Below are 230686 nucleotides of genomic sequence, written 5' to 3'. Positions count from 1 at the left end.
GGCACCGGGCTGGCCGATGTTGCCGCGCAGCAGCATCACGTTGACCATTTCCTGAATGGTCGGCACTGAGTGGCGATGCTGGGTGATGCCCATCGCCCAGCACATGATCACGCGCTTGCCCTTGCAGTACATGCGCGCAGCCTGTTCGATCTCGGCCAGCTCCAGGCCCGACTGGGCCTGCAGCTGATCCCACGGGGTGGCATCGACCACCGCCAGGTACTCGTTGATGCCGTGGCCGTGCTCGGCAATGAACACATGATCGAAGATCGCCGGCTCGCCCTTGGCCTGGGCCTCGCGCTCCCACTGCAGGAGGAACTTGGCCATACCGCGCAGCAGTGCCATGTCGCCGCCCAGGGCAGGGCGGAAATACGCCGAGTTGGTTGGGCGGTCGCTGTTGGTGAGCATCTCCAGCGCATTCTGCGGGTGCTGGAAGCGCTCCAGGCCACGCTCCTTGAGCGGGTTGACGCAGATCACCTGTGCGCCGCGTTTGACCGCATCGCGCAGCGGGTCGAGCATGCGTGGGTGGTTGGTGCCGGGGTTCTGGCCCCAGACGAAGATCGCATCGGCGTGCTCGAAATCATCGAAGGTCACCGTGCCCTTGCCGACCCCGACGCTCTGGCCCAGGGCCACGCCGCTGGCTTCGTGGCACATGTTCGAGCAGTCCGGGAAGTTGTTGGTGCCGAACGCGCGGACAAACAGCTGATACAGGTAGGCCGCTTCGTTGCTGGCCCGGCCCGAGGTGTAGAACTCGGCCTGGTCCGGGCTGGTGAGGCCGTTCAGGTGCTGGGCGATCAGGGCGAAGGCGCTGTCCCAGTCGATCGGCTGGTAACGGTCGCTGGCCGGGTTGTACAGCATCGGCTCGGTCAGGCGACCCTGGTACTCGAGCCAGTAATCGCTCTGCTCAAGCAGCGAGGTCACGCTGTGGCGAGCGAAGAAGGCCGCATCGACACGGCGCTTGGTGGCTTCCCAGTTGACTGCCTTGGCGCCGTTCTCGCAGAACTTGACCATGCCGCTTTCAGGCGAGTCGCCCCAGGCACAGCCCGGGCAGTCGAAACCGCCGTTCTGGTTGGTCTTGAGCAGGGCGCGGATGTTCTTCAGTGCGTTGTCGCTGCCAACCCAGGCCTTGGCCACACTGCGCAGCGCACCCCAGCCGCCGGCGGCGCCGTTGTAGGGCTTGTAGCGAGGCGGGGTTTGTTCTTGCGGAAGCTTCTGATGGGAGGTCACGGCGATTTCGACTCCGCCACGGGGCTGAACACCCGTGGTGCACTGTGTTTGGGCAAATGAATAAGGTTGAGCTGATGCTTGCGCGCCCATTGCAGGGCAAGGCCGGTGGGCGCCGACAAACTGACCAGGGTCTGGATGCCTGCGCGCAGCACCTTCTGGATCAGTTCCAGGCTGCAGCGGCTGGTGACGATGGCCAGGCCGCCCTGGGTGTCGATCTGCTCGCGCAGCAAGGCGCCGATCAACTTGTCCAGCGCGTTGTGCCGGCCGATGTCTTCACGGCCCAGCAACAGCTCACCTTGGCTATTCATGAACAACGCCGCATGGACTGCACCGCAGTGCTGGCCCAGCGGTTGAAACTGATCGATGCGCCGGCGCAGGTCGTGCAGCCACTCGACCGGCGGCAGCGGCGCGCCGGGCAGGCTGGCCAGTTCTGGCAGCGCTTGCTCCAGCGCTTCGACACCGCACAGGCCGCAGCCACTGGTACCGGCCAACTGGCGGCGCTGGTTTTTCAGGTTCCAGAACGCCCGGCTGGCAATCTCCAGGTCGGCATACAGCGCCGAGCCACTGCCAGAAAGCTTTACGTCGTAGATTTCATCGGTGCTTTCGACGATGCCGCTGCCGACACTGAAACCGACGGCAAAATCTTCCAGATCGGTCGGGCTGACCAGCATCACGGCCTGGCTCAAGCCGTTGTAGGCGATCGCCAGCGCGACTTCTTCGGCAAGCGGCGTGCTGGCACGCTCGGCATCGCTGAGTTGGACGTAGTCGTAGGTGTTGCTGGCGGCAGGCAGGGACAGTGCAGTGGACGCCGCGCAGACCGGAGGTTTGCTGTTCATCGGGCGCAGTACCGTCTGGCTCATTAGTGCACAAGCCTAGGCTTGTGCGTCGGCGACGTCTAATCGCAAGGTTCTATGCCGTGATAGAGCGCGTCGATTGGTCGCACCCGGGCGGGTTGGGCAAACCTGTCCTAGACTTGCCGTTCCGAGGATTTATCAACATGGAGCGCGCAATGAGCCTATTCAGTTTCGTGAAGGAAGCCGGCGAGAAGTTGATCGACCTGCTTACGCCTGGCAATGCCAAGGCCGAAGAGCAGATCAAGGAGCACGTGAGCAAGGTGGGGCTGGGTAACCCCAATATCACCGCTACGGTTGATGGGGACAAGATTACCCTCACGGGCGACGTGGCCAGCCAGGAGGAGAAGGAAAAGATCATTCTCGCGGCGGGCAACATCGAGGGTGTGGCCAGCGTTGACGACCAGATTACCGTGACCGGGCCGGTGGTTAAGGCGGCTGTTTTCGTCACTGTCGTGAAGGGTGACACGCTGAGCGCGATCTCCAAGCGGGTTTATGGTGACGCGAACAAGTACAACAAGATTTTTGAGGCTAACAAGCCGATGTTGTCGCATCCGGACAAGATTTATGTGGGGCAGGTTTTGCGGATTCCTGAGTAAGGAATTCAGGTCCGCGTATTGGGGCTGCTTTGCAGCCCTTTCGCGACACAAGGCCGCTCCTACAGTGACCGCGTCGTGTCGACCTGCGCGGTCCCCTGTAGGAGCGGCCTTGTGTCGCGAAAGGGGCGCAGAGCGCCCCCAAAATCCCGAATATCACACCCTCTATCAGTGCATCCTATTCCGCGCTATCTCGATGTCATCCATGATCGCCTTGGCAAACGCACTCAGATAATCCGCTGCCCCCAACAGCTTGTGATCATTCTCCATGTCGCCCTCGCGGACCAGGTGCTTGATATAACCAAGCAATACCGACACCTGCTCATAGGCATGCTCAAACGGCACCCCCGGCATCACCCGAAAAATATGACAGGGCTTGTCGCCTGCCTCGAAAAACGTCTCTACGCCAACGGTGACGTCTGTGCGTGGGAGGTCGCTCATGCCGTTGCCTCCTGACGTGCCTGTAGCCGATGGAATACGTGCTCGACCAACCCGCGTGCGGTATCGGTACAGTGGCCGGCATTGATCAGCAAGTGGGTACCTGGCTCACCGGTATGGGTACGGCAGTGTTGCTCCAGGGTTGCTGAAACTCCGCGCAATAGTTCGCTGGCGTGGGCGAGGGCGTCGGGTGGGTACAGGTCGGGTTGGATGGAGGCGTAGAAGACGCTGGCGGTGGGTGGGTCGGGGACGATTTTTTTCATGGCAAAACTCCTCAATTCCATTGACGGAGGCTGCCGCTCGACTTTCTCAGGGATCGAGGGTGGCAGCCGTGCGCGGGGTGAGAAACCGAGGGAATCAAGGAAAACTCGGCCGGACCGAAGTCCGCCCGCGCACGGCCGCCATAACGGCTTGCCGCGTGATTCATTCAACGGGTTCTCACACCCGGTCACCGGAAAACGGCAACCCAAGGACGTTATCCCTGAGCCATTTCCCCGACAACAGCGAAGGTTCGGCAAGGCGCGTAGGATAGTTCCGAAGCGACGTCGATTTGAAGCATTTGGTTGCAGTTTGGGAAATGTCTTACGGCTTTGGATCGGTGGATTGGGGGCGCTTTGCGCCCCTTTCGCGACACAAGGCCGCTCCTACAGGGGACCGCGCAGGTCGACACGACGCGGTCACTGTAGGAGCGGCCTTGTGTCGCGAAAGGGGCGCAAAGCGCCCCCGGCAATCTCGCGCCTTGCTCACAATCCCGCCAACAACTCCCGATAATCATCAACCGCCGCAAACTCCTGAGTATCCCGCGGCGCTGCCTTGCTGTCCGGCTGCCGCACCGCGAGCAAATGCCCGACCCCATACCGCTGCGCACTGCGCAAAATCGCCAGGGTGTCATCAATGAACAAGCTGCGCGCCGGATCGAAACCGATGTCGACCTGCAAGGCATCCCAGAACAGCGGGCTTTCCTTGGGATAGCCGTAATCATGCGAGCTGATCAAACGCTCGAAATACCCCGCCAGCTCCACCCGTTCCAACTTCAACGACAACGAATCACGATGGGCATTGGTGATCATCACCACACGCTTGCCCGCTTTGCGAATCGCCGCCAAAAACGTATCGGCATCCGGGCGCAGGGCAATCAGGTCGGCGATCTCTTGCTTCAGCTCGCGGATCGGCAGGTTCAGCTCCTGGCTCCAGAAGTCCAGGCAGTACCAGTTCAGCGTGCCGGCGTTACGCTCGAACAGCGGCTGCAGCTCGAGCTCGGCCATCGCCCGGCTGATACCGTGCAGCTCGGCGTAGCGCTGGGGCAGGTGTTGCAGCCAGAACTGGTTGTCGTAGTGCAGGTCGAGCAGGGTGCCGTCCATGTCGAGCAGAACGGTGTCGATGGCAGACCAGGGAAGAACAGGCATGGGAAACTCTCGATCAGTCGGCTAGCCACGGTATAGTAACCCGTTCACGCCAAGGAGCTGCCCCATGCGCCAGAAACCCACCGTCCTCAGCCGCGAAATCGTCGCCAATAGCCGTTTGTTCCGGGTCGAATCCGTCGAGCTGCGCTTTTCCAACGGTGTCGAGCGGACCTACGAACGGTTGGTCGGGCGCGGTAATGGCTATGGCGCGGTGATGATCGTGGCGATGCTCGACGCCGAGCATGCAGTGCTGGTCGAGGAATACTGCGGCGGCACCGATGAATACGAGCTGTCGCTGCCCAAGGGCCTGATCGAGCCGGGCGAGGATGTGCTGGCGGCGGCCAACCGCGAGCTCAAGGAAGAAGCCGGTTTTGGCGCACGCCAGCTGGAACACTTGACCGAGCTGTCGCTGTCGCCGGGCTACATGAGCCAGAAGATCCAGGTGGTGCTGGCGACCGACCTCTTTGAGGAACGCCTCGAAGGCGACGAGCCGGAGCCGATGGGTGTCGACAAGGTAAACCTGCGCGAGCTGTCGGCCCTGGCGATGCACCCGCAGTTCAGCGAAGGCCGCGCACTGGCGGCGCTGTACCTGGTACGGGACATGCTCACCCAGCGCGGGTTGCTCAGCGTATGAACGATCAACAACTGATGCACGAAGTGGTCAAGCTGGCGCTGGCTGCCGGCGAAGCGATCCTGCCGCACTGGCGCGCTGATGTGGCGGTAATGTCCAAGGCGGATGATTCGCCGGTCACCGCTGCCGATCTGGCAGCCCATCACGTCATCGCTGCAGGCTTGCAGGCGCTGGCGCCGCAGATCCCGGTGCTGTCGGAAGAAGACTGCGACATTGCCCTCGCCGAACGTGCCGGCTGGAGCCGCTGGTGGCTAGTCGATCCGCTGGACGGGACCAAGGAATTCATAGCCGGCAGCGAAGAGTTCACTGTCAACATCGCCCTGATCGAGCAGGGCGAAGTGGTATTTGGCGTGGTCAGCATGCCGACCAACAACCGCTGCTATTTTGGTGGTCGCGAGCTGGGCGCCTGGCGCGCCGATCAGGACGTGCCAGCTGCGCCAATCCGGGTGCGCACTGCGCCGCCTGCTGACGCCCAATTCACGGTGGTCGCCAGCCGCCGTCACTCCAGCCCACAGCAGGAAGCGCTGCTGGCTGGCTTGAGCGGTGCCGTGGGTGAGCTGGACTTGGTCAGCGTCGGTAGCTCGCTGAAGTTCTGCCTGCTGGCAGAGGGTGAAGCCGATTGTTATCCGCGCCTGGCACCGACCTCACAGTGGGACACCGCTGCTGCACAGGGCGTGCTCGAAGGCGCTGGCGGTGAGGTGATCGGCCTGGACGGCCAGCCGTTCCGGTACCCGGCGCGGGAGTCGCTGCTCAACCCATTCTTCCTGGCCTTGCCCAGCGCCGCCCCGTGGCGCCAGGCACTGATCAAGCTCGCTTCAGCGATGTAGCACGTACTGCCCGCTGAACGTGACGGCGGGCTCAGTGCTGCCACTGTTGCTGACCACCGTATCCAGCGTCAGGCGCGCTCGCCCTCGGCGCTGGTACATCGTCACGAAGCGCTCCCAGGCTTTGTCTTGCGGCGGCTGGCACCGGGCAACCGCGGCGCCGGTGACCGGCAGCGGATAGCTGATCTGGCCTTCCTGAATGACGATATGGCCGTCATCGATGCCCGCCTCGCGCAAGCGCAGGTGCAGCCAGCCCCAACCCACCAGCACCGCCGCGCAGTACAGGCTGCCGCCAAACATGGTGCTCTTGTGGTTGACGTTGGCCTCCAGCGGCAGCTGCAGTTGCAGGCACTGGTCTTGCCAGCTGAGCACTTGCAGGCCCATCTCGCGGGTCAACGGGATGTCGCTGTGCAGTACTTCTTCCAGATATTGGCGGTCGTCGCTCATGGGCGCGAGTCCTCGTGATCGTCAGCGCCGCCGGCATGATCAGCAAAGCTCAGGCCGTGCTTGCGCAACTTGTCGTGCAGGGTTTTGCGCGGCACGCCCAGCGCTTCGGCGAGGCTGCGCATGGAGCTGTGTGGCTGGGTCAGTTCGGCAGCAATCAATGAGCGCTCGAACTGCTCGACCTGATCGCTGAGGTTGCCGCTGAGCAGCGGCGCGGCGCTGGCCGTGGCGGGCGGCTGCTGGCCGTCGAGGGCCAGTTCCAGGCCGAGGGCAAAGCGTTCCGCGGCGTTTTGCAGCTCGCGGACGTTACCCGGCCAGTCATGGCGCAGCAGCAGTGCCCGTTGCGCCGGTTGCAGGCTGTGCGGGGCGAGGCCGTGGCGCTGGCTGGCGGCATCGGCGAAGTGCTGGAACAACACCAGGATATCGTCGCCGCGCTCGCGTAGTGCAGGGATGCGCAGCGGTGCGACGTTCAGCCGGTAATACAGGTCAGCACGGAACCGGCCCTGGTCAGCAGCCTGGCGCAGGTCTTCCTTGGTGGCGGCGATCACGCGGATATCCAGCGGGATCAGCTGATTGCCGCCCAGGCGTTCGACCACCCGCTCCTGCAGCATGCGTAGCAGTTTCACCTGCACATCCAGGCTCATGCTCTCGATCTCGTCGAGGAACAGCGTGCCGCCATTGGCGAATTCGAACTTGCCGATGCGGCGCTTCTGCGCGCCGGTGAACGCGCCGGGCTCGTGGCCGAACAGCTCGCTCTCGACCACTGACTCTGCCAGGGCGCCGGCGTTGATTGCCACAAACGGGCCATCGCGGCGGCTCGACAGATCATGCAGGGCGCGGGCGACGACCTCTTTGCCGGCACCGGTCTCACCGAGAATCAGCACATCGGCGCGGGTGCCGGCGAGGGCGCCGATCTGGTCGCGCAGACGCTGCATCGACGGCGACTGGCCCACCAGGCGGGTCGACAGTTGCTGGCGATCACTCAAGGCCAGACGCAGGCTGCGGTTGTCCAGCACCAGCCGGCGCAGGGCCAGGGCGCGGCGCACGCTGTCGAGCAGGGCGTCGCTGGCGAAGGGTTTTTCAAGGAAGTCGTAAGCGCCGGCGCGCATCGCCTGCACCGCCAGCGGCACGTCGCCGTGGCCGGTGATCAGCAGCACCGGCAGCTCCTGATCGCGGCCACGCAGGTGCTCGAGCAGTTGCAGGCCGTCGATCCCGGGCATGCGGATATCACTGACGACGACGCCCGGCCAGTCTGGCTCGATGCGCTCGGCCAGGCCCTGGGCATCGGCCAGGGTGACTACCTTGAGCCCGGCCAGGTCGAGGGTCTGGCCCAGGGCCTGACGCAGGTGCGGATCATCGTCGACCAGGATCACCTGGGTACGGCTGTCGATCAGTGTCGTCTCGGGCGTCATGCCGAGGGGTCCTCCGAAGTGGGCAGGGTCGCGCCGGGCTTGGCCACGCGCATGCGCAAGGTCAGCAGGGCGCCACCTTCAGGGTGGTTGCCGAGCAGCAGTTCACCGTCCAGCGCGAGCATCAGGCTCTCGCAGATCGCCAGGCCCAGGCCGAGGCCTTGGGTGCGGGTCTTGGTGGTGAAGAACGGCTCCTTGGCGCGCTCCAGCGCCTGGCGGGTAAAGCCTGGGCCGTTGTCGCGAATGTACAGATAGACGTGCTCGTCGCGCCGTTCGGCACTCAGCCACAGCTTGCGCGGGTTGGCTTTTTCGGTGAGCGCATCGAGGGCGTTGGCGAGCAGGTTGCCGAGCACCTGGCGCAGGCGCGTTTCGCCGGCCTGAACCCACAGCGGCGCGTCCGGCAGGTCGCGAACCAGCTCCACCGCCATCGCCCGGCGACGCTTGGCCAGCAGGGCCAGGGCGTCGTCCAGCGCCGGTTGCAGGGCGACGCTTTCCGGCGCATGGCGATCACGCCGGGCAAAGGCACGCAGGTGGGCGATGATCGAGGCCATGCGCCCGGTCAGCTCGCCGATCAGCTTGAGGTTGCCGCGGGCGTCTTCGGTACGTTCATGGTCGAGCAGCACTTCGGCGTTTTCGGCGTAGCTGCGGATCGCCGCCAGCGGCTGGTTGAGCTCGTGGCTGATGCTTGCCGACATGGTGCCGAGCACCGACAGCTTGCCGGCCTGGACCAACTCGTCCTGAGCGCGGACCAGTTCCTGCTGGGCACTCTCGCGCTCGAGCACGGCGCTTTTCAGCAGGGTATTAAGGCCTTCGAGGTCGGCGGTCCGGGCCACCACGCGGTTTTCCAGGTCTTGTCGGCCGCGGGCTTCGAGGTCGATGCGGTCGATATAGTGGCGCCGGCGCTGCATCACCAAACCGGTCAGCAGGATCAACACCAGCAGTGCGCCGGCGCCAATTGCCATGACCGTCTGCACCGAGCGGTCGATGAGGATGTGCGGGGCGAGGATGCTCACCTGCCAGCCGGTTTCCTTGATGTCGCGGGTCTGGATCAGCCAGGCCTCGGGGTTGAGGTTGAGCGGCTGCGGTGCCTGGGTCGGGTAGGGCTGGATGGCGAGCATCGCCGAGCGCTCCGCCGGAGTCAGCGGGCGGGTGGCACGGAAGCGCCAGTCCGGGCGCGAGGTCAGCACCACTACGCCGTTCTGATCGGTCAGCAGCAGTTGCTCGGGGGTATTGCCCCAGAGCGTTTCGGTGTGGTCGAGGTCGACCTTGACCACCAGCACGCCGATCACCCGCTCGCCATCGCGCACCGCAGCCGCGAAGAAGTAGCCGCGCTTGGCTGAGGTCGTGCCTTGGCCAAAGAAGCGCCCCAGGCGGCCTTCCATGGCTTCGATGAAATACGGCCGGAAGGCGAAGTTACGACCGACGAAACTGTCGCGTTTATCCCAGTTGGAGCCGGCCAGGGTGTTGCCGCTGACGTCCATCAGGTACATCACCTCGGCCCCGGTCTGGCGGGTGATGTCCTTGAGCAGGCGGTTGGCGTTGGTGATTGCTTCGATCCTGAACGGATCGGCCAACGCCTGGCGTAGCGCCGGCAGCTCGCCGAGGATCTGCGGCAAGGTTTCGTAGCGGTGCAGGGTGCCGAGCAGGTTGGCCACGTACAGGTCGAGGGTCTGGCGATTCTGCGAGGCGAGCTGGTCCTGGTAATAGCGTTCGGCCAGGTGATGCAGCGGCCACAGCAGCGGCGCCAGGCACACTGCCAGAAGGGCCAGGCTGCGCCAGCGGGGGCGTCGCGGGGAGGTCGGGGTGTGCATCATGTGCCAACTGCGCCAGAAAGAGTCTGGCGCAATTATGCGCTAGTTCAGGCAGTCGTTGAGCGCGTCCCGCCAATGCGCCTGGCTGACGTGCCACTGTTGCGCCAGAAGCGAGCAGTCCAGCCGCGAATTGGCTGGGCGCTGCGCAGGGGTTGGGTACTCACTGGAGCTGATCGGGATCAGCTCGGCGCAAGGCAGGCCGCGCGCCTTGAGCTGCGCGGCGATCGCCTCGGCAAAGCCGAACCACGAGGTTTCACCTTGGGCGCTCAGGTGGTAAGTGCCCCAGGCGCCCGCATCGCCGGCCTGCCAGCGCTCGAACAAGGCCAGGGTGCTGGCGGCAATGGTGCCGGCCCAGGTGGGCGCGCCGATCTGGTCGGCGACCACCCGCAGTTGCGGTTTCTCCTGCAACAGGCGTTGCATGGTCAGGAGGAAGTTGCGCCCGTGCTGCGAGTAGACCCAGCTGGTGCGCAGGATCAGGTGCTGGCCGCCAACAGCGGTGATCGCCTGTTCACCGGCCAGCTTGCTGCTGCCGTACACGCCCAAAGGGTTGGGCGCGTCCTGCTCGGTGTAGGGCGTGGCTTTGTTGCCGTCGAAGACGTAATCGGTGGAGTAGTGGATCAACGGCACACCGAGCTGGGCGGCTTCTTCAGCCAGCACCTGCGGGGCTTGGGCATTGATCGCGAAAGCCAGCTCCGGCTCGCTTTCGGCCTGGTCGACGGCAGTGTGGGCAGCGGCGTTGATGATCAAGTCCGGAGCCAGCTCGCGCAGCGGCGTGCGCAGCTGTTCGGGACGGGCCAGATCGAGCCGATCGCGGCCCAGGGCGTGCACGTCAGCTCGGCCTTTGAATTGTGCCTGTAGGGCCTGGGCGACCTGACCGTTGTGGCCGCATATGAGAATCTTCAGTGGCTTCATGGGAACAGCTCACGAAAGCTCAGCCCTTGCTGGTCTTTGGCCGACAGCAACGGCGCTTCGACCAGCCCCCAGTCGATTGCCAGGTCCGGGTCGTCCCAGCGGATGCAGCGCTCGGCAGTCGGGTTGAAGTAGTCGGTGGTCTTGTAGAGGAAGTCGGCCGACTCGCTCAGCACCAAAAAGCCGTGGGCCAGGCCCGGTGGAATCCAGAACTGGCGATGGCTTTCGGCGCTCAACCGGGTGGCCACCCAGCGGCCAAAGGTCGGCGAATCAACGCGCACGTCTACCGCAACGTCGAGCACTTCGCCCTGGACCACGCGCACCAGTTTGCCTTGTGGGTTTTCCACTTGATAGTGCAAGCCGCGCAGCACGTTTTTTTGCGAGCGCGAGTGGTTGTCCTGAACGAAGTTGATGCTGACCCCGGTCTGCTCCTTGAAGGCGCGCTCATTGAAGCTTTCGAAGAAAAAGCCACGGCTGTCGCCAAACAGCTTTGGCTCGATGATCAATACATCAGGGATGTCGGTAGCGATGACGTTCATGGGTACTCTTCAGCCAGTTTGCGCAGGTACTGGCCGTAGCCGGTTTTCTTCAAGCCTTCAGCCTTGGCCAGCAGTTGCTCACGGCAGATCCAGCCCTTCTGGAAGGCGATTTCTTCCAGGCAGGCGACCTTCAGGCCTTGGCGGTTTTCGATGGTCTGCACATATTGCGACGCTTCCAGCAGGCTCTCGTGGGTGCCGGTGTCGAGCCAGGCGAAACCACGGCCAAAGCGCTCGACGCGCAGGTCGCCGCGCTGCAGGTAGGCATTGGTGATGTCGGTGATTTCCAGCTCGCCGCGTGCCGAGGGGCGCACGGCCTTGGCGATCTCGACCACATCGTTGTCGTAGAAATACAGGCCGGTGACGGCGTAGTTGGACTTGGCCACAGCGGGTTTTTCTTCGATCGACAGGGCGCGGCCCTGCTCGTCGAACTCGACTACGCCAAAGCGCTCCGGATCTTTCACCAGGTAGCCGAACACCGTTGCTCCGGACGGCTGGCTGACTGCGCGCAGCAGCTGCTCGCTGAAGCCTTGGCCGTGGAAGATGTTGTCGCCGAGGATCAGGCACACCGGGTCTTTGCCGATGAATTCTTCGCCGATAATGAACGCCTGGGCGAGGCCATCCGGCGAAGGCTGCTCGGCATAGCTCAGGTGGATGCCGAACTGGCTGCCGTCGCCGAACAGCTGGCGGTACTGCGGCAAGTCCTGCGGGGTGGAAATCAGCAGGATGTCGCGGATGCCGGCGAGCATCAGTACCGAGATCGGGTAGTAGATCATCGGTTTGTCGTAGATCGGCAGCAGCTGCTTGGACACGCCGAGGGTGATCGGGTGCAGACGGGTGCCGGAGCCGCCCGCCAGGACAATGCCTTTGGTCATGAGATCAGATCCTTGAATTGGGTGTTGCCCAGCCGCTCGCCCTGGTAACTGCCATCCTGGACGTTACGGCACCACTCGCGGTTGTCGAGGTACCACTGCACGGTCTTGCGCAGGCCGCTGGCGAAGGTCTCGGCCGGCACCCAGCCGAGTTCGCGCTCGATCTTGCTGGCGTCGATGGCATAGCGCAGGTCGTGGCCTGGGCGGTCCTGGACAAAGGTGATCAAGTCGGCGTACTGGCTGACCCCGGCCGGATGCTGGGGTGCCAGCTCATCGAGCAGGGCGCAGATGGCGCGGACCACGTCGAGGTTGATCTGCTCGTTGTGGCCACCGATGTTGTAGGTCTCGCCGACCTGACCCTGGCTGACCACGGTGAGCAAGGCGCGGGCATGATCCTCGACAAACAGCCAGTCGCGCACTTGCTGGCCGTTGCCATATACCGGCAGCGGCTTGCCGGCGAGGGCGTTGAGGATCACCAGTGGAATCAGTTTTTCCGGGAAGTGATACGGGCCGTAGTTGTTCGAGCAGTTGGTCAGCAGCACCGGCAGGCCATAGGTACGCTGCCAGGCGCGGACCAAGTGGTCGGACGCCGCCTTGCTGGCCGAATAGGGCGAGCTGGGCGCGTAGGGGGTGGTTTCGGTGAACAGGTCATCGACACCGTGCAGGTCGCCGTAGACCTCGTCGGTAGAAATGTGATGAAAGCGAAACGCTTCGCGCCGCGCCGCCGGCAGCTTGCTCCACCAGGCGCGGGTGGCCTCGAGCAGGGCGTAGGTGCCAACGATGTTGGTCTGGATGAACGCTGCCGGGCCGTCAATCGAACGGTCCACGTGCGACTCGGCCGCCAGGTGCATGATCGCGTCTGGCTGGAACCGCTCGAGCACGGCGCTGACCAGCGGCTGGTCGGCGATATCGGCCTGGACGAACTCGTAACGGGTGTTGCTGGCGATCGGCTGCAACGACTCAAGGTTGCCGGCGTAGGTCAGCTTGTCGAGGTTGAGCACATCGTGTTCGGTGTGGGTGATCAGGTGGCGGATCAGCGCCGAGCCGATAAAACCGGCACCGCCGGTGACGAGTATGCGCATCAGTCTGCCTCTGTAAAACCGGTTGACGTCGGATGGAGCGTAGCTTGTCGATTGCCGCCGGTACTGACAAGCGCATTGATTTGCGCAGCTGTTCTGTCGGCTTGTTTGCAGCTGCCCCTTGTATATCGGCCGCAGCAGTGGCGATATAAGCGACAAAAAAACCGAGGTCACACGCAAAATGCCCCTCAGCACCCTGATTCAGCGTTCCAGCCAGCCCAGCCCTTCGCTCAGCGAAGCGCAGGCACATGCTTTGCTCAGGGCGCATTTTGACCTCGACGGCAACCTGCAGGCGCTGGGCAGCCAACAGGACCTGAACCTGCGCCTGGACAGCGACCAAGGCCGCTTCGTGCTCAAGGCCTGCCACGGCAGCTATGCCGAGATCGAGCTGCAGGCGCAGCATGCGGCGCTGGCCTATCTGGCCGAGCAGGGCGTGCCGGTGCCGGGTGTGCGCGCTGCGCGCAACGGCGAGACGCTGCTGGCGCTGGACGTCGACGGCCAGCCACTGCGCGTGCGCGTGCTCGAGTATATCGAAGGGCAATCGCTGACCCGCCTCAAGCATATGCCGGCCAGTTTGATGGCCGAGCTCGGCGCCTTGTGCGCGAAGGTTGACCTGGCCCTGGTCGACTTCGACCATCCGGGCCTTGCGCGCACCCTGCAGTGGGACCCGCAACATGCCCAGGCGTTGATCGAGCACCTGTTGCCGGTGCTGGGCGATACGCCGCGCCGCGCCCAGCTGCAGGCGGTGGTTGCGCAGGCAGTTGAGGTGTTGGCCAAGGTGCAGGCGCAACTGCCGAGCCAGGCGGTGCATCTGGATATCACCGATGACAATGTGGTCTGGCAGCGCGATGCCCAGCGCGAGTGGCAGTTGCAAGGTGTGATCGACTTTGGCGACCTGGTACGCACCTGGCGCATCGCTGACTTGTCGGTGACCTGTGCTGCGCTACTGCACCATGCCGAAGGTGATCCGCTGCGGATTCTGCCGGTGGTCAGCGCCTATCACGAGGTCAATCTGCTCAGCGAGGCCGAGTTGCTGGCGCTGTGGCCGCTGGTGTTGATGCGTGCTGCGGTGCTGGTGCTGAGCAGCGAGCAGCAACTGACGGTCGATCCGGACAATCAATACATCCGCGACAACATCGCCCACGAGTGGGAGATCTTCGAGACCGCCACCCGTGTGCCAGCAGCATTGATGGAAGCGGCGATTCTGCAAGCCGCTGGCCAGCAATTGCCGGCGCTTGCATTGACCGACTGCGCACCTTTACTGCCGGCGCTGGCAGGCCAGGCAGTCACCCGCGTCGACCTCGGCGTGCTCAGCAGGCACTGCGAGGCGGGCAACTGGCAGCAGCCTGGTTTTGATCAGGCTGTGCTGGCCGCCGAACCTGGCGTGGCTTGCAGCCTGCATGGGCAATATCGGCTGTCGCAAACCCACATCGACCGTCTCGACGAGCCGGCCACCTGTGCCCTCGGTGTCGAGCTGAAGCTACCTGAGGGCAGCCCGCTGCAAGCGCCGCATACTGGTGTATGGCAGCGTGTGAGCGCCAACCACGGCTGCCTGCGCAGCGAGCATTTCAGCCTGTGGCTGCAAGGCTTGCAGAGCATGCCGGAGGATGGCCAAGCGCTGAATCTGGGTGAGGCGCTCGGCACTACTGGCAGCCTGCTCAGCGTGCAGCTGTGCCGCGATAGCAGCGTGCAGCCGCCGTTCTTCGCCACGCCTTCAGCGGCGGCCGCCTGGCTGGCGCTGTGCCCGTCACCGCAAGCCTTGCTGGGGTTTGCCTGCGACGCCGAGCCGCTGCCCGATGCGCAAGCGCTGCTGGCGCGCCGCGATGCCAGCTTCGCCCGCTCGCAGAAGCACTACTACGCACAGCCGCCGCATATCGAGCGCGGCTGGCGCAACTACTTGATCGACATGCAGGGCCGCTCGTACCTGGACATGCTCAACAACGTCGCCGTGCTTGGCCACGGCCACCCGCGCATGGCCGCCGAGTCGGCGCGGCAGTGGTCGCTGCTCAACACCAACTCGCGCTTCCACTACGCCGCTGTCGCGGAGTTCTCCGAGCGCTTGCTGGCGCTGGCGCCGGAAGGCTTTGATCGGGTGTTTCTGGTCAACAGCGGCACCGAGGCCAACGACCTCGCCATCCGCCTGGCCTGGGCCTACAGCGGCGGGCGTGACCTGATCAGCGTGCTGGAGGCTTATCACGGCTGGTCGGTGGCTACCGATGCGATTTCCACCTCGATCGCCGACAACCCGCAAGCGCTGCAAACCCGCCCGGACTGGGTGCATCCGGTCGAGGCGCCGAACACCTTCCGCGGTCGCTATCGCGGCGATGACAGCACCGCTGACTACCTGCGTGACGTCGATGCCAAGCTGGCCGACCTCGACGCCCGCGGCCGTCAGCTGGCGGGAATGATCTGCGAGCCGGTGTACGGCAACGCCGGCGGTATTTCGCTGCCGCCGGGCTACCTGCGCGAGGCCTACGCCAAGGTCCGTGCCCGTGGTGGGGTGTGCATCGCCGATGAGGTGCAGGTCGGTTATGGCCGCCTCGGTGATTACTTCTGGGGCTTCGAGCAACAGGGTGTTGCCCCGGACATCATCACCATGGCTAAAGGCATGGGCAACGGCCAGCCGCTGGGTGCAGTGATCACCCGTCGTGAGATTGCCGAGGCGCTGGAAGCCGAGGGGTACTTCTTCTCGTCCGCCGGCGGCAGCCCGGTCAGTTGCCGGATCGGCCTGGCCGTGCTCGACGTGATGCAGGAGGAGGGCCTGTGGGACAACACCCGCAAGGTCGGCGGCTACTTCAAGGCGCGCTTGCAGGCATTGGTCGATAAACATCCGCTGGCGGGTGCTACCCATGGCTCCGGTTTCTATCTGGGGCTGGAGCTGGTGCGTGATCGGCACACCCTTGAACCGGCCACTGAAGAAACCACTACCTTGTGCAATCGCCTGCGCGATCTGGGCATCTTCATGCAGCCAACCGGCGATTACCTGAACATTCTCAAGATCAAACCACCGATGTGCACCACCCGGGCCAGCGTCGATTACTTCGTCGATTGTGTGGATCGCATCCTGCAAGAAGGCCTCTAGCAGCGAACTGGGCCGTCTCAATACTCGATTGTTATCGGTTATTGAGATGGCCCTTCGTCTGTATTTTCTTCTTCGTTACTATAATTACAGATAATTATCGGCTATAACTGCTCTCAGTGCATGCCGGGTTACCCTGTGCGCCCGCACATACCTCAACTGTAATGCAGAGGACACCGATGAAAACCCTCACCTCGACTCCCCGTGCCGATGGCTTCCATATGCCTGCCGAGTGGGCGCCACAGACCCAGGCCTGGATGATCTGGCCCGAGCGCCCGGACAACTGGCGCCTCGGTGGCAAGCCGGTGCAGGCGGCGCACGTGACCCTGGCCAAGGCAATCGCTCGCTTTGAGCCGGTGACGGTTGGGGTGTCTGCTGCTCAATACCAGAACGCCCGGCGCCAACTCGACCTGCCTAACATCCGCGTGGTCGAGCTGAGCAACGACGACGCCTGGGTGCGTGACACCGGCCCGACCTTCGTGATCAACGACCACGGCGAAGTGCGCGGTGTCGATTGGGCTTTCAACGCCTGGGGCGGTTTTGATGGTGGCTTGTATGCACCGTGGAACCGTGACGAAGACGTCGCCACCAAAATTCTCGAAATGGAACGCTGCCAGCGTTATCAGACCGAAGGCTTCGTGCTTGAAGGCGGCTCGATCCACGTCGACGGTGAAGGCACGCTGATCACCACCGAAGAGTGCCTGCTCAACCGTAACCGCAACCCGCACCTGAGCCGCGAGCAGATCGAACAGATCCTGCGCGACCAGTTGGCGGTAGACACCATTGTCTGGCTGCCTGACGGCCTGTTCAACGACGAGACCGATGGCCACGTCGACAACTTCTGCTGTTACGTCGCCCCAGGTGAGGTGTTACTGGCCTGGACCGATGATTCCAACGACCCCAACTACGCGCGCTGCCACGCCGCATTGGCAGTGCTGGAAAACACCCGTGACGCCAAAGGCCGCACCTTTGTAGTGCACAAGATGCCGATCCCAGGCCCGCTCTACGCAACCGAAGAAGAGTGCGCAGGCGTCGACCAGGTGGCCGGTAGCCAGGAGCGCAGCCCTGCCGAGCGCCTGGCGGGCTCGTACGTGAACTTCCTGATCGTCAACGGCGGCATCATCGCGCCAAGCTTCGATGACCCGGCAGATGCCGAAGCTAGAGCCATCCTGGCGAAGATCTTCCCCAACCATGAGGTGGTGATGATCCCCGGCCGCGAGCTGCTTCTCGGTGGCGGTAACATCCACTGCCTGACTCAGCAACAACCGGCGCCGCACAAGCGCTAACTCCCTGATAGAAAAGAAGCCCGTCGATTGACGGGCTTTTTTTATGCGCGGCCGACGGCAGACGCGGTAAATGGCACACCTCTTGTATCGTTTCCCATTGTGTTTCAAGCAGATAGGTTTAAACCGATCTGTCACAAACTCAACGTAAGTTAGCCGCTCACGGGCCCAGGGAGTACGTGTTGAAATGAATGCAGCAAGTGAGTCGGTTTTGCACCCATCGGCAGTAAATCACCAATCGCTCAAAATGCTGACGCAGTGGTTGAAGCACCATGGAAGCAAGCGGGTCAGGACGACCGATACCCGACGTCTGTTGCATGAGCGCTATCCACGAGGACTGATCAGCGATGCTGAGCTTGAGGCGCTGGTAGCCATCTGGCATTGAGCAGGCAGTGCTCCCGAGCTGTTGAACAAGAACGCCACCGCTGATTGCGGTGGCGTTTTTAATGGGCGAGTGAATCAGAAGTTGTAGGTGCCGGTCACGACCAGGCTGCGCGGGTCGCCCAGCTGGATCTGTGCGGCGCTGGTGGCGGAGGCGTAGTAAGTCTTGTCGGTCAGGTTGTTCAGTGCGGCGCGCACATCCCAGTCCGTGGTGCGCAGGCCGACCAGCGCGTCCCAGCGGCCATAGCCTGGCAGCAGGGTGGTGTTCTGGTTGTCGGCAAAGCGCTCGCCAACCATTGTCAGGCCGGTTTCGGCGTACCAGCCCAGTTGCGGTTTCCAGCTGATGAACAGACTGCCGTTGCGCTTGGCTACATCGTTGATGCGGTTGCCTTGCTGGTTGCTGTTGTCCTTGACGATGGTCGCATCCTGAAGGCCGATGCCACCGCGCACATACCAGTTGCCAACGATGTTGCCGGTCGCGGTCAGCTCGATGCCGCGTGAGCGTTGCAGGCCGCTGAGCAGGAACAGTTCAGGGTTATCGGCATCGCGGGTACGACGGTTGTACAGCTCCAGTTCATAGATGGCCAGGGTGGTGCTCAGGCGCTCGTCGAACCAGTCGCTCTTGACCCCGATTTCCTTCTGCCGGCTCAGCTCAGGGTCGGTTTTGTTGGTATTGCCGGCGGCGCCCGGCGTGATACCGATCAGGCCACCGCCGACTGGCGAGAAGGTCTTGCTCCACGAGGCGTAGAACGAGTGCTCGCGCCACGGTGAGTACACCACGCCGATGCGCGGGCTGGTGCTGGTGCTGGTTTGCGGCTCGCTGGCGCTGTTAAGGCGGTTGGTGGTCTCGACCTCGAAGCGGTCAAAGCGCAGCCCCGCCAGAATCTGCCATTGCTCGTTCAGGCGGATCTGGTCTTGCAGGTACAAGCCGCGGCTGTCGACCACGGTGTGGTTGTTGCTGAACACCTGCATACGGCCATTGTGTTGCAGGCCGCGGTCGGGGTTGTCCAGGCTCAGGCTCGGCACCGGCGTGCCGCCTCGGTTGGTCGGCAAGGCATTGCGCAACAGCGGGTCGCGGCGCTGGTGGCCCAGCTCCAGGCCGACCAGCACGGTGTGGTGCAGGCCCCAGGTGGCGAACTCGCCTTCGGCTTCAAGGTTGTTGAACAGGTTGCGAGTTTTCAGATCCTGCTGCCACCGCTGGCGAGTCACCGTGTTGCTGGCGGCGTTGTAGCCGGTGGCGTAGGTGTTGTCGAACTGGCTGTCGAGCTGGAACAGGCCCAGCGTGTGGCGCAGCTGCCAGTTGTCGCTGAGCTGATAGTTCAAGCGCGAGCGCAGCGACTGCGCCTGGTCATCGATGAAGTCGCGCTGGGTATCGCTGTAAGTCGTGCCCCGGTCGACGTCGGCCGGGCGGCCATTGACGCCGGGAATGCCGCGGTCCGGGGTGCGGTTGAAGCGGCTGTATTCGTACTGCACCAGCCAGTTCAGGTCTGGCGTCAGTTGCCAGCTCATCGACGGCGCGAACAGCTGGCGGTTGCCATCGACGCCATCGCGAAAGCTATTGTAGTCGAGGTTGCCCATGTTCAAACGCAGGCTGATGGTGTCGCTTGGGTCGGCGCTGAGGTCGGCGTACAGGCTGCGCATATCTTCGCTGCCCGCCTGGGCTTCGATGCTCGAGCGCCGGCCATGCTCTGGCGCCTTGCTCACCCGGTTGACGATACCGCCCTGGCCGCCACGGCCATACAGCACCGCGGCCGGCCCCTTGAGCACCTCGACCCGCTCGATATTGTGCAGATCGCGTATGTATTGGCTGTCGTCGCGAATGCCGTCCAGATAGAAGTCGTTGCTGCTCTCGAAGCCGCGGATACGCACGCTGTCGAAACGCGTATCGGCACCGCTGCTGACGTTGGGGATGCCTTCCAGCGCCTTGCCCAGGTTGTTGCTGCCGTAATCCAGCAGGTTGCTGGTCTTCACCGTGTCGATGGCTTGCGGTACGTCGCGCACCGCTGTGGAGGTGCGAGTCGCCGTGCTGACTTCCTTGACCCGGGGGTTGTCCCGTTCACGCTCGCCATCGGCGGTGACCGAGAGCTCTGGCAGGGTAGTGGTGGCGGCAGTGGCAACGCCCGCGCTGCACAGCAGCGACAGGCTCAGGGACAGGGGCGAAAGGCGGCGAGGCACACGCATGACGGCATCCAAACAAGCAGTTAATGAAAAATGGATGCGGATGGTAATGCTTGCTATTAGCGCTTGCTCGGGTAATTCGTAAAGCCCTGTCTTTACATGTGTATCTCGATGTAACAGGGTCGGCGGCGCTGATCGTAGAGCCATTTATTGTTGTATGTAGGTTGAATCACCGCCTTGTGGGAAAAAATGCCCCACGCAAGGGCAGATACGCATTGAAATGCACTATTGCGAGGTGTTTTTTTGGTTATATACACCTGCCTTTCACGATTTTTTGACATTGAGAAGCAGGGGCGGCTAGGATTCGCCATCGCTTGCTGGCCATGACATGGCCATGCGGCTGCGAAAGCCCGCCAGTTGAGCATCGGCACGGCTTGTCAGTTGGATCCGCATAACGTCGAACCTACGAAGGGGCGTTGGTTTCCGGGCGTAAAAATGCACAGTGTTTTTGATTAAAAATAAAGGAAAAGAAAATGTTGAAAACCAGGATCAGCCTGATCGCCCTGGCACTCGTTGCCGCGACCCAGGCACAGGCCAATGACCAGGCCGAGAGCAAGGGCTTTGTTGAAGACAGCCACGCCAACATCCTGCTGCGCAACGGTTTCATCAACCGTGACAAGAAACACGGCACCAATGACCAGTCCCAATGGGGCCAGGCCTTCATCGGTAACTTCTCCTCCGGCTTCACCCAAGGCACCGTCGGCGTAGGCGTTGACGCCTTCGGCCTGTACGCACTGCGCCTGGACGGCGGCAAAGGCCGTAACGGCGGCGGCGGTATCGACTTCTTCAAGCGGGAAAACACCGTTGACGCAGATGGCCAGAGCGCTGCTGCCAACGACCTCGCCCGTGCTGGCGCTGCGGTCAAGTTCCGCATCTCCAACACCGTGCTGAAGTACGGTGACCAGATGCCGGCCCTGCCAGTTCTGCAGTACGACGACTCGCGCCTGCTGCCAGAAAGCTTCACCGGTACCATGATCACCTCCAAGGAGATCGAAGGCCTCGAGCTGAACGCCGGTCGCTTCACTCAGGAAGTGCGCAAGAGCGCCGAGCACCGCGACAGCGGTGGCCTGAAGTCGATCAATGTGTTGGGTGGTAGCTACAAGTTCACCGACAACTTCACCGCGTCGCTGTACACAGCCGACAACGAAGACGTCATGAAGAAGCACTACCTGGGTTTGAACTACGTCTTCCCGATCGCTGCTGACCAGTCGCTGACCCTCGATTTCAACGGCTACAAGTCGGACATCGACAAGAAGTTCGTCCAGGCTGCAGGCCTGAACGGCGACTCCAACACCATCTGGAGCCTGGCCGCTACCTACGCCTACGGCGCGCACTCGTTCACCCTGGCGCACCAGCGCAGCACCGGCAGCACCGGCTACAACTACGGCTGGTACCAGAACGAAGGCGGCGTGGGTGACGGTGGTTCGACCATCTACCTGGCCAACTCGTACTGGTCTGACTTCAACGCTGAAGACGAGCGCTCCTGGCAGCTCGGCTACGGCCTGGACTTCAGCACCTTCGGCGTGCCTGGCCTGACCTACAAGCTGGCCTACGTTGTCGGCGACAACATCAACACCCGCAACGTCGCCAACCCACAAGGCTTCGGCGAAGGCAAAGAGCGCGAGATCTTCAGCCAGGTCCGTTACGTCGTTCAAGACGGCCCGGCCAAGGACCTGTCGGTCAAACTGCGTGGCTCGTTCCTGCGTACCAACAACGCGGTACAGCAGAACGGCTACAACGACGACGGCAACGAAGTTCGTGTGTTTGTTGAGTATCCGATCAGCATCTTCTGATTCTGGTTGGGTGACGGAAAGGGCCGCTTAGCGGCCCTTTTTGCGTTTTAGGGAGTTGGATTAGTGCTGTAGTCTCATTCCAAATCGAGGGACATCTGGAATGAGCATCATCAAGCGCCCGCCCGAGGTCATCACGGACCCGCTCGCGCTCATCAGCGCACAGCACCAGGATCAGGCAGCGCAATATTTCGCGCTGGCCCATCCGTTCGATCCGAAAGGCAGTTACCTGCACTTTGACGAGCGGCGGTTTCGGCTTCCTGCTGGGCTGGATGCCACATTGGCTTGGTCTCTCATAAAACGTGCGAGAAGCGTTCAACTCACATATGGCCGTTGCAGAATGCGACCGACACACAACCAAAAGTCAGCTGGAGTTGATGGGCTCGAAGGTTGGCGAGGGCAATCACCTCCAGTATTTGCTCACTGACCTGATTGAAGATGAGGCGATCAGCAGTAGTTTGCGGTGATTCAGCTACGAGCATGAGCGCCGCGAGGGCCAAGAACCCGTCTTCTACTCGCTTCTCGAGGTATACAAACCCGGCCTCCCTGAACCTGCGCTTTGAGCGAAGATCACCGGCTCAGCAAACTGCCAAAACGGTCCGGCATATGGCCGAGGCCAGCAGTTCACCACATATCAATTGATTTTCGATCTGGTCACGTATACGTTACATGTCAATCCAATTGTCTCGTATTCTAAACATGGACCACGAACTGCTAACTCAGCGCTTAGGGCGACAAATACGCACACGGCGCCTTCATCGAGGGCTCACCCAGCAACAGCTTGCAGAGCTGGCAAACCTTACTCGTCAGAAAATCATCGCTGTGGAAAAAGGTAGCCTATCCGTTGCTATCGGCGCCTATGCCAGAGCCCTTGGCGCGATGAATTGCGAGCTGCAGGTGATTGCTGCGGCTATGCCCACGCTGGAAGAGGTCCAGGGGATGTTTGAATGAGCGCTTCATTAACGGTAACGACACCCCAAGGGCTCAGTGGAACAATCCTGACCAGCGCTGCTGATTATCTGTTCCGCTACGCTGCCGAAGCTGACCCGCACGCAGCAGTCAGCCTGCTCATGCCTACCCGCGCGGAAGAGTACCGCCATCGAGATTTGCATCCGGTATTTCAGATGAACTTGCCTGAAGGTTACGTGCTCGAGCAGCTACGCAACCGCCTGGCAAAGATCGCTAAAGTCGACCCCATGTTGCTACTGGCGTTATCTGGCAGCAGCTCTCCCATAGGCCGGGTGCACGTCAGCTCGCGCACAGTTGATGCGTTGCTTGAGCGTGAGCAGTTTCCTGGCGAAAAGCTGGACGAAATTTTATCTTGGGACGGCTCGCACGACATCTTCGCCGACCTGGTGGATCGCTACATTCTGCGTGCCGGTATCTCGGGTGTGCAGCCCAAAGTCCTGGTGCCTGAACAGCAAAACTCAACACCGCAAGGGTTCACCTCGAAGACTTCGGAATTGATCATCAAAAGTGGCCGCGACGAGTCCCCCGGCCTGGCCATCAATGAGTACCTGTGCATGACCATCGCTCAGGCCTCAGGGCTGCCCGTGCCGCCGTTCTTCCTCTCGGACAACGCCAAGTTGTTCGTCATGCGCCGCTTCGACCGGGACGAGCAGCACAACCCAATCGGTTTTGAAGACATGACGGCGTTGATGGGCCTGCCAGCAGAGCAGAAGTACAGCAAGAGTTATGCAGCGATTGCCAAGGCAATCCGCGTGTTCTGCGCACCCGAGCACCTCAATGCCTCTCTCACGCAACTGTTCGAGATGGTCACGCTAAGCTGCATCGTCGGTAACGGCGATGCCCATCTGAAAAACTTTGGCCTGCTCTATTCTGACCCCGTGATGCGCGATGCCCGCCTGGCGCCCGCTTACGACATCGTCAACACCACGGCTTACATCCCCGAAGACGTGATCGCACTGACGCTCGCCGGCAACAAGTCTCTGTTTGCATCCAGGCAGGGTTTGCTGGATTTCGCCGACACGTGTGGTGTAACGCAACCGGGTGAAGTTATCCGCAAGCAGTTGCAGGCGCTTGAGCAAGTACTGGCCAAAGCGCCGGAGCTATGCGAACAGGCGCCGCACGTGGTCGCGGCGATCAAGCAGAGTGCAGGACCCTTTGTGCAGAGCTTCGGTAACTGAAGCGCACAATCAGGTGCTCGAACTTAGCGGCAGATCCTCACCGCGCTTGACGTCTGCGTCTTCCGACCACGTTTCGTGCTCGTGCCAATCCTCACCAAACAGCTCGGCAGGATGCATCGTCCGATCCGCACCATTTCCGCAGGCCAGCGCTTTGGCCGGGCAGTACAGGTCGCACCCCCAACAAATGCGTTCGGGATGGCTTGGGTTGAGGGGGAATTTCTTGGCCATGCAGCGCCCTCGTTGTGGCGGTCATTGCGCTTAGCCTACTGCTGGCGTGAATGTGGATTTTGATCGTAATCAACTTGATGTTGCTTACCTCGTACTCGGCTGGCTGCGCAGTGTGGGGCCGCCGAGCGGCCCTTCCTGCTTCTATGCCGTTGTGCGTTGAGCTCGGTTTCGCGCGATCTCGATGTCGTCCATGATCGCCTTGGCGAAGGTGCTCAGGTAATCCGCTGCGCCCAGCAGCTTGTGGTCATTCTCCATATCGCCCTCGCGGACCAGATGCTTGATGTAGCCCAGCAGTACTGACACGTGTTCATAGGCATGCTCGAACGGCACTCCGGGCATGACCCGAAATATGTGAGAGGACCTTTCACCCGATTCGAAAAACGTTTCGACGCCGGCCGTGACGTTGGTTTTTTGATCGTCGCTCATCTCAGCATTCCTCCGGCTTGGCGGGCAGGCAGGTCAATGCGTAGTCAATCAGAGCGCGTGAGGCATCGGTGGTATGGGCGGCGTTCGCCAGCATGTTCAGCCCGGCCTGGTAAGGATGGGCGCGGCGGTGTTGGTCGATGGTTTCGGCTACGCCAAGCAGCAGTTCGCTGGCATGGGCAAGGATTTCAGAAGTAGTGACGTTTGAATGGAGGCTGAAGGAGGAGAGTTGGGTGAAATCTTGGCGGGGTGGGTCGGGGACGAGTTTCTTCATGGTGGATCTCCGTGTTTACACAGGGACTGTCACCACCTCCCTTCTCACGGGGTGGGTGGCAGTCGTACGCGGAGTGAGAAACCGGTAAACATGGAAAAACCCGGCCAGACCGAAGTCTGCCCGCGTACGACCGCCATTGATTGGCCGCTAACATGTTTACAAGGTTCTCACACCTTGGTCGCGCAAATGACGACCCAGGGACGGTACCCCTGAGGTATTTCCCCGACAACATGGAAGCTTCCGCAAGCAGCGTAGGATAGTTCCGAAGAGCCCTCGGCTGAAGCATTTGGTTGCAGGTTGGGAAATGTCCTACGGCGTCCCCTTTATCGAGGTGGCCTGTATTCAAGCCGGTCGAGCTGAACCAGAAGATGCCGCCCGAAGAAGAGAAAGCCATCGATTACTTGATGCCGGTTTTCCGCGCTGGCTGCTAAAACAAAGCCCTCGTATCGCTACGAGGGCTTTGTTGCATGAGCAGCAGAAAGGAAACCGGTTTGATCGCAGAGATCAGAAATCCCAGCGCGTGGTGACCATCATGTTGCGTGGGTCGCCAGGGTAGGCCGAGTCATAGAAACCAATGTTGGTGTAATAGTGCTTGTCGAACAGGTTGTTGACGTTGAAGGTGACCGAAAGGTTATCGGTCACTTGGTAGCGGGTCATCAGATCAACCAGCCAGTAGGGGTCTTGGGTGAATTTCTCGTAGCGGCCACCACCGGGGTAGCCCCAGTTGTTGACGGTCTGCCAGCCAGCGCTTTGCCAGCGCGCGCCGCCACCGACGGTGAGCTTGTCCAGGCTGCCCTGGAGTTTGTAGGTGCTGTAGAAGCTGACCTGGTCTTCCGGTTCCCAGGTGGCGACTTTATCACCATCGCTATTGCGCGCGATCTTATGGGTATACCCCGCTTGCAACTGCCAGCCCTTGGCCAATTCGCCGGAGATTTCCGCTTCGTAGCCCTTGGTCTTGGTCTTGGTGCCGATGTACGAGTAGTCGACGCCCGGCTGCGAGTTCCAGGCCGTGTCGGCCAGCGGACGGTTTTCTTCGTGCACCTCGAAGTAGGCGAGGCTGGAGTTCAAGCGGCCACCGAAGAACTCACCCTTGAGGCCGAACTCATAGTTCTTGCCTTCGTTGGGGGCTAGCATGGCACTGGTGCGGGTGCGGTACTGAGTCTGTGGCTGGAAGATTTCGGTATAGCTGGCGTACGCGGTGAAATTGTCGTTCAGGTCATATGTCAGGCCGGCATACGGCACCACCTTACCGCTTTCCTGAGTGTCGCTGGTCCCGGTCACCTGGTAGTTGGCAATACGTGAGCCGAGCAACAGGTGCAGTTCATCCGTCAGGCTGAAGCGACCGGTGACGTAGGTGCCGGTCTGGCGGGTCGTTTCGTCGTTGAACTTGGTGGCGGTCCACAGCGGCTCGGCGGCATCGCCGTCCCAGTTGTAGAAATCATAGGAGTTGTTGAAGTAGGTGGTTGCGGTGTAGTCCTTGGCTTTCCATTTGGAAATGGACAGGGACTGGCCGATCACCACTTCGTGTTCTCGGCCGAACAGCTCGAATGGCCCCGAGGCGTATACATCGAGACTGTCGCTGGTGGTCTTGCCCACGTATTTGCGCGCGTAGATGGAGCTGGCGGTGGCGGAGTCCTGGGAGATGTAGCCCAGGGGAGCGTCATAGCCGTTGATCTGGTGGTTGTATTGGCCTTTGGTGACCCAGCCATTATCAAAGGTATGTTCCAGGCTCGCGAAGGCCGTGCGGCTGTACTGTTCCCAAGAGCCCCATTTTGGGCCGTTGTTGAACGAACGCGGCAGGTCCAGCTTTTTGCCGGTCGCATCAAAGATGGTGCGTGTACCGGTCCAACTGGAGCCTTTCGGATCGCTGTCCTGATAATCGGCACCGAGGGTCAGCAGAGTGTTTTCATCCAAGTCGACCTCCAGGATGCCGTAGAGCACACCGGTCTTGCGCGAGTAATGATCAAGGAACGATTGTTTGTCCTGATACGCCGCTACGACACGGCCGCGGACGTTGCCGGTTTCGGTCAGGGGACCGCTGACGTCGGCTTGGGAGCGATAGTTGTCCCAGGAGCCGGCGCCCAGTTCGATGCTGCTCTTGAACGCGGAGGTCGGTTTTTTGCGAATGAGGTTGATGGTACCCCCTGGACCGCCTGCCCCGGTGAGCAGACCTGTAGCGCCCTTGAGAACTTCGACGCGATCATAGATCGCCATGTCGGTCAGGGTCTGGCCCGCCGAATATTGGGCGTCGCGCAGAGTAGGGATACCGTCGTACTGGAAGTTGACGATGGAGAACCCGCGGGAATAGTAGTTGGTACGCTCGGTGTCATAGGTCGATACGGTGATGCCCGGGGTATGGCGCATCACGTCATCGATGGCTACAAGCCCGAAGTCATCCATCGCCTGGCGGGTTACTACCGAGATCGATTGCGGTGTTTCTCGAGGCGTCAGCACCATGCGCGTCGCCGTAGCGATAGTGCCGGGGGTGTATGAGCCAGTGCCTTCAGTCACTGTGCCCAACTGGTTGGCAGTGATTTGCGTAGCCCCCAGTTCCAGGGCATCGTCGGTGCTGTTCGCGACCAGAACGTACCCGCCATTGCTCTGCCGTTGCGCTTGCAGGCCACTGTTGGCGAGCAGGCGCGACAGCCCTTCCTCGACACTGTATGAGCCTTTGAGCCCGTCAGTTGTGAGATGCCGAGCCTGCTCGGTGTCGAACGAAATGGTAACCCCCGCCTGCACACCGAACTCGGCCAGGGCGGTACTCAGCGGCCCGGGGGCGACCTGGTAAGCGGTCAGGCTCTGCGCCATGACCTGAGCCGGCATCAGCGCCAGGCCAGACAGGCTGGCAAGGGAAGCGCCCAGAACGGCCAGGCGCACGGCGCGCCTCAGCAGCGTCGGAGTGTTGTGGGAAAGCGGGGGCATTCGGTGATCCTTCCGTTGTCTTGGCAGAAACCCGCTGTATCGCGGCTTATGTCATTGACGGATGAGAATCTGAATCAGCAAGGTTGCCGCTGAAGATTCTGCGACGCGGCTTCAAGCCGGTTCAATGCTGGCCCAGTAACGCGTCAGATAACGCACTTTCACCGGCAAGGATTTGCCCAGGTTCTCCAGCACGGTATCGGTATCATCGATGCGAAAAGCGCCGGAAATGCTCAACCCCCGAACCTCGGCGGCACAGCGCAGGACGCCCGGTCGATAGCGCCCCAACTCCTCGATGAAGTCGCCCAGCCGCCAATCATCGACGCTGAGCATGCCCTGCACCCAGGCGGTCGAACCCGCTGGCAGGGGGCGGACGCTGCCTATCCGATCACGATCGAACGTGACCTGCTGGCCGGTTTCCAGGCGCAGCGGGTGATCGGCATGCCTTTGCGGGCTGACTTCAACCGCCGCCTCCAGCACACCGACAAGGGTTTGCTCGGGCAGTTGTCGCACACTGAACCGGGTGCCGAGCGCGCGCACGCTACCTTGCGCGGTCTGAACCATGAAGGGGCGCTGGGCGGGATCCTTGGCGGTTTGCACAATAATTTCGCCACGGAGTAGCTGGATTAGCCGCTGTCTGGAGTCGAAATGGATGTCCAGTGCGGTGTCGGCGTTCAGTTCCAGTTGCGAGCCATCGTCCAGGCGCAGCGAACGACGTTCCCGGATGCCCGTGCGCTGTTGCGCTAGCATCGAGCGGTACGGCACCTGCTCAACGGCCATCCATGTACCACCGCCGACCGCTATCAGCATACCGAGAATCTTCAGTACATCACGGCGTTGTGCCTGCGCTGCACCGAGGCCAGACAACGCCACCTGCTGCGGTATTGTCGCCCACTGCTCCTGAAGCTTTTCAACCCGCGACCATGCCGCCGCATGGTCAGGGCTGGCCTGTACCCACGCCTGCCACGCCCGCGTGCGCGCCTCGCTGGCGGTGCCGTCATTGAGCTGCACATACCAGGTGGCGGCCGCCTCCAGCGTCTCCAGGTTGGGCGACGCAGGCATCAGTTATCCACCAGCAACAGGCAGCGCGTCATGGCGCGAATCAGATGATTCTTCACCGTGGTCACCGACACCCCAAACCGCTCGGCCGCCGCCACGTAGCTCAGACCTTCGAGCTGCACCGCCAGGAAAATCTCCCGCGTGCGCTGGCCCAGCTCATCTAGCAGGCTATCGACCGCCACCAGCATCTCGATGATGGACAAGCGAATCTCCGGCGAAACATCCACCGGTTCCGGCCGTTGGGCCAACGCATGCAAGTAAGCCTGCTCAATGGCGCGGCGACGGCATTTATCGATCAGCAGCGAACGGGCGATGGCGCTCAGGTAGCCACGAGGTTCGCGGATGGGTGCGTCATTGCGCGCCGTCATCACCCGCAGGAACGTGTCCTGAGCCAGGTCCGAAGCATCGGCGGCGTTGCCCAAACGCACACGCAACCAGCCTTTCAGCCAGCTGTTATGTTCGCTGTACAACCGATGAAGAGCCGAATGATCAAGCGCCGACATGAGAGAGACACCGAGGCATAAATGGTAATCGATCTCATTATTATGATGGCGGGATTTTAATGCAAGGGGCTTTCCATAGCACCCACTGAATGAAGCATCACATAGAGCAGATCGCGAGAGTCTTACGGGCGTACGCTTACTTACTGCGGCATTCTAAAAGCCAAAGCAGCGTCAGTACCGTCGGCCAAAACAAGGTGTTCAGAAGGTCGTGAGCGCTTGCCTGCCAGCGCCAGTATCCGAAGCTTCCAATATCGTCTCGTCGATCTATCCACTCGCCAGCACATGCAATGATTAAAACCGCTAGCCAGCCAAGGTATGGCCGGAATCGCCGGATGCCAACGATCAGCGTCAAATAGATCGCCATGCCCACGTAGATATGCAGCGCGTCTTTGGACAGTCCGGTTGCCGCCACAATGGCGAGCTTGATGCCTTGGGCGGTTAAGATATCCAGTTCAAGTCCTCCACGCTGAGCCAGTGCCAGGTTCCGTCTGCATCCGAGCAACGTGAACTTCAATCTGACTGGAGAATTCGTTTGAAGTTATCCACTCAGCGGTCCTCTGCCACCGCGCAAGGGGGAATACACGACTCTTCTTGGGCGCAGCACAGCTTTGGCGTGGCTCGGTGACCACGTCGGCGCCATCCGGCATGTCATTGAACGTGTCGCTTTAGGAGGTCACTAGCGGGGCGTCGCTGGAATGTCTTGAACCCGGAAACGAAAAAACCCGCCAGAAGGCGGGTTTTTTTGTGTGTATGGTGCGGCACCAAGAGTCGAAAGCATTGCTAAATATCTGATTTAAAAGTGTTTTAACTAAATATTTGAATGAGTCTATCTATAAAACTATCCTTTGATACCTGTCCGGCGTTTGTCTGGCGTTAGCAACTCCAATTACCGCACCAGACGAGCTTGGTAATAAAAGGTAAAATGGCGTAAGCTCCATACTCAATAGATACTGTATGTAAGATCGCCAATTGGAGGGATCCTTGGCACTACGACTTCGCTTTATTTTAGATACCAACATCCTGATCCCACTTCAGGACTCGATGGTAGTGCTGCAGCCCAGTCTTTCAAACTTCGTGAGGCTGTGTAATGCGCACGGCCACCAATTACTTTATCACCCTGCGTCAGTCGCGGATATCCAGCGTGACTCCGACGAGACACGACGCCAACGCACATTGGCGAGGCTCGGCCAGTACACTCAGCTGCAGGCTGGGCCAGCCTGCCCGTGGAACACGCTTCACACATCCGTAAATGACGCGTGTGACAATGAGATTCTCTTTGCGCTGGAAAGCAATGCTGCGCATGCGCTGGTGACCGAAGATCAGGGGCTGCACCGCAAGGCGCGTGAGCGGGGTCTCAGCAGCCGCGTGTATTTCATCCAGACTGCCAACGATTGGCTATGCCGCCTGCATGAGCCGGGCGATGTAGAGCTTCCCAACATCGGTAATGTCGAGCTACATACACTGACCCATCAGTTGGCAGGATCATTCTTTGATAGCATTCGGGCAGGTTATGACGGCTTTAACGACTGGTTTCGTCGTAAGGCTATGGAGGGTCGACGAGCCTGGGTCTATCGTGACGGTGCCGATGAGATAGCCGCCATCTGCATCTTCGCAGTCCAGACCGACGAAGCCGTCACAGACGATGGGGATGTGCTCGCTGGCCGCTCACTGAAACTATGCACGTTCAAAGTTGGCGAAACCGTCCGTGGGCGCAAGGTCGGAGAGTTGTTCCTCCGCGCGGCTTTTAAATACGCGACAAACCATCAGTGCGAATCAATTTTCCTTCACGCCAATAACGGTCAGCAAACGCAACTGACGACCTTGATTGAAGACTTCGGTTTTAGCTACGCAGGTATCTATCAAGGAGACGCTGTCTATGTGAAGGCTCATCCGATTGATCCGCCTGCGCTACAGATTGAACCGTTCAAGTATGTAAAATTGTATTATCCGCATTACCTTAGTGGTGATGAGGTCCAGAAATTTTTGGTCCCGATCCAGCCTCAGTTTCATGACATTTTATTTCCGGACTATCAAGACCCAGGGCATGCACTTCCATATTTTCATCCTCAACGCCATGTTGGTAATGCTATCAAGCTTGCTTATCTTTGCCACACTCCTAGTAAACAACCACGCCCTGGGGATATTGTCCTATTTTATCGTAGCCGGGACATGCGCGCTTTAACAACCTTGGGTGTAGTCGAAAGCTATGAGTGGTCTGGATCGGCCAATGAGATCGCGCGGATTGTAAGCCGCAGAACGGTGTATTCCGACCAGCAGATAGAGGAAATGGCACAAACCGAGACCAAGGTGATGCTTTTTCGATTGATCAGCCACTTTGAGAGTCCTTTGCATTACGCAACTCTAAAGCGCCTGCGGATTGCCAAGGGTCCAATTCAATCCATTACGAAAATTTCTGATGACTCTTTTTCCCGAATCCTCCGAGCAACCGAGCGGTAGGGCAGTTCTGCTGTCGATCAAACCTAAGTATGCAGATCTGATCCTTGCCGGAACGAAACGTGTCGAATTGCGCCGTAGCTGGCCATCTAACGATGTCGGCGTGATGGTGCTGTATTCGTCAGCACCGATTCAAAAATTGGTTGGTGTGGCCTTTATAGACCGGATCGAAGAGTGCGACTTTGAGAGCCTCTGGACCTTGGCCAATACCAACGGTGGTGGGGTTACCTACGACGAGCTTAAAGCTTACACCAAGGGTAAGAAAACCGCATTTGGCGTTATGATAAATCGTGTCAAGGTCGCTGACACCCAAGTCGACCCCAAGGAGATTTTTCCAAGTTTCACTCCGCCCCAGTCATTTATGTACCTCGATCCCACAGATTTCTCGCGAGTGATGAGTGCAATGTTTCCATCGGAGAATTTTGTATGAATATCTTCGTCGCTGGTGTGCATGGCGTTGGCAAAACACACCTGGCCTCTCAGCTTCCTGAGCACTTAGGTCTGATGCATACTTCTGCCAGCAAATTGATTAAAAGTGAGCGTGCACTACCCAGTTGGGCAATAGACAAGCGGGCTAGTGATGTGGAGGCCAACCAAGCCGCTCTGGTTGCAGCTGTCGCTCGCTATAATAAAGCTGGTATCCGACTGATACTGGATGGGCATTTTGTATTGTTGAATATCAAAGGCAAGTTTTCCCGTTTGGGAGCGGACGTATTCAAGGCGTTGAGCCTTGAGGGTGTAATTTTGTTAGAGGCGGACGCTCATACTATTGCAGTTCGAATTCGTGAGCGAGATGGCAGGGAATCAGATGTCGACCATACTGTCAGATTCATAGCGGAGGAACGCTCTCAGGCGCAACTAGTGTGCAATGCACTTGAGATTCCACTGATTATATTAGAGGAGCCAAGCAATGACACCTTCGCAAAAGCGATTGTTGATATAGGGTTGAAGATCAAATAAGTATTTGGAAGGTTTGGTGGCTCTATTGTCATTTCGACAGCGCGTGATTTATTGGTTGTAGATTCAGAGCCCTCTTCTTGATTACGGCTTTTGTGCTGCCGTTGATGGCCTGAATACATTGATCCTTGATATAAAGCTGCTTCCTGAAAGGATTTTATAGTTTTCGATCAGGGAACGTAGTTTTACTACTAGTTCGGCCGCTTCAGAACGATCTCCGTCATTGGTGGCCGGCTTAAATTAGTGCCGGCCCTTCGGCGAGGGTATTTATCAGCTCCAAAGTATTATAGGCTTTTTGCAAATCTATGGACGATACAACCAACGCAGCAGCCGTTAAGGGCGAAAAATATGGTCCAGGCTTGTTTCCTTATTACAGGAAACAAGCCTATCCATTTTTTCAACTAGGTATCCCTATCGCTAAGCTTTTGATTTGGCAGTACGAACTTTCTTAACTGTTGGGAATAAGAAGTCTGTTACGTCATTCATCCATAATGGAGTGTTTTGCACATCGGCAGTCTCAGTATATTTTAGCGCAAACTTAACTTTGAACTTAGGTAGGTTGAATAGTTGCTCCATACTGCGTTGCTCTGTTGTCCGCAAATCGAACGCCAGCGCCGCAGGCCAATCTTCATGGTCATGGTTCATAGCCTCTAAGAGAGGCTCGACATATGCCGCAAAATCCGGATCGCTTTCGAAGCTTCTAAGTGTGGCTATGAAGTCATTTGGGATTAGTGTGTCCTCGATAACCGTCGGGGGGTGGTATTCAGTGTTGTTTGTAGGCTTCAGAATTGTTCTGCTTTCAGCAATGTCATTGTGAATTCTCTTGATTTTAATTGGCTTAATGGAGTCGTTGGCATCATATTTTTCGAATGCTTTATCAGTGTCTAGAAGTAAAAAAACCTTACCTTTAATGTCGTCTCGATGGTCGTCAAGAGCCATCTCTAAATATCTAAAAATTTTCTTGACGTGCTTGGATCCACCAACTGGCAAAATGAACAGTTTTTTCCTAGATAAATAGAAGTCGAGGTAAATCTTATCGGCCGAGCCTTCGCAAACTATCCATCTATAGTCTTTGCCTGTTATGGAAGCTATCATTGATTGGACGAGATCATTTAATCCTTTGAGCTCTATGTCCGACGGTAGCTTGCCTTGAGTTGTTTTTCTAAGTTTTGCGATGTCTTCTCTGAAACACCGAAGATCAATCATTATTAGTTCGCTTTCAAGCTTAGGGCAGTAAACGGCCACGCCGTCTGATACAATTGGCATAAACCCGTACCAATGAGTAGTGACGATTGTCTGAACCCGAGCTTGAGAGATATCTTTTAGCTTTTCGAATTGTTCGAAGCATGCGGAAATATGCAAGGATAATTCCGGCTCATCTATAGCGAATATAACATGCTGCTCTCTGGTTGCTTCAGTCTCTAAAAGAAAGGCTCTTGCAATATCTATCAGAGCTTGTCTTTTTTCTCCAGAGCTCAGGTTGTTTACAGGTACACTATCTTTGCCAACTGTTTTCGTAAGGACTTTGCTATCAAAAAAAGCTTCTATGATTTTTTCAGTCAAGTGGGACTGGTTAAATAGGTTTTGCTTTTTTGCAGGTTTTTTGTATTCGTAATTTTCAAGCGTATTGGAGATTTCTGCTAAAAATGCATTGAGCTTCTGGTTAATGTCGGTGACAGTCGCTTTTTTTACTATGTTCCTTACGATCTCTTCAATTTTTGTTCCTAGAAGTGCCTGAACTGTTTTGCTTTCTATTTTGGTGTATTCTTTAAAGTTTATTTCGGATGGGATGTATATATATTGATATGTTGTATGTGCGTATTGAAATATTGCGTCTTCAAAATCTGGCCAAAGTGAATTTTCTTGTAGGGCCTTGAATTTATCCAGAGATTCAAATATGGAGAAATATGTGATGGGTGCGGCGCCTGCGGCTGTTTTAATCAGTCCTAAGGGAATAAGGTAGTGGCTGTGAGCACCGTAACCACTATTCAATAAAATATCTCTATTTAAACAGAACTCGCTGACTGGTTTCGGCGATGAACCGAATTCTTGAGGAGTTGCCGACCATATTATTTGACTTATTTCCTCAAGGAAATCATTATATTCTTCGTGCTCGAAGTGCAAAGAATCCTTTTTTATCAGAAAAATAGGACAAATATATGGTTCTCGTTCGAGATAACCTTTCGCCAGGCTGTGATTTAAATTCCACTCTGCGGAATTAAAGAAACTATCAAGCGCTTCTAGAACGGAGCTCTTGCCTGAGCCATTTTCGCCAACTATTGCGGAAAACATGCTGCCGTTGGACAGAGGTATGTAATTTATACTTTGGTATGTTTTGTAGTTTCTTAATAACAGCCCAACTATCATATGCTTTCTCCTTGTGAGTCCGTTGCTCCAGCGTGCTGGCAGACTGCCACATTGGGAGTTTTTTTTCTATGCCCCTTCTCGTGGTCTGGCCAATCACTGTCGTTGGGCCACTGATGATCACTTGATGAAATCGTTGCCCTACGGTCTGAATTGGCGGGCCACTTGCGAGAAAATAGGTGCTAGTTCGAACTGTTTTAAATGCGCTAGGTTGTTAGGGTTGAGGCTCTCAATGATCAAATTCCGCGACCTAGAGGAGGGGTGCCTAACACTCGTTATTTCTACGAGTGGCTTGAGCCATACGTTTCCTATCGGCTGATAGCTGGCGGTCGTGATTATCGGTGCAAAATCCCTCTCAGATATTGAAAACCCATGACGTTCCTAGACGCCGAGCGAACAACCGGACTGTGAGCAGATAGTAGTAACAGGTCTCCTCATTTCGCTCGGCAAGGCAATGGTCAAGAAACCAAGCCAAATGCTTTCGCTGCCAAGCCCAAGGTGTCCGTAGCTGCCAGCGCTCTGCAATTTCATTCTGGATGGCCTTCGCTTGCCGTATATGGCGTTGCCGTGTCGCGTGCGACCCGACAAGCATTCCCCCCAAGAACAGTTTCATGTCGAATGGTTTACTCATGTCCGCCCTCCAATATAGACGGCTACCACGTCGATCCGACCGTGCCCCAGCTCGATGCTGTTTTGCTTCCGGGCCTCACGATCAAGGTTCCTATCTAACTGGTGACAATGGCCGCCATTGATAGGCGCGCGATGTTGGGTGATTTGCTCGTAGCGCTCACATGCGTATGCCGCTCGTAGCTCATGCAAACCTTTAAGGTTGTGTGCGTGCAGGATCTCTCTTCCAGGTCGGATGATGTCTTGGAGACCATTCAGGTAGCTTTCGTGTGGCGCAATCATGTTGCGGCTACCGGCAGGCGACACCCGTAGTGCAAACTCAAGTGCACATCGAACATGGTCGTTCACTGCGATCCAACGTGGCGCCGAGGTGCCGGCGCGGCCACCTTTGGTACCATCCTGAATGTTAATCCTGCCTAGCTTGTTAGCCTCACGGCTCAGCCTTGGCAGATCCGCCAAGATGGCCTCACGCAAGCGCATGCCGGTGGATCGCGCCATCAGAACAATCGCAGCAGCCCGTAGCTGATGTTGGCTGCAAAGCGCTTTGACGATCTGCTTAACCTGTTCACGGTCTTGACCCTGCGGCACCGAATGACGGACCCCGGTGCGCTGCATACCCAACACCTAACCATGGCGCGCAGATACGCCGCGTAGTCGGTCAACACCTTTCGGTCAATCTGCCGCGCATCATTGATACCGGGTCCCTGTTCGGAGCGACACCACTTTACGAATGCCAACCACCGGTCACAGTGCGCTTTGACCGTTCCGGAATGGCCACCGCCGAACATGTCTTTCAGTGCCTGCGGCCCTGCATAGCTCAATTGCCTGCCGTAGCCAAAATTGCGGCCGTCATGCCTACCCACCAATGCCATGTCTGTCACCTTATCGTTCGCTCTCCGATCCTCGCCCCACGTCATCCCGCCAAGAATGCTGAGTGTTATCAGGGGTCAAGGCCCCTGCGACCTGTGGGGATGTCCTCTAACGCGGGACTGGCGGCTCTTTACGACCAAGAGCAAGGGCATCTCATGATCTGGCCTCCTGAACACCGTTGCCGGTGGGCGGGTGGAGGCAGTGCTGGCTGACTAAACCAGCGCCTGAAGATCCTGAGCCGGGTGAACGCAGCAATGCGATGACCGGGGCATACCTGACTGTCAGTCAGGTGCAGTCCTTTCCTTGGTCTGCGGCACCATCATCTACAGCGCTGTTGCTGGTGACATCGGCGTTTGTCACGCCGATTGTCACGAGGGTGAATGCCGCAAAGCCTTGTGCGATCAGGGCTGCAGCAGTGGTAGAAGTGCCCGTCTCTTTCCAGAAGAAAGAGACGGGCACAGGTTGGCGCAATATTCGGCCAAGCGGATAGGTTGCTGCAGGGCAGCGAGGTACGGTGTATCTGGCGCACGAGCGCTATATGTGTAAGAGCATCCATCACATGGGTAGTGACCGGGCGAGCTGCCGGATGCGAATCGCCCTTGGGGAGAACCACCGCGGGAGCGGCGTGACCTTTAAGGTTCGGGTCACCCGGGGTGCTGTCATCGACAGCGCTTGCAACTCCCGGTCTACGCCTCGTCAAGCAAAGCGATTTCAGGGATTTAGCACCTGTGGATAAAACTATCCCCCGGTGGACATCAGTGGTTTTCCACAGACGCACTCTGTGCCAGCAGTTTTTTTCTTAGGTATGGTCCTTTCAAACGGGGCGGCTTTGCAGCCCCGTTTGAAAGGACCCGCGCGGAGGAGCTTCATGCGGTGCTGTGGGTAACTTCACTGCGAGTTGAGGTGGTGGTGCGGCGGGTTACTCGGTCCTTTTGGCACTGCGAAGCCGCGTGACGTTCTCGCCCGTCTGCGTGGCAAACTCATACGGCGTCACATGGTCCTCGCGGTTCGTCTCTAGAAACCGGCTCCACCAGGTCATGATCATCCGGCGCTCTTCGAGGAATTCGGCCTTGTGGGTATAGGCGGCGCGCACGTTATTGCGTTCCTTGTGGCTCATCTGGCGTTCGATAGCCGTCTCCGACCAAAGCCCGGACTCAACCAGCGCACTGCACGCCATGGCTCGGAATCCGTGGCCGCAGATATCCACCTTGGTATCATAGCCCATCGTCCTGAGCGCGGCATTCACCGTGTTCTCGGACATCGGTTTCCACGGTTTGGCATCTCCCGCGAACACCAGCTCGAACTTGCCGGTGATCGCGCAGATCTGCTCAAGCAAGGCCACGGCTTGCGGCGATAAGGGTACAACGTGAATGTCCCCGGCCATCTTCTTACCCCTTGTGGAAAAGGGCACTCCGTCCAGCGCCGGGCGGGTGTCGGGGATCTCCCAGATTCCGCGCTTGAGGTAGAACTCATTCCAACGGGCGAAGCGCAGTTCGCTGGAGCGTACGAATACATGCAACGACAGCATCACCGTGAGGCGCGTGAGTGGGCGACCTCTGTAGTCCTCGATGCATGCCAATAGCTCTGGGAGCCGCAATAGGGGTAGTGCGGGTCGGTGAGTTACCCGTGGTGTCTTGATAGAGCCATCTAGGTCGTGAGCCGGATTCGCCGTGATCAGTCGCAGCCGTTTGGCTTCATGCATGATGCTTTGCAGGTAGTTCTTGATCCTGTGCGCCACGTCGATTGGGCCGCGCTTTGTCACAGCTTTCAGGGGTGCGTGAGGTCATGGATGTGCAGCTCAACGATCAGTCTGGCGTCGAGCAAAGGGATTAGTTGAGTCCTCAATGTTTTGGCATGGCCCGGTGCATACGTTGGCACCATCCCGGCGTGCCAATCGAGGGCGACCCTTATAGGGGACGCTTGAGCTGCTTGCTGAGGATCAACAAGAGATTCCCAACGCCAGCAAGTTGTGCAGGCCGAGAATTCAGACTATCTCGGTTGCACTTCGGCATTTATGGGCATCAACAGCTACGCCGGCCAGGCGGAGAACTCAAAGTCACCTTGCCGGCTGATTTGCTGAGCCGGATCTATGCTTTTGTGAAAGCAATCCAGAACACAAAAGCCGATCGGGTTTGTTGGCTGAGGTTGCACTGACAGTTCTTCAGGACAGCTGAGATTGGGCGTTTGCGAAATGATGTGCATGCGCTAGTCGTGGCATTACAGCTAATTCTATTTGGCGGGCTCTGCGGTTTGGGTTGGGATTGCTGGGGCCGCTTTGCGGCCCTTTCGCGACACAAGGCCGCTCCTACGCCGACCGCGCTCGGGCTGGCTTCAGTAGGTGAACTTGGGAGCGCTACGAGAGAAGTGCGGGGATCTCATGTGGGGAGGGGGCATGGCGGGCTGGGCGGGCCGGTTGGGGAGGGGGGGCGCATAGCGGCTCAGCGGTTTTAGCATTGTCGCTGATACTGCCGGGCCCGCTTTGCCGGCCTTTCGCGACACAAGGCCGCTCCTACAGGGGCGGCGCTGTGCTGGGGGCAGAAACGAAAAAACCCGCCAGAAGGCGGGTTTTTCGTGTGTGTATGGTGCCGGCACCAGGAATCGAACCCGGGACCTACTGATTACAAGTCAGTTGCTCTACCATCTGAGCTATACCGGCACAGGGGCGCATTATAGCTATCCGAGCAGCCGTGTAAACCACTTCCTTGCAATCAATGCAAAAACCCGTAACTCACCGGCCTGAAAGGAGAAATTTCCTACCAGCCGCGGTGGATGGTGTTTATGCCTGGCTCGGCCTTGGCGGGGTTGAAAAACAGCTTGTCGTTGTCGCAGCCGCGCTTGCGGCAGGGCTGTGCGACGTGCAGCGGCAGGCCGCGGTCGCCGCCGAGTTGCATGGCGGGGGTGTCCCAGCCCAGGGCTTTGCCGGGGGCGTTGCTGGTGGTGTTGGTGCAGCCGGTTACGGCGAGGGCGAAGCTGAGCAGGGCGGTGGATTTGATCGGGATCACGATGTCGAAGTCCGTTCGGTGACAGTCTTTGTTGCGGGCAATTGTAACTCAGTAGGCATGGGCGAAGGCGGGTGGCCATCACGCTTTCGGACAATTCTGAAAATGCTTATGCACAAGCGGCATGCCAGGATTGCCGTGCGGGCATACCGTTGGTCGTAACCGTCGGTCTTTGCGCAAAGTGCTGTTTTTGCTGGGCTTGAAGGTTTAAGCGAATAAGCAGACGGCCCTAAATAGCCAGTTGGATCCACAAATCCGCCAATTTCATCAAAAGCTTGTGCACAGACTTATCCACAGGTTGCTCATCACTCGCGCTCGGCCAAAAGTAGCAAATTGCGGGGTGTAAGGGCGTAGTCGCAGAACAGCCCAAGGCGCACGTTGTAGCCTTGTTCCTGCATGTACAGCGCTCGATCGAGCACCAGCCACAACTCCAGCGGGCGGCGGAACAGGTTGCGTACGCGCTCCAGGTTGCGTACCTGGGCGAGGCGTTGCCAGCCGGCGGCTTCGAGTGCCTCCCAGTCGGGGTTGCCGGTGAGGGGCAGCTGTTTGAGCGCGGCGAGGTCCTGGCAGTACGCGGCGAAGGTCTTGTCCAGCCAGCTGACCGGCAGCGATGGCGTCGGCAGGTAGCTGTCGTTCTGGCGTTGTTCGCGTTGCAGCAGATCGAAGCCTAGGCGGCGGGCCATCGAGGCGTCGCGCTGGCGGCGGACGCGGGCGCCGGCGGTGACGGTTTCGCTCAGGGGCAGGCCGAGGTCGTCGAGGTCGAGCTGCAGAGTCGAGGCGCGGGCGTTGCTGGACAGGGCCTGATAGGCGCTGGCCTGGATGCGGTTGTAGCAGCAGGGCGCCAACGCGATGTGTTGGCAGCCTTGGCTGGCGGCTAACTGCAGCAGGCGCACGTGCAGATCGCCGCAGGCGTGCAGGGCGACCACGCTTTTGCTTTGGTCGAGGCAGCGGGCGCTTTCGGCAGCCATAACGTCTTGATGCAGGTGCTGGGCGGGCAGCTTGTGGTGGTCGCTGAGGGCCTGGCCGGCAGCGACCAGCTCGGGGTTGTACTCGAGGCAGGTCAGTTGCTGGCCGGGCTGCAGCAAGCGGCGGCCGAGATGCCCTTTGCCGGCGCACCAGTCGAGCCAGTGCTGGGTCTGCTGGCGAAAGCCGAGGCGGCGGCTGAAGGCTTCGATCTGCTGCCACTTGCGCCCGGGCACGTTGACGTCGAGGCGGTGGCCGGCGGGCGATAAGCCTGCGTCGGGCAACTCATCCAGGGCGGTCAGTTGCTGAGCCTGGGCGGCCAGCTGTGGATAAGGTGCGGGTGGCAGGTTTGGGTCGAGGTTGGCTTCGGCGTCTTCGAGGGTGCACTGGCGCAGCCAACTGGCCAGTTCTGGGTACTGCTGTTCCCAGTCGAGCTGCAAGGCGGTGAAGGGCCTGGGCTTCCACAGCGCTTGATGCTCGACCAGAAACTGGTCGAGGGCGTGGAAGCGGGCGCGTAGCTGGTCGGTTTCGAGGATGGCCATGGGCGCCTTAGCGCCCTTGGCAGGCGTCCACCCGCAACCAGCGCTCCAGCAGCTTGAAGCCTTGCACCAGCAGGAACGAGATGACCAGGTAGAACAGCCCGGCCGCGAAGAAGATCTCCACCGGCAGGTAGGTGCGGGCGATGATCGTGCGGGCCATGCCGGTGAGTTCGAGCAGGGTCACGGTGCTGGCCAAGGCGCTGGCCTTGAGCATCAGGATCACTTCGTTGCTGTAGGCCGGCAGGCCGATGCGCGAGGCGCGTGGCAGCATGATGTAGAACAGGGTTTTGCCGCGGGACATGCCCAGAGCCCGCGCTGCTTCGATTTCACCCTTGGGGATGGCCTGCAGCGCGCCACGCAGGATCTCGGCGATGTAGGCGGCGGTGTGCAGGGTCATGGTCAGCACAGTGCACCAGAACGGATCGCGCAGGTACGGCCACAGCACACTGTTGCGCACGGCTTCGAACTGGGCGAGGCCGTAATACACCAGAAACAGCTGCACCAGCAGCGGCGTGCCGCGGAAGAAGAAGATGTAGCCGTAGGGCAGGGCGCGCACATACCAGTGGCGCGAGGCGCGGGCGACGCCCAGCGGGATCGCCAGGATCAGGCCGGCGATCACGGCGATGGCCACCAGCTCCAGGGTCAGGGTCGCGCCCTGGGCGAGGCGTGGCAGCCATTTGATGATGACTTCCCAGTTCATTATTCAGCCCTCACGAAGCCGCGAGCGGCGCGTTTTTCCAGGAAGTACATGCCGGCCATCGCCACTACGGTGAGGCTCAGGTAGATGCACGCGGCAACCATGTAGAAGGTGAACGGCTCCTTGCTCACGGTCACGGCGATCTGCGAGTGACGCATGATTTCTTCAAGGCCGATCACCGACACCAGCGCGGTGTCCTTCATCAGGATCATGAACAGGTTGCCCAGGCCAGGCAGGGCAATGCGCCACATCTGCGGCAGGATGATCCGCGAGAGGATGCGGCCTTTGGACAGGCCCAGGGCCAGACCGGCTTCGCGGTGGCCCTTGGGGATCGCCAGGATCGCGCCGCGGAACACTTCGGTGGCGTAGGCGCCAAAGCACAGGCCCAGCGCGATCACGCCGGCGGCAAATGCGCTCAGCTCAAGGCCGGGCATGTTCAGGGCGTCGCCGAGGCTGTTGACCAGGCCGACGGTGCCGAAATAGATCAGCAATACCCACAGCAGCTCGGGAATCCCGCGCACCAGGGTCGAATAGAAGCCGCCAAGCCATTGCAGTGGCTTGAGGGCAGAAGTCTTGGCAAGGGCGCCGAGCAGGCCCAGGATCAGCCCCAGCAGCAAGGCGCAGAGCGCCAGTTTTACCGTCATCAGGGTGCCAGCCATCAAGGCCGGACCGAATCCGTGCAGGTCAATATTCATTGATTAGGTGCGTTCTAGGGACCGACACGCCGCTAGGGCGTGCCGGTCGGGCGAATCATTCGATGCTGAACGGGAAGTACTTGTCGTTGATCTTCTTGTACGTACCGTCGGCTTTGATTTCTTTCAGGGCAGCGTTGAGCTGGTCGCGCAACTTGTCGTCACCCTTGCGCACGGCAATGCCGATCTTGTCGCTGTCCATCACCGGCTCGCCTTTGAACTCATAGGCTTTGCCGTCGTTGGATTTGAGCCACTCGTACTGCACGTACTTGTCGGCGAGGATGGCGTCGACGCGGCCCGAGATCAGGTCGAGGTAGGCGTTTTCCTGGGTGTCGTACAGTTTGATCTGCACGTCGCTACCGTAGTTGTCTTCCAGCCAGGTGCCGGCCAGGGTCGCGCGCTGGGTGCCGATGATCTTGCCTTTGAGCGAGGCCTTGTCGGTTTTGAAGTCGACGTTCTTCGGTGCGATGAACTGCAGCTTGTTCGAGTAGTACGGGTCGGTGAATTCAACCGCTTGCTTGCGCTCGTCGGTGATCGACAGCGACGACACCAGGAAGTCGAACTTCTTCGCGTTCAGGGCGGGGATGATGCCGTCCCAGTCGGAGGTGACGACCGAGCAGTCGACTTTCATCTTGGCGCACAGGGCGTCGCCGATGTCTTTGTCGAAGCCGACCACGTTACCGCTGGCATCCTTGTTGTTGAACGGCGGGTAGGCCGCTTCGATACCCATGCGCAGTTTGTCTGCGGCCAGGGCATTGGCCGAGAACACCAAAGTGGCGGCAGCGGCCAGGAGAAACTTCTTGTAGGTCTGCATGTATTGCTCCGTTAGCGGTGGCTGGACATGAATTGCTTGCAACGCGCCGAGTTCGGGTTTTCGAAGACCTGCTGCGGCGTTCCTTGCTCTTCAACCAGGCCCTGGTGCAGGAAAACCACTTCACTGGACACCTGGCGGGCAAAGTTCATCTCGTGAGTTACCAGCAGCATGGTACGGCCTTCGTCGGCCAATGCGCGGATAACGTTAAGCACTTCCTGGACCATTTCCGGATCGAGCGCCGAAGTTGGCTCGTCGAACAGGATCACCTTGGGCTTCATGGCCAGGGTACGGGCAATGGCAGCACGCTGTTGCTGGCCACCGGAAAGCTGGGCGGGATAGCTGTGGCGCTTGTCGAAGATACCGACTTTGTTCAGCAGCGCTTCGGCATGTTCAGTGGCTTCGGCCTTACTCTGGCCAAGCACGCGGCGCGGCGCCTCGATGATGTTGTCGAGGATCGACATGTGCGGCCACAGGTTGAAATTCTGGAAGACGAAACCGATTTCGCTGCGCAGGCGGTTGATCTGGCGGTTGTCCGATGGGATCAGGTCGCCGTTCTTGGCGGCCTTGAGCTTGAGCTCTTCACCGGCCAGGAGGATCTGCCCTTGATGCGGGTTTTCCAGCAGGTTGATGCAGCGCAGCAGGGTGGACTTGCCGGAACCGGACGATCCGAGGATCGAGATCACGTCACCATCGCGCGCGGTCAGGGAAATGCCCTTGAGAATTTCCTGGGTGCCGTAGCGCTTGTGCAGATTGCGGATTTCCAGCGCGGGCGTGGCCTGGGCCATGTGCGGTCCTCTTCGGTTCGGGTGCGTTCCCAGCTGTTGGCGGCCTTCCTGGCGAGCGCCACGCTAGCATAGCGGCTCATTGACAGCCAACGGGGTCGCAAGGGGCTCAGGTCGCTGGCGGGGCAGTTTGTCGCATCGTTGCAGTGCAACGTCGCGAGGATGTCCGCCGGCCTTGTGCCCAGCACCAGAGCCTTGATGAAAAAAGGCGCGATGGTGCCAGTTTTGCACCGCACTGGGAAGCCGTTTTTAGCCGTAGTGGCTACTGCCCTCTTTTTCGCTTGAATGGAGGTTGCGCTGACGGTTGCACCTGGGCGCTTCGATTTTGTGCGCGGGTGTTACCAAGGAGCACCTTTGGTGCATTTGTAAGTGGGTATTTCAGTAATCTGCTCGGCACAAGCCGATTTGATGTGCATTCGGTCAAGCCTTGGCCAGATGCCCTGCAGGCCCCGCCGGGATTGATATCGGGCCTGGCGCTGATGAGCTAAGCACGGAGATGGCGCGGTAATTGCCACAGGAGATTTCCAGAATGCAGCGACGCCTACCTAAATCCCGGGTGCGCTGGCCAGTCATTCAGGTAGTCCACCTCCTTACAAAGGTAGTTTTATGAGCGGTAAGCACAATTCCAATGACCTCGCTCAGGGGCTCAAATCGCGTCACGTCACCATGTTGTCCATCGCCGGTGTAATCGGCGCGGGGCTGTTCGTTGGCTCCGGACACGCCATTGCGGCGGCCGGCCCTGCTGTGCTGTTGGCCTACGCGGCAGCCGGTACCCTGGTGGTGCTGGTGATGCGTATGCTTGGCGAAATGGCGATCGCCTCGCCCGACACTGGTTCGTTCTCGACTTACGCTGATCGCTCGATCGGCCACTGGGCCGGCTTCACCATCGGCTGGCTGTACTGGTGGTTCTGGGTGCTGGTGATCCCGCTCGAAGCCAACGCTGCGGCTGCGATCCTCAATGCCTGGTTCCCCGCGGTTGATCTGTGGGCGTTCTCGCTGTTGATCACTCTGGCGCTGACCGTTACCAACCTGTTCAGTGTGAAGAACTACGGCGAATTCGAGTTCTGGTTCGCGCTGCTCAAGGTACTGGCGATCATCGGCTTCATCGTGGTCGGTTGCGCGGCCATGTTCGGTATGGTGCCGGGCAGCCAGGTCAGTGGCGTCAGCCACCTGTTCGACACCCAGGGCTTCATGCCCAACGGCCTCGGCGCAGTGCTGGCAGCCATGCTGACCACCATGTTCTCGTTCATGGGCACTGAAATCGTCACCATCGCCGCCGCCGAATCGAAAGACCCGGGCAAACAGATCAGCAAGGCCACCAACTCGGTGATCTGGCGGATCTGCCTGTTCTACCTGGTGTCGATCTTCCTGGTCGTGGCCCTGGTGCCGTGGAACGACCCAGCCCTGGCGGCCACCGGTTCGTACCAGACCGTGCTGAGCATGATCGGCGTGCCGAATGCCAAGCTGATCGTCGACATCGTCGTCCTGATCGCCGTGACCAGCTGCCTCAACTCGGCGCTATACACCTCCTCGCGCATGCTGTTCTCGCTGAGCAAGCGTGGCGATGCGCCGGCCGTTGCCCAGCGCACCACCAAGGCGGGTACGCCGCACTGGGCAGTGCTGCTGTCGACCGCTGCGGCGTTCCTCTGCGTATTTGCCAACTTCGTCGCGCCAGCGCAGGTGTTCGAGTTCCTGCTGGCCAGCTCCGGCGCGATTGCCTTGCTGGTGTACCTGGTGATCGCCGTGTCGCAACTGCGCATGCGCAGCCAGCGTGAAGCACGCGGCGAGAAGATCGAGTTCAAGATGTGGCTGTTCCCGGGCCTGACCTGGGTGACCATCGCCTTTATCGTCGCGGTGCTGGTGGTGATGGCGATTCGTCCAGACCACCGCATCGAGATCATCGCCACCGCGCTGCTGAGCCTGGCTGTGGTCGCTGCCGGCCTGCTGGTGCAGCGCAAGCGCAAGGCCGCCGTGGCAGCTGGGCGGGTTGTGCTGAGTAACTGATCTGCCGGCTCGTTGAGCTGAATGCAAAAAGGCCGCGCTCTGGTTCAGGGCGCGGCCTTTTTTAATGTCGCAACGCTGCCGGTGTAGGAGCGGCCTTGTGTCGCGAAAGGCCCGCATAGCGGGCCCGGCAATTTCGGCGGCGAAGCTGAGAATCCGGGGCCGCTGCGCAGCCCTTTCGCGACACAAGGCCGCTCCTACAGGGGGGGGCGCTGAGGCAGAGTTAGCCGAACTGCTTCTGTTGCAGCTGCTGCTTGGCTACCACTTCAGAGGCCGCTACGTACGCTTCCTGGAACTCGTCGCTCTCCAGCCAGGCCATGGTGGTTTCTTCGTCGGCGCCGTCCAGCCAGGTGCGGTAGGCGGTGAACACCAGCACGATGTAGTCGGTGGCGTGCTCTTCCTTGTGGCCTTTGAGCACCAGGGTCAGCAGTGGGTCGACCAGGAACACCGCGATCATTGCCACCAGGCCGGTTTCCTGAGCGGCTTTCATCTTGCTGAACAGCTCGCTGTAGCTGTCCGACTCCAGCGCCTTGTTGAAGATCTGCTCGACGCTGGCGCTGTCACCGGCGCTCGCCTTGACTGCCTGGCCGCTGCGCACCATGCGGTTTTGCTTGGCTTTGCTGGCGGCGCGCTTGGCGCGTTTTTGCTGCTTGGTGTTGGAAGCCATGGGGCCTGAAATCCTTGGAGGGGCAAAAGTGCGCGTATTGAATCGCACTTGCCCGACAAACCCAAGAGGCACGCGTCGCGATCAGGCGGCCGGCGCCTCATCTTCTTCAAAGCCACGCGATGCCCGGCCGACCAGCAGCGGGTCGGGCGCATGGGCCACGCGCAGGTCCTTGCCGGGGTACTCCAGCGAATGCAGGAAGTGGCGGATGCAGTTGATCCGCGCGCGCTTCTTGTCATCCGACTTGATCACCGTCCACGGCGCATCGCCGGTGTCGGTATGGAAGAACATCGCCTCTTTGGCGCCGGTGTAGTCGTCCCACTTGTCCAGCGACTTGATGTCGATCGGCGACAGCTTCCAGTGCTTGAGCGGGTCGTCCCGGCGCGAGACGAAACGGCGCAGCTGCTCTTCGCGGTTGACCGAGAACCAGTACTTGAACAGCAGGATGCCGCTGTTGGTGAGCATCCGCTCAAGGTCTGGCGCCTGGCGCATGAACTCCAGGTATTGCATCGGGGTGCAGAAGTCCATGACCCGCTCGACCCCGGCGCGGTTGTACCAGGAGCGGTCGAAGAAGACCATTTCCCCGGCGGTCGGCAGGTGCTGGATGTAACGCTGGAAATACCACTGGCCCTGTTCCTGCTCGGAAGGCTTCTCCAGCGCCACGATGCGCGCGCCACGCGGGTTCAGATGCTCCATGAAGCGTTTGATGGTGCCACCCTTGCCGGCCGCGTCACGGCCCTCGAACAGCACCACAATGCGCTGGCCGGTGTCCTTGGCCCAGCTCTGCACCTTGAGCAGCTCGATCTGCAGCTCGGTCTTGGCCTTCTCGTATTCGTTGCGGCGCAGCCGGGTGCGGTACGGGTAGCTGGCGGGCAGGCGCGCCGAGGTGCTGTCCTCGTTGCTGCCTTTGCGTGCGCTGGCCACCTGCAGCGCGGCGGGCTGCTGGCTGATGCTGAGAATCGCCGGTTCGGCGCTGACCTTGGCGGCCGGCTTGCGCTGGCGTGGGCGACGGCTGCGCGGGGCCGGTGTGGCGCTTGCGCTGAGGGTGGCGCTGGTGTCGGCAGCAGGGGCGGGGGAGAGAAGCGGGGTGGATTCGTCGCTCATGGAAATCCTTGCGGGTCGGTTCGAGTGTCCACCGATCATGCTAAGGAATGCTGGCAACGGGCCTGTTGATACGGGTCAACAGCAGTGCATGAATAACGCGCAGGCATAAAAAAACCCTGAATCTTTCGATTCAGGGTTTTAGTGTTTTGGTGCCCAGAGACGGAGTCGAACCGCCGACACGAGGATTTTCAATCCTCTGCTCTACCGACTGAGCTATCTGGGCAACGGGGCGCATTAAAAGACTTTTTCAGGTTTGCGTCAACGACTTTTTGAAAATTTTTTAAATTAATTCCGTCGCTTACGCTTTTACGGGGTCATTCGCTAGGCGGAACGTAGCCTTCGGCCTTGGCGTAGTCCTCGCCGGAGAAGTACTTATCCATCTCCACCTGGAGGAATTTGCGGTCCTCGGCGTTCATCATGTTCAGGCGCTTCTCGTTGATCAGCAGGGTCTGGTGCTTGAGCCAATCACCCCAGGCTTGCTGGGAGATGTTGTCGAAGATGTCCTGGCCCTTGGCACCCGGGTACGGTGGGCGCTCGAGGCCGGGCAGTTCCTGGTGGTATTTGCGGCAGTTCACGGTGCGGGTCATTGCGGCTCTCCTGCAATCAATTCGTCGGCCGCGCGTTTCAGCAGCTTCTTGACCGGGGCGGCGAGGCCCAGGCGCGGCGGGGTGGCGAGGTTATACCAGAGCCAGTCAGGCTCGGCCACGTGCGTACCCAGTGGGTCGACGCGCACCAGCCAGGGCTCGATGGCCAACTGGAAATGGCTGAAGGTATGGGTAAGGCCGTCCAGCGCCTGTGTGCCGTTCAGGCGCAGGCCGTGCTGATAGGCGAGGTCATCGAGCTGCTTGAGGTCATCCAGCTCAGGCAGGCTCCACAAACCGCCCCACAGGCCGCTAGACGGGCGCCGGTAGAGCAGGATGGCGCCCTCGCGGTTGGCCAGCATCGGCATCAGCGTGCGCCGCTGTGGCAGCGCCTTGCGTGGCTTGGGCTCGGGGTAGTGGGTTTCCTGGCCGAGCAGGTGCGCTTCGCAGCCGCGCTGCAGCGGGCAGATCAGGCATTTGGGCTTGCTGCGGGTACACAGGGTTGCGCCAAGGTCCATCATCGCCTGGGTGTAGTGGTTGGCCCGGGCTTGTGGGGTGTAGCGCTCGGCTGTCGCCCACAAGGCGTTGGCAACCTTGGGTTCGCCCGGATAACCGCCCTGGGCGGTGAAACGGGCCAGCACGCGCTTGACGTTGCCGTCGAGAATCGGCGCGCGGATACCCATGCTGATGCTGGCGATCGCGCCGGCTGTGGAGCGGCCAATGCCGGGCAGCTCGGTGAGCTGCTCGACACTGCGCGGGAACTCGCTACCGTGTTGGCTGACGACGATCTGCGCGGCCTTCTGCAGGTTGCGGGCGCGGGTGTAGTAACCGAGCCCGGTCCACAGGTGCAGCACTTCGTCTTCCGGCGCTTCGGCCAGGGCCTGCACGGTGGGCAGGGCCTGCATGAAGCGGTCGAAGTAGTTCAGCACGGTGCTGACCTGGGTCTGCTGCAGCATGATTTCCGAGACCCATACCCGGTACGGGTTGATGTCTTGCTGCCAGGGCAGGTCGTGGCGGCCGTGCTGGTCATACCATGCCAGCACGGCGCCGGAGAATTGCTCGGGGCTCATCGTTTGAACAGCCCCTTGAGCGCGTCTTTGAGTTCCGGGCTGACCTTGTCGCCCAGCTTCTCATCGAGTTTCTCGTCGATCTTGTCCTTGAGGCGGTTGCCGGCCAGCTTGGCGGCGACCTTGCCCAGGCCGTCCTGATCCAGGCGGCAGGCTTTGGCACCCAGTTCCAGCGGGCCACGGCAGCGCAGTGGCAGCTCGACGCCGACAAAACGCTCGTTGACCTGGCAGGCAGGGTCCGGCATGGCGCGTTGGTCACCTTCGACCACCACGCCAACGCGGTAGTCCATACCGAGCACGCGCAGGTCCAGGTCGCCCTGGCCGTTGACGGTCAGGCCGGGAATGCGCGCTTTCAGGTCAGGGTTGCTGGCCACGCCGTTACGCACTACCAGGCTGCCGCGCAGCTCTTGGAATGGAGTGTCCTTGCCACGCGGGTCGCCGCTCAACTGTTTGCGGTTGAGGGTGGCGATGGCCTGGCACAGCTGCTGCTCAAGGTTGGCATTGACCAGCACACCATCGTTGATGGTGAAGTTGGCGTTGCCGTTGAGGGTGTCGATCAGCGCTTTCTGGCTGTTGCCGCTGGCGGTCAGGTCGCTGCTCAGGGTCAGCAGGCCTTTGACTGGCGGCGCCTGTTCCGGGTTGTCGGACTTGATGAAGTGCTCGACCGGGACCCGGTTGATCTTGGTGTTGATGCCGATCTGCGGCACGGCCGGGCGTACGTCGACGCTGCCCGTTGCTTCAAAGGTGCCGTTATACAACTCGCCGCGCAGGCTTTGCAGAGCAATCAAACCGCCCTGGCCGCTGGCCTTGAGTTGGGCATCGTTGATCGGCAGTTTGTCCAGAGTCAGTGCGCCAAAGCTCAGGTCGGCTTGCAGGTCGAGGGCCCGCAGACGGTCGACCGGCAGCAGTTTGTCGGTGCTCCAGGCAACCTGGGTCGGTGCGCTTGGCAGCGGCGAGCTGCCGGCACCGGCAACGGCGGTTGCTTCCTGCTGCTGGACCTCGGCCTGACGCGCCGCCTTGGCGCCCTTGGCCTGCTCGCTTTTGGCCGGGAAGTAGCGATCGGCGTCGAACTTGTCGCCTTTGAGCTGAATGCGCAGGGCTTGCTTGGCGAAGTCTTCAACCGCTACGCGGCCACTGAAGCTGCTGTCATCCAGTTTCACTGCCAGGCCTTCCAGAGCCAGGCTGGTCGGGCTGGCGCTGAGCCGGCTGACCAGTTCCAGTTTGCTGAAGGCGGCCGGGTCGGCAGTGGCTGGCAATGGCTGGCCAATGCTGTCGAGGAAGGTGCGCAGGTCGAACTGGGCGATGGAGATACCGCCGCCGACCAGCGGCGTCTTGTCCAGCTCGCGCACGTTCAGCTCACCCAGTGCACGCAACTGGTTGGCGGAAACCTTCAGGCCATTCCAGGACGCGACATTGGCAGCCATGTCGACCAGCAATTGGCCCTGAGCAGCAAAGGTCATGCTCTTGCCGGCAAACGGCTCGCCCGAGGCTTCGCCGGACAGGCGCATGTCTTCGAGGTTGTAGCGCTTGAGCTTGCGATCAAAGCGCAGTTCGCCGGCCAGCTCGCTGCGCACCTTGATGTTCGGTTGCGCGGCGCTGATGAAGGCGCTGGCCTTGAGCGGGATGTTCGCTCCTTCGTGGACCGCGCCGGTGCTCAGCTGGATGCTCTCGGCGGTCAGGCTCTGGCCAGTCTTGGCATCGGTGTACTGCACGCGGGCGTTGTTCACGGTCAGGCTGTCGATATCCAGCTTGACCGAGCGCTCGCTGGCGCTTTCTTCGCTGCCTTTTGGTTCGCTCGCCGCCGGCGCAGGCTGGCCAGGGGTGGTGCTGGCCTGGGTCGGCAGTGGTTTGCCGATGTCCTGCCAGTTGCCGTGGCCGTTTTCGTCACGCACCAGGCTCAGGTTGAGGCCCTCGACGCGTACGTCGCTCATCTGCACTTCACGGCGCAGCAATGGCAGCACGCGCACCGACAGGCCGAGCATCTGCAGGTCGGCAAACGGTTCGGTGGGTTTGTTCAGGGTGGCGATGCTGGCTTCATGCAGCTCCAGGCCCAGCCACGGGAACAGGCTCCAGCCAATGTCACCGTTGAGGGTCAGCTCGACATGAGCCTTGTCCCGTGCCAGCTGGCGAATCTCGTCTTTATAGTCGTTGGGATCGAAGAGGTGGGTCAGGGCAAAGCCCAGTGCCACGATGATCAGCAGCAACCCGAGAAGCCCCAGCCCCAGGATTTTGCCGAACGCTTTCATGGGCGAGTCCTTGTAGTCCGAAATGAAAATTCAAGCGCCAGAGTATAGCGCCGTGGCTGGTTAGCCTGAGTACCCGCCAGTAGATATAGGTTATTTCCTGCCTAAGTATCGGTTTCGCCGGGTTGCGCAGCCTGGTTCTACTCAGGCTTATCAGTTTCTGACCGCCAGCTACTCTACAGTTCAGCCGGCTTGCGCAGGTGGCAAAAAATAACGATGTCAGATTGCTTCCATTGAGCGTTTCAGCTGGTTAACCTTGCGCCGCTTTCGCCGCATTACGCGACCGATTGTCGCGGATGCCGTGAATGTCCGATCGCAGCGTGCGTGCAGCCAACCAGGCCGAAGAGCCGAAGGCAACGTCTACTTACAAGAGGAAACACCATGAGCAGCAGTACTGCGGGAGAAGCGGCGCGCGCGCCGGGCTTCCTGTCCAAGGAGCGCATCATCGCCCGGCCGGGCTTCAACCGTTGGCTGGTGCCCCCAGCAGCGCTGGCAATCCACCTGTGCATCGGCATGGCGTACGGTTTCTCGGTGTTCTGGCTGCCGTTGTCGCAAGCCATCGGCATCACCGCACCGGTTGCCTGTTCGGCGGACATGGGCTTCATCACGCGGATGTTCAGCGCCGAGTGTGACTGGCCGATCTCGATGCTGAGCTGGATCTACACGCTGTTCTTCGTCTTCCTCGGCTGTTCGGCTGCCGTGCTCGGCGGCTGGCTGGAACACGCCGGCCCACGCAAGGCTGGCCTGGTTTCGGCGCTGTGCTGGTGCGGTGGCCTGCTGATCTCGGCGATCGGCATCAAGACCCACCAGCTGTGGCTGATGTGGCTCGGCTCGGGGGTGATCGGTGGTATTGGTCTGGGACTGGGCTATATCTCGCCAGTGTCGACCCTGATCAAGTGGTTCCCGGACAAGCGCGGCATGGCTACCGGCATGGCGATCATGGGCTTTGGCGGCGGCGCGATGGTCGGCGCTCCCCTGGCCACTGCGCTGATGGGCCATTTCGGCAGCTCGGTTGAAGTCGGCGTGTGGCAGAGCTTTGTGGTCATGGCGGCGATCTACTTCGTGTTCATGACGGCTGGCGCTCTGACTTACCGCGTACCGCCAACCGGCTGGAAGCCTGAGGGCTGGACGCCGCCGGCGAAAAAAGCCAACGCGATGGTCACCGACCGTCACGTGCATGTCAGCGTTGCCTGGAAAACCCCACAGTTCGCGCTGGTCTGGCTGGTGCTGTGCCTGAACGTTTCGGCCGGTATCGGCATCCTCGGCATGGCCTCGCCACTGCTGCAGGAAGTGTTCGCCGGCAAGCTGATCGGCAACGAGTTGAGCTTCAGCGAGCTGAACAGCGCGCAACTGGCGCAGATCGCGGCAATCGCCGCCGGCTTCACCGGCCTGCTCAGCCTGTTCAACATTGGTGGGCGGTTCTTCTGGGCTTCGTTCTCCGACTACATTGGCCGCAAGAACACCTACTTTGCCTTCTTCGCCCTCGGCGTCGGCCTCTACAGCCTGGTGCCGAACATGGGCCATCTGGGCAACGTGGCGCTGTTCGTGGCGGCGTTCTGCATCATCCTGTCGATGTACGGTGGTGGTTTCGCGACGGTGCCGGCTTACCTGGCTGACCTGTTCGGTACGCAGATGGTCGGTGCGATCCATGGTCGCCTGCTGACCGCCTGGGCTGCTGCTGGCGTGCTCGGCCCGGTGCTGATCACCTATCTGCGCGAGTCGCAACTGGCGGCCGGGGTTGCCCGTGCGGCGGCCTACGACATGACCTTGTACATCCTCGCCGGTCTGCTGGTGCTGGGCTTTATCTGCAACGCCCTGGTGCGTCCGGTGGCCGACAAGTACTTCATGACCGATGCCGAGCTTGCGGCCGAGCGCGCGCTGAGCCACGACAAAGGCGTCGACAATGCTCGCTCGCTGGAATGGCACGCCGCGCCGGGCAGCCTTCCGCTGGTGCTGCTGGCCTGGGCCGTGGTGGTGATTCCGCTGGCGTGGGGTATCTGGATTACCCTGCAAAAGACTGCCGTACTGTTCCACTGACAACCGCGCTGGCTGGCTTGCATGCCAGCCAAACCGGGCCAAACGCGGGTAAATTCGCTGTCGCAGGGTGCTTATAGCCCTGGTGCCAGTGGGTTTACCCGCGTTTGCATTTGCCCCGGCGAGTTGCCATATGTCATCCGCGTTTCAAGCTGGCGCGTTCTAGGCCTATAATGTCGACCTTTTCGCCCAATGATTTTGCGGAGCTGGTGATGGTCGAACGTAAGGCTTCCGTCGAGCGCAATACCCTGGAAACCCAGGTGAAGGCCTCGATCAACCTCGATGGCAGTGGCAAGGCCCGATTCGATATCGGCGTGCCCTTCCTTGAACACATGCTCGACCAGATCGCCCGGCACGGGCTGATCGATCTGGACATCGAATGCAAGGGCGACCTGCATATCGATGATCACCACACCGTCGAAGACGTCGGCATCACCCTCGGCCAGGCGTTTGCCAAGGCCGTTGGCGACAAAAAAGGCATCTATCGTTACGGTCACGCCTATGTGCCGCTCGATGAAGCCTTGTCGCGTGTGGTCATCGACTTCTCCGGCCGCCCAGGCCTGTCGATGCACGTGCCTTACACCCGGGCTTCGGTCGGGGGCTTCGATGTCGACCTGTTCCAGGAGTTCTTCCAGGGCTTCGTCAACCATGCGCTGGTCACCCTGCACATCGACAACTTGCGCGGGCACAACACCCACCACCAGATCGAGACCGTGTTCAAAGCCTTCGGCCGTGCCCTGCGCATGGCGGTCGAGCAGGACGAGCGCATGGCCGGGCAAATGCCGTCGACCAAGGGATGCCTGTAAATGCAGACCGTAGCCGTAATCGACTATGGCATGGGCAACCTGCACTCGGTGGCCAAGGCGCTTGAGCATGTAGGCGCCGGCAAGGTGCTGGTCACCAGCGACGCTGCGGTGATCCGCGAGGCCGATCGCGTGGTGTTCCCTGGTGTAGGCGCGATTCGCGACTGCATGGCTGAGATTCGCCGGCTGGGCTTTGACAGCCTGGTCCGTGAAGTCAGCCAGGACCGGCCGTTTCTCGGCATCTGTGTCGGCATGCAAGCGCTGCTCGAGCACAGCGAAGAAAACGACGGCGTCGATTGCATCGGCTTGTTCCCCGGCCAGGTGCGCTTCTTCGGCAAGGACCTGCAAGAGCAGGGCGAGCACCTCAAGGTGCCGCACATGGGCTGGAACGAAGTCAGCCATGCCATCGAGCACCCGCTCTGGCATGACATCCCAGACCGTGCCCGCTTCTACTTCGTGCACAGCTACTACATCAATGCCGGCAAGCCTGGCCAGGTAGTCGGTCGCGGCCACTACGGCGTCGACTTCGCTGCTGCGCTGGCCGAAGGCTCGCGCTTTGCCGTGCAGTTCCACCCGGAGAAGAGCCATACCCATGGCCTGCAGTTGCTGCAGAACTTCGCTGCCTGGGATGGCCGCTGGTAAATGAGCAAGTCGCGGACCAAGCCACCGATCCTGACCCTCGCCCCCGAACAGGAGCGCGAGGCCCTGGACAAGCTCAAGCGCTTTCTTGAAGACCGCTTCGAGCTTGAACTGGGGTCGTTCGAGGTGGCCGAGGTCCTCGACCTGTTTTCCCGAGAAGTGGCTCCGTATTACTACAACAGGGCGATTGCCGATGTTCAGCTGCACCTCAAGGAGCGGTTCGAGAGCATCGAAAGCGACCTGTGGGCGCTCGAGAAGCCCTGAACCCCAACGATTAGACAGGTTGCCAAGATGCTGATTATTCCCGCTATCGATCTCAAGGACGGTGCTTGCGTGCGCCTGCGTCAGGGCCGCATGGAAGACTCCACGGTGTTCTCCGATGACCCGGTGAGCATGGCCGCCAAATGGGTCGAGGGTGGCTGCCGCCGCCTGCACCTGGTTGACCTCAACGGCGCCTTCGAAGGCCAGCCGGTCAACGGCGAAGTGGTTACTGCCATCGCCAAACGCTACCCACAACTGCCGATCCAGATCGGCGGCGGTATCCGCTCGCTGGAAACCATCGAGCACTACATCAAGGCCGGCGTCAGCTACGTGATCATCGGCACCAAGGCGGTCAAGCAGCCTGAGTTCGTCGCCGAAGCGTGCAAGGCGTTTCCGGGCAAGGTCATCGTTGGCCTGGACGCCAAGGACGGTTTCGTCGCCACCGACGGCTGGGCTGAGGTCAGCTCGGTGCAGGTGATCGACCTGGCCAAGCGTTTCGAGGCTGATGGCGTGTCGGCAATCGTCTACACCGACATCGCCAAGGACGGCATGATGCAGGGCTGCAATGTGCCCTTCACCAAAGCCCTGGCCGAAGCCACGCGCATCCCGGTGATCGCCTCGGGCGGCATCCACAACCTGGGTGACATTCGTGCCCTGCTCGACGCCAAGGCGCCGGGGATCGTCGGTGCCATTACTGGCCGGGCGATCTACGAAGGTACCCTGGACGTCGCCGAGGCCCAGGCCTTCTGCGACACCTACCAAGGCTGAGGAGCAACCCATGGCACTGGCCAAGCGCATCATCCCTTGCCTGGACGTGGACAACGGCCGGGTGGTCAAGGGCGTCAAGTTCGAGAACATCCGCGATGCCGGTGACCCGGTAGAAATCGCCCGTCGTTACGACGAGCAGGGCGCCGACGAGATCACCTTTCTCGACATCACCGCCAGCGTCGATGGCCGTGACACGACCTTGCATACCGTCGAGCGCATGGCCAGCCAGGTGTTCATCCCGCTGACCGTGGGCGGTGGCGTGCGCACCGTGCAGGATATTCGCAACCTGCTCAATGCTGGTGCCGACAAGGTCTCGATCAATACCGCGGCGGTGTTCAACCCCGAGTTCGTCGGCGAGGCTGCGCAGCGTTTTGGCTCGCAGTGCATCGTGGTCGCCATTGACGCGAAGAAGGTCTCTGGCCCGGGCGAAACCCCGCGCTGGGAGATTTTCACCCACGGCGGGCGCAAGCCGACCGGGCTCGATGCAGTCGAGTGGGCGAAGAAGATGGAAGGCCTGGGTGCCGGTGAGATTCTGCTGACCAGCATGGATCAGGACGGCATGAAAAACGGCTTTGATCTGGGTGTGACCCGGGCCATCAGCGATGCGCTGGGGATTCCGGTAATTGCCTCAGGTGGTGTGGGCAACCTGCAGCATCTGGCGGACGGCATTCTGGAAGGGCATGCCAGCGCGGTGCTGGCAGCGAGTATCTTCCACTTTGGCGAATACACCGTGCCCGAGGCCAAGGCTTACATGGCCGCGCGCGGTATCGTCGTTCGCTGAGCCATTGTATTGGGGCCGCTTTGCGGCCCTTCGCGGGTAAACCCGCTCCCACAGGTTCACGGCGGCGCTGCAAAACCTGTGGGAGCGGGTTTACCCACGAAGGGCTGCGAAGCAGCCCCAATAGCAGTCAACCGTGATTTTTGCCGAGCAACGCGTGATACAGCTCGGTATCCCCAAGAATCCCGACCACCTTGTCGTTATCCTGCAGCACCAGCTTGTTGCCGGTCTGATAGCGAATCTGCAGCGCTTCGCGCATGCCGATATCGGCGTGCACCACGGTCGGGCGACGGTCGAGCAACGCCACATCCTGCCCCGGCGCCCAGTTCTGCATGTCCATGCCGTTCTGGCCCTGGCGTGCGCGGGTCAACGAGTTGCCTTCGCCCAGGTCGAGCCACGAGTCGCCACTCGGGTCCAGACACACTGAGCCATTGACGCGCTTGCACTTGTCCAGGGTGCGCATCAGGCTGCGTCCGCACAGCACGTTGAGTGGGTTGGTGTGGGCAACGAAGGTGCGCACGTATTCATCGGCTGGGTTCAGCACGATTTCTTCGGGCTTGCTGTACTGGATGATCCGGCCGTCTTTCATGATCGCGATGCGGCTGCCCAGCTTGAGCGCCTCGTCGAGGTCGTGGCTGACGAACACGATGGTCTTGTTCAGCTTGCTCTGCAGCGCCAGCAGCTCGTCCTGCAGGCCTTGGCGGATCAGCGGGTCGAGGGCCGAGAACGGTTCGTCCATCAGCAGAATGTCGGCATCCATGGCCAGGGCGCGGGCCAGGCCGACACGCTGTTGCATACCGCCGGAGAGCTCATCAGGTTTTTTGTTGCGCCACTGGGTCAGGCCAACCAGCTCGAGCTTCTCGTCCACCAGCTTGCGCCGGTCCTTCTCGGGCCTGCCTTGCATCTCTAGGCCAAAACTGATGTTTTCCCGCACCGTCAGCCACGGCATCAGGGCGAACTTCTGGAACACCATGGCGATGCGCTTGGTGCGCATCATCTTCAGTTCGGCCGGGGTGCAGTGGGCGATGTCGATGTGCTTGCCTTCGTGCTCGACAAACAGCTTGCCGCGGCTGACCGTGTTAAGGCCGTTGATGCAGCGCAGCAGGCTCGACTTGCCCGAACCGGATAAGCCCATCAGCACGCAGATTTCGCCTTTCTGGATGTCCAGGTTGGCCTTTTCGACGCCGACCACCAGGCCGGTCTGCTTGAGGATCTGCTCGCGAGTCTGGCCCTGGTCGAGCAGCGACAGCGCCTCGCGCGGCTTGTTGGTGAAGATGACGTCGACGTCTTCGAATCGAATGATGCTCATGCCTCACTCCTTGCCGTAGCTTCAGGTTGCTTGCAGATACGGTCGAGCATGATTGCCAGCAGCACGATCGCCAGGCCTGCTTCGAAGCCCAGGGAGATATCAGCGGTGTTCAGTGCGTTGACCACAGGTTTGCCCAGGCCGTCAGCGCCGACTAGGGCGGCGATCACCACCATCGACAGCGACAGCATGATGCATTGGGTGACGCCAGCGGCAATGCTCGGCATTGCGTGTGGCAGTTCGATGCGCGTCAGCAGTTGCCGGCGCGAGCAGCCAAAGGCCTTGCCGGCATCGAGCAGCTCTTGCGGTACGTCGCAGATGCCCAGGTAGGTCAGGCGAATCGGCGCGGCAATCGCAAACACCACGGTAGAGATCAGCCCCGGCACTACGCCCAGGCCGAACAGGGTCAGGGTTGGGATCAGGTAGACGAAGGTGGGTACCGTCTGCATCAGGTCGAGTACCGGGCGCAGGCCGGTGTAGAACATCGGTTTGTGCGCGGCAAGAATGCCCACCGGCACGCCGATGGCAACGCATACCACCGTGGCGAAGGTGACCTGGGCGAGGGTCTCCATGGTTTCCTGCCAGTAGCCCAGGTTGAGAATCAGCAGAAACGACAGTGCGACAAAGGCCGTCAGCGACCATTTGCGCTGGATCAAGTGCGCCAGGGCGGCAAACAGTGCGATCAGCACCAGTGGGTTGAACCAGGTCAGGGCGCTGGTCACCCCGTGAATCATGAACTCCAGGCCTTGAGCGATGGCATCGAAATAATCTGCGCCGTTCTGAGTCAGCCATTCGACGAACGACGCGATGTACTGCCCCAGAGGTATTTTCTGATCAATAAGCATGATAGCGAGCTTCCACCTGCATAGATTGGAATCAGTCCGGGGCAGGCACGGTCCTGCCCCGAGAGAGTGCCGGTTGTGTGTTGGTTATTGCGCCAACTTGGCCTTGGCTGCCTCCAGCCCTGGTTTGCCATCTACGGTGGTGACTCCGGCGAGCCAGGTATCGAGCACTTGTGGGTTGTTTTTCAGCCACGCCTTGGCCGCGGCATCAGGCTTCATCTTGTCGTCGAGCACATTGCCCATCAGCTCGCTTTCCATGTTGAGCGAGAACGACAGGTTCTTCAGCAACTGGCCAACGTTGCTGCACTCCTGGGTGTAGCCCTTGCGGGTGTTGGTCAGCACGGTGGCCTTGCCAAAATCAGGGCCGAAGAAGTCGTCGCCGCCGGTCAGGTACTGCATCTTGAAGCGCTTGTTCATTGGGTGCGGTTCCCAGCCGAGGAACACCACCGCTTCACCGCGCTTCTGCGAGCGATCGACCTGCGACAGCATGCCTGCTTCACTGGACTGGACGATCTTGAAACCGGCCGTCTTGAGGCCGAAGGCATCCTTGTCGATCATGCTCTGGATGGTGCGGTTGCCATCGTTGCCAGGCTCTATGCCGTAGATCTTGCCGCCCAGTTCGTCTTTGAATTTGGCAATGTCGGCGAAGTCTTTCAGGCCCTTGTCATACAGCGCCTGTGGCACTGCCAGGGTGTACTTGGCGTTTTCCAGGTTGGCGCGTACGGTCTCGACGGTACCGGCGTCGCGGTACTGTTTGATGTCGTTTTCCATGGTCGGCATCCAGTTGCCGAGGAATACATCCAGATCCTTGCCTGCGGCCAGCGACTTGTAGGTCACCGGGACCGAGATCATGGTGGTGTGGGTCTTGTAACCCAGCGCTTCGAGCACCGCACTGGTAACCGCCGTGGTTACCGTGATATCGGTCCAGCCGACATCGGAAAAACGTACCGTCTGACACTGTTCCGGCTCTGCAGCCTGAGCCAGCAACGGTGCCGTGAGCATCGCAACCAGCAACAGCGAGGGTGAACCTTTCATAGGTGGACTCCTGTAGTTTTTTCTTCGGGTTCGCGTGGGTCGCCGGGGCTTCTCAGGGTCCGGTCGACCAGGCCTGCAGAGGGCAGGTTGCGTGGCCGTGCAATACGAGTCGCTTTCGATAATCCTCCAGCGCCGGGCAATCGCCTACTGCCTGAGTCGCATCCAGTACAGGATGGGTCGTATCCAGTACGGGCAATGTCGCATATGGATTTTTCCACCCCCTGCACCCCCTCTTTGCGGCATTTGCCCAGCCGAAAACGGCTTGAACAGTGGCGTAGCAGCGCCAGTACATCGCGGCGCGGCCTGACAAAAGTACGTCGGTTGCAGACGGCGAGTGGCGGCGCAAAAGGCTGATGATGCGGGTAATAGCGGCAGCTCGCAGGTTCAGCCTAGCAGTTGCCAGACGCGCCACATGGCGCGGCCAGACAAGCCCAGCAAGAGGTGATCCGACCATGGCCATCAGCGTGTTCGACCTGTTCAAGATTGGTGTAGGGCCTTCCAGCTCGCACACTGTCGGCCCAATGCGCGCCGCAGCGCTGTTCGTCGAGGGTTTGCGTGAGCGCGGCGAGCTTGAACAAGTGACGCGTATCGAGGTGCGCCTGTATGGCTCGCTGTCGGCCACCGGCATCGGCCATGGCACCGATCACGCCACCATCATGGGCCTGATGGGCGAATGGCCAGACGCTATCGACCCAAGCCAGATCGTCCCGCGTATTGCCGATCTGCGCGAAACCAATACCCTGTTGCTGGACAACCGCCTGCCGGTCGAATTTGTCTGGGCGCGCGACATGCTGCTGCTCGACGAGAACCTGCCGTACCACCCCAACGCCATGACCTTGAAGGCCGAGGGCGCGCACGGCGAGCTGCACCAGGACACTTATTACTCGGTTGGCGGCGGCTTTGTGGTCGACGCCAAGCAGGCCGCCAGCGGTGTGCTCGATGCAGATCAGACCGAGCTGCCGTACGATTTCAACAGCGCTGCCGAGTTGCTCCGGCTGTGCAAGCAAAACGACCTCAGCGTGTCGCAATTGATGCTGGCCAACGAGAAGGTCTGGCGCAGCGAGGCAGAGATTCGCGCCGGCCTTATCAAGCTCTGGAGCGCCATGCAGGACTGCGTCAACAACGGCTTGAAGCATGAAGGGATCCTGCCTGGTGGGCTCAATGTGCGTCGCCGGGCAGCCAAGCTGCACCGCAGCCTGCAAGAGCTGGGCAAGCCCAACGTGATCGGCTCGACCCTCAGTGCAATGGAGTGGGTCAACCTGTTCGCCCTGGCGGTCAACGAAGAAAACGCCGCCGGCGGGCGCATGGTCACCGCGCCTACCAATGGCGCTGCCGGGATCATCCCGGCGGTGCTGCATTACTTCATGCGCTTCTCCGACGTGGTCGATGAAAGCCACGTGGTTGATTTCCTCCTGGCTGCAGCTGCGGTAGGCATTCTGTGCAAGAAGAACGCCTCGATCTCGGGCGCCGAAGTGGGCTGCCAGGGTGAAGTTGGCTCCGCCTGCGCGATGGCCGCCGCCGGCCTGGCTCAAGTGCTTGGGGCAACTCCGGCGCAACTGGAAAACGCCGCCGAAATTGCTCTGGAGCACAACCTCGGTCTGACCTGCGACCCGGTCGGCGGGTTGGTTCAGGTGCCGTGCATCGAGCGCAATGCAATTGCCGCAGTGAAGGCAATCAACGCAGTGCAGATGGCCTTGCGCGGTGATGGCGAGCACTTCATCTCGCTCGATCAGGTAATCCGCACCATGCGCGATACCGGCGCCGACATGCACGACAAGTACAAGGAGACCTCCCGCGGAGGTCTTGCCGTCAGCGTCATCGAATGCTGATTCAGCGTTGATCCCCAAGGGCCGCATGCGGCCCTTTTTTGCAGCCGAATGCGCACCTCGCACAACTCGAATTTGCCATTAATGACCACTGCGCCTCTTTTTGGTGCGCCGGTCATCTGTATTTTCAAACAAGTTGTTTAACAGGCTGATACTGGAGCGGTGACAAGGTTACATGTCGTTTAGAGACATGTTTCCCAGCACTGCTACTTAAATGCTCACGGGCGATAACGAAAAGCCCTACGGCGGGGCTTGCGGCTAGAACTGTCGCGGTAGCAGAAGCCCATGGACGCTGGTGCGCAAGGTCGTTTTTGGACTTTGTTGGCGGGCCATTCAATTTAGGCATGCCAATTGCGTTGTAATCGGTAGTTGCTATCAACAGAGCCCCCGCAGACGAACTGGGGCCATGACAAGAACCAGTGCCCGCCTGAGGCACCCCTGTATTCGAGTGAGGAGAAATCGCGATGACGTCGTACACTTCCGGGACCCAAACCCAGAACCGCAGCGCACCCCAGTCCATCGGATTTCTTCTTCTGGACAACTTCACCCTGATATCTCTGGCGTCGGCGGTAGAGCCGCTGCGCATGGCCAACCAACTGTCGGGTCGCGAGCTGTATCGCTGGCATACCCTGACCGTCGATGGCGGCCAGGTGTGGGCCAGCGACGGCCTGCAGATCACCCCGGATGCCTCCATGCACGCCGCGCCGCAGATCGATACGGTGATTGTCTGCGGCGGTGTCGGCATTCAGCGCACGGTTACCCGCGAGCACGTCACCTGGCTGCAGGCGCAAGCGCGTCAGTCGCGTCGCCTCGGTGCGGTGTGCACCGGCAGCTGGGCCCTGGCTTGTGCCGGCCTGCTCGACGGCTTTGATTGCAGCGTGCACTGGGAGTGCCTGGCGTCGATGCAGGAGGCGTTCCCGCGGGCCAACATGAGCACCCGCCTGTTCACCCTCGACCGCAACCGCTTCACCAGCTCCGGTGGCACCGCGCCGCTGGACATGATGCTGCACCTGATCAGCCGTGATCACGGCCGTGAACTGTCGGCAGCCATCTCCGAGATGTTTGTCTACGAGCGCATCCGCAACGAACAGGACCACCAGCGCGTGCCGCTCAAGCACATGCTCGGCACCAACCAGCCGAAGCTGCAAGAGATCGTCGCGCTGATGGAAGCCAACCTCGAAGAACCGATCGATCTCGACGAGCTGGCAGTCTATGTCGCCGTCTCGCGTCGTCAGCTCGAGCGCCTGTTCCAGAAGTACCTGCATTGCTCGCCGTCGCGTTACTACCTCAAGCTGCGCCTGATCCGCGCCCGCCAGTTGCTCAAGCAGACGCCGATGTCGATCATCGAAGTGGCTTCGGTGTGCGGTTTCGTTTCCACGCCGCATTTCTCCAAGTGCTACCGCGAGTACTTCGGCATTCCGCCGCGCGATGAGCGTGTCGGCTCCAACACCACCCAGCAGGTGGCAATGATGCCAATTCCGCAGGCCATGACCCTGTCGCCGCACAGTGGGCCGTTGGCTGCACTGAGCCAGGCGCGCAACGAGTCGACGTTTGCCAGCGTAAGGCTGTAACTCTCAGCAGGCCTTCGCGGATTTGCCGCGAAGGCGGGGCTAGGTAGCGTGAATCGGTTGATAATGATTCTCGACTACAGGTAACATCGCCGCCCCGAGCATTGCTGGCATACCACCCCGTGGCGGACGACAAACTGCAGCTGTACCTGAGCCACCGGGCGGCGTTGCTTGATTACGCCGCGCCGATCGTGGGTTGCCGCGCCCGCGCCGAGGATGTTGTGCAGGAAGCCTGGTTGCGTTTCAGCCGCCAGGACGACAGCGCCGATATCCGTCACCCAGCCAGCTACCTGTACCGCATCGTGCGTAACCTGGCGCTCGATCAAACCCGCCGCAATGCCACCGAAAAGGCCCAGCCCGGCGGCGATGAGCTGCTCGCCGATTTACCCTCGAGTAGCGCCTCCCCGGAGCAATCCGTCAGCCAGCAGAATGAGCTGGCAGCCATCAGCCGCGCGCTGGAAGAGCTGCCCGAGCGCACGCGTCTGGCGTTCGAGATGCATCGCCTCGGCGGCTTCACCTTGCAGCAGGTGGCCAACCACCTGAACGTCTCGGTCAGCCTCGTCCATCAACTGGTGCACGATGCCCTGCGCCATTGTCTGGAGCGGCTGGAGGGCGATCTTTGAATGCATCTGTGAAAAAACCACGCGCTGCCGCGTCTTTTGCTCAACGGGCCGACTCTATGCGACCCTTCGCGCCCGCTAATCCACAGGAGACTGGCCGCACATGACGTCAGCAGACCCCGCTTCCAGCCGTCGTGACCAGGCGCTGGACTGGCTCCTGCGTGTGCAGCAGGCGCCCGACGACATTCAGCTGCGGGCTGAGCTTGCGCAGTGGTGCGCCAGCGATGTGGCCAATGCCGAGGCCTATGGCAAGGCCGAGCGGGTCTGGCGCCTGACCGCTCAACTGGCGCCGACCAGCGCCGCCCAGTGGCCGCTGCCGGTAACCAGCAATCCCGTTTCGCTGCCGCCAGCGGCTCGGCCAACGCGGCGCCGGCGGCGCTGGCTCGGCGCGGCTGTAGCTGCCTGCTTGCTGGTGGCGCTGGCGCCTGCGCTCAGCTTGCGCATGCAGGCCGACTACCGCACCGGCCAGGGCGAAACCCGCGACATTACCCTGGCCGATGGCAGTGTGGTGCAGATGGACAGCGACAGCGCCATCGCCGTCCAGTACGCCGGCACTCAACGCGATGTGCGTCTGCTCGCCGGGCAGGCCTTCTTCAAAGTCACCCCGGACGCTACCAGGCCGTTTCATGTCCGCGCCGACGCTGTGCAGGTGACGGTTACCGGCACTGCTTTCAATGTTGAGCTGCGCCCGCAGCAGGTGGACGTCGAGGTCGAGCACGGCTCGGTGCGCGTCGCTGATGCCAGCCAGGCGCGGGTGTTGTCCAGCGCGCTGACGGCGGGGGAGCGCCTGCGCTATATCGACGGGTTGGTCCAGGTCCGCACTTTCCAGCCGTCGCAGGCGGCAGCCTGGCGCAAGGGCCAGTTGATTGCCGATGACGTCTCGATAGCCGAGCTGATCGGCGAGCTTGAGCGTTACCTGCCAGGCAAGGTGCTGTTACGCGATCAGAGCTTGGGCAGCAAACGCGTGACCGGCGTGTATGACCTGCGCAAACCCCAGGCGGCGCTGAACGCCGTGTTGCGGCCACATGGTGGCAAGGTCGAAAATTTTGGCCCCTGGTTGCTTGTCGTCAGCCGGCCTTGAGGCCTGGTCGGGGCTGAGCGAAAGCCCTGAAGCCATTCCCAGAAAAAATATTTCAAAATTTTCTGAAAAATCCCCGAACCACCCCGTCTTCTACCCCGCGCGCAATAACTGAGATCGATTCGTATTCTATTTGCTACCCGGACTGTGTTCGGGGCGGGGACGTGGGATGACTGTAGTAACAAGCCGTAGGTCGCGCCCAGCGCGGGGTTGGTCGTTGCGCCTGAAGAACGCCGCAGGCGGCGGCATGCTTGGGTTGTGCTGCTTGTTTGGCGCGCTGCCAGCGCATGCCGAAGAGGCCGCCGAGCGCACGCTGTTGAGCCAGGTGCACATGTTCGACATCCCCGCGCAGAATCTCGCTATCGCGCTGATCAACTTCGGCCAGCAGAGCAACCTGCAGGTGACGGTCGACCCGGACCTGCTCGACGGCCTGCAGTCGAGTGCCATCAGCGGCCAGTTCAGCAGCGAAATCGCCCTGTCGCGCTTGCTCCAGGGCAGCGGCCTGGCCTGGGACTACGAGTACGGCGCGCTGGTCTTTCGTCGCCTGCAAAGCGCCGCCGACGGCGCGCTGGAGCTGCATAACACGGTGGTTTTGGGCGATACCGAAGAAAACAGCTACATGGGCGCCACGGTCATCGACCGCAAGGCGATCAAAGCCTTCCCCGGGGCCAACGGCGACATCACCACGCTGCTGCAGATGCACCCCAACGTGCAGTTCAGCACCGACCAGAAAAGCTCGAACACGCCCGGCGAGATCGACCCGGCCGACATCAGCATCAACGGCGCCAGGTTCTATCAGAACAACTTCATGATCGATGGCATCTCGATCAACAATGACCTCGACCCCGGTGCCCACGGTTACAACGAAACCCGCCAGTTCGACTCGGCGCCGAGCCGCTCCCACGGCATCGCGCTGGACGCCGACCTGCTTGAAGAAGTGAAGGTCTACGACAGCAACGTGCCGGTCGAGTTTGGCGGCTTCAATGGCGGTGTGGTCGATGCCATCACCCGCCGCCCGAGCCAGGATCTGCACGGCAAGATTTCCTACGCCATGACCCGTTCGGAGTGGACCAGCTACCACATCACCCGGGAAAACAAAGAGAACTTCGAGACCTCGTCGAACGAGAAAAACCAGCCGGAGTTCACCAAGACGACATTGCGCGGCACCCTCGAGGGCCACCTCACCGACAACTTCGGCGCGTTGCTGCACTTCTCGCAGAAGCGCTCGTACCTGCCCCTGCGCGGCTACGCCAACGGCTACAGCAGCCCCACCAGCGACAACGACCAGGAGCAGACCCGCCAGCTCGACAATTTCCTGCTCAACACCTACTGGACGGTCAACGACCGCCTGACCCTGGACACCTCGATCGTCTACGCGCCACAGGAAAACACCTACTACCGGGAAGACTACCGGGACTCCGGCTACACCAATATCAATGGCGGCTGGCAGGGCTCGTTCAAGGCCATCTATGAGGGCGACAACGCGCGCTGGACTCAGCAACTGGCCATGAGCGATCTGTATGCGTCGCGCGAGTCTGATCGCGATCAGGAGATCAAGTGGTACTGGTCCGATAGCAAGGACTGGGGTAACCCGGGCCTGAACAATGCGCGCAGCTCGGAGGGTGGTTTTGGTGATATCTACCAGACCCAGCGCAGCCTCGACTACAAGCTCAAGGCCGACTGGCAGACCTTCAACCTGGGCAGCAGTACCCACAGCCTGACCACAGGCCTTGAACTTGGCTACCAGCAAGCCACTTGGGAGCGGGAAGACTCGGCGTTGTCTATCACCACCCTCAAACGCGACAACGGTGCCTGCGGCGGCAGCGACCCATGGTGCTCCAACGGGTTGCTGCTTACTGGTCAGAATCGTCAATGGGGCTCGGCGATGATGAACTACGGTGCCGGCAAAATCGACATGGCGCAGAAGAAGTACGCTTTGTTCATTCAGGATGAAATCGGCTACGGCAACCTCACCCTGCGCCCGGGCCTGCGCTATGAGGGTGATGACTACATGGAGAAGAAAAGCCTGGCGCCGCGTTTTGCCGGCGACTACGACTTCTTCGGTGATCGCAGCACAGTGCTGGTGTTCGGCGCCAACCGTTACTACGGTCGCAACCTGTTCAAGTACCGACTTGCCGATGGGCGCCAGGGTTTTACCAATCGTTATACCCGCACTGCCCAGTCTGACGACTGGACCCTGGCCAGCCGCAACCCGAACCTGAGCAAGTTCTCGACGATGGACATCCCCTACGACGATGAGTGGATGCTGGGTCTAAATCAACGCTGGTTCAACACCGAGTTCCAGCTCAAGTACGTCAACCGCACCGGCAAGGGGCAGATCTACCGGACTCGTCCGTATTACTACCTCGACGCCAAGGACATCCCCGAGGGCTACAGCAAGGATTACTACACCTACCTCAATGCGGGCAGCAGCAAGAGTGAAAACCTCAGCCTGACGGTCACGCCGATGCAGCCGCTGCGTTTCCATGGCACCAGCACCAGTGTGCAATTGGCACTGGACTGGTCGCGTTCCAAAAATGCTTATGGCGCCACCTACGAAGCAGGCCTGGACGGCGACCAGCTGGACAACGAAGACGTGGTGCTCGACGGCAAGCGCATCGCTTACCACGAACTACCGGCCAGTGACTTCAATCGGCCGTGGACCGGGCGCCTGACCACCATCACCGACATCCCTCAGTGGAACCTGTCGGTAAGCAACTTCTTCCGCTACCGCGGCCCGTACGACCAGGTAGTCGGGGTCAGCCCGGATGCCGAGGTCAACGGTGAGGTGCTCAAGCGTTACGAAACCGTAGCTACCCCCGGCGCGCCAACCTGGGACATGCGTGTGGCCTGGGAGATCCCGACCGGCAAGGACCAGGCGATGTTCGTCAATGTCGACGTGACCAACGTCACTGACCGGGTCAACAAGATCGCCAGCCGCGAGTCGGTCAGCCTGGTCAGCTACGAAGTCGGCCGCCAGTACTGGCTGGAAGTCGGCTACCGCTTCTGATCCTCCTATAAAAAACCGTGGACACCTTGATGAAAAAGCTCATTGCCGGCCTGCTTGGCCCGCTGCTGCTCGGCGCCTGCGCAGCGCTGCCTGACGCCGATACACCGCTGCCGTGGGACACGGCAGTCAGCCAGGGTACCCTGGCCAACGGCCTGCAATACCGGCTGGTGCGCGAGACCAGCCAGCCCGGCCGGCTCGATTTGCGCCTGGCGGTGAACGCCGGCTCCATCGACGAAGCTGAAGACCAGGTTGGCGTCGCGCACATGGTCGAGCACTTGCTGTTCCACAGCCGCGCCGGGCAGAACAGCAACGTGCGCGAGCGCATGACCGAGCTGGGCTGGGTGCAGGGCAGGCACTTCAATGCCATGACCAACTATGAACGCACCCAGTACATGCTCAGCCCGCCGGCTGGCGTGAAGCAGACTCCGCAGGCCTTGCAGGTACTTGCAGACATGGTTTTTGCGGCTGACTACACGGCGGCGGACCTTGAGCGCGAGCGGCCGATCGTCATCGAAGAATGGCGCGGCGGCCTTGGCGTGGCCCAGCGCATGAACCAGCAGCGCACGGCGTCGCAGCGGGTCGGCTCGCGCTACCCCGAACACCGCACCATCGGCAATGAAGCGGCGATCCGCAGTGCCAGCCTGGGCAGCCTGCAGGCGTACCAGGCGAAGTGGTACCAGCCTGGCAACATGGTCATCTCGGCGGTCGGTGACTTTGAACCGGCGGCGATGTTGGCGCAGATCGAGCAGGCCTTCGGCAAGGCCGCTGGCACTGGCAGCCCGGCGCGGGCCTATCGCGACCTGCCGCTGGACAACAGCCTCAAGGTCTTCCACCTGCACGACCCGCAGTCGGGCAGCAATCAAGTCTCGCTGCTGCTGCGCCTGCATGAGCCGGACAGCCGCGGCAGCAGCCGCAATGCCTTGCGTGAGCGGCTGATCGACCGCATGACCCTGGCCGTCCTGCTCGACAGCCTGCGCCGCCAACCGCTGCAACCGGGCGTGCGTAGCCTGATTGCGCAGAAGACCCTGATTGGCAGGCAGTCGACCGTGCTGGGGATCGCCGCCAGTGTCGAGGGCCAGGCCCACGATCAGGCGCTACGCCAGTTGCTCAGCGAGATCGAGCGGCTGCGCCAGCATGGGTTCAGCGAGGCCGATTTCCAACGCGAGCAGGCGCATATTCGCGGCCTCGGTGAGAAGACGGTGGCCAATACCAAACCGCGCAGCTTCGAACAGTGGGTCGAGCAACTGAGCAACGCTACTGCCCCTGAAGGGCGGGTGACCGATCGTCAGGCCACCGCCGGGCGTTATCTCGAAGTGCTTGAGCAGATCGATCGCAGCGACCTTGAGCAGCGCCTGCAGCGCTGGCTCGCCAGCCGTGACCGGGTGCTGCAGATCAGCGCGCCAGAGGCCAGCCTGGTGCGCCTGCCGACGGTCGCGCAAGTCGAAGCGCTGCAGGCAAGCATTGCCCAGACACGCCTGTCGGCACCCGTCAGCGAAGCGCCCAAGGTCGCTGCAACGCCTCGCTTCGAGCTGCCTGCACCCGGCCCGGCCGGCACCATCGTTGCGCGCAAGGCTTTTGCTCAAGAGCAGGTCGAGCACTGGCAGTTGAGCAACGGTGATCGGCTGGTCTGGCTGCGCCGCAACGGCCCGGACGGCAAGTGGTTGCTGCAAGCGGAATCATCGGCGGGCTACAACATCGACGGTGCGCCGGCCTGGCGCTTGCAGATGGCGGCGCAACTGGCGCTGGCCAGTGCCCCGCAGGCAGGCGCAAGCCAGGCGTTGACCGAGTGGCGCAAACAGCAGCGCGCCACCATCAGCCTGGAGCACTCACCGCAGCGCCTGCAGATGAACCTCAGCGCAGCGCCCGAGCAGCTGCCAAGCCTGTTTCAGAGCTATCGCCTGAGCCAGCAGGCGAACATCGACCCGGCGCTGTTCAGCGAGGCACGCGCGGATCTGCTGGCTCGCAGCAACAGCCGCCCGGATGATGTGCGCAGCCAGCAGGACAGCCAGCAGCGTCGGCTCAAGTTCGGCGCCGATGTGTGGCAGTCGCCAACGCCTGCCACGCTGCAAGCGTTGACCAGCGAGCAACTGCGTGCTGATTGGCAGCGCTTGGCGGGTGCGCCTGTCACCTACTACCTGATGGCCGACATTGACCCTGCCCAACTGCAGCCGCTGGTGCGCGAGCAGCTCGCCAGCGTGCCGCGCACGTCCGTCTTGCCGAGCAAGCCGGTTATGCAGCAACCCGGCCAGCGTCGGCATGACCTGGCCATCGCGCTGGAGCCCAGGGCCGTGCTCGAGGCCAGCAGTTATCAGCCGCAGGCCTGGAGCCCTGAAGCGGCCATGCGCGTGGCCACCCTGCGCGATCTGGCCAACCAGCGTCTCAAGCAGCGCCTGCGCGGGGAAGCCTCGGGGATCTACCGCTTGCAGTTCGACAGCGAACTCAACCCACAGACCCAGCGCATCGAGAGCCGCTTGAACTTCACCTGCGACCCGGCCCGGGTCGATGAGCTGTGGGCGCTGGCGCAGCAGACCCTGGCCGAACTGGATGTGGATGCACAGTGGGTCGCCGTGCAACGAAGCGAACTGTCCCGCCAGGAAGCCAAGCGCCGCGACGACCCGCAGACTCAGTTCAAGCGCTTGATCCTCAGCGAACGTCACTGGCAAGACCCACGCTACCTGCGCAGCCAGGCGCAGTTGCCGGCAGCGCTAAGCTTGCCGGCCCTGCAGCAGCAGGCGCGGCTGTTGTTCCCGCAGGATAATCAGGTGCAATTGCGCTTGCTGCCGTCGGTGACTGCGCTGGAGCAGGCGCTGTGAATACGCTGCGCAGATTCGTTCGTCTGAGCCGGCCCTTTTGGCATGATCGCGGCCAGTGGCAAGGCTGGTTGATGCTGGCGGCAGTGATCGGCCTGGGCTTGCTGGTGGTGCAGATCAATGTGCTGATCAACAGCTGGAGCAAGACTTTCTACGACACCCTGGCGGCGTTCGATACCGCTGCCTTGTATGGGCTGGTGGGCCAGTACGCGCTGTACCTGGGCGCTTACGTACTGATCATCGTCGGCCTCGATTACATCCGCAAACGTCTTGAACTGCGCTGGCGCCAGGCCATGACTGCGCGCCTGACCGATGCCTGGCTGGCTGATCACGCTTTCTATCGGCTGGGCCTGAGCGGCGAGCCGGACAACCCTGACCAACGTATCGCCCAGGACGTCGACCTGATGGTGGGGCTGAGCATCGAATTGGTGGCGTCACTGGTGATCAACCTGGCCCAGGTTGGCGCCTTTGCGCTGATCCTGTGGAACCTGTCCGGGGTGCAGACCTTCAGCCTGTTCGGCGCAACCGTTACCGTGCACGGCTATCTGCTGTGGATCGTGGTCATCTATACCCTGACCGGCAGTGTCCTTACGCACCTGATCGGTAAGCCGCTGCACGCGCTGAACTACGAACGCGAGCACCATGAGGCGGACTTTCGCGCGAGCCTGCTGCGCAAGCGCGACCATGCCGAGCAGATCGCCCTGTACCGCGGCGAAGGGGTCGAGCGCGAGCAACTGGCCCGGCGTTTTCAGGCGATTGCGAGCAACTGGCGGCAGTTGATCGGCCGTGAGCGCGACCTGAGCTTGTTTACCGTCGCCTACCAGCGCTTGAGCCTGATCATTCCGGTGTTTGCGGCCATGCCGGCGTTCATGAGCAAAGCCATCACCCTGGGTGGCTTGATGCAGATCCGCAGCGCGTTCAGCGCCGTGCACGATTCGTTGAGCTGGTTCATCAAGCTGTACAACAAGCTGGTGCGCTGGAGCGCGGCACTGGAGCGGCTGGATCAGTTCGAGCGGGCCATCGAAGCCAGCCGGCAGCAGGTAGTCAGCGCGCCGCAGGGCAGTTGCCTGTGCGCGCAAGGGCTGACCCTGTGCCGCCCAGATGGCAGTGCGCTGCTGAGTAATCTCGATCTGCGGGTGGGCCAGGGCCAGTGGCTGCGCCTGGCCGGCCGCAGCGGACTGGGCAAGTCGACCCTGCTGCGCACCCTGCAAGGCTTGTGGCCGTACTGCCGGGGTAATTGGCAGTTGCCGCCCGGGCGCAGCCTGCTGCTGCCGCAAAAGCCGTATCTGCCGCAGATGCGCCTGGATGAACTGCTGGCGTATCCGCAGTTGCAGCGCTTCGACGATGTGCTGTTGATCGACGCACTGGTCAAGGTCGGTTTGAGCGAGCTGGTCAGCCGCCTGGGTGACGAAGCAGAGTGGGAGCGGGTGCTCAGTGGCGGTGAACAACAGCGCCTGAGCCTGGCGCGGGCGTTGCTGTACCAACCCGACACGCTGTACCTGGACGAAGCCACCAGCCAGCTCGACTTCAACGCCGCCTATGGCCTGTTGCGCATGCTCCGTCGCGAGTTGCCGCAGAGTACCGTGGTAGGGGTGACCCACCAGGTCGGCCTCGGCGAATTGTTCGAGCGCACGCTGGAGCTGGAGCCCCAGCCCCAGCCCGCATGAGCCGAATCAGGCGCGCTTGTTGAACTGCGCCAACGCCGGCAGCAGCTGTTTTTCGATGGCCTGGCGCACTGCCGGGAGGATTGTCGCGCTGCCGGTGTACATCTGCTCGACCATGCCCTTGAGTGCACGTGCGTTGGGTTCGGTCAGCCCGCGCACGACCACTTCGCAGGCTTGCTCGGCGCTGGCGCCGGCGGGAATATCAAAGCCGCGAGCGCGCATTTGCCCCAGCAGGTCGTCCTGATCAATCAAATCCGCATGCATCATGATTGTTGTCCCTTCTTATCGCCAAGAGAGTGCTGCTGTGATTTACGACCGATTCTGTGACGACCGCGACATGCCCGCAACAACAGAATGCCGAGGTGGCTGCTTTGGCTATGAACAGGTCGCTCATGGCTAACTCGATCAACCAATGGGCCCGCACACTGGGGTCATTCACCGCAACGTGGGGTTTGGTCACCCTGACTCGTCACAGTGAATATCGCTCACTCTCCCGCCCCGGCAGCTCACGGCTTGTCGGGGTTTTTTTTGCCCGGTAGCTGCAAGGTACGACCGATCCATGTGTCTGCTGGCAATGGCGCTTGAGCCGCAACCATGGCCTGCAGTTGCGACCGGCTGTAGTCGCTGAACGGCGCCGCACTGGGCCCGGCCAGGTCCACGTGCAACAGCATCTGCTCGCTGGCCGCCAGTGCTTGTTCGAGGTCTGCCCGGTGCAGGCTGTGGTAAAGGTGCAGGCGTTTGCTGTCAAAGCCGAGGATGTGGGTTTGCACCCACACCTCGCTGCCCAGTTTGACCTCGTGCAGGTAGTTGATATGCGCCTCGAGGGTAAACAGCGAATGGCCGCTGTGCCCACGTGCGTCGGCGTCCAGGCCGATCTGCTCCATCAGCGCATCGGTGGCGTAGCTGAAGATCAACAGGTAATAGGCATCGCGCAGGTGGCCGTTGTAGTCGACCCAGTCCGCCTGGACTGGGGTGCGGTAGGTAATCTGTGCAGGCATCGTCTGCTCCTCAGTCCGCAAAGCTCATGCCGTGCTGGGCTTTGCTGGTTTTCACCGCTTCCAGCACGGCCAGCAGGGTGTCGTCACGGTAGCGTTCAAGGGCCGCGATACTGCGCTCGCCGAGTTGCTCCGAGGTGCCGGCAACCACGTCTTCGATCAACTGTTCGCTGAGCTCCGGCGCGGGTAGGTAGGTCCAGGGCAGCTTCAGCGCCGGGCCGAACTGGGCCATGAAGTGGCGCATGCCAGCGTCGCCACCCGCCAGGGTGTAGGTGAGGAAGGTGCCCATGAACGACCAGCGCAGGCCGGCGCCAAAGCGGATCGCATCGTCGATCTCGCCGGTGGTGGCGACGCCGTCGTTGACCAGGTGCAAGGCCTCGCGCCAGAGCGCTTCAAGCAAGCGGTCGGCGATAAAACCGGGGACTTCCTTGCGCACGTGCAGCGGGCGCATGCCGAGCGCGGTGTAGATGACCTTGGCGGCTTCGATGGCTGCGGCAGCGGTGTTGCGGCCGCCAACGATTTCGACCAGCGGCAGCAGATAGACCGGGTTGAACGGGTGGCCGACCACGCAGCGTTCCGGGTGGCTGGCCGACTCGTAGAATTCACTCGGCAGCAGCCCTGAGGTGCTCGAGGCGATGATTGCAGCGGGCTTGGCGGCAGCGCTGATGCGCGCATGCAGATCGAGCTTGAGCTCCAGTCGCTCGGGTGCGCTTTCCTGGATGAAGTCGGCGTTGCGCACGCAGTCTTCGATGCTGTCGACAAAGCGCAGCCGCTGTTGCGCGGCACCTGCGGCAAGGCCTTGCTTCTCAAGCGCGGGCCAGGCATTGGCAACCCGTTGGCGCAGGGCTTGTTCGGCACCGGGGGCTGGGTCCCAGGCGATTACATCAAGGCCGTGGGCGAGGGCGCGGGCGACCCAGCCGCTGCCGATGACGCCACTGCCAAGCGCGGCAAAAATCTTGATATCGGTAATGAAAGGCATGTTCGACTCCTGAGGCAATTACCGGCGCTTGAGGTTCATTTTTGCCCGACCTTCAGCCGGCGTGAGCACGCGTGCACCGAGCCGGCTGAGGATCTCCACGGCACGCTCGACCAGCTGGCCGTTGCTGGCCAGCACGCCTTTGTCCAGGTACAGGTTGTCTTCCAGACCGACCCGCACGTTGCCGCCGAGCAGCACGGCTTGCGCGGCCATCGGCATCTGCATGCGGCCAATGCCGAAGCCAGCCCAGGTCGCACCCTGCGGCAGGTTGTCGACCATTGCCTTCATGGTGCCGGTGTCGGCTGGCGCGCCCCAGGGGATGCCCAGGCACAACTGGAACAGCGGGTCATCGAGCAGGCCTTCCTTGATCATCTGCTTGGCGAACCACAGGTGGCCGGTGTCGAAGATTTCCAGCTCGGCCTTGACCCCCAGCTCGGTGATCCGTTTCGCGCCCGCGCGCAGTTGCGCCGGAGTCGACACGTAGATGGCGTTGCCATCGCCGAAGTTGAGCGTGCCGCAGTCCAGCGTGCAGATTTCCGGCAGCAGCGCCTCGATGTGCGCCAGCCGCTCCAGCGGGCCGATCAGGTCGGTGCCGGGGCCGAAGTCCATCGGCGACTCGCCCGGGCCGATTTCCAGGTCGCCACCCATGCCGGCGGTGAGGTTGACGATGATGTCGACGTCGGCCTCGCGGATGCGCTGCATGACTTCGCGGTACAGCTCGACATCGCGGCTGAAACGGCCGGTCTGCGGGTCGCGGACATGGCAGTGGACGACCGTGGCGCCGGCCTTGGCGGCCTCGACCGCGGCGGCGGCGATCTGCGCCGGGGTGATCGGCACCAGGTGGCTCTTGGCGACCGTGTCGCCAGCGCCGGTGAGGGCGCAGGTAATGATGACGTCGTGGTTCATGCTGGGGGTTCCTGGTCAAAATACGGGTGCAGGGCTCCCGCACCGACCGGTTGAACCGGTCAGTGGGCGGAAAAGCCGAATCAGTTGGCGCTGAGCTTGAGGTTGTCGGCAGCCGGCTTGCCGTCGAAGGTGGTCACCCCTTCAAGCCAGCGGGCTTTGTCTTCGGGGTGCTCCTGCAGCCATTTGCGGGCTGATTCCAGCGCGTCCTTGTGATCGAGCAGCGGCTGCATCATGCGGCTCTCGGTCTCGGCGCTGAAGGTCAGGTTGGCCAGCAGCCGGCTGGCGTTGGGGCAGCGCTCGGCATAGTCAGGCGCGGTCACTGTCCACACTGTGGCGCGGCCTTCGTCCGGGCCGAGGGCGTCTTCACTGGCGCCCAGGTAGACCATGTCGATGTTGACGTTCATCGGGTGTGGGGTCCAACCGAAGAACACCACCGCTTCCTTGCGCCGTACCGCGCGGTCAACCGCTGCGAGCATGCCGGCCTCGCTGGACTCGACCAGCTGGAACTTGCCCAGGCCGAACTGGTTCTTGGCGATCATTGCCTTGATCTGGGTATTGGCACCTGAGCCGGGCTCTATGCCGTAGATCTTGCCGCCCAGCTGCTTCTCGAACTTGTGGATGTCGGCAAAGCTTTGCAGGCCCTGATCAGCCAGGTACTTGGGCACCGCCAGGGTAGCGCGGGCATCGTTCAGGCTCGGCTCAGCGAGCACCTTGACCTGTTTGGCCTCGACGAACGGGGTGATGGTCTGGTTCATGATCGGGTTCCAGTAACCGAGGAACATGTCCAGGCGCTTGTCGCGGATGCCGGCAAAGATGATCTGTTGCGAGGCACTGGTCTGTTTGGTCTGGTAACCCAGGCCATCGAGCAATACCTGAGCCATCGCGCTGGTGGCGATGACGTCGGTCCAGTTGACCACGCCGAGGCGGACCTTCTGGCACACCGCAGGTTCCCCAGCAAATGCTGGCAGGGCAAAGCTGGTACTCAACACAAGGGGTAACAGGCTGCGGCGGATCAAGCTGTGCATGGTGGCTCTCCATCGGCAGTGCATGTTGTTATGGTGGGCGACCTCTGCGGGCCGTGTGACTAAGCTACCCGGCAAGCCCAGGCAAAAGTCGCACGCTGGCGACCAACATTTGCACCCTGGCGACTACCTTGTGCGGGAGCCCTCGATGGCCGTTACCATTCACTTTCTGCTGTTGCCGGGTTTTTCCGCGATGGGCTTCATCAGTGCCCTGGAGCCGTTGCGGGTGGCCAACCGCTTTCGCGGGACGTTATATCGCTGGCGCGTGCTCAGCCTGGACGGCGGCGCGGTGCAGGCGAGCAATGGCATGTCGGTCAATGCCGATGCTGCATTGGCGGGGGAGGCGGCGCCGCAGATGCTGTTGGTGGTGGCCGGCTTTGACCCGCTGGCGCACTACAGCCTGGGTTTGCAGCAGGCACTGCGCCGGCTCGAGTATGAAGGAGTGATCCTCGGCGGGATCGATACCGGCGCGATGCTGCTGGCTGAAGCCGGCCTGCTCGAAGGCTACCGGGCGACTTTGCACTGGGAAGCGCTGGAAGCGTTCAAGGAGCGCTACCCACGCTTGCAGGCCACGCAGGAGTTGTTCGAGATCGACCGACGGCGGATCACCTGTGCCGGTGGTACGGCCTCGATCGACCTGATGCTCGATCTGATCGCCCAGGCCCATGGCAGCGAGTTGGCGGTACAGGTCTCGGAGCAATTCGTGCTCGGCCGCATCCGCCCGCGCCAGGATCACCAGCGCATGCAGATTGCCGCGCGCTACGGGCTGAGCAACAAGAAGCTGGTCAAGGTGATCGGCGAGATGGAGCGCAATACCGAGGAGCCGTTGCATACCCAGGTGCTGGCCGACCTGATCCAGGTCACCCGGCGCCAGTTGGAGCGGTTGTTCCGGCTGCACCTGAACGACACGCCGAGCGGCTTCTATCTGCGCCTGCGGCTGGACAAGGCGCGCCAGTTGCTACGCCAGACCGACATGAGCGTGCTGCAGGTCAGCATCGCCTGCGGCTTTGACTCGGCGTCATACTTTACCCGCTGTTACCGGGCACGCTTCGAGCGCTGCCCGCGGGCCGACCGCCACACCAGTGCGGCGTCATGAAGGCGGCGGATTATTGCTGGCCGATCGACTGCAGGTATTCGGAGCGATCATCGCTGCGCTGCGCCACGCAGGTGTTCCAGGCGGCTTCGAAGGCCTTGCTGCCGGGTTTTTCAGCGGCGGTCTCGACCTTGCAGTCGGCATCGCGCAGTTGCGTCCACAGGGTCTGCGCAGCGCGGAAACGCTCGGACAGGCTCTGCACCTTGTCGCCCTCATCCGGATACTGGTCGCGAATCCGCTGGATCAGGTCATCGAACGCCGCTTGCAGCTCACGTTCGGCGGTCTGCTTGTTGTAGGCGGCGCAGGCGTAGCCCTGGGCATCGCTGTCGACGTTGTCGCATGGGGTGGACTCATCGTCGGCGGCGAACGCGAACGGCGCGCTCAACAATAAAGTCAGGCCTATCAATGAATTGATCCGCAGCATGTTCACTTCCCATGAAAAAGTCGGGCAATTCTCGCTCAGCGCTGCCCCCTTGAACAGGCTTGAGCGACATTTGTCATGAAGCCAACTGTCGCGATGAGGGCTTTGACGCTTTCGGTATGGCCCTTGTCGTTTTTGCATCCGGCTCGTCGTTCGCGCAGGCATATGCTGGCCCTAAACGCCGACACCTGATTCGGCGCAACCCATATCAAAAAGGGGACAGCCTGATGAGCCCAGCCGAATTACACGCCGACAGCATCGTCATCGATGGCCTGATCATCGCCAAGTGGAACCGCGAGCTGTTCGAGGACATGCGTAAAGGCGGCCTGACCGCAGCCAACTGCACAGTGTCGGTGTGGGAAGGGTTCAAGGCCACCGTCGACCAGATCGCCGCCAGCCAGAAGCTGATCCGCGACAACAGCGACCTGGTGATGCCGGTACGCACCACCGCCGACATCCGCAAGGCCAAGGAACTGGGCAAGACCGGCATCCTCTTCGGCTTCCAGAACGCCCACGCCTTCGAGGACCAGATCGCCTACGTCGATGTGTTCAAGCAGCTCGGCGTCGGCATCGTGCAGATGTGCTACAACACCCAGAACCTGGTCGGCACCGGTTGCTACGAGCGTGATGGCGGCCTGTCTGGTTTCGGTCGCGAAATCGTCGCCGAGATGAACCGCGTCGGGATCATGTGCGACCTGTCCCACGTTGGCTCGAAAACCTCCGAAGAAGTCATCCTCGAATCGAAAAAACCGGTGTGCTACTCGCACTGCCTGCCGTCGGGCCTGAAAGAACACCCGCGCAACAAGTCCGATGCCGAACTCAAGTTCATCGCCGACCACGGCGGCTTCGTTGGCGTGACCATGTTTGCGCCGTTCCTGGCCAAGGGCATCGATTCGACCATCGACGATTACGCCGAGGCGATCGAATACACCATGAACATCGTCGGTGAAGATTCCATCGGCATCGGCACCGACTTTACCCAGGGTCACGGCCAGGAGTTCTTCGAATACCTGACCCACGACAAGGGCTACGCCCGCCGTCTGACCAACTTCGGCAAGATCATCAACCCGCTTGGCATCCGCACTGTAGGCGAGTTCCCCAACCTCACCGAAACCCTGCTCAAGCGCGGCCACAGCGAACGCGTGGTGCGCAAGATCATGGGCGAGAACTGGGTCAACGTGCTCAAGGATGTGTGGGGCGAGTAAGCCGCACTCCAAACCGCTCTGCCCAGGCCAAAACAGTCTGGGCCATCTCTCAAAAATTTCTGGAGTTAAGTTTCCATGGCCAAGATCGCCCCGCAATTGCCAATCGAAGTCGACAGCGAGACCGGTGTCTGGACTTCCGACGCGCTGCCGATGCTGTATGTGCCACGCCATTTCTTCGTCAACAACCACATGGGTATCGAAGAAGTACTGGGCGCCGACGCCTATGCCGAGATCCTCTACAAGGCCGGCTACAAGTCGGCCTGGCACTGGTGTGAAAAAGAAGCCGAATGCCATGGCCTGGAAGGCGTGGCGGTGTTCGAACACTACATGAAGCGCCTGTCCCAGCGCGGCTGGGGCCTGTTTGAAATCGAAGCCATCGACCTCGACAAGGGCACCTGCAGCGTCAGGCTCAAGCACTCGGCGTTCGTCTATGTGTACGGCAAGGTTGGCCGCAAGGTCGACTACATGTTCACCGGCTGGTTTGCCGGCGCCATGGACCAGATTCTCGCCGCCCGTGGCAGCTCGCTGCGCACCGTGGCAGAGCAGGTCTACGGCGGGTCGGAAGAGGGCCACGAAGATGGCCTGTTCGTTACAAAGCCGTTGTAAGCCTGAGCCGGAGATAGCGTCATGGCCTTCGAAGCAATGTTCCAGCCGATCCAGATCGGCAAACTGACCATCCGTAACCGCGTGCTGAGTACTGCTCACGCCGAGGTGTATGCCACCGACGGCGGCATGACCACCGACCGTTACGTCAAATACTACGAAGAGAAGGCCAAGGGCGGTATCGGCCTGGCCATCTGTGGTGGCTCGTCGGTGGTTGCCATCGACAGCCCGCAGGAATGGTGGGCTTCGGTCAACCTGTCGACCGACCGGATCATCCCGCACTTCCAGAACCTTGCCGACGCCATGCACAAGCACGGCGCCAAGATCATGATTCAGATTACCCACATGGGCCGTCGCTCGCGTTGGGACGGCTTCAACTGGCCAACCCTGATGTCGCCGTCGGGCGTGCGTGAGCCAGTGCACCGTGCGACCTGCAAGACCATCGAGCCGGAAGAGATCTGGCGGGTGATCGGCAACTATGCGCAAGCTGCGCGCCGGGCCAAGGAAGGTGGCCTGGATGGCGTCGAACTGTCGGCGGTGCACCAGCACATGATCGACCAGTTCTGGAGCCCGCGGGTCAACAAGCGTACCGACGAATGGGGCGGCAGCTTCGAAGGCCGGATGAAGTTCGGCATGGAAGTGCTCAAGGCCGTGCGCGCCGAGGTTGGTGACGACTTCTGCGTGGGCATGCGCATCTGTGGTGACGAGTTCCACCCCGATGGCCTCAGCCACGAAGACATGAAGCAGATCGCCGCGTACTACGATGCGACCGGCATGCTCGATTTCTTCGGTGTGATCGGTTCGGGCTGCGACACCCACAACACCCTGGCCAACGTTATCCCCAACATGAGCTTCCCGCCCGAGCCGTTCCTGCACCTGGCAGCCGGCATCAAGGAAGTGGTCAAGGTCCCGGTACTGCACGCGCAGAACATCAAGGACCCGAACCAGGCGCAGCGCATCCTCGAGGGCGGCTATGTCGACATGGTCGGCATGACTCGGGCGCACATGGCTGACCCGCACCTGATCGCCAAGATCAAGATGGGCCAGATCGACCAGATCAAACAATGCGTCGGTGCCAACTACTGCATCGACCGCCAGTATCAAGGGTTGGATGTGCTGTGCATCCAGAACGCCGCGACCTCCCGTGAATACATGGGCGTGCCGCACATCATCGAGAAGACTACCGGCGTCAAACGCAAGGTGGTGGTGGTCGGTGCCGGCCCTGCCGGCATGGAAGCGGCGCGGGTTGCCGCCGAGCGTGGCCACGACGTCACCGTGTTCGAGAAGAAAGAGCAGATGGGCGGGCAGATCACCATTGCTGCCAAGGCTCCGCAACGCGACCAGATTGCCGGTATCACCCGCTGGTACCAGCTCGAATTCGCCCGTTTGAAGATCGACCTGCGCCTGGGCACTGCGGCCGACATCGCGACCATCCAGGACCTGCGCCCGGACGTGATCGTGCTGGCGGTCGGCGGCCATCCGTTCGTCGAGCAGAACGAGCATTGGGGCGCTGCCGAAGGCCTGGTGGTCAGCAGTTGGGACGTGCTCGATGGCAAGGTTGCGCCGGGCAAGAATGTGCTGGTGTACGACACCATCTGCGAATTCACCGGTATGTCGACCGCGGACTTCATTGCCGACAAGGGCAGCCAGGTCGAGATCGTCACCGATGACATCAAGCCAGGCGTGGCCATGGGCGGCACCACCTTCCCGACCTACTACCGCAGCATGTACCCGAAAGAAGTGATCATGACCGGCGACCTGATGCTGGAAAAGGTCTACCGCGAAGGCGACAAGCTGATCGCGGTGCTGGAAAACGAATACACCGGGGCCAAGGAAGAGCGGGTGGTTGACCAGGTGGTGATCGAGAACGGTGTGCGTCCTGACGAAGAGCTGTACTACGGGCTCAAAGAGGGGTCGCGCAACAAGGGCCAGATCGATGTGGAGGCGCTGTTTGCCATCAAGCCACAGCCGATCCTCAGCCAGCCGGGCGAAGGCTACTTGCTCTATCGCATTGGTGACTGCGTGGCCCAGCGCAACGTGCACGCGGCGATCTACGACGCCTTGCGCCTGTGCAAGGACTTCTGATCGATCGCACATGAACTGGCCCTCCTGTAGGAGCGGCCTTGTGTCGCGAAAGGGTCGCGAAGCGGCCCCGGCGATCTTGTGACGCTACATAGATCCTGGGGCTGCGTTGCAGCCCTTTCGCGACGCAAGGCCGCTCGTACAGGGGTCCGCGCCGCGCTTGCTTGAGAGCGGCGCACGATTTCAGCTGTTGTGGGAGCCTCCCATGTTGAACACCCTTCTACCCATTCTGCTGTTCGCGGCCCTTGGCCTGGCAGTGCTCGGCGCGTTGCGCCGGGTGCGCATGTGGCGCCGTGGCCGGCCGTCCAAGGTCAACCTGCTCGGCGGCCTGCTGGCCATGCCGCGGCGCTACCTGGTGGATCTGCACCATGTGGTCGAGCGCGACAAGTACATGTCCAACACCCACGTCGCCACTGCAGGCGGCTTTGTGTTGTCGGCAGCGCTGGCGATTCTGGTGCATGGCTTTGGCCTGCAGAACAAGATCCTTGGCTACGCCCTGCTGGTCGCCACCGTGATCATGTTCACCGGCGCACTGTTCGTCTTCAAGCGGCGCCTCAATCCGCCTGCGCGGCTGTCCAAAGGGCCGTGGATGCGCCTGCCGAAAAGCCTGTTGATATTCGCTGCAAGCTTCTTCATTGCGACGCTGCCGGTGGCCGGCATCCTGCCCGCCAATACTGGCGGCTGGGTGATGGTCGCGGTGCTGGGCCTTGGTGTGTTGTGGGGCGTGTCCGAGCTGTTCTTCGGCATGACCTGGGGCGGGCCGATGAAGCACGCCTTCGCCGGTGCTCTGCACCTGGCCTGGCACCGCCGCGCCGAACGCTTTGGCGGTGGCCGCTCGACCGGGCTCAAGCCAATTGATCTGGAAGACCCGAACGCGCTGCTCGGTGTAGAAAAGCCTGCCGATTTCACCTGGAACCAACTGCTCGGTTTTGACGCCTGCGTGCAATGCGGCAAGTGTGAGGCGATGTGCCCGGCGTTCGCCGCCGGTCAGCCACTGAACCCGAAGAAGCTGATCCAGGACATGGTCATCGGCCTGGCCGGTGGCACCGACGCCAAGTTCGCCGGCAGCCCGTATCCGGGCAAGCCGCTGGGCGAGCATGGCGGCCATCCGCATCAGCCGATCGTCAATGGCCTGGTCGATGCCGACACGCTGTGGTCCTGCACCACTTGCCGTGCCTGCGTCGAGGAATGCCCGATGATGATCGAGCACGTCGATGCCATCGTCGACATGCGCCGTCACCTGACTTTGGAACGCGGCGCCACGCCGAACAAGGGCGCCGAGGTGCTCGACAACCTGATCGCCACCGACAACCCGGGCGGCTTCAACCCGGGTGGGCGAATGAACTGGGCCGCCGACCTCAACCTGCAGCTGCTCAGCGAGGTGAAAACCACCGAGGTGCTGTTCTGGGTCGGTGATGGCGCCTTCGACATGCGCAACCAGCGCACCCTGCGTGCCTTCGTCAAAGTGCTGAAGGCGGCAGGCGTGGACTTTGCCGTGCTCGGCCTGGAAGAACGCGACAGCGGCGACGTCGCCCGTCGCCTGGGCGATGAAGCTACCTTCCAGCAACTGGCCAAACGCAATATCCAGACCCTGGCGCAATACCGCTTCAAGCGCATCGTCACCTGCGACCCGCACAGCTTCCATGTGCTGAAGAATGAATACGGCGCGCTCGGTGGTGACTATCAGGTGCTGCACCACAGCACTTATATCGCCGAGCTGATCGCCGCCAACAAGCTCAACCTAGGCCAGCACAAAGGTTCCAGCGTGACCTATCACGACCCGTGCTACCTGGGCCGCTACAACGGCGAGTACGAGGCGCCGCGCGAAGTGCTCAAGGCGCTGGGCATCGAAGTACGCGAGATGCAGCGCTCGGGCTTCCGTTCACGCTGCTGCGGCGGCGGTGGCGGTGCGCCGATCACCGACATCCCGGGCAAGCAACGGATCCCCGATATGCGCATGGACGACATCCGCGAAACCGAGGCCGAAGTGGTCGCCGTGGGTTGCCCACAGTGCACCGCGATGCTTGAAGGCGTGGTCGAACCACGGCCACTGATCAAGGACCTCGCCGAGTTGGTCGCCGATGTGCTGATCGAAGCCGATGCTCCAGCTACTGCGAAAGCTGCAGCAGCCAAACGTGAACCTGCGGAGGTGCATTGATGAGCGACATCATCCGCCGCGACCCACGCGCCGAGTGGATCGCCCGTAACCGTCTGCATCCGCTGCACGCAGCGATGCAGACCCAGCAAACCAGCTGGATGGGGCCCAATGGCATCATCCGTAAGAACCCCCACGCAATTGCCGCAGGCTTCATTGCGGCCAGCGGCCTCAAACGCCTGGACCGCAGCGGTGCGCAACAAGGCACCGCTACCGGGGGCCGGCGTACGGCTGCAGCTGAAGTGCAGTTGCCGCTACATCAGGTGGCAGATCCTGCGTTCTACATCGCCGTGGTCCCGGACATGGTCGGCGGCCGCCTTGGCCCTCACGACCGCGACTTGCTCGGCCTGGCCCACAGCCTGGCCGGCAAGGATGGCGCTGTGCTGGCAATTGTTTTTGGCGAGCACAAGGAAAGCAACTTCGGCGCCGCCGGTGTCGATCGCCTGCTGGTGATCGAAGGCGAGGCATTCCAGGGTTATGCACCGGAGCAACTGGTGCAGGGCCTGCGCGCTGTGGATAACCAGTTTGCCCCGCAGCACTGGCTGCTGCCCGACAGCCGCACCGGTGGCGGTGAGCTTGGCCGGCGCTTTGCTGCATCACTGGGTGAACGCCCGGCGACGCGGGTCTGGCAGATCAAGGATGGCCAGTGCATCGGCCGTGCTGGCGCGGGCCAACAAGACCTGCAACGGGGCATGGCACGGCTGATTCTGGCTGCTGCCGAATGCGCCGAGCCGGTCAGTGAAACCCGCCATGAGGCGCTGCCTGTCGAGTTGTCCACAAGCGTTGCGCGCAGCTTGTCGCGCATCGAAGACCTTGGCTCGGTGGCGGTCGACCCGGCCGCCATTGCCATGGCCGAGTCGGAATTCATCGTCTCTGGCGGTAACGGCGTCAAGGACTGGGAGCTGTTCCACCGTGCCACCGCTGCATTGGGCGCCACCGAAGGTGCCTCGCGGGTGGCGGTCGACGACGGCTTCATGCCGCGTACGCGCCAGGTGGGTGCCACCGGTACCTGGGTTACCGCACGGGTGTACGTCGCGGTCGGCATCTCAGGCGCGATCCAGCACCTGCAGGGCATTGGTGCCTGTGACAAGGTGGTGGCGGTGAACATGGACCCTGGCTGCGACATGATCAAACGGGCCGACCTGTCAGTGATTGGCGACAGCGCGGCGATTCTTCAGGCTCTGATCGAAGCTGTGGATAACTACCGCAGCGGCGGCCAGCGCGACGCGGCATAAGGGTTCCAACATGAGTACAAAGGTCATTAGCCTGGTTTCCATTGGTGCTCATCCCGGCTCTGGCCGTAGTCGCCGGGCCGAGCAGGATGCCCGTGCGGTCGAGCTGGGGTTGCAGCTGGCTGGGGATAACTTGCAGGTGGTACATGCTGGCGATCACCGCCAGGAGGCGCTGCGTGCTTATCTGGGCATGGGCCTGGATCATCTGGATGTGCTCGAACAGCCGGCCGGAGCGGACGTGCTTGAGGTGCTTGGCGACTATCTACGTGATGCTGGCGCCCAGTTGGTGTTGACCGGCAGCCAGGCCGAGACCGGCGAGGGTTCCGGCATGTTGCCGTTCTTGCTCGCCGAGAAGCTGGGGTGGCCATTGATTGTTGGGCTGGCCGAGGTCGAGTCGATCGAGAATGGCACCGCCCAGGTATTGCAGGCGCTGCCGCGTGGTCAGCGGCGCCGGTTGAAAGTGCGCTTGCCGTTGCTGGCCACTGTGGATAACGCAGCGCCCAAGCCACGCCAAAGCGCGTTCGGACCTGCGCGGCGTGGAGTGCTGGCAGCGCGTGATGTGGCGATTGTCGAAGATGAGCTGCTGGCGGATGCCGAGCTGCAACCGGCCCGGCCACGGCCCAAGCGGCTCAAGGTGATCAAGGCCAAGAGCGGCGCGGATCGGATGAAGGCTGCAACAGCCAAGGCCAGCGGTGGTGGCGGCAAGGTGCTGAAGGATGTTTCTCCCCAGGAAGGCGCCGACGCCATCCTCAAGCTGCTGGTAGAGGAAGGAGTGCTGCGCTAGTAGCGGCCTCCCGACTCATGCGGGTACGGCGGTGGCGCGCGGTCCCTGTAGGAGCGGCCTTGTGTCGCGAAAGGGCTGCGAAGCGGCCCTGCATTTCAACTTCACCGCTGACATCGTTGGGCCCGCTCTGCGGGCCTTTCGCGACACAAGGCCGCCCCTACAGGGGGCAGTGGTGTTACGCACATTTGCTGTTAGCCAGGCTGTGGATAAAGTGTTCGCTAATGCCTGCAGCCCTTTGAATTCGCGGCATACAGCCAGCTGTACAATAATTGATCAGGCTAAGCCATGGATTTTCATGGCTTTTTTGCGTGTTCGAGCTTTGAAGTTGCCCACAATCGCTGTTAGCCGGCCTGTGGATAAACTGTTCGGCTAACTCGCTAGGCCACGTAGTCCGTGGCTTACATGGAATTGATCAAAATTCGATCAATCTTCTTCACATGATGCTCAGATGCCTGAGATTCAGGGCTCTCGATAGCTTATCCACATGTGTAGCGAACGTTGTTCACAAAGTCTGTTGGCGCTTCTGTGGACAACATGTTCGGCATCCGCTGCAAGCCACGTATCTAAAGGCCTGCATGGAATTGATCAATAATTGATCAGGAGGGGAGTGGAGCGAGGTCTGAGGATGCTGCCGGGTACCTGTGGACAACTTGCCGGGCACACCCATAGGCATGCCCGGCAGGTCTATTACTGCGTAACGACTTCTTTCAGATAAGGCGCAGGTTCCGCCCCGAGGTTTTCCAGCACGCGCTGGCTGTACCAGTCGATGAAGTTGACCACACCAAACTCGTAAGTCTTGGAGTACGGCCCAGGCTGATAAGCAGTGGAGTTGATCCCGCGCTGGTTCTCTTCAGCAAGACGGCGGTCCTGGTCGTTGGTCGCGTCCCACACCTTGCGCATCTGCTCTGGGTCGTAATCAACGCCTTCAACAGCGTCCTTGTGGACCAGCCACTTGGTGCTGACCAGGGTCTCCTGAGCACTGATCGGCCACACCGTGAAGACAATCATGTGATCGCCCATGCAGTGGTTCCAGGAGTGCGGCAGGTGCAGGATGCGCATCGAGCCCAGGTCCGGGTTCTGGATGCGGCCCATGAGCTTCTTGCTCGCCTGCTTGCCGTCCATGGTCATGGACACGGTGCCCTTGAGCAGCGGCATGCGCACGATGCGGTTACGCAGGCCGTGGCTCTTGTGCAGGTAAGGGATCTTTTCCGCTTCCCAGGCCGTAGCGCAGGCGGCGACGTGGTCCTTGAACGACTGATCGGCACGCGGGTCGTTGGTGTCGTCCCACTCGAGCAGGGTCTTGAGCAGCTCTGGGTGCGAGCCCGAGCAGTGGTAGCACTCGCGGTTGTTCTCCAGCACCAGCTTCCAGTTGGCTTTCTCCAGCAAGGTGGTTTGCACCGCCACCTTGGTGTTCTCCATGTCGTACGGTTCCATGTAGTGGTCGAGCGTAGCCAGGAACTCGTCGATCGCCGGCGGGTTCTGCGCCAGGCTGATGAAGATGTAGCCACCAGCGACCTTGACGTTGACCGGCTTGAGGCCGTACTCCTTCATGTCGAAGTCATCGCCCATTTCGGTGCCGGCAAACAGCAGGCGACCGTCCAGCTCGTAGGTCCACTGGTGGTAGTGGCAGACCAGCTTGGCGACCTTGCCCTTCTCGCTGGTGCACAGCCGCGAGCCGCGGTGGCGGCAGACGTTGTGGAACGCATGCACCTTGCCTTCGGCGCCGCGGATGACAATGATCGGGTTTTTGCCGACTTGCAGGGTGAGGAAGTTGCCCTTGGTCGGGATCTCGCAGGTCATGCCCGCGATCAGCCATTCCTTCTGGAAAATTTCCTGCATGTCGATCTGAAACAGACGCTCGTCAGTGTAGAACGGCTGGGGCAGCGAGTAGGTGCGCTCGCGGGTCTGCAGCATCTCGGCGGTGGCCTTGCGTGCAGCTTCCAGTGGATCGCCCAGGCTCAGGGTTGCGGTGACGTCCATCGTTGTAATCCTCAAGGCCGATAAAGGCCGGCGAAAGGTGGCTAATCGTTGTTTTAGTGCCGCAAGGCAGGTGCAGAAAACATCAGGTCTATTTGCCGTGGAGTGTGCGATCAAGGGCGCCTTGAGCCGTATCCATGGGCGACATGGCCGAATCGAATTCCGACGCGCCAGCCCTTGTCGTGCGGGGCTGGTCGCGATAAGCACGCCGATGTCGCTGATGGGAATGTGCCGGGCCACGGCCTTGAGCATTATCGGAGCCATAAAAGGCCGGTAGTCGGCCGTTGGAGAACAACATGTCCGAAACATTCCTCAACCCGGTCAGCACCCAGACCTGGGCCAACGGCCGCCACATCGTGCGCTGCGTCAAGGTCATCCAGGAAACCTGGGATGTGCGCACCTTCTGCTTCATGGCCGACCAGCCGATCATGTTCTTCTTCAAGCCCGGCCAGTTCGTCACTCTGGAGCTTGAAATCGAAGGCAAGCAGGTGATGCGCTCGTACACCATCTCCAGTTCGCCGTCGGTGCCGTACAGCTTCTCGATCACGGTCAAGCGGGTACCGGGTGGGCATGTGTCCAACTACCTGCACGACACCATGCACGAAGGCGCCGAACTGCCGGTGCACGGCCCGGTCGGCTTGTTCAACGCAATCGATTTCCCGGCACCGAAGGTGCTCTACCTTAGCGGTGGCGTCGGTATCACCCCGGTGATGTCGATGGCGCGCTGGTTCTATGACACCAACGCCAATGTCGACATGGTGTTCGTCCACAGCGCGCGTTCACCGAAGGACATCATCTACCACCGCGAGCTGGAACAGATGGCCTCGCGCATCCCCAACTTCAGCCTGCACATCATTTGTGAGAAGCACGGGCTGGGCGAGCCGTGGGCAGGTTATCGGGGGTATCTGAACCAGCGCCTGATGGAGCTGATCGCCCCGGATTACATGGAGCGCGTGGTGTTCTGCTGCGGGCCTACGCCGTACATGAGCGCGGTCAAGCGTATGCTCGACGCGGTCGGCTTCGACATGAAGAACTACCACGAGGAGTCGTTTGGCGCGACCCCGGCGGAGGCCAAGGCCGACGCTGTCGAGCACGCCGAACAGGCAGCCGATGCACCGGAAGTGGATCTGTCCGATCTGAACCTGGTGGAGTTCGTCGGCAGCGAGAAGAGCATCCGCGTGGCCCCGGGCGAGACCGTGCATGCGGCGGCGGCCAAGGTTGGCCTGATGATCCCGAAAGCCTGCGGGATGGGCATCTGCGGCACCTGCAAGGTGCTCAAGCTGGGCGGCGAAGTGGACATGGAGCACAACGGCGGCATCACCGAAGAGGATGAAGCCGAGGGCTACATCCTCTCCTGCTGCAGCGTGCCGCGCGGCGACGTTCGTATCGAGTACTAAGCCGAGGCCGCTTGAGCGCTGCAGCCTGGGTCAGACGCGGAAGCGTGCAACCAGGCTGCTGAGGTCAACGGCCAGGCGCGACAGCTCGGCACTCGCCGCGCTGGTCTGGTGTGCCCCCGTGGCGCTTTGCACCGACAGGTCGTTGATGTTGACCAGATTACGGTCGACTTCGCGGGCGACCTGAGCCTGCTCTTCGGCCGCACTGGCGATGACCAGGTTACGCTCGTTGATGTGTGCTACGGCCGTGGCGATGGTGTCCAGCGCCAGGCCCGCGCCGCGGGCGATGTTCAGGGTCGATTCGGCGCGTTCGGTGCTGGTGCGCATAGACTCGACCGCCTGGCCGGTGCCGCCCTGGATGGTGCCGATCATGCGCTCGATCTCGCTGGTCGACTGCTGGGTGCGATGCGCCAGTGCACGCACTTCGTCAGCCACCACGGCAAAACCACGCCCGGCCTCGCCGGCCCGCGCTGCCTCGATGGCGGCGTTGAGGGCGAGCAGGTTGGTCTGGTCGGCCAGGCCGCGAATCACGTCGAGTACCTTGCCGATATCACGCGACTGTTCGGCCAGGTGAGTGATCAGCTTGGCAGTACCCTGCACGTCACCGCTCATGCGCTCAATGGCGCTGACGGTTTCCAGTACCAGGTCACGGCCATCGCTGGTGGAACGGCTGGCTTCAGCCGAAGCCTCCGAGGTGCTGACGGCATTGCGCGCCACTTCCTCGACCGCGCTGGTCATCTCGGTAACGGCAGTGGCGGCCTGCTCGATTTCGGCGTTCTGCTGCTGCAGGCCGCGCGCGCTCTCGTCGGTCACGCTGTTGAGCTCTTCGGCCGCCGAGGCCAGCTGGGTAGAGGAGCCGGCGATCAGGTGCAGGGTGTCGCGCAGCTTTTCCTGCATGCGGGCCATGGCTCGCTGCAGGCGCGCTGCTTCGTCGCTGCCTTCGGCGCGAATGGTGTGGGTGAGGTCGCCGTCGGCGACCTGTTCAGCTGCCTGCAAGGCTTCTTCGATCGGCTTGACGATGCTGCGGGTCAACAGCAATGCGCAGATCAGGGTCAGCACGGTGGCGGCGATGAGCAGGCCGATCACCAGGGTGAACGCCGTGCTGTACTGGTTGGCGGCGGTGGCGTTGGCGTTGCGCGCCTGCTCGGTGTTCATTTCCAGCAGGGTGTTCATGACCTTGTTGATCTGCTCGGAGTTGGTCAGCAGGTCGCGGTTGAGCAGGTCGGCCAGTTCCTCGATGCGGTTGGCCTGGCTCAGGTTGCGCATGCGGGTTTCCAGCTGGCGGTACTGGGTCAGCAACTGGCCGTACTGATCGAACGCGGCTTGTTCTTCGGCGGCGACGATAAACGTCTGGTAACGGCTCCGGGCCTTGTCGATTTGCGCGTTGCGCTCGTCCAGCAGGCGCAGGGTGTCTTGCTGAGTGGCCGGGTCACGATTGACCAGCAGACGATAGGACAGCGTGCGCAAGCGCAGGCTCAGCGCGGTCAGCTCATCGAGGGTCTTGATGCTCGGCACGTTGATGCTTTCGATGGCGACACCCGCCTGGCGAATCTTGCCCATCTGGACCAGCGAAAATACGCCAAGGCCAAGCATCAATGCGCCGATCAAGGCAAACCCGAGCAAGGCGCGCGGGGCGATATTCATATTGCGTAGGGACATGATTTGGACAATCCAGGCAAGGTAAGGGGGCGCGCAATCCTTGCGTCGAGATAAGACCTGTATGGCTATCGGTCGTGACCGGCCAGTCTTGAGTTCGATGAGCGAAAGCCCGAGTTGGCCGCGACAAATCCTGACCGGCGGTTGACCCAGGCCGGAACAAGGTGGCCGATCCCCTGTCAATCTGGCCTGGCTGAAGCCTTTTGACCCGATATTTAATGGCGGGGGCGCGTGCTTTTCTTTATCGTGTGCGCCCTCTGCAACAACCCGAGATAGACATACCCCATGTTGGAAACTTCCCTGAATCAACTCGAGCAGCTGGTCAACGACCTGATGCAGAAAAACACCCAGCTGAGCGAGCAGAACGCTGCCATCGCCCAGGAACTGGCCCAGGCCAAGGAAGACAACGACAGCCTGCAGCTGTCGCTGATGGAACAGGAAGAGAAACACGGCGCCACTGCTGCGCGTATCCAGGCGCTGGTTGAGCGCGCCAGCGCAGGTGTCGTCAACGGATGAAACTGCAAGCGCAGCCGATCAATGTCGTGTCGATTCTGGGTATCGACTATTCGATCAAGGCCCCTGAAGGCCAGGAAGAGACCCTCTCGCAGGCTGTGCGGATGCTCAACACCGCCCTCAACGAAACCAAGCGCCAGTACCCGACCCTGATCGGTGACAAGCTGCTGGTGCTGGCGGCGCTGAATCTGTGCTCGCGGCAGATCGAACTGCAAAAAGAGCATCAAGTGACGCTCGCCCGCACCCAGGCGCAGATCGATGCCACGGTAGATGCCATCGCACGCACCATCGGCGAGCAGTAAAGCACCAGCCAACAGGCAAAATTCGAGCGGGGGGCAGCCATGCGGTGACGCGTGGCTGTTCCCCGTTTTGCGTTCAGCATTTGTCGATGATTGCTGGATTGAATGGATACGTAAGTGTATACAATCTCCAAAAACAAGAATCCTGGCGGAGGAAAACGTATGCGTATCTGGCGGCGAAGTATCCAGTTGCAGTTGATCGCAGGCATGGGCACGGCCCTGTTGGTGAGCATCCTGGTGGTGGTTGCGATCTATACCGTGGCGGTCAATCGCCTGACCGAGCGCTATTTGCTCGACACCGCTCTGCCGGCCAGCATCGAGGCCATTCGCAACGATATCGAGCGCATGCTTAGCCAGCCGCTGGTGGCGGCCGCCGATATTGCTGGCAATACCCTGCTGCGTGACTGGCTCGCTGCCGGTGAGAATCCCGCCGAGGCGGCGCGCTTCATCGAATACCTGGACGCTGCCAAGCAGCGCAACCATGCGTTTACCGCGTTGTTCGCCGCCACTGCGAGCGGCCACTACTACAACGAGAAAGGCCTGGATCGCACCCTTGGCCGGCAGAACCCCAAGGACCAGTGGTTCTATGGCTACATCGACAGTGGTGCCGAGCGGCTGATCAATATCGACGTGGATGGCGCCACCGGCGAGGTGGCGCTGTTCATCGACTACCGCATCGAAAAGGCCGGGCAACTGGTCGGCATCGCCGGCATGGGCTTGCGCCTGACCGAGTTGTCCAAGCTGATCCACGACTTCAGCTTTGGCGAGCAGGGCAGGGTCATGCTGGTGCGCAACGACGGCCTGATCCAGGTCCACCCGGACAACCAATACAGCGCCAAACGCACGCTCGCCGAACAGGTCGGTGGCGACGCCGCCAAGCGTTTACTGGGGCAGGGCGCAGGCCTGCAGCGTAGCCAGTTCGAACGTGACGGCGAGCAGTATCTGGCCCTGAGTCTGCCGCTGCGTGATCTCAACTGGACGCTGGTGGCCGAAGTGCCGCAGGCGCAGATCTACGCGCAGATGCGCCAGGCGGTATGGTTGACCAGCTTGATTGGTGGGGCAGTCGCTTTGCTCTCATTGCTGCTGGTGGTGCTGCTGGCGCGCGGGTTGGTGCGCCCGATCCGTCAGGTGACCACGGCGCTGGTGCAGATCGGTGGCGGCGCCGGCGACCTGAGCCATCGCCTGGATGATTCCCGCGAGGATGAACTGGGTGACCTGGCTCGCGGCTTCAACCGCTTTCTCGACAGCCAGAGGGCGCTGATCGCCGAGGTGCTGAGCACTACCGAGCGCCTGCACCGTTCGGTCGAACAGGTGACGCAGGTAGTCGGCAACACCGCCGACCGCTCGGAACGTCAGCAACAGATGACCGAGATGGTTGCCACCGCCGTGCACCAGATGGGCCTGACTGTGCAGGACGTTGCGCAAAACGCAGGACATGCGGCGTACGCCTCGCAGTCGGCACGTGACGAAGCGGTGCAGGCGCGCCAGCAGGTGCAGCAGTCGGTACAGGGCATCCACGGCATGTCCGGTGAAATCAGCCGGGCCGCCGAGGCGGTGGGCCAGTTGGCGCAGGAAGTGGCCTCGATCGATGAGGTACTGGCGGTGATTCGCAGCGTTTCCGAGCAGACCAACCTGCTCGCCCTCAATGCGGCCATCGAGGCGGCCCGCGCCGGTGAAATGGGCCGCGGCTTTGCCGTGGTCGCCGATGAAGTGCGCACCCTGGCCCGGCGCACGCAGCTGTCTACCGATCAGGTGCAGCAGATGATTCAGCGCCTCAAGCAGGGCGCCGGCGTGGCTGTGACGTCAATGCAGGCAGGCCAGCTGGCCACCGGTAGCGGGGTTGAAGCAAGCCAGCGCACCGGCGCCTCGCTGGGGGCGATCACCGATCAGGTCGAGCGCATCAGTGACATGAACCAGCAGGTGGCCACCGCGACCGAGCAGCAGTCAGCGGTGACTGAAGAGATCAATCGCAACGTGCAGGGGATTTCCGACCTGGCCCGGCAGACCGCCGCCGAGGTGCTTGGTTGTCGCGAGGAATGCCAGGCACTGCGCCGCTTGGCCGATGACCTGGCGCGGCAGATGGGTGGTTTCAGGCTGTAAAGGGCAGTCGCCGGGGGTTGCCGCGAGCCTGTAGGAGCGGCCTTGTGTCGCGAAAGGCCAGCGAAGCTGGCCCGGCGATAGTGGCGGCGAAGCTGAGAATCTGGGGCCGCTGCGCGACCCTTTCGCGACACAAGGCCGCTCCTACAGGGATGGCTCTACAGAGGGGTGACTGCCACGACGGCGCGGATATCCGCCGCCAGCTCACGCACGCGCGTGAGTTCCGTGTCCCACGAGCACATGAAGCGTGCGCCGCCGCTGCCAATGAAGGTGTAGAAGCGCCAGCCCTTGTTGCGCAGCGCCTCGAGCGCCGGCTCCGGCATTTGCAGAAACACCCCGTTGGCTTCCACCGGGAACATCAGCTTCACCTGAGGCAGGTCGCTGACCAGCGAGGCCAGCAACTGCGCGCAGTGGTTGGCGTGGTTGCCGTGGCGCAGCCAGGCGCCGTCTTCCAGCAGCCCCACCCAAGGCGCGGAGAGGAAGCGCATCTTCGATGCCAGCTGGCCGGCCTGCTTGCAGCGGTAGTCGAAGTCTTCGGCCAGCTCGCGGTTGAAGAACAGGATCGCCTCGCCCACGGCCATGCCGTTCTTGGTGCCGCCAAAGCACAGCACATCGACGCCGGCCTTCCAGGTCAGCTCGGCCGGCGAGCAGCCGAGGAACGAGCAGGCATTGGTGAAGCGCGCGCCATCCATATGCAGGTTGAGGCCCAGCTCCTTGCACGTGGCGCTGATCGCCTTGAGCTCGTCGGGGCGGTACACGGTGCCGACTTCGGTGGCCTGGGTGAGGGTCACCACGCGTGGTTTCGGATAGTGGATGTCCTGGCGTTTGAGCGCCACTTCGCGGATCGACTCAGGCGTCAGCTTGCCGTTGACGCTGGGCGCGGTGAGCAGCTTGGAGCCGTTCGAGAAAAACTCCGGAGCGCCGCATTCGTCGGTCTCGACGTGGGCGGTCTCCGAGCAGATCACGCTGTGGTAGCTCTGGCACAAGGAGGCCAGGGCCAACGAGTTGGCTGCGGTGCCGTTGAAGGCGAAGAACACTTCGCAGTCGGTTTCGAAGATCTTGCGAAAGTACGCCGCCGCACGCTCGGTCCACTGATCGTCGCCGTAGGCGCGCTCGTGGCCCTGATTGGCCTTGGCCATCGCCGCCCAGGCTTCGGGGCAGATGCCGGAATAGTTGTCGCTGGCGAATTGCTGGCTGTTATCTGTCATGACACGGTCCTGTGAACGACGCAGAGATGCACTCTAAACGATCATTTACCCGGTTGCCTATACAACCGTGCACGGCGCAATTGCCCGGCCCGCCGGCGGCTCAAGCACGCGGGCGCAGGCCGATGGCTGATTTTGGCAAGCATGCCCACGCGCGACAGCCCACCGGCGAATGTCGTAAACGCGCCATTGCAAGGCGTGCGCAGGCATCTGACCCACCCGCCGCAGTCATACCATCGGCACAAAGGGGCACTGAACCCTACTGACAAAAAATGATCGCTGCCGGGAGACATATGATGTTCAGCAAGCAAGACCAGATCCAGGGTTACGACGACGCGCTGCTGGCGGCGATGAATGCCGAAGAACAACGGCAGGAAGATCATATCGAGCTGATCGCTTCGGAAAACTACACCAGCAAGCGCGTGATGCAGGCCCAGGGCAGCGGCCTCACCAACAAATACGCCGAAGGCTATCCGGGCAAGCGCTACTACGGCGGTTGCGAGCACGTCGACAAGGTCGAGGCGCTGGCCATCGAGCGCGCCAAGCAGCTGTTCGGTGCCGACTACGCCAACGTCCAGCCGCACTCCGGCTCGTCGGCCAACAGCGCTGTATACCTGGCCTTGCTGCAAGCCGGTGACACCATTCTGGGCATGAGCCTGGCCCATGGTGGCCACCTGACCCACGGCGCCAAGGTCTCGTCCTCGGGCAAGCTGTACAACGCGGTGCAATACGGCATCAACACCGACACCGGCCTGATCGACTACGACGAAGTCGAGCGCCTGGCGGTCGAGCATCAGCCGAAGATGATCGTTGCTGGTTTCTCCGCGTACTCCAAGACCCTCGACTTCCCGCGCTTCCGCGCCATTGCCGACAAGGTGGGTGCGCTGCTGTTCGTCGACATGGCCCACGTTGCTGGCCTGGTTGCCGCAGGCCTGTACCCGAACCCGCTGCCGTATGCCGACGTGGTCACCACCACCACCCACAAGACCCTGCGCGGTCCACGTGGCGGCCTGATCCTGGCCAAGGCCAACCCGGACATCGAGAAAAAGCTCAACGCGGCGGTATTCCCCGGCGCCCAGGGCGGCCCGCTGATGCACGTCATCGCCGGCAAGGCAGTGTGCTTCAAGGAAGCGCAGGAGCCTGGCTTCAAGCAGTACCAGCAGCAGGTCATCGACAACGCCCAGGCCATGGCCGAAGTGTTCATCAAGCGCGGTTATGACGTGGTGTCCGGCGGTACCGACAACCACCTGTTCCTGGTCAGCCTGATCCGTCAGGGCCTGACCGGCAAGGACGCTGACGCAGCCCTGGGCCGCGCGCACATCACTGTCAACAAGAACGCCGTACCCAACGACCCGCAGTCGCCGTTCGTTACCTCGGGCCTGCGCATCGGCACCCCGGCGGTCACAACCCGCGGTTTCAAGGTGGCTCAGTGCGTGGCACTGGCCGGCTGGATCTGCGATGTCCTCGACAACCTGGGCGACGCCGACGTTGAAGCCGACGTTGCCAAGCAGGTCGCCGCACTGTGCGCCGACTTCCCGGTTTACCGCTGAGTGGAGTAACAGACAATGGAACGCTATTCGGGCTTCGGCCTTTTCAAACACTCCCTCAGCCACCACGAAAACTGGCAGCGCATGTGGCGCACGCCGACCCCGAAAAAGGTCTATGACGTGGTGATTGTAGGCGGCGGCGGGCATGGCCTGGCGACGGCTTACTACCTGGCCAAGGTGCACGGCATCACCAACGTTGCCGTGGTCGAAAAAGGCTGGCTGGGCGGCGGCAACACCGCGCGCAACACCACCATCGTGCGCTCCAACTACCTGTGGGACGAGTCGGCCAAGCTCTACGAGCACGCCATGAAACTGTGGGAAGGCCTGTCGCAGGACATCAACTACAACGTGATGTTCTCCCAGCGCGGCGTCTACAACCTCTGCCACACCCTGCAGGACATCCGTGATTCGGAGCGTCGAGTCAGCGCCAACCGCCTCAACGGCGTCGACGGCGAGCTGCTCAATACCGACCAGGTCGCGGCCGAGATCCCGTACCTGGACTGCTCGAAGAACACCCGCTACCCGATCCTCGGTGCAACCGTTCAGCGCCGTGGTGGTGTGGCCCGTCACGATGCCGTGGCGTGGGGCTTTGCCCGCGCTGCCGACGCCCTCGGCGTCGACCTGATTCAACAGACCGAAGTGACCGGTTTCCGCAAGGAAAACGGCGCGGTGATCGGTGTCGAGACCAACAAGGGCTTCATCGGCGCCAAGCGCGTCGGCGTGGTCACTGCCGGTAACTCCGGGCACATGGCGCGCCTGGCTGGCTTCCGTCTGCCGCTCGAGTCGCACCCGCTGCAGGCGCTGGTTTCCGAGCCGATCAAGCCAATCATCGACAGCGTGATCATGTCCAACGCGGTACACGGCTACATCAGCCAGTCGGACAAAGGCGACCTGGTCATCGGCGCCGGTATCGACAGCTGGGTTGGCTACGGCCAGCGCGGTTCGTACCCGGTGATCGAGCACACCCTGCAGGCGATCGTCGAGATGTTCCCGATCCTCTCGCGGGTACGTATGAACCGCCAATGGGGCGGCATCGTCGACACCTGCCCGGACGCCTGCCCGATCATCTCCAAGACCCCGGTGAAGAACCTGTTCTTCAACTGCGGTTGGGGCACCGGCGGCTTCAAGGCCACCCCAGGCTCAGGCAACGTGTTTGCCGCAAGCCTGGCCAAAGGCGAAATGCACCCACTGGCTGCGCCATTCTCCATCGACCGCTTCTACAACGGTGCGCTGATCGATGAACACGGCGCTGCGGCCGTCGCCCACTAATCGGAGACAATCGTCATGTTGCATATTTTCTGTCCCCACTGCGGCGAGCTGCGCTCCGAAGAAGAGTTTCACGCCTCAGGCCAGGCCCATATTGCCCGCCCGCTCGATCCGGCGGCTTGCTCCGACGAGGAGTGGGGTACCTACATGTTCTTCCGCGACAACCCGCGTGGCATTCACCACGAACTGTGGGATCACGTCGCCGGTTGCCGCCAGTATTTCAACGTCACCCGCGACACCGTGACCTACGAAATTCTGGAAACCTACAAGATCGGCGAAAAGCCGCAGATCACTGCCGCCAGCAAGGCTAGCGCCGCGCCGTCGACCGTCAAAGGCCTGGGGGAAAAAGTATGAGCCAGAGTTATCGCCTTGCCAGCGGCGGCCGTGTCAACCGCGGCAAAGTCCTCAATTTCAGCTTCAACGGCAAGACCTATCAGGGTTACGAAGGTGACAGCCTGGCTGCCGCGTTGCTCGCCAACGGCGTCGATGTGGTCGGCCGCAGCTTCAAGTATTCGCGGCCTCGCGGGATCATTGCAGCCGGCACCGAAGAGCCGAATGCGATCCTGCAGATCGGTTCCAGCGAAGCCACCCAGATCCCCAACGTGCGCGCCACTCAGCAGCCGCTGTATGCCGGCCTGGTCGCGACCAGCACCAACGGCTGGCCGAACGTCAACAACGACGTGATGGGCATCCTCGGCAAGGTCGGTGGCAGCATGATGCCGCCGGGCTTCTACTACAAAACCTTCATGTACCCGAAATCGTTCTGGATGACTTACGAGAAGTACATCCGCAAAGCCGCCGGCCTCGGTCGCGCGCCGCTGCAGAACGACCCGGACAGCTACGACTACATGAACCACCACTGCGACGTGTTGATCGTCGGTGCTGGCCCTGCCGGCCTGGCCGCAGCGCTGGCCGCTGGCCGCAGCGGTGCGCGGGTGATCATCGCCGATGAGCAGGAAGAGTTCGGCGGCAGCCTGCTCGACAGCCGTGAGACTCTCGATGGCAAGCCTGCCACCGACTGGGTCGCGGCTACCGTGGCCGAGCTGCAAGGCATGGCCGAAGTGCTGGTACTGCCACGCGCTACCGTCAACGGCTACCACGACCATAACTTCCTGACCATCCACGAGCGCCTGACCGACCACCTCGGTGACCGCGCGCCGATTGGCCAGGTGCGTCATCGCGTCCACCGCGTGCGTGCCAAGCAAGTTGTGCTGGCGGCTGGCGCCCACGAGCGTCCGCTGGTGTACGGCAACAACGATGTGCCGGGCAACATGCTCGCCGGCGCTGTATCGACCTACGTGCGTCGCTACGGCGTGGCGCCTGGGCGCAAGCTGGTGCTGTCGACCAACAACGACCACGCCTATCGCGTTGCCCTGGACTGGCACGATGCCGGCCTGCAAGTGGTCGCGATCGCCGATGCACGCCACAACCCACGCGGTTCGCTGGTGGAAGAAGCACGCGCCAAGGGCATTCGCATCCTCACCTCCAGCGCTGTGGTTGAAGCGACTGGCAGCAAGCATGTGACCGGTGCGCGGGTTGCCGCCATCGACGCCCAGGCGTTCACCGTGACCAGCCCCGGCGAAACCCTGGCCTGCGACCTGATCGCGACCTCCGGCGGCTACAGCCCGATCGTCCATCTGGCCTCGCACCTTGGCGGGCGTCCGGTATGGCGTGAAGACATCCTCGGTTTTGTCCCGGGTGATGCGCCGCAAAAACGCGTCTGTGTTGGCGGCATGAATGGCGTCTACCCGCTTGGTGATGTCCTGGCCGATGGTTTTGAAGGTGGCGTGCGCGCCGCTACCGAAGCCGGCTTCAAGGCCGTGGTCGGTACCCTGCCCAAAGCCGTCCAGCGCACCGAGGAGCCTACTCTGGCCCTGTTCCAGGTGCCGCATGACAAAGGCACTCGTGGGCCGAAGCAGTTCGTTGACCAGCAGAACGACGTCACCGCTGCCGGCATCGAGCTGGCGACCCGTGAAGGCTTCGAGTCGGTCGAACACGTCAAGCGCTACACCGCGCTGGGCTTTGGTACCGACCAGGGCAAGCTGGGCAACATCAACGGCCTGGCCATCGCCGCCCGTTCGCTGGGTATCAGCATTGCGCAGATGGGCACCACCATGTTCCGCCCCAACTACACGCCGGTTACCTTCGGTGCGGTAGCGGGTCGTCACTGTGGTCACCTGTTCGAGCCGGTACGCTTCACCGCACTGCATTCCTGGCACGTTAAAAACGGCGCCGAGTTCGAGGATGTCGGCCAGTGGAAACGTCCGTGGTATTTCCCAAAACCCGGTGAAGACATCCACGCTGCCGTTGAGCGTGAGTGCAAGGCCGTGCGCGACAGCGTCGGCCTGCTGGACGCCTCGACCCTGGGCAAGATCGACATTCAAGGCCCGGATGCGCGTGAGTTCCTCAACCGTATCTACACCAACGCCTGGACCAAGCTCGATGTGGGCAAGGCCCGTTATGGCCTGATGTGCAAGGAAGACGGCATGGTCTTCGACGACGGCGTGACCGCCTGCGTCGGCGACAACCACTTCATCATGACCACCACGACCGGCGGCGCAGCGCGCGTGCTGGGCTGGATGGAGCTGTACCTGCAGACCGAATGGCCGGAACTGAAGGTGTACTTCACCTCGGTCACCGACCACTGGGCAACCATGACCTTGTCTGGCCCCAACAGCCGCAAGCTGCTGGCCGAGATCAGCGACATCGACCTGGACAAGGACGCCTTCCCGTTCATGACCTGGAAGGAAGGCACCGTTGGCGGCGTGCCGGCGCGGGTGTTCCGCATCTCGTTCACCGGTGAGCTGTCGTACGAAGTCAACGTCCAGGCCAACTACGCCATGGGTGTGCTGGAGAAGATCGTTGCGGCGGGCAAACAGTACAACCTGACCCCGTATGGCACCGAGACCATGCACGTGCTGCGTGCCGAGAAGGGCTTCATCATCGTTGGCCAGGATACCGATGGCTCGATGAACGCCGACGACCTCAACATGAGTTGGTGTGTCGGACGCAACAAGCCGTACTCGTGGATCGGCCTGCGTGGCATGAACCGCGAAGACTGCCTGCGCGAAGACCGCAAGCAACTGGTCGGGCTCAAGCCGATCAACCCTAAACAGTGGCTGCCGGAAGGCGCTCAGCTGGTGTTCGATCCGAAGCAGCCGATCCCGATGGACATGGTCGGTCACGTCACCTCCAGCTATGCCTCCAACTCTCTCGGCTATTCGTTCGCCATGGGTGTGGTCAAGGGTGGTCTCAAGCGCATGGGTGAGCGGGTGTATTCGCCGCAGGCCGATGGCAGCGTGATCGAAGCAGAGATTGTGTCTTCGGTGTTCTTCGATCCGAAGGGTGAGCGGCAGAACGTCTGACGCCAGACCGATGCTCAACTCTCGTGGCCGCGGCCGAGCGCCGCTGCCACGCCTGAACACAAGAATTCAAGGCAGGTAACAATGAGCGCTATCAACGTCTTCCAGCAAAACCCCGGCGCCGAGGCCAAGGCCCAGACGCCGCTGCATCATGCAGACCTCGCCAGCCTGGTGGGCAAGGGCCGCAACAACGCAGGCGTGACCCTGCGCGAGAAAAAACTGCTTGGTCATCTGACCTTGCGTGGCGACGGCCATGATCCGGCCTTTGCCAGCGGTGTACACAAGGCCCTCGGCCTGGAGCTGCCGGTAGCCCTGACCGTGGTCGCGAAGGGCGAGACCTCGCTGCAGTGGGTTGGCCCGGATGAGTGGCTGCTGATCGTCCCGGGCGGGCAGGAGTTTGTGGTCGAGCAGCAACTGCGCGACGCCCTCGCGGGCTTGCACATTCAGGTGGTCAATGTCAGCGGCGGGCAGACCCTGCTCGAGTTGCAGGGCGCCAACGTGCGCGACGTGCTGATGAAATCCACCAGCTATGATGTACATCCAAACAACTTCCCGGTGGGCAAAGCGGTCGGCACGGTGTTCGCCAAGTCGCAGCTGGTGATCCGCCGCACCGGTGAAGATACCTGGGAACTGGTGATTCGCCGCAGCTTCGCCGATTACTGGTGGATGTGGCTGCAGGACGCCTCGGCTGAATACGGCCTGAGCATCGAAGCCTAAGGAGAGACGCATGAGTCGGGCACCGGATACCTGGATTCTCACCGCCGACTGCCCGAGCATGCTCGGCACGGTCGATGTGGTGACGCGGTTTCTCTACGAGCAGCGTTGCTATGTCACCGAGCACCACTCCTTCGATGATCGGCTGTCGGGGCGCTTCTTCATTCGCGTCGAGTTCCGCCAGCCAGATGATTTCGATGAGGCGGGTTTTCGTGATGGCCTGGCCGAGCGCAGCGATGCGTTTGGCATGACCTTCGAGCTGACCGCACCCAATCACCGCCCCAAGGTGGTGATCATGGTGTCCAAGGCCGATCACTGCCTGAACGACCTGTTGTACCGTCAGCGCATTGGTCAGCTAGCGATGGACGTGGTCGCGGTGATCTCTAATCACCCCGATCTCGAGCCATTGGCGCATTGGCACAAGATCCCGTATTACCACTTCGCCCTCGACCCCAAGGACAAGCCTGCGCAAGAGCGCAAGGTGCTGCAGGTGATCGAGGAGAGTGGTGCCGAGCTGGTGATTCTTGCGCGGTACATGCAGGTGCTGTCGCCTGAACTGTGCCGTCGCCTGGATGGCTGGGCGATCAACATTCATCACTCGTTGCTGCCTGGGTTCAAGGGTGCCAAGCCGTATCACCAGGCTTACAACAAGGGTGTGAAGATGGTCGGTGCCACGGCGCACTACATCAACAACGACCTTGATGAAGGGCCGATCATTGCCCAGGGGGTCGAAGTGGTGGATCACAGTCACTATCCCGAAGACCTGATTGCCAAGGGGCGTGATATCGAAGGCCTGACCCTGGCGCGGGCGGTGGGGTATCACATTGAGCGGCGGGTGTTTCTCAACGCCAATCGGACGGTGGTGCTCTGAGATCGTCGGGGCCGCCTTGCGGCCCTTTCGCGACACAAGGCCGCTCCTACAAAGACCGCGTAGTTTGGGCCGACGCGGTCCTTGTAGGAGCGGCCTTGTGTCGCGAAAGGGGCGCAAAGCGCCCCCGGCTATCTCCAGACCCACCTGACGCCTGCGGGCAAGCCACTGTCGTTTCCAGTCACGGCATTTCCCCGCCACAAGCCCACAATTCCCCCATTCCAGTAACACATGCCGCCCATGGATGGCGGCGCTTCAACCAACGCTGCATAAGTACAAATCAAGCGAGGTAAGAGCATGTCTGGTAACCGTGGAGTGGTGTATCTCGGCGGCGGTAAAGTCGAGGTGCGGAACATCGACTACCCCAAAATGCAGGACCCACGCGGCAAGAAGATCGAGCACGGTGTGATCCTCAAGGTGGTCTCCACCAATATCTGCGGCTCCGACCAGCACATGGTTCGTGGCCGTACCACCGCCCAGGTCGGGCTGGTGCTGGGCCACGAGATCACCGGTGAAATCATCGAGATGGGCCGTGACGTCGAGCGGATGAAAATCGGCGACCTGGTCTCGGTACCGTTCAACGTTGCCTGCGGCCGCTGCCGCTCGTGCAAAGAGATGCACACCGGCGTCTGCCTCACCGTCAACCCGGCCCGCGCCGGTGGCGCCTACGGCTATGTCGACATGGGTGACTGGACCGGCGGCCAGGCCGAATACGTGCTGGTGCCCTACGCCGACTTCAACCTGCTGAAACTGCCGGATCGCGACAAGGCCATGGAGAAGATCCGTGACCTGACGTGCCTGTCCGACATTCTGCCTACCGGCTACCACGGCGCTGTGACCGCCGGGGTTGGCCCTGGCAGCACCGTGTATGTCGCCGGTGCCGGCCCGGTCGGGCTGGCTGCTGCTGCTTCGGCACGGCTGCTGGGCGCCGCCTGCGTAATCGTCGGCGACCTCAACCCGGCCCGTCTGGCGCATGCCAAGTCGCAGGGCTTCGAGGTGGTCGACCTGTCCAAGGACACCCCGCTGCACGAGCAGATCGTCGACATCCTCGGCGAGCCGGAAGTGGATTGCGCCGTTGACGCCGTCGGCTTCGAAGCGCGCGGCCATGGTCACGAGGGCGCCAAGCATGAAGCGCCGGCCACCGTGCTGAACTCGCTGATGCAGGTGACCCGCGTTGCCGGCAACATCGGTATCCCCGGGCTGTACGTGACCGAAGACCCGGGCGCGGTAGATGCCGCCGCCAAGATCGGCGCGCTGAGCATCCGCTTTGGCCTGGGCTGGGCGAAATCGCACAGCTTCCACACCGGCCAGACCCCAACCATGAAGTACAACCGCCAGCTGATGCAGGCGATCATGTGGGATCGAATCAATATTGCTGAAGTGGTGGGCGTGCAGGTGATCAGCCTTGATCAGGCGCCGGAAGGGTATGGCGAGTTTGATGCGGGAGTGCCGAAGAAGTTTGTGATTGATCCGCATAAAACGTTCAGTGCGGCGTGATTACAAGGCGTTGAGAAAACCCCTCTGATGAGGGGTTTTTTTTGCCTCGAGGGCGGCTATGAGGCTTACGGTATCAAGGCCGGCGATTGTGCGTTTTCTTCACCACGTGCGTTCAGCATGGCGCGTTTGTCGTTGATGGTCAGTAGGCCGGGGTTCGGTGCAGGGTCCGCGTGCTGTTCGGCAAGGGGCATATCAGCACTGCGCAAGAGCGTATAGCTCTGTGAGCCTTGCTTGATGGTGGAAAGCGTGTCACCGCTATAGAAATACAGATGGCTGGCCGAGCGTTTCATTGATTCACCCTTTTTCAGATCACTCATGTTCATAGCTATTCCAAGACGCTGGTAGCTAGCCGCACCCAGAGTTCTTCGCGTTGTTGACGAATACGTAAGACCAGCGCTGTGTACTCGTCAACGTCTGCACGGACTCTGGTGTTGGAAATAGCGCGTAGCCCGATCTCCTCCTGGCTATTAAGGATGCTGATCCTTTCCTCTATACGTACCCACTGTCGCTCAGTAAGACGGCGGACGGTGGTGTTGCCCCAGTAATTAGGTGGGTCTTCTGCCGGGCGGGTTGCTACTGTCACATGGCCTTTGGGAGGACGTTCAGAGTAGGGAAGTGGTCGGTACGGCGGGGGAGGCACCGGCTTGGAGTTTGCATTGGTATACCTGTGGTAAGCAGGTGGGGGTTCGCCTTGAGTCGACGGCGTGTCAGGGGTCGCCCTGAATTTTCTGGGCACCCGTAGTTTCATGAGATTTTTAGCGCCCTTTATGCCGCTTAGCAGCTTACGGAAAAAACGGCCAGAGGGGTCGAGCCTATTGATAGGGTCGCCCCCGCAATACGCATAGGAATTCACACCGCCTTTTCCGAAAGGGCTCAGGCTGTCGGGCGATTGGAATCGCATGAGGGCGGGATTGAATGATCGATGTCCGTTGCCCAATAAGTACAGGGGGAGGGTCGAATTCAGGTATTCGCCATTGAAACCCAAGGCAGGCGCGGTGTCGGAAGGTGCACGGTATCCGTAGGCTGTGTAGGTGGCGGGCTCGCGATCGGTGTTTGTTTTTGCGTGCGTGACGGAGCCCGTGAGATCCGTTGCCAATAGGGTTGTTTGACCGTCGCTTTGTGCACGCTGTTCGGCCATTGATGCGTTACCGGCGCGAAGGAGAGAATGGTTGAACGTCTTTTGGCTGAGGGTGACAAGTTTGTTGGAGTCATAAAACAGTAAAGATTGTTCAGCGTTTTTCATGCTGGATGCCCTTTTGAGAGTGGTGCTTAGTAACTGAATGATTCAAGCCTCTCGGAGGGTCGGCGATTGGGGTGGTTTAGGTAACTGGGGAAAGTGCGAGGTTTTCGGTAGTTGTTCGTCATGCACCGGTCTTTCCACCTTGCGTACAGTTGTCGCCCTTGATGCGGAGAGGGTCGGTTGCCCCTGGCAAGTGGGATTCAGCTAATAGTGTTGTGTCTTGCAGATTGCTGGGGCCGCCGCGCGGCCCTTTCGCGACACAAGGCCGCTCCTACAGATACAGCGCAAGGCTCAAGGCAGCGCCGTACTTGTAGGAGCGGCCTTGTGTCGCGAAAGGGCTGCGCAGCAGCCCCGGCGATCTGCCGTCAAGCAGGAAGCCCGAAAACCACCCCCCGCTGGATGAAAACGGCCCGATACCCGGCCCGGAACAAACCTGCAAACCCCCAGTCGAATGCCTCGTTTCCCAGGCCATTCCGGCCGACGAGGTCCTCCCGATGAAAGCGTTCACCCTGGCAACCCTGATGACCCTGGCCGCCACGCCAGCGTTCGCCTTCAACCTCAGCGACGCCGCCAACGCTGTGTCCGCGGTGCAAAACCAGAATACTCAAGGCAAGGTGCAGGCCCCCGCCGAGTCAGCCAACCTGCTGAACACCCTGGGCAGCGAATTGAACATCACCCCCGAACAGGCCGTGGGCGGCGCCGGGGCAATGCTCGGCCTGGCGCGCAACAACCTCAGCAGCGACGACTACGGCCAGTTGACCAAGGCCGTGCCCGGCCTGGACCTGCTCTCCGGCGCCAACGCCCTCGGTGGCCTCAGTGGCCTGGGCGAATTGCTCGGCAAGAACAGCGACAAACAATCGGCCCTGAGCAACGCGCTGGGCAACAACGTCGAAGACCGCAGCGATCTGGACAGCGCCTTCAAGGCCCTGGGCATGGATACCGGCATGATCGGTCAGTTCGCCCCGCTGATTCTCCAGTACCTCGGTCAACAAGGCATCGCCGGTTCGCTACTGCAGAACCTGGGTAGCCTGTGGACCACTCCGGCGCCTGCGACAACACCTTCGGTTTGATCAGGTTCTAAGGCGTTCGGCGGCGTCGCGAAGCTCGAATAGCCGTTGGCGCCTGTTGCCGATTTGCTCGCCGATGCTTCTCAGTTTTGCTGATATCAGTTTGCCTGGCGGGCGTCTGGCTTGGGGCGAACTCCCGGAGTAATTCAAAGCCCCTACATAGTAGTGCTCCAGTTTTTCAAGCTCAGCGTAGATATTCCCTGACGCTCTTGAGAGCGCCATCCTTTGTTTGAAGATTGACTGAGCCGTTGGTGCTGCCACCAAGGCGGTCGGGGTATCCGCTTTCACGTCACTGCGACCCGGCGTGTCAGCGAAGCGTACTGACTTTTCCGGTCGGTTAGCGCGCTTCTCTTTTATCATTATGGAGCGCAGGGGTTCTACTGATGCGTCTTTGCCGGGCAGTTTCTTGACCGGTTGCGGGGTGGAACGTTTTGCGGAAGCCAAGCCCATTTCTTTTATCCGGGCTTGCAGAAGCTCTGCTAACGACCCTTGCTGATGCCCTGTCGGGTCTGAATAGTTGACGGGGTCGCCCGCACAGTAGCCATAAGTATTGATGCCACCTTCCTCGAACGGACTCAGACTGTCAGGTGCGAGGAAGCGCATCAGTACCGGGCTATAAGCGCGATACCCCTGGCCCAGCAGGTAGTTGCCGGTCAATGGCTCGGGAGGTTCACCCGCGAACCCAAGTCGCGGCGCCGCAGGCTGTGACCGAGCGTCATGCCCATAGGCGGTATAGATGCAAGTGGCTGCGCCAAGGCCGCCGTGCGTCTTCAACACGGACTTCTGGCTGTCCGTTATCAACAGCTGAATGTCCATGCCCGAGTGGCTGTCGCGCCGCTCAGCCAGCGGCTGACCGGCCCCCTGCAGTAGCTTCCAGTGCTGGTTGCCGGTGATCTCGAGATTGATCTGTCCGCTTTGGTAGAAGTTAAGGCGTTTGTTCACGGGGCTGGCCTCGCAGGCGCTGAGTCTTTGATCAGCACAGTTTCCCGGCCTGCGAGATGTTGCATAACTGGCAGAAGTGTTAGGGCGCTTCCTACGTTCCTGTCCGTCTGCGGCTGATGGACATTGATCCCCTCCCACAAGCGCACATCCTGTGGGAGCGGGCTTGCCCCGCGAAGAGGCCGGCTCAGCCGCTGCAAGCCTCAGCGCATCTCGGCGCGCAACTGCTCGATGCGCTGGTCCTTCTCGACCCACAGCTGGTTCACCCAGGCCTGCACGGTCTCGCGAAACACCGGGTCGTTCTCGTAATCGCCCGCCCACAACGCCGGCTCCAGCTCATGCACGCGAATGTCGATAATCACCCGGCTGATGCTGCCATTGAGCAGGGCCCAGAAGCCCGGCGCCTGGTCGCCCGGGTAGACGATGGTCACATCCAGCAGAGCGTCGAGCTGTTCGCCCAGCGCCGCCAGCACGAACGCCACGCCACCGGCCTTGGGCTTGAGCAAGTGCTTGTACGGCGACTGCTGTTCAAGGCGCTTGGCCTCGCTGAAGCGCGTGCCCTCAAGGTAGTTGACCACGGTCACCGGCTGGCGCTTGAACAGCTCGCAGGCGGCCTTGGTGATTTCCAGGTCCTTGCCCTTGAGCTCCGGGTGCTTGGCCAGAAACGCCTTGCTGTAGCGCTTCATGAACGGGTAGTCCAGGCCCCACCAGGCCAGGCCCAGCAGCGGCACCCAGATCAGTTCCTTCTTGAGGAAGAACTTGAAGAACGGCACCCGGCGGTTGAGGCTTTCGATCAGCGCCGGGATATCGACCCAGCTCTGGTGGTTGCTCACGCACAGGTAGGAGGTGTCCTGGCGCAGCTTGTCGACGCCGCGGATATCCCACTGGGTAGGGATGCACAGGGCGAAAATGACCTTGTCGATCTCCGACCAGGTCTCGGCCATCCACATCACGCCTGCAGACGCATAGTCACGGCCTCGGCCCGGCAGCACCAGCTTGAGCAGGGCGAAGACCATCAACGGGCAGATCATCACCACGGTGTTGAGCAATAGCAGAATGGTTGTGAGGATGCCGGTCAGCAGGCGACGCATAAGGAGACTCTTGTTGTGTGAAATAAGCGGTCGACAATGATAAGTGTGGTTATCGCCTACGCCAAACTTCCAATGGCCTACGACCGGGACAAATGTTTCACATTATGTTGGATAAGCTCTTGCGACGAACCTATCGCGCTTGTGCAGTCTAAGCACTGTCCCGTCTCAAGGAAGTTAGCCCGTGAAACCACTGCTTGCCCTGTTATCGCTGCTCGCCCTGCCGGTCATGGCCGCCGAGCCGACCCTGTATGGTCGCTACGAGTACATCAGCCTGCCGGAGATCGGCGGTGAAACGCTCAAGGCCAAGATGGACACCGGTGCGCTGACGGCGTCGCTGTCGGCCAAGGATATCGAGCGCTTTACCCGTGATGGCGAGGACTGGGTGCGCTTCAAGCTGGCAACCAAGGATGCCGACGGCAAGGTCTACGAGCACAAGGTTGCGCGCATCAGCAAGATCAAGAGCCGCGCCGACGAGGACGATGACGAAGGCGACAGCGCTGAGGCAGCGCGCCGGCCGGTGGTCGACCTGGAACTGTGCCTGGGCGGCGAGAAGCGCACCGTCGAGGTCAACCTGACCGACCGCAGCAGCTTCAACTATCCGTTGTTGATTGGCGCCAAGGCGCTGCGCGAGTTCAAGGCGGCGGTAAACCCCGCGCGCAGGTTTACCGCTGGCAAGCCTGAGTGCTGACGGAGCAGCTTCAAGCTGCGAGCCACAAGCTGCAAGAAACAGCGGATCGGTGTAAGTTCACGCGATCCGCTTCTAGTTGAAGCTTGCAGCTTGAGGCTTGTCGCCAAGAATGCCCCATATCCTCATCGTCGAAGATGAATCCGCCATCGCCGACACCCTGATCTACGCCCTGCAAGCCGACGGCCACAGCACCGAGTGGGTGACCCTGGGTAGCGCCGCCGTCGAGCGCCAGCGCCTGCAGCCGGCCGACCTGGTCATTCTCGACATCGGCCTGCCCGACATCAGTGGCTTTGAAACCTGCCGCCAGTTGCGCCGCTTCAGCGAAGTGCCGGTGATGTTTCTCAGCGCCCGCGACGCCGAGATCGATCGGGTGCTGGGCCTGGAGATCGGTGCCGACGATTACGTGGTCAAACCGTTCAGCCCCCGCGAGGTGGCCGCGCGGGTGCGGGCGATACTCAAGCGCATGGCGCCGCGCAGCGAAACGCCCGCTGTGGCGACGCTGTTTCAGGTCGACACGCTGCGCATGCAGATCGTTTACCGCAGTGTCAGCCTGGCCCTGACCCGTCACGAGTTTCGCCTGCTGCAGTGCTTGCTTGAGCAGCCGCAGCGGGTGTTCAGCCGCGAGCAGTTGCTCGACGCGCTGGGGGTAGCAGGGGACGCTGGCTACGAGCGCACCATCGACAGCCATATCAAGAGCCTGCGCGCCAAGCTGCGCCAGGTCGCCGCTGACGCCGAGCCGATCCAGACCCATCGCGGCCTGGGCTACAGCTACAGCCCGGAACACGCCTGATGCGCCTAGGTATTCGGATCTTTCTGGTGTACTTCCTGTTTGTCGGGCTGGCTGGCTATTTTTTGCTCAATACCGTGCGTGAGCAGATCCGCCCGGTGGTGCGCCAGGCTTCCGAAGAAACCCTGGTCGACACCGCCAACCTGCTGGCGGAGATCCTTCACGACGACGTCAAGGCCGGGACCCTTGGCCAGAGCCGCTTGCCGCAGTTGCTTGAATCGTACGGTCAGCGCCGCCCCGGCGCGCAGATCTGGGGGCTGGCGAAGAATCAGGTCAGCCACCGCATCTACGTGACCGACGCCAATGGCATCGTCCTGCTCGACTCGGCCGGGGTCGATCTGGGCAAGGATTACTCACGCTGGAACGACGTCTACCTGACCCTGCACGGGCAATACGGTGCGCGCTCTTCACGCAGCGATCCGGATGACGAAAGCACCTCGGTGATGCACGTCGCGGCGCCGATCATGGATGCCGGCAAGATCATCGGCGTGGTCACCGTGGCCAAGCCCAACAGCTCGCTGCAGCCGTACATCGACCGCGCCGAGCGGCGCCTGCTCAATCTTGGGCTGGGCTTGATCATCCTCGGCCTGCTGGTCGGTGCGCTGTTGTCGTGGTGGCTGGCGCGCTCGCTGCGCAGGCTCACCCACTACGCCCAGGCGGTCAGCGAGGGTCAGCGCGCGGCGTTGCCGCATTACAAGGGCGGCGAGCTCGAGCAACTCGCCACCGCAGTCGAGCGGATGCGCACCGAGCTTGCCGGCAAGGCCTATGTCGAGCGCTATGTGCATACCCTGACCCACGAGCTGAAAAGCCCGCTGGCGGCGATTCGTGGCGCCTCCGAGCTGCTGCAGGGCGACATGCCCGCCGAGCAGCGGCTGCGTTTTGCCAGCAATATCGAACGTGAGAGCGGGCGCTTGCAGCAGATGATCGAACGCTTGCTGAATCTCGCCCAGGTCGAGCAGATGCAGGCTCTGGAGGATGAGCAGGAGGTGGCGCTGGCGGTGCTGGTCGACGAGTTGCTGCTGGCCCACGCAGCGCGTATCGACAGCGCTGGCTTGCAGGTGCGCCAGCGCGTGCCGGCGGCGGTGCGGTTGCGTTGTGATCCGTACCTGATGCGCCAGGCGTTGGCCAACCTGCTCGAGAATGCACTGGACTTCACCCCGGCGGGTGGGACTTTGCTGTTCGAGCTGGAGCAGGGCGGCGAGCGGGTCGCGTTGAGCCTGTTCAACCAGGGTGAGGCAATTCCGCAATACGCGATAGGGCGCGTCAGCGAGCGCTTCTATTCGCTGCCGCGACCAGGCAGTGGGCGCAAGAGCAGCGGTCTGGGGCTGAATTTTGTCGCCGAGGTGATGCAGCTGCATGGTGGCGAGTTGGCGGTGGATAACGTCGAAGGCGGCGTGCGGGTGAGGTTGTGGCTGCCGCTGCGGCGCGTCTGTTGAATTGCTGGGGCCGCTTCGCGACCCTCTCGCGACACAAGGCCAGCGTAGCTGGCCCGGCGGTGTCGGCGGCGAAGCTGGTAACTGCAACTCACCACAGTATCTCCACGCAATCTCCACATTGGCTCCCTGCTGGCTCCACAGGCGCGGCACAGACTGTGCCCATCGCCAACGGAGCCTCCACCCATGAACAAGACCCTGAGTTTCAAGCTCGGCATGATCGCCTTGCTGATGTTGCTGCTGTTGATACCGCTGCTGATGATCGGTGGCCTGATCGAGGACCGGCAGAACCTGCGCGACAACGTGCTGGCCGACATCGCCCAGAGCTCAAGCTTCGATCAGCTGATCTCCGGTCCACTGCTGGTGGTGCCGTACCGCAAGTACGAGCGGCGCTGGATCGACAAGGACGGCCAGAGCGTACAGGAGACGGTCACCGTTAACGGCCAGTTGTACTTCCTGCCGGAGACGTTCGACGCTGACATCAACATCGATACCGAACTGCGCGCCCGCGGCATCTATCAGGCGCGGCTGTTCCACGCCAAGAGTCAGATAGCCGGGCGGTTCAAGCTGCCCGAGCGTTGGGGCATCGACAAGGACTATGAGGACTACCGTTTCGACAAGCCGTTCCTGGTGGTTGGCATCAGCGACATCCGCGGCATCGAGAGCAACCTGGAACTGCAGCTGGACGATCAACGCCTGCCTTTCGCTGCAGGTACTGGCCTGGACTGGATGCGTGGCGGTGTGCACGTGCCGTTGCCGCAGTTCGATGGCCACCAGGCGCGCGAGTTCACCTATGGCTTCGAGCTTGCCCTGCAAGGCACCGGGCAGCTGTACGTGCTGCCGATCGGGCGCAGCAGCAGTGTCGACATGCAGGCCAACTGGCCGCACCCAAGCTTTGTCGGCAGTTACTTGCCAAGCCGGCGCGAGATCAGCGGTGAGGGCTTCAAGGCCCATTGGCAGACCTCGTTCTTTGCCACCAACCTGGAAGATGCCCTGCGCCAGTGTGCGACGGTCGCCGACTGTAGTGAGTACAAGCAGCGCACCTTTGGCGTGAGCTTTGTCGACCCGGTCGACCAGTACCTCAAGAGCGAGCGGGCGATCAAATATGCGCTGCTGTTCATTGCTCTGACCTTTGCCGGATTCTTCCTCTTCGAGGTGCTGAAAAACCTCAGCGTGCACCCGGTGCAGTACGTGCTGGTTGGCGTGGCGTTGGCGTTCTTCTACCTGCTGTTGCTGTCACTGTCCGAGCACCTGGGTTTCGGCGCTGCCTACGGCTTGTCGGCGTCGGCTTGTGTGCTGCTGATCGGCTTCTACCTCAGCCACGTGCTGCGCAGTGTCTGGCGCGGGTTGGGCTTCGCTGGCGGGTTGGCGGTGCTCTACGCGATGTTGTTCGGGTTGCTCAGCGCCGAGGACTACGCGCTGTTGATGGGCTCGCTGCTGTGCTTTGGCTTGCTCGGCGTATTCATGGTCCTGACCCGGCGCCTGGACTGGTCGCGGGTGGGGAGGTCGGCATGAGGGAGGAACGTGAGCTGGGGCGCCGGCTGGCGCTGCAGATCGGCCTGCTGTTTGCGCCAGGCCAGCGCTGAAAGAGGGGCCGCATTGCGGCCCCTTTTGCCGTCGTCAGGCAGCTGGCGCAGTGGCGCGCAGCGAAGGCCGCTGCGACACTTCGGCGTACCAGGCCGCCAGGCCGGGCTGGCGCTCACGCCAGCCGAACTCAGGCTGGCGCAGGTCCAGATAACCCAGCGCGCAGGCGACGCCGATGGCGACCATGTCGAACCCGGAGATCAGCTCGGCCAGGTGCTCCTGCTCCAGGTTGGCCAGGCTGCGGCGGATCTTCTCGCTCTGCGCTTCGAGCCAGCCATCCCAGCGCTTGTCCTGCGGGCGCAGGAAGCTCTCGTAGCGGCTCGATACCGCCGCATCCATGATCGCATCGGCCTGCGCCGCCAGGGTCAGCCGGCGCCAGCGGGCCGAGCCCTCACGCGGGATCAGCGGGGTGCCGACATGCTGGCTGTCGAGGTACTCGCAGATCACCCGGCTGTCATGCAGCACAGTGCCGTCTTCCAGGCGCAAGGCCGGGATCTTGCCGATCGGGTTGTCCTGATTGAGTTGCGCGTCGCCAGCCACCGGGCTGATATTCACTGCCTGCAACTGTACCCGCGGCAGTTGCCCGGTTTCGTGCAGCACCACCATGACCTTGCGCACGAACGGCGACAGCGGCGAGTGGAACAGGGTCATCGTGCTCATGGCCGGGCCTCAGTTGCCTTGCAGGCTCGGCGGCAGGCACACGCCGGTGCCAGCGATGCCGCAGTAGCCGTTGGGGTTCTTGGCCAGATATTGCTGGTGGTAGGCCTCGGCGAAGTACACCGTTGGCGCCTGCTCGATCTCGGTGGTGATCGGGCCAAAGCCGGCCTTGTCCAGCTCAGCCTGGTAGGCCGCTTTGCTCGCGTTGGCTTGCTCGAGCTGCTCGGGGCTGGTGCAGAAGATCGCCGAACGGTACTGGGTGCCGACGTCGTTGCCCTGGCGCATGCCCTGGGTCGGGTTGTGCAGCTCCCAGAACATCGCCAGCAGCTCCTGATAGCTGACCTTGTCCTTGTCGAACACGACCAGCACCACTTCGGTGTGGCCGGTCAGGCCCGAGCAGACTTCTTCGTAGGTTGGGTTCGGAGTGAAGCCGCCGGCATAGCCGACCACCGTGCTGACCACGCCTTCGCGCTGCCAGAAGCGGCGCTCGGCGCCCCAGAAGCAACCGAGGCCAAAGATGGCGAAATCGACGTTCTGGAAGAACGGCCCAAGCAGCGGCGTCTCGTTGAAGACGTAATGCATCTCGGGCAGGCTCATCGGCGTCTCGCGGCCAGGCAGGGCCTGTTCCGCAGTAGGCAGGACGTTTTTGTTCACCAGGATTTCCGAACGCAGGACCATGGCCGCTCCTCTGTATATTCAGTAGATGTAGGCAGGGGCCGTCAACGCGCTGCTGCGGCCCGAATGACTTGTATAGTGCCCGAGACTGAGCGCGCTGTCAGGCCACTGGTCCGCGCGGGTAGCGCTTGAGGCGCTCAACCAGTTCGCGGCCGGGGATTGGCCGATCGAACAGGTAGCCCTGGCCGACGTCACAGCGATGGCGGCGCAGGAAGGCCAGCTGCGCAGGGGTCTCGATGCCCTCGGCGACTACCTTGAGCTTGAGGTTGTGGGCCATGGCCACCACCGCCGAGGTGATTTCCATGTCGTCCTGGTTGTCCGGGATTTCGTTGATGAAGCTGCGGTCGATCTTGATGATGTCGATCGGGAATTTCTTCAGGTAGCTCAGCGACGAGTAGCCGGTACCAAAGTCGTCCATCGCCAGGGTCAGCCCCAACGCCTTCAGTTCGATCAGCTGGCGGTGGGTGTCTTCGGTTGCCTCAAGCAGCAAGCCTTCGGTCAGCTCCAGTTCCAGCAAGTGCGAAGGCAGGCCTTCTTCCTTGATGATCGAGCCGATCGAGCTGACCAGCTCCGGGTCGGAAAACTGCTTGGGTGAAAGGTTGATGGCGACGTGCAGGTCACCCAGTCCAGCGGCGCTCAGTTCAAGGCTCATGCGGCACGACTGGCGCACCACCCACTTGCCGATGGGGATGATCAGGCCGGTTTCTTCGGCCACGCTGATGAACTGATCCGGGCGGATCATGCCGCGCTCCGGGTGGTTCCAGCGCAGCAACGCTTCCAGCCCGAGGAGGCGCCCGCTGCGCAGGCACAGCTTGGGCTGGTAGAACACCTCCAGCTCGTTCTGGGTCAGGGCGCGGCGCAGGTTGTTCTCGACGAACAGCTTGTAGCTGGCTTCGGCGTTGAGCACTTCGGTGAACACCTGCACCTGATGCTTGCCGTTGGCCTTGGCCTTGTGCAGGGCGAGGCCGGCGTTTTTCATCAGGGTCTGCGGGTCGCTGCCGTGCAGCGGCGCGCAGGCCAGGCCTACCGAGGCGGTGACGTTGATCAGCTGGTTGTCGACGAACATCGGCTTGTCGAGGGTACGCAGCAGTTGCAGGGCAATGCTCTGGCCGCCCTCCAGGCTGGTGTGGTCGAGCAGCACGGCGAATTCGTTACTGGCAAAGCGCGCAAGGATGCCGCCGACGGTCAGACTGTTGCGCAGGCGTCGGGCCAGGCTCACCAGCAGCTTGTCGCCGGTCTGGTGGCCAAGGCTGTCGTTGATCCGCTTGAAGTTGTCGATGTCGACCAGCAGCAGACACAGCGAACTGGCGCTGTCGCGGCTGAAGCGCTCATCGAGGTTGCGAATGAACGCCGGGCGGTTGCCCAGGTTGGTCAGGTTGTCGGTGTAGGCCAGGCGCTCGATGCGCTGCTGAGCCAGCTTGCTCTGGGTGACGTCTTCGTAGATGCCGATGTAGTGGGTCAACTCGCGGTTGTCGCCGTACACCTTGGAAATCGACAGCTGACCCCAGTAAGGTTCGAGGTTCTTGCGCCGGCTCTTGAATTCGCCCTGCCAGCTGTTGCCCATATCCAGGCTCGACGGCGAATCGAACAGCAGTTCGCTGAGGTTTTCCAGGGCCGGCAGCTCGGACAGGCGATGGCCCTGGACCTCATCGGTACTGTACTGGGTGATCGCGGTGAAACTTGGGTTGACGTACTCGACCACGCCGTCGCGGTTGACCAGCAAAAAGGCGCTGGCGCTCTGCTCGACCGCGCGCTGGAACAGGTGCAACGCGCTGGCAGCGGTACGCCGGTTGTGGTTGGTGATGACCTGGGCGAACTGGTCGGCGAGCTCGCCTGCAAAAGCGATTTCATCCGACTGCCAGGCCCGCGGCATGCCGGTTTGCTCCAGGCACAGCACGCCGACTACCTGGCCGTCGACGCGGATACTGGCGTCGAGCATGGCGTTGTCGGAGGCCGGGAACAGGCTCTGCGCCATGTCACGGGTGCGCGGGTCGTGGCTGGCGTTGTGCGCGTCGATGGCGCGGCTGGCATGCAGCGCTTCGATGTAGTCGGGGAACTGGCTGGCGTCGATCGGGGCCGGTAGGCGGTGCTCCTGGTCAAGCCGGTACCAGGCGGTAATCGGCTCCAGCTGCTGGTCATGCAGGTACCAGATGCTCGAGCAGTCGACGTTGTAGATTTCACAGGCGCTGCGGGTGATCAGCTCGGCGGCTTCGAGCAGCGAGTTGTCGGCGCTGTAGCGCTGCCGCGCCAGGCGCAGAATCAAGTCTTGCTGGGCTCGTACCCGCTCCAGATGCTCTAGCTGTTCCTGCTGCGCGCGCTGGTTCAGCTGCAGAGCGATCTGCAGGCGGTTGTTGCGGGTTTCCAGGTCGCTGGCGGTCATGTTGATGCTGTCTTCGGCGTGATCATCGAGCACTGTCAGGTACCCGCGCAGCAGCTGCCGGCCATGCTGCTTGTAGACTTCGCCGCACTCGAGCAAACGCAATGGCGCCGGGCCAACGTGCAGGGTGTAGCGCACCCGGTAATGACCACGGCGCGACAGCTGCAGCTGGATCTCGTCATGCAGGCGATAGCGTGCTTCGGGCTCCATCAGGCTTGCATACGGCGAGCTGACCAACGCGCACAGCTCAGCGGCAGGCAGGCCGAATTGGCGGTCGCAGTTGGGGTCCAGGTAGAGCATCGCCCAGTTGGCTTCGTTGAGCCTTTCGAAACGCAGCATGCCCAGCCGCGAGGGCACGGGTAGCTGGGTCACGACCTCGGCCGCCACTCGGGTCGCGGCATCGGGTTGGCTTTTCATCGAAGACTCGCTTGAAGAGGGTGACAGGGCCTGGCAGGCAGCGCATCTGGCAAGGTTGCATCATGTCCCGAAGGCTGGCAAGCGGCCATGTCGGGCTATTGGCAGTTTATCGGCAGGGGTGTGAGTTTCTGCAGCCGGTTGCAGTTTTGCGGGCAAAAAAAAGCCCCGCCAGGGGCGGGGTTGAGGTACGAGCGTGGCAGCTCGAAAGTGGTGCCTGCTGCCCCGGCATGTACCGGGGCAGCAGTTGCAGCATTACAGCAGGATGGTGCGGATATCACCCAGCAAGTCGCTCAGGCGCTTGGTGAAGCGCGCAGCAGCGGCGCCGTTGATCACACGGTGATCGTACGACAGCGACAGCGGCAGCATCAGCTTGGGCTGGAAGGCCTTGCCATCCCAGACTGGCTGGATGGTTGCCTTGGATACACCCAAGATCGCCACTTCCGGCGCGTTGACGATCGGCGTGAAGCCAGTGCCGCCAATGTGACCGAGGCTGGAGATGGTGAAGCAGGCGCCCTGCATCTCGTCGGCCGAAAGCTTTTTGGTACGGGCTTTTTCAGCCAGTGCCGCAGCTTCGCCAGCCAGTTGCAGCAGGCTCTTCTGGTCGACGTTCTTGATGACCGGGACCAGCAGACCATCCGGGGTGTCGACGGCGAAACCGACGTTGACGTACTTCTTGCGGATGATTGCCTTGCCGCTTGGTGCCAGCGAACTGTTGAAGTCCGGCAGCTCCTTGAGCAGGTGGGCGCAGGCCTTGAGCAGCAGCGGCAGTACGGTCAGCTTGACGCCGGCCTTTTCCGCTACGGCTTTTTGCGCGACACGGAAGGCTTCCAGCTCGGTGATGTCAGCCGAATCGAACTGAGTCACGTGCGGCACGTTGAGCCAGCTGCGGTGCAGGTTGGCAGCGCCGACCTGCATCAGGCGGGTCATGGCCACTTCTTCGACTTCACCGAACTTGCTGAAGTCGACCACCGGGATCGGCGGGATACCAGCACCACCGGTTGCACCGGCGGCGGCCGGCGCTTCCTTGGCCTTCTGCATCATCGCCTTGACGTAGACCTGCACGTCTTCCTTGAGGATGCGACCGTGCGGGCCAGTAGCCGAAACAGCGCCCAGCTCGACACCGAATTCACGGGCCAGCTGACGTACCGCAGGGCCGGCATGGACCTTGGCGTTGCTGGCAGCAGCCGGGGCAGCAGCCTGGGCCGGTGCAGCAGCTGGAGCCGGTGCGGCGGCAGGTGCGGCAGCCGGAGCAGCCTCAGCCTTGGCCGGTGCGGCAGCCGCCTGGGCAGGGGCCGCAGCAGGTGCGGCGCCAGCGATCTTCAACTTGAGGATCAGGTCACCGGTGCCGACTTCGTCGTCCAGCTTGGCGATCACTTCTTCAACCACGCCAGCGGCAGGCGAAGGGATCTCCATGGAGGCCTTGTCGGACTCCAGGGTGATCAGCGACTGGTCAGCTTCGACGGTGTCGCCGGCCTTGACCAGTACTTCGATGATCTTGGCCTTGCCCGACGAGCCGATGTCCGGCACGTGGATGTCCTGCACGGTGGCAGCAGCAGGAGCTGCGGCCGGCGCAGGAGCAGCCTCGGCGGCTGGCGCAGGCGCGGCAGCAGGTTGTTCGGCGGCAGGCGCAGCAGCGGCCGGAGCCTCGGACGCCGCAGCGCCCTCGGCTTCCAGAACCAGCAGTTCGTCGCCTTCTTTCAGGCGATCGCCCAGCTTGACCTTGAGCTCTTTGACGATGCCGGCTTTAGGCGCCGGAATCTCCATGGAGGCCTTGTCGGACTCCAGGGTCAGCAGGCTCTGGTCAGCCTCGATGCGGTCGCCAACCTTGACGAACAGCTCGATGATTTCACCTTCACCGCTGCCGATGTCAGGTACGCGAATGAGTTCGCTCACTTAAAAATACTCCTCAGCAGTCCAGTGGGTTGCGCTTGTCCGGGTCGATGCCGAACTTGACGATGGCATCAGCTACCACCTTCGGTTCGATCTCGCCACGGTCAGCCAAGGCTTCCAGGGCAGCCAGCACCACGAAGTGACGGTCAACTTCGAAGAAGTGACGCAGCTTCTTGCGGCTGTCGCTGCGACCGAAACCATCGGTACCCAGGACTTTGAACTCTTTGCTCGGCACCCACTGACGGATCTGCTCGGCAAAAATCTTCATGTAGTCGGTCGATGCGATAACCGGGCCTTTGCGACCGGTCAGGCACTGCTCGACGTAAGTCTGCTGTGGCTTCTGGCCAGGCTTGAGGCGGTTGGCGCGTTCTACGGCGAGGCCGTCGCGACGCAGTTCGTTGAAGCTGGTAACGCTCCACACGTCGGCACCGACGTTGAACTCTTCGCGCAGGATCTTCGCAGCTTCACGGACTTCACGCAGGATGGTGCCGGAACCCATCAGCTGAACGTGGTGTGCCGCGTCGCGGGTGTCTTCTTCGAGCAGGTACATGCCCTTGACGATACCTTCCTCGACACCGGCCGGGATTGCCGGCTGCTGGTAGGATTCGTTCATCACGGTGATGTAGTAGAAGATGTCCTGTTGCTCTTCGGTCATCTTCTTCATGCCGTCCTGAATGATCACCGCCAGCTCATAGCCGTAGGTTGGATCGTAGGTGCGGCAGTTCGGGATGGTCCCGGCCAGCAGGTGGCTATGACCGTCTTCGTGCTGCAGGCCTTCACCGTTGAGGGTGGTACGGCCGGCGGTACCGCCGATCAGGAAGCCACGGGTGCGGCTGTCGCCAGCGGCCCAGGCCAGGTCACCGATACGCTGGAAGCCGAACATCGAGTAGAAGATGTAGAACGGCAGCATCGGCTGGTTGTGGTTCGAGTACGAAGTACCGGCAGCGATGAACGACGACATGGCGCCGGCTTCGTTGATGCCTTCTTCGAGAATCTGACCTTTCTTGTCTTCGCGGTAGAACATCACCTGGTCTTTGTCGACTGGCTCGTAGAGCTGGCCGACCGACGAGTAGATGCCCAGCTGGCGGAACATGCCTTCCATACCGAAGGTACGGGCTTCGTCCGGGATGATCGGAACGATGCGCTGGCCAATCTCTTTGTCCTTGACCAGCTGCGCGAGGATCCGCACGAAGGCCATGGTGGTGGAGATTTCACGGTCGCCCGAACCGTCCAGGATAGCCTTGAGGGTTTCCAGGGGCGGGGTCGGGATGCTCATGCTCTTGGCGCGGCGCTGTGGTACGAAGCCACCCAGGGCGGAGCGACGCTCGGCCAGGTAACGGGCCTCGGCGCTGCCTTCTTCTGGTTTGAAGAACGGCAGGTTCTCCAGCTCGTCGTCCTTGACCGGGATGTCGAAACGATCACGGAAGTGACGCAGGCTGTCGACGTCGACCTTCTTGGTGTTGTGCGCGGTGTTCTTGGCTTCGCCAGCACCGGTACCGTAACCCTTGATGGTCTTGGCCAGGATGACGGTCGGCTGTTCCTTGTGGTTCACAGCCTGGTGGTACGCCGCGTAGACCTTGTACGGGTCGTGGCCGCCACGGTTGAGCTTCCAGATCTCGTCATCGGACAGGTCTTCGACCATGGCCTTGAGCTCTGGGGTGTTGAAGAAGTGCTGACGGACGTACGCGCCGTCCTTGGCCTTGTAGTTCTGGTACTCGCCGTCGATGACTTCGTCCATGCGACGTTGCAGGATACCGTCGACGTCCTTGGCCAGCAGTGGGTCCCAGAAACGGCCCCAGACCACTTTGTTGACGTTCCAGCCACCGCCACGGAACACGCCTTCGAGTTCCTGGATGATCTTGCCGTTACCGCGCACTGGGCCGTCGAGGCGCTGCAGGTTGCAGTTGATGACGAAGATCAGGTTGTCCAGCTTCTCGCGGCCAGCCAGGGAGATCGCGCCCAGGGATTCCGGCTCGTCGCACTCGCCGTCGCCCATGAAGCACCAGACCTTTTGCTTGCCGGCCGGGATGTAGCCGCGGGCTTCGAGGTACTTCATGAAGCGCGCCTGGTAGATCGCCTGGATCGGGCCCAGACCCATCGAAACGGTCGGGAACTGCCAGAAATCAGGCATCAGCCATGGGTGCGGGTAGGACGACAGGCCTTTGCCATCGACTTCCTGACGGAAGTTGTTCATCTGCTCTTCGCTGATCCGGCCTTCCATGAAGGCACGGGCGTAGACGCCAGGCGAGGCGTGGCCCTGGAAGAAGATCAGGTCGCCGCCGTGTTCGTCGGTCGGGGCCTGGAAGAAGTAGTTGAAGCCGATGTCATACAGGGTGGCACTGGAGGCAAAGCTCGAGATGTGTCCGCCCAGGTCCGAATCCTTCAGGTTGGTGCGCATGACCATGGCCAGTGCGTTCCAACGCACCAACGAGCGAATGCGGCGTTCCATGAACAGGTCGCCAGGCATGCGTGCTTCGTGGGTGACAGGGATGGTGTTGCGGTATGGCGTGGTGATGGCATACGGCAGCTGGGAACCACTGCGGGTGGCCAGCTCGCCCATACGGGTCATCAGGTAATGAGCGCGGTCTTCGCCTTCTTTGTCGAGGACCGACTCCAGGGCATCCAGCCATTCCTGGGTTTCGATTGGATCGAGGTCTTGCATGGCTTGCTCCAGGGCGGAAAGGCAACCAGAATCGGCTGCCTGAGTTTGCGACTGGCCTTATGGGCAGACGTCGTGAATTCTTGGATTACCGGAGTGTGACCCGGCGCCGTGTAGTTTTACTACAAAAGCTTTCGCATTTCATGCTTTTACACGGTCGGGGTAGTAGTAATACTACAGAAATGCGACGTTTGGTCGCACCCTGGCTTGTGGGGAAAAACGTTCATGTTGGTTGGCGATGTAGCTGAGGCGGGTGGATCTTGATGTTTAATGCCAATGATTCGTTGATTTCAGCTATTTACAACTTTTGTATGACACTTCAACCGCGGTCCCGCTTCCCCGTAGCCAATTACACCCCTCCCTTTGTTGCCGATCAAGGATAGCCCATGCGTCTGCCTTTGCCTCTCGATCTGCCCGCTGGCTTGCAACCACTGGTCGTCCGTAACCAACAGCTGCTGAACGAGGCGCTGAGCAGTCAGGACGACCCTGGCCTGTCTACGTTGAGCGCCGAGCATCGGCAGCAGTTCGAGCAGGTGGCTGCCGCCAGCGAGTTCATCTTCGATCAGGCTCAGCGCGAGCCGGGTATGTTGCTCGAGCTGCTGGCCAGCGGTGATCTGGAGCAGGCCTATGCGCCGGGCGAGATGACCGCGCGGATTGCCGCAGTGGCCCAGGCGGCGCAGAGCGAAGAAGAGCTGGCGCGCAACCTGCGCCGGGCCCGCAACCGTCAGCAGATGCGCATCATCTGGCGCGACATTACCCGCCAGGCGGCGCTGGGGGAAACCTGCCGCGACCTGTCAGATATGGCCGACGCCTGCATCGACCAGGCTTACCAATGGCTGTACCCGCGGCATTGCCAGCAGTTCGGCACGCCGATCGGCAACCGCAGTGGCGAGGCGCAGCACATGGTCGTACTGGGCATGGGCAAGCTGGGTGCGGTCGAGCTGAACCTGTCTTCGGACATCGACCTGATCTTCGCCTTTGCCGAGGGCGGCGAGACGGAGGGGGTCAAGCGCTCGCTGGACAACCAGGAGTTTTTCACCCGCCTCGGCCAGCGCCTGATCAAGGCACTCGATCCGGTCACCGTCGATGGCTTTGTGTTTCGCGTCGATATGCGCCTGCGTCCCTACGGCTCGGCCGGCGCGCTGGTGCTGTCGTTCAATGCACTGGAGCAGTACTACCAGGACCAGGGCCGCGACTGGGAACGCTACGCCATGATCAAGGCGCGTGTTGTGGCCGGTGATCAGGCTGCCGGCGCCCAGTTGCAGGAGATGCTGCGGCCGTTCGTGTACCGGCGCTACCTGGACTTCTCGGCAATCGAAGCGCTGCGCACCATGAAGCAGCTGATTCAGCAGGAAGTGCGGCGCAAGGGCATGGCCGACAACATCAAGCTGGGCGCCGGAGGCATTCGCGAGGTCGAGTTCATCGCCCAGGCTTTCCAGCTGATCCATGGTGGGCGCGACCTGAGCCTGCAGCAGCGGCCACTGCTGAAGGTGCTGGCCACCCTTGAAGGGCAGGGCTATTTGCCGCCTGCAGTGATTACCGAGCTGCGCGAAGGCTATGAATTCCTGCGTTATACCGAACACGCCATCCAGGCCATTGCCGACCGGCAGACGCAGATGTTGCCCGACAGCGACATCGATCGGGCGCGGGTTGCGTTCATCCTCGGCTTTGCCGACTGGGACAGCTTCCATGCCCAATTGATGTACTGGCGCGGACGCATCGACTGGCACTTCCGCCAGGTCATCGCTGACCCGGATGAAGACGAGGCCGAGGGCGAACTGGTGGTGGGGGGCGAATGGTCGCCGCTGTGGGAGCAGGCCCAGGATGAAGAGGCCGCCTGCCGCCAGCTTGAAGAAGCCGGCTTCGGCCAGCCAGCCGATGCCTTGCGCCGCCTGACCGGGCTGCGCGCTAGCCCGCAGCTGCGTTCGATGCAGCGCCTGGGCCGCGAACGCCTGGATGCATTTATCCCGCGCCTGCTGGCTCAGGCCGTTGAACACGATAATCCCGACTTGGTATTGGAGCGGGTACTGCCGCTGGTCGAGGCGGTGGCGCGGCGCTCGGCTTACCTGGTGTTGCTGACCGAGAACCCAAGTGCCCTGCGCCGTCTACTGACGCTGTGCGCAGCCAGCCCGTGGATCGCCGAACAGATTGCCCGCTATCCGCTGCTGCTCGATGAGCTGCTCAACGAGGGCCGTCTGTTCAGCCCGCCGCTGGCGCCGGAATTGGCCAGCGAGCTACGCGAGCGGCTGACCCGCATCCCTGAAGACGACCTCGAGCAGCAGATGGAGGCCCTGCGCCACTTCAAGCTGGCGCACAGCCTGCGCGTGGCCGCTTCGGAGATCAGCGGCAACCTGCCATTGATGAAGGTCAGTGACTACCTGACCTGGCTGGCCGAGGCGATTCTTGACCAGGTGCTGGCGCTGGCCTGGCGCCAGACCGTGGCCCGTCACGGTCAGCCCAAACGCAGCGATGGCAGCCTGTGTGATCCAGGTTTCATCATCGTCGGTTACGGCAAGGTCGGCGGCATCGAGCTGGGCCACGGCTCTGATCTCGACCTGGTGTTCATTCATGACGGCGATCCGCAGGCTGAAACCGACGGCGCCAAGCCGATCGACAGCGCGCAGTTCTACACCCGTCTGGGCCAGCGCATCATTCACCTGCTGACCACCCAGACCAACTCCGGCCAGCTGTATGACGTCGACATGCGCCTGCGTCCCTCGGGCGCTGCCGGCTTGCTGGTCAGCTCGCTCGGTGCGTTCGAGCGTTACCAGCAAGGGGAAGCCTGGACCTGGGAGCATCAGGCGCTGGTACGGGCGCGGGTGCTGGTTGGCTGCAAGGACGTGGCGAGCGCGTTTGAAGCGGTGCGGGCGAGGGTGCTCGGCCAGCCACGTGATCTGGACAAACTGCGCGCCGAGGTCAGCGAGATGCGCGCCAAGATGCGCGGCAGCCTGGGCACCAAGCAGACTGCGGCAGGCACTGCGAGCAATGCCTTCGAGGCTGGCGTGCCGTTCGATATCAAACAAGATGCCGGCGGCATCGTCGATATCGAGTTCATGGTCCAGTACGCGGCGCTGGCCTGGTCGCACGCGCACCCGGCGCTGCTGCGCTGGACCGACAACATCCGCATCCTCGAAGAACTCGAACAGGCCGGGCTGGTGCCGGCCAGCGATGCAATATTGCTGCGAGAAGTGTACAAGGCGTTTCGCTCGGCCTCGCACCGCCAGGCCCTGCAAAAGCAGGCCGGGGTGATCGACGCCGCGCAGTTCGCCACTGAACGCGCCGAAGTGCGCCGGATCTGGGGTGAGTTGGGTTTGAGCTGAAATCGCTGGGGCCGCAGGGCGGCCCTTCGCGGCAGTCCGGCGTCCCGGTAAACCCACAGGGTTAGGCTGCGCCGCAAAAACTTGTGGGAGCGGGTTTACCCGCGAACGAAGGCAAAGCCTTCGCCGTACAAATAGGGGGCTGCGACCGGCCTCTTCGCGGGTAAACCCGCTCCCACAGGGTTATGAGCGGCGTGCTGAGCTCGTGTTCTTTTGCGTTACAGGCGCTAAAAGCCTTGCTCCACCACCAGTGGTACACTGCACGCCACCTAGCCTGAATATAAAGAGGGGAGACCGTGCTGCACTTTCCCCCAGCGTTCCTGGACAAAGCATGAGAATACTGATCATTGGCCCCAGCTGGGTCGGCGACATGGTAATGGCGCAGACCTTGTTCCAGTGCCTGAAGCAGCAGCACCCTGAGTGTGAGATCGACGTGCTGGCGCCCGAATGGAGCCGGCCGCTGCTCGAACGCATGCCCGAAGTGCGCCAGGCCTTGAGCTTCCCGCTCGGCCACGGCGCGCTGGAGCTGGCCACGCGCCGGCGGATCGGCAAGTCGCTGGCGGGCCAGTACGACCAGGCGATCCTGTTGCCCAATTCGTTGAAGTCGGCGCTGGTGCCGTACTTTGCCGGCATCCCCAAACGCACCGGTTGGCGCGGCGAGATGCGCTACCTGTTGCTCAACGACGTGCGCAAGCTGGACAAGGCGCGTTACCCGCTGATGATCGAGCGCTTTATGGCCCTGGCCTATGCGCCCGGCGCCGAGCTGCCGCAGCCGTATCCGCGGCCAAGCCTGCAGATCGAGGCGCCGAGCCGCGACGCCGCGCTGGCCAAGTTCGGCCTGGCGCTGGACCGGCCGGTCCTGGCCTTGTGCCCGGGCGCCGAGTTTGGCGAGTCCAAGCGCTGGCCGGCCGAGCACTACGCCGAAGTCGCCGACGCCATGATCCGCCAGGGCTGGCAGGTCTGGCTGTTTGGCTCGAAGAAAGACCACCCGGTTGGCGAAGCCATCCGCGAGCGGTTGATCCCCGGCCTGCGCGAAGAGTCTTACAACCTTTCCGGCGAAACCTCGCTGGCCGAGGCCATCGACCTGATGTCCTGCGCCGATGCGGTGGTTTCCAACGACTCAGGGCTGATGCACGTCGCCGCGGCGCTTAACCGCCCGCTGGTGGCGGTGTACGGCTCGACCTCGCCGGGCTTCACCCCGCCCTTGGCCGAACAAGTCGAAGTGGTCCGCCTGGGCCTGGAATGCAGCCCGTGCTTCGACCGCACCTGCCGCTTTGGTCATTACAACTGCCTGCGTCTGCTTGAGCCGGGCAAGGTCATTGCCGCGCTGCATAATCTGGCTGGGCCGAACCGTATCGATGTTCTGGCTGAGGTCGACTGAGTGCGGGTTCTGATCATCAAGACGTCTTCGTTGGGAGACGTGATTCATACCTTGCCGGCGCTGACCGATGCCGCTCACGCCATCCCCGGCATCCGTTTCGACTGGGTGGTGGAAGAGGGCTTTGCCGAGATCCCGAGCTGGCACCCAGCGGTCGACCGGGTGATTCCGGTAGCGATACGGCGCTGGCGCAAGAACATCTGGCAGACCCTCAAGAGCGGTGAATGGAAAGCCTTCAAGCAGCGCCTGCGCGAGCGCCAGTATGACCTGGTGATCGACGCCCAGGGCCTGGTCAAATCGGCCTGGCTGACCCGTTATGTCAAGGCGCCGGTGGCTGGGCTAGATCGCTTCTCGGCGCGTGAAGGCCTGTCCAGCCGCTTCTATGACCGGCCGTTGTCGGTTGCGGTCGGCCAGCATGCGGTGGAGCGCCTGCGTCAGCTGTTTGCCCTGGCGCTGGCTTACGACCTGCCCGAAGGCATCGGCAACTACGGCCTGGACCTCGACCGTCTGCAATTGCCACCCACGGCGCCGTTCGTGGTGTTCCTGCATGGCACGACCTGGGCAACCAAGCATTGGCCAGAGGCCTACTGGCGCGAGTTGGCCGAACGCATGGGCCGGCGCAACCTGCAGGTCTGCCTGCCGTGGGGCAATCAGGCCGAAAAAGACCGTGCCGAGCGCATCGCCCAGGGCTTGAGTAATTGCCAGGTACTGCCCAAATTGAATCTGGTAGGGGTGGCTCGCGTGTTGGCCGCAGCCAAGGCCTGCGTGGCGGTGGATACCGGCCTGGGTCATCTGGCTGCAGCACTGGATGTACCGACCATTTCCCTGTTTGGACCCACCAACCCTGGATTGACCGGCGCCTACGGACGTGTCCAGGTCCACCAGGCCAGCGACTTCCCTTGCGCGCCCTGCCTGCAAAAGAAGTGCACCTATAAACCGAGCGCCGAGGATCTGCGCCGGTTCGATATCAAACGCGAGTGGCCGCTGTGCTTCACTCGCCTGAATCCCGAGCATGTGGCGAGCCGCTTGAGCGCGTTGCTGCTGGCTGAGGATGTTCGTTAATGCAACTGGCTTTCGTACTGTACAAATACTTCCCGTTTGGCGGGCTGCAGCGTGACTTCATGCGCATTGCCCTGGAGTGCCAGCAGCGTGGTCATCAGATCCGCGTCTATACGCTGATCTGGGAGGGCGAGGTTCCGCCTGGCTTCGAAGTGCTGGTGGCGCCGGTCAAGGCGATCTTCAACCATCGCCGCAACGAGAAGCTCAGCGCCTGGATGGCCGCTGACCTGGCCAAGCGCCCGGTCGACCGCCTGATCGGCTTCAACAAGATGCCCGGACTGGACGTCTACTACGCTGCCGACGGCTGCTTCGAAGACAAGGCGCAGACCCTGCGCGGCAGCCTGTACCGGCGCTGGGGCCGTTACCGCCACTTCGCCGAATACGAGCGTGCGGTGTTCGCCAAGGATGCCCGCACCGAGATCCTGATGATCTCCGAAGTGCAGCAGCCGCTGTTCATCAAACACTACGGTACACCGGTGGAGCGTTTTCATCTGCTGCCACCAGGGATTTCCCAGGACCGTCGGGCACCGGCCAACGCCGCTGAAATCCGTGCGCAGTTCCGTCAGGAGTTCAAACTCACTGACGACGACCTGCTGCTGGTGCAGATCGGCTCCGGCTTCAAGACCAAGGGCGTCGACCGCAGCCTCAAGGCGCTGGCTGCGCTGCCGGCGGCGTTGCGCAAGCGTACCCGGCTGATGGTCATCGGCCAGGACGACCCCAAAGTGTTCCAGCTGCAAAGTGCCGGGCTGGGCCTGGGCGAGCAGGTGCAATTTCTCAAGGGGCGCAGCGATATCCCGCGCTTCCTGTTGGGTGCTGACCTGCTGATCCACCCGGCCTACAACGAAAACACCGGCACCGTACTGCTCGAAGCGCTGGTCGCCGGCTTGCCGGTGCTGGTCTCGAAAGTCTGCGGTTATGCCCATTACATCGCCGAGGCCGACAGCGGCCTGGTGCTTGATGAGCCGTTCGCGCAGGAGCAGCTCGACCGCTACCTGCAACGCATGCTCGAAGACGGCGAGGCCCGTGCGGCCTGGTCGCGCAATGGCCTGGCGTTTGCCGACAGCGCCGACCTCTACAGCATGCCGCAGCATGCCGCCGATGTGATCCTCAACCAGGAGCGCGCATGAAGCTGATATTGGCGCAGCCGTTCCAACGGCTGTGGGCCGGGCGCGATGCCTTCGAGGCCGCCGAGCAACTGCAGGGCGAAGTGTTCCGCGAACTGGAAGGCCGGCGCACGCTGCGCACCGAGGTCGAGGGCGCAGGTTACTTCGTCAAGATTCACCGTGGCATCGGCTGGGGCGAGATCTTCAAGAACCTGTTCAGCGCCAAGCTGCCGGTACTCGGTGCCGGCCAGGAATGGCGCGCCATCCAGCGCCTGCATGAAGTCGGCGTGCCGACCATGACCGCAGTCGCCTACGGCGAGCGCGGCAGCAATCCGGCGCAGCAGCATTCGTTCATCATCACCGAAGAGCTGGCGCCGACCATCAGCCTGGAAGACTTCAGCATCGACTGGGTCAAGCAGCCGCCGCTGCCGCGCCTCAAACACGCGCTGATCGCCGAAGTGGCGAAGATGACCGGCGGCATGCACCGCGCCGGGGTCAACCACCGCGACTGCTACATCTGCCATTTCCTTCTGCATACTGATCGCCCGGTGAGTGCCGACGACTTCAAACTGTCGGTAATCGACCTGCACCGCGCCCAGACTCGCAGCAGCATCAGCCGCCGCTGGCGCGACAAGGACCTGGCCGCGCTGTACTTCTCGGCGCTGGATATCGGCCTGACCCGGCGCGACAAGCTGCGCTTCCTGCGCGGTTACTTCCAGCAGCCGCTGCGTCAGATCCTCACCGAGGAGGCGCGCCTGCTGGCCTGGCTCGAAGGCAAGGCGCAGAAACTGTACGCGCGCAAACAACGCTACGGGGATGCACTCTGATGGCGGGCTGGACGCTGCTGCCGGAGTATCAACACCTGGCAGCAGATTTCGGCAGCCTCGAGGCAGTGTTCGCCATCGACGGCGAGCGCCTGACCCGTGACCCGCTCAGCGAAGTGGTGCGGATCCAGCGCGATGGCGTGTACTACTACGTCAAACGCTATACCGGCGCCGGCAAGCACTTGCGCCGCTACCTGGGCCGGCCGCGGATCAAGGCCGAGTGGCAGAACCTCAAGCAGTTCGCCAAGTGGGGCATTCCCACCGCCGAAGTGATCGGCTGGGGCCTGGAGCGCAATGGCCTGGCCTTTGGCCGTGGGGCGATGATCACCCGCGAGCTGCCGCGTACCGAAGACCTGTCCGAACTGGCCAAGCGCAATGATCCGCGCCTGGCCGACCGCGCCTGGGTCGACCACGTCAGCCGTCAGTTGGCCCGGCATACGCGGGTCATGCACGACAACCACTTCACCCATAACGATCTGAAGTGGCGCAACCTGCTGGTGGACGATCAGGGCACGCTATTCTTCATCGATTGCCCGACCGGCGATTTCTGGCGCGGCTTCATGCTCCGCCATCGAGTGATCAAGGACCTGGCCTGCCTGGACAAGGTCGCCAAGTATCACCTGTCGGCGACTCAGCGCCTGCGCTTCTACCTGCAGTACCGCGGGCACCAGCGGTTGAACGCGAGCGACAAAAAACGGGTACGCGAAGTGGTGCGCTTTTTCGAGGGAAGGGAATGACCGACTATCTGGCCAGCAGCGAGCTTGCCCTGCTGCAACGCCACGGCTTGAACGATTTCGAAGCGCTGTGGGCGCTGCAACTCGATGCGGTGGACGAACCCAATACCGGCCGTGGCGGCTGGAGCAGCGTGTTTCGCCTGGAGCTGGAGGGCAAGGGCTACTACCTCAAACGCCAGCTCAACTACTTCACTCGCACCCTGCATCGGCCCTTCGGTGAGCCGACATTTGCCCGCGAGTTTCGCAATATCACGCGCTATCAGAAGCTGAAGATCCCGGCCTTGCAGGCGGTGTTCTACGGTGAGCGCAAGGGCAACGGCGAGCACCGCGCGATGCTCATGACTCGCGCCCTGGATGAGTGGAACGACCTCGACAGCCTGCTGGCGCAGTGGCCGCAACTGGCCGCCGAAAAACGCCTGGGCATCCTCCAGGCCTGCGGCCAACTGGGGCGTACCTTGCACGCCGCCGGCCAGGTGCACGGTTGCTTCTATCCCAAGCACATCTTCCTGCGCGAGCGCCGCGAAGGCTGGCAGGCGCAACTGATCGACCTGGAAAAGACCCGGCCGCTGCTGCTTGGCATGCGCGACCGGCTGAAAGATCTGGAACCTTTGCTGCGCCGTGCCCGCGCCTGGAGCGAAGGCGATGTGCGCAGTCTGCTGGCGGCCTATCTGCAGCAACCGGCCGACAGCGCGCTGGTGACTACCTGGCTGCAGCGGCTGGTGCGCCGCCAGCATGAAAAAGAGGCCCGTTGATGCGTTTGTCTGAACTCAAGGCGGCTGGGCGCACGCCGAGCCTGCCGCTGAACATTACCTTGGCCGATGCTGCTGGCAGCGCTGAGCTGCAGCTGCTCAGCCTGCTGCGGGTGCTGCCTGGGCAACGCTACGTCGGTGCTGGTATTTGGCGCGGCAAGCCGGTGCTGGCCAAGCTGCTGGTCGGCAGCAATGCTGCACGGCATTTTCAGCGCGAGCTGGATGGCGTCAAGCTGATTGCCGCGCAAGGCTTGACCACTCCGCAACTGCTGGCTGACGGTCTGCAAGAGGGCGAGGGCGGCTGGCTGTTGTTCGAGTACCTGGAAAACGCCCAGAGCCTGGGCGCTGCCTGGGCTGAGGTCGAGGCGCTGGCGCCGCTGGCCGATGAGCAGCAACAGGTGCTGGGAGAGGCGCTTGGGGCGGTTGCGCAGATGCACGCCAAGGGCTTGTGGCAGGCTGATCTGCATCTGGATAACCTGCTCCGCCACGGTGGCCAGCTGTACCTGATCGATGGTGCCGGGATCAAAGCCGAGACGCCTGGCCAATGCCTGTCACGCCCGCGCGTGCTGGAAAACCTCGGCGTGTTCTTCGCCCAGTTGCCCAAGCGCCTCGAGCCGTTCACCGAAGAGCTGCTGGTGCATTACCTGCTGGCCAACGGTGAGCACGCGCTGCCGCTGGAAGCCCTGCAGAAGCAGGTCGACAAGGTTCGCGCCTGGCGCCTCAAGGACTTCCTGGACAAGGCCGGTCGCGAGTGCACCCTGTTCAGCGTCGAACGCAGCCTGTCTGGCCTGCGTGCTATCGATCGTAGCGAAGTGGCGGCCATGCAGCCGGTGCTGGAGCAGGCCGATGCGCTGATCGACCAAGGCCACCTGTACAAGACCGGTGGCGCCGCAAGCGTTGCCCGGGTCGACGTTGGCGGCCGGCCGCTGGTGCTCAAGCGCTACAACATCAAGAACACCGTGCACTGGTTGAAGCGTTTCTGGCGCCCGAGCCGGGCCTGGCATTCGTGGATCGAAGGGCAGCGTCTGCGCTTTCTCGACATCGCCACGCCAAAGCCGCTGGCGGTGCTTGAACAACGGGTCATGGGCCTGCGCAGCCGTGCCTATCTGGTCACCGAATACGCCGATGGACCGGATCTGCTCGAGTGTTTTGCGCCCTTCGTCGCCAGTGGCGATGCGCCCGACGAGCAGTTGCAGGCCTTGCTGAGGTTGATGCAGCAGTTGATCCGCGAGCGCATCAGCCATGGCGATATGAAAGGCCATAATTTGTTCTGGCAGCACGGCCAATGGTCGTTGATCGACCTCGACGCCATGTGCCAGCACGCCACTCAACTCAGCTTCGCGGCTGCCTATGCCCGTGACCGGGCGCGCATGCTGCGAAACTGGCCGAGTGACAGCGCCTTGCACAAGCGGATTGATCAGCTGTTGCCGCGGCTCGCCGAGTAGGCTTCGGGCAGCGCCAGCCAGTCGCTGCTGCGGCCCGACTGGCGCACTCGGATGCGCCATTCGTCCGCCTGCCAGCGCAGCACCGCCCAAGGCTTGACGCCTGTCTGCTCAGCCGGGGGAATCAGCAGGTGGTACTGGTCTGCCAGCAAATGCCTGCGCAAGCCCAGTTGCCCGCTGCGGGTCTGCAGGTACAGCTGCTGGCCATCAGCGTGCAAGCCCGCTGCGCTGCTCAAAGGGGTGCCGGCGCGGGCTGGCGTGAGCAGGCAGTCATGACACAACGCTGCCAGATCTGGCAGGCCGTCATACCAGAGCACAGGTGAATCGATCACCCACTCGCCGCTGCGCAGGCGTTTGATCGGCTGCTGTAGATAGGCATCCGGTTGCTCAGGGTCGATAACCCGCCAGCGTTCGCCATCGAAGCTGACTTTGTAATGACTGCCGTGGTTGTCCCTGACGAAGTACAACGACAAGCCCCCAAACGCCGAAACCTGCTCGTAGACACCGATGTCATGCACACCATCGATGCGATAGCGCAACGAGCTGGTGTCGACATTGACTTGGTAGCGGGCCGGCAATGGCAGTGGCGGTTGCTTGGGCAAGCCGCGCAGCGCTCGGCGCAGGACGCCGGTAGCGAAGAAGCTGCCGCCCGCATCCGTGGCATGGCTGATGGTGTTGTAGAGATGGCGCAACACGCCTTCCATATCGCCTCGCTGGTGTGCCTGGATGCCATCGCAGATGTCCAGGATCATTCGCCCGATCGATAACGCCATGAGGGGCTTGGCAGGCAGTACCAGGCTTATCAGGTCCAGCAACCGCCAGGACAGGTCGATGACTGACTGAACATTGACCTCGCGGGTCGTCCGGCTGCTGGTGTCGACTGCTGCAAGTTGGGCGCGGACCTCTGCCATATACAATGCGAAGAACAGATCGTCGTGAATGGCTGGCAGGCGTAGAGAACTGCCCAAGCCCCCTTTGAGCAACAGCCGTTGCAGCTCGCTCTCCTCGACCTGTGGTAGCCGAGCGGCCAGGTACTGGCGCAGCGCCGGTTTGTCGCGCAGGGTGCGCAGCAATTGCCGGGTGCTGGAAAACTCGCGCCAGTTGCGTCGGTCTGGCGCGCCTGGGGTGTACATGAGAAACGACGGCACACTGCCTTGTGCAGTGTTTATCAGTAGCACCCCCTGCACCGTATGGCCCTGGATCAGTAGCTGCCGCACCACGACCGTATGGCCATCTACCGGCGGGCGGAGCGCGTTGTGGGGTTGGTCCAGTACCGCCGTTGCCCAGCGGTAACCACGCTCGGCGCGATGTTCGGCGAAGTGCCCGGCATACCGGGCCTTGACCGCTTCGGCACGCATTCGGGCGCGGTTGATTCGAGTATGGGCCAGCAGGCGCCAGCGGCCCGTGCGCGAGTCGACCAGTTGGGTGTAGAGAAAATCTGCATAGCGCCCGCCGGCATTGAGGCTGCGCACCAGTGTCTTCACGTAGGCCGGCGTCAGCTCCGGGGACAGCGTGCGTGCCTCGGTATGGCTGACACGGGCGGTCAACCAGTAGTCGTAATTGAACCAGGCGAGGTTGACCAAGGCCAGATCGTCCAGTGGCAAGCGCTCGGTGACCATCTCAATGGTTTCATTGCCGACCTGTTTGAGGCCTTGCCAGGTAATGAACAGGGATGGGTTGAACGGGTAGGGCTGCGGCCCGACCTGGCGGGCGCGCGTGATGCTCACCGTTATGTCCTGTGGTAGCAGTTGCAGGCCGAAATCATCGAGCAGGCGCTCTTGCAGGCGGGCTCGCGTCCATGTCCTGAGATCGTTCTGCTGAATAAACTGCGCTTGGGTGGGGATGCCTGGAGCCGCTGCTCTTTCACTGGCCACCACCAGTTCCTGCATGGTCTGCATGATGTGGCTGAGGCTTTGCGTGTCAGCATCGCGCAGCCATGCCGGCATGTGTTTTTCCAGTAACCGCGAATAGCGCGTGTTCAGCGTTGCCTTGCTACCAAGATCATCCTCGAGCCTGAGTGCCGCCATGACCTGCGCGTGTCGCGTGGTGGTCGATGACGGCTGGTCGTCGCCCCATAGCGACGGCAGGTTCAGGCGCTGGCGCTGGGTGTCGATCAGTTGCTGTACCTGCGCTTCGATCGGATCATCGGCATACCACTCATAACGCAGACGCTCAGCCAGACGCGCCTGCTCGGCGGATTGCGGGTCGGCGTACAGGTGCAGCAACGTGCTGCTGAGTAGAGGGTCGTCCAGCCGTTCGCACAGTTCGTCATGCAAGGCCTTGAGCGAGGGAAATACCTCGATGCCTTGTGACAGGCAGCACAGCAGTGCCTCGCCGGTTTCGCTGTCGGCGTCGAGCAGCGTGCCCTCAGGGGTGCCCGCGACGATCACCATCACCCCCGGCAGGTAGCTGCGCCAGTTGGGCTGCAGGTTCACCAGCAGGGGCCGGTAGACCTGAGGTCGGTGTGCTGCCGCTATCTGCTGGCGTTGCCAGGCGCGCGGTTGCTCGATGCAAGTGCGCAGCGGTGCGGCCTGATCGGCGCTCAGCGTGTCGTCAGTGATGCGCAGGTCGATTTCGGCCAGCAGGTAAATCTGGCGCAGGGCGATCAGCGACTGCTTGCGGTTCAAGCCTTGAGTATTGAGTTCTGACCAGTAGCTGGCCAGGTCGCTGTGGAGCTTGCGTCGCGTCTGCAGATCATTGTGCAGCGGCTGCTCGATGACCGGCAGGGGTTCGAGCAGCGCCTTGATCTGGCCGGTGAGTGTTTGGATAAGTTCGAGAGGTTGCATGGCCCGCTCCTTGTCATGGGGGACCCTGCATCCTAGGTACGGCAAACCTGCTGTGGTTGTAACCAGATAACTCAACTGCGCCTGATCAGTGCCCGCACGCCGAGCACGCCAGGAATGCCCAGGCCGACCCAGGCCAGAACATCCCAGCCATCGTCACCCAGCAGCGCGGCGAACAGCCCCCCTGCCCCCAGCAGCGCGATCAGTACAGGCCAGGTAAAGATCCGCCAGGTGGATTGCGAGCGATGGCTCATGGCTTGGCCTTCGCGCCGGTACGGCGCTTGCCCCACCAGAGATAAACGCCACTGGCGAGCACGACGATGGTCAGCACGTCGAGCAGTGCCCAGAGGATCTGCATCGGCCGTCCGCCGTAGTCGCCAAAGTGCAGCGGTTGCGACAGGCCCATCGCGTCCATGTACCAGGGCCGCTCGCCGACTGCTGTGACGGCGAGGGTGGTGGCGTCGATCAGGACTGGGGTGAACAGGTGCGAGGTCAGATGCGTGGCGCCGTTCATGAACACGGCATAGTGGTGCTCACTGGAGAAGCGTGTGCCGGGGAATGCGATGAAGTCGGCACGCATCCCCGGTGCAGCGGCAGTTGCGATCTGCAGCAGCTGGCTGGCCGACGCACGCTCGGTCAGCGGCGGCGCGTCGCGGTAGGGTGCAACCATTGCTGCCAGGCTGTCGTTGCGCCAGGCGGCGATGACCAGGTCAGCACAGGCACTGATCACCCCGGTGACGCCAACCACCAGCGCCCAGGTCAGGGTCACGATGCCGATCAGGTTGTGCAGGTCGAGCCAGCGCAGGCGCGGCGATCTGTCCTGGCGCACGCTGGCGAACGGCAAGCGGCGCATGAACGGCGCATACAGCACCGTGCCGGAGATGATCGCGACGACGAACAACAGGCCCATGAACGCCAGCCATAGTTTGCCGGCAAGCCCTGCGAACATGTCCACGTGCAGGCGCAGGATGGTCATCATCAAGCCGCCGTTGGCAGCCGGCATGGGCACGGCTTCGCCGGTACGCGCATCGAGCATGAAGGTGTGCGAGTCGTTGGGATCGCTGCCTGCCGTGGCGGCAGTGATGGCGACTACGCCGTTGGGCTCGTCCTCGTCATAGCCGAAGTACTGCATGACTTCGCCAGGACGATACTGTTCTGCCTTGAGCACCAGTTGCTGCAGGTCCAGGTGCGGGGTATCGGCAGGCATCTGGCGCAGTACGGGGGCGTCGCCGAGCAGGTGTTCCAGTTCGTGATGGAAGATCAGCGGCAGGCCGGTGATTGCCAGCAGGAGCAGGAACAGTGTGCAGATCAGGCTGCTCCAGGTGTGGACCTGCGACCAGCGGCGGATGGTGAGGCTTTTCATCTTTTCGGGCTCTTGACGAGGGCGTCAGTGGGCATGCCAGACTGCGGCAGGCCCGCTGAGCGTTGCATCAGAACTTGTAATTCACGCTGGCGACCACGTTGCGCTCGTCGCCGTAGTAGCAGTAGTAGCCATCACAGGTCGACAGGTAGTCCTTGTTGAACAGGTTCTTGGCGTCTACCGCGACGGTTACGCCTTTGAAGGAGTTGTTCAAGCGGCCAAGGTCGTAATGCACGGAGGCGTCATAGACGGTGTACGAGCCGACATGGCCCCAGTCGCTGTTGATCGTGTTGCCGTAGGTATCGCCCACATAGCGTACGCCGACACCCACCCCGAAGCCGTCCAGCGCACCGCTGTGCCAAGTGTAGTCCGCCCAGGCAGTGGCTTGGTTACGCGGTACTTGAGCCATGCGCTTGCCTTCTTCAGCGCTGAGCCCTTTGACGATTTCGCTATCGTTGTAGGTGTAGGAACCCACCAGCTTGAGGTTTTCGTTGACGTCGGCAGTGGCTTCGAGCTCCACGCCCTTGACCCGCACTTCGCCTACCTGGCGGGTCACGCCGCCTTCGGTAACCGAGATGTTTTCCTGGGTCAGGTCAAACACGGCTGCGCTGAACAACGCGCTGCTGCCCGGTGGCTGGTATTTGATGCCCAGCTCGTACTGCTTGCCCTCGGTGGGTTTGAAGGCAGTGGTGCTGTTGACCACTGAACCCATGGCCGCCTGGAATGATTCGGCATAGGAAATATACGGCGTGATGCCGTTGTCGAAGACGTAGCTCAGGGCGGCGTTGCTGCTGAACTTCTTGTCGCGCTGGGTGCTGGTGGCATCACCCTGATTGTGGAAGGTGGTGCCGGTGTGGACCCAGTCCTCACGACCACCGAGGGTCAGGCGCCAATTGTCCAAGGCCATCTGGTCTTGCACGTACAAGCCGGTCTGTTGGGTCTTCTGGTCGTAGTCGTACATGTCGAAGTACTGGACGTTGGAGAAGTCCTGACCATAGATCGGGTTGTGGATGTTGCTCGCCGGCACGCCAGCCGAGCCCCAGCGCCAGCGAGCATTGCTGTCGGAGCGTTGGTGATCGAGGCCCAGCAGCACGGTGTGGCTGACGACGCCGGTGTTGAAGTCGGCCTGGAAGTTGTTGTCCACGGCAAACTGGCTGATGTCTTCTTCAACGATACCGGCGGTGCGTTGCACGGTGCCGTCGGCGCTTACCGCTTCATCCGGACCGGCGGGCCAGATCTGACCGCCTGCAGTAATACCCTTGAAGTCCAGCTCGTTGCGCGCGTAACGCAGGTTCTGGCGGAACTGCCAGACATCGTTCAAACGGGTCTCGAAGGCGTAGCCCAGGTGATAGTAAGTGCGGTCGTAGGATTCCCAGTCCGGATCACCGAGGTTCTTGTGGTGGGAAATCTTGCCCGCCGGGCTGTCGAGTTTGGTGCCCTGCAGCGGCAGGAACTGCCCGGTAATGCCGGTATCGTCGCGGGTGAACTGAGTGATCAGGGTCAGCTTGGTATCGTCGTTGATGTTCCAGGTCAGGCTTGGGGCCAGGTTGTAGCGCTTGTCTGGAATGTGATCAACCGGGGAATTGCTGTCACGCACCGTGCCGCTGACGCGGTAAAGAAACTCACCTTGCTCGTCGACTTTGCCGGTGCTGTCGAAGTTGATCTGCTTGTGTTGATTGCTGCCAGCCTGCACTTCGATCTCGTGTGCACTCTGCGCCTGCGGCCGGCGCGAGGTCATGTCGAGCAGACCGCCGGGCGGCGTCTGCCCGTAAACCGATGAAGCCGGCCCGCGCAACACGGCGATGCGCTCCAGGTTCCACGGCTCGATCTTGGGAGTCGCGTAATTGCCTCGGGGCAACGGCAGGCCGTCGAGGAACTGGGTCGGGACAAAACCTCGCACCAGCAACCAGTCGTTGCGCGAGTCGGAGCCGTAGCCGCTGCTTTGTACGCCAGCGGTGTAGCGCAAGGCGTCGTTGAGGCTGAGCACCGGGCGATCGTCCATCTGCTGGCGGGTGATCACCGAGACCGAGCGCGGCAGTTCGGCGATGGCGGTGTCGGTCTTGCTGCCGGCTGCGGTGCGCGTTGCCGTGTAGCCGTCGACCGCGCCCCATGCGCTTTCATAGCTGGAGTTGGCATTGATACTTGTCTCCGGCAACGCCAGGCTGCCTTCCGGCGTGGCCACCAGGCTGTAACTGCCGACACTACTCTGCTGCAGTTGCAGGCCGCTGCCGCGCAGGGCCGCCTGCAGTGCGCCGAGGGCATCGTACTGGCCTTTGACCGGCGCCGCGGTGCGCCCGCTGACCAGGGCTGGGTCGATCGCCAGGGCGATACCCGCCTGGCTAGCGATCTGATTCAGGGTCGTCGCCAGTGGCGCGCTGGGCAAGTCATAGGCGAGTTGCGATTGCTCGGCAGCATGCAGAGCAGGGCTGGCCATCGGGATAGACAGGGCAATCGCCAGAGCCATCAGGCTGGGGCGCAGGATACGATCAACGGCACGGGACATGCAGCGGCTCCTCGACGGATAAGTGCTTTGTGCTTCCTTGCCGGGCGAGAATTGAAAAGTGACAGGGGCCTGTCGAAATAAATTTATCGGCGCTGCCGCTAGCGGCTCATTGCGCGACGACCTTGACCCACCATGGCGTGCGCTGCTCGACCTTGACCGGCAATGCAGGGGTCAGTGAGGCCAGTGCCAGGTCGATATCGGTCAGCGGGAAGCTGCCGGTCACGCGCAGGTCGGCTACCTCGGGCGCGACGCCCAGATGGCCGCTGCGGTAGCGGCCCAGCTCAGCGATAAGATCGGCCAGGCGCACGTTGTCCACCACCAGCATGCCGCGGGTCCAGGCATCGGCGCCGGCCGCAACCGGGCTGATCTGGCTGAGGCCATTGGCCGTCATCATGACCTGCTGGCCTGCTGCCAGGACTTGCTCATCTGCACGGTTGGACGGCATTGCCGCGACCTGCGACTGGAGCACTTCAAGACGCGTGCCTTGCGCTTCGCGCTTGACCAGGAAGCGTGTGCCTAGTGGGCGCAGGCGACCATCATCGGTACGCACCAGCAGCGGCCGCAGGTCGTCATGGCCGGTTTCAACCGAGATTTCGCCCTGATGCAGAACGATCACGCGCTGGCTGCCTTCGAAGTCGATATCCACGGCGCTATGGGTATTGAGGCTGAGCAACGTGCCGTCTTCCAGGCGCAGGGTGCGCAATTCGCCGGTGGCGGTGCGCTGATCTGCCAGCCAGTAACCCGGCGACAGCGACGGTGCATCGAGTTGCAGGACCAGCGCGGCGACCAGTAGCACGCTGGCGAGTCCGCCGCCAAGGGTACCAACCCGCCGGCGCAAGCTGACCCGCGACTGCAGCAGTGCCTTGCGCGCTGGGCCGACTGCGGCGCTGAAACGCTGGTCGAGCATGCCCAGTTGGCGCCAGGCGCGAGCGTGCTCTTCGCTGGCAGCGTGCCAACGTAGAAACTCACTACGCTGCTCTGGCACGCCGGGGCTGTCGTCCAGGCACAGCTTCCAGGCGATTGCAGCGTCCAGCACCTTGTTCGAGACCGGGCTGGTGCTCACGTCGGCTCGCCATACAGAGCGATGTAGCACTGGCGCATGCCCTGGGCCAGATACTGACGCACACGGGAGACGGAAACGCCCAGACGCTCGGCGATTTCGGCATGGCCCATGCCATCCAGGCGGTTGTGCAGAAACGCAGCGCGGGCTTTGCTCGACAGTTTGCCAAGCAAGCGGTCGATGGCCTTGAGGTCTTCGAGAATCAGTAGTTGCAGTTCCGGCGAGGGCTGTTCGGCTTCGGGCATCTGCGCCAGTTCCGCCAGGTAAGCCTGCTCCAGCGCAGCCCGGCGGAAATGATCGAACAGCAAACCCTTGGCCACTGCAGCAAGAAACGCCCTTGGCTCACGCGGCACCGGCAACTGGTCACGCCCGAGCAAGCGCACGAAGGTGTCCTGACTCAGGTCTTCGGCGCGTTGCTGGCAGCGCGTGCTGCGTTGCAGCCAGGCCAGCAGCCAGCTGCGGTGGTCGCGATAAAGCGCACCGATCAGATCAGCATGTGGACTGTGCGCAGACGGCAAGAGCGTTCCCCGGAAAGAATGCGTTAACTAACGATAATTATTCGCGATTGTTACAGAGGCGGGTGGCCGCACGCAATCCACGTCTATCGGATAGCTATTACCAACTGTGACTCTGAGCCTTGCGCCGCCGCCATTGCTGCAGGCGCGTGCTCAGTTGCAGGGGGCTGTCGAGCTGCTGCCGGCGGGCCTGGCTGAACAGGATCAGGGCCAACTCGGCGGTGACCTGGGCGTCGGCACTGGCATGATGGCGCTCATCCACCTGCAGGCCGAAGTGGCCGATCCAGTCGTCCAGGCCGGCCTCGCGCATTACCGTGTCGGGATTGAGCATCGGCGCGATTTCGGCCACGTCGTAAAAGCTGTGCTGCAAGCGATGGCCGAGGCTGTCTTTCAAGGCGCGGCCGAGCATGTGCTGATCGAACGGCGCGTGGAACGCCAGCAGTGGGCTGTCGCCGATGAACTCGAGCAACTCCAGCAGCGCCGTTGCCGGTGCTGAGCCGGCGGCGAGGGCATCCGGGCCGAGGCCGTGGATCAACACGCTGGGGTTGGTCTTCTGCGCCGGGCGGTGCAAGGTGCGTTCGAACTGCTGGCTGAAATCGATGGCGCCGTCTTCGATAGCCACTGCACCGATCGACAGCACCTGATCACGGTTTAGGTTGAGCCCGCTGGTTTCCAGGTCGATGACCACCCAGCGCTGCTCGCGCAGCGAATGCACGCCTGGCGGCGCTGGCTTGGGCAATTGCGCCAGGCGCTGGCGCATGGCCGGGTCGACGGCGGCAGGCAGGGAAGGGCGCAGCCAGGTAAACAGACTCATAGCTGATACCGCAGGGCCAGGCTGCTTTGCAGGCGTTGAGCCTGGCGCAGCGACTCACGCAGGATGCGTCGATCGAGCTGGTTGAGGCTGTCCGGGTCGAGCCGGTTGGAGTAGGCCTGGTTGGCGCGGCTCTGGCGTTGATGCTGCTGCATGCGGGTCTGCTGGATGAAGTGGTATGCCTCTTCGAAGGCGGCGCCGTCCAGGGCATCGATGACTTCTCTGGCGACCAGCTGACGCAGGCGCTCTAGGGTGTTGCAGGCGCCAATGCCGTTGGCCAGGGCGAGCAGACGGGCGCCGTCGACAAATGGCGTCAGGCCCTGCACCTTGAGGTCGAGGGTGGCGGCCTTGTCGTTGCCTTGACGGGTCAGTACGAAGTCGCGCAGGCGCCCCACCGGTGGCCGCTGGCGCAAGGCATTGTCGGCCATCATGCGCTGGAAAATGCGGTTGTCGCGGACCTGGGCAAGCATGCCCTGGCGCAATTGTTCGACCGCCTGCTCATCGCCCCAGACCGCGCGCAGGTCAAAGTAGATGGAAGACCCGAGCAGGTTTTCCGGGCTGGCCTCGCGGACGAACCCGGCAAAGCGCCGCGCCCACTCGCTGCGCGACAGGCACAGGTCGGCGTTGCCGGCCATGATATTGCCTTGGCACAAGCTGAAACCACACTGCGCCAGGCACTGGTTGATGTACTGCGCCAACGGCAGCAGGGCGCGCCGATGGGCGTCGGCCTGGGCAGTATCGTCGGCCTCGAACAGGATGCCGTTGTCCTGATCGGTGAACAGGGTTTGTTCACCGCGGCCTTCACTGCCAAAACACAACCAGCTGAATGCTACGCCGGGATCGCCACGCTCGGCCAGGGCCAGCTCGATCACCCGGCACACGGTGTGGTCGTTGAGCAGGGTGATGATCTGGGTGATCTGCGTCGACGAAGCACCGTGGGCGAGCATGCGCTCGACCAGCTGGCTGATCTCGCCGCGCAGCGACACCAATGTGTCCAGCCGTGGCGCATGGCGGATGGTGCGCGCCAGGTGGACCAGGTCGACCCGCTGCAAGGAGAACAGATCGCGCTCGGACACCACCCCGCACAGGCGCCGCTCATGTACCAGGCAGACGTGGGCAATATGTCGTTCGGTCATCGCCATGGCCGCATCGAACGCAGTTGCATCCGGCGCCAGGTAAAACGGCGCGGCGGTCATGTGCAGGGCAATCGGCGCGCTCAGTTCGGCGCTGGCATCGGCCACTACCTGACGCAGGTCGCGCAGGGTGAAGATGCCGATCGGAAAGCGCTGCGGATCGATGATCACGATGCTGCCGACCTGCTGTTCGTGCATCAGGCGCACCGCTTCGCGCAAGGGCATGTCCGGAGTGCACACCACCGGGTGACGCATGGCCAGCTCGCCCAGCGGTGTATTCAGGGAATATTGGCTGCCGAGATTTTCTACCGCACGGTGGCGCACCTGCTGATTAACCTGATCGAGCAGGCTGCTGACGCCGCGCAGAGCAAAATCACGAAACACATCCGACATCGAGAACAGGCGAATGAACGCAGCTTTGTTCAGCTGCAGGCAGAAGGTGTCCTCGCCGGCAACGTGCTCGGTGCGGGTCGCACGCTCGCCAAGCAAGGCCGCCAGCGGGAAGCATTCGCCGCTGGTGATCTCGAAGGTAGTTTCTACCCCGGCCTGGCTGACGTGCTGGCGCTCACCGACGACCCGCCCTTGCTTGACGATATAGAAGTGCTCGACCGGGCCATCGGCGGGCTTGATGATGCTTTCGCCGCTGGCGTGGAAGCGCAGTTGGCACTGCTCCACCATAAAGGCCAGATGGCTGTGTTCCATCTGCTTGAACGGCGGAAAGCGCTGCAGGAACTGCAATGTGCCCTGGATGTTCTGCAACACCGCGGTTCTGCCGGCTTGGCTGTAGGCGTCCTTTTTACTCATGAGCTGACCGTATCGCTGTGCCGATCTATATATATCTAACTATATATAGTGAAGTCGGCCTTGTTGTTCTCGGTCCCCATGGTCGGCTGGCGGCCGGTTCGTGCCCATTGGACGTAAGTCTATGAGGGCATAACGCCCGTTCGGCGACGTTGGCTGCACGGGCCGATAGCACATTCGGCGAATTTGTGGTCATACGCTGTGCAGACGATATTTCAACGGGAAGACCATGGGTGAGCATGACGACATTCTGAGTGACGCTGAGCGCGAGGCGTTGGCCTTGGTCAGCGCGCCACCGCCGCAACTGCCGCTGGTGCTGGTGGTCGACGACGACATCCTCAGCCGTAGGGCCCTGGCCTGGTATCTGAATCGCAAAGGTATCCGCTGCATCAGTGCGTCGAGCGCATTGGCTGCGTTGCGGGCACTCAGGCGTGAACCGCGTATTGGCATGATGATCACCGATCTGCGCATGGGGCCAGTGGATGGGCTTGAACTGATCAAGCAGATTCGCAGTTCGGTGCGGGCAGATTTGCCCATTGTGGTGGTGTCGGGGGAGTCGCAGGTGCCAGAGGCCGTCAAGGCGATGCACCTTGGGGTGCTGGACTTCATGGTCAAGCCGCCGGATCTGGACAAGCTGTTGCGGCTGGTGAGGAAGGAATTGCGGATTGAGTGAAGCTAGGGCCGCAAAGCGGCCCTAGCATTCTCCACTTACAGCCCGTTGCGCGCCTTGAACTCGCGGCGGCGACGGTGCAGCACCGGCTCGGTGTAGCCGTTCGGCTGCTTGGCACCTTCGAGCACCAACTCCAGCGCTGCCTGGAAGGCAACGTTGTCGTCGAAGTTCGGTGCCATTGGCCGGTACGAGCTGTCGGCAGCGTTCTGCTGATCGACCACTGCCGCCATGCGCTTGAGGCTTTCCAGCACCTGCTCTTCGCGCACGATGCCGTGGCGCAGCCAGTTGGCGAGCAATTGTGCGGAGATACGCAGGGTCGCGCGGTCTTCCATCAGGCCGACGTTGTTGATGTCCGGCACCTTCGAACAGCCCACACCGTGGTCAATCCAGCGCACGACATAGCCGAGGATGCCCTGGGCGTTGTTGTCCAGCTCGTTGCGAATTTCTTCGTCGGACCAGTTGGTGTCGGCTGCCAGCGGGATGGTCAGAATGTCATCGACCGAGGCCGGCGCGCGCTTGGCCAGTTCCGCCTGACGCGCCTGCACATCAACCTGGTGGTAGTGCAGGGCGTGCAGTACCGCGGCGGTCGGTGACGGCACCCAGGCGGTGTTGGCACCGGCCAATGGGTGGGCGATCTTCTGTTCGAGCATGGCCGCCATCAGGTCAGGCATGGCCCACATGCCCTTGCCGATCTGGGCACGGCCTTGCAGGCCAGTGGCGAGGCCGACATCGACGTTGTTGTTCTCGTAGGCGCCGATCCACTTCTCGTTCTTCATGGCGCCCTTGCGCACAACGGCGCCGGCTTCCATCGACGTATGGATTTCGTCACCGGTACGGTCAAGGAAGCCGGTGTTGATGAACACCACGCGCTCGGCCGCAGCCTTGATGCACGACTTGAGGTTGACCGTGGTACGGCGCTCCTCGTCCATGATGCCAACCTTCATGGTGTTGCGCGGCATCTGCAGCACGTCTTCGACGCGGCTGAAGATTTCTGCGGCAAACGCCACTTCTTCCGGGCCGTGCATTTTCGGTTTGACGATATAGACGCTGCCGGTGCGGCTGTTCTTGCGGGTGGTGGTGCCCTTGAGGTTGTGCAAGGCGATCAGGCCGGTGAACAGGCCATCCTGGATGCCTTCCGGGATCTCATTGCCCTGCGCGTCGAGGATTGCGGGGTTGGTCATCAGGTGACCAACGTTGCGCACGAACAGCAGCGAGCGACCGTGCAGGCTTACGCTGCCGCCGTTCGGTGCGGTGTACTCGCGGTCCGGGTTCATGGTCCGGGTGAAGGTCTTGCCGCCCTTGCTGACGCTTTCGGACAGGTCGCCTTTCATCAGGCCCAGCCAGTTGCGGTAAACCACCACCTTGTCGTCGGCATCGACTGCAGCAACCGAGTCTTCGCAGTCCATGATGGTGGTCAGGGCCGATTCCATCAGGATGTCTTTGACGGCGGCGGCGTCAGTGCTGCCGACCGGGGTGCTGGCGTCGACCTGGATTTCGAAGTGCAGGCCGTTGTGCTTGAGCAGGACTGCGGTTGGCGCCGCGGCCTCGCCACGGTAGCCGATCAACTGTGCATCGTCACGCAGGCCGCTGTTGCTGCCGCCCTTGAGCGCAACCACGAGCTTGCCGGCATCGATACGGTAGCCGGTGGAGTCGACGTGCGAGCCAGCAGCCAGAGGCGCAGCCTGGTCGAGGAAGGCGCGGCCAAAGGCGATGACCTTGTCACCACGGACCTTGTTATAGCCCTGGCCTTTTTCGGCGCCACCTTCTTCGCTGATGGCGTCGGTGCCATACAGCGCGTCATACAGCGAACCCCAGCGCGCGTTGGCGGCGTTGAGGGCGAAACGCGCGTTCATCACCGGTACTACCAGCTGTGGGCCGGCCATGCGGGCGATTTCTTCGTCGACGTTTTGCGTGGTTGCCTGGAAGTCTTCTGCTGCTGGCAGCAGGTAACCGATTTCCTGGAGGAATGCCTTGTAGGCTGCGGCGTCGTGAGCCTGGCCTTGACGCGCCTGGTGCCAGGCGTCGATCTGGGCTTGCAGCTGGTCGCGTTTGGCGAGCAGGTTTTTATTCTTCGGAGCGAGGTCGTTGATGATCTTTTCCGCACCGAGCCAGAAATCCTTGGCGACGATGCCGGTGCCTGGAATGGCTTCGTTGTTGACGAAGTCGTACAGCACCTTGGCGACCTGAAGGCCACCGACTTGAACGTGTTCAGTCATTGCTTGCCTCACTCTGCTCAGCTATTTCGCTCATCGTATTAAGCCTGTAGCGCTTCTTCAAACACGCACCAGTACATGCCCGCAGGCGGCTGGGTGCGGCCTGCCAGACGCGCTGGCGGGCGGTTTGCGTATTTTCACAGGCGCCATCGGCAGACATCCAGCGACGTTTTGTAGTCCGCGTCGGGGCATACTACATGAAGCAGCAGGCGGGTGAACATCAGACTAAAAGCGTCGCTGTGCGACCATTTGGTCGCATAGGGTCACGCTGGGAAGCCGCATGTTCGCAAAAAACAGGTAGATTGTTCCAGATAAATCTTGAAACAGTACACGATTAGTCATTCGGACTGCCCTGCGGCAGGTTGCCACAGCTTGCCTATACTCACTCGATTGCCAGCCTTTGCGCCATGTTTGGCCTGGCTGAAACCTTGGCAGGGCAGAGGAGTACGCAGTGGACCACCTAGTATTGACCGTGATCGCCCCCGACCAGGCTGGGCAGGTAGAACGCATTGCCCAGTGCATCGCCAGCCACAACGGCAACTGGCTGGAAAGCCGCATGTCGCGCATGGCCGGGCAGTTTGCCGGGATCCTGCGGGTGGCGGTGCCGACTGAGTCCCACGCTGAATTGGTCAAAGCGCTGGAGCAACTGATCAGCCACAACATCCGCGTACTGATCGCCGAGAGCGGCGCCGAGCCTGCGGCTAACTGGAAGCCAATCAGTATGGAACTGGTGGGCAATGACCGCCCAGGTATCGTTCGCGACATTACCCGATTGCTGGCAGACAAGGGGGTAAATCTGGAGCGCTTCACCACTGAAGTACGCCCGGCGCCGATGAGCAGCGAGCCACTGTTCCACGCCAACGCGCTGCTGGCGTTGCCGATGGCGCTTTCGTTGGAGGATCTGCAGCAGAGCCTGGAAGCGCTGGCCGATGATTTGATGGTCGAGCTTGAGCTGCGCGCCGAAGAATAGTCCACAGCCAGGGCGGTGCGGTTATCCCTGATTTACGGGGACGTCCCTGTGGATAACCTGGGGGCGTACCGCTTCAGCCCACTGCCCATGCCGCTTGCCGAGGATTGAGCAAAAAACGCTCAGTAATCAGGCGCTTGTGCACAAAGCGCGGGGATCAGCATGTGGATAACCTCTGGAGAGGTTGCTGCAGGCCACGCCAGCTGTGGCCTGCAGGCTTTTGGTCATTTATTGATCAGGTGCGCTTGCGCACTTTAAGCCAGGCATCCACGCTGTACAGCGCCAAACCGGCCCAGATGAACATGAATGCGACCAGCGTGCTCGACGACAAGTGCTCGTCGAACAGCAGCACCGCCTGCAACAGCACCAGGCTCGGTGCCAGGTACTGCAGGAAACCCAAGGTGGTGTAGGGCAGGTGTCGCGCGGCTGCGTTGAAGCACACCAACGGGACCAGTGTGACCGGCCCGGCGGCAATCAGCCAGAGCGCTTCAGTGCTGCTGAAGAAATCCCCCTGCGTGCTGCTGGCAGCCGGGTGCAGCAACAGCCAGCCCGCAGCCAGCGGCACCAGCATCCAGGTCTCCACTACCAGCCCGGGCAGTGCCGCGACGGGTGCCTGCTTGCGGATCAGCCCATAGAAGCCAAAGGTCAGCGCCAGCACCAGCGACACCCACGGCAGGCTGCCGACCTGCCACACCTGCTGTGCGACCCCGACCGCTGCCAGGCCGACCGCCAGCCACTGCAGTCGCCGCAAACGCTCGCCGAGCAGGAGCATGCCCAGCAGCACGTTGATCAATGGGTTGATGTAATAGCCGAGGCTGGCTTCGAGCATGCGCCCGTTGTTTACCGCCCAGACATAGGTCAGCCAGTTGCCGGCGATCAATGTGCCGCTCAAGGCGAGGATTGCCAGGCGCTTGGGATTGTCGCGCAACTCGCGCCACCAGCCGGGGTGCTTCCACACCAACAGTAACAGCGAACCGAACAACGCCGACCAGAGCACCCGGTGGACGATGATCTCGACCGCCGGCACGCTCTGAATGGCTTTGAAGTACAGCGGGAACAGACCCCAGATGATGTAGGCCGTCAGGCCGAGAATATACCCGCGACGCGGGTTTGCAGCGTGCATGCCGAATCCTTGCTTAGGTAGCTAAATAACAACACCTATTGTAGACAGACCTGCACCTGCTCCTAGAACAATTTCAGCGGCGCTTCGTCCAGCGCCGAGATCTGCTCGCGCAGGGCAAGGATCTGATCGCCCCAGTAACGCGGCTGACCAAACCAGGGGAAACTACGCGGGAACGCCGGGTCGTCCCAGCGCCGCGCCAGCCAGGCGCTGTAGTGCAACTGGCGCAAGGCCCGCAGCGGCTCGATCAGCGGCAGCTCGCGCGGGTCGAAGTCGTGGAACTCGTTGTAGCCGTCGATCAGCTCGGCCAACTGGCCCAGGCGTTCTTCGCGGCTGCCGGCGAGCATCATCCACAGGTCCTGCACTGCCGGGCCCGTCCGGCAGTCGTCCAGATCGACCAGGTGGTAGGCGTCTTCGCGGTGCATGATGTTGCCTGGGTGGCAGTCGCCGTGCAGGCGGATGGTCTGGTGCGGGGTGCGCGCGTAGATCGCTTCAACCCGTTTGAGCAGATCGCGAGCGACCGATTCATAAGCTGGCAGCAGTTCCTTGGGCACGTAGTTGCCGTCGAGCAAGGTCTGCAGCGAGGCATGCCCGAAGTTATCCACAGCGAGCGACTCACGGTGCACAAACGGCCGCGTGGCGCTGACTTTGTGCAGGCGCCCGAGCAACTGGCCTAGGGTATACAGTTGGTCGAGATTGCCCGGCTCTGGCGCCCGGCCGCCGCGGCGTGGGAACAAGGCAAAGCGAAAGCCCTGATGTTCGAACAGGCTCTGGCCTTCATGGCTGATTGGCGCCACGACCGGCACTTCGCAGTCGGCAAGCTCGGCGGTAAAGGCGTGTTCTTCGTGGATCTGTGCGTCGGTCCAACGCCCCGGCCGGTAGAACTTGGCGATCAGCGGCTGCTGGTCTTCGATGCCCACCTGATAGACCCGATTCTCGTAACTGTTGAGCGCCAGCACGCGGGCATCGCTGAGAAAGCCCAGGCTTTCTACCGCATCAAGGACCAGGTCGGGGGTGAGGGTATCGAAAGGGTGGGACATTGGAGCTCCGCAGGGCGACATCGTGAGCACCATGGTACTCCATTACCCCGCGCACCGGAGGTCGCTAGGCCGGCACGCCCAGCAGTACATAAGCCGGATGGAACTGCGCACGTAGTTCGCTGCCGGTGGTCACCCCATGAGCTGTCAGCCACTGGCTCTCGGCAAAAGCGCAGAGGGTCTGGCCATTACTCAGTTGCAGGCGCACTTCGCAGCTGGCCTCTTCTTCAGCGAGCACTTCGGCGACCGTGGCGCCGAGCGTGTTGCTGCCAGGTTCTGCTGTGTCCTCCGGGCCGAGCAGGTGCACCCAGCCGGCCTTGAGCAAGGCCACTACCTGGCTGCCTGGCGCCAGTTCCAGCCGCTCGGTGCTATCGCGGGTGATCAGCGCTTGAATCTGCAGCCCGCCGCTCAGCGCCAGGGTCACCCGGTCATGCCGACCTTCGCTGCTCACTGCGCTGACCTCACCCTGCAACTGATTACGCGCGCTGGTGCGCAGCATCAGCCGGCCGAGCAGGTCGAGGTCGCTACTGTGTTCAGCGGCCTCGAGCACTTGCGCCTGCAGCGCTTGCAGGCGCAAGTAAAGGCGCAGCACGCGCTGGCCCTCTGTCGACAACTGCGCGCCGCCGCCACCACGGCCGCCGGTGCTGCGCTCGACCAAGGGCTGCGCGGCAAGGTTGTTGAGCTCGTCGATGGCGTCCCAGGCGGACTTGTAACTGATCCCGGCAGCCTTCGCCGCGCGGGTGATCGAGCCCTGCTCGGCGATGTGCTGCAGCAGGGCTATGCGCTGCGGGCGGCGGGCGATGTGTTGGGTGAGCTGGGTGGGCAGAGACATGCGCTTGAGCCAGGCGGTGTGAGACTGGCGAAGTTGCCTCCCGTAGCGTCATCAGTCAACCCCGGCGCCCGCTCAGGCCTGGCCAGGTTTGGCCGTGCGCGCCAGGCAATAGACATCGACCCGCTGGGCGCCGGCCTTGCGCAGCAGCTTGGCAATGGCCTGGGCAGTGGCGCCAGTGGTCAGCACGTCGTCGACCACTGCCAGGTGCCGCCCTTCGACATCAACGCCTGGCGCCAGGGTAAACGCCTCACGCAGATTGCGCCGGCGCGCCTTGGCGCCGAGTTTTTGCTGGGCCGGGGTGTCGCGAGTGCGCAGCAGCCAGCGCTCGTTGCAGGCGATGCCCAGTTGGCCTGACAGCCAGCGCGCAAGCATACCGGCCTGATTGAAGCCGCGCTGGCGCAGCCGACGCGCTGCCAAAGGCACTGGCAACAAGTAGTCCGGCCTGGGCAAGCCTTCGGTGTAGCGATGCGCCAACGCATCCCCGAGCAAGCCCGCCAGCAAACGACCGAGGGGCCACTGCCCGCGATGCTTGAAGCGACTGATCAGGCTGTCCAGCGGGAAGCCGAAATGCCACGGCACAATCACCTGGCTGAAGGCCGGTGGCCTGCGGTGGCAGGGGCCGCAATACAGGCCGGCAATGGCCAGCGGTAACGCGCAGCGCAGGCACTGTTCCTCCAGCCAGGGCAATTCCTGCTCGCAGGCGCTGCACAGCGGGTAGGGCTGATAAGCGTGTTCATCACACAGCAAACACATTTGATTAATATTTGTACACTTGTAAACCAGCCATCTGAGTATTGGTTGACAGTCCATGGCCCTTCCGTAAATATTGCGCCTATCCGTGATGCGCTGGCGGCTTTCTTGGCCTGCGCGCCAGTCAGAGCCTAGATAAGGAAACGCCGATGAGCGCCAGCACAATTGCTACAACACGTCACGACTGGGGCCTGGCCGAGGTCAAGGCGCTGTTCCAGCAGCCCTTTAATGATTTGTTGTTCCAGGCGCAAAGCGTGCACCGCGCGCATTTCGATCCCAACCGTGTGCAGGTCTCGACCCTGCTGTCGATCAAGACCGGCGCCTGCCCGGAAGACTGCAAATACTGTCCGCAGTCCGGCCACTACAACACCGGGCTGGAAAAGCAAAAGCTGATGGAAGTGCAAAAGGTGCTGGAAGAGGCCGCCCGCGCCAAAGCCATTGGCTCGACGCGCTTCTGCATGGGCGCGGCCTGGAAGCATCCGTCGGCCAAAGACATGCCTTACGTGCTGGAGATGGTCAAAGGGGTCAAGGCATTGGGCCTGGAAACCTGCATGACCCTCGGCAAGCTGGACCAGGACCAGACTGTCGCGCTGGCCCAGGCTGGCCTGGACTACTACAACCACAACCTCGACACCTCGCCTGAGTTCTATACCAGCATCATCACCACCCGCACCTACAGCGAGCGCCTGCAGACCCTGGCCTATGTGCGCGACGCCGGCATGAAGATCTGCTCCGGCGGAATCCTCGGCATGGGTGAGTCGCTGGACGACCGCGCCGGGCTGCTGATTCAGCTGGCCAACCTGCCCGAGCATCCTGAGTCGGTACCGATCAACATGCTGGTCAAGGTTGCCGGCACGCCGCTGGCTGAAGAGGCCGACGTCGACCCATTCGATTTCATCCGTATGCTTGCGGTCGCGCGGATTCTCATGCCCAAGTCGCACGTACGGCTGTCGGCCGGGCGTGAGCAGATGAATGAGCAGATGCAGGCGCTGGCTTTCATGGCCGGGGCCAACTCGATCTTCTACGGCGAAAAACTGCTGACCACGGCCAACCCACAAGCCGACAAGGACATGCAGCTGTTCGCCCGCCTCGGGATCAAGCCGGAAGCGCGCGAAGAGCATGCTGACGAAGTGCATCAGGCAGCCATCGAGCAGGCCCTGGTCGAGCAGCGCAGCAGCGAGATGTTCTACGACGCAGCGTCGGCCTGAAATGGCCTTTGACCTCACCGCGCGCCTGGCCGAACGGCGTGCGGCCGATCTGTATCGGCAGCGGCCGCTGCTGCAGACCGCGCAGGGGCCGCAGGTGGTGGTCGATGGCCAGCCGCTGCTGGCCTTCTGCAACAATGATTACCTCGGCCTGGCCAATCACCCTGAGGTGATCGCTGCCTGGCGCGCCGGCGCCGAGCGCTGGGGGGTCGGTGGCGGTGCTTCGCATCTGGTCATCGGCCACAGCACCCCGCATCACCAGCTTGAAGAAGCCCTGGCCGAGCTGACCGGGCGGCCGCGTGCGCTGCTGTTTTCCACCGGCTACATGGCCAACCTCGGTGCCATCACCGCGTTGGTCGGGCAGGGCGATACGGTGCTGCAAGACCGCCTCAACCACGCTTCGCTGCTCGATGGCGGCCTGCTCAGCGGTGCGCGCTTCAATCGTTATCTGCACAACGATGCGCAGAGCCTGGCCAGCCGCCTGCAGCGGGCGACCGGCAATACTCTGGTGGTTACCGATGGCGTGTTCAGCATGGATGGCGATCTCGCCGACTTGCCCGCACTGGCCGCGACCGCCCGCGCAGCTAATGCCTGGCTGATGGTCGATGATGCCCACGGCCTCGGCACCCTGGGCGCCAACGGCGGCGGAATCGTCGAGCACTTCGGCCTTGGTCTGGATCAGGTGCCAGTGTTGATCGGCACCCTCGGCAAAGCCTGCGGCACCGCAGGTGCGTTTGTTGCCGGCAGTGATGACTTGATCGAGGCACTGGTGCAGTTCGCTCGGCCCTACATCTACACCACCAGCCAACCGCCGGCGCTGGCCTGCGCCACGCTCAAGAGCCTGCAGCTGCTGCGTGACGAAAGCTGGCGGCGCGAGCAGTTGGCGGCGTTGATCCGCCAGTTCCGCGAGGGGGCAGAGCAGATCGGCCTGCAACTGATGGACAGCCAGACGCCGATTCAGCCAATCCTGATCGGCGACAGCGGCCGTGCTGTGCGCCTGTCGCAGATGCTGCGCGAACGCGGCTTGCTGGTGACCGCCATTCGCCCGCCGACAGTGCCGGCCGGTAGTGCGCGGCTGCGGGTGACCTTGAGCGCGGCGCACACCGAGGCGCAGGTGCAGCTATTGTTGAATGCATTGGCAGACTGTTATCCACAACTGGAGCGCGCCGATGCGTAATCGCCTGATTCTCTTGCCCGGCTGGGGGCTGGGTACTGCTGCACTGCATCCATTGGCGGCAAGCCTGCGCGCGCAGGATCCGCGCTTGCAGGTCGACCTGCTGGCGCTGCCGGAATTGCCCGACGGCGATGTCCAGGCCTGGGTCGACTATCTTGATCGCACCCTGCCCCAGGACACTTGGCTGGGTGGCTGGTCACTGGGCGGGATGCTCGCCAGTGAGCTGGCCCGCAAACGCGGTGATCGCTGCTGCGGCCTGCTGACCCTGGCCAGTAATCCTAGTTTCGTCAGCCGCGCCGACTGGCCGCACGGCATGCCGGCAGACACCTTCAGCACCTTTGCCGACGGCTGTCGCAGCCATCTGCAGGTCACCCTGAAACGCTTTCGCTCGCTGTGCACCCAGGGTGCGCCGGATCAGTTGGCCGTGCTCAAGCAACTCAATGTCGGCTTGCCGAGCACTGATCCGCTGTACCTGATGAGCGGCCTGGAGGTGTTGGGCAAGCTGGATACCCGCGACGCCTTGGTGGAGTACACCGGGCCGCAGTTGCACCTGTTTGCCGGCAGCGATGTGCTGGTCCCGGCAGAGGCAGCCAAGGCGCTGTGCGAGCTGGTCCCGGACGTCGAGGTCGGTCTGGTTGAAAACACCTCGCATGCCTTCCTGCTGGAATATCCGCAGGACCTGGCGGCGGGCATCAAGATTTTTTTGCACGAGAGCGGCGATGACTGATCTGTCCCATCCGACCCTGCCGGGCGGCTTGCCTGACAAACGCCAGGTGGCGGCGTCGTTTTCGCGGGCTGCTGCCAGTTATGACAGCGTTGCCGCGTTGCAGCGCGCCGTCGGTGTGGCTTTGCTCGAGCAGTTGCCGGCTGATCTCACCCCAAGCCGCTGGCTCGACCTGGGCAGCGGTACCGGTCACTTCAGCCGCGTGCTGGCCGAGCGCTTTGCCGGCGCTGTCGGCGTGGCCGTCGACATTGCCGAAGGCATGCTAGATCACGCTCGGCAGCAAGGTGGCGCGCAGTTCCACGTGGTCGGCGATGCCGAACGCCTGCCGCTGCAGGACGCCAGTGTCGATTTGATTTTCAGTAGCCTGGCCGTGCAGTGGTGCAGCCAGTTCGCCAGCGTGCTCGGCGAAGCACAGCGGGTGTTGCGCCCTGGTGGAGTGCTGGCGTTCAGCAGCCTGTGCGTAGGCACTCTGGAAGAGTTGCGCGCCAGTTGGCAGGCAGTAGACGGCATGGTCCACGTCAACCGCTTCCGCCGGTTCGAAGATTACCAGCGGCTGTGTGCCGGCAGCGGCCTGCAGTTGCTCGCTCTGCAACAGCGGGCGCAGGTGCTGCACTACCCCGATGTACGCAGCCTGACCCATGAACTGAAGGCGCTGGGTGCGCATAACCTCAACCCTGGCCGGCCGGCTGGCCTAACGGGGCGGGCGCGCATGCAGGGTTTGCTGCAGGCCTACGAACACTGGCGCCAGCCGTCCGGCCTGCCGGCCACCTATCAGGTGGTGTATGCCGTGCTGCGCAAGCCTCAGCAGGCTGGGGAATGACATGAGCCAAGCGTATTTCATTGCCGGTACCGACACAGACGTGGGCAAGACCACCATCGCTGCCGGCTTGCTCCATGCGGCCCGGCTGCAAGGTCTGAGCACCCTCGCGGCCAAGCCGGTGGCGTCGGGATGCGCGGTGACCAGCAAGGGCCTGCGCAATGCCGATGCGTTAGCGCTGATTGATCAAAGTACCGTCCAGTTGCCTTATGAACGGGTCAATCCGTTCGCTTTCGAGCCGGCAATCGCCCCGCACCTGGCTGCGCGCGAAGCGGGCGTGGCGCTGGCGCTGCCTGCTTTGCTCAAGGCGATGCAGGGGATTCTGGCAGAGGGCGCCGACTTCACCTTGATCGAAGGTGCCGGCGGTTGGCGGGTGCCGTTGTCGGACCATGCCAACCTGTCCGATCTGGCGATCGCGCTGAAGCTACCGGTGATCCTGGTGGTCGGCGTGCGCCTGGGCTGCATCAATCACGCGCTGTTAAGTGCCGAAGCGATTGCCCGCGATGGCCTGCAGTTGGCCGGCTGGGTGGCCAATGTGATTGAGCCGCGCACCTCGCGGCTGGAAGAAAACCTGGCCAGCCTCGCTGAACGCCTGCCCGCGCCGTGCCTGGGGCGGGTGCCCAAACTCAAGCAAGCCAGCGCCGATGCCGTGGCCGAACATCTGCAGCTTGACCTGCTTGATTAAGCTCCGCGCGCATACCCTCGGTCTATCGAATGGCACTAGGCTATTAGCGATTTAAACGGGCCTTTTCGGCGTTGGCCTGCTTTAATGAAGTTTGTCCGTTATCCAGCGTCATCGGAGTTTTGACATGGAAATCACCGGTAGCTCTGCCTACTACGCAGGTCTTGGCGCCATTCAGGCGGGCCAGAACCGCGTTGATCAGGCCGCCAGCCAGATCGCCAACGGCACCGTCGAACGTGCCGCCACCAGCCAGTCCAGCGACTATCAGGCCGAGCGCTTGCGCGCCGTCGACCGTAGCCAGCAAATGGACATGGCCACCAGTACGGTGCAGTTGGCGCTGGGCAAGACTGAAGTCGAGCTTGGTGTGAAAGTCGCCAAGGCTTCCGACGAAATGCTCGGCCGCTTCATCGACACCTACGCCTGATTGCTAATCTCGCTGAAACCTCTGCGGGCCTGACTGCGATGGCGCTGACCAGACAACACCGTTGTCTGCTCGGTTGTCCTATGCAGTCAGGCCCGCAGTTGCATTTACGGGTACATGGCAGATACGCCATGTTTCACGACGTAAATGGCACCATAGTCCCTTCTTGACTTTGTTTGCACCTAAACGTAAGTTTCAAACAACTGTTTGACCGAGTGCCGGTTGCTGTCGGCGCTCACTCCACCGGACTCCTCAAGAGGTTCATCGCAATGCCTGAATACAAAGCCCCTCTGCGTGATATTCGCTTCGTTCGCGACGAACTGCTCGGCTATGAAGCGCACTACCAGAGCTTGCCGGGTTGCGAGGAAGCCACGCCCGACATGGTCGATGCGATCCTTGAGGAAGGTGCCAAGTTCTGCGAGAACGTGCTGGCGCCGCTGAACCGCGTTGGCGATCTCGAAGGCTGCAAGTGGAGCGAGTCGGGTGTGCAGACCCCGACTGGTTTCAAGGAAGCCTACAAACAGTTCGTCGAAGGCGGCTGGCCGAGCCTGGCCCATGATGTTGCTCACGGCGGCCAGGGCCTGCCTGAGTCGCTGGGCCTGGCGGTCAGCGAGATGGTCGGTGAAGCCAACTGGTCCTGGGGCATGTACCCAGGCCTGTCCCATGGCGCGATGAACACCATTTCCGAGCACGGCACCGCCGAGCAGCAGGACACCTACCTGAGCAAACTGGTCACCGGTGAATGGACCGGCACCATGTGCCTGACCGAGCCGCACTGCGGCACTGACCTGGGCATGCTGCGGACCAAGGCCGAGCCGCAGGCGGATGGCTCTTACAAGGTTTCCGGGACCAAGATCTTCATCTCGGCCGGTGAGCACGACATGGCCGACAACATCGTCCACATCGTGTTGGCGCGGCTGCCGGATGCCCCTGCTGGTACCAAGGGTATTTCGCTGTTCATCGTGCCCAAGTTCCTGCCCAGCGCCGATGGCGCCATCGGCGAGCGCAACGGCGTCAGCTGCGGCTCGCTCGAGCACAAGATGGGCATCCACGGTAACGCCACCTGCGTGATGAACTTCGACGGCGCTACCGGTTACCTGATTGGCCCAGCCAACAAAGGCCTGAACTGCATGTTCACCTTCATGAACACCGCTCGCCTGGGTACCGCGCTGCAAGGCCTGGCCCACGCTGAAGTGGCATTCCAGGGTGGCCTCAAATACGCCCGCGACCGTCTGCAGATGCGCTCGCTGACCGGCCCCAAGGCACCTGAAAAGGCCGCTGACCCGATCATCGTCCACCCTGATGTACGGCGCATGCTGCTGACCATGAAGGCCTTTGCCGAAGGCAACCGGGCGATGGTCTACTTCACCGCGCAGCAGGTCGATATCGTCAAGTACAGCAAGGACGAAGAAGCTCGCAAGAAGGCCGATGCATTGCTGGCCTTCATGACCCCGATCGCCAAGGCGTTCATGACCGAGGTCGGTTTCGAAGCCGCCAACCATGGCGTGCAGATCTACGGCGGCCATGGCTTCATCGCCGAGTGGGGCATGGAGCAGAACGTGCGCGACAGCCGCATCTCGATGCTCTACGAGGGTACCACCGGCATCCAGGCCCTCGACCTGCTCGGGCGTAAAGTGCTGATGACCCAGGGCGAAGCGCTCAAGGGCTTCACCAAAATCGTGCACAAGTTCTGCCAGGCCCAGGAAGGCAACGAAGCGGTCAAGGAATTCGTCGAGCCGTTGGCGGCGATCAACAAGGAGTGGGGCGAACTGACGATGAAAGTCGGCATGGCCGCCATGAAAGACCGTGAAGAGGTCGGTGCCGCGTCGGTCGATTACCTGATGTACTCGGGCTACGCCTGCCTGGCCTACTTCTGGGCTGATATCGCCCGTCTGGCAGCTGAAAAACTCGCCGCCGGCACCAGCGAAGAAGCGTTCTACACCGCCAAGCTGCAGACCGCACGCTTCTACTTCCAGCGTATCCTGCCGCGTACCCGCACCCATGCAGCGACCATGCTGTCCGGTGCCGGTAACCTGATGGCGATGAAAGAAGAAGACTTCGGCCTAGCCATCTAAGCCGCGCTGGCAACATCAAAAACCGCCTGCCCTCACCGGCAGGCGGTTTTTTTGTGAGCGCTCGTCCGGGCCGCGTAGCGCCATGCACAGAAAAAGCTAAGCCTGGCTCCACGCCTGCCGTTAAACATCTGGTGTATTCATCTATTCATGTGCGCTGCCGATGTAGTAAAGGCACAATGCCATTATTGATCTGCCGGGTTGGAGATACCCTTGTTTCAGTTATCCGCTGTACGCGTAAGCCATTTCCTGCCGTCACTGGTGTTACTGGTGTCGGGGCTGGCGGCGGCCTATGTGAGAGACCTCAGCGTCTTCTTCACGTCTTTGTTCAATGTGCTGCCAACCATGGTGCTGCTGCTCGGCGGCGCCTATTGCGCGGTGTACCGCCGGCAGCGTGAGCTGTTTGTGATGGTCACGGTGTATATCGCTTACTACCTGCTCGACACCCAGACCGACTTCTATCGCGACAACGGCCGCGTGCGTGAAGACGCTGCAGTGATCTTTCATCTGGTCTGCCTGCTGCTACCTGCGTTGTTCGGCCTGTTCGCCGCCTGGCAGGAACGCACTCATCTGGCCCAGGACATGCTCGCCCGCTTTGCCGTACTGTTTGCCGTCGGCAGCGTGGCGGTGGCCTTGCAGCAGAGCTTTCCGGAGGCGCTGCTGGGCTGGCTGGCGGAGATCCGCTGGCCGTCGCTGCACGGTCAGTGGATGAGCCTGATCCAGCTGGCGTACCCGGTCTTCGTCATCGTTTTCATCCTGCTGGCGGTGCAGTACCTGCGCCAGCCGCGACCGCTGCATGCGGCGCAGATCATCGGCTTGCTGGGCCTGCTGTGGATGTTACCGAAAACCTTCATCCTGCCGTTCACCCTGAACATCATGTGCAGCCAGGTCATGCTGATGATTGCCGCAGCGGTCGCCCATGAGGCCTATCAGATGGCCTTCCGCGACGAGCTCACCGGCTTGCCCGGCAGGCGTGCGCTGAACGAGCGTATGCAGCGCCTGGGGCGCAACTACGTGATTGCCATGACCGACGTTGACCACTTCAAGAAATTCAACGATACCCACGGCCACGACGTCGGTGATCAGGTGCTGCGGCTGGTTGCCAGCCGGCTGTCGAAAGTGACGGGGGGCGGTCGGGCTTACCGCTATGGCGGCGAAGAGTTCGCCCTGGTGTTTGCCGGCAAGACTGCCGAAGAGTGTCTGCCGCATCTGGAAGCGGTACGCGAGATGATCGCCAACTACGCCATCCAGCTGCGTGACCAGAACAGCCGCCCGCAGGACGATAGCGCCGGCCGGCAACGGCGCAGCGGCTCGGCCAGCGCTACCGTATCGGTCACCATCAGCATCGGCGTGGCCGAACGCTTGATCGACCACCGCAACCCCGAGGCGGTGCTCAAATCTGCCGACGAGGCGCTGTACAGCGCCAAGGCTGCCGGGCGTAACTGTGTAGTGATGTTCGGCCACCAATCACGCCGCGGCGCTGTGCGAATGGCATGACTTAGGCTGACTGGGGTTGACTGTAGGGTCACGTGATGACCCTATGTCTCGCAAAAGTTGTTCGGTTACACTGATTTCACTCCAGTGCCGCGGTCCTCGCCAGGACCGCCCCGACCCGACTAGTGAGAGGTTGTCCATGGCTGACTATAAAGCGCCCCTGCGTGATATGCGCTTCGTTCTCAATGAAGTCTTCGACGTGGCCACGCTGTGGGCACAGCTGCCCGAACTGGCCGAGGCGGTCGACCAGGACACCGCTCTGGCGGTGCTGGAAGAAGCCGGCAAGGTCACCGCCCGCAGCATCGCGCCGCTCAACCGCGCCAGCGATGAGGAGGGCTGCCACTGGGACAACGGCAGCGTACGCACCCCGGCCGGTTTCATCGAGGCCTACCAGACCTACGCCGAAGGCGGTTGGGTCGGTGTTGGCGGTGATCCGCAGTTTGGCGGCATGGGTATGCCCAAGGCGATCTCGGCTCAGGTCGAGGAAATGATCAACGCCTCGAGCCTGTCGTTCGGGCTGTATCCGATGCTCACTGCAGGCGCCTGCCTGTCGATCAACGCTCATGCCAGCGAAGCGCTCAAGCACAAATACCTGCCGAACATGTACAGCGGCGTCTGGGCGGGCTCGATGTGCCTGACCGAGGCCCATGCCGGCACCGACCTGGGCATCATCCGTACCAAGGCCGAGCCGCAGGCAGATGGCAGCTACAAGGTCAGTGGGACCAAGATATTCATCACCGGTGGCGAGCACGACCTGACCGAAAACATCATTCACCTGGTGCTGGCCAAGCTGCCGGACGCACCCGCGGGGCCCAAGGGCATTTCCCTGCTGCTGGTGCCCAAGTTCCTGGTCAACGACGACGGCAGCCTGGGTGAGCGCAACTCGGCCCACTGCGGCTCGATCGAGCACAAGATGGGCATTCAGGGCTCGGCGACCTGCGTGATGAACTTCGACGGCGCGGTCGGCTACCTGGTCGGCGAGCCGAACAAGGGCCTGGCGGCCATGTTTACCATGATGAACTACGAGCGCCTGGGCGTCGGTATTCAAGGCCTGGCCTCGGCCGAGCGCTCTTATCAGAACGCCGTCGAGTACGCCCGCGATCGCCTGCAAAGCCGCTCGCCAGTCGGCGCACAGGCAAAAGACAAAGTCGCCGACCCGATCATCGTCCACCCGGATGTGCGGCGCATGCTGCTGACCATGAAAGCCTTGATCGAAGGCGGCCGGGCGTTCTCCACTTACGTCGCCCTGCAACTGGACAACGCCAAGTACAGCGAAGACCCGACCACGCGCAAGCGCAGCGAGGACCTGGTGGCGTTGCTGACACCGGTGGCCAAGGCGTTCATGACCGACACCGGGCTTGAGTGCACCGTGCATGGCCAGCAGGTGTTTGGCGGCCACGGTTACATCCGTGAGTGGGGCCAGGAGCAACTGGTGCGCGACGCGCGCATCACCCAGATCTACGAAGGCACCAACGGCATTCAGGCGCTGGACCTGATGGGCCGTAAGGTGGTCGCCAGCGGTGGCGCGTTCTACCAGGTGTTTGCCGACGAAATTCGCCAGTTCGTGGCTGGTGCCGATAGCGAGCTGGGCGAGTTTACTCAGCCATTGGCCACTGCCCTGGATCAATTGGATGGGCTGACCGAGTGGGTTATCGAGCAGGCCAAGCTCAACCCGAACGAGATCGGTGCAGCTTCGGTTGAGTACCTGCACGCGTTCGGCTATGTCGCTTATGCCTATATGTGGGCGCGCATGGCCCAGGCAGCCAAGGCAGGCGAGGGCGATGCGGCCTTCTATCAGGGCAAGCTGGGCACGGCGCGCTTCTACTTTGCGCGGTTGCTGCCGCGGGTGGATTCGTTGGTGGCGTCGGTCAAGGCGGGTAGCGAGTCGCTGTATCTGTTGGACGCTGCGCAGTTCTGACGCCTCGATCACATGCCGTAACAAAGCTGGGGTGATTTGTAAGCCTTTTCCTACACGACGTGGTGACTTTTCGCCTCTATCCTCAGATTGGATCCACAGCTAATATTTCTCACATGGACGGAACGCAGGAAGCGTAAAGGACAGAACAGGGACACGAAGGAATCTCGCCAGGATGGTGAGGCGATAGGGATGTCAGGGAAACAGTCTGGAAAACCCCGCTTAGGCGGGGTTTTCTTTGTTGCGTGGTTTTTACCGTCAGCCCAGTACGTCCAGCGGCGACACGCCCAGCGGGCGCCCGTCGGTTTCTTCTTCGAGCAATGTGCGCAACAGCTCCAGCGACGCCTGTTGGCGCTGCGCATCGCGAAACACCAGACCAACCTTGAGTGGTACGCGCGGCTCGCTGAGGGGCTTCCACAGCAGCCCTTGATCATCCTCGGCCGCTGCCTTGGCGCGCCCTGGCAGGATGGTTGCCAGCGAGGTGTGCGCCAGGCTGTCGAGGATTCCCGCCATGTTGTTCATCTCGGCCTGTACCTGCGGCCTGCGGCCCTGGCTGGCCAGCTGCTCCTTCCAGATCTGGCGGATCTGAAACTCTTCACCCAGCATAAGCAGCGGCAATTCAGCCGCCTGCCTGATCGAGACCTTCTTGAAGTCCTTCAACGGGTGTGTGTTGGGGATGACCAGTTGCAGCTCATCTTCATACAGCATCAGCCCGTGCAGGCCTGCCTGGCGCGGCGGCAGATAGCTGATGCCGATATCCAGATTGCCATTGAGCAGACGCCGCTCGATCTCCAGCCCCGACAGTTCGTAGATCTGCACCACCAGGTGCGGCTGCGCCCGGCGCACGCGCTCCAGCAACTGCGGCACCAGCCCGGGGCGGACGGTCTGCAGGACACCGATGGCGAGGGTACGCAGTGCCTGGCCTTTGAAGCTGCGCATAGCCTCATGGGCGCGCTGCAAGCCGTCGAGCAAGGGCTGGGCATGGTTGTACAAGGTGTGCGCGGCCAGTGTCGGCAGCAGGCGCTTGTTGCTGCGCTCGAACAGGCTCAGGTCGAGGCTGTGTTCCAGCTGCCGAATCTGCTGGGACAAGGCCGGTTGCGACAGTGACAGGCGTTCGGCAGCACGGCCCACGTGGCCTTCTTCATAGACCGCGACGAAATAACGCAGTTGGCGAAAATCCATAAGCAACACTTATCGAAAAAGCTGGGAAATCGAAATGGCCAGAGTACCCGGTTGTGCCTAGTCTAGCGGCGTTTTCAAGCATTTACCTGCTGTTGCAGCGACCGATTGTTGCAGTCGCTGAAAAACACTTTTGATAGGCCACGCTGAAATATCGGTCTGGAGTTCTGATGAATCTGTTCAAGCTGCGTCGGCCAGCTGTCGCGGTGGTCGAACCTGTACCAGCAGCACCGGCAGCTGCCGCGTCGCTATCGAGCGAATGGCTGATGGCGTCCGCCGCGCTGCCTGCGCCGATTTTTGTGCGTGGGCAGGGCTCGTGGTTATGGGACAACGACGGTCGGGTTTATCTGGACTTCACCCAAGGCAGTGCAGGCAACAGTCTCGGCCATTGCCCGCAAGTGGTGAGCGAAGCGCTGAGTGCTCAGGCCCAGACATTGCTTAACTGCGGCGGGCAGCTAACCAACCACAACCAGTTGCTGCTGGCGCAGAAACTTTGCCAGAGCACCCGCAGTGACCAGGCGTACCTGCTCAACAGCGGTGCCGAAGCGTGCGCAGCGGCGATCCGCCTGGCGCGTAAATGGGGCCAACTGCATCGCAGCGGCGCCGATCATGTCATTACGGCCAGCCAGGCCTGCCACGGGCGCGGTCTGGATACGTCGGGCTTCAGCCAGGTGGCGTTCAACGACCTGAGCGCACTGCACGCCGCCGTCGACTCGCGCACGGTCGCGATCATGCTCGAACCGATCCAGGGCGAGGCCGGCGTTATCCCGGCCAGCCGCGAGTATCTCCAGGGTGTCGAACGGCTGTGCCGCGAGCTGGGCATTCTGCTGATTTTCGACGAAGCACTGACCGGCATCGGCCGCTGCGGTGCGTTGTTGGCCGAACAGCGATATGACGTGCGTGCCGACATTATCGCCCTTGGCACAGGCCTGGGGGGTGGCGTGCCGATCGCCGCGCTGCTGGCCCGCGGTAGCGCCTGCTGCGCCGAGCCTGGCGAGCTGCAAGGCAGCCAGCACGGCAATGCACTGATGTGCGCGGCCGGCCTGGCGGTATTGCAGAGCGTGCTCGCGCCTGGCTTCTTCGAGCAGATCAAGGACCGCGGCCGCCACCTGCGCGAAGGCCTGAGCAGGTTGTCCGGCCGTTATGGTCATGGCGAGGTGCGTGGGCAGGGTCTGCTGTGGGCGCTGCAGTTACACGATGAGGTGGCGCCAGCGTTGGTGCAGGCGGCATTGCAGGAGGGCTTGTTGCTGCAGGCGCCCCAGCCCGATGTAGTCCGCTTTGCCCCGGCGCTGACGATTAGCCGCGGGCTTGTCGACGAGATGCTGCTTAAGCTGGCCAGAGCCTTTGCCCGGCTGCACGGGCAACAGCACAACCGTCGCGAGATGCGCGCCTGATCGGCAATAGCGCTCACTTATTTCAACGAACCGTCTGGCGTTTCTGCGCATCGCCCCGGGCCTGTCTTATTCGGCCCGGGGCGTTTTTTTGCCTTTAGCGCAAGATGTTGTGCCTGCGGAACCTCTGCGCAAGCGCGCGAGTCTGTGTAGTAACCACTGACGGAGAGACATGCATGGACTTCATTCGCATCATTATCGCGATCCTTCTGCCGCCGCTTGGCGTGTTCCTGCAGGTCGGCTTTGCCGGTGCGTTCTGGCTGAACATCCTGTTGACGTTGCTGGGTTATATCCCCGGCATCATCCACGCGGTGTATATCATCGCCAAGCGCTGACGTGACGAGGGCCGCGCTGCGGCCCTCTGTTGCAATTGCGGGGAACTCGGCTCAACGGTCGAGTACCCGGCAATAGAACTTCCATTCTTCCTCGAGTGCATGCGCAAGGTTCTCGGCCTTGCGGAAACCGTGCCGCTCACCGGCATAAAAATGCCCTTCAGCCTCGATCCCGTTAGCTTTCAGCGCCGCCAGCATGGCGCGAGTCTGCTCGGGCACCACCACGGCATCCAGCTCGCCCTGGAAGAAGATCATCGGCACCTTGATTTGCTCGGCATGCAGCAGCGGTGTGCGTTGGCGGTAGCGCTCGGCGTCTCGTTCAGGATCGCCAATCAGCCAGTCCAGATAATCCCCTTCGAACTTATGCGTCGCCCGTGCCAGCGCCAGCGGGTCGCTGACGCCATAGAGGCTGGCGCCGGCGCGAAATACATCGGCGAATGCCAGCGCGCACAGGGTGGTGTAGCCGCCAGCACTGCCGCCGCGAATGAACGCCTGCTGCGGGTCGATCAGGCCCAGCCCCGCCAGGTAACTGACTGCAGCGCAGGCGTCTTCGACGTCGACTTCGCCCCAGCGCAAGTGCAGCGCTTGCCGATAGGCGCGGCCATAACCGCTGCTGCCGCGGTAGTTGAGGTCGGCCACGGCAAAGCCGCGTTGGGTCCAGTACTGGATGCGCGGGTCGAGTACCGGGTAGCAGGCCGAGGTCGGCCCGCCGTGGATAAACAGCACCAGCGGCGCGGCGCCGCCCTGCGGCTGGTTGGCCGCCGGGTAGAAGAAGCCATAGGCATGGGCGTCGCCGCTGGGATAGCGGATCGGCTGCGGGCGACTGACCCGCTCGGCTGGCAGCGGCAGGCCACCGCCGCTAAGCACGCTGGTCTGGCCGCTGACACGCTCGATGGCGATGACTGCGGCTGGGCTGATCGGCGAGGCGGCGATGGCGTAGATATGGCGGTCGTCCAGAGCCAGACTGCGAAAGCGGGTGTACTCGCTGGCGAAGCGCTGAACCTGATCACCGCTGTGCAGGCCAAGCTGGGCAAAACCGTTTTCGAACCAGCTGGCCAGATAGCTATCAGGTGCGATTGCCAGCCAACTGCTGGCACCCAGTTGCCAGGGCGCGGCGGCGTGGTCGGCGGCGACTGCTGGTAGTGCTTTCCAATCGCCCTCGATCTCCCCCCATGGCTGCCAGAAACCGTTGCGATCAGACAGGCAATACAGCCTGCCTTGCCCGTCGAAGCGGGGTTGCTGCAAGGACTGCTCTGGGTCGATATCGCCGGCCAGGCATAGCGCGGCAGTCCACTCGCCGTGTCTGTCGCGCTGGCGACACATCAATCGAGTGCGGGTCCAGGGCTGTGCCGGGCGGTCCCATTCGATCCAGGCCAGGCGCTGGCCGTCTTCGCTCAGGGTCGGTGCCGAATAGAAGTCGGCGCCTTCGGCCAGCACTTGACGGCCCTCATCGGCGAAGCAGACCAAGCGGTGCACAACGCTGTCAGCGTGCTGCTCTTCGACAGCGAGCACTGCGCCGGCATGCCACAGCACATCGCCATAGCGGCAGTCGGCGGCAGCGGTCAGGGCGCGTGGCGCAGAGCCATCGAGGCCTTGCAGGTAGATCTGCTGATCGGACTCGTTGACGAATACCAGCACCTCCTCGCCCAGGCAGAAGCTGCCGCCGCCGTATTCGTAGACACGGCTGCGTGCGCTGAAACCGTCCGGCGTCAGGCAATGGGCTTGCTGCTCGCGCCAGTGCCACAGGCGGCAAGCGCCGTCGGCAGGGCGGAATTCGTTCCAGAACAGCCCAGCCGCGCCGACCTTGAGGTCGGCGAAGTCGGTGCCGGCGGCGACGGCCTGGGCGGCGCTGAACTCAGCCGCGGGCGATGACTCGGGAGTTTCGTTCATTGCGGAATGTCAGCTCTTCGATGGCCTGATGGGCGTGCTCGGCTTCCTCACGTGCCTGGAGGATGATGCCATGCTCGGCCGACTTGGCGCACACTGGATCGGCGTTGCTGGCATCGCCGGTAAGCATGAACGCCTGGCAGCGGCAGCCGCCGAAGTCCTTTTCCTTCTCGTCGCACGAGCGGCAGGGTTCGGGCATCCAGTCGAAGCCGCGGTAGCGGTTGAAGCCGAACGAGTCATACCAGATGTGCCGAAGGTCGTGCTCGCGGACATTGGGGAACTGCACCGGCAACTGCCGCGCGCCATGGCAGGGCAGTGCGGTGCCGTCGGGGGTGACGGTAAGGAAGATACTGCCCCAGCCATTCATGCAGCCCTTGGGTCGCTCTTCATAGTAGTCAGGGGTGACGAAAATCAGCTTGCATGGGTTGCCAGCTGCCTTGAGCCGCTCGCGGTACTCGTTGGTGATGCGTTCGGCCCGCTCGAGCTGCGCACGGGTTGGCAACAGCCCGGCGCGGTTGTGCTGCGCCCAGCCATAGAACTGGCAGGTGGCAAGCTCGACGAAGTCGGCCTCAAGCGCCACGCACAGCTCGATGATACGGTCGATCTTGTCGATATTGTGCCGGTGGGTGACGAAGTTGAGCACCATCGGGTAACCGTGGGCTTTGACGGCGCGGGCCATTTCGAGCTTTTGCGCGAAGGCTTTTTTCGAGCCGGCGAGCAGGTTGTTGACCTGCTCGTCACTGGCCTGGAAGCTGATCTGGATGTGATCCAGCCCGGCGGTCTTGAACTCGGCGATGCGCTTTTCGGTAAGGCCGATGCCGGAGGTGATCAGGTTGGTGTAGAAGCCCAGCCGGCGGGCCTCGCCGATCAGCTCGGCAAGGTCCTGGCGCACCAGCGGCTCGCCGCCAGAAAAGCCCAACTGTGCCGCGCCCATCTCGCGCGCTTCGGCCATGACCTTGAACCACTGTGCCGTGGTCAGCTCCTGGCCTTGCTCGGCAAAATCGAGCGGATTGGAGCAGTACGGGCATTGCAGCGGGCAGCGGTAGGTCAGCTCGGCGAGCAGCCACAGCGGTAGGCCGACGCCGGCTTTGCCGGCTGTTTCAGGCGAGGACGATCCAGTGTTCGGCACGGGCCACCTCCATGAATTGCTCGATGTCGTCAGCGACCTCGGGCACATCGGGGAACTGCTGGGAAAGCTCGGCGATGATCACCGCGACCGAGCGCTGGCCATCGATCAGGCCGCCAATCAGCGCGGCACTTTCGTTGAGTTTGATCATGCCCTCCGGGTACAGCAAGACGTGGCCTTGCTGCGCCGGCTCATACTGGTAGCGGTAGCCTGGGCGCCAGCTGGGCACCTGTTGACGGTCAAGACTCATAGTGTGATCCCCTTGTGCCAGACCCGCTCGCGGGTGACGGAGTGGTAGGGAGGGCGGTCCAGCTCATAGGCCATGCTCATGGCGTCGAGCATGCTCCAGAGAATATCCAGCTTGAACTGAAGGATTTCCAGCATGCGCTCTTGGCTGGCGCGGGTGGTGTAGTGCTGCAAGGTGATCGCCAGGCCGTGCTCAACGTCGCGCCGGGCTTGGCCAAGACGGGTGCGGAAGTACTCGTAGCCAGCCGGATCGATCCACGGGTAATGCTGTGGCCAGCTGTCCAGCCGCGACTGGTGAATCTGCGGCGCGAACAGCTCGGTCAACGAGCTGCTGGCGGCTTCCTGCCAGCTGGCGCGGCGGGCGAAGTTGACGTAGGCGTCGACCGCGAAGCGCACGCCGGGCAGCACCAGCTCTTGCGAGCGCAGTTGCTCCGGGTCCAGGCCAACCGCCTGACCCAAGCGCAGCCAGGCTTCGATACCACCGTCTTCACCGGGCGCACCGTCGTGGTCGAGCAGGCGCTGGATCCACTCGCGGCGAATCTCTCGATCCGGGCAGTTGGCGAGGATCGCGGCGTCCTTCAGTGGAATATTCACCTGATAGTAAAAACGATTGGCGACCCAGCCCTGGATCTGCTCGCGGCTGGCGCGGCCGTCATACATCGCCACGTGATAGGGGTGATGGATGTGGTAGTAGGCGCCCTTGGCGCGCAGAGCCTGCTCGAATTCGGCAGGCGACATCGGCGTTGCGTCGCTCATGTGCGGCTCCTACAGCTCGATGCTCATGCCGTCGTAGGCGACTTCGACGCCGCGGCGTTCGACTTCGGCGCGCTCGGGTGAGTCTTCATCGAGGATCGGGTTGGTGTTGTTGATGTGGATAAGAACCTTGCGCTGGCTGGCGAAACCGTCCAGCACTTCAAGCATGCCGCCTGGGCCGCTCTGCGCCAGATGGCCCATCTCGCGACCGGTGCGGGTACCGACGCCACGCTGCTGCATTTCATCATCACGCCACAGCGTGCCATCGACCAGCAGGCAGTCGGCACCCTGCATCATTTCCAGCAGGGAGTTGTCGACCTGACCGAGACCTGGGGCGTAGAACAGCTTGCCGCCTGTGCGCAGGTCTTCGACCAGCAGGCCGAGGTTGTCGCCTGGATGCGGGTCGAAGCGGTGCGGCGAATACGGCGGCGCGGCGCTGCGCAGCGGGAACGGGGTGAACTTGAGGTTGGGGCAGGCCGGGATGACGAAGCTGCCTTCGAGTTCGATACGGTTCCAGGCCAGGCCGCCGTTCCAGTGGCTGAGCATGTTGAACAACGGAAAACCGCTGGTCAGGTCCTGATGGACCATGTCAGTGCACCAGACTTGATGCGGGCAGCCTTCACGCAGGCTGAGCAGGCCGGTGGTGTGGTCGATCTGACTGTCGAGCAGGACGATCGCGTCGATGCCGCTGTCGCGCAGTGCACGGGCCGGCTGCATCGGTGCAAACGCCTGCAGTTGCGCGCGGATATCTGGCGAAGCGTTGCACAGGACCCAGTGCTCGCCGTCGTCGGACAGCGCGATCGATGACTGGGTACGCGCCTGCGCGCGCAGCGAGCCATCCCTGAAACCCTTGCAGTTGACGCAGTTGCAGTTCCACTGCGGAAATCCGCCACCGGCAGCTGAACCAAGAATCTGGACGTACATGGCCACCCTCTATGCAAAATGCTGTAGGCAAAAACAACAACGCCCCGGCGGGACCGAGGCGTCTAACCGCAAGCCAGGCTTAGCGGTTGGCGAAGTACATGGTCACTTCAAAGCCGATACGCAGATCAGTGTAAGCAGGTTTGGTCCACATGGGATTACTCCTTCGGGATGGGGCTTGAGGGTTGTCAGCTACTTATTTGGTACCCCCTGAGGCAGGAGGTTCCATTTGCTGAGGTTGCGCTATCTTACAAGATAATTATGTACCAGAAGGTTCATTTTGCGAGAAGGGTTGTTGCGTGGCGAGTAACAATCTCGGTCAGTGCGAGTCAGGCGCTGGGCTGTTGGCCAGGCATAGCCAGCCGTGCTGGGCCGTGATCAGGGCTGTCAGCAAGGCGTTCAGACCGGCTTGATCGGTGTCCAGAATAGCTGCTTGCAGCCCCCCGAGATCGGCCGCTGCACCGGCCAGGTGGCTTTGCCAGGCCCACTGCGCGACCTCGGCGTCGGGCATCGCTGCCTCGTCTAAGCTATCAGCCAAAGCTTGCCGAGCGGCGTTGTCGAGGGTCACGCCTGCGCTGAACACCTCAAGCAGATGTGCGAGGATCTGCTCCGGCCGGACGTGGGGCGATTGCACGCCAAACAGCAGGCCGCCGATGCCGTCGGTCTGGCGGAAGGCGCTGAACACTGCGTAGCCCAATTGCAGTTCGACCCGCAGGCGCTGGTACACCGGGCCCTGCAGCAGTTGTGCAAGCAGCCGTCCGGCGCCTTGTAGCTGCGCCGGCAGCGGACAGAAAAGTAACAGCGCGTGTTCGCTGCCTGTTACGTCGGCATATATCCAGCGTTTGCCCGGCACAGTGCTGGCATCGAGCGACTGCTCTTGGTCGGCAGCCTCGTCCCACATCGTGTGGCTGAGTGCCGAGCCCAATGCTGCCAGTTCCGGGTTGCCGAAGCCGACCGCCAGGCCTCGGCAGCGAGTGCTCCGCCAGACTTGGTCGAGGATCGCCTGATCCAGCACTCCGGCAGTATCTGGCTGAGCGGTGGGCGCAATCGCTACCTCGTCGGGCCAACGCTTGAGCAGCGCCCTGATCGGAATCAACGCAGGTTCATCCGCTACGGGTGCTTGCCAGCAGTCAGCAGCAGGTTGGTTCAACACTGCCAGCGCCTCTTCAACCAGCCGCACCACGGCCGCGGGGAGCCCGGCGCAGCGTAACTGCCAGTACTCGCCGCTGCTACTGAAGTCCATCTGTAGCGAGGCCTGCTCGGCGCGCTCGGTGAGCGGCCGCAGTGCGTTGACCAGCACTGCGTGCAGGCGCTGGCGCAGAGGTGTTGCGATCCTCCAGCGCAGATACAGCGCGGCGTATTGGCGCGAGCTGGGCAGGCAGGCGCTGATGCTCAGGGCGGCTGGTAGCGCTGCCGTCGTGTTGGGCGGGCTCGCGAGCAGCAGAGGATTGGCGGGCGGCAGTTGCCAGCTTCCGTATGCCTGCAGCGGCAGGCTATCCAATACTGCAGGCAGGGCCTGGAGCGATTGCGCATCGAGTGCTTGCAGCGGGTTTTCACGGCTGTCTCGCTGCGCCAGCTCCAATGCGCTGGCGGACATCGCCCGGCGCTGTTGCAGCTGAGCATAGGCTGCGTTCAACGCGTCGAAGTCTGCTTGCCTGATGAACTGCAACCAGCCGTGCAGCAGCGCTCGTACCTCATCGAACTGCGCGCTGTCGGTCAAGCGCAGACGTATCGTCCAGAGCAACTGGCCGGCGAAGGCATACAACAGTTTTGGCTGGCATTCACGCACCCAGCTGCGTTGGCGCAGTGCGTCCAGCCAAGTGCCTTCGCGGCTGTCGCTGATGCACCCCAGCAGCAATTCCATGGCCTGCTGTGCACCCGCCGGCAATCCATCGTGGGCGAACAGCAGCTCGAGTTGGCCGTGCTTGGGCGCTGGCGGCACCAGCAGTTGCTCTTTCAAGGCCGGTGGCAGTGCCTGAATCACCCGCTGGCCGCTGGCGAAAACGCTGGCGTAGCGCTCGCCCATGGCTTGCAGCTGGTCCAGCGATTGCGGCCCGCACAGGCTCAGGAGCATTTGCCCGCCCTGATAGAAGCGTTGGTGAAAGCCCCTGAGCTCGCGCTGAAACTGCGGATTGTGCAGGTTCAGGCTGTATCGGTTGCCCGCATGAAAGGCGCGCAGCGGATGACCCGCCGCTAGCCGCTGGAGCAGCGTGAACTGGTCCTGCGCTTCACGATTGCGCGACCAGGCGATGAACTCGGCGTGGATCACCTCGCGCTCACTGACTTGCCGCACTAGGCTCAGGTCCGGCTCGGCGAGCATCTGGCACAGGCGCTCGAGACCACCGGCCAGTGCAGCGGGCGGCACTTCGAAGAAAAAGTCAGTGGTGCGTTCGCGGGTGCTCGCGTTGACCTGGCCGCCAACGCCCTGAACGTAGCGCATCAGGCCATCCTCCAGCGGGAAACGCTCGGTGCCGAGGAAAAACAGGTGCTCGAGAAAGTGCGCCAAGCCAGGCCAGCGCGTCGCTGCATCATGGCTGCCCGCATGCACGCGCAAAGCCGCCGCCGCACGCTTGAGGCGCGGCGCGTGACGCAAGGTAAGGTGCAGGCCGTTGGCCAGGGTCAGATGGCGAGTGGCGTCAGGCATGAGTTCTCCCGGGGCGAGTGCGCATGCTAGCGCATTCACGCTCAGCGCTGGTGCAGGTCGCGCCGCAGGTCCTGCAAGTACGGGAATGCCTGGCGCCCGGCCACGACCTGGTGCCTGTCCAGCTCCGCGTGCAGCTGGCATTCATCTTCTCCAGCCAGCGCCAGCACAGCACCGTCCGGGCCGATGATGCTGCTCTGCCCGCAATAATGGATATCGCCTTCCGCGCCACAGTAATTGGCGTAGACCAGGTAGCACTGGTTTTCCTGGGCGCGTGCACGCACCGTCACCTGGCAGACGAAGTCGTATGGCTTCATGTTCGCCGTCGGCACCAGGATCAGCTCGGCGCCATCCAGCGCTAGACGCCGGGCGTTCTCGGCAAACTCGATGTCGTAGCAGATCAGCATGCCGACCTTCCACCCATTCAGCTCGACCACCGGGAAGTGATTGCTGCCGGCATCGAACATGGCCCGGTCCAGCTCACCGAACAAGTGCGTCTTGCGGTAGTTGGCCAGGCTGCGGCCATGGCTGTCGATCAACTGCACGCTGTTGTAGATGGCGCCGTCTTCGCCGCGCTCGGGATAGCCATAGACAATGGCAATCCCGAGCCCCTGGGCGATCTCGACCACGGCCATGGCCGAGGGCCCGTCCGATTCTTCAGCCAGCTGCTCGACCTGTTCACTGCCGATGTTGTAGCCGGTCAGGAACATCTCCGGGCACACCAGCAACTGTGCGCCGCTGGCGGCTGCCTGGCGCGCCTGCTGCTGCAAGCGTTCGAGGTTGCCAGCCAGGTCGAGGGGGCCGGGCTGGCCTTGGAACAGAGCGATGTGCATGCCGCCTCCTGGTCAGTCGGGCAGGGCGATCGGCCCAAGCTCGTCGAATACGTCGCCTGGGCCGGGGTTGTCCGGGTGGGTCTTGCCGCCGAAGTGGTTGATGATACCCCACACCGCGTTCAGCGAAGTCTGCACCGCGCCTTCGACCCAGGCCGGGGTCCACGACACATCGTCACCGGCGATGAAGATGCCGCGTTGCGCGCTCGGCAGGTGGTCCTGCATGAAGTGCGCGTACATCCGCTGGTTGTAGCGGTAGTGGCCCGGCAGCGCACCTTTGAAGGCGCCGAGGAAGTACGGGTCGGCCTCCCATGAGATGGTGATCGGGTCGCCGATGATATGCCCGGCAATGTCGGTGTTCGGGTAGATCCGGTGCAGGGCGTCCAGTGCCAGCTGCACGCGTTTTTCCACCGGGTGCGGGAGCATCTTCAGGGCGTCGCTCATCCACGCGTAGGACAGGCAGATCACCCCCGGCTTGTCGTCGCCGTTGTCGAACAGGTAGGTGCCACGGGTCAGGCGGTCGGTGAGGGTCATGCTCATCAGATCGCGGCCGGTTTCCGGGTCCTTGTCCTTCCAGAACGGCCGATCAACCATGACGAAGGTCTTCGACGATTGCATGTAGCGGGTGCGGTCCAGAGCCATCCACATCTTCTGCGAGAACAGCGACTCTTCGCAGTCGATCTGGGTGGTCAACAGCCAGCTCTGGCAGGTGGTCAGCACAGCGGCGTAGTGGCGGCAGCCGCCCCAGGTATCGGTGACCGCCAGTTGGCCATCGCTGGCACGGGCAATCCGTTTGACCCCGGTGCGCGGCGCGCCGCCATGCAGCGAGCTCAGGCTGGTGCCTGCCGGCCAGTGCGCGCAACGCTCCGGCACATGGCGCCAGATGCCTTGAGGCACCTGCTCGACACCGCCGACGATCAAGTGCTGGTGATCGTCGCAGTTGGTCATTACCACGCGGAAGATTTCCAGCATCGAGTTGGGGAAGTCCGAGTCCCAGCCGCCGGTACCGAAGCCAACCTGACCAAACACCTCGCGGTGCTGGAAGCTGAGCTTGGCGAAGGCCTTGGAAGTGGCGACAAAGTCATAGAACGTGCGGTCGTCCCACAGCGGTACCAGGGTGTTCCACAGCTCCTTGAGGCGCGGCACATCGCGGTCGCGAATGGCCTGCTGGATATCACCAAAGCGCGCGCCGCTTTCCAGCGCGTCGGCCCAGGCGTCGGCGACTTCCTGGAACAGCGCTGGCAAATCCGCCGCGCTTTCGGCGTAGTAGGTCTGGCCTTCGAGGTCGATGACGGTACTTGGCGAAGCTGGCGTCAACGGGTTTGGAAACGGTTTGGTTTCCAGGCCCAGCTTGTCGACGTAATGGTAGAACGCCGTCGACGACACCGGAAAGCGCATGCCGCCCAGCTCGGCGATGATCCCGTCGGTGCCGTTGAAGGCTTGCGAGCGCAGACGGCCGCCCATTTTCGACGCTTCATACACCACTGGTTTAAGGCCAAGCTTCATCAGCTCGTAGGCCGCTACCAACCCCGCAATGCCGGCGCCGATAATCGCCACCTCTTCGCCCTGGCGGTCGAGCGGGATACTGCCCAGACCGGCCGGATGCTCCAGCCAGTCGTCGAAAGCGAAGGGGAAGTCCGGGCCAAAAATCGTGATTGGTTTCTTGCCGTCGGCGGGGTGGCGATTGTTGTTCATGTTATGACCTTGCCAGGAGCTGCGCGGAGGGCGAAGCGCGAGTATAGAAAATGCCTGGGATCATTCTAGGGTGTGCGCAGTTCGTTATTAAGACTCATGCTGGCGTCGTTTTAATCTTTTTTTCGTCACTTTGAGGCTAATGACGTCGTTATGACGAAGGCATTAAGTGGCTTTCAGATCGGCTGGCCGCGGTCTATCTTGCTGCTGAGGATGATCGACGTGGTGGTTTTTTCCACACCGTCCAGGCTGCCGATCTGGTCGAGCAACTGGTCCAGCTGTTCCGGCGATTCGCTGTGCAGCCACGCCACGTAGTCGAACTCGCCACTCACGGCACACAGCTGTTGCACCTGGCCCATGGCCGTCATCCGCCGCACCACCTCCTTGCCCGCGCGTGGTTGGACCTTGATCCCGACATAAGCTTGCAGCCCACCGCCGATCAGGCGCTGGCCCAGGCGTACGCCGTAGCCGGCGATGACTTTGCTGTTTTCCAGGCGCTCCAGGCGTGAATTGACCGTGGTGCGGGCAATGCCCAGCTGCCGGGCGAGGTTGGCGACGCTTTCGCGGGCGTTGATCTGAAGCAGGGCGATCAGCTGGCGATCGATTTCGTCGAGGATGATTTGACGCGGTTGCGACATGTCGGCTCTCTGCAGCTGGAACTTGAGTGACGACACTTATAACGCAGATAAACCCACTGCGGCACAGTCGCGGGCAGACTGGCGCAGTTGATCTATACTTTTGAAATCAATCGCAGTTCACACGCCAGTGGGTGTCAGGCCAACCGGGACGTTATGCCTGGCGATAACCCTTGAAGTCTTTACGCAGTTCCAGAGATGGGAAGGATGACCAGATCCAAGGACCTTACACAGCTGCAGGTCGATAGCGTTTTTTGCATCAGCTTGCGCGAACGCGCCGATCGCCGCCTGCTGCTGCAACACGAGTTCGCAGACAGCGGGTTAAAGATCGAATATGTGCTGGTCGAGCGCGATCAGCACAGCCCTGAACGGGGCTGTTTCGATTCCCATGTTCAATGCGCGCGCATTGCCTTGGAGCGCGGCTGTCGGCGCGTGTTGATTCTCGAGGACGACGCCACGCTGGTAGCGTTCGAGCCGTTTCAGGTCGAGCAGGTCAACCGCTTTCTGCAGAGCGCCGATCCAGAGCTGTTCTACCTGGGCGCAAACCTGGGCAAGGTCTGGTTGACTTGGCGCCGTGGCATCGCCCGGGTGCGTGCCCGCGGCAGCCATGCTTATCTGCTGTCGAACCGCGGCTGTCAGCGCCTGCTGGAGCAAGGCGGTTACGCGGGCACTGCTCTGGACAAGGTCTTGGCGCAGCACTATCGCGGTTACATGGCCTTCCCCATGTTGAGCCAGCAACAACCCGAAGAAGTCGCCGCCAGCGATATCGTCCGCGCCCGCTCCACCGACGGCACCGCCGCCGATGCGGCGTTCTGGCGCGATAACTGGCGCCGGCAGTACAGCCAGGTGCTGCGTAATGTGGGCAAGACGCTGTTGTTGCGGGATTTGTAGATTTCACCTGACGCGTGCTGTTTTCAAGAATGAGCCGATTAAAAACGCTATTCGGCTCAAAGTAGCCATTGGCGCGGGCTGGTCCGACGGTTAGCAATGAGGACTGCTCTTTCCTGGTGCTGGCTGAAGCGGCTGCGTGGCCGTAAGTGATATTTCAGAAACGAAAAAAGCCGCGCAATGCGCGGCTTTCAATTTGGTGGGCCCACACGGACTTGAACCGTGGACCAAAGGATTATGAGTCCTCTGCTCTAACCAACTGAGCTATAGGCCCCAGAGGTGGCGGGGATTATAGCTAGGGTTTTGAATGGGTGCCATCCGAAAGATCCGATAGTGCTAAACGCAGGAAGCCTGCAGCGAATTCTTCCGGCGGCAGCGGCAAGCTGACGATATAGCCCTGGATCTGCTCACAGCCTTCAGCGGTGAGGAAATGCTGCTGCGCCTGGTTCTCTACCCCTTCGGCAATGATGGTCAGCTGCATGCTCCGGCCGAGGGCGATGATCGCGCGAGTGATCGCAGCGTCGTGCGGGTCGTCGGGCAGGCCGCGGATGAACGACTGGTCGATCTTGAGGATGTCCAGCGGCAGGCGCTTGAGGTAGCTCAGGGATGAATAGCCGGTGCCGAAGTCGTCGATCGCCAGTTGCACGCCGAGCTGCTTGAGCTGATGGAGCACGCTGAGGGCTTCTTCGGCCTGGCTCATGATGAAGTTTTCGGTGATCTCCAGCTGCAGGTCGCCGGCCTTGAGCTGGTAGGTCTTGAGCAGTTGCTCGATGCGCTTGGCCAGGTGGGGCTGGCGCATCTGCGCGCCGGCGAGGTTGATCGACAGCGGGCCGAACGGCTGATAGCGCTTTTGCCACTGGTGCATCTGCCGGCAGGCTTGTTCCAGTACCCAGTCGCCAAGCTGGAGGATGGTGCCGTTCTCTTCAGCGAGGTGGATGAAATGCTCTGGGGAAACATCGCCGAAGGTTGGGTGGTTCCAGCGGATCAGGGCTTCTGCGCCGACCAGGTTTTGTGTCTTGAGGCTGAGCTTGGGCTGGTAGCACAGGCTCAGCTCGTTGCGATCGATGGCGCGGCGCAGTTCGTTTTCCAGGGCCACGCGCACGCTGGCCTGGGCCGTGAGGTCACGGGTGTAGGCTTCGACCCGGTTGCGGCCTTTGGCCTTGGAGCGGTACATCGCAGCGTCGGCGTTGCGGATCAGGCTGGCGACGTCGCTGCCGTCTTGTGGGTAGAGGCTGATGCCGATACTGGCGCTGGTGAAGAACTCGTGTTCGCCGGCCTGGAACGGCGCGCTGAAGCAGGCCAGCAGTTTGTTGGCGATGGCACTGGCGTCACTTGGCTTGTGCAGACCAGGCAGCAGAATGATGAATTCGTCACCGCCCAGGCGGGCTACGGTGTCGACGTCGCGCACCTGTTCCTTGAGGCGCTGGGCAATGCCTTTGAGCAGCAGGTCACCAACCGGGTGGCCGAGGCTGTCGTTGATGTGCTTGAAGCGATCGAGGTCGAGGAACAGCACCGCGCCCTGGCGGTTGGACACCTGCGAGCACTGCAGCGCGGCATGCAGGCGGTTTTCGAACAGGGCGCGGTTGGGCAGGCCGGTCAGTGGGTCGTGATGCGCCTGGTAATCCAGTTTGGCCTGGGCGTGCTTGAGGCTGGAGATGTCGGCAAACACCGCCACGAAGTGAGTGATCTCGCGCTCGCTGTTACGCACCGCGCTGATGGTCAGCCAACTCGGGTACAGGTCGCTGTTCTTGCGTTTGTTGAAGATCTCGCCTTGCCAGTGGCCTTCGGCAGTCAGCTGGTGCCACATGGCAACGTAGAAGGCGCTGTCATGCTGGCCAGAGGCGAGCAGGCGCGGGGTCTGACCGAGGGCTTCGATCTCGCTGTAACCGGTGATCTCGCTGAATGCCCGGTTGACCGCAGTGATGCGCTGATCGGTGTCGGTGATCAACACACCTTCGGCAGTGTTTTCAAACACAGTGGCGGCCAGTTGCAGTTTTTCCTGCATGAGATGGCGTTCGGTGATGTCGCGGGCGATAGTCAGCATGCAGTCGGCGCCGGCAATCGGCAGCGGTCTGGCGGACAGCTCACAGAGGCGAATCTGACCATCGCTGCGGCGAATGTGGCAGCTGAAATCACGCACGAAGCCGTCTTTCTTGAGTTTGCTCAGCAGCAGCTTGCGTTCGTTGAGGTCGACCCAGATGCCCAGGTCCAGCGAGGTTTGGTCAAGGCGCGGGTCAAGGTTGTAGCCGGTCAGGCGGCAGAAGCCTTCGTTGACCTCGAGCAGGAGGCCGTCGCTCTGCCTGGACAGCAGCAAGCCGTCGGGCGAGGCGTGGAAGGCCTTGGCGAATTTCTCTTCGGAGATCTGCAGGCGCTGCTGGGTTTCCTTCAGCTGGCTGATGTCGCGTACGGCCACGACCAGCGCCGGGGTGCCGTCGAGGTCGAAGGTCTCTGCCGAGGTGAGGCCGGTGAACAACTCGCCGTTGCTGCGCCGGAAGCTCATCTCGAGATTGCGAATACCGCCCAGGTGCAAGCGTTCCAGTACGCTCGGGCCGCTGCCGCTGACGCCCCACAGACCAAGCTCGGTAGCGGTACGGCCGATTACCTGATTGGGGCCGAGGCCGATCTGCTCCTCGAATGCTTCGTTGACCTCAAGCAGGCAGCCATCGCTGTGCCGAGCAATCAGGAGGATATCCGGGCATTGCTGGAACACCGAAGCAAACTTCTGCTCGGACAGACGCAAGGCATGCTCGGTACGCTTGGTCTCGCTGATATCGATCATCAGGCCGCGCATCACCGAGCGCTGGCCCTGCTCGATCATGCTGACGATATCGCGCACCCACAGCGTATGGCCATCGGCGCGGATCACGCGGTAGTCGAGGCTGTGATCGCGGCCGGCGGCAGTTTCGCTGTCGCAGTAAGCCTTGGCCCAGAGCGCGTCCTCGGGATGCACGATGCTGCTCCAGAAACCGGGTCTGAGCCAGTCTCCCAGGCTGTAACCGAGCAGGTCTTCGGCGTGGGGCGAGACGTAGCTGTAGGTGAAATCGTTGGCGTCGGCTTCCCATGCGACCGCCGACAGGCTTTCGACCAGGCTGCGGTAATGGTATTCGCTGCTGCGCAGTTCCTGTTCAAGCGCTATGCGCCGGGATATTTCCGAGCTGAGCCGGCGATTGATGCGGATGACGGCAGCGAGAACCAGCATCAGCAGCACAACTGTCGGCAGGCCATAGAGCAGCATGTCGTGCCAGAAGCTGCGCTGATCGACGACGTTGCCGACCCAGCGCTGCTGGATGTCATTGACTTCATCGCTGCTCATATCGGCGATGACTTTGTCGAGGATGGCCACCAGTTGCTTGTTGTCCCGGGGTACGCCCATTGCCAACTGGTAGCGGTAGGGTGTTTCGCCGCTGACGTAGAGGCCATCGAGCTTGAGCTCGCGCAGGCTCCAGATGCTTGAAGCAAGGTCACCGACCACGGCGTCCACTTCGTCGGTCGCCAAGGCTTGCAGGGCCGAGCTGACATTGGGCAGGGCAACCAGATTGAGGTCGGGGTGGTGGGTGCGCAGCAGTTCATGGGGCGCGTAGTTTTCCACCACCGCGATCTTCAGCCCGTACAGATCTTTGAGGGTGCGCGGTTGGCGACCGCCCTCATGGGCCAGAATAACGATCGGGAAGTCCAGGTATGGGCGGGTGAAGGACAGGTAGTTCTGCCGTTCCGGGGTCGACATCACGCCCGGCAGCAGATCGAGTTGATTGTTGCGGGCAAGCTCAAGCACCTCGCTCCAGGTTTTTGGCTCGGTCGGCTTGAGGGTGACGCCAAGACGTTCCTGGATCACATTGATGTAATCGGCGGCCAGTCCCTGGTAGAGGCCCTCCTGATCGCGAAACTCGAACGGGGGCCAGGATGCGTCCACGCCCAGGCGCAGCTGTGGATGGGCGCTGAGCCAGGCTTGCTCGTCTTCGGTCAGGGTCAGGGCGCCGGCCGTTGCGCTCCAGTAAAACAGGATCAGCAACAGTAGGGCCGGCATTTTCGGCATAGCAGCCTCTAGGCAGATAGTCTGAATTCGAGTGTAGCCGTGCATTGCTGCGGGGTGTGAGGGTAAGACGATTAACTTCGGCAGGAATTCAACAGCTGGCGGGATTGCCCCCGACAACTGCGCGGTCAGTGCTGGCACTTTTTCGATGGCCAAGAAAAACCCCGGCCTGGGCCGGGGTTTGTCATCACTCGTCGAGGAAGGAGCGTAGATGCTCGCTTCTGGTCGGGTGGCGCAACTTGCGCAGCGCCTTGGCTTCAATCTGACGAATCCGCTCACGGGTTACGTCGAATTGTTTGCCGACCTCTTCAAGGGTGTGGTCGGTGTTCATGTCGATACCGAAACGCATGCGCAGCACTTTGGCTTCGCGTGCGGTCAGGCCGCCCAGAACATCACGAGTCGCTTCCTTGAGGCTCTCGACGGTAGCTACATCGATTGGCGACTGCATGGTCGAGTCTTCGATGAAGTCACCCAGGTGCGAATCTTCGTCATCACCAATCGGCGTCTCCATGGAGATTGGCTCTTTGGCGATTTTCAGCACCTTGCGGATCTTGTCCTCAGGCATCTCCATACGCTCGCCAAGCTCTTCCGGGGTCGGTTCGCGACCCATTTCCTGCAGCATCTGCCGGGAAATACGGTTGAGCTTGTTGATCGTCTCGATCATATGCACCGGAATACGGATGGTGCGTGCCTGGTCGGCGATCGAGCGGGTGATGGCCTGACGAATCCACCAGGTGGCGTACGTCGAGAACTTGTAACCACGACGGTATTCGAACTTGTCGACCGCCTTCATCAAGCCGATGTTGCCTTCCTGGATCAGATCGAGGAATTGCAGGCCACGGTTGGTGTACTTCTTGGCGATCGAAATCACCAGACGCAGGTTGGCCTCGACCATCTCTTTCTTGGCGCGACGGGCCTTGGCCTCGCCGATCGACATGCGACGGTTGATGTCCTTGATTTCGGCAACGGTCAGACCGGTTTCGTTTTCAAGGTCTACCAGCTTCTGCTGGCAGGCGACGATGGCATCGTTCTTTTCGCCCAGCGCTGCAGCCCACTTGGTGCTGCGCTTGGAGAGGTCACCGCTCCAGGTCTGGTCGACTTCGTTGCCCGGGAACAGGCGCAGGAAGTCGGCACGCGGCATGCGCGCATCACGTACGCACAGCTGCATGATTGCGCGTTCTTGCTGACGCAGACGGTCCAAGGCACCACGAACGCGCTCGACGAGCACCTCGAACTGCTTGGGCACCAGCTTGATCGGCATGAACAGCTCGGCCAGAACCTGCATCGCGCCAATGCTTTCGGCATGGCTGCGACCGTGCTTCTTGAGCACTTTGAGGGTAATCGCGAGCTGATCGGACACGGCGCCGAAGCGCTGCTGGGCGAGGACTGGGTCGGGACCGCTTTCGGTCTCTTCCTCTTCCTCGCTGTCGTCTTTCTCTTCGTCCTCTTCCTCGTCGTCCTTGGCTGCAGCGGCGTTTTTGGCGCCTAGCTGCGGGGCTTCTTCGGACGGCGTGGCGATATTGTCGTCAGGGTCGATGTAACCGCTGAATACGTCGGACAGGCGACCACCTTCGGTGGTGACGCGGGTGTATTCGCCGAGGATGTAGTCGACAGTACCCGGGAAATGGGAGATAGCCCCCATGACCTCACGAATGCCTTCCTCGATCCGCTTGGCGATTTCGATCTCGCCTTCGCGGGTCAGCAGCTCGACAGTACCCATTTCGCGCATGTACATGCGCACCGGGTCGGTCGTGCGGCCGATATCGGTCTCGACAGCAGCCAGTGCTGCGGCGGCTTCTTCGGCTGCGGCCTCATCAGTGTCGGCTTCCGCCAACAACAGGGCATCCGCATCCGGAGCAGTCTCGAATACGTTGATCCCCATGTCGTTGATCATGCGGATGATGTCTTCCACCTGCTCTGGATCTGAAATATCCTCAGGCAGATGGTCGTTGACCTCCGCGTAAGTCAGGTAGCCCTGCTCACGACCGCGGGTGATCAACTCTTTGATACGAGATTGCTGTTGCGCTTTTCCGGACATAACACCCTATCCACTGAAGGTCTTGGCGGGCAAAAAAACAAGCCGAGGATTATACCCGAATAAGGGCCTCACGCGCCAGATGAGGTCGGGTTTTGTGCAGGAACTTTGCGGCTCAGCAGGGCCAAAAGCTGAGATTTTTCCTCTGGACTCAAGTCACTTTGACGCGCTTTGCGCATCAGATGTTCCAGGCTGCGCTCGCGTTGGCGGGCGGATAAGCTAGTAATGGTGTCGAAAAACTGTTGTTCAAGGTTATCGGCATCGATCAGCCATTCCTTTTCTGCCAAGGCGCGCAATAAACGCCCTTGGTCAGTGCCGTGCCAGCGTGCAATCAGTTGCATTGAGCTTAGCTTAGGATTCTTCTGTGCAGCTTCGATCAGCGAAATCAGCAGCTGGTTGTACACATGCTCTTCATCGGCGAAATGGCTGGCGTCTTCGACCTTGCCAGCCAGCAGCGGGTAATGCAGCAGGGTGCGCAAGGCCGACAGCGTTGGCGGTTCGACCGGCGCCGGCACCCGTGGCGGCGCCTCGCGCTGGCCATCCCGTTGCCAGGAATTGCCGCCTTTCTTGTCCCAGGGTTTTTTCTCCCACTGCTTTTTGCCGGCGCCTTTGTTCGGCGTCCATGGCCGCTGCTCTTGCTGCGCGCCGTAGTCGGGCTGGTGCGCGTCGGCATAGTCGGGGGTGTAGCTGGCCATGGCGTCGTAGTCGAAGCCTGGGTCGTAATCGGGCACGCTGGCCGCTGGCGCGTTCTGCGTCAGTTGCTCGACCTGCTGAGTATCCAGCCCGGTGATTTCCTTGAGGCGGTTGCGCATCAATTGGCGCAGGTTGGCGCCGGGGACTTTTTCGATCAGCGGTGCAGCCAGGGTCGCCATGTGCGCCTTGCCTTCCAGTGATCGAGGATCGGCCTCGTTGCTCAATTGCTCGAAAAAGTAATCCGCCAGCGGTTGTGCGTGCTGAATGATGCGCGCGCGGAACGCGTCGGTGCCTTCGGCACGGACCAGGCTGTCCGGGTCCTCGCCTTCGGGCAGGAACAGAAAGCGTGCGCGGCGACCGTCCTGCAGGCTCGACAGCGTCGACTCCAGTGCACGCCAGGCTGCCTTGCGACCGGCCTGATCGCCGTCAAAGCAGAACAGCACGCTGGGCACTACCCGGAACAGGCGCTTGAGGTGCTCTTCGCTGGTGGCAGTGCCGAGGGTCGCTACGGCATTGCGCAGGCCTTGCTGAGCCAGGGCGATGACATCCATGTAGCCTTCGACGACGATGATTTCGTCGAGGCTGCGGTTGTGCTTGCGCGCTTCATACAGGCCGTACAGCTCCTGGCCTTTGTGAAATACCGGGGTCTCCGGCGAGTTCAGGTACTTGGGCTTGTCGTCACCCAGCACGCGGCCGCCAAAGGCGATGATCCGGCCACGGCTGTCGCGGATCGGGAACATCACCCGGTCGCGGAAGCGGTCGTAGCGCTTGCCACTCTCGGCATTCTCGATCAGCAGGCCGGCATCGATCATGACCTTTTGCTGCAGGCTGTCGGCACCCAGGTGCTTCATCAGGTTGTCCCAGCCGGGTGGGGCGAAGCCCAGGCTGAAATCACGGGCGATCTCGCCGGACAGGCCACGACCCTTTAGGTAATCAACGGCCGCCTTGCGCGTCTGATGGCTGCGCAGCGCCTGGCGGTAGTATTCGGCGGCAGCTTCCAGCAAAGGGTACAGCGGCGAGTCGGTCGGTTGACGTGGCTTGTTGCCACGCCGGCCTTCTTCGCGCGGGACTTCCATGCCGGCACTGCGGGCGAGGTCTTCGACGGCCTGGGGGAAGTCCAGGTTGTCGTGGTCCATGACGAAGCCGAGCGCGTTACCGCCGGCGCCGCAACCGAAGCAGTAATAGAACTGCTTGTCGGGGCTGACCGTGAACGACGGCGATTTTTCTTTGTGGAACGGGCAGCAGGCGGAGTAGTTCTTGCCGGTTTTTTTCAGCTGGACGCGCGAACTCACCACGTCGACTATGTCGGTGCGGTTAAGCAGGTCGTCAATGAAGCTCTGGGGAATCAGCCCGGCCATGGCAGTCTCGTCATCGTGCAGTCGGCAAGTCTAATCGCTAACGCAAGGGTGCGGGAATGATGGGTGCGGTGCGATGCAGTGAGGGTCAAGCGAGGGGAGTGTGCGCGTCGCCAGCCACAAGGGCTCGTCAGACAGGGACGGCACGCCTGGTCGCGAGGACCAGTTCTGACGTGTGTTACGGTTGCCGGCTGCTCTAGGTAGCTGGCGCCTCGGGCTCGCGCCTGAGGTTTGAAGCTGCTGCTGCCAACTGCCCGGGGTTAGCCGGGCAGGGCAGAAGCTTTGCGACGAACGTCTGTATTAGTACAGGCGAACGGCGCGGCGCTGTTCGCGCTGCACTTTCTTCGCGTGACGCTTGACTGCAGCAGCAGCCTTGCGCTTACGCTCGGAAGTTGGCTTTTCGTAAAACTCGCGGCTACGCACTTCAGCCAGTACACCGGCTTTTTCGCAGGAGCGCTTAAAACGACGCAGAGCTACGTCGAAGGGTTCGTTCTCTTTTACTTTGACGGCTGGCATCCAGGGCTACCTTCGTTCGTTACCGGGGTAGACGTGCTCCTGACAAAAATAAAGATGCGCTGGAGAACGTCGGTTTTCAAGGGTTGCGGATGTTAACGCTAAGCTGACCGGAATGCAAAGCCTCTGATCGAAAACCGCTGGTCGGCACTGGGCACGGGGACTATCATGCGCGCCTTCGAATTCAGCCTAAACAAGGCACAGACCCATGCTAGTACTGGGATTGGAAACATCCTGCGATGAAACCGGCGTCGCATTATACGACAGTGAACGCGGTTTGCTCGCTGATGCACTGTTCAGTCAAATCGACCTGCACCGCGCCTACGGCGGCGTTGTGCCCGAGCTTGCCTCGCGCGATCACGTCAAGCGCATGCTGCCGTTGATCCGCGAAGTACTGGCGGATGCCGGCGCAGTGGCCAGCGATATCGACGCAATCGCCTACACCGCAGGCCCGGGCCTGGTCGGCGCGCTGCTGGTGGGCGCCTCCTGCGCGCAGTCGATGGCATTTGCCTGGGATATCCCGGCAATCGGCGTGCATCACATGGAGGGTCACCTGCTCGCGCCGATGCTCGAAGAGCAGCCGCCGCAGTTCCCGTTCGTCGCTTTGTTGGTGTCCGGCGGCCATACGCAGCTGGTTCGGGTCGATGGCATCGGCCAGTACCAGTTGCTCGGCGAGAGCCTGGACGATGCCGCCGGCGAGGCCTTCGACAAGACTGCCAAGCTGATCGGCCTGAATTACCCCGGCGGCCCGGAAATCGCCCGCCTGGCCGAGCAGGGTGTGCCGGGGCGCTTCACGTTCCCGCGGCCGATGACCGACCGCCCTGGGCTGGAATTCAGCTTCAGTGGCCTCAAGACCTCAGCGCTGAACACCTGGAACAAGTGCCGTGATGCCGGTGACGACACCGAGCAAACCCGTTGCGACGTGTCGCTGGCGTTCCAGCAGGCGGTAGTCGACACTCTGACCATCAAGTGCAAGCGCGCCCTGCAGCAGACCGGCCTCAAGCGCCTGGTGATTGCCGGCGGGGTCAGTGCCAATACCGCGTTGCGCGCATCGCTGGAAGGCATGCTGGCGACGATCAAGGGCAATGTTTACTACGCGCGTCCGCGCTTTTGCACTGACAACGGCGCGATGATCGCCTATGCCGGTTGTCAGCGTTTGCTGGCCGGGCAGCAGCAGGATCTGGCGATCAGCGTGCAGGCGCGCTGGCCGATGGAGCAGTTGCCGCCGATCTGATCGGTTTTTTTAAGGGTTGGGGCGGCGTCAGAAATGCCGTTCGCGGCCAGCGAACAGGTCGTGCAGGTTGCGCCGATGGCGCCAGACGATGAGTAGCGTCAGCACACTCATCGGCAGCAGCGCCGCCGGCTCGCGCCAGGCCAGCAATGGCAGGGTCAGCGGAGTGGCGATCAATGCGGCGAGCGAGCTGGTGCGGGTCAGGTAGAAGGTCATCAGCCAGGCCGTGATAGCCAGCAAGGCAGCTGGAATGTACAGGGCCAGGAGCACGCCGGCGGCAGTGGCTACGCCCTTGCCGCCACGGAAGCGAAAGTACACCGGGAACAGGTGGCCGATGACCGCGCACAGGCCGATCCAGGCTTGCTGTTGCAGGCCCAGCCCGGCTTGCTCGGCCAGCAGCACGGGCACGATGCCCTTGCACAGGTCGCCCAGCAGGGTCAGGATCGCCATCTTGCGCCCAGCCAGGCGCAGCATGTTGGTCGCCCCGGCATTGCCCGAACCGCTTGAGCGAGGGTCGGGGTTACCGCTGAGGCGGCTCAGAACAATGGCAAAGGACAGCGAGCCAAGCAGGTAGGCGAGCATCGCCAATAACCAAAACATGCTAACTATTCCGGGCGAGGACGCCTTGATTCTAACGGCGCCAGTCGCCCTTGTCGTGCTGTGGAGAGAAGTGCTTGGACAGAGTGTTCATCGAAGGCCTGGAAGTCGATACGGTAATCGGCGCCTACGACTGGGAGCGGGAGATTCGCCAGTGCCTGCGCCTGGACCTGAGTCTGGCGTGGGACAACCGCCCTGCGGCCGCCACTGACGACCTCAACCTGGCCCTGTGCTACGCCACCATCACGGCGCGCATTCAGGCCTTTGCCGAACAGGCGCGGTTCGAACTGGTAGAAACCTTCGCCGAGCGCCTGGTCGCGCTGTTGATGGCCGAATTCAATATCCCCTGGATACGCCTGAAACTGACCAAGCCGGGCGCGGTGCCGGCGGCCCGTGGTGGTGTTGGCGTGGAGATCGAGCGCGGATGTCTCTGAGCACGGTATATCTGGGGCTGGGCAGCAATGTTGAGCGCGAGCGGCACTTGTGTGCGGGGCTCGACGCGCTGGCCAGCTTTCTCGGCGACATGCGTTGCTCGGCAGTATTCGAAAGCCAGGCGGTGGGGATCAAGAGTGGTCCGTTCTACAACCTGGTGGTGACCGGGCAAACCGACCTGCCGCTGCTCGAGCTGGACCGTCGGCTGAAGTTGATCGAGGCGGAAAACGGCCGCTACGCGCCTGAGCGCAAGGGCTTGCCGCTGGATATCGATGTGCTGATGTATGACGATCTGCACGGTAGCTTCGATGGCCTGGAATTGCCGCGGGCGGAGATTCTGAAAAACGCCTTTGTGCTGCTGCCGTTGTCGCAGGTCGCGCCGCAGCTGGTCCATCCCGGTGAGGGCAAGCGCATGGCCCAGCTGTGGCAGGATGCCAACATCGATCAGATATTGGCACCCGTGCCGTTTGAATGGCGCGGCTTGCAGTTGACCCGGACCTGAGCCCCAGTCACAGCGGCATTCAGCGCTGGGTATAGGCTTCCAGTGCCGACAATCGCTGGGCTTTGACCGCCTCGCCCAGCGCTTGCCCGGTCAGGCCTTGCTGGACCAGATCTTTCACTTCTACGGCTTTCGCGGCTGCAGCTGCTCCGCGCAGGTAGGCACTCTGCGAGCAGTCATGCAGCGAGTGTCCATGGGCAATCATCTCGCAGACTGCGATGAAGTCTTCCAGGCGCTGCGGACGGCGATAGACGTCGAACTTCTGCGAAATATTCAGCAACGTGCTGGCATCCAGCGCTGCTGCCTGCTGGTAGTGATGCTGCCATTCGCCTACCAGGCAGGCGAGTTCCTGGCATTCACGAGGTGCCTTGAAACGCTGGCCGACGGCTTTGATGGCTGCACCCAGATCATGGGTCAGGCAGGCCCAGCGTACGTGCAGTGGCTGTTCATGGGCTGCGGCGTGGGCCAACACGGCCAAGGTGGCCTGGCCGCGTTCACCTGGCGTGGCAAACAGCGAATCCAGCTCGGGTAGCAGCTCTTTGAGCGCGCCGCAGGCCCGCAGCACTTCAATGAATACCTGTGGCTGATCTTCCATCAGGGCCCGTTCGATCTCCTTCCAGCTGCGTTCGGCAGTCAGCGCCTGCAGTTCACCGGACTCGGTGATCTGGCGCATCAGCTCAAGCGTCTGGGCGGCCACCGTGAAGCCCAAAGCGGCATAGCGCGCAGCGAACCGCGCAACCCGCAGCACGCGCAGGGGATCTTCGGCGAACGCCGGAGATACATGGCGCAGGATGCGCTGTTCGAGGTCACTCTGGCCGTTGTAGGGATCGTATAGGTTGCCCTGCAGGTCTTCGGCCATGGCATTGATGGTCAGATCGCGGCGGATCAGGTCTTCTTCGAGCGTAACTTCGGGGCTGGCGTGAAAGGTAAAGCCGCCATAGCCGCGTCCGCTCTTGCGTTCGGTGCGCGCAAGTGCGTACTCCTCGCCGGTTTTCGGGTGGATGAAGACCGGGAAATCAGCACCGACCGGGCGATAGCCCAGCGCTTGCATTTGCTCGACCGTTGCACCCACCACCAGCCAGTCGACATCGCTTACCGGCAAGCCGAGCAGGCGGTCGCGCACGGCGCCGCCGACTTTGTAAATCTGCATGTAGAACCTCCATTGCTGGCGACAGGATACCCTGTCGACAGCAATGGAGGTGGCTGAGCTAGAGGTGGTGGATCACCGCCAGGTCCATCCGGCCGTAGTCGCCGGGGTCGCCGTGTTCGCCCCGTGGCGGCATGTGATGGGTCTTCATGATCTGGTCACCTTGCACGGTTTCCAGATGGATATCGAAGCCCCACAAACGGTGCAGGTGCTTGAGGACTTCTTCGGTGGAGTCGCCCAATGGTTTGCGGTTGTGCTGCTGGTGGCGCAGGGTCAGCGAGCGGTCGCCGCGGCGGTCGATGCTCCAGATCTGCACGTTCGGTTCGCGGTTGCCAAGGTTGTACTGCGATGCCAGTTGTTCGCGGATGGTGCGGTAGCCGTCTTCGTCGTGGATTGCAGGCACCAGCAGGTCATCACGCTGGTCGTCGTCAAGGATGCTGAACAGCTTGAGGTCGCGGATTACCTTGGGTGACAGGTACTGCAGAATGAAGCTCTCATCCTTGAAACTGCTCATGGCGAACTTGATGGTAGACAACCAATCGCTGCCGGCAATTTCAGGGAACCAGCGGCGATCTTCATCAGTTGGATGTTCACACATACGCCGAATATCGACGTACATGGCAAAGCCCAGGGCGTAGGGGTTGATGCCACTGTAGTAAGGGCTGTCGAAGCCGGGCTGGAACACCACGCTGGTGTGCGACTGCAAAAACTCCATCATGAAGCCTTCAGTAACCAGGCCTTCGTCGTAGAGGTCATTCATCAAGGTGTAATGCCAGAAGGTTGCCCAGCCTTCGTTCATCACCTGGGTCTGGCGCTGTGGGTAGAAGTACTGGGCAATCTTGCGCACGATGCGCACCACTTCACGCTGCCAAGGCTCAAGCAATGGGGCGTGTTTCTCGATGAAATAGAGGATGTTCTCCTGCGGTTCGGCCGGGAAGCGCGCGTCGTCGCGGTCATTGCCCTTGTCGGCGCCTTTGGGGATGGTCCGCCACAAGTCGTTGATCTGGCGTTGCAGATGTTCTTCACGGTCCTTTTGCCTGCGGCGCTCTTCCTCGGCGGAAATCGGGTAGGGGCGTTTGTAGCGGTCCACGCCGTAATTCATCAAGGCGTGGCAGGAGTCGATCAGGTCCTCCACTGCGTCGATGCCATGGCGCTCTTCACACTGGGCGATGTACTGCTTGGCGAACACCAGGTAATCGATGATCGAGCTGGCATCGGTCCAGGTGCGGAACAGGTAGTTACCCTTGAAGAAGCTGTTGTGGCCGTAGCAGGCGTGAGCAATCACCAGTGCCTGCATGCACATGGTGTTTTCTTCCATCAGGTAGGCGATGCACGGGTCGGAGTTGATCACGATCTCGTAAGCGAGGCCCATCTGCCCCCGGCTGTAGGACTTCTCGGTGCTGAGGAACTGCTTGCCGTAGGACCAGTGGTGGTAACCGAGCGGCATGCCGATCGAGGCATAGGCATCCATCATCTGCTCGGCAGTGATGACCTCGATCTGGTTGGGGTAAGTGTCCAGCGCGTAACGCTCGGCCAGCCGACCGATTTCGCGGTCGTAGGTCTGGATCAGGTCGAACGTCCACTCGGACCCGGTGGAAATCGGTTGGCGTCTCTGTGCTCTGGCGGTCATGTGGCTAACCTGCGCTGGAAGAGTTCACGGAAGACCGGATAGATATCACCGGCCGAGACCAACTGCTGCTGGGCAAAGGTATCCGGGAACGAATCGCCGATGCGCTCGTACTCGTACCACAGCGCCTGGTGCTCACGTGGGGTAATTTCAACGTAAGTGTAGTACTGCACATGCGGCATGATCTGCTTGGAGAGGATCTCGCGGCAGATCGGCGAATCGTCGTTCCAGTTGTCCCCGTCCGAAGCTTGCGCGGCGTAGATGTTCCAGTCGTTGGTCGGATAACGTTCGGCCATGATCTCCTGCATCAGTTTGAGCGCACTGGAGACGATGGTGCCGCCGGTTTCGCGCGAATAGAAGAACTCTTCTTCGTCGACTTCGCGGGCACTGGTGTGGTGACGTATGAACACTACGTCGATGCGGTCGTAGTTCCGCTTGAGAAACAGATACAACAGGATGAAGAAGCGCTTGGCGATGTCCTTGGTGGCCTGGGTCATCGAGCCGGACACGTCCATCAAGCAGAACATCACCGCCTTGGAGCTGGGACTGGGTTGCTTCACCAGCAGGTTGTACTTGAGGTCGAAGGTGTCGAGGAAGGGCAGGCGGTTGATCCGCGCGCTCAACCGCTGGATTTCGGCTTCGACTGCCTGGATATCGGTGAAATTGTCCGGTTCTTCGACTTTCAGTCGTGCCAGCTCCGCCTTGGCCTCACGCAACAGGGCGCGGCTGCTGCCGGTCAGGGCGATGCGCCGGGCATGGGCCGAGCGCAGGGTGCGGATGATGTTGATGCGTGCGGGGTTGCCTTCATTGCTGATCCCGGCGCGGACGGTCTTGTAAGTCTCGGTGCCGGTCAGCTGGCGTTTGACCAGGTTGGGTAGCTCGAGGTCCTCGAACATGAACTCGAGAAACTCTTCCTGAGTGATCTGGAATACGAAGTCGTCCATGCCATCGCCGGAATTACCCGCTTTGCCACGTCCGCCGCCACCGCCGGCGCCGCCTTGCGGCCGCGCGATGTGTTCACCGGCGGTGAATTCCTTGTTGCCTGGATGGACCACGGTCTGCTTGCCGCCGCGGCCATGATGAAGCACCGGTTCGTCGATATCACGCCCGGGGATGCTGATCTGCTCGCCGTGCTCCATGTCCATGATGGAACGACGACTCACCGCCTCTTCGACGGCCTTCTTGATGTGGTCACGGTACCGGCGCAGAAAACGCTGGCGGTTGACCGTGCTCTTGTTCTTGCCGTTCAGGCGTCGGTCGATTACGTAGCTCATGGTCTCTCCGCTGACAACAGCTGCAGGCTTGACGCTGCACGAAACAGCCACCACCAGTACCGCAGGCTGTGGCGCAACGTCGAAACGGTGCGCTGCACAGCGTGCGGTCTGGGCCGTCTAGCTAGCCGCTTACTGCGATTTCCTGACCCGCAGGTACCATTCCGAAAGCAGGCGCACCTGCTTGTCGGTGTAGCCACGCTCCACCATCCGGGTGACGAAGTCGTTGTGCTTCTGCTGGTCCTCTTTGCTGGCCTTGGCGTTGAAGCTGATGACCGGCAGCAGGTCCTCGGTGTTGGAGAACATTTTCTTCTCGATCACCACCCGCAGTTTTTCGTAGCTGAGCCAGGTTGGGTTCTTGCCGTTGTTGTTGGCGCGGGCACGCAACACGAAGTTGACGATCTCGTTGCGGAAGTCCTTCGGATTGCTGATGCCGGCCGGTTTCTCGATCTTCTCCAGCTCCTCGTTGAGGGCAATCCGGTTGAGGATTTCGCCGGTTTCCGGGTCGCGATACTCCTGGTCCTGAATCCAGAAGTCTGCGTACAGCACATAACGGTCGAAGATGTTCTGGCCGTACTCGCTGTAGGACTCGAGGTAGGCGGTCTGGATTTCCTTGCCGATGAACTCGATATAGCGTGGTGCCAGGTACTCTTTGAGGAAGCGCAGATAGCGTTCACGCACCTCGGCCGGGAATTGCTCCTGCTCGATCTGCTGCTCCAGTACATACAGCAGGTGTACCGGGTTGGCCGCTACCTCGTGGGCGTCGAAGTTGAACACCTTGGACAGGATCTTGAACGCGAAGCGGGTCGACAGACCGTTCATGCCCTCGTCGACACCGGCCGAATCGCGGTACTCCTGGATCGACTTGGCTTTTGGATCGGTGTCCTTTAGGTTCTCGCCGTCGTAGACGCGCATCTTCGAGTAGATGTTGGAGTTTTCCGGCTCCTTGAGGCGCGACAGCACAGTGAACTGGGCCAGCATCTTCAAGGTATCGGGCGCGCAATGCGCCTTGGCCAGCGAGCTGTTGAACAGCAGCTTGTCGTAGATCTTGATCTCGTCACTGACGCGCAGGCAGTACGGCACCTTGACGATGTAGATCCGGTCGATGAACGCTTCGTTGTTCTTGTTGTTACGGAAGGTGTGCCACTCCGATTCGTTGGAGTGAGCCAGCAGAATCCCGGAGTAGGGGATCGCCCCCAGGCCTTCGGTACTGTTGTAGTTACCTTCCTGAGTAGCTGTCAGCAGTGGGTGCAGGACCTTGATCGGCGCCTTGAACATCTCGACGAATTCCATCAGGCCCTGGTTGGCCCGACACAATGCGCCCGAGTAGCTGTAGGCGTCGGCGTCGTTCTGCGGGAATTCCTCGAGCTTGCGGATATCCACCTTGCCGACCAGTGCCGAGATGTCCTGGTTGTTTTCGTCACCGGGTTCGGTCTTGGCCACGGCGATCTGATTGAGGATCGACGGGTACAGCTTGACCACCTTGAACTGGCTGATGTCGCCCCCGAACTCAGCCAGCCGCTTGGTCGCCCAGGGCGACATGATGGTGTTCAGATAACGCCGTGGGATGCCGAAGTCTTCTTCGAGAATGGCGCCGTCTTCTGTCGCATTGAACAGACCCAGCGGCGACTCGAAGACCGGCGAGCCCTTGATCGCATAGAACGGTACTTTTTCGATCAGTTGCTTGAGCTTCTCGGCCAGCGACGACTTACCGCCACCTACCGGACCGAGCAAATAAAGGATCTGTTTCTTCTCTTCCAGACCCTGCGCAGCATGGCGGAAGTAGGAGACTATCTGATCGATGCACTCTTCCATGCCATGGAAGTCGGCAAAGGCCGGATAGCGCCGGATCACCTTGTTGGAGAAGATGCGCGACAGCCGTGAGTTGGTGGAGGTATCGATCACCTCCGGTTCACCGATGGCCAGCAACAGCCGTTCGGCCGCCGAGGCGTACGCGCTGCGGTCCTGCTTGCACAGCTCCAGGTATTCCTGCAGCGTCAACTCTTCCTGACGGGTTGACTCGAAACGTTGTTGGAAGTGGCTAAAAATACTCATGACGTCACCTCGCTCGATACGTGGAGCCGACGCCGGATCAATCAGTTGATGCTGGCAGCTGCCGGATTTCGCCGGCCGCTGTGTACCCCCCAGAACACCCTTGAAGCGCTACCGATGACCCGCACGCCGGTGTACCGGCTCTCCCCTTTTTGGATGGCCTGAGCTTAAGAGTAGTTGGTTCTGCGCAAGGGCAAGGGCGCTAGGCCGAGAAGTTTGCCGCGACCGTTCGTCAGGTCTGGCGCAGCCCGCACGGGGCGCGGGCTGCAGGCTAAGTGAAAATTTATTCGGCGGAGCTGGTAGCGGTCTCGGCGGGGTAGGTATTGCGCCACAGTTCAAAGCCGCCATCGAGGCTGTAGACGTCGGAGAAACCCTGGCCAATCAGGTACGCGGCAGCGCTCTGGCTGGAGTTGCCGTGGTAGCAGACAACGACGGTGGGTTTGTCCAGATCGGCGGCGCGGATGAAGTCGCTGATCGAGTGGTTATCCAGGTGCTGAGCGCCATCGATGTGGCCAGCGGCGTAGGCCTGCGGGTCACGGATGTCGACCACGACTGCACCTTGCTCGCGCAGGGCCTGAGCCTGCTCGGGAGGGATGCGCTTGAATTCGCTCATGGCGAGGTTCCTTCTGGGCTGATCGTTGAGTTTAGCTGACTGACCGGCGGGCGCGGGGTCCCGTCGTCGGCGCAGTCACAGCGGTGCATTTCGCCACTGTCGACGTTGTACAGGGTCATCGCGCCGCCCCACACGCAGCCGGTGTCCAGCGCCACTACGCCAGGGGCGTCGGCTTGCCCTTCGAGGGCGGCCCAGTGGCCGAAGATGATCTGCACATGCCGGGAGCGGCGGTCTTTGTGCGCGAACCAGGGCTTGTAGCCCTTGGGTGCAGTGTCCAGGCCTTCTTTGCTTTTCAGGTCTAGTTTGCCTGCGGCGGTGCAGAAGCGCATGCGGGTGAAGTAGTTGGTGATCACACGCAGGCGATCGACCCCGCTGAGGTCCTTGCTCCACTTGTTCGGCTCGTTGCCGTACATACCGTCCAGATAGAGTTTGAGTCGGGTGTCGTCGCGCAGTACCTGCTCTACCTCGGCAGCCAGTTCAAGGGCTTTGCCTAGGGTCCATTGAGGTGGGATACCGGCATGCACCAGGGCAACGCCGCGCTGCTCGTCGTAATGCAGCAGTTTTTGCCGGCGTAGCCAGTCGAGCAACTGATCGGCATCTGGCGCCTCGAGAATCTCGCGCAGGGTGTCGCTTTTTTTCAGGCGCTCGACATTGTGCCAGGCCGCCAGCAGGTGCAGGTCGTGGTTGCCCAGCACGCACACCAGCGAGTCGCGCATGGCGTACAGGTAACGCAGTGTTTCCAGCGATTCGGGGCCGCGGTTGACCAGGTCACCGACCAGCCACAAGCGGTCGACAGCTGGATTGAAGCGCACGCGCTCGAGCAGGCACTTGAGCGGCTGCAGGCAGCCTTGCAGATCACCGACGGCGTACACAGCCATCAGTGCAGCGACCCAGGTACAGCCAGGCGGAAGGGGGCGATGGTGGCATCGAAGCGCTTACCGTCTTCGGCGAACATCTGATAGCTGCCCTGCATGGCACCGACGTGGGTGCTGATCACCGCTCCGCTGCTGTAGGTGTGGCTCTGCCCAGGCGCGATCAGCGGTTGCTGGCCCACCACACCAGCCCCGCGCACTTCTTCGACTTCGCCATTGCCATTGGTGATCAGCCAGTGCCGTGACATCAGCTTGGCTGCGACCGTGCCACTGTTCTGCACGGTAATGGTGTAGGCGAACGCAAAGCGCTCGTTGTCGGGGTCGGACTGTTCTTTGAGGTAGCGGGTGACGACGCTAACGTCGATCAGGTATCGAGGGTCGGACATGCAATGGCCTTGAGCAAACACGCGATTACGGCAGTGCATGCAGTCTAGGCTATCGGCGGGGCGGGAGGCCAGTCGTGTCGCAGCGGAGGTGCTTCAGGGGGGGGGTGGCCTGGGCGCAAATGGCTGCACCCAGGCCAGGCCGGTATCGTTGTTACGCGGCGCTCTGTTCGGCCAGCTTGTCAGCCAGACGCACGAACGCAGCCAGGTCGAGCTGCTCGGGGCGCAGGCTGCCATCGACGCCGGCGGCTTCGATCTGTTCATTGCTGAGCAAGGCCTTGAGCGTGTTGCGCAGGGTCTTGCGGCGCTGGTTGAAGGCTTCGCGCACGACGCGCTCGAGCAGCAGGTGATCCTTGGCCGGGTGCGGCAGGACTTCATGCGGGACCAGGCGCACGATCGCCGAGTCGACCTTCGGCGGCGGGTTGAACGCGCCAGGGCCGACGTTGAACAGGTGTTCGACCCGGCAGTGGTACTGCACCATGATCGACAGCCGGCCCCAATCGCCGCCGCCAGGCCCTGCGGCCATGCGCTCGACCACTTCCTTTTGCAGCATGAAGTGCATGTCGCGGATCAGCCCGGCGTGGCTGAGCAGGTGGAAGATCAGCGGCGTAGAGATGTTGTACGGCAGGTTACCGACTACTTTCAGGCTGCCGGCAGGAACACCCAGCTGGTTGAAGTCGAACTTCAGCGCATCGCCTTGATGTAGACGGAAATTGTCGTTGCCGGCGAACTTGTGTTGCAGGATCGGCACCAGGTCCTTGTCCAGCTCGACGACGTCCAGTTGCGCGCCGCTGCTCAGCAGGCCTTCGGTGAGGGCGCCCTGGCCTGGGCCGATTTCCAGCAGGTGCTCGCCGGGCTTGGCATGGATGGCACGCAGGATGCGGTGGATTACGCCGGCGTCATGCAGGAAGTTCTGGCCGAAGCGCTTGCGCGCGCGGTGTTGGTATTGCTCGTTCATGTGCGGTTCTCGGCCATCTGATAGGCGGTGTGTAGCGCGACGCGCAGGCTGCCGGTGTCGACCTGGCCGCTGCCGGCGAGGTCCAGGGCGGTGCCGTGATCGACCGAGGTGCGGATGATCGGCAAGCCCAGGGTGACGTTGACCGCTGCGCCAAAGCCCTTGTACTTGAGTACAGGCAGGCCTTGGTCGTGGTACATCGCCAGCACCGCGTCGCAGTGCTGCAGATATTTTGGGGTAAACAGGGTATCGGCCGGCAGCGGGCCGCGCAGGTCCATGCCTTCGTTGCGCAGGCGCTGCAGTGCAGGCTTGATGATGTCGATTTCTTCGCGGCCCAGGTGGCCGCCTTCGCCGGCATGCGGGTTGAGCCCGCAGACCAGGATGCGCGGGTTGGCGATGCCAAACTTGTCGCGCAGGTCGGCATGCAGGATGCGCGTGACCCGCTCGAGGCGTTCAGCGGTGATTGCGTCGGCAATCTCGCGCAGCGGCAGATGGGTGGTTACCAGGGCAACGCGCAGGTCGCCGGTGGCGAGCATCATCACCACTTGTGCGGTGTGAGTCAGTTCGGCGAGAAACTCGGTATGTCCGGAAAATGGGATACCGCTCTCGTTGATCACACCCTTGTGCACCGGCGCGGTGATCATCCCGGCAAAGCTGCCATCAAGGCAGCCGTTGCCCGCGCGGGTCAGGGTCTGCAGCACGAATGCGGCGTTGGCCTGATCGAGCTGGCCGGCCACAGCCGCTGTCGCCAGCGGTGTATCCCAGACATACAGGCTGCCGGCCGGTGCTGGCTGCTCGGGCCAGTTGCCCGGCGCGACTGTCAGCAGGTCGACAGCCAACCCCAGCTGAGTGGCCCGCTCGGCGAGCAGGTCACGGCTGGTGATGGCAATCAGGGGGTGGGGCTGGGCTTCGCTGGCGAGCAGCAGGCACAGGTCGGGACCTATGCCGGCCGGCTCGCCGGGAGTAACGGCGAAGCGCAGGGGCTTCACTGGGCGGCCTGGTCGGCGCCAGGCAGCTTGATCTCAACGTAGGCTTCGTCGCGGATCTGGCGCAGCCAGGTTTGCAGCTCTTCGTCGTATTTACGGTTGCGCAGCACGCTCAGGGCTTGCTGTTCACGGGCCTGGTCGGTGCTGTCAGTGGCGCGGCGGCCCATGACTTCAAGCACATGCCAGCCGTACTGGGTACGGAACGGACGGGTCACTTCACCCTGTTGGGCGCGGGCCATTTCTTCGCGGAACTCAGGCACCAGGCTGTTCGGGTCGACCCAATTGAGGTCGCCGCCGTTGAGCGCCGAGCCCGGGTCTTCCGAGAAGCTCTTGGCCAGGGTGGCGAAGTCTTCACCGTTCTTGATCCGCTCGTAGAGCTTCTCGGCCAGTTGCTCGGTGGCCGCGTCGCTGCGGATCTCGCTTGGCTTGATCAGGATATGGCGCACGTGCACTTCATCGCGCAGGACGTTTTCGCTGCCACCACGCTTCTCTTCCATTTTCAGAATGAGGAAGCCATTGGGGATGCGAATCGGCTGAGCGATCTCGCCGTTGCTGAGCCCGCTGAGCATCTTGGCGAACTCAGGTGGCAGTTGACCGGCTTTACGCCAGCCCATGTCGCCGCCTTCGAGGGCGTTTTCGCTGGCCGAACGGGCGATGGCCATCTGCGCGAAATCGGCGCCTTGCTTGAGCTGCTGGTAGACCTGGCCGGCTTGCTGAGCGGCCGCCTGGATCGCTGCCGAGTTGGCGCCTTCCGGGGTCGGGATGAGGATGTTGGAGAGGTGGAACTCTTCCGACAGCTGCATCTTGCCCTGGTCAGAGGCGAGGAAGTTTTTCACTTCCTGCTCGGACACCTGAATCCGCTCGGCAACCCGGCGCTGGCGCACGCGGCTGATGATCATCTCGCGCTTGACCTGCTCGCGAGCATCGTCGAACGACAGGCCGTCACGACGCAGCGCTGCCTGGAACTGCTCCAGCGACATGCCATTGCGCTGGGCAATGGTGCCGATGGCCTGGTTCAGCTCCTCGTCGGTGATGCGGATGCCCGAGCGTTCGCCAATCTGCAATTGCAGGTTTTCGACGATCAGGCGCTCCAGTACTTGCTGGTCCAGCGCGCCTTTTGGCGGCATGCCGCCGCCACGCTTGGCGATGGTCTGCTCGACCTCGCGTACACGTTGGTCCAGTTGGCTCTTCATGACCACGTCGTTGTCGACAATGGCCACCACGCTGTCCAGCGGTTGTGGCGCAGCATGCGCCACGCCGGTCAGCAGTGCGGCGCCCAGCATCAGCGGGCGCAGACGATCAATAAGCTTGGTCTTCACGAGTACGATAACCTTGAATGCCTTGGTCGAGGAAAGATTCGACCTTGTTGCCCACGACGCCACCGAGCCCTTTCAGGACGATTTGCAGGAAGATGCCGTGGTCGCCTTTTTCGTTCTGCGGAGCTGCCTGGCTGAACTCGTCGTAATCGAGCCAGTAACGGTTGATCAGGCGCAGCTTCCAGCAGCAGTTGTCGTACTCGAAGCCGCCCATGGCTTCCAAGGTGCGGTTCTGGTTGTAGTCATGCTGCCAGCGAGCGATCGCGTTCCACTGCGGCACGATCGGCCAGATAACCGAGAAGTCGTGCTGCTGGATCTTGTAGTAATCCTTGATGTAGTTCGGTTGCCCGCGGGTGCCGTAGTCGCCACCTGTCTGCCAGGTGCCGGTCAGCGAGTCGTAGCGGACAAGATCGTTACGATAGCGGTAGCCAACGTTGATGATCTTGTTCGGATTGTCTTCAGGCTGGTAGTGGAACATCGCGCTGCCCGAGCGTGGGCTGTGAGAGTCCGGGTCCCAGTTGTAGTCGGCATTCAGGCGCCAGTCGCGGTTGAAGGCGAACATGTACTCCAGTGCGTAAGGCGATACGTTCGCCTGGGCGTAGTCTCGGCTACGCCAGTCAATGCCAGGCATCTGCACCTTGCGATCGGCAAAGTACACCGCCTGACCCACGCTTACGCGTTGACGCTCGAAGCCGTTTTCTTGGATCCAGCGGTTGGTGACACCGAGCGACAGCTTGTTCTCGTCGCCAATCCGATCCGAGCCGCTGAAGCGGTTGTCGCGGAACAGCGAGGAGTAGCTGAAGTAACTCTCGTTGGTGTCGAACACCGGAATGTCTTTCTGATCTTCGTACGGAACGTAGAGGTAGAACAGGCGCGGCTCGAGGGTCTGACGGTAGTCCTTGCCGAACCATTGGGTGTTGCGGTCGAAGTACAGGCCGCTGTCGACACTGAAGACCGGTACGTTGCGGTCCTGGCTGCTCGAGAACTCGCCACGCAGGTTGCGCGTTGCAGCATCAGCACCGGCCAGGTCAGCCTTCCCTTCACCATCTAGATCCAGATTGTAGCGGGTGTACACGTACTTGAGCGTCGGTTTTACGTAGCCGTAGCTGGCCTCCATCGGCAGGCTGACAGCCGGCGCGAAGTTGAGGCGGGTGCCGTTGGCACGGTCCAGACCGAACACGTTCTGATCGAGGCGACGACCTGCGTCACCTGCGGAGAAGTCCGGGTTGCCGTCCTTGTCCCGCACGAAATCGTTTTTCAGGTCACGATCGAAGCGCACCGCCTCGGACTGATAGGTGAACTCCAGACCGCCAGGGTGGTACGGCAGCATTCCGTCCAGCGTCAGCTGCGGCAGCTTGTCGTACGGCGTAATGCGCGAAATGGTGGCCATTTCATACGCCTGTGCGTTCAAGCGAGCTACGTAGCTGTCACCACGGTAGGTAAGGGCGCCTTGCTGGTTGACCACGTCCGAAGTCTTGATGCCGATCTGATCGGATTCCAGATCCTGGAAGTAGAACGGATCGCTGATCTTGGTGTAGTCGACTTCCGCCATCAGGCGATCATCGAGGCCACCGCGGTGCTGCCAGTTGATCATGTAGCGATCTTTCTGATAGTCGGTCTGCTTCTCGCGATCGTTGCTTTCGTCGTTCAGGTACGCGCCGCCGAACTGACCTTCGCTGGACTTGGTCAGGTAGCGGAATTCGCCTTCCATGAGCAAGCCGCGCTTGGTCATGTAGCGCGGGTACAACGTGGCGTCGTAGTTCGGCGCCAGGTTGAAGTAGTACGGCGTGACCAGCATGAAGCCGGTGTCGCTGCTGGAGCTGAACGACGGCGGCAGGAAGCCGGACTGGCGACGGTCATCGATCGGGAAATAGATGTACGGTGTGTAGAACACCGGGAAATCCTTGACCCGCAGGGTGACGTTGGTCGCAGTACCGAAGCCCGTGGCCGGGTTCAAGGTAATGTTGTTACCCTTCAGCTGCCAGGCGTTGCTGTTCGGCTCACAGGTGGTATAGGTACCGTCCTTGAGGCGAATGATGGCGTTTTCGGCGCGTTTGGCGTACAGGGCGTTACCGCGAATGCGCGATTTGTGCATCACGTATTCGGCGTTGTCGACCTGGGCTTCACCGGTGTCGAGCTGGATCTGCCCGGCATCACCGACTACCAGCGACCCGTTGTCTCGGATCTTGACGTTGCCCTTGAGCTCGCCACGGTTTTCGGCCTGGTAGAGGTTGGCTTCATCAGCCTCGACCTGCATGCTGCCCTGGCGCATGACCACGTCACCGGCGAGGGTAGCGATCTGCTGCTCCTGCTGGTACTTGGAGACCTTGGCGTTGATGTAGGTCGGCGACTCGTCCTTGGGCGTGGTGTCATCCATGCCAGGGCGGGTCGGCTCGATGTAGGCACCGGCGCAGTACGGACCGGTCTCGGCCAGTTGGGCAGCCGTGAGCTTGTCGCGCGGGACCCAGTCGAGGTGACTGTAGTCTTCGCTGCGCGTTTTCAGGCCGCGGCCCTTGCTCTCGGTAACCAGCATTGGCGCGGGTTCGCCGTCGACGGTGGCTTGTTCAGCCTTACCTTCGCCGGTCGAACTGAGCGCCGCGCCATCATGCACAGGGCGTGGTGGCAGGCTGTTGGCTGGCGTCTTGGGCTTGCAGTCCCAACCACCGGAGGCGGACACTTGGCAGTCAAACTGCTCGGCTGCCACCACGTACGAGGTGGCCAGTGGTTGCAGTACCAGCAAACTGCCTGTTACCAGCAACGGAAACTTTCTACGAAACGTGGGGGATTTCAATGCCATCTTATTAGTCCGGGCTTCCTGCGTGCCATCTGCCCGCGTGTGGGGCCGCACGCCTCTCGATGGTCTGAAAAAGATGCTGGATAATAAAGCATGACCCGCTTGACGGCTAGGGCCGTCGGAGACCCTTGTAATGCCCGAACACGATCTTCGTCTAGAACTGCTCCAGGCCTGGCTCCAGGAACAACTGCTCAACCTGTTTCAACGCAACGGCTGGGGCGACCTGCCAGCAGGCACGCTGACCGCCGCCAGCAGTGACGCGAGCTTCCGCCGCTACTTCCGCTGGCAGGCCGGCGAGCGCAGTTTCGTGGTCATGGATGCGCCGCCGCCGCAGGAAAATTGCGCGCCGTTCGTTGCCATCGATCATTTGTTGGCCAGTGCCGGCGTGCACGTGCCGACCATTCATGCGCAAGACCTGGCGAGGGGCTTCCTCCTGCTGGGTGATCTGGGCCACCAGACATACCTCGACATCATTAACCCGGACAACGCCGACGGCCTGTTCGCCGACGCCATCGACGCCCTGCTGGCCTTGCAGCGGCTGCCGTTGGACGCAGCGCTGCCGAGCTACGACGACGCCTTGCTGCGCCGCGAGCTTGAGCTGTTCCCTGAGTGGTATGTGGGCCGCGAGCTGGGCGTCAGCCTGAGTGCCGAGCAGCAGGCCAGCTGGCAGCGTGTCAGCCAGCTGTTGATCGACAGCGCGCTGGCCCAGCCAAAAGTGCTGGTGCACCGCGACTACATGCCGCGCAACCTGATGCACAGTGCGCCCAACCCGGGCGTGCTGGATTTTCAGGATGCGGTCTATGGCCCGGTTACCTATGACATCACCTGCCTGTTCAAGGACGCCTTCCTCAGTTGGCCGCAAGCGCGGGTTGAAGGCTGGTTGGGTGATTACTGGGAGAAGGCGCGGGTTGCCGGCATCCCGGTGCAGGCTGAGTTCGAGGCGTTCCACCGCGCCAGTGACCTGATGGGCGTGCAGCGCCACCTCAAGGTCATCGGTATTTTCGCGCGCATCTGCCACCGCGACGGCAAGCCGCGCTACCTCAGCGACGTACCACGCTTCTTTGCTTATATAGACGAAGTGATCGCGCGCCGGCCGGAGCTGGCAGAACTGGGTAGCTTGATTGCGCAACTGCAGGCGGGCCGATGAAGGCGATGATTCTGGCCGCAGGCAAGGGCGAGCGCATGCGCCCGCTGACCCTGCACACCCCGAAACCGCTGGTGCCGGTCGCTGGTCAGCCGTTGATCGAGTATCACCTGCGCGCGCTGGCGGCTGCCGGTGTGACCGAGGTGGTGATCAATCATGCGTGGCTCGGCCAGCAGATCGAAGACCACCTCGGCGATGGCAGCCAGTTCGGCCTGAGCATTCGCTACTCGGCCGAGGGCGAGCCATTGGAAACCGGTGGCGGTATCTTCAAGGGGCTGCCGCTGCTCGGTGATGCGCCGTTCATTCTGGTCAACGGCGATGTCTGGACCGATTTCGACTTCAGCCGTTTGCGCGCGCCGAGCAAGGCGTTGGCGCATCTGGTGCTGGTGGATAACCCCGGGCACCACGGCCGTGGCGATTTCCGCCTGCAAGGTGAGCGGGTGATCGATGGCGACGATACTCCAGGCACGCTGACTTTCAGTGGGGTGTCGGTACTGGACCCAGCGTTGTTCACCGGTTGCCAGGCGGGCGCGTTCAAGCTTGCGCCGCTGCTGCGTGCAGCGATGGCGCAGGGCCAGGTCAGCGGCGAGTACCATCAGGGCCATTGGGTCGATGTCGGTACGCTCGAGCGGCTCGCCGAAGTCGAGCGCCTGATCGGCGAGCGCGCCTGACATGTGGTGGCCGAGCACAGTGATTGGTGCCGGGGCAGGCTTTGCAGTGGCCAGTATTCCTGGTGCACTGCTGGGAGCCTTGCTGGGTCAGGCCATGGACCGGCGTTTGCGTCTGCAGGGTTGGGCGGACTGTCGCGAGCGCCTGAGCGGGCGCCCGCCGTTGCGTGATGATGAGCTGTTGTTTGTGTTGCTCGGGCGTTTGGCCAAAAGCGACGGCCGGGTGGCGCCTGGGCATATTCAGCAGGCGCGTCAGGAGATGGCCCGCTTGGCGCTGGCCGAGCCGGCGCGGTTGCGGGCGATTGCCGCGTTCAATCGCGGCAAGGCTGGCAAGGATCGCTTCAGCCATCACCTGCAACGCATCAAGCAACAGCCGCACGCTGCCGAAGGCACCTTGCGCGCGTGTTGGCGGATGGTCTGGGCCGATGGCCGGGCCGGCGCCAATGAGCGTGATCTGGTGCTGGCCTGGGGGCAACAGCTGGGCCTGAGCCGGCGCGAGGCGCAGGCGCTTTCGCTTGAGTACGAGCCGCGTAAAACCGGGGTCGAGGGCAGCACCCTGACCTACGCAGGCGCGCTGCGTTTGCTCGGCGTAGCCGCCGATACCGAGGCCGATCAGGTCAAGCAGGCCTACCGGCGGCTGCTCAGCCGCCATCACCCGGACAAACTGGTTGGCAACGGCGCCAGCGAGGCGCAGGTGCGCCAGGCAACCGAGACCACCCGCGAGCTGCACCAGGCCTACGCACTGGTGCGCAAGCGCCGCGGTTTGTAGCCACGGCCAGGATTTATTCCTGCGGGCTGAGCCAGCCTCGCACGCGGCGGAACAGTTGCTCCTGCTCTGCTGCCTTGTTGCCGGGCATGGCGATCAGCGACAGCTGCCGATACTGGCTGCCTGGCTGACGCTTGCTGGCCTGCAGGCGTAACTGCGCGGCGCGCTGGTCTGCGCTGCGGGTGGCGAAATACAGGTCGGCAACCGGCACCTTCAGCGTGGGCGTCAGGCTGAGCAGATCATGCTCGACCCGCGCCGGCGTCTGCGCCGCCACCATCACCAGTTTCTGCACCTGCGGCGGCTGCTTTTCGCTGAGGTAACGCGCTGCCCAGTAGGCGCCACTGCCGTTGCCGAGCAGGACGATGCTGCGCGCTTTCTGGCTTTGGGCGTAGGCCACGGCAGCGTCCAGGCGGGCGAAGATACGCTCGGCGTCGGCCTGATCGTTCTGTTCGCTGGCGTCGACCGCATCGGTGCTCTGCGCGGTGTCGGGGTCGGCTGCGGTGGCCTGGGCGACATTGGCGTTGGCATCGACCGGGGTGTCCTGCACGGCGGCAACCTCGCCGTTGGCTTTCTCGGCGGGCGCCGCTGGTGTTGCCTCGACCCGCGCCTGCGGACTGTCGGCAAGCAGGTCAGGCAGGCTGATGCTCAGACTGTGCCAGCCGGCATCGGGGAATTTACTGCGTAGCGGGCCGACCGTATTGGGCCAGTCGGCGTTCTCGCCGGCGCCGGGGAGGATGATCAGCGCGCCTTGCGGGTTACTGTCGTTGGCCGGCTTCCACAGGGCCAGAAAGCTGTCGCTGCCGGCCTGCAGCATCTGCTGCTCGGCCTTGGGCACGCGTCGTTCGAGTGCTTGCGCGTCTTCCTGGCTGCGTTCGAGCAACCCCGGGCGCACAATCGGCGCGGCGGCTGCATCGGCCGGAGCGGCAGGTTCGGCAGCGGCCGCCTGGGCTGCCAGCGGCAGGAGTGAGCTGAGGCAGATCATTGCCAGCTGCGTGCGATAAAGTGTCAACATGAATCAACCCAAAGCCAGAATGATACCGGCAGCCTAATAGTATTTGTCCGCGACGGCCACGGCTGGTGGTCGCGCTTGCCAAGTCGAGCGTATAGATGAAGCGAATGCGTCGCCTGTTGGTTATCGGCTGCCTGTGCCTGCCCTTGATCGCCCTGGCACGGCCCGCTGCGGTGCCGACGGTGGCGCTGGAGCCGGTTCAGCAACAATGGCTGGAGGAGCACCGCAGCCTGCGTGTGGGCCTGGTGCTGCAGGCGCCTTATGCGCAGTTCGACCGGCGCCTGCAGCAGCTGTATGGGGCCAACGTCGAACTGGTCAGCTGGCTGGCGCAGGCGCTCGGACTGGACCTGACCTGGCGCAATTTCGCTGACCAGGCAGCGCTTGAGCACGCCCTCAAGGCTGGTGAGATCGACTTCGCCCCAGGCCTGACCCAGACCCCGGCCAGCCTGCGCCTGTGGCTGTTCAGCGACCCGTACATGCGCGTGCCGCAGCTGGTGGTCGGGCCGCGCAGCGGCGCGGTGGCGGTCGAACTGGAGAAGCTTGAGTCGAGTGAACGGGTAGTGGTGCGCATGCCCAGCCCGCTGGCCGATTACCTGCGCAGCAACTACACCCACCTCAACCTGCAAGGCGTGCCCAACGAGCGGCAGGCGCTGCAAGCCCTGCTCGGTGCGCAGGCGAGCTTTGCGGTGGTCGACGAAGCGCAGCTCAGCCGCCTGTCGCGCGAAGGCGAGTTCAGCGATCTCGTCGTGGTCGGTGACATCGGCTTGCCGCAACTGCTGCGGATCGGTTCGCGGCGTGACTGGCCGCTGTTGGCCGATGTGCTCGAGCGCGGGCTGCAGGCGATGCCGGCCAAGCAGCTGGAGCAATTGCACCAGCGCTGGCTGCAGCCCAAGTACCCGCGCCTGAGCGAGAGCGCGGGTTTCTGGCAGAACCTGGCGCTGTTGTTCGGGCTGCTGTTGCTGTGTGCCATCGCCACCTTGTTGTGGCAGCGCCGTGAGCAGCGCCAGCTGGAACGCAGCTTGTTGCAGGCGCGCGAAGCGTTGGCCGAGCGCCACGGCCGCGAGCAGGCACTGCGCCTGAGCCAGTTTTCCATCGACCACAGCACCGTTGGTATCCTCTGGATCAACTGGGACAGCCATGTGCGCTACGCCAACCACGCGGCCGAGGGCATGCTTGGCTACGCCGAAGGGCAACTGCTGGACCGGCCGCTGCGTGACTTCGAGCCCAACCTGGACATGGACCGTTGGCTGGAGCTGTGGCGCCGGGTGCGGGCTGGCAACGGTGGCGCCGAGCAATTCGAGAGTCAGTGCCGGTGTGCCGATGGCAGCGTGTTGCCGGTCGATCTGTCGCTGAGTTTTCTGCGCTTTCGCGATGCCGAATACCTGGTGATGTTCCTCACCGATGTCACCGAGCGCCGGCGCACCGTGGCGGCCCTGCGCGAAAGCGAAGCGCAGCTCAAGGGCATTGCCGGCAACGTACCGGGGCTGGTGTTTCGGCTCGAACGCAACCCTGCTGCCGGCGAGCTTGAATTCCCGTATATCAGCGAGGGTAGCGAAGCCCTGGTTGGCTACACTCCGGCAGCCATCCAGCATCCGCAGATGGGCTTGCGCAACCTGGTCCATCCGGATGATCGCAGTGATTATCACCGGGTCCAGGACCTGGCCCTGGCCAACAATCAGGACTGGTCGTGGCAGGGGCGCATCGTCACCCGCCAGGGCGAGCAGCGCTGGGCTGATATCAAGGCCAGTACCCGGCGCCTGGCCGACGGGCGCGTGGTCTGGGATGGCGTGGTCTGGGACATCAGCCAGAGCAAACGCGCCGAGCTGGCCCTGGCCCGTTCCGAGGGGCAGTTGCGCGAGTTGTCTGCCCACCTTGAGAGCGTGCGCGAAGAAGAAAAGGCCCGCATCGCCCGCGAAGTGCATGATGAACTCGGGCAGATGCTGACCGTGCTCAAGCTCGAAGTGTCGATGTGCGAGCTGGCCTATGCCGAGCTCGACCCCGGCCTGCACGAGCGCCTGGCGAGCATGAAGCGCTTGATCGCGCAGTTGTTCCAGCTGGTGCGTGATGTCGCCACCGCCCTGCGCCCGCCGATCCTTGATGCCGGCATCGCCTCGGCGATTGAATGGCAGGCGCGCCGCTTCGAAGCGCGCACGCAGATACCGTGTCTGGTGCAGGTGCCGGATAATCTGCCAGCATTGAGTGATGCCAAGGCCACCGGGCTGTTTCGGATTCTGCAGGAGGCGCTGACCAACGTGATGCGCCATGCCCAGGCGCACACCGTGCAGATCGAGCTGCTGCGCACCGGCGGTACCCTGCGCCTGAGCGTGATCGATGACGGTGTCGGTTTTTGCCCCGATCAACCTAGGCCGACTTCGTTTGGCCTGGTCGGTATGCGTGAGCGGGTATTGATGCTGGGCGGCAGCATGACCCTGGACAGTGAACCCGGCGAGGGCAGCAGCCTGAGCGTCAGTATCCCTCTGGATTAGGAGACAAGCGTGATTCGAGTGCTGGTGGCAGAAGACCACACCATTGTCCGCGAGGGCATCAAGCAACTGATCGGCCTGGCCAAGGACATGCATGTGGTGGCCGAGGCGGGCAATGGCGAGCAGTTGCTGGATGCGTTGCGCCATACCCCGTGCGAAGTGGTCTTGCTGGATATCTCCATGCCGGGGGTCAGTGGCCTAGAGGCGATCCCGCGCATCCGCGCACTGAACAACCCGCCGGCAATTCTCATGCTGTCGATGCATGACGAGGCGCAAATGGCTGCGCGGGCGTTGAAGGCCGGCGCCGCCGGCTACGCGACCAAGGACAGCGACCCGGCGCTGTTGTTGACGGCCATCCGCCGAGTGGCGGGAGGAGGGCGCTATATTGACCCGGCGCTGGCTGACCGCATGGTGTTCGAGGTCGGCCTGACCGACACCAGGCCGCTGCATACGCTGCTGTCGGAACGCGAGTTTTCGGTGTTCGAGCGCCTGGCCCAGGGCGCCAACGTCAATGACATCGCGCTGCAGTTGGCCTTGTCGAGCAAGACTATCAGCACCCATAAAGCGCGGCTGATGCAGAAACTCAAGGTCAATTCACTGGCCGAGCTGGTGAAGTACGCCATGGAGCACAAGCTGGTGTGACTGTTCTGCCGACGACGTCGGCGGTCATCCGCGCACCTGACACTGCGAGCAGCGCATGCGGCACGTGGCGGGCTCAAGGACGCGGCTGCCTGCTACTCGCGACCTCCCTGGCGCAGTCGCACAGCTACCGAAACGCCGATCTGATAACGCCATCCGTGTAGGGCGATCCCTACAGGCAATCTTCCAAGGGGATGATGGCATTCTCTCAGCGGCCCCGATTTGCCGGCACTTGCGCCTTGTCTAAGCTTCTCTCACGCAGTCATCCAACAAAAAGGTGCAGGCATGAGCGAGGCGAATTCGAACACTGCCAGCGGCGACACGCTGGTCAGTTTCCGTGGTGTGCAGAAGAGCTACGACGGCGAGTCGTTGATCGTCAAAGACCTCAATCTGGACATCCGCAAGGGCGAGTTCCTGACCTTGCTCGGCCCGTCCGGCTCGGGCAAGACCACCAGCCTGATGATGCTGGCCGGTTTTGAAACCCCCACCGCCGGCGAAATCCTCCTCGGTGGGCGCTCGATCAACAACGTGCCACCGCATAAGCGCGATATCGGCATGGTGTTCCAGAACTACGCATTGTTCCCGCACATGACCGTCGCCGAGAACCTTGCCTTCCCCCTGAGCGTGCGCAACCTGAGCAAGACCGACATCAGCGAGCGGGTCAAGCGCGTGCTCGGCATGGTCCAGCTCGACGCCTTCGCCCAGCGCTACCCCGGTCAGCTCTCCGGCGGCCAGCAGCAGCGGGTGGCATTGGCTCGTGCTCTGGTTTTCGAGCCGCAGCTGGTGCTGATGGACGAACCGCTCGGGGCGCTGGACAAACAACTGCGTGAGCACATGCAGATGGAGATCAAGCACATTCACCAGCGCCTGGGCGTGACCGTGGTCTACGTCACCCACGACCAGAGCGAAGCACTGACCATGTCTGATCGGGTGGCAGTGTTCCATCAGGGCGAAATTCAGCAGATCGCCGACCCGCGCACCCTCTATGAAGAGCCGCGCAATACCTTCGTCGCCAACTTCATCGGTGAAAACAACCGCCTCAGCGGCACCTTGCTGGCGCGCAATGGCGAGCGCTGCCAGGTGCAGCTGGCGCGGGGCGAGAAGGTCGAGGCGTTAGCGGTGAATGTCGGCCAGGCGGGCGATCCGGTGACCTTGTCGATCCGCCCCGAGCGGGTCCGCCTCAATGGCCACAGCGAGCACTGCGCCAACCGATTCTCCGGCCGCGTGGCCGAGTTCATCTATCTGGGCGACCACGTACGGGTGCGTCTGGAAGTCTGCGGCAAGGGCGACTTCTTCGTGAAGCAGCCGATTGCCGAACTCGACCCGGCCCTGGCCGTGGGCGATGTGGTACCGCTGGGCTGGGAAGTCGAACACGCCCGCGCGCTCGATCCGATTGCCGAAGCCCATTGAAGGTTCGCTTAACCAACCCTGTACTGTGGAGAGAATAATAATGCGCAAGCAGTTGAAACTGACCGCCGTGGCCCTCGGCCTGTTCGCCGCCAGCCAGGCCATGGCCGCCGCAGACCTGACCGTGGTGTCGTTCGGTGGAGCCAACAAGGCCGCCCAGGTCAAAGCCTTCTACGAGCCGTGGGAAAAGGCCGGCAAGGGCAAGATCGTCGCCGGTGAGTACAACGGTGAAATGGCCAAGGTCAAAGCCATGGTCGATACCAAGAGCGTGTCGTGGAACCTGGTCGAAGTCGAATCGCCGGAGCTAGCCCGTGGTTGCGACGAGGGCCTGTTCGAGGAAATCGATCCCGCTCAGTTCGGTGACGAGGCGGACTACGTCAAGGGCGCTATTCAGCCGTGCGGTGTCGGCTTCTTCGTCTGGTCCACGGTGCTGGCCTACAACGCCGACAAGCTCAAGACCGCACCAACCAGCTGGGCTGATTTCTGGGACACCAAGCAGTTCCCGGGCAAGCGCGGCCTGCGCAAAGGTGCCAAGTACACCCTCGAGTTCGCGTTGATGGCCGACGGTGTTGCGCCCAAGGACGTCTACAAGGAACTGGCGACCAAAGCCGGTCAGGATCGCGCCTTCAAAAAGCTCGATCAGCTCAAACCGAGCATTCAGTGGTGGGAAGCCGGCGCCCAGCCGCCGCAGTACCTTGCCTCTGGCGACGTAGTGATGAGCTCGGCCTACAACGGTCGCATCGCTGCCGTGCAGAAAGAAAGCAACCTCAAGGTGGTATGGAACGGCGGCATCTATGACTTTGACGCCTGGGCCATTCCTAAAGGCGCGAAGAACAGCAAAGAGGCGAAGGACTTCATCGCCTTCAGCGTTGCGCCCGAGCAGCAGAAGACCTACTCGCAAAACATCGCCTACGGTCCGGCCAATTCCAAGGCGGTCGCGCTGCTGGCGGATGACGTGAAGAAAGACATGCCGACCACGCCTGAAAACATCGCCAACCAGGTACAGATCGACGTGGCCTTCTGGGCTGACAACAGCGAGCAGCTGGAGCAACGCTTCAACGCCTGGGCGGCGAAGAAGTAACTGCGCCCTCGGAGCGCCGGGTATCTCCGGCGCTCCCCGTTTTCCAGATTTTCGGAGTTCGCCATGGCCATTGCAGTGCCCCTGAACGAAGGCGCAGGTAAAAGCCTCAAACAGCGCCTCAAGCATGCCGAGCGGGTCAACCGCTGGAAGGCCCAGGCGTTGATTGCGCCGCTGGCGCTGTTTCTTCTGCTGGTGTTCCTGGTGCCGATTGCGGCGCTGTTGTTCAAGAGCGTGGCCAACCCCGAGGTGGTCGCCGGCCTGCCGCGCACCGTCGAGGCGGTACAGCAGTGGGATGGCAAGAGCCTGCCTGGCGAACCGGCATATCAGGCGCTGAGCCAGGACCTGGCCGAGGCGCGCAAGAATCAGACCCTCGGTGACCTGTCCAAACGCTTGAACATGGAGCTGGCCGGTTACCGCAGCCTGTTGTCGAAGACTGCCCGGGCGCTGCCGTTCGCGAGCGAACCGGCTTCCTATAAAGAAGCACTGCAAAACCTGGATGAGCGTTGGGGCGATCCTGCCTACTGGCAGGCGATCCGCCGCAATACCAGCACCGTCACCCCCTATTACCTGCTGGCCTCGGTCGATCACCGCATCGATGATCTCGGTGAGATAGCCAAGGCCACGCCGGACCAGGCGATCTACCTGGATATCTTCACCCGCACCCTGTGGATGGGTGTGGTCATCACCGTGATCTGCCTGCTGCTGGCTTACCCGTTGGCCTATCTGCTGGCCAACCTGCCAACCCGGCAGAGCAACCTGTTGATGATTCTCGTGCTGTTGCCGTTCTGGACCTCGATTCTGGTGCGGGTGGCTGCCTGGATCGTGCTGTTGCAGTCGGGCGGGTTGATCAACAGTGCGCTGATGGCGATGGGTATCATCGACGAACCGTTGGAATTGGTATTCAACCGCACCGGGGTGTACATCTCGATGGTGCATATCCTCCTGCCATTCATGATCCTGCCGTTGTACAGCGTCATGAAGGGCATCTCGCCGAGCTATATGCGCGCAGCGATTTCGCTGGGCTGCCATCCGTTCGCCAGTTTCTGGCGGGTGTACTTCCCGCAGACCTACGCAGGTATTGGCGCAGGTTGCCTGCTGGTGTTCATTCTGGCGATCGGCTACTACATCACCCCGGCGCTGCTCGGCAGCCCGAACGATCAAATGGTCAGCTACTTCGTGGCCTTCTACACCAATACCAGCATCAACTGGGGCATGGCCACCGCACTGGGCGGGCTGTTGCTGCTGGCAACCGTGCTGCTGTACCTGATCTATAGCTGGCTGGTCGGCGCCAGCCGCCTGCGTCTGAGCTGAGGAGCCTTGTCATGCTGAGCCCCTATATGTCACCCATCGAGCGGGTGTGGTTCTACAGCCTGCGGATCCTCTGCGGCCTGATCCTGTTGTTCCTGGTGCTGCCGATACTGGTGATCATCCCGCTGTCGTTCAACAGCGGCAGCTTTCTGGTGTACCCGCTGCAGGGCTTTTCGCTGCACTGGTATCAGGACTTCTTCGCTTCGGCCGAGTGGATGCGCGCCCTGCGCAACAGCATCATCGTCGCCCCTGCGGCGACTGTGCTGGCAATGGTGTTCGGCACCCTGGCCGCGATTGGCCTGACCCGCGGCGACTTCCCCGGCAAGTCGTTGGTGATGGCCCTGGTGATCTCGCCGATGGTGGTGCCAGTGGTGATCATCGGTGTCGCGAGCTATTTGTTCTTTGCCCCGCTGGGCTTGGGCAACAGCTTCATCTCGTTGATCCTGGTGCACGCCGTGCTGGGCGTACCGTTTGTGATCATCACCGTATCGGCCACCCTGCAGGGCTTCAACTACAACCTGGTGCGGGCCGCGGCCAGCCTCGGTGCCTCGCCGCTGACCGCGTTCCGTCGGGTGACCTTGCCGCTGATTGCCCCTGGGGTGATCTCGGGGGCATTGTTTGCCTTCGCTACCTCGTTCGATGAAGTGGTAGTCACGCTATTTCTCGCCGGGCCTGAACAGGCAACCCTGCCGCGGCAGATGTTCAGCGGTATTCGCGAGAACCTGAGCCCGACCATCGCTGCGGCAGCGACCTTGCTCATCGCTTTCTCGGTGGTGCTGTTGCTGACCCTGGAATGGCTGCGTGGGCGCAGCGAAAAACTGCGTACGCAACAGCCAGAATAGCCTGCTGGCGCCAGCCCCCACCCTCGGGCTGGCGCGCTGCAGCAGGATTGACACCAATCAGCCCCCATCCCGCGGGGCTGAGGTACAATGCGCGCCACCGTGATTTCTGCCTACAGGTGCGCCATGCAGCCCTACGCTATTGCCCCGTCCATTCTTTCTGCCGATTTCGCCCGCCTGGGTGAAGACGTCGACAAAGTACTGGCCGCCGGCGCCGACATCGTCCACTTCGATGTCATGGACAACCACTATGTCCCCAACCTGACCATCGGCCCGATGGTGTGCAGCGCACTGCGCAAATATGGCGTCACCGCGCCGATCGATGTGCACCTGATGGTCAGCCCGGTCGACCGCATCATCGGAGACTTCATCGAAGCCGGCGCTACCTACATCACCTTCCACCCGGACGCGACCACGCACGTCGACCGCTCGCTGCAGTTGATCCGTGACGGCGGCTGCAAGGCGGGCCTGGTGTTCAACCCGGCTGCCGGTCTGGAGACCTTGAAGTACGTGATGGACAAGGTCGACATGATCTTGCTGATGAGCGTCAACCCAGGCTTCGGCGGGCAGAAGTTCATCCCTGGCACCCTCGACAAGCTGCGTGAAGCACGCGCGCTGATCGATGCCAGCGGGCGTGACATTCGCCTGGAGATCGACGGCGGCGTCAACGTCAACAATATCCGCGAGATCACCGCTGCTGGCGCCGACACCTTTGTCGCCGGCTCGGCAATCTTCAATGCGCCGGATTACCAGGAAGTGATCGCCAAGATGCGCGCCGAAATGGCCCTGGCCCGCCCATGAGCGGCTTCGAGCAGCTGTTCCCGGGGACGCTGCCCAAGTTGGTGATGTTCGATCTGGATGGCACGCTGATCGATTCTGTCCCTGACCTGGCCGCAGCGGTAGACCGCATGCTGCTCGAACTCGGTCGCCCGCCGGCCGGCCTTGAGGCGGTTCGCCACTGGGTCGGCAATGGCGCACCGGTACTGGTGCGCCGGGCACTGGCGGGAGGCCTTGACCACGGCACGGTCGACGACGCGCTGGCCGAGCAGGGCCTGTCCCTGTTCATGGAAGCCTATGCCGAGAGCCATGAGCTCACCGTGGTCTACCCTGGCGTGCGCGACACCTTGCGCTGGCTGCACAAGCAAGGCGTGGAGATGGCGCTGATCACCAACAAGCCGGAGCGTTTTGTCGCGCCGCTGCTGGATCAGATGAAGATCGGTCGCTATTTCCGCTGGATCATTGGCGGCGACACCCTGCCACAGAAAAAACCTGACCCGGCGGCGCTGCTGTTCGTGATGAAAATGGCCGGGGTCAGCCCGGCGCAGGCGGTGTTCGTCGGCGATTCGCGCAGCGATGTGCTCGCTGCCAAAGCCGCCGGGGTGCAGTCGGTGGGCCTCAGCTATGGCTACAACCACGGCCGGCCAATCGAGGAAGAATCGCCCAGCCTGGTGATCAGTGATCTACGCATCCTGTTGCCTGGTTGCGTAGTCACCGACACTGGGATAACGTTGGCCGACCTTCCAGCCTCCAAAGACAGAGAGTCCATCGTGGCGGTTATCGGCAAATACTGGATGAAAGTCATCAAGGCCCTGGCCCGTTGGCGTTGGCGCGCCTGACTTCTGCTCGCCGGCAGCTGCCGGCCCGTCCGTTTGCCTGACCCCATTGCTCTTGCTCCGAGGCTACTCATGACCCGCGAAGAATTCCTGCGTCTGGCCGCTGCTGGCTACAACCGCATTCCTTTGGCCTGCGAAACCCTGGCCGACTTCGACACGCCGCTGTCGATCTACCTGAAACTGGCTGATCAGGCCAACTCGTATCTGCTCGAATCCGTTCAGGGCGGCGAGAAGTGGGGCCGTTACTCGATGATCGGCCTGCCATCGCGCACGGTGCTGCGCGTACACGGCTATCAGGTGAGCATCCTTGAAGACGGTGTCGAGGTAGAAAGCCACGAGGTGGAAGACCCGCTGGCTTTCGTCGAAGCGTTCAAAGAGCGTTACAAGGTTGCCGATATCGCCGGCCTGCCGCGCTTCAATGGCGGCCTGGTCGGCTACTTCGGTTACGACTGCGTGCGTTATGTGGAAAAACGCCTGGGCGCCTGCCCGAACCCGGACCCACTGGGTGTGCCGGACATTCTGCTGATGGTCTCGGACGCAGTAGTGGTGTTCGACAACCTGGCCGGCAAGATGCACGCGATCGTGCTGGTCGACCCGTCTGCCGAAGACGCCCTCGAACAGGGCCAGGCGCGCCTGCAGGCGCTGCTGGCCAAGCTGCGCGAGCCGATCACGCCACGTCGCGGCCTTGACCTGAGCGGGCCGATGGCTGCCGAACCGGCATTCCGTTCAAGCTTCACCCAGGACGATTACGAGCGCGCAGTCGATACGGTCAAGGAGTACATCCTCGCCGGCGACTGCATGCAGGTGGTGCCGTCGCAGCGCATGTCGATCGACTTCAAGGCCGCGCCCATCGACCTTTATCGCGCGCTGCGCTGCTTCAACCCGACGCCTTATATGTACTTCTTCAACTTCGGTGACTTCCATGTCGTCGGCAGTTCGCCGGAAGTGCTGGTGCGGGTCGAAGACAACCTGGTCACCGTGCGCCCAATCGCCGGCACCCGCCCACGCGGTGCCAACGAAGAAGCCGACCGCGCGCTGGAAGACGACCTGCTGTCCGACGCCAAGGAAATTGCCGAGCACCTGATGCTGATCGATCTGGGCCGCAACGATGTCGGCCGGGTGTCGGCAACCGGCAGCGTGCGCCTGACCGAGAAGATGGTGATCGAGCGCTATTCCAACGTCATGCACATCGTCTCCAACGTCACCGGCCAATTGGCCGAGGGCTTGACTGCAATGGATGCACTGCGGGCGATCCTGCCGGCCGGGACCTTGTCCGGCGCGCCGAAGATCCGTGCCATGGAAATCATCGACGAGCTCGAGCCGGTCAAGCGTGGCGTGTATGGCGGCGCAGTCGGTTACTTTGCCTGGAACGGCAACATGGACACCGCGATCGCCATTCGTACCGCGGTGATCAAGGATGGCGAACTGCATGTTCAGGCCGGTGGCGGTATCGTTGCTGATTCGGTGCCTGCACTGGAGTGGGAAGAAACCATCAACAAGCGCCGCGCGATGTTCCGCGCCGTAGCCCTGGCGGAACAGACCCCGTCGCGTTGATGTGTTGAGTTGGCTGGCCGCCACGCGGCCTCGCTCCATCTGCCTGCCTTGTGCTTGACCCAGCGCCCCGTGCGGGATGACCCGCGCCTGGAGGCGCAAGCGCAAGGTCCGAATCAGAAGTCAGTCTTCTAGAGGTTTGCCGCACATGTTACTGATGATCGACAACTATGACTCCTTCACCTACAACGTCGTCCAGTACTTTGGCGAGTTGGGGGCTGAGGTCAAGGTCATCCGCAATGACGAGATGACCATCGCCCAGATCGAAGCACTCAACCCCGAGCGCATCGTGGTTTCACCTGGCCCGTGCACCCCGAGCGAAGCCGGCGTGTCGATCGAGGCCATTCTGCATTTTGCCGGCAAGCTGCCGATTCTTGGCGTTTGCCTTGGCCACCAGTCGATCGGCCAGGCCTTTGGCGGCGATGTAGTCCGCGCTCGCCAGGTGATGCACGGCAAGACCAGCCCGGTCCATCATCGCGACCTGGGCGTGTTTGCCGAACTGAACAATCCACTCACGGTGACCCGCTACCATTCGTTGGTGGTCAAGCGCGAGACCCTGCCCGAGTGCCTCGAGGTGACCGCCTGGACTGCTCACGACGATGGCTCTGTGGATGAAATCATGGGCCTGCGTCACAAGACCTTGAACATCGAAGGGGTGCAGTTCCACCCCGAGTCGATTCTTACCGAGCAGGGCCACGAGCTGTTCGCCAACTTCCTCAAGCAGACCGGCGGCCGCCGTTAAGGATTCGAGCATGGATATCAAAAGCGCATTGAGCCGTATCGTTGGCCACCTGGACCTGTCGACTGCAGAAATGAGCGACGTCATGCGCCAGATCATGACCGGCCAGTGCAGCGAGGCGCAGATCGGTGCCTTCCTCATGGGCATGCGCATGAAGAGCGAGAGCATCGACGAAATCGTCGGCGCGGTCTCGGTGATGCGTGAGCTGGCAGACAAGGTCGAGCTGGAAAGCCTCGACGGCGTGGTCGACGTGGTCGGTACTGGCGGTGACGGTGCGAACATCTTCAACGTGTCCACGGCAGCGTCGTTTGTACTCGCCGCAGCGGGCTGCAAGGTGGCCAAACATGGCAACCGCGCAGTCTCGGGCAAAAGCGGCAGTGCCGACCTGCTCGAGGCGGCCGGGATCTACCTGAACCTGACGCCAGTGCAGGTTGCCCGCTGCATCGACAGCCTGGGCATCGGCTTCATGTTCGCGCAGAGCCATCACAAAGCCATGAAGTACGCCGCTGGCCCACGTCGCGAGCTGGGCCTGCGTACCCTGTTCAACATGCTCGGCCCGCTTACGAATCCGGCCGGGGTGAAACACCAGGTGGTCGGCGTGTTTTCTCAGGCGTTGTGCCGGCCGCTGGCCGAGGTGCTGCAGCGTCTGGGCAGCAAGCACGTGCTGGTGGTGCACTCCAAGGATGGCCTGGATGAGTTCAGCCTGGCAGCGCCGACCTTTGTTGCCGAGCTGAAAAAAGGTGAGATCAGCGAGTATTGGGTCGAGCCCGAAGACCTCGGCATGAAGAGCCAGAGCCTGCATGGCCTGGCGGTGGAAAACCCGCAGGCCTCGTATGAACTGATCCGCGATGCCTTGGGCCGGCGCAAGACCGAAAACGGCCAGAAGGCTGCCGAGATGATCGTGCTCAATGCGGGCGCCGCACTGTACGCAGCAGACCATGCAATGACCCTGGCGCAGGGCGTAGAGCTTGCCAGCGATGTATTGCACACCGGCCTGGCCTGGGAAAAACTCCAGGAACTGGGCGCCTTTACCGCCGTATTCAAGCAGGAGAACGAAGCATGAGCGTGCCGACCGTGCTGGAAAACATCCTCGCCCGCAAGGTCGAGGAAGTCGCCGAGCGCCGTGCCCGGGTCAGCCTGGCCGAGCTCGAGCAACTGGCCAAGGCTGCTGATGCGCCGCGTGGCTTTGCCAATGCGTTGATCGAGCAGGCCAGACGCAAGCAGCCCGCGGTGATTGCCGAAATCAAGAAGGCCTCACCGAGCAAGGGCGTGATCCGCGAAAACTTCGTCCCGGCCGACATCGCCGTCAGTTACGAGAAGGGCGGCGCGACCTGCCTGTCGGTGCTGACCGATATCGACTATTTCCAGGGCGCCGATGCCTACCTGCAGCAGGCCCGCGCGGCCTGCACGCTGCCGGTGATCCGCAAGGACTTCATGATCGATCCGTACCAGATCGTCGAAGCCCGTGCGTTGGGTGCCGATTGCGTGCTGCTGATCGTCTCTGCGCTGGATGATGTGCGCATGGCCGAACTGGCCGCTGTGGCCAAGTCGGTCGGCCTGGATGTGCTAGTCGAAGTGCATGACGGCGACGAGCTGGAGCGGGCCTTGAACACCCTCGACACACCACTGGTCGGGGTCAACAACCGTAACCTGCATACCTTTGACGTCAGCCTGGAAACCACCCTCGATCTGCTGCCGCGGATTCCGCGCGAGCGCCTGGCGATCACCGAGAGCGGGATCTTCAACCGGGCCGATGTCGAGCTGATGGAAATCAACGGGGTGTACTCGTTCCTGGTTGGCGAAGCGTTCATGCGCGCAGAGCAACCGGGGCAGGAATTGCAGCGGCTGTTCTTCCCGCAGCGGCCGGTACAGAACGTGGTTCAGGAACTGGACTGATTGACCTTGAAGCCGGCCATTGCCGGCTTCGTTGTTTCTACGTGGTGGCTAAAAGGTGGCATCCTGATGAGCGAACAACCTCTGGCCCTGACCGTCGCGCAGGGCCTGCAAGCCGAGCAGGACCTGCTCGCCGCCGTGTGCCGCGGCGATGCCGAGGCCGGCGTGCTGTTCTGGCGCCCGACCGATCAGGCGCTGGTGATGCCGCGGCGGCTGAGCCGACAAGAGAACTTTGAAGTTGCCTGCGCCGAACTGGCCATTGCCGGGTGGCCGGTGCTGCTACGCGAGACTGGCGGCGAACCGGTGCCGCAATCGCATGCAACGGTCAACGTCGCGCTGGTGTATGTTGCCCCGCGTAGCGAAGGCGACCATGGCCGTATCGAGAACGCCTACGAGCGTTTGTGTCAGCCGCTGTGTGAGGTTCTGCGCGAATGGGGCGGGGTGGCTTCGCTGGGCGAGATCGATGGCGCGTTTTGCGATGGCCGTTACAACGTCAACCTCAACGGGCGCAAGCTGGTCGGCACTGCTCAGCGCTGGCGCCAGGGCCTGGGCGGCAAGCGCCCGGTAGTGCTGGTGCATGGCGCCCTGCTGCTGGATGACCAGCGCGAGTCGATGGTGGCGGCGGTCAACCGCTTCAACCAGTGCTGCGGCATTGATCAGCACTGCCGCGCCGACAGTCATATCGCCCTGCATGAAGTGGCGCCGGCAGTGCCCTGGTTCGAGCGCCTGTCCGCCGCCTATGCTGAGGTGATCGCAGGTTTGCCCAAGGATTAACGGGTACCGTAGACCACCATGGTTTTACCCTTGACCTGAACCAGGCTGCGCTCCTCCAGATCCTTGAGGACGCGGCCGACCATCTCCCGTGAACAACCCACAATCCGCCCGATCTCCTGGCGGGTGATCTTGATCTGCATGCCGTCCGGATGAGTCATGGCATCGGGCTGCTTGCACAAGTCGAGCAGGCAGCGGGCGACGCGCCCGGTGACATCGAAGAACGCCAGGTCGCCGACCTTGCGCGTGGTGTTGCGCAGGCGCTGGGCCATCTGGCTGCCCAAGGCGTAGAGAATCTCAGGGTCGAGGCGGGCGACCTCGCGGAATTTCTCGTAGCTGATCTCGGCCACTTCGCATTCGGTCTTGGCCCGCACCCAGGCGCTGCGATACTGCTCCTTGCCGACTGGCTCGAACAAGCCCAGCTCACCAAAGAAGTCGCCATCGTTGAGGTAGGCAATGATCATCTCGCGGTCCTCGTCATCTTCGATGATCACGGTGACCGAACCTTTGATGATGAACGACAAGGTCTCAGCCCGGTCGCCGGCACAAAGGATATCGCTCTTGGCGGCAAACCGGCGGCGCTGGCAGTGCACCAGCAACTTGTCGATGTTCTTGATCTTGGCGGAGAGGGCGGACACAACCATCAGGACATCCTGTTCGATGCGATACAGAGGCTTTTCGGATCGGCTGGCAGGCCGCGCCAGTCATTTGGCGCCAGCTTATCAGGCGCTGCCCAGTGTATCGGCAGCGATGCGTGTTGAGTTGAGCTTTTCCGACGGGCTCACAAGGCTTAAGCTGGCACCCTTTCTACGTATCTGGAGTCGACAAGCATGAAGGCACGCATCCAATGGGCCGGTGAAGCCATGTTCCTCGGTGAATCGGGTAGCGGCCATGTCGTGGTCATGGACGGTCCGCCCGAAGCCGGTGGGCGCAACCTTGGCGTGCGGCCGATGGAGATGCTCCTGCTCGGCCTCGGTGGCTGCAGCAACTTCGACGTGGTCAGCATTCTGAAGAAATCGCGCCAGGCAGTGGAGAGCTGCGAAGCATTCCTCGAAGCCGAGCGCGCTGACGAAGATCCGAAGGTGTTCACCAAGATCCACCTCAACTTCGTGGTCAAGGGTCGCGGCCTCAAGGAAGCGCAGGTCAAGCGCGCTGTCGAGCTGTCAGCAGAGAAGTACTGCTCGGCGTCGATCATGCTCGGCCGCGCAGGTGTGGAAATCACCCACAGCTATGAGATCGTCGAACTCGGCTGAGTTGTTCCGTGTTGTAGAGCAAGGCCAGCCCGGGCACCAGCGCCAGCAGCAGTGCTGGTGCATTGCTGGCCAGCAGGATGAAAGTCTCGGCGGTGCTCCACGTGGTGCCGAAGCATTGGGCAAACACCAGGCACTGCAACAGTGCCGTGATGCTGGCCGCCAGCAAGAAGACGCCAATCAGCAGTCGGCGTCTGTGAGTAAAGCAGCCCGCCAGCACAAACAGTAACTGTCCCGGCAGGCTCAACAGCAGCAGTTCAAGTGCACTGTTGCTGTCGGGTTCGCCCAGGCTGGGTAGCGTGAGACTGAAGCTCGCTTGCCGGATTTGCGCGGTCATCAGGCATATGAACAGGTAGGCCATCAACGGCAAGCCCAGACTTTGCAGCAGGCGCCGGGCAACTCTCGACATTATCGGCGCAGCCCGGGTAACAGCGTGAGCAGGCGTTCGGGCAAGTTGCCGCGCAAGCTGGCACTGAGCTTTGCACGATGCTTTTGGTAGACAAGGCCCAGACCGATCACGCCGAGGCCGATCAAGGTCAGCAGCAGCGGGAACAACAGCGAGTCGGCAAACACCTGATAGGACAGGTAGCCCAGGTAGGCCGCCACGCCCATGGCGCCGAACACCATGAAGATCGGCCGTCGCAGCAGCACCGCCAGGCCCATCAGGCCCAGGTTGATCAAGCCATACATGGCTTTGCCCCATTCGCTGCCGCTGTCGAGCAGGGTCAACCCACCCCAGAACGCTGCCAGGCCAGCCAGGTAACCCCAGAAGGCGTAGTCCTTGCGCGTGCGTCCATCGACCACCATGCTCAGCAGCAGCACGCCCAGGCCGAACCAGACCGAGACCAGGCGCCGCTGCTCCCAGCTGAACGGCGCGCCGTATATCCACTCGGTCAGGTCCATCGACATGAACCACAGCGCCACGGCGATCGGCATGACGATGAACGGGAAGGCGATCAGGCGCAGCATCAGCAGGCCGGCGAGCACCGTCGCCGCCTCCATCAGCAGCCAGCCGGCTTGCACGTTGGTGTAGTACTGATGGAAGTCGACCTGAGTGTCGTCCAGCGGCCACCAGCCCAGCAAGCGCTGGAGAGCAAACACACTCAGCGGCACAATGCTCACCGCCACTGCGCCGAGCACGCCGGCAGGCACAAGCTGCTGGCGCCGTTGCAGGGCCAGGGCTGATATGGTCAATACGGCGATATACAGCAGGGCGATAGCCAGCAGTGCAGAATCACCGATGCTCATCCAGGCCTCGGTCAGCAGCCAGCCCATGGCGGCCATGATCAGCAGGCCGCCGAGGTAGAACGCGACATGTGCCAGTTGGAAGCTTGCCTGGACTACTGGCTGGCGCCGCAGAAAACTCAGCAGCGCCTGATCCTGGCCGGGTTGCAGAATACCGGCGTCGACCGCACGCGCCAGCTCCTTGGCATCGAAACGTTCGGTCATCTGTGTATTCCTAGATACGGTAGGTGCTTTTGGTCATGACCTTGGCCATCAGGCTCATGCCAAAGCGCACGGGCGCCGGGAAGCGATAGCCGCCGGCTTCCAGTGCCGCGTCGGCATGGTGCTCTTCATCGACCCGCATCTGCTCGAGAATGGCTCGGGATTTTTCATCTTCGCTGGGCAACTGCTCGAGGTGTTCATCCAGATGCTTGCAGACCTGATGCTCGGTTGCCGCAACGAAGCCAAGGCTGACCTTGTCGCTGACCAGCCCGGCGATTGCGCCGATGCCGAACGACATGCCGTAGAACAATGGGTTGAGCACACTGGGATGGCTGCCGAGTTGGCGAATACGCTGCTCGCACCAGGCCAGGTGGTCGATCTCTTCTTCGGCTGCATGTTCCATCGCCTTGCGCACCTGAGGCAGGCGGGCGGTCAGCGATTGCCCCTGGTACAACGCCTGGGCGCAGACTTCACCCGTGTGGTTGATGCGCATCAAACCGGCGACATGGCGCGTTTGCGCGTCGTCCAGGTCAGCGTCGGGCTGGATGATTGCAGGAGAAGGGCGGGCAGGTTGGCCGCTGAAAGGGAGCAAGGTGCGCATGGCGGTATCGGCCTGCAGCAACAAGCGGTCGAGCGGCGAATAGTGACGTTCGGTAGCCATCGGGCACCTCCGCAAGAGTGATGCCCGACAGTTTACCGCAAACCCCTGGCCGGGGCTTGCCTTGGATCAGCCCGGTGGCCAGTGCATCTGGCGCTGGCCGAGCACGTGCATGTGAATATGGTAGACCGTCTGGCCGCCCAGTTCGTTGCAGTTCATGACTACGCGGAAACCGTCCTCGCAACCCAGCTCCTTGGCCAGACGCTGCGCGGTGAAGAGGATATGGCCGGCGACGGCCTTGTCATCTTCGGTCAGGTCGTTGAGGGTGCGGATCGGCTTTTTCGGGATAACCAGAAAATGTACCGGCGCCTGCGGGGCGATATCGTGGAAGGCCAGAACCTGGTCATCCTCGTAGATGATCTTGGCCGGGATTTCCCGGTTGATGATCTTGGTGAAGAGAGTCTCCACAGCACTTGCTCCATGGTCAGGGTCCGAGCTGAGTGTACCCAGCACGGCGCTGCGCGCACAGTGCTATTGCGCTTCCAGCGGGCAGTAACGGCGATTGATCAAGCCGGCCAGCTTGCGCGTCAACCAACGCGGCAGGAGGCGTGGCAGCCTCGCCAGCCAGCGATTACGCCGACCGGGCATGATCAGCGGGCGGTTCTTGTCCAGTGCACGGACGGTATACAACGCCACTTCTTCGGCGCTCAGGCAGCGCTGGCCGTTGTCCAGCCTGGGGATCTTGCGCAGTGCCGAGCGTACTGGGCCTGGACACAGCACCGAGACCTTGATGCCGGTACGGCCAAGCTCTTCGCGCAGGGCTTCGGAAAAGCTCAGCACATACGCCTTGCTCGCGGCATAGCAGGCCATCCACGGGCCGGGGGCCACAGCTGCCAGCGAAGCAACGTTGAGAATCTGCCCGCCGCCCTGGATCGCCATCAGGTTGCCAATGGCGTGGCACAGGCGGGTCAGGGCGAGGATGTTGACCTCGAGCAGGTCTTGTTCGTCAGCCCACTCGTGGGCCAGAAACGGGCCATACGTGCGTTGTCCGGCGCAGTTGACCAGCAGGTCAATGCGCCGCTCGCCTTCTTCCAGCTCAAGCACAAAGCCCGACAGGCGCAGCGGCTGGCTGAGGTCGCAGGCACGCAGCAGCACCTCGACGCCAAAGCGCTGAGCCAGCTCGATTGCCAGCGGTTCGAGGGTTTCGCGATGGCGCGCCACCAGGATCAGGCTACGGCCACGCCGCGCCAGGGCTTCCGCCAGGGCCAGGCCCAAGCCGCTGGAAGCACCGGTGATCATGGCGTAACGGGTCATGCGCGGCTCCTGGGGCGACGGAAAGGGGCGCTAGTGTACAGCGTGGCCAACAGAGGTGTTGCCTTTTGCTACAGCGCCCCAGCGGGTCAGAACGGTTTGACCACCACCAGAATGACAATCGCCAACAGCAGCAGTACCGGTACCTCGTTGAACCAGCGGTAGAACACATGGCTGCGCTTGTTGGTGCCGGCCGCGAAGCGTTTGCGCTGAGCGCCGCACATGTGATGGTAGCCGGTCAGCAGGATTACCAGCGTCAGCTTGGCATGCATCCAGCCCTGGCTGAGCCAGCCTGGGGTCAGGTAGAGCATCCAGATGCCGAACACGAAGGTGGCGATCATCGCCGGGTTCATGATGCCGCGATACAGCTTGCGTTCCATCACGGTGAAACGCTCCTGGCTGGTGCTGTCCTCGCTTTGCGCGTGATAGACGAACAGCCGTGGCAGGTAAAACAGGCCGGCGAACCAGCAGACCACGCTGACGATGTGCAGCGCTTTGATCCATAGGTAAAGCATGGAGGGTGTTCCTTCAGGTTTTCACGGTGGTCGGATAGTAGTGGTGAAGCACCTGCCGGCGCATCCCAAGAGTTGTTACAGACGGCTGGCAGCCCTATCATCGTGCGCTTTCCAGTCGCATCGTTGATAAGGGGCAAGCGTTATGATCAAGGTCGGTATCGTCGGCGGCACGGGTTACACCGGGGTCGAACTGTTGCGTCTGCTGGCGCAGCATCCTCAGGCCGAAGTCGCGGTCATCACCTCGCGCTCGGAAGCCGGTGTAGCAGTGGCCGATATGTACCCGAACCTGCGTGGTCATTACGACGGCCTGGCCTTCAGCGTACCCGACAGCAAGGCCCTGGCGGCCTGTGACGTGGTGTTCTTTGCCACCCCGCACGGCGTTGCCCACGCCCTGGCTGGCGAGTTGCTGGCGGCCGGTACCCGAGTTATCGACCTGTCGGCTGACTTCCGCCTGCAGGATGCGGTCGAGTGGGGCAAGTGGTACGGCCAGCCGCACGGTGCGCCGGAGCTGCTCAAGGATGCGGTCTATGGTTTGCCTGAGGTGAACCGCGAGAAGATCCGTCAGGCACGTCTGATCGCTGTGCCGGGCTGCTATCCAACCGCTACCCAGCTTGGCTTGTTGCCGTTGCTCGAAGCTGGCCTGGCCGATCCATCGCGCTTGATCGCCGACTGCAAGTCCGGGGTCAGTGGTGCGGGGCGTGGGGCTGCGGTCGGTTCGCTGTTCTGCGAATCGGGCGAAAGCATGAAGGCCTATGCGGTCAAAGGGCATCGTCACCTGCCGGAAATCAGCCAGGGCCTGCGTCTGGCTGCTGGCCAGGACATCGGCCTGACCTTCGTCCCGCACCTGACACCGATGATCCGCGGTATTCACGCCACGCTGTACGCAAATGTCGTCGACAAGTCGGTCGACCTGCAGGCCTTGTTCGAAAAACGCTACGCCGATGAACCGTTCGTCGATGTAATGCCGGCTGGTAGCCACCCGGAAACCCGCAGTGTGCGCGGCGCCAACGTCTGCCGTATCGCCGTACACCGGCCGCAGGGTGGTGACTTGGTGGTGGTGCTGTCGGTAATCGACAACCTGGTCAAGGGCGCATCAGGGCAGGCGGTCCAGAACCTCAACATCCTGTTCGGCCTGGACGAGCGCATGGGCTTGTCCCACGCCGGCTTGCTACCTTGATCGCGGTGACCCGCCTTGTGCTGCGGCGTAAGGCGGGTCGCCTGCTGCTTACGTATTGTTGACCATTTTTCTCGGAGAAGCGGATAATAGCCGCCATCGAGTTTTATGGCGGCACTGCGCCGGGAGAGTCAACATGAGCGTCGAATCCTTCACCCCCACGGCTTTGCAGTTCACCCAAGGTGCTGCAAGCAAGGTGAAGAACCTGGTCAGCGAAGAGGGCAATGCTCGCCTGAAGTTGCGCGTGTTCGTGACGGGCGGCGGCTGTTCGGGCTTCCAGTACGGCTTCACCTTCGATGAAGAAGTGGCTGACGACGACACCATCGTCGAGCGCGAAGGCGTTGCGCTGGTGGTCGATCCAATGAGCTACCAATACCTGGCTGGCGCCGAAGTCGATTACCAGGAAGGTCTGGAAGGCTCGCGTTTCGTGATTAAGAACCCTAACGCCACCACCACTTGTGGCTGCGGTTCTTCATTCTCGATCTGAAGCAGGGCTGATTGGCAAAACGCCGCGCAATTGCGCGGCGTTTTGCATTCTGCGGGGGCGTTAAGCGGGGTAGACAGCGCCGAGCACGCGCAAGCCCTTGGCGGCGGTAACGCTGGGGCGATTGGCGGGGATGCCCTGCAGGCAGCAATGCGCCAGCCAGGCGAAGGCCATTGCCTCGACCCAGTCCGGATCGACGCCATAGGCTGCGGTACTGGCGACCTCAGCGTCTGGCAACAGCTGCGCCAAGCGCTGCATCAAGGCGCCATTGCGCGCACCACCGCCACACACCAGCAGGGCCTCGGTGGCGGTTTGGGCATTGCTCAGCGAGTCGATGATGCTGCGGGCAGTCAGCTCGAGCAGCGTGGCCTGCACGTCTTCGTCGCGGCAGGCGGGCAATGCTGCCAGATGGGCTTGCAGCCAGGGCAAGTTGAATACCTCGCGACCGGTGCTTTTCGGGCCGCTGCCGGCGAAGAACGGGTCACTCAACAGGCGTTTCAGCAGTGGCTCAATGATCACGCCGCTTGCCGCCCAATTGCCATCAGCGTCATATGCCTGGCCGCGCTTGTGCTCGATCCAGGCATCCATCAGCACGTTGCCGGGGCCGCAGTCGAAGCCGTGCACTGGCGTGGTCTGCTCGATCAGGCTGAGGTTGCTGAAACCGCCGACATTGAGTACTGCCAGGCGCTGACCAAGGTGGCCGAACAACGATTCATGGAAGGCCGGCACCAGTGGCGCGCCCTGACCGCCGGCGGCAACATCGCGCCGACGAAAGTCTGCTACTACGCAAATCTCGGTCAGCTCGGCCAGTAACGCCGGGTTGCCAATCTGCACGGTGAAGCCGCGTGCAGGCTCGTGACGGATGGTCTGGCCGTGGCTGCCGATAGCGCGAATGTCATCAGCTTGCAGGCCTTGTGTGGCCAGCAGTTGCGCGATGCCCTCGGCGGCGAGGGTGGCCCAGCTGTTCTCGGCCAGGCAGGCGCGGGCTATTTCATCAGGGCCGCTGGCGCACAGGCTCAGCAACTGCTGGCGCAGATCGGTGGGCATCGGGGTGTAGTGGGTGGCAAGCAGCCGCAGCTGCTCACCCTGTTCGATCAAGGCGATGTCCAGGCCGTCGAGGCTGGTCCCGGACATCACTCCCAGATAGAGCGCCATGACTCAGCGCTTGTTCGCGGCGAGCAGGGTGGCCTTTTCCTGGTCCATGCGGGCAACCAATGGCTGACTTTGCTGGAGGAAGCGCTGGCGCTCGGACTTGGCGATCGGATCAGCCATCGGCACCTTCTGGCTCAGCGGATCGACGTGGACACCACCTACCTGGAACTCGTAGTGCAAGTGTGGGCCGGTCGACAGGCCGGTAGTACCGATATAGCCGATGATCTGCCCTTGCTTGACCGTGCTGCCGGTCTTGACGCCTTTGGCGAAGCCTTGCATGTGGCCGTAGAGGGTCTTGTAACGGTTGCCGTGGGCAATGATTACAGTGTTGCCGTAACCACCACGACGGCCTGCCAGTTCGACACGACCATCGCCTGCAGCCTTGATCGGCGTACCGCGAGGGGCCGCGTAGTCGACACCCTTGTGTGCGCGAATCTTGTTCAGGATTGGATGCTTGCGGCCATTGGAGAAGCGCGAGCTGATGCGGGCGAAATCCACCGGAGTACGGATGAACGCCTTGCGCAGGCTGTTGCCGTCAGCGGTGTAGTAGTTGGTGTTGCCTTGTTTGTTGGTGTAGCGCACTGCGGTGTAGGTCTTGCCGCGGTTGGTGAAGCGGGCCGAGAGGATATTGCCGGTGCCGACCACCTTGCCGTCCATGACCTTCTGCTCGTAGACCACGTCGAATTCGTCACCAGGGCGGATGTCCTGTGCGAAGTCGATGTCGTAGCCCAGTACACGGGCCATGTCCATGGTCATGCTGTGCGACAGCCCGGCACGCTGGGCCGAGGCCGACAGCGAGCTCTTGATCACGCCGTGGGCATAGGCAGTGCGCACCACCGGTTTGCTGACTTCGCGCTCGAAGCTGTAACCCTTGTCGGTCTTGCTCAGGCGAATGGTTTCGAGGTTGCTGACCTTGCTGTGCAGGGTGGTCAACTGGCCGTCTTTATCCAGCTCGAACTGCAGTACCTGGCCATGCTTGAGCTGGCTGAACTGCTTGGCTTGCTTGCCGCTGGCGAGCACGTCGTGGACCACGTTGGACGGCAGGCCGACCTTGGCGAACAGGGTCGAAAGGGTGTCGCCGCGGGCGACGGTCACTTCACGATGGCCTGGCGCCTTGGGTGCTTCAACCGGTGCTTCGGTCTTGGCGGTGTTCTCGGCCGGGGTAGCGGCGTTGTCGATCTGGGCAAATGGCGAGGCTTGCTCGGCAGGTGCCTGCAGCATGGGGGCTGCGTTGGCTTCGTCTTTGAGCTGCTCGGCGGGTGTTTCCAGCTCGAGATTGAGGGTGGTTTTCTTGGCTTCGACTTCGCTTGAAGGGAATACCAGCAAGGCCAGGCTGAGGAGGGCGGCAATGCCGCTCGCGGCCACCAGATGGCTTTTCGGATAAAGCGGCGGCGCTTTAGGCGTTTCTTTAGGCATAGGAAGGTGACTTTGAAAAGGTGAATGAAAAAAGTGAAATAGAAAAGATGAATGACATGATGAAGATGAAATAACTGTATAAAATATAACCAAAAGCAGTTTCGCGCAAGGGCGCATAGACGTCAACAGCGCCCGTTCGGGTCACATCTCGTTGCCAAACTTGTATTTGATGGCCGATCTTGTATGGTTGGCTGCCTTTGAATCTGAGCCTTGCGGGTTTTCTATGAAGTCGGTTGAAGAGCAGCTGGCGCTTATCAAGCGCGGTGCGGAAGAGGTATTGGTCGAGTCGGAGCTGGTCGAAAAGCTCAAGCGCGGTCAGCCGCTGCGTATCAAGGCGGGCTTTGACCCGACCGCGCCGGATCTGCACCTGGGGCACACGGTCCTGATCAACAAGCTGCGCCAGTTCCAGGAGCTGGGGCATCAGGTGATCTTCCTGATCGGCGATTTCACCGGCATGATCGGTGATCCAAGCGGCAAGAGCACCACCCGCCCGCCGCTGACCCGCGAGCAGGTCCTCGACAATGCCGAGACCTACAAACAGCAGGTGTTCAAGATTCTCGACCCGGCCAAGACCGAAGTCGCGTTCAACTCCACCTGGATGGACCAGCTGAGCCCCGCCGATTTCATTCGCCTGTCGTCGCAGTACACCGTGGCGCGGATGCTCGAGCGTGACGACTTCGACAAGCGTTACACCAGCAACCAGCCGATCGCGATCCACGAATTCCTCTACCCGCTGGTGCAGGGCTACGACTCGGTCGCGCTGAAGTCCGACGTCGAGCTGGGCGGTACCGATCAGAAGTTCAACCTGCTGATGGGGCGTGAGCTGCAGCGTGCCTACGGCCAGGAAGCACAGAGCATCGTTACCATGCCGCTGCTCGAGGGCCTGGACGGCGTCAAGAAGATGTCCAAGTCGCTGGGTAACTATGTCGGTATCCAGGAAGCTCCGGGGGTGATGTACAGCAAGCTGGTGTCGATCCCGGATTCGCTGATGTGGCGTTACTTCGAGCTGCTGAGCTTCCGCTCCATGGAAGAGATCGAGCAGTTCCGCGCCGATGTCGAGCAGGGCGCCAACCCGCGCGACATCAAGATCAAGCTGGCGGAAGAAATCGTCGCTCGCTTCCATGGTGAAGAGGCTGCGGCCAATGCGCACCGCGCTGCTGGTAATCGGATGAAGGATGGTGAGCTGCCAGAGGACATCCCTGAGGTGACGGTCGCCGCTGTCGAGTCGATGCCGATTGCTGCAATCCTGAACAAGGCTGGCCTGGTGAAGAACTCGGCTGCAGCGCGGGACTTGCTGGCTGCGGGTAGCGTGAAGGTTGATGGCGAAGTGGTTGATCGCAGCTTTGTGTTTGCCTTGGGTGCGACCCATGTGTGTCAGGCAGGCAAGAAAGCCTTTGCGCGGGTTTCGCTGAAAGCAGAGTGATGTTTGCTTCTATATAGAGTGCTTGGCTGTATAGAGAGAGCGGGGAGGCCGAAAGGCCTCCCCGCTTTTGTTTGTGAGGGCCAAATGCAAAGAGCTGAAATTAAAGGTTGACGGCTCTCTGTAAGCGCTTATAATGCGCCCCACTTCCAGCGTAGTTGGAGCGGAAAACTCCTTGAGATTCAATGAGTTAGAAGTTTCAGAGGTGCTGCAAGGGCTTCGATCGAAAGATCGCCAGCGGTGAAAAAGGCAGTTGACAGCAGGTTGTAACGCTGTAGAATTCGCCTCCCGCTACGAG

198 protein-coding genes, 3 tRNA genes and 3 pseudogenes (1 of these 204 cut by a window edge) are annotated in these 230686 nt (G+C 62.0%); 95 read left to right on the top strand and 109 right to left on the bottom strand.

Translation table 11 applies throughout. The annotated features are described in order from the left end of the window. Positions 1-1224: the 5' portion of an FdhF/YdeP family oxidoreductase gene (locus AC58X1_RS17765; protein ID WP_188036832.1), read on the bottom strand. It extends 1116 nt beyond the left edge of the window; only the first 1224 of its 2340 coding nucleotides appear in the window; it begins with the start codon at positions 1222-1224; the stop codon falls past the left edge of the window. Next, complete coding sequence (gene fdhD, locus AC58X1_RS17760; RefSeq protein ID WP_150570508.1) at positions 1221-2060, bottom strand: formate dehydrogenase accessory sulfurtransferase FdhD; 840 nt, start codon at positions 2058-2060, stop codon at positions 1221-1223. Before fdhD ends, AC58X1_RS17765 begins: the two co-directional genes overlap by 4 nt. 173 nt (positions 2061-2233) lie before the next feature. Between fdhD and lysM the strand changes: the two genes are divergently transcribed. Continuing rightward, entirely contained in the window at positions 2234-2674 is a 441-nt protein-coding gene (lysM, locus tag AC58X1_RS17755) for a peptidoglycan-binding protein LysM (RefSeq protein WP_101322541.1), read from the top strand. Positions 2675-2839: 165 nt separating this feature from the next. On the opposite strand, the gene AC58X1_RS17750 is transcribed toward lysM, so the two are convergent. From AC58X1_RS17750 to yrfG, 3 genes are all read right to left on the bottom strand, one after another. Continuing rightward, the gene (locus AC58X1_RS17750; protein ID WP_101322540.1) at positions 2840-3112 is read right to left on the bottom strand and encodes a DUF3077 domain-containing protein; all 273 of its coding nucleotides are present in this window, start codon (positions 3110-3112) and stop codon (positions 2840-2842) included. Next, complete coding sequence (locus AC58X1_RS17745) at positions 3109-3372, bottom strand: hypothetical protein (protein ID WP_150570507.1); 264 nt, start codon at positions 3370-3372, stop codon at positions 3109-3111. Before AC58X1_RS17745 ends, AC58X1_RS17750 begins: the two co-directional genes overlap by 4 nt. 480 nt (positions 3373-3852) lie before the next feature. Beyond that, entirely contained in the window at positions 3853-4515 is a 663-nt protein-coding gene (gene yrfG / locus AC58X1_RS17740) for a GMP/IMP nucleotidase (RefSeq protein ID WP_497429238.1), read from the bottom strand. Positions 4516-4579: 64 nt separating this feature from the next. Here yrfG and nudE point away from each other — a divergent pair, with 64 nt between their 5' ends. Together nudE and cysQ are read left to right on the top strand one after the other, a co-directional pair. Then, positions 4580-5146, top strand: a complete 567-nt coding sequence (gene nudE, locus AC58X1_RS17735) for an ADP compounds hydrolase NudE (protein ID WP_150570505.1) — start codon at positions 4580-4582, stop codon at positions 5144-5146. Continuing rightward, positions 5143-5970: a 3'(2'),5'-bisphosphate nucleotidase CysQ gene (gene cysQ / locus AC58X1_RS17730; RefSeq protein WP_497429237.1), complete on the top strand. Its 828-nt coding sequence runs from the start codon at positions 5143-5145 to the stop codon at positions 5968-5970. The genes nudE and cysQ overlap by 4 nt, the downstream gene beginning before the upstream one ends. Here cysQ and AC58X1_RS17725 read toward each other — a convergent pair. Genes AC58X1_RS17725 through rfbB form a run of 7 tightly spaced genes read right to left on the bottom strand, consistent with a single transcriptional unit; the run spans position 5959 to position 13030 of the window. Then, on the bottom strand, positions 5959-6414 hold the full coding sequence (locus tag AC58X1_RS17725; protein ID WP_103435309.1) for a YiiD C-terminal domain-containing protein: 456 nt from the start codon (positions 6412-6414) through the stop codon (positions 5959-5961). The two genes, cysQ and AC58X1_RS17725, sit on opposite strands and share 12 nt — an antisense overlap. After that, the gene (locus tag AC58X1_RS17720) at positions 6411-7823 is read right to left on the bottom strand and encodes a sigma-54-dependent transcriptional regulator (RefSeq protein WP_150573328.1); all 1413 of its coding nucleotides are present in this window, start codon (positions 7821-7823) and stop codon (positions 6411-6413) included. Before AC58X1_RS17720 ends, AC58X1_RS17725 begins: the two co-directional genes overlap by 4 nt. Next, on the bottom strand, positions 7820-9634 hold the full coding sequence (locus AC58X1_RS17715; RefSeq protein WP_188036830.1) for a sensor histidine kinase: 1815 nt from the start codon (positions 9632-9634) through the stop codon (positions 7820-7822). Before AC58X1_RS17715 ends, AC58X1_RS17720 begins: the two co-directional genes overlap by 4 nt. 39 nt (positions 9635-9673) lie before the next feature. Beyond that, positions 9674-10534, bottom strand: coding sequence for a dTDP-4-dehydrorhamnose reductase (rfbD, locus tag AC58X1_RS17710; RefSeq protein WP_497429283.1), 861 nt, complete (start codon positions 10532-10534; stop codon positions 9674-9676). A 5-nt stretch (positions 10535-10539) separates the two neighbouring features. Next, the gene (gene rfbC, locus AC58X1_RS17705; protein WP_150570501.1) at positions 10540-11079 is read right to left on the bottom strand and encodes a dTDP-4-dehydrorhamnose 3,5-epimerase; all 540 of its coding nucleotides are present in this window, start codon (positions 11077-11079) and stop codon (positions 10540-10542) included. Continuing rightward, positions 11076-11951: a glucose-1-phosphate thymidylyltransferase RfbA gene (gene rfbA / locus AC58X1_RS17700; protein ID WP_101322531.1), complete on the bottom strand. Its 876-nt coding sequence runs from the start codon at positions 11949-11951 to the stop codon at positions 11076-11078. Before rfbA ends, rfbC begins: the two co-directional genes overlap by 4 nt. Next, positions 11948-13030 (bottom strand): dTDP-glucose 4,6-dehydratase, encoded by a 1083-nt coding sequence (gene rfbB / locus AC58X1_RS17695; protein WP_497429236.1) that lies wholly within the window; start codon positions 13028-13030, stop codon positions 11948-11950. Before rfbB ends, rfbA begins: the two co-directional genes overlap by 4 nt. A gap of 178 nt (positions 13031-13208) precedes the next feature. Between rfbB and AC58X1_RS17690 the strand changes: the two genes are divergently transcribed. Continuing rightward, positions 13209-16109 carry an aminotransferase gene (locus AC58X1_RS17690; RefSeq protein ID WP_497429235.1) on the top strand — a complete coding sequence of 967 codons (2901 nt, stop codon included), beginning with the start codon at positions 13209-13211 and terminating at the stop codon, positions 16107-16109. Between the two features lie 176 nt (positions 16110-16285). Next, positions 16286-17392 carry an agmatine deiminase gene (aguA, locus tag AC58X1_RS17685; RefSeq protein WP_220632749.1) on the top strand — a complete coding sequence of 369 codons (1107 nt, stop codon included), beginning with the start codon at positions 16286-16288 and terminating at the stop codon, positions 17390-17392. A gap of 456 nt (positions 17393-17848) precedes the next feature. Here aguA and AC58X1_RS17680 read toward each other — a convergent pair whose 3' ends face one another. Beyond that, positions 17849-19951: a TonB-dependent receptor gene (locus tag AC58X1_RS17680; RefSeq protein ID WP_497429234.1), complete on the bottom strand. Its 2103-nt coding sequence runs from the start codon at positions 19949-19951 to the stop codon at positions 17849-17851. A gap of 470 nt (positions 19952-20421) precedes the next feature. Here AC58X1_RS17680 and AC58X1_RS17675 point away from each other — a divergent pair, with 470 nt between their 5' ends. From AC58X1_RS17675 to AC58X1_RS17660, 4 genes are all read left to right on the top strand, one after another. Further along, complete coding sequence (locus AC58X1_RS17675) at positions 20422-21741, top strand: OprD family porin (protein ID WP_101322526.1); 1320 nt, start codon at positions 20422-20424, stop codon at positions 21739-21741. Between the two features lie 100 nt (positions 21742-21841). Beyond that, entirely contained in the window at positions 21842-22165 is a 324-nt protein-coding gene (locus AC58X1_RS17670; protein WP_497429233.1) for a hypothetical protein, read from the top strand. Positions 22166-22437: 272 nt separating this feature from the next. Next, positions 22438-22689 carry a helix-turn-helix transcriptional regulator gene (locus AC58X1_RS17665; protein WP_497429232.1) on the top strand — a complete coding sequence of 84 codons (252 nt, stop codon included), beginning with the start codon at positions 22438-22440 and terminating at the stop codon, positions 22687-22689. Further along, a complete protein-coding gene (locus AC58X1_RS17660) occupies positions 22686-23885 on the top strand; it encodes a type II toxin-antitoxin system HipA family toxin (protein WP_497429231.1) in 1200 nt (399 codons plus the stop codon). Before AC58X1_RS17665 ends, AC58X1_RS17660 begins: the two co-directional genes overlap by 4 nt. A gap of 9 nt (positions 23886-23894) precedes the next feature. On the opposite strand, the gene AC58X1_RS17655 is transcribed toward AC58X1_RS17660, so the two are convergent. The 7 genes from AC58X1_RS17655 to AC58X1_RS17625 form a co-directional block, all read right to left on the bottom strand. Continuing rightward, positions 23895-24113 carry a DUF3079 domain-containing protein gene (locus tag AC58X1_RS17655; RefSeq protein ID WP_101322523.1) on the bottom strand — a complete coding sequence of 73 codons (219 nt, stop codon included), beginning with the start codon at positions 24111-24113 and terminating at the stop codon, positions 23895-23897. A 141-nt stretch (positions 24114-24254) separates the two neighbouring features. Then, positions 24255-24539 (bottom strand): DUF3077 domain-containing protein, encoded by a 285-nt coding sequence (locus AC58X1_RS17650; RefSeq protein ID WP_101322522.1) that lies wholly within the window; start codon positions 24537-24539, stop codon positions 24255-24257. Between the two features lies 1 nt (position 24540). Next, entirely contained in the window at positions 24541-24810 is a 270-nt protein-coding gene (locus AC58X1_RS17645) for a hypothetical protein (RefSeq protein WP_150570489.1), read from the bottom strand. A gap of 504 nt (positions 24811-25314) precedes the next feature. After that, positions 25315-27732 (bottom strand): TonB-dependent siderophore receptor, encoded by a 2418-nt coding sequence (locus AC58X1_RS17640; RefSeq protein ID WP_497429230.1) that lies wholly within the window; start codon positions 27730-27732, stop codon positions 25315-25317. A gap of 111 nt (positions 27733-27843) precedes the next feature. Next, positions 27844-28791, bottom strand: coding sequence for a FecR domain-containing protein (locus tag AC58X1_RS17635; protein WP_497429229.1), 948 nt, complete (start codon positions 28789-28791; stop codon positions 27844-27846). Beyond that, positions 28791-29291, bottom strand: a complete 501-nt coding sequence (locus AC58X1_RS17630; protein ID WP_220632741.1) for a sigma-70 family RNA polymerase sigma factor — start codon at positions 29289-29291, stop codon at positions 28791-28793. Before AC58X1_RS17630 ends, AC58X1_RS17635 begins: the two co-directional genes overlap by 1 nt. Positions 29292-29427: 136 nt before the next feature. Continuing rightward, a complete protein-coding gene (locus AC58X1_RS17625; RefSeq protein WP_497429282.1) occupies positions 29428-29742 on the bottom strand; it encodes a hypothetical protein in 315 nt (104 codons plus the stop codon). Between the two features lie 530 nt (positions 29743-30272). On the opposite strand from AC58X1_RS17625, the gene AC58X1_RS17620 reads away from it, so the two are divergent. From AC58X1_RS17620 to AC58X1_RS17610, 3 genes are read left to right on the top strand one after another with little or no spacing between them, the layout of a single operon-like run. Continuing rightward, positions 30273-31748 carry a GNAT family N-acetyltransferase gene (locus AC58X1_RS17620; protein ID WP_497429228.1) on the top strand — a complete coding sequence of 492 codons (1476 nt, stop codon included), beginning with the start codon at positions 30273-30275 and terminating at the stop codon, positions 31746-31748. Next, entirely contained in the window at positions 31708-32175 is a 468-nt protein-coding gene (locus AC58X1_RS17615; protein ID WP_497429227.1) for an ASCH domain-containing protein, read from the top strand. Before AC58X1_RS17620 ends, AC58X1_RS17615 begins: the two co-directional genes overlap by 41 nt. Further along, positions 32172-32705: an ATP-binding protein gene (locus AC58X1_RS17610; protein WP_497429226.1), complete on the top strand. Its 534-nt coding sequence runs from the start codon at positions 32172-32174 to the stop codon at positions 32703-32705. The genes AC58X1_RS17615 and AC58X1_RS17610 overlap by 4 nt, the downstream gene beginning before the upstream one ends. A gap of 414 nt (positions 32706-33119) precedes the next feature. Here the strand turns inward: AC58X1_RS17610 and AC58X1_RS17605 are convergent, their stop codons facing one another. The 11 genes and pseudogenes from AC58X1_RS17605 to AC58X1_RS17555 form a co-directional block, all read right to left on the bottom strand. Further along, positions 33120-35069, bottom strand: a complete 1950-nt coding sequence (locus AC58X1_RS17605) for an ATP-dependent nuclease (RefSeq protein WP_497429225.1) — start codon at positions 35067-35069, stop codon at positions 33120-33122. Between the two features lie 352 nt (positions 35070-35421). Further along, positions 35422-35697 carry a hypothetical protein gene (locus AC58X1_RS17600; RefSeq protein WP_497429224.1) on the bottom strand — a complete coding sequence of 92 codons (276 nt, stop codon included), beginning with the start codon at positions 35695-35697 and terminating at the stop codon, positions 35422-35424. Further along, a pseudogene (locus AC58X1_RS17595) lies at positions 35694-36565 on the bottom strand (integrase domain-containing protein). Before AC58X1_RS17595 ends, AC58X1_RS17600 begins: the two are co-directional and overlap by 4 nt. Positions 36566-37482: 917 nt before the next feature. Next, positions 37483-38468: pseudogene (locus AC58X1_RS17590) on the bottom strand (tyrosine-type recombinase/integrase); the annotation flags it as partial. Positions 38469-39143: 675 nt separating this feature from the next. Next, positions 39144-39219, bottom strand: a tRNA-Thr gene (locus AC58X1_RS17585). Between the two features lie 97 nt (positions 39220-39316). Continuing rightward, positions 39317-39565: a hypothetical protein gene (locus tag AC58X1_RS17580; protein ID WP_497429223.1), complete on the bottom strand. Its 249-nt coding sequence runs from the start codon at positions 39563-39565 to the stop codon at positions 39317-39319. 302 nt (positions 39566-39867) lie between these two features. After that, on the bottom strand, positions 39868-41067 hold the full coding sequence (locus tag AC58X1_RS17575; RefSeq protein ID WP_497429222.1) for a methyltransferase: 1200 nt from the start codon (positions 41065-41067) through the stop codon (positions 39868-39870). 7 nt (positions 41068-41074) lie between these two features. Further along, complete coding sequence (locus AC58X1_RS17570) at positions 41075-41764, bottom strand: ABC transporter permease (RefSeq protein WP_101322513.1); 690 nt, start codon at positions 41762-41764, stop codon at positions 41075-41077. Continuing rightward, on the bottom strand, positions 41764-42456 hold the full coding sequence (locus AC58X1_RS17565) for an ABC transporter permease (protein ID WP_101322512.1): 693 nt from the start codon (positions 42454-42456) through the stop codon (positions 41764-41766). Before AC58X1_RS17565 ends, AC58X1_RS17570 begins: the two co-directional genes overlap by 1 nt. A 55-nt stretch (positions 42457-42511) precedes the next feature. Beyond that, on the bottom strand, positions 42512-43267 hold the full coding sequence (locus AC58X1_RS17560) for an ABC transporter substrate-binding protein (RefSeq protein WP_101322511.1): 756 nt from the start codon (positions 43265-43267) through the stop codon (positions 42512-42514). Positions 43268-43278: 11 nt separating this feature from the next. Continuing rightward, a complete protein-coding gene (locus tag AC58X1_RS17555; RefSeq protein WP_101322510.1) occupies positions 43279-44052 on the bottom strand; it encodes an ABC transporter ATP-binding protein in 774 nt (257 codons plus the stop codon). Positions 44053-44655: 603 nt separating this feature from the next. Here AC58X1_RS17555 and gabP point away from each other — a divergent pair. Further along, positions 44656-46053: a GABA permease gene (gabP, locus tag AC58X1_RS17550; RefSeq protein WP_101322509.1), complete on the top strand. Its 1398-nt coding sequence runs from the start codon at positions 44656-44658 to the stop codon at positions 46051-46053. A gap of 220 nt (positions 46054-46273) precedes the next feature. Here the strand turns inward: gabP and AC58X1_RS17545 are convergent, their stop codons facing one another. From AC58X1_RS17545 to AC58X1_RS17520, 6 genes are all read right to left on the bottom strand, one after another. Next, positions 46274-46717, bottom strand: a complete 444-nt coding sequence (locus AC58X1_RS17545) for a hypothetical protein (protein ID WP_101322508.1) — start codon at positions 46715-46717, stop codon at positions 46274-46276. Positions 46718-46798: 81 nt separating this feature from the next. Next, positions 46799-47818, bottom strand: coding sequence for a polyphosphate kinase 2 (gene ppk2, locus AC58X1_RS17540; protein ID WP_188036815.1), 1020 nt, complete (start codon positions 47816-47818; stop codon positions 46799-46801). Positions 47819-47965: 147 nt separating this feature from the next. Next, a tRNA-Phe gene (locus tag AC58X1_RS17535) sits at positions 47966-48041 on the bottom strand. A gap of 91 nt (positions 48042-48132) precedes the next feature. Continuing rightward, positions 48133-48405, bottom strand: coding sequence for an oxidative damage protection protein (locus AC58X1_RS17530; protein ID WP_101322505.1), 273 nt, complete (start codon positions 48403-48405; stop codon positions 48133-48135). Then, positions 48402-49469, bottom strand: a complete 1068-nt coding sequence (gene mutY, locus AC58X1_RS17525) for an A/G-specific adenine glycosylase (protein WP_497429221.1) — start codon at positions 49467-49469, stop codon at positions 48402-48404. Before mutY ends, AC58X1_RS17530 begins: the two co-directional genes overlap by 4 nt. Further along, entirely contained in the window at positions 49466-51712 is a 2247-nt protein-coding gene (locus tag AC58X1_RS17520) for an AsmA family protein (protein ID WP_497429220.1), read from the bottom strand. The genes mutY and AC58X1_RS17520 overlap by 4 nt, the downstream gene beginning before the upstream one ends. Positions 51713-52090: 378 nt before the next feature. On the opposite strand from AC58X1_RS17520, the gene AC58X1_RS17515 reads away from it, so the two are divergent. From AC58X1_RS17515 to hisF, 6 genes are all read left to right on the top strand, one after another. Further along, positions 52091-53746 (top strand): OFA family MFS transporter, encoded by a 1656-nt coding sequence (locus tag AC58X1_RS17515; RefSeq protein ID WP_497429219.1) that lies wholly within the window; start codon positions 52091-52093, stop codon positions 53744-53746. A 209-nt stretch (positions 53747-53955) separates the two neighbouring features. Beyond that, positions 53956-54549, top strand: coding sequence for an imidazoleglycerol-phosphate dehydratase HisB (gene hisB, locus AC58X1_RS17510; protein ID WP_101323128.1), 594 nt, complete (start codon positions 53956-53958; stop codon positions 54547-54549). Next, positions 54550-55188: an imidazole glycerol phosphate synthase subunit HisH gene (gene hisH / locus AC58X1_RS17505; protein ID WP_101322501.1), complete on the top strand. Its 639-nt coding sequence runs from the start codon at positions 54550-54552 to the stop codon at positions 55186-55188. Further along, a complete protein-coding gene (locus tag AC58X1_RS17500) occupies positions 55189-55449 on the top strand; it encodes a DUF2164 domain-containing protein (RefSeq protein ID WP_101322500.1) in 261 nt (86 codons plus the stop codon). A gap of 27 nt (positions 55450-55476) precedes the next feature. Beyond that, positions 55477-56214, top strand: a complete 738-nt coding sequence (hisA, locus tag AC58X1_RS17495; RefSeq protein WP_101322499.1) for a 1-(5-phosphoribosyl)-5-[(5-phosphoribosylamino)methylideneamino]imidazole-4-carboxamide isomerase — start codon at positions 55477-55479, stop codon at positions 56212-56214. Positions 56215-56224: 10 nt separating this feature from the next. Then, on the top strand, positions 56225-56995 hold the full coding sequence (gene hisF, locus AC58X1_RS17490) for an imidazole glycerol phosphate synthase subunit HisF (protein WP_101322498.1): 771 nt from the start codon (positions 56225-56227) through the stop codon (positions 56993-56995). Between the two features lie 127 nt (positions 56996-57122). On the opposite strand, the gene choV is transcribed toward hisF, so the two are convergent. The 3 genes from choV to AC58X1_RS17475 form a co-directional block, all read right to left on the bottom strand. Then, entirely contained in the window at positions 57123-58301 is a 1179-nt protein-coding gene (gene choV / locus AC58X1_RS17485; protein WP_101322497.1) for a choline ABC transporter ATP-binding protein, read from the bottom strand. Next, the gene (gene choW, locus AC58X1_RS17480) at positions 58298-59146 is read right to left on the bottom strand and encodes a choline ABC transporter permease subunit (protein WP_178080849.1); all 849 of its coding nucleotides are present in this window, start codon (positions 59144-59146) and stop codon (positions 58298-58300) included. Before choW ends, choV begins: the two co-directional genes overlap by 4 nt. An 81-nt stretch (positions 59147-59227) precedes the next feature. Continuing rightward, the gene (locus AC58X1_RS17475) at positions 59228-60175 is read right to left on the bottom strand and encodes a choline ABC transporter substrate-binding protein (protein WP_101322495.1); all 948 of its coding nucleotides are present in this window, start codon (positions 60173-60175) and stop codon (positions 59228-59230) included. A 452-nt stretch (positions 60176-60627) separates the two neighbouring features. Here AC58X1_RS17475 and AC58X1_RS17470 point away from each other — a divergent pair, with 452 nt between their 5' ends. The 7 genes from AC58X1_RS17470 to AC58X1_RS17440 all read left to right on the top strand — a co-directional run bounded on the left by AC58X1_RS17470 (position 60628) and on the right by AC58X1_RS17440 (position 72754). Next, positions 60628-62004 (top strand): L-serine ammonia-lyase, encoded by a 1377-nt coding sequence (locus AC58X1_RS17470; protein ID WP_101322494.1) that lies wholly within the window; start codon positions 60628-60630, stop codon positions 62002-62004. Between the two features lie 461 nt (positions 62005-62465). Beyond that, positions 62466-63572 (top strand): choline metabolism transcriptional regulator GbdR, encoded by a 1107-nt coding sequence (gene gbdR, locus AC58X1_RS17465; RefSeq protein ID WP_101322493.1) that lies wholly within the window; start codon positions 62466-62468, stop codon positions 63570-63572. 119 nt (positions 63573-63691) lie between these two features. Continuing rightward, positions 63692-64192 (top strand): sigma-70 family RNA polymerase sigma factor, encoded by a 501-nt coding sequence (locus AC58X1_RS17460; protein WP_101323127.1) that lies wholly within the window; start codon positions 63692-63694, stop codon positions 64190-64192. Positions 64193-64292: 100 nt separating this feature from the next. Continuing rightward, positions 64293-65270, top strand: a complete 978-nt coding sequence (locus AC58X1_RS17455; RefSeq protein ID WP_497429218.1) for a FecR family protein — start codon at positions 64293-64295, stop codon at positions 65268-65270. Positions 65271-65436: 166 nt separating this feature from the next. Beyond that, positions 65437-68277 (top strand): TonB-dependent receptor plug domain-containing protein, encoded by a 2841-nt coding sequence (locus AC58X1_RS17450; RefSeq protein WP_497429217.1) that lies wholly within the window; start codon positions 65437-65439, stop codon positions 68275-68277. Positions 68278-68306: 29 nt separating this feature from the next. After that, on the top strand, positions 68307-71090 hold the full coding sequence (locus AC58X1_RS17445; protein ID WP_497429216.1) for a M16 family metallopeptidase: 2784 nt from the start codon (positions 68307-68309) through the stop codon (positions 71088-71090). Further along, the gene (locus AC58X1_RS17440; RefSeq protein ID WP_497429215.1) at positions 71087-72754 is read left to right on the top strand and encodes an ABC transporter ATP-binding protein/permease; all 1668 of its coding nucleotides are present in this window, start codon (positions 71087-71089) and stop codon (positions 72752-72754) included. Before AC58X1_RS17445 ends, AC58X1_RS17440 begins: the two co-directional genes overlap by 4 nt. A gap of 6 nt (positions 72755-72760) precedes the next feature. Here AC58X1_RS17440 and AC58X1_RS17435 read toward each other — a convergent pair whose 3' ends face one another. From AC58X1_RS17435 to choX, 5 genes are all read right to left on the bottom strand, one after another. Next, the gene (locus AC58X1_RS17435) at positions 72761-73018 is read right to left on the bottom strand and encodes a hypothetical protein (protein ID WP_101322488.1); all 258 of its coding nucleotides are present in this window, start codon (positions 73016-73018) and stop codon (positions 72761-72763) included. Between the two features lie 239 nt (positions 73019-73257). Continuing rightward, positions 73258-73749 carry a thioesterase family protein gene (locus AC58X1_RS17430; RefSeq protein WP_101322487.1) on the bottom strand — a complete coding sequence of 164 codons (492 nt, stop codon included), beginning with the start codon at positions 73747-73749 and terminating at the stop codon, positions 73258-73260. 10 nt (positions 73750-73759) lie between these two features. Further along, positions 73760-74725, bottom strand: coding sequence for an L-carnitine dehydrogenase (locus tag AC58X1_RS17425; protein ID WP_497429214.1), 966 nt, complete (start codon positions 74723-74725; stop codon positions 73760-73762). An 18-nt stretch (positions 74726-74743) separates the two neighbouring features. After that, on the bottom strand, positions 74744-75628 hold the full coding sequence (cdhC, locus tag AC58X1_RS17420; RefSeq protein WP_101322485.1) for a 3-dehydrocarnitine:acetyl-CoA trimethylamine transferase CdhC: 885 nt from the start codon (positions 75626-75628) through the stop codon (positions 74744-74746). A gap of 80 nt (positions 75629-75708) precedes the next feature. Next, positions 75709-76653 carry a choline ABC transporter substrate-binding protein gene (gene choX, locus AC58X1_RS17415; RefSeq protein ID WP_150570468.1) on the bottom strand — a complete coding sequence of 315 codons (945 nt, stop codon included), beginning with the start codon at positions 76651-76653 and terminating at the stop codon, positions 75709-75711. Positions 76654-76798: 145 nt separating this feature from the next. On the opposite strand from choX, the gene AC58X1_RS17410 reads away from it, so the two are divergent. After that, on the top strand, positions 76799-77746 hold the full coding sequence (locus tag AC58X1_RS17410) for a GlxA family transcriptional regulator (RefSeq protein WP_497429213.1): 948 nt from the start codon (positions 76799-76801) through the stop codon (positions 77744-77746). A 10-nt stretch (positions 77747-77756) separates the two neighbouring features. Here the strand turns inward: AC58X1_RS17410 and AC58X1_RS17405 are convergent, their stop codons facing one another. Next, positions 77757-78158 carry a lysozyme inhibitor LprI family protein gene (locus tag AC58X1_RS17405; protein WP_371411593.1) on the bottom strand — a complete coding sequence of 134 codons (402 nt, stop codon included), beginning with the start codon at positions 78156-78158 and terminating at the stop codon, positions 77757-77759. A 233-nt stretch (positions 78159-78391) separates the two neighbouring features. Here AC58X1_RS17405 and AC58X1_RS17400 point away from each other — a divergent pair, with 233 nt between their 5' ends. From AC58X1_RS17400 to etfB, 6 genes are all read left to right on the top strand, one after another. Continuing rightward, positions 78392-79369: a dipeptidase gene (locus tag AC58X1_RS17400; protein ID WP_086976918.1), complete on the top strand. Its 978-nt coding sequence runs from the start codon at positions 78392-78394 to the stop codon at positions 79367-79369. A 75-nt stretch (positions 79370-79444) separates the two neighbouring features. Then, a complete protein-coding gene (locus AC58X1_RS17395) occupies positions 79445-79975 on the top strand; it encodes a DUF5943 domain-containing protein (protein WP_101322482.1) in 531 nt (176 codons plus the stop codon). A 21-nt stretch (positions 79976-79996) separates the two neighbouring features. After that, on the top strand, positions 79997-82057 hold the full coding sequence (gene dgcA / locus AC58X1_RS17390; protein ID WP_101322481.1) for a dimethylglycine demethylation protein DgcA: 2061 nt from the start codon (positions 79997-79999) through the stop codon (positions 82055-82057). A gap of 202 nt (positions 82058-82259) precedes the next feature. Beyond that, entirely contained in the window at positions 82260-84212 is a 1953-nt protein-coding gene (dgcB, locus tag AC58X1_RS17385; RefSeq protein WP_497429212.1) for a dimethylglycine demethylation protein DgcB, read from the top strand. Beyond that, complete coding sequence (gene etfA, locus AC58X1_RS17380; RefSeq protein ID WP_312387175.1) at positions 84212-85444, top strand: electron transfer flavoprotein subunit alpha; 1233 nt, start codon at positions 84212-84214, stop codon at positions 85442-85444. Before dgcB ends, etfA begins: the two co-directional genes overlap by 1 nt. A 10-nt stretch (positions 85445-85454) precedes the next feature. Beyond that, positions 85455-86225, top strand: coding sequence for an electron transfer flavoprotein subunit beta (gene etfB, locus AC58X1_RS17375; RefSeq protein WP_447731961.1), 771 nt, complete (start codon positions 85455-85457; stop codon positions 86223-86225). Positions 86226-86912: 687 nt separating this feature from the next. Here the strand turns inward: etfB and gbca are convergent. Then, a complete protein-coding gene (gene gbca, locus AC58X1_RS17370; protein WP_103435265.1) occupies positions 86913-88205 on the bottom strand; it encodes a glycine betaine monooxygenase oxygenase subunit in 1293 nt (430 codons plus the stop codon). A 293-nt stretch (positions 88206-88498) separates the two neighbouring features. Between gbca and gbcB the strand changes: the two genes are divergently transcribed. Further along, the gene (gene gbcB, locus AC58X1_RS17365; protein ID WP_188036806.1) at positions 88499-89599 is read left to right on the top strand and encodes a glycine betaine monooxygenase reductase subunit; all 1101 of its coding nucleotides are present in this window, start codon (positions 88499-88501) and stop codon (positions 89597-89599) included. Positions 89600-89629: 30 nt separating this feature from the next. On the opposite strand, the gene AC58X1_RS17360 is transcribed toward gbcB, so the two are convergent. After that, positions 89630-91255, bottom strand: coding sequence for a methyl-accepting chemotaxis protein (locus AC58X1_RS17360; protein ID WP_150572820.1), 1626 nt, complete (start codon positions 91253-91255; stop codon positions 89630-89632). Positions 91256-91537: 282 nt separating this feature from the next. Here AC58X1_RS17360 and AC58X1_RS17355 point away from each other — a divergent pair, with 282 nt between their 5' ends. The 4 genes and pseudogenes from AC58X1_RS17355 to AC58X1_RS17340 all read left to right on the top strand — a co-directional run bounded on the left by AC58X1_RS17355 (position 91538) and on the right by AC58X1_RS17340 (position 94164). After that, entirely contained in the window at positions 91538-91768 is a 231-nt protein-coding gene (locus AC58X1_RS17355) for a hypothetical protein (protein WP_101322473.1), read from the top strand. Beyond that, positions 91765-92067, top strand: coding sequence for a cell division protein ZapA (locus AC58X1_RS17350; protein WP_101322472.1), 303 nt, complete (start codon positions 91765-91767; stop codon positions 92065-92067). The genes AC58X1_RS17355 and AC58X1_RS17350 overlap by 4 nt, the downstream gene beginning before the upstream one ends. Positions 92068-92226: 159 nt before the next feature. Continuing rightward, positions 92227-93300, top strand: a pseudogene (locus AC58X1_RS17345) (HAMP domain-containing protein); the annotation flags it as partial. Positions 93301-93426: 126 nt separating this feature from the next. After that, positions 93427-94164 carry a methyl-accepting chemotaxis protein gene (locus tag AC58X1_RS17340; protein WP_371918947.1) on the top strand — a complete coding sequence of 246 codons (738 nt, stop codon included), beginning with the start codon at positions 93427-93429 and terminating at the stop codon, positions 94162-94164. Between the two features lie 155 nt (positions 94165-94319). Here the strand turns inward: AC58X1_RS17340 and AC58X1_RS17335 are convergent, their stop codons facing one another. Beyond that, complete coding sequence (locus tag AC58X1_RS17335) at positions 94320-95369, bottom strand: threonine aldolase family protein (RefSeq protein ID WP_181089467.1); 1050 nt, start codon at positions 95367-95369, stop codon at positions 94320-94322. A gap of 293 nt (positions 95370-95662) precedes the next feature. Here AC58X1_RS17335 and glyA point away from each other — a divergent pair, with 293 nt between their 5' ends. The 7 genes from glyA to fdhA all read left to right on the top strand — a co-directional run bounded on the left by glyA (position 95663) and on the right by fdhA (position 104620). Continuing rightward, on the top strand, positions 95663-96916 hold the full coding sequence (gene glyA / locus AC58X1_RS17330) for a serine hydroxymethyltransferase (RefSeq protein WP_101322469.1): 1254 nt from the start codon (positions 95663-95665) through the stop codon (positions 96914-96916). A gap of 15 nt (positions 96917-96931) precedes the next feature. Further along, positions 96932-98182 carry a sarcosine oxidase subunit beta family protein gene (locus tag AC58X1_RS17325; RefSeq protein ID WP_101322468.1) on the top strand — a complete coding sequence of 417 codons (1251 nt, stop codon included), beginning with the start codon at positions 96932-96934 and terminating at the stop codon, positions 98180-98182. Between the two features lie 15 nt (positions 98183-98197). Further along, positions 98198-98533, top strand: a complete 336-nt coding sequence (locus AC58X1_RS17320) for a sarcosine oxidase subunit delta (RefSeq protein WP_101322467.1) — start codon at positions 98198-98200, stop codon at positions 98531-98533. After that, the gene (locus tag AC58X1_RS17315; protein ID WP_220632685.1) at positions 98530-101544 is read left to right on the top strand and encodes a sarcosine oxidase subunit alpha; all 3015 of its coding nucleotides are present in this window, start codon (positions 98530-98532) and stop codon (positions 101542-101544) included. The genes AC58X1_RS17320 and AC58X1_RS17315 overlap by 4 nt, the downstream gene beginning before the upstream one ends. An 81-nt stretch (positions 101545-101625) precedes the next feature. Further along, positions 101626-102258 (top strand): sarcosine oxidase subunit gamma, encoded by a 633-nt coding sequence (locus tag AC58X1_RS17310; protein ID WP_220632684.1) that lies wholly within the window; start codon positions 101626-101628, stop codon positions 102256-102258. A 10-nt stretch (positions 102259-102268) separates the two neighbouring features. After that, positions 102269-103126 (top strand): formyltetrahydrofolate deformylase, encoded by an 858-nt coding sequence (gene purU / locus AC58X1_RS17305; RefSeq protein ID WP_101322464.1) that lies wholly within the window; start codon positions 102269-102271, stop codon positions 103124-103126. A gap of 294 nt (positions 103127-103420) precedes the next feature. Continuing rightward, a complete protein-coding gene (gene fdhA / locus AC58X1_RS17300) occupies positions 103421-104620 on the top strand; it encodes a formaldehyde dehydrogenase, glutathione-independent (RefSeq protein ID WP_119137581.1) in 1200 nt (399 codons plus the stop codon). Between the two features lie 65 nt (positions 104621-104685). Here the strand turns inward: fdhA and AC58X1_RS17295 are convergent, their stop codons facing one another. Continuing rightward, entirely contained in the window at positions 104686-104937 is a 252-nt protein-coding gene (locus AC58X1_RS17295) for a hypothetical protein (RefSeq protein WP_497429211.1), read from the bottom strand. Between the two features lie 8 nt (positions 104938-104945). Continuing rightward, positions 104946-105863: an RHS repeat-associated core domain-containing protein gene (locus AC58X1_RS17290; RefSeq protein ID WP_497429210.1), complete on the bottom strand. Its 918-nt coding sequence runs from the start codon at positions 105861-105863 to the stop codon at positions 104946-104948. 491 nt (positions 105864-106354) lie between these two features. On the opposite strand from AC58X1_RS17290, the gene AC58X1_RS17285 reads away from it, so the two are divergent. Next, a complete protein-coding gene (locus tag AC58X1_RS17285) occupies positions 106355-106930 on the top strand; it encodes a DUF2780 domain-containing protein (protein WP_497429209.1) in 576 nt (191 codons plus the stop codon). On the opposite strand, the gene AC58X1_RS17280 is transcribed toward AC58X1_RS17285, so the two are convergent. Then, the gene (locus AC58X1_RS17280) at positions 106931-107869 is read right to left on the bottom strand and encodes an RHS repeat-associated core domain-containing protein (RefSeq protein WP_497429208.1); all 939 of its coding nucleotides are present in this window, start codon (positions 107867-107869) and stop codon (positions 106931-106933) included. A gap of 200 nt (positions 107870-108069) precedes the next feature. Further along, positions 108070-108957, bottom strand: a complete 888-nt coding sequence (gene yihG, locus AC58X1_RS17275; protein ID WP_497429207.1) for a 1-acylglycerol-3-phosphate O-acyltransferase, YihG family — start codon at positions 108955-108957, stop codon at positions 108070-108072. Positions 108958-109138: 181 nt separating this feature from the next. On the opposite strand from yihG, the gene rloA2 reads away from it, so the two are divergent. The 4 genes from rloA2 (at position 109139) to creD (ending at position 113380) form a co-directional block, all read left to right on the top strand. Next, entirely contained in the window at positions 109139-109645 is a 507-nt protein-coding gene (gene rloA2, locus AC58X1_RS17270; protein ID WP_150570458.1) for a retropepsin-like aspartic peptidase RloA2, read from the top strand. 109 nt (positions 109646-109754) lie between these two features. Then, a complete protein-coding gene (gene creB, locus AC58X1_RS17265; protein ID WP_181089462.1) occupies positions 109755-110435 on the top strand; it encodes a two-component system response regulator CreB in 681 nt (226 codons plus the stop codon). After that, a complete protein-coding gene (creC, locus tag AC58X1_RS17260) occupies positions 110435-111868 on the top strand; it encodes a two-component system sensor histidine kinase CreC (protein WP_181089461.1) in 1434 nt (477 codons plus the stop codon). The genes creB and creC overlap by 1 nt, the downstream gene beginning before the upstream one ends. Before the next feature lie 183 nt (positions 111869-112051). After that, positions 112052-113380, top strand: coding sequence for a cell envelope integrity protein CreD (gene creD / locus AC58X1_RS17255; protein ID WP_150572830.1), 1329 nt, complete (start codon positions 112052-112054; stop codon positions 113378-113380). A gap of 105 nt (positions 113381-113485) precedes the next feature. On the opposite strand, the gene AC58X1_RS17250 is transcribed toward creD, so the two are convergent. The 5 genes from AC58X1_RS17250 to aceE all read right to left on the bottom strand — a co-directional run bounded on the left by AC58X1_RS17250 (position 113486) and on the right by aceE (position 122127). Then, positions 113486-114109, bottom strand: a complete 624-nt coding sequence (locus tag AC58X1_RS17250; protein ID WP_181089459.1) for a glutathione S-transferase — start codon at positions 114107-114109, stop codon at positions 113486-113488. 9 nt (positions 114110-114118) lie between these two features. After that, a complete protein-coding gene (gene msrA, locus AC58X1_RS17245) occupies positions 114119-114784 on the bottom strand; it encodes a peptide-methionine (S)-S-oxide reductase MsrA (protein WP_101322452.1) in 666 nt (221 codons plus the stop codon). A gap of 97 nt (positions 114785-114881) precedes the next feature. After that, complete coding sequence (locus AC58X1_RS17240) at positions 114882-117575, bottom strand: putative bifunctional diguanylate cyclase/phosphodiesterase (protein WP_150570454.1); 2694 nt, start codon at positions 117573-117575, stop codon at positions 114882-114884. 252 nt (positions 117576-117827) lie between these two features. Next, the gene (gene aceF / locus AC58X1_RS17235; RefSeq protein ID WP_101322450.1) at positions 117828-119468 is read right to left on the bottom strand and encodes a dihydrolipoyllysine-residue acetyltransferase; all 1641 of its coding nucleotides are present in this window, start codon (positions 119466-119468) and stop codon (positions 117828-117830) included. Positions 119469-119481: 13 nt separating this feature from the next. Beyond that, the gene (gene aceE / locus AC58X1_RS17230) at positions 119482-122127 is read right to left on the bottom strand and encodes a pyruvate dehydrogenase (acetyl-transferring), homodimeric type (protein WP_101322449.1); all 2646 of its coding nucleotides are present in this window, start codon (positions 122125-122127) and stop codon (positions 119482-119484) included. Positions 122128-122510: 383 nt separating this feature from the next. Here aceE and glnE point away from each other — a divergent pair, with 383 nt between their 5' ends. The 8 genes from glnE (at position 122511) to AC58X1_RS17190 (ending at position 132733) form a co-directional block, all read left to right on the top strand. Beyond that, entirely contained in the window at positions 122511-125444 is a 2934-nt protein-coding gene (gene glnE, locus AC58X1_RS17225) for a bifunctional [glutamate--ammonia ligase]-adenylyl-L-tyrosine phosphorylase/[glutamate--ammonia-ligase] adenylyltransferase (RefSeq protein WP_259076859.1), read from the top strand. Between the two features lie 328 nt (positions 125445-125772). Then, positions 125773-126822: a lipopolysaccharide heptosyltransferase II gene (waaF, locus tag AC58X1_RS17220; RefSeq protein WP_150571138.1), complete on the top strand. Its 1050-nt coding sequence runs from the start codon at positions 125773-125775 to the stop codon at positions 126820-126822. Continuing rightward, positions 126823-127881, top strand: coding sequence for a lipopolysaccharide heptosyltransferase I (gene waaC / locus AC58X1_RS17215; RefSeq protein WP_150573398.1), 1059 nt, complete (start codon positions 126823-126825; stop codon positions 127879-127881). Then, positions 127881-129005, top strand: a complete 1125-nt coding sequence (locus AC58X1_RS17210) for a glycosyltransferase family 4 protein (RefSeq protein ID WP_150571140.1) — start codon at positions 127881-127883, stop codon at positions 129003-129005. The genes waaC and AC58X1_RS17210 overlap by 1 nt, the downstream gene beginning before the upstream one ends. Beyond that, positions 129002-129808: a lipopolysaccharide core heptose(I) kinase RfaP gene (gene rfaP / locus AC58X1_RS17205; protein ID WP_101322444.1), complete on the top strand. Its 807-nt coding sequence runs from the start codon at positions 129002-129004 to the stop codon at positions 129806-129808. Before AC58X1_RS17210 ends, rfaP begins: the two co-directional genes overlap by 4 nt. Further along, complete coding sequence (locus tag AC58X1_RS17200; RefSeq protein WP_150571141.1) at positions 129808-130542, top strand: lipopolysaccharide kinase InaA family protein; 735 nt, start codon at positions 129808-129810, stop codon at positions 130540-130542. The genes rfaP and AC58X1_RS17200 overlap by 1 nt, the downstream gene beginning before the upstream one ends. Further along, entirely contained in the window at positions 130539-131291 is a 753-nt protein-coding gene (locus tag AC58X1_RS17195; protein ID WP_150571142.1) for a lipopolysaccharide kinase InaA family protein, read from the top strand. The genes AC58X1_RS17200 and AC58X1_RS17195 overlap by 4 nt, the downstream gene beginning before the upstream one ends. Next, complete coding sequence (locus AC58X1_RS17190) at positions 131291-132733, top strand: lipopolysaccharide kinase InaA family protein (RefSeq protein ID WP_497429206.1); 1443 nt, start codon at positions 131291-131293, stop codon at positions 132731-132733. Before AC58X1_RS17195 ends, AC58X1_RS17190 begins: the two co-directional genes overlap by 1 nt. On the opposite strand, the gene AC58X1_RS17185 is transcribed toward AC58X1_RS17190, so the two are convergent. The 8 genes from AC58X1_RS17185 to AC58X1_RS17150 all read right to left on the bottom strand — a co-directional run bounded on the left by AC58X1_RS17185 (position 132706) and on the right by AC58X1_RS17150 (position 143699). After that, positions 132706-135516 (bottom strand): dermonecrotic toxin domain-containing protein, encoded by a 2811-nt coding sequence (locus tag AC58X1_RS17185; protein WP_497429205.1) that lies wholly within the window; start codon positions 135514-135516, stop codon positions 132706-132708. The genes AC58X1_RS17190 and AC58X1_RS17185 overlap by 28 nt on opposite strands. A gap of 71 nt (positions 135517-135587) precedes the next feature. After that, positions 135588-135767, bottom strand: coding sequence for a hypothetical protein (locus AC58X1_RS17180; RefSeq protein ID WP_101322439.1), 180 nt, complete (start codon positions 135765-135767; stop codon positions 135588-135590). Next, positions 135764-136876 (bottom strand): PepSY-associated TM helix domain-containing protein, encoded by a 1113-nt coding sequence (locus tag AC58X1_RS17175; RefSeq protein WP_312389621.1) that lies wholly within the window; start codon positions 136874-136876, stop codon positions 135764-135766. The genes AC58X1_RS17180 and AC58X1_RS17175 overlap by 4 nt, the downstream gene beginning before the upstream one ends. A gap of 67 nt (positions 136877-136943) precedes the next feature. Continuing rightward, positions 136944-139376 (bottom strand): TonB-dependent siderophore receptor, encoded by a 2433-nt coding sequence (locus tag AC58X1_RS17170; RefSeq protein ID WP_101322437.1) that lies wholly within the window; start codon positions 139374-139376, stop codon positions 136944-136946. A 106-nt stretch (positions 139377-139482) separates the two neighbouring features. Continuing rightward, a complete protein-coding gene (locus AC58X1_RS17165) occupies positions 139483-140439 on the bottom strand; it encodes a FecR domain-containing protein (protein WP_101322436.1) in 957 nt (318 codons plus the stop codon). Then, positions 140436-140954: an RNA polymerase sigma factor gene (locus AC58X1_RS17160; RefSeq protein WP_150571148.1), complete on the bottom strand. Its 519-nt coding sequence runs from the start codon at positions 140952-140954 to the stop codon at positions 140436-140438. Before AC58X1_RS17160 ends, AC58X1_RS17165 begins: the two co-directional genes overlap by 4 nt. A gap of 97 nt (positions 140955-141051) precedes the next feature. After that, on the bottom strand, positions 141052-141765 hold the full coding sequence (locus tag AC58X1_RS17155; protein WP_101322434.1) for a 3'-5' exonuclease: 714 nt from the start codon (positions 141763-141765) through the stop codon (positions 141052-141054). Then, complete coding sequence (locus AC58X1_RS17150) at positions 141762-143699, bottom strand: putative nucleotidyltransferase substrate binding domain-containing protein (RefSeq protein ID WP_101322433.1); 1938 nt, start codon at positions 143697-143699, stop codon at positions 141762-141764. Before AC58X1_RS17150 ends, AC58X1_RS17155 begins: the two co-directional genes overlap by 4 nt. Positions 143700-143925: 226 nt before the next feature. Here AC58X1_RS17150 and AC58X1_RS17145 point away from each other — a divergent pair, with 226 nt between their 5' ends. Then, positions 143926-144369 carry a response regulator gene (locus AC58X1_RS17145; protein ID WP_101322432.1) on the top strand — a complete coding sequence of 148 codons (444 nt, stop codon included), beginning with the start codon at positions 143926-143928 and terminating at the stop codon, positions 144367-144369. 35 nt (positions 144370-144404) lie between these two features. Here AC58X1_RS17145 and AC58X1_RS17140 read toward each other — a convergent pair whose 3' ends face one another. Beyond that, positions 144405-146582 (bottom strand): malate synthase G, encoded by a 2178-nt coding sequence (locus tag AC58X1_RS17140; protein ID WP_401184075.1) that lies wholly within the window; start codon positions 146580-146582, stop codon positions 144405-144407. 448 nt (positions 146583-147030) lie between these two features. On the opposite strand from AC58X1_RS17140, the gene AC58X1_RS17135 reads away from it, so the two are divergent. Further along, positions 147031-147549, top strand: coding sequence for a glycine cleavage system transcriptional repressor (locus tag AC58X1_RS17135; RefSeq protein WP_101322430.1), 519 nt, complete (start codon positions 147031-147033; stop codon positions 147547-147549). Between the two features lie 232 nt (positions 147550-147781). Here AC58X1_RS17135 and rarD read toward each other — a convergent pair whose 3' ends face one another. From rarD to AC58X1_RS17115, 4 genes are all read right to left on the bottom strand, one after another. Further along, a complete protein-coding gene (rarD, locus tag AC58X1_RS17130) occupies positions 147782-148669 on the bottom strand; it encodes an EamA family transporter RarD (RefSeq protein ID WP_150571151.1) in 888 nt (295 codons plus the stop codon). A 62-nt stretch (positions 148670-148731) separates the two neighbouring features. Continuing rightward, on the bottom strand, positions 148732-149706 hold the full coding sequence (locus tag AC58X1_RS17125; protein WP_101322428.1) for a serine/threonine protein kinase: 975 nt from the start codon (positions 149704-149706) through the stop codon (positions 148732-148734). 64 nt (positions 149707-149770) lie between these two features. Then, positions 149771-150535, bottom strand: coding sequence for a TOBE domain-containing protein (locus AC58X1_RS17120; RefSeq protein ID WP_497429204.1), 765 nt, complete (start codon positions 150533-150535; stop codon positions 149771-149773). A 72-nt stretch (positions 150536-150607) separates the two neighbouring features. Next, positions 150608-151345 (bottom strand): ComFC family protein, encoded by a 738-nt coding sequence (locus AC58X1_RS17115; RefSeq protein WP_497429203.1) that lies wholly within the window; start codon positions 151343-151345, stop codon positions 150608-150610. 89 nt (positions 151346-151434) lie between these two features. On the opposite strand from AC58X1_RS17115, the gene bioB reads away from it, so the two are divergent. From bioB to AC58X1_RS17070, 9 genes are all read left to right on the top strand, one after another. Next, a complete protein-coding gene (bioB, locus tag AC58X1_RS17110) occupies positions 151435-152493 on the top strand; it encodes a biotin synthase BioB (RefSeq protein ID WP_150571154.1) in 1059 nt (352 codons plus the stop codon). Position 152494: 1 nt separating this feature from the next. Further along, on the top strand, positions 152495-153667 hold the full coding sequence (gene bioF / locus AC58X1_RS17105; protein WP_101322424.1) for an 8-amino-7-oxononanoate synthase: 1173 nt from the start codon (positions 152495-152497) through the stop codon (positions 153665-153667). Further along, the gene (locus tag AC58X1_RS17100; protein WP_497429202.1) at positions 153660-154391 is read left to right on the top strand and encodes an alpha/beta fold hydrolase; all 732 of its coding nucleotides are present in this window, start codon (positions 153660-153662) and stop codon (positions 154389-154391) included. Before bioF ends, AC58X1_RS17100 begins: the two co-directional genes overlap by 8 nt. Beyond that, the gene (gene bioC, locus AC58X1_RS17095; protein WP_497429201.1) at positions 154384-155208 is read left to right on the top strand and encodes a malonyl-ACP O-methyltransferase BioC; all 825 of its coding nucleotides are present in this window, start codon (positions 154384-154386) and stop codon (positions 155206-155208) included. Before AC58X1_RS17100 ends, bioC begins: the two co-directional genes overlap by 8 nt. Position 155209: 1 nt before the next feature. Beyond that, positions 155210-155890 carry a dethiobiotin synthase gene (gene bioD, locus AC58X1_RS17090; protein WP_101322421.1) on the top strand — a complete coding sequence of 227 codons (681 nt, stop codon included), beginning with the start codon at positions 155210-155212 and terminating at the stop codon, positions 155888-155890. A 124-nt stretch (positions 155891-156014) separates the two neighbouring features. Continuing rightward, positions 156015-156311: a pyrroloquinoline quinone biosynthesis protein PqqE gene (locus AC58X1_RS17085; protein WP_181089436.1), complete on the top strand. Its 297-nt coding sequence runs from the start codon at positions 156015-156017 to the stop codon at positions 156309-156311. 266 nt (positions 156312-156577) lie between these two features. Next, entirely contained in the window at positions 156578-158383 is a 1806-nt protein-coding gene (locus AC58X1_RS17080) for a phenylacyl-CoA dehydrogenase (RefSeq protein WP_101322419.1), read from the top strand. Between the two features lie 210 nt (positions 158384-158593). After that, positions 158594-159877 carry a GGDEF domain-containing protein gene (locus AC58X1_RS17075; protein ID WP_101322418.1) on the top strand — a complete coding sequence of 428 codons (1284 nt, stop codon included), beginning with the start codon at positions 158594-158596 and terminating at the stop codon, positions 159875-159877. Between the two features lie 136 nt (positions 159878-160013). After that, positions 160014-161792, top strand: a complete 1779-nt coding sequence (locus AC58X1_RS17070) for an acyl-CoA dehydrogenase C-terminal domain-containing protein (RefSeq protein WP_401184095.1) — start codon at positions 160014-160016, stop codon at positions 161790-161792. 255 nt (positions 161793-162047) lie between these two features. Here AC58X1_RS17070 and AC58X1_RS17065 read toward each other — a convergent pair whose 3' ends face one another. Then, entirely contained in the window at positions 162048-162971 is a 924-nt protein-coding gene (locus tag AC58X1_RS17065) for a LysR family transcriptional regulator (protein WP_150571158.1), read from the bottom strand. Between the two features lie 167 nt (positions 162972-163138). Between AC58X1_RS17065 and AC58X1_RS17060 the strand changes: the two genes are divergently transcribed. Together AC58X1_RS17060 and AC58X1_RS17055 are read left to right on the top strand one after the other, a co-directional pair. Beyond that, positions 163139-164362 carry an aspartate aminotransferase family protein gene (locus tag AC58X1_RS17060; protein WP_497429200.1) on the top strand — a complete coding sequence of 408 codons (1224 nt, stop codon included), beginning with the start codon at positions 163139-163141 and terminating at the stop codon, positions 164360-164362. Between the two features lie 173 nt (positions 164363-164535). Then, positions 164536-164694 carry a YqaE/Pmp3 family membrane protein gene (locus AC58X1_RS17055; protein WP_101322414.1) on the top strand — a complete coding sequence of 53 codons (159 nt, stop codon included), beginning with the start codon at positions 164536-164538 and terminating at the stop codon, positions 164692-164694. Between the two features lie 51 nt (positions 164695-164745). On the opposite strand, the gene AC58X1_RS17050 is transcribed toward AC58X1_RS17055, so the two are convergent. From AC58X1_RS17050 to AC58X1_RS17005, 10 genes are all read right to left on the bottom strand, one after another. Next, positions 164746-166581 (bottom strand): alpha/beta hydrolase family protein, encoded by a 1836-nt coding sequence (locus AC58X1_RS17050; protein ID WP_497429199.1) that lies wholly within the window; start codon positions 166579-166581, stop codon positions 164746-164748. Further along, positions 166547-167707, bottom strand: a complete 1161-nt coding sequence (gene pqqE, locus AC58X1_RS17045; RefSeq protein WP_150572901.1) for a pyrroloquinoline quinone biosynthesis protein PqqE — start codon at positions 167705-167707, stop codon at positions 166547-166549. The genes AC58X1_RS17050 and pqqE overlap by 35 nt, the downstream gene beginning before the upstream one ends. Next, positions 167679-167954, bottom strand: coding sequence for a pyrroloquinoline quinone biosynthesis peptide chaperone PqqD (gene pqqD / locus AC58X1_RS17040; protein WP_101322411.1), 276 nt, complete (start codon positions 167952-167954; stop codon positions 167679-167681). Before pqqD ends, pqqE begins: the two co-directional genes overlap by 29 nt. Further along, positions 167951-168706 (bottom strand): pyrroloquinoline-quinone synthase PqqC, encoded by a 756-nt coding sequence (gene pqqC / locus AC58X1_RS17035; protein WP_101322410.1) that lies wholly within the window; start codon positions 168704-168706, stop codon positions 167951-167953. The genes pqqD and pqqC overlap by 4 nt, the downstream gene beginning before the upstream one ends. A 9-nt stretch (positions 168707-168715) precedes the next feature. Continuing rightward, positions 168716-169627 (bottom strand): pyrroloquinoline quinone biosynthesis protein PqqB, encoded by a 912-nt coding sequence (gene pqqB / locus AC58X1_RS17030; RefSeq protein WP_101322409.1) that lies wholly within the window; start codon positions 169625-169627, stop codon positions 168716-168718. A gap of 79 nt (positions 169628-169706) precedes the next feature. Further along, positions 169707-169778, bottom strand: a complete 72-nt coding sequence (gene pqqA, locus AC58X1_RS17025; protein ID WP_003243383.1) for a pyrroloquinoline quinone precursor peptide PqqA — start codon at positions 169776-169778, stop codon at positions 169707-169709. A 165-nt stretch (positions 169779-169943) separates the two neighbouring features. Beyond that, positions 169944-172268, bottom strand: a complete 2325-nt coding sequence (gene pqqF, locus AC58X1_RS17020; RefSeq protein ID WP_497429198.1) for a pyrroloquinoline quinone biosynthesis protein PqqF — start codon at positions 172266-172268, stop codon at positions 169944-169946. Positions 172269-172309: 41 nt separating this feature from the next. Continuing rightward, entirely contained in the window at positions 172310-173098 is a 789-nt protein-coding gene (locus AC58X1_RS17015) for a carbon-nitrogen hydrolase family protein (protein ID WP_497429197.1), read from the bottom strand. Positions 173099-173110: 12 nt separating this feature from the next. After that, a complete protein-coding gene (locus tag AC58X1_RS17010) occupies positions 173111-174790 on the bottom strand; it encodes a flavin monoamine oxidase family protein (protein ID WP_101322406.1) in 1680 nt (559 codons plus the stop codon). A gap of 173 nt (positions 174791-174963) precedes the next feature. Continuing rightward, the gene (locus AC58X1_RS17005; RefSeq protein WP_101322405.1) at positions 174964-175425 is read right to left on the bottom strand and encodes an Lrp/AsnC family transcriptional regulator; all 462 of its coding nucleotides are present in this window, start codon (positions 175423-175425) and stop codon (positions 174964-174966) included. Between the two features lie 204 nt (positions 175426-175629). Here AC58X1_RS17005 and AC58X1_RS17000 point away from each other — a divergent pair, with 204 nt between their 5' ends. Beyond that, on the top strand, positions 175630-176313 hold the full coding sequence (locus AC58X1_RS17000) for a glycosyltransferase family 25 protein (RefSeq protein WP_150571164.1): 684 nt from the start codon (positions 175630-175632) through the stop codon (positions 176311-176313). 194 nt (positions 176314-176507) lie between these two features. Here the strand turns inward: AC58X1_RS17000 and AC58X1_RS16995 are convergent. From AC58X1_RS16995 to rpsU, 5 genes are all read right to left on the bottom strand, one after another. Continuing rightward, a tRNA-Ile gene (locus AC58X1_RS16995) sits at positions 176508-176584 on the bottom strand. A gap of 21 nt (positions 176585-176605) precedes the next feature. Next, positions 176606-180343 (bottom strand): bifunctional diguanylate cyclase/phosphodiesterase, encoded by a 3738-nt coding sequence (locus tag AC58X1_RS16990; RefSeq protein WP_150572895.1) that lies wholly within the window; start codon positions 180341-180343, stop codon positions 176606-176608. Between the two features lie 184 nt (positions 180344-180527). Then, on the bottom strand, positions 180528-182378 hold the full coding sequence (gene rpoD / locus AC58X1_RS16985; protein WP_101322402.1) for an RNA polymerase sigma factor RpoD: 1851 nt from the start codon (positions 182376-182378) through the stop codon (positions 180528-180530). A 68-nt stretch (positions 182379-182446) separates the two neighbouring features. Beyond that, entirely contained in the window at positions 182447-184426 is a 1980-nt protein-coding gene (gene dnaG / locus AC58X1_RS16980) for a DNA primase (RefSeq protein ID WP_497429196.1), read from the bottom strand. Between the two features lie 297 nt (positions 184427-184723). Then, the gene (rpsU, locus tag AC58X1_RS16975) at positions 184724-184939 is read right to left on the bottom strand and encodes a 30S ribosomal protein S21 (RefSeq protein WP_002551877.1); all 216 of its coding nucleotides are present in this window, start codon (positions 184937-184939) and stop codon (positions 184724-184726) included. 205 nt (positions 184940-185144) lie between these two features. Here rpsU and tsaD point away from each other — a divergent pair, with 205 nt between their 5' ends. Continuing rightward, on the top strand, positions 185145-186170 hold the full coding sequence (gene tsaD / locus AC58X1_RS16970) for a tRNA (adenosine(37)-N6)-threonylcarbamoyltransferase complex transferase subunit TsaD (RefSeq protein WP_101322400.1): 1026 nt from the start codon (positions 185145-185147) through the stop codon (positions 186168-186170). Positions 186171-186197: 27 nt separating this feature from the next. Here tsaD and plsY read toward each other — a convergent pair whose 3' ends face one another. Then, on the bottom strand, positions 186198-186767 hold the full coding sequence (gene plsY / locus AC58X1_RS16965; protein ID WP_497429195.1) for a glycerol-3-phosphate 1-O-acyltransferase PlsY: 570 nt from the start codon (positions 186765-186767) through the stop codon (positions 186198-186200). Positions 186768-186841: 74 nt separating this feature from the next. Between plsY and folB the strand changes: the two genes are divergently transcribed. Together folB and folK are read left to right on the top strand one after the other, a co-directional pair. Then, positions 186842-187198 (top strand): dihydroneopterin aldolase, encoded by a 357-nt coding sequence (gene folB, locus AC58X1_RS16960; protein WP_101322398.1) that lies wholly within the window; start codon positions 186842-186844, stop codon positions 187196-187198. Continuing rightward, on the top strand, positions 187189-187698 hold the full coding sequence (folK, locus tag AC58X1_RS16955; RefSeq protein ID WP_497429194.1) for a 2-amino-4-hydroxy-6-hydroxymethyldihydropteridine diphosphokinase: 510 nt from the start codon (positions 187189-187191) through the stop codon (positions 187696-187698). The genes folB and folK overlap by 10 nt, the downstream gene beginning before the upstream one ends. A 19-nt stretch (positions 187699-187717) precedes the next feature. Here folK and AC58X1_RS16950 read toward each other — a convergent pair whose 3' ends face one another. The 11 genes from AC58X1_RS16950 to AC58X1_RS16900 form a co-directional block, all read right to left on the bottom strand. After that, positions 187718-188845: a multifunctional CCA addition/repair protein gene (locus AC58X1_RS16950; protein ID WP_497429193.1), complete on the bottom strand. Its 1128-nt coding sequence runs from the start codon at positions 188843-188845 to the stop codon at positions 187718-187720. 58 nt (positions 188846-188903) lie between these two features. Continuing rightward, entirely contained in the window at positions 188904-190472 is a 1569-nt protein-coding gene (locus tag AC58X1_RS16945) for a SpoVR family protein (RefSeq protein ID WP_101322395.1), read from the bottom strand. Then, positions 190469-191743 (bottom strand): YeaH/YhbH family protein, encoded by a 1275-nt coding sequence (locus tag AC58X1_RS16940; protein ID WP_101322394.1) that lies wholly within the window; start codon positions 191741-191743, stop codon positions 190469-190471. The genes AC58X1_RS16945 and AC58X1_RS16940 overlap by 4 nt, the downstream gene beginning before the upstream one ends. A 129-nt stretch (positions 191744-191872) precedes the next feature. Beyond that, entirely contained in the window at positions 191873-193795 is a 1923-nt protein-coding gene (locus AC58X1_RS16935; protein WP_101322393.1) for a PrkA family serine protein kinase, read from the bottom strand. 280 nt (positions 193796-194075) lie between these two features. Further along, positions 194076-194405, bottom strand: a complete 330-nt coding sequence (gene glpE / locus AC58X1_RS16930) for a thiosulfate sulfurtransferase GlpE (RefSeq protein WP_101322392.1) — start codon at positions 194403-194405, stop codon at positions 194076-194078. Beyond that, complete coding sequence (locus tag AC58X1_RS16925; protein ID WP_103435195.1) at positions 194402-195283, bottom strand: symmetrical bis(5'-nucleosyl)-tetraphosphatase; 882 nt, start codon at positions 195281-195283, stop codon at positions 194402-194404. The genes glpE and AC58X1_RS16925 overlap by 4 nt, the downstream gene beginning before the upstream one ends. Continuing rightward, complete coding sequence (gene apaG / locus AC58X1_RS16920) at positions 195283-195663, bottom strand: Co2+/Mg2+ efflux facilitator ApaG/CorD (RefSeq protein WP_101322390.1); 381 nt, start codon at positions 195661-195663, stop codon at positions 195283-195285. The genes AC58X1_RS16925 and apaG overlap by 1 nt, the downstream gene beginning before the upstream one ends. Before the next feature lie 151 nt (positions 195664-195814). Continuing rightward, positions 195815-196618 carry a 16S rRNA (adenine(1518)-N(6)/adenine(1519)-N(6))-dimethyltransferase RsmA gene (gene rsmA / locus AC58X1_RS16915; RefSeq protein WP_101322389.1) on the bottom strand — a complete coding sequence of 268 codons (804 nt, stop codon included), beginning with the start codon at positions 196616-196618 and terminating at the stop codon, positions 195815-195817. Next, the gene (gene pdxA, locus AC58X1_RS16910) at positions 196615-197604 is read right to left on the bottom strand and encodes a 4-hydroxythreonine-4-phosphate dehydrogenase PdxA (protein WP_497429192.1); all 990 of its coding nucleotides are present in this window, start codon (positions 197602-197604) and stop codon (positions 196615-196617) included. Before pdxA ends, rsmA begins: the two co-directional genes overlap by 4 nt. Continuing rightward, positions 197601-198920: a peptidylprolyl isomerase SurA gene (gene surA, locus AC58X1_RS16905; protein ID WP_101322387.1), complete on the bottom strand. Its 1320-nt coding sequence runs from the start codon at positions 198918-198920 to the stop codon at positions 197601-197603. The genes pdxA and surA overlap by 4 nt, the downstream gene beginning before the upstream one ends. Then, complete coding sequence (locus AC58X1_RS16900) at positions 198901-201714, bottom strand: LPS-assembly protein LptD (RefSeq protein WP_497429191.1); 2814 nt, start codon at positions 201712-201714, stop codon at positions 198901-198903. Before AC58X1_RS16900 ends, surA begins: the two co-directional genes overlap by 20 nt. A gap of 130 nt (positions 201715-201844) precedes the next feature. Here AC58X1_RS16900 and AC58X1_RS16895 point away from each other — a divergent pair, with 130 nt between their 5' ends. Genes AC58X1_RS16895 through AC58X1_RS16885 form a run of 3 tightly spaced genes read left to right on the top strand, consistent with a single transcriptional unit; the run spans position 201845 to position 204292 of the window. Continuing rightward, the gene (locus AC58X1_RS16895; RefSeq protein ID WP_497429190.1) at positions 201845-202858 is read left to right on the top strand and encodes an aminoglycoside phosphotransferase family protein; all 1014 of its coding nucleotides are present in this window, start codon (positions 201845-201847) and stop codon (positions 202856-202858) included. Beyond that, positions 202855-203526: an N-acetylmuramate alpha-1-phosphate uridylyltransferase MurU gene (gene murU / locus AC58X1_RS16890; protein WP_497429189.1), complete on the top strand. Its 672-nt coding sequence runs from the start codon at positions 202855-202857 to the stop codon at positions 203524-203526. Before AC58X1_RS16895 ends, murU begins: the two co-directional genes overlap by 4 nt. Position 203527: 1 nt before the next feature. Then, positions 203528-204292 (top strand): TerB family tellurite resistance protein, encoded by a 765-nt coding sequence (locus tag AC58X1_RS16885; protein ID WP_101322383.1) that lies wholly within the window; start codon positions 203528-203530, stop codon positions 204290-204292. A gap of 13 nt (positions 204293-204305) precedes the next feature. Here AC58X1_RS16885 and AC58X1_RS16880 read toward each other — a convergent pair whose 3' ends face one another. After that, positions 204306-205301 carry an alpha/beta hydrolase family protein gene (locus AC58X1_RS16880; RefSeq protein WP_150571173.1) on the bottom strand — a complete coding sequence of 332 codons (996 nt, stop codon included), beginning with the start codon at positions 205299-205301 and terminating at the stop codon, positions 204306-204308. A gap of 95 nt (positions 205302-205396) precedes the next feature. Here AC58X1_RS16880 and AC58X1_RS16875 point away from each other — a divergent pair, with 95 nt between their 5' ends. The 13 genes from AC58X1_RS16875 to AC58X1_RS16815 all read left to right on the top strand — a co-directional run bounded on the left by AC58X1_RS16875 (position 205397) and on the right by AC58X1_RS16815 (position 219625). Further along, entirely contained in the window at positions 205397-207784 is a 2388-nt protein-coding gene (locus AC58X1_RS16875) for a PAS domain-containing sensor histidine kinase (RefSeq protein ID WP_312389784.1), read from the top strand. Positions 207785-207793: 9 nt separating this feature from the next. After that, entirely contained in the window at positions 207794-208423 is a 630-nt protein-coding gene (locus AC58X1_RS16870; protein WP_497429188.1) for a response regulator, read from the top strand. A gap of 282 nt (positions 208424-208705) precedes the next feature. Continuing rightward, complete coding sequence (locus AC58X1_RS16865) at positions 208706-209830, top strand: ABC transporter ATP-binding protein (RefSeq protein ID WP_101322379.1); 1125 nt, start codon at positions 208706-208708, stop codon at positions 209828-209830. Positions 209831-209870: 40 nt separating this feature from the next. After that, entirely contained in the window at positions 209871-210908 is a 1038-nt protein-coding gene (locus AC58X1_RS16860) for an ABC transporter substrate-binding protein (protein ID WP_220632652.1), read from the top strand. A gap of 63 nt (positions 210909-210971) precedes the next feature. Further along, positions 210972-212219 (top strand): ABC transporter permease, encoded by a 1248-nt coding sequence (locus tag AC58X1_RS16855; protein ID WP_497429187.1) that lies wholly within the window; start codon positions 210972-210974, stop codon positions 212217-212219. 11 nt (positions 212220-212230) lie between these two features. After that, complete coding sequence (locus AC58X1_RS16850; protein ID WP_101322376.1) at positions 212231-213058, top strand: ABC transporter permease; 828 nt, start codon at positions 212231-212233, stop codon at positions 213056-213058. 123 nt (positions 213059-213181) lie between these two features. Further along, the gene (gene rpe, locus AC58X1_RS16845; protein ID WP_150571176.1) at positions 213182-213856 is read left to right on the top strand and encodes a ribulose-phosphate 3-epimerase; all 675 of its coding nucleotides are present in this window, start codon (positions 213182-213184) and stop codon (positions 213854-213856) included. Further along, positions 213853-214671, top strand: a complete 819-nt coding sequence (locus AC58X1_RS16840) for a phosphoglycolate phosphatase (RefSeq protein ID WP_150571177.1) — start codon at positions 213853-213855, stop codon at positions 214669-214671. Before rpe ends, AC58X1_RS16840 begins: the two co-directional genes overlap by 4 nt. 69 nt (positions 214672-214740) lie before the next feature. Beyond that, entirely contained in the window at positions 214741-216222 is a 1482-nt protein-coding gene (gene trpE, locus AC58X1_RS16835) for an anthranilate synthase component I (protein WP_101322373.1), read from the top strand. 145 nt (positions 216223-216367) lie between these two features. Beyond that, positions 216368-216961 carry an aminodeoxychorismate/anthranilate synthase component II gene (locus AC58X1_RS16830; RefSeq protein WP_103435182.1) on the top strand — a complete coding sequence of 198 codons (594 nt, stop codon included), beginning with the start codon at positions 216368-216370 and terminating at the stop codon, positions 216959-216961. Positions 216962-216971: 10 nt separating this feature from the next. After that, entirely contained in the window at positions 216972-218021 is a 1050-nt protein-coding gene (gene trpD, locus AC58X1_RS16825) for an anthranilate phosphoribosyltransferase (protein ID WP_150571178.1), read from the top strand. Beyond that, positions 218018-218854, top strand: a complete 837-nt coding sequence (gene trpC, locus AC58X1_RS16820; protein ID WP_150571179.1) for an indole-3-glycerol phosphate synthase TrpC — start codon at positions 218018-218020, stop codon at positions 218852-218854. Before trpD ends, trpC begins: the two co-directional genes overlap by 4 nt. 66 nt (positions 218855-218920) lie before the next feature. Further along, a complete protein-coding gene (locus AC58X1_RS16815) occupies positions 218921-219625 on the top strand; it encodes a lipoate--protein ligase family protein (RefSeq protein WP_101323126.1) in 705 nt (234 codons plus the stop codon). Here AC58X1_RS16815 and crp read toward each other — a convergent pair. Beyond that, entirely contained in the window at positions 219622-220266 is a 645-nt protein-coding gene (crp, locus tag AC58X1_RS16810) for a cAMP-activated global transcriptional regulator CRP (RefSeq protein ID WP_101322369.1), read from the bottom strand. The genes AC58X1_RS16815 and crp overlap by 4 nt on opposite strands. 186 nt (positions 220267-220452) lie before the next feature. Between crp and AC58X1_RS16805 the strand changes: the two genes are divergently transcribed. Continuing rightward, on the top strand, positions 220453-220875 hold the full coding sequence (locus AC58X1_RS16805) for an OsmC family protein (protein ID WP_101322368.1): 423 nt from the start codon (positions 220453-220455) through the stop codon (positions 220873-220875). On the opposite strand, the gene AC58X1_RS16800 is transcribed toward AC58X1_RS16805, so the two are convergent. From AC58X1_RS16800 to hemJ, 6 genes are all read right to left on the bottom strand, one after another. Beyond that, a complete protein-coding gene (locus tag AC58X1_RS16800; RefSeq protein WP_312389804.1) occupies positions 220841-221233 on the bottom strand; it encodes a hypothetical protein in 393 nt (130 codons plus the stop codon). The two genes, AC58X1_RS16805 and AC58X1_RS16800, sit on opposite strands and share 35 nt — an antisense overlap. A 47-nt stretch (positions 221234-221280) precedes the next feature. After that, positions 221281-222321, bottom strand: a complete 1041-nt coding sequence (locus AC58X1_RS16795) for a DUF2157 domain-containing protein (RefSeq protein WP_497429186.1) — start codon at positions 222319-222321, stop codon at positions 221281-221283. A gap of 10 nt (positions 222322-222331) precedes the next feature. Then, the gene (coq7, locus tag AC58X1_RS16790) at positions 222332-222979 is read right to left on the bottom strand and encodes a 2-polyprenyl-3-methyl-6-methoxy-1,4-benzoquinone monooxygenase (RefSeq protein WP_101322365.1); all 648 of its coding nucleotides are present in this window, start codon (positions 222977-222979) and stop codon (positions 222332-222334) included. A 66-nt stretch (positions 222980-223045) separates the two neighbouring features. After that, positions 223046-223384, bottom strand: coding sequence for a histidine triad nucleotide-binding protein (locus tag AC58X1_RS16785; protein ID WP_101322364.1), 339 nt, complete (start codon positions 223382-223384; stop codon positions 223046-223048). 63 nt (positions 223385-223447) lie between these two features. Further along, positions 223448-224230: an SDR family NAD(P)-dependent oxidoreductase gene (locus AC58X1_RS16780; RefSeq protein ID WP_101322363.1), complete on the bottom strand. Its 783-nt coding sequence runs from the start codon at positions 224228-224230 to the stop codon at positions 223448-223450. 86 nt (positions 224231-224316) lie between these two features. Further along, complete coding sequence (gene hemJ / locus AC58X1_RS16775; RefSeq protein WP_101322362.1) at positions 224317-224742, bottom strand: protoporphyrinogen oxidase HemJ; 426 nt, start codon at positions 224740-224742, stop codon at positions 224317-224319. Positions 224743-224884: 142 nt separating this feature from the next. Between hemJ and argC the strand changes: the two genes are divergently transcribed. Both argC and erpA read left to right on the top strand, forming a co-directional pair. Next, a complete protein-coding gene (argC, locus tag AC58X1_RS16770; protein WP_101322361.1) occupies positions 224885-225919 on the top strand; it encodes an N-acetyl-gamma-glutamyl-phosphate reductase in 1035 nt (344 codons plus the stop codon). A gap of 133 nt (positions 225920-226052) precedes the next feature. After that, the gene (gene erpA, locus AC58X1_RS16765; RefSeq protein ID WP_101322360.1) at positions 226053-226403 is read left to right on the top strand and encodes an iron-sulfur cluster insertion protein ErpA; all 351 of its coding nucleotides are present in this window, start codon (positions 226053-226055) and stop codon (positions 226401-226403) included. Between the two features lie 60 nt (positions 226404-226463). Here the strand turns inward: erpA and AC58X1_RS16760 are convergent, their stop codons facing one another. Both AC58X1_RS16760 and AC58X1_RS16755 read right to left on the bottom strand, forming a co-directional pair. Next, positions 226464-227555 carry an anhydro-N-acetylmuramic acid kinase gene (locus AC58X1_RS16760; RefSeq protein WP_259077220.1) on the bottom strand — a complete coding sequence of 364 codons (1092 nt, stop codon included), beginning with the start codon at positions 227553-227555 and terminating at the stop codon, positions 226464-226466. 3 nt (positions 227556-227558) lie between these two features. Further along, on the bottom strand, positions 227559-228968 hold the full coding sequence (locus AC58X1_RS16755; RefSeq protein WP_150571184.1) for a peptidoglycan DD-metalloendopeptidase family protein: 1410 nt from the start codon (positions 228966-228968) through the stop codon (positions 227559-227561). 223 nt (positions 228969-229191) lie between these two features. On the opposite strand from AC58X1_RS16755, the gene tyrS reads away from it, so the two are divergent. Beyond that, positions 229192-230391, top strand: a complete 1200-nt coding sequence (gene tyrS, locus AC58X1_RS16750) for a tyrosine--tRNA ligase (RefSeq protein ID WP_101322357.1) — start codon at positions 229192-229194, stop codon at positions 230389-230391. Positions 230392-230686 lie beyond the last annotated feature (295 nt).

This window comes from Pseudomonas sp. PGPR N4 (assembly GCF_059693665.1).
Note: the sequence above shows the minus strand (reverse complement) of the source record. Positions and strands in the feature narration are given on the sequence as shown.

Excerpts from the sequence above, each read along its gene's own strand:
- fdhD (WP_150570508.1), bottom strand. The coding sequence starts at position 2,060 with ATGAACAGCAAACCTCCGGTCTGCGCGGCGTCCACTGCACTGTCCCTG.
- lysM (WP_101322541.1), top strand. The coding sequence starts at position 2,234 with ATGAGCCTATTCAGTTTCGTGAAGGAAGCCGGCGAGAAGTTGATCGAC.
- AC58X1_RS17750 (WP_101322540.1), bottom strand. The coding sequence starts at position 3,112 with ATGAGCGACCTCCCACGCACAGACGTCACCGTTGGCGTAGAGACGTTT.
- AC58X1_RS17745 (WP_150570507.1), bottom strand. The coding sequence starts at position 3,372 with ATGAAAAAAATCGTCCCCGACCCACCCACCGCCAGCGTCTTCTACGCC.
- yrfG (WP_497429238.1), bottom strand. The coding sequence starts at position 4,515 with ATGCCTGTTCTTCCCTGGTCTGCCATCGACACCGTTCTGCTCGACATG.
- nudE (WP_150570505.1), top strand. The coding sequence starts at position 4,580 with ATGCGCCAGAAACCCACCGTCCTCAGCCGCGAAATCGTCGCCAATAGC.
- cysQ (WP_497429237.1), top strand. The coding sequence starts at position 5,143 with ATGAACGATCAACAACTGATGCACGAAGTGGTCAAGCTGGCGCTGGCT.
- AC58X1_RS17725 (WP_103435309.1), bottom strand. The coding sequence starts at position 6,414 with ATGAGCGACGACCGCCAATATCTGGAAGAAGTACTGCACAGCGACATC.
- AC58X1_RS17720 (WP_150573328.1), bottom strand. The coding sequence starts at position 7,823 with ATGACGCCCGAGACGACACTGATCGACAGCCGTACCCAGGTGATCCTG.
- AC58X1_RS17715 (WP_188036830.1), bottom strand. The coding sequence starts at position 9,634 with ATGATGCACACCCCGACCTCCCCGCGACGCCCCCGCTGGCGCAGCCTG.
- rfbC (WP_150570501.1), bottom strand. The coding sequence starts at position 11,079 with ATGAACGTCATCGCTACCGACATCCCTGATGTATTGATCATCGAGCCA.
- rfbA (WP_101322531.1), bottom strand. The coding sequence starts at position 11,951 with ATGACCAAAGGCATTGTCCTGGCGGGCGGCTCCGGCACCCGTCTGCAC.
- rfbB (WP_497429236.1), bottom strand. The coding sequence starts at position 13,030 with ATGCGCATACTCGTCACCGGCGGTGCCGGTTTTATCGGCTCGGCGCTG.
- AC58X1_RS17690 (WP_497429235.1), top strand. The coding sequence starts at position 13,209 with ATGCCCCTCAGCACCCTGATTCAGCGTTCCAGCCAGCCCAGCCCTTCG.
- aguA (WP_220632749.1), top strand. The coding sequence starts at position 16,286 with ATGAAAACCCTCACCTCGACTCCCCGTGCCGATGGCTTCCATATGCCT.
- AC58X1_RS17680 (WP_497429234.1), bottom strand. The coding sequence starts at position 19,951 with ATGCGTGTGCCTCGCCGCCTTTCGCCCCTGTCCCTGAGCCTGTCGCTG.
- AC58X1_RS17675 (WP_101322526.1), top strand. The coding sequence starts at position 20,422 with ATGTTGAAAACCAGGATCAGCCTGATCGCCCTGGCACTCGTTGCCGCG.
- AC58X1_RS17670 (WP_497429233.1), top strand. The coding sequence starts at position 21,842 with ATGAGCATCATCAAGCGCCCGCCCGAGGTCATCACGGACCCGCTCGCG.
- AC58X1_RS17665 (WP_497429232.1), top strand. The coding sequence starts at position 22,438 with ATGGACCACGAACTGCTAACTCAGCGCTTAGGGCGACAAATACGCACA.
- AC58X1_RS17660 (WP_497429231.1), top strand. The coding sequence starts at position 22,686 with ATGAGCGCTTCATTAACGGTAACGACACCCCAAGGGCTCAGTGGAACA.
- AC58X1_RS17655 (WP_101322523.1), bottom strand. The coding sequence starts at position 24,113 with ATGGCCAAGAAATTCCCCCTCAACCCAAGCCATCCCGAACGCATTTGT.
- AC58X1_RS17650 (WP_101322522.1), bottom strand. The coding sequence starts at position 24,539 with ATGAGCGACGATCAAAAAACCAACGTCACGGCCGGCGTCGAAACGTTT.
- AC58X1_RS17645 (WP_150570489.1), bottom strand. The coding sequence starts at position 24,810 with ATGAAGAAACTCGTCCCCGACCCACCCCGCCAAGATTTCACCCAACTC.
- AC58X1_RS17640 (WP_497429230.1), bottom strand. The coding sequence starts at position 27,732 with ATGCCCCCGCTTTCCCACAACACTCCGACGCTGCTGAGGCGCGCCGTG.
- AC58X1_RS17635 (WP_497429229.1), bottom strand. The coding sequence starts at position 28,791 with ATGCCTGCGTCGCCCAACCTGGAGACGCTGGAGGCGGCCGCCACCTGG.
- AC58X1_RS17630 (WP_220632741.1), bottom strand. The coding sequence starts at position 29,291 with ATGTCGGCGCTTGATCATTCGGCTCTTCATCGGTTGTACAGCGAACAT.
- AC58X1_RS17615 (WP_497429227.1), top strand. The coding sequence starts at position 31,708 with ATGACTCTTTTTCCCGAATCCTCCGAGCAACCGAGCGGTAGGGCAGTT.
- AC58X1_RS17610 (WP_497429226.1), top strand. The coding sequence starts at position 32,172 with ATGAATATCTTCGTCGCTGGTGTGCATGGCGTTGGCAAAACACACCTG.
- AC58X1_RS17605 (WP_497429225.1), bottom strand. The coding sequence starts at position 35,069 with ATGATAGTTGGGCTGTTATTAAGAAACTACAAAACATACCAAAGTATA.
- AC58X1_RS17600 (WP_497429224.1), bottom strand. The coding sequence starts at position 35,697 with ATGAGTAAACCATTCGACATGAAACTGTTCTTGGGGGGAATGCTTGTC.
- AC58X1_RS17575 (WP_497429222.1), bottom strand. The coding sequence starts at position 41,067 with ATGGCCATCCTCGAAACCGACCAGCTACGCGCCCGCTTCCACGCCCTC.
- AC58X1_RS17570 (WP_101322513.1), bottom strand. The coding sequence starts at position 41,764 with ATGAACTGGGAAGTCATCATCAAATGGCTGCCACGCCTCGCCCAGGGC.
- AC58X1_RS17565 (WP_101322512.1), bottom strand. The coding sequence starts at position 42,456 with ATGAATATTGACCTGCACGGATTCGGTCCGGCCTTGATGGCTGGCACC.
- AC58X1_RS17560 (WP_101322511.1), bottom strand. The coding sequence starts at position 43,267 with ATGCAGACCTACAAGAAGTTTCTCCTGGCCGCTGCCGCCACTTTGGTG.
- AC58X1_RS17555 (WP_101322510.1), bottom strand. The coding sequence starts at position 44,052 with ATGGCCCAGGCCACGCCCGCGCTGGAAATCCGCAATCTGCACAAGCGC.
- gabP (WP_101322509.1), top strand. The coding sequence starts at position 44,656 with ATGAGCGGTAAGCACAATTCCAATGACCTCGCTCAGGGGCTCAAATCG.
- AC58X1_RS17545 (WP_101322508.1), bottom strand. The coding sequence starts at position 46,717 with ATGGCTTCCAACACCAAGCAGCAAAAACGCGCCAAGCGCGCCGCCAGC.
- ppk2 (WP_188036815.1), bottom strand. The coding sequence starts at position 47,818 with ATGAGCGACGAATCCACCCCGCTTCTCTCCCCCGCCCCTGCTGCCGAC.
- AC58X1_RS17530 (WP_101322505.1), bottom strand. The coding sequence starts at position 48,405 with ATGACCCGCACCGTGAACTGCCGCAAATACCACCAGGAACTGCCCGGC.
- mutY (WP_497429221.1), bottom strand. The coding sequence starts at position 49,469 with ATGAGCCCCGAGCAATTCTCCGGCGCCGTGCTGGCATGGTATGACCAG.
- AC58X1_RS17520 (WP_497429220.1), bottom strand. The coding sequence starts at position 51,712 with ATGAAAGCGTTCGGCAAAATCCTGGGGCTGGGGCTTCTCGGGTTGCTG.
- AC58X1_RS17515 (WP_497429219.1), top strand. The coding sequence starts at position 52,091 with ATGAGCAGCAGTACTGCGGGAGAAGCGGCGCGCGCGCCGGGCTTCCTG.
- hisB (WP_101323128.1), top strand. The coding sequence starts at position 53,956 with ATGGTCGAACGTAAGGCTTCCGTCGAGCGCAATACCCTGGAAACCCAG.
- hisH (WP_101322501.1), top strand. The coding sequence starts at position 54,550 with ATGCAGACCGTAGCCGTAATCGACTATGGCATGGGCAACCTGCACTCG.
- AC58X1_RS17500 (WP_101322500.1), top strand. The coding sequence starts at position 55,189 with ATGAGCAAGTCGCGGACCAAGCCACCGATCCTGACCCTCGCCCCCGAA.
- hisA (WP_101322499.1), top strand. The coding sequence starts at position 55,477 with ATGCTGATTATTCCCGCTATCGATCTCAAGGACGGTGCTTGCGTGCGC.
- hisF (WP_101322498.1), top strand. The coding sequence starts at position 56,225 with ATGGCACTGGCCAAGCGCATCATCCCTTGCCTGGACGTGGACAACGGC.
- choV (WP_101322497.1), bottom strand. The coding sequence starts at position 58,301 with ATGAGCATCATTCGATTCGAAGACGTCGACGTCATCTTCACCAACAAG.
- AC58X1_RS17475 (WP_101322495.1), bottom strand. The coding sequence starts at position 60,175 with ATGAAAGGTTCACCCTCGCTGTTGCTGGTTGCGATGCTCACGGCACCG.
- AC58X1_RS17470 (WP_101322494.1), top strand. The coding sequence starts at position 60,628 with ATGGCCATCAGCGTGTTCGACCTGTTCAAGATTGGTGTAGGGCCTTCC.
- gbdR (WP_101322493.1), top strand. The coding sequence starts at position 62,466 with ATGACGTCGTACACTTCCGGGACCCAAACCCAGAACCGCAGCGCACCC.
- AC58X1_RS17455 (WP_497429218.1), top strand. The coding sequence starts at position 64,293 with ATGACGTCAGCAGACCCCGCTTCCAGCCGTCGTGACCAGGCGCTGGAC.
- AC58X1_RS17450 (WP_497429217.1), top strand. The coding sequence starts at position 65,437 with ATGACTGTAGTAACAAGCCGTAGGTCGCGCCCAGCGCGGGGTTGGTCG.
- AC58X1_RS17445 (WP_497429216.1), top strand. The coding sequence starts at position 68,307 with ATGAAAAAGCTCATTGCCGGCCTGCTTGGCCCGCTGCTGCTCGGCGCC.
- AC58X1_RS17435 (WP_101322488.1), bottom strand. The coding sequence starts at position 73,018 with ATGATGCATGCGGATTTGATTGATCAGGACGACCTGCTGGGGCAAATG.
- AC58X1_RS17430 (WP_101322487.1), bottom strand. The coding sequence starts at position 73,749 with ATGCCTGCACAGATTACCTACCGCACCCCAGTCCAGGCGGACTGGGTC.
- AC58X1_RS17425 (WP_497429214.1), bottom strand. The coding sequence starts at position 74,725 with ATGCCTTTCATTACCGATATCAAGATTTTTGCCGCGCTTGGCAGTGGC.
- cdhC (WP_101322485.1), bottom strand. The coding sequence starts at position 75,628 with ATGAACCACGACGTCATCATTACCTGCGCCCTCACCGGCGCTGGCGAC.
- choX (WP_150570468.1), bottom strand. The coding sequence starts at position 76,653 with ATGCACAGCTTGATCCGCCGCAGCCTGTTACCCCTTGTGTTGAGTACC.
- AC58X1_RS17410 (WP_497429213.1), top strand. The coding sequence starts at position 76,799 with ATGGCCGTTACCATTCACTTTCTGCTGTTGCCGGGTTTTTCCGCGATG.
- AC58X1_RS17400 (WP_086976918.1), top strand. The coding sequence starts at position 78,392 with ATGAGCCCAGCCGAATTACACGCCGACAGCATCGTCATCGATGGCCTG.
- AC58X1_RS17395 (WP_101322482.1), top strand. The coding sequence starts at position 79,445 with ATGGCCAAGATCGCCCCGCAATTGCCAATCGAAGTCGACAGCGAGACC.
- dgcA (WP_101322481.1), top strand. The coding sequence starts at position 79,997 with ATGGCCTTCGAAGCAATGTTCCAGCCGATCCAGATCGGCAAACTGACC.
- dgcB (WP_497429212.1), top strand. The coding sequence starts at position 82,260 with ATGTTGAACACCCTTCTACCCATTCTGCTGTTCGCGGCCCTTGGCCTG.
- etfA (WP_312387175.1), top strand. The coding sequence starts at position 84,212 with ATGAGCGACATCATCCGCCGCGACCCACGCGCCGAGTGGATCGCCCGT.
- etfB (WP_447731961.1), top strand. The coding sequence starts at position 85,455 with ATGAGTACAAAGGTCATTAGCCTGGTTTCCATTGGTGCTCATCCCGGC.
- gbca (WP_103435265.1), bottom strand. The coding sequence starts at position 88,205 with ATGGACGTCACCGCAACCCTGAGCCTGGGCGATCCACTGGAAGCTGCA.
- gbcB (WP_188036806.1), top strand. The coding sequence starts at position 88,499 with ATGTCCGAAACATTCCTCAACCCGGTCAGCACCCAGACCTGGGCCAAC.
- AC58X1_RS17360 (WP_150572820.1), bottom strand. The coding sequence starts at position 91,255 with ATGTCCCTACGCAATATGAATATCGCCCCGCGCGCCTTGCTCGGGTTT.
- AC58X1_RS17355 (WP_101322473.1), top strand. The coding sequence starts at position 91,538 with ATGTTGGAAACTTCCCTGAATCAACTCGAGCAGCTGGTCAACGACCTG.
- AC58X1_RS17350 (WP_101322472.1), top strand. The coding sequence starts at position 91,765 with ATGAAACTGCAAGCGCAGCCGATCAATGTCGTGTCGATTCTGGGTATC.
- AC58X1_RS17340 (WP_371918947.1), top strand. The coding sequence starts at position 93,427 with ATGACCGAGATGGTTGCCACCGCCGTGCACCAGATGGGCCTGACTGTG.
- AC58X1_RS17335 (WP_181089467.1), bottom strand. The coding sequence starts at position 95,369 with ATGACAGATAACAGCCAGCAATTCGCCAGCGACAACTATTCCGGCATC.
- glyA (WP_101322469.1), top strand. The coding sequence starts at position 95,663 with ATGTTCAGCAAGCAAGACCAGATCCAGGGTTACGACGACGCGCTGCTG.
- AC58X1_RS17325 (WP_101322468.1), top strand. The coding sequence starts at position 96,932 with ATGGAACGCTATTCGGGCTTCGGCCTTTTCAAACACTCCCTCAGCCAC.
- AC58X1_RS17320 (WP_101322467.1), top strand. The coding sequence starts at position 98,198 with ATGTTGCATATTTTCTGTCCCCACTGCGGCGAGCTGCGCTCCGAAGAA.
- AC58X1_RS17315 (WP_220632685.1), top strand. The coding sequence starts at position 98,530 with ATGAGCCAGAGTTATCGCCTTGCCAGCGGCGGCCGTGTCAACCGCGGC.
- AC58X1_RS17310 (WP_220632684.1), top strand. The coding sequence starts at position 101,626 with ATGAGCGCTATCAACGTCTTCCAGCAAAACCCCGGCGCCGAGGCCAAG.
- purU (WP_101322464.1), top strand. The coding sequence starts at position 102,269 with ATGAGTCGGGCACCGGATACCTGGATTCTCACCGCCGACTGCCCGAGC.
- fdhA (WP_119137581.1), top strand. The coding sequence starts at position 103,421 with ATGTCTGGTAACCGTGGAGTGGTGTATCTCGGCGGCGGTAAAGTCGAG.
- AC58X1_RS17295 (WP_497429211.1), bottom strand. The coding sequence starts at position 104,937 with ATGAGTGATCTGAAAAAGGGTGAATCAATGAAACGCTCGGCCAGCCAT.
- AC58X1_RS17290 (WP_497429210.1), bottom strand. The coding sequence starts at position 105,863 with ATGAAAAACGCTGAACAATCTTTACTGTTTTATGACTCCAACAAACTT.
- AC58X1_RS17285 (WP_497429209.1), top strand. The coding sequence starts at position 106,355 with ATGAAAGCGTTCACCCTGGCAACCCTGATGACCCTGGCCGCCACGCCA.
- yihG (WP_497429207.1), bottom strand. The coding sequence starts at position 108,957 with ATGCGTCGCCTGCTGACCGGCATCCTCACAACCATTCTGCTATTGCTC.
- creB (WP_181089462.1), top strand. The coding sequence starts at position 109,755 with ATGCCCCATATCCTCATCGTCGAAGATGAATCCGCCATCGCCGACACC.
- creC (WP_181089461.1), top strand. The coding sequence starts at position 110,435 with ATGCGCCTAGGTATTCGGATCTTTCTGGTGTACTTCCTGTTTGTCGGG.
- creD (WP_150572830.1), top strand. The coding sequence starts at position 112,052 with ATGAACAAGACCCTGAGTTTCAAGCTCGGCATGATCGCCTTGCTGATG.
- AC58X1_RS17250 (WP_181089459.1), bottom strand. The coding sequence starts at position 114,109 with ATGAGCACGATGACCCTGTTCCACTCGCCGCTGTCGCCGTTCGTGCGC.
- msrA (WP_101322452.1), bottom strand. The coding sequence starts at position 114,784 with ATGGTCCTGCGTTCGGAAATCCTGGTGAACAAAAACGTCCTGCCTACT.
- AC58X1_RS17240 (WP_150570454.1), bottom strand. The coding sequence starts at position 117,575 with ATGAAAAGCCAACCCGATGCCGCGACCCGAGTGGCGGCCGAGGTCGTG.
- aceE (WP_101322449.1), bottom strand. The coding sequence starts at position 122,127 with ATGCAAGACCTCGATCCAATCGAAACCCAGGAATGGCTGGATGCCCTG.
- glnE (WP_259076859.1), top strand. The coding sequence starts at position 122,511 with ATGCGTCTGCCTTTGCCTCTCGATCTGCCCGCTGGCTTGCAACCACTG.
- waaF (WP_150571138.1), top strand. The coding sequence starts at position 125,773 with ATGAGAATACTGATCATTGGCCCCAGCTGGGTCGGCGACATGGTAATG.
- AC58X1_RS17210 (WP_150571140.1), top strand. The coding sequence starts at position 127,881 with ATGCAACTGGCTTTCGTACTGTACAAATACTTCCCGTTTGGCGGGCTG.
- rfaP (WP_101322444.1), top strand. The coding sequence starts at position 129,002 with ATGAAGCTGATATTGGCGCAGCCGTTCCAACGGCTGTGGGCCGGGCGC.
- AC58X1_RS17200 (WP_150571141.1), top strand. The coding sequence starts at position 129,808 with ATGGCGGGCTGGACGCTGCTGCCGGAGTATCAACACCTGGCAGCAGAT.
- AC58X1_RS17195 (WP_150571142.1), top strand. The coding sequence starts at position 130,539 with ATGACCGACTATCTGGCCAGCAGCGAGCTTGCCCTGCTGCAACGCCAC.
- AC58X1_RS17190 (WP_497429206.1), top strand. The coding sequence starts at position 131,291 with ATGCGTTTGTCTGAACTCAAGGCGGCTGGGCGCACGCCGAGCCTGCCG.
- AC58X1_RS17185 (WP_497429205.1), bottom strand. The coding sequence starts at position 135,516 with ATGCAACCTCTCGAACTTATCCAAACACTCACCGGCCAGATCAAGGCG.
- AC58X1_RS17180 (WP_101322439.1), bottom strand. The coding sequence starts at position 135,767 with ATGAGCCATCGCTCGCAATCCACCTGGCGGATCTTTACCTGGCCTGTA.
- AC58X1_RS17175 (WP_312389621.1), bottom strand. The coding sequence starts at position 136,876 with ATGAAAAGCCTCACCATCCGCCGCTGGTCGCAGGTCCACACCTGGAGC.
- AC58X1_RS17170 (WP_101322437.1), bottom strand. The coding sequence starts at position 139,376 with ATGTCCCGTGCCGTTGATCGTATCCTGCGCCCCAGCCTGATGGCTCTG.
- AC58X1_RS17155 (WP_101322434.1), bottom strand. The coding sequence starts at position 141,765 with ATGAGTCTGTTTACCTGGCTGCGCCCTTCCCTGCCTGCCGCCGTCGAC.
- AC58X1_RS17150 (WP_101322433.1), bottom strand. The coding sequence starts at position 143,699 with ATGAGTAAAAAGGACGCCTACAGCCAAGCCGGCAGAACCGCGGTGTTG.
- AC58X1_RS17145 (WP_101322432.1), top strand. The coding sequence starts at position 143,926 with ATGGGTGAGCATGACGACATTCTGAGTGACGCTGAGCGCGAGGCGTTG.
- AC58X1_RS17140 (WP_401184075.1), bottom strand. The coding sequence starts at position 146,582 with ATGACTGAACACGTTCAAGTCGGTGGCCTTCAGGTCGCCAAGGTGCTG.
- rarD (WP_150571151.1), bottom strand. The coding sequence starts at position 148,669 with ATGCACGCTGCAAACCCGCGTCGCGGGTATATTCTCGGCCTGACGGCC.
- AC58X1_RS17125 (WP_101322428.1), bottom strand. The coding sequence starts at position 149,706 with ATGTCCCACCCTTTCGATACCCTCACCCCCGACCTGGTCCTTGATGCG.
- AC58X1_RS17120 (WP_497429204.1), bottom strand. The coding sequence starts at position 150,535 with ATGTCTCTGCCCACCCAGCTCACCCAACACATCGCCCGCCGCCCGCAG.
- AC58X1_RS17115 (WP_497429203.1), bottom strand. The coding sequence starts at position 151,345 with ATGGACTGTCAACCAATACTCAGATGGCTGGTTTACAAGTGTACAAAT.
- bioB (WP_150571154.1), top strand. The coding sequence starts at position 151,435 with ATGAGCGCCAGCACAATTGCTACAACACGTCACGACTGGGGCCTGGCC.
- bioF (WP_101322424.1), top strand. The coding sequence starts at position 152,495 with ATGGCCTTTGACCTCACCGCGCGCCTGGCCGAACGGCGTGCGGCCGAT.
- AC58X1_RS17100 (WP_497429202.1), top strand. The coding sequence starts at position 153,660 with ATGCGTAATCGCCTGATTCTCTTGCCCGGCTGGGGGCTGGGTACTGCT.
- bioC (WP_497429201.1), top strand. The coding sequence starts at position 154,384 with ATGACTGATCTGTCCCATCCGACCCTGCCGGGCGGCTTGCCTGACAAA.
- bioD (WP_101322421.1), top strand. The coding sequence starts at position 155,210 with ATGAGCCAAGCGTATTTCATTGCCGGTACCGACACAGACGTGGGCAAG.
- AC58X1_RS17085 (WP_181089436.1), top strand. The coding sequence starts at position 156,015 with ATGGAAATCACCGGTAGCTCTGCCTACTACGCAGGTCTTGGCGCCATT.
- AC58X1_RS17080 (WP_101322419.1), top strand. The coding sequence starts at position 156,578 with ATGCCTGAATACAAAGCCCCTCTGCGTGATATTCGCTTCGTTCGCGAC.
- AC58X1_RS17070 (WP_401184095.1), top strand. The coding sequence starts at position 160,014 with ATGGCTGACTATAAAGCGCCCCTGCGTGATATGCGCTTCGTTCTCAAT.
- AC58X1_RS17065 (WP_150571158.1), bottom strand. The coding sequence starts at position 162,971 with ATGGATTTTCGCCAACTGCGTTATTTCGTCGCGGTCTATGAAGAAGGC.
- AC58X1_RS17060 (WP_497429200.1), top strand. The coding sequence starts at position 163,139 with ATGAATCTGTTCAAGCTGCGTCGGCCAGCTGTCGCGGTGGTCGAACCT.
- AC58X1_RS17055 (WP_101322414.1), top strand. The coding sequence starts at position 164,536 with ATGGACTTCATTCGCATCATTATCGCGATCCTTCTGCCGCCGCTTGGC.
- AC58X1_RS17050 (WP_497429199.1), bottom strand. The coding sequence starts at position 166,581 with ATGAACGAAACTCCCGAGTCATCGCCCGCGGCTGAGTTCAGCGCCGCC.
- pqqD (WP_101322411.1), bottom strand. The coding sequence starts at position 167,954 with ATGAGTCTTGACCGTCAACAGGTGCCCAGCTGGCGCCCAGGCTACCGC.
- pqqC (WP_101322410.1), bottom strand. The coding sequence starts at position 168,706 with ATGAGCGACGCAACGCCGATGTCGCCTGCCGAATTCGAGCAGGCTCTG.
- pqqB (WP_101322409.1), bottom strand. The coding sequence starts at position 169,627 with ATGTACGTCCAGATTCTTGGTTCAGCTGCCGGTGGCGGATTTCCGCAG.
- pqqF (WP_497429198.1), bottom strand. The coding sequence starts at position 172,268 with ATGCCTGACGCCACTCGCCATCTGACCCTGGCCAACGGCCTGCACCTT.
- AC58X1_RS17015 (WP_497429197.1), bottom strand. The coding sequence starts at position 173,098 with ATGCACATCGCTCTGTTCCAAGGCCAGCCCGGCCCCCTCGACCTGGCT.
- AC58X1_RS17010 (WP_101322406.1), bottom strand. The coding sequence starts at position 174,790 with ATGAACAACAATCGCCACCCCGCCGACGGCAAGAAACCAATCACGATT.
- AC58X1_RS17005 (WP_101322405.1), bottom strand. The coding sequence starts at position 175,425 with ATGTCGCAACCGCGTCAAATCATCCTCGACGAAATCGATCGCCAGCTG.
- AC58X1_RS17000 (WP_150571164.1), top strand. The coding sequence starts at position 175,630 with ATGACCAGATCCAAGGACCTTACACAGCTGCAGGTCGATAGCGTTTTT.
- AC58X1_RS16990 (WP_150572895.1), bottom strand. The coding sequence starts at position 180,343 with ATGCCGAAAATGCCGGCCCTACTGTTGCTGATCCTGTTTTACTGGAGC.
- rpoD (WP_101322402.1), bottom strand. The coding sequence starts at position 182,378 with ATGTCCGGAAAAGCGCAACAGCAATCTCGTATCAAAGAGTTGATCACC.
- dnaG (WP_497429196.1), bottom strand. The coding sequence starts at position 184,426 with ATGGCCGGGCTGATTCCCCAGAGCTTCATTGACGACCTGCTTAACCGC.
- rpsU (WP_002551877.1), bottom strand. The coding sequence starts at position 184,939 with ATGCCAGCCGTCAAAGTAAAAGAGAACGAACCCTTCGACGTAGCTCTG.
- tsaD (WP_101322400.1), top strand. The coding sequence starts at position 185,145 with ATGCTAGTACTGGGATTGGAAACATCCTGCGATGAAACCGGCGTCGCA.
- plsY (WP_497429195.1), bottom strand. The coding sequence starts at position 186,767 with ATGTTTTGGTTATTGGCGATGCTCGCCTACCTGCTTGGCTCGCTGTCC.
- folK (WP_497429194.1), top strand. The coding sequence starts at position 187,189 with ATGTCTCTGAGCACGGTATATCTGGGGCTGGGCAGCAATGTTGAGCGC.
- AC58X1_RS16950 (WP_497429193.1), bottom strand. The coding sequence starts at position 188,845 with ATGCAGATTTACAAAGTCGGCGGCGCCGTGCGCGACCGCCTGCTCGGC.
- AC58X1_RS16945 (WP_101322395.1), bottom strand. The coding sequence starts at position 190,472 with ATGACCGCCAGAGCACAGAGACGCCAACCGATTTCCACCGGGTCCGAG.
- AC58X1_RS16940 (WP_101322394.1), bottom strand. The coding sequence starts at position 191,743 with ATGAGCTACGTAATCGACCGACGCCTGAACGGCAAGAACAAGAGCACG.
- AC58X1_RS16935 (WP_101322393.1), bottom strand. The coding sequence starts at position 193,795 with ATGAGTATTTTTAGCCACTTCCAACAACGTTTCGAGTCAACCCGTCAG.
- glpE (WP_101322392.1), bottom strand. The coding sequence starts at position 194,405 with ATGAGCGAATTCAAGCGCATCCCTCCCGAGCAGGCTCAGGCCCTGCGC.
- AC58X1_RS16925 (WP_103435195.1), bottom strand. The coding sequence starts at position 195,283 with ATGGCTGTGTACGCCGTCGGTGATCTGCAAGGCTGCCTGCAGCCGCTC.
- apaG (WP_101322390.1), bottom strand. The coding sequence starts at position 195,663 with ATGTCCGACCCTCGATACCTGATCGACGTTAGCGTCGTCACCCGCTAC.
- rsmA (WP_101322389.1), bottom strand. The coding sequence starts at position 196,618 with ATGAACGAGCAATACCAACACCGCGCGCGCAAGCGCTTCGGCCAGAAC.
- AC58X1_RS16900 (WP_497429191.1), bottom strand. The coding sequence starts at position 201,714 with ATGGCATTGAAATCCCCCACGTTTCGTAGAAAGTTTCCGTTGCTGGTA.
- AC58X1_RS16895 (WP_497429190.1), top strand. The coding sequence starts at position 201,845 with ATGCCCGAACACGATCTTCGTCTAGAACTGCTCCAGGCCTGGCTCCAG.
- murU (WP_497429189.1), top strand. The coding sequence starts at position 202,855 with ATGAAGGCGATGATTCTGGCCGCAGGCAAGGGCGAGCGCATGCGCCCG.
- AC58X1_RS16885 (WP_101322383.1), top strand. The coding sequence starts at position 203,528 with ATGTGGTGGCCGAGCACAGTGATTGGTGCCGGGGCAGGCTTTGCAGTG.
- AC58X1_RS16880 (WP_150571173.1), bottom strand. The coding sequence starts at position 205,301 with ATGTTGACACTTTATCGCACGCAGCTGGCAATGATCTGCCTCAGCTCA.
- AC58X1_RS16875 (WP_312389784.1), top strand. The coding sequence starts at position 205,397 with ATGAAGCGAATGCGTCGCCTGTTGGTTATCGGCTGCCTGTGCCTGCCC.
- AC58X1_RS16865 (WP_101322379.1), top strand. The coding sequence starts at position 208,706 with ATGAGCGAGGCGAATTCGAACACTGCCAGCGGCGACACGCTGGTCAGT.
- AC58X1_RS16860 (WP_220632652.1), top strand. The coding sequence starts at position 209,871 with ATGCGCAAGCAGTTGAAACTGACCGCCGTGGCCCTCGGCCTGTTCGCC.
- AC58X1_RS16855 (WP_497429187.1), top strand. The coding sequence starts at position 210,972 with ATGGCCATTGCAGTGCCCCTGAACGAAGGCGCAGGTAAAAGCCTCAAA.
- AC58X1_RS16850 (WP_101322376.1), top strand. The coding sequence starts at position 212,231 with ATGCTGAGCCCCTATATGTCACCCATCGAGCGGGTGTGGTTCTACAGC.
- rpe (WP_150571176.1), top strand. The coding sequence starts at position 213,182 with ATGCAGCCCTACGCTATTGCCCCGTCCATTCTTTCTGCCGATTTCGCC.
- AC58X1_RS16840 (WP_150571177.1), top strand. The coding sequence starts at position 213,853 with ATGAGCGGCTTCGAGCAGCTGTTCCCGGGGACGCTGCCCAAGTTGGTG.
- trpE (WP_101322373.1), top strand. The coding sequence starts at position 214,741 with ATGACCCGCGAAGAATTCCTGCGTCTGGCCGCTGCTGGCTACAACCGC.
- AC58X1_RS16830 (WP_103435182.1), top strand. The coding sequence starts at position 216,368 with ATGTTACTGATGATCGACAACTATGACTCCTTCACCTACAACGTCGTC.
- trpD (WP_150571178.1), top strand. The coding sequence starts at position 216,972 with ATGGATATCAAAAGCGCATTGAGCCGTATCGTTGGCCACCTGGACCTG.
- trpC (WP_150571179.1), top strand. The coding sequence starts at position 218,018 with ATGAGCGTGCCGACCGTGCTGGAAAACATCCTCGCCCGCAAGGTCGAG.
- AC58X1_RS16815 (WP_101323126.1), top strand. The coding sequence starts at position 218,921 with ATGAGCGAACAACCTCTGGCCCTGACCGTCGCGCAGGGCCTGCAAGCC.
- crp (WP_101322369.1), bottom strand. The coding sequence starts at position 220,266 with ATGGTTGTGTCCGCCCTCTCCGCCAAGATCAAGAACATCGACAAGTTG.
- AC58X1_RS16805 (WP_101322368.1), top strand. The coding sequence starts at position 220,453 with ATGAAGGCACGCATCCAATGGGCCGGTGAAGCCATGTTCCTCGGTGAA.
- AC58X1_RS16800 (WP_312389804.1), bottom strand. The coding sequence starts at position 221,233 with ATGGCCTACCTGTTCATATGCCTGATGACCGCGCAAATCCGGCAAGCG.
- AC58X1_RS16795 (WP_497429186.1), bottom strand. The coding sequence starts at position 222,321 with ATGACCGAACGTTTCGATGCCAAGGAGCTGGCGCGTGCGGTCGACGCC.
- coq7 (WP_101322365.1), bottom strand. The coding sequence starts at position 222,979 with ATGGCTACCGAACGTCACTATTCGCCGCTCGACCGCTTGTTGCTGCAG.
- AC58X1_RS16780 (WP_101322363.1), bottom strand. The coding sequence starts at position 224,230 with ATGACCCGTTACGCCATGATCACCGGTGCTTCCAGCGGCTTGGGCCTG.
- hemJ (WP_101322362.1), bottom strand. The coding sequence starts at position 224,742 with ATGCTTTACCTATGGATCAAAGCGCTGCACATCGTCAGCGTGGTCTGC.
- argC (WP_101322361.1), top strand. The coding sequence starts at position 224,885 with ATGATCAAGGTCGGTATCGTCGGCGGCACGGGTTACACCGGGGTCGAA.
- erpA (WP_101322360.1), top strand. The coding sequence starts at position 226,053 with ATGAGCGTCGAATCCTTCACCCCCACGGCTTTGCAGTTCACCCAAGGT.
- AC58X1_RS16760 (WP_259077220.1), bottom strand. The coding sequence starts at position 227,555 with ATGGCGCTCTATCTGGGAGTGATGTCCGGGACCAGCCTCGACGGCCTG.
- AC58X1_RS16755 (WP_150571184.1), bottom strand. The coding sequence starts at position 228,968 with ATGCCTAAAGAAACGCCTAAAGCGCCGCCGCTTTATCCGAAAAGCCAT.
- tyrS (WP_101322357.1), top strand. The coding sequence starts at position 229,192 with ATGAAGTCGGTTGAAGAGCAGCTGGCGCTTATCAAGCGCGGTGCGGAA.